Origin of the sequence: Shinella yambaruensis, from assembly GCF_050859155.1 — a bacterium.
Taxonomy (GTDB): domain Bacteria; phylum Pseudomonadota; class Alphaproteobacteria; order Rhizobiales; family Rhizobiaceae; genus Shinella; species Shinella yambaruensis.
Genome location: NZ_CP150638.1, coordinates 1589480 through 1808517 on the forward strand (window position 1 = coordinate 1589480; position 219038 = coordinate 1808517).

General features: G+C 65.1%; 225 protein-coding genes and 9 tRNA genes (2 of these 234 running past the window's edge). 140 read left to right on the plus strand and 94 right to left on the minus strand.

All coding sequences use genetic code 11. The features are described from left to right. On the plus strand, nucleotides 1-680 hold the 3' portion of the coding sequence (locus WMC41_RS07785) for a cytochrome-c peroxidase (protein WP_244765694.1). It extends 370 nt beyond the left edge of the window; the window shows 680 of its 1050 coding nt (coding positions 371-1050); its start codon lies beyond the left edge, outside the window; it ends in the stop codon at nucleotides 678-680. 15 nt (nucleotides 681-695) lie between these two features. On the opposite strand, the gene WMC41_RS07790 is transcribed toward WMC41_RS07785, so the two are convergent. Then, the gene (locus WMC41_RS07790) at nucleotides 696-992 is read right to left on the minus strand and encodes a transcriptional regulator (RefSeq protein ID WP_272805244.1); all 297 of its coding nucleotides are present in this window, start codon (nucleotides 990-992) and stop codon (nucleotides 696-698) included. Nucleotides 993-1535: 543 nt separating this feature from the next. Here WMC41_RS07790 and rpsL point away from each other — a divergent pair. From rpsL to WMC41_RS07950, 32 genes are all read left to right on the plus strand, one after another. Beyond that, nucleotides 1536-1907 (plus strand): 30S ribosomal protein S12, encoded by a 372-nt coding sequence (rpsL, locus tag WMC41_RS07795; RefSeq protein WP_003507760.1) that lies wholly within the window; start codon nucleotides 1536-1538, stop codon nucleotides 1905-1907. A 55-nt stretch (nucleotides 1908-1962) separates the two neighbouring features. Beyond that, entirely contained in the window at nucleotides 1963-2433 is a 471-nt protein-coding gene (rpsG, locus tag WMC41_RS07800; protein WP_023516514.1) for a 30S ribosomal protein S7, read from the plus strand. A gap of 32 nt (nucleotides 2434-2465) precedes the next feature. Further along, nucleotides 2466-4565, plus strand: a complete 2100-nt coding sequence (fusA, locus tag WMC41_RS07805) for an elongation factor G (RefSeq protein WP_244765692.1) — start codon at nucleotides 2466-2468, stop codon at nucleotides 4563-4565. 64 nt (nucleotides 4566-4629) lie between these two features. Continuing rightward, a complete protein-coding gene (tuf, locus tag WMC41_RS07810; protein WP_244765691.1) occupies nucleotides 4630-5805 on the plus strand; it encodes an elongation factor Tu in 1176 nt (391 codons plus the stop codon). A 189-nt stretch (nucleotides 5806-5994) separates the two neighbouring features. After that, nucleotides 5995-6303, plus strand: coding sequence for a 30S ribosomal protein S10 (rpsJ, locus tag WMC41_RS07815; RefSeq protein WP_003507767.1), 309 nt, complete (start codon nucleotides 5995-5997; stop codon nucleotides 6301-6303). A 158-nt stretch (nucleotides 6304-6461) separates the two neighbouring features. Beyond that, nucleotides 6462-7145 carry a 50S ribosomal protein L3 gene (gene rplC / locus WMC41_RS07820; RefSeq protein WP_119258431.1) on the plus strand — a complete coding sequence of 228 codons (684 nt, stop codon included), beginning with the start codon at nucleotides 6462-6464 and terminating at the stop codon, nucleotides 7143-7145. Nucleotides 7146-7157: 12 nt separating this feature from the next. Beyond that, a complete protein-coding gene (gene rplD / locus WMC41_RS07825) occupies nucleotides 7158-7778 on the plus strand; it encodes a 50S ribosomal protein L4 (protein WP_064329853.1) in 621 nt (206 codons plus the stop codon). Next, nucleotides 7775-8068 carry a 50S ribosomal protein L23 gene (locus WMC41_RS07830; RefSeq protein WP_064329854.1) on the plus strand — a complete coding sequence of 98 codons (294 nt, stop codon included), beginning with the start codon at nucleotides 7775-7777 and terminating at the stop codon, nucleotides 8066-8068. Before rplD ends, WMC41_RS07830 begins: the two co-directional genes overlap by 4 nt. A gap of 30 nt (nucleotides 8069-8098) precedes the next feature. After that, a complete protein-coding gene (rplB, locus tag WMC41_RS07835) occupies nucleotides 8099-8935 on the plus strand; it encodes a 50S ribosomal protein L2 (protein ID WP_244765689.1) in 837 nt (278 codons plus the stop codon). 15 nt (nucleotides 8936-8950) lie between these two features. After that, entirely contained in the window at nucleotides 8951-9229 is a 279-nt protein-coding gene (rpsS, locus tag WMC41_RS07840) for a 30S ribosomal protein S19 (RefSeq protein ID WP_023517272.1), read from the plus strand. 2 nt (nucleotides 9230-9231) lie between these two features. Next, the gene (rplV, locus tag WMC41_RS07845; RefSeq protein ID WP_023514179.1) at nucleotides 9232-9621 is read left to right on the plus strand and encodes a 50S ribosomal protein L22; all 390 of its coding nucleotides are present in this window, start codon (nucleotides 9232-9234) and stop codon (nucleotides 9619-9621) included. Then, complete coding sequence (gene rpsC, locus WMC41_RS07850) at nucleotides 9621-10349, plus strand: 30S ribosomal protein S3 (protein ID WP_244765688.1); 729 nt, start codon at nucleotides 9621-9623, stop codon at nucleotides 10347-10349. Before rplV ends, rpsC begins: the two co-directional genes overlap by 1 nt. A 38-nt stretch (nucleotides 10350-10387) precedes the next feature. Further along, nucleotides 10388-10801 (plus strand): 50S ribosomal protein L16, encoded by a 414-nt coding sequence (gene rplP / locus WMC41_RS07855; protein WP_024270440.1) that lies wholly within the window; start codon nucleotides 10388-10390, stop codon nucleotides 10799-10801. A 12-nt stretch (nucleotides 10802-10813) separates the two neighbouring features. Then, entirely contained in the window at nucleotides 10814-11014 is a 201-nt protein-coding gene (rpmC, locus tag WMC41_RS07860) for a 50S ribosomal protein L29 (protein WP_024270441.1), read from the plus strand. Nucleotides 11015-11026: 12 nt separating this feature from the next. Continuing rightward, a complete protein-coding gene (gene rpsQ / locus WMC41_RS07865; protein ID WP_024270442.1) occupies nucleotides 11027-11263 on the plus strand; it encodes a 30S ribosomal protein S17 in 237 nt (78 codons plus the stop codon). 336 nt (nucleotides 11264-11599) lie between these two features. Next, entirely contained in the window at nucleotides 11600-11968 is a 369-nt protein-coding gene (rplN, locus tag WMC41_RS07870) for a 50S ribosomal protein L14 (protein ID WP_018328276.1), read from the plus strand. A gap of 12 nt (nucleotides 11969-11980) precedes the next feature. Continuing rightward, complete coding sequence (rplX, locus tag WMC41_RS07875) at nucleotides 11981-12292, plus strand: 50S ribosomal protein L24 (RefSeq protein ID WP_064329857.1); 312 nt, start codon at nucleotides 11981-11983, stop codon at nucleotides 12290-12292. After that, nucleotides 12285-12842 carry a 50S ribosomal protein L5 gene (rplE, locus tag WMC41_RS07880; protein WP_272805246.1) on the plus strand — a complete coding sequence of 186 codons (558 nt, stop codon included), beginning with the start codon at nucleotides 12285-12287 and terminating at the stop codon, nucleotides 12840-12842. The genes rplX and rplE overlap by 8 nt, the downstream gene beginning before the upstream one ends. Before the next feature lie 36 nt (nucleotides 12843-12878). Beyond that, nucleotides 12879-13184 carry a 30S ribosomal protein S14 gene (gene rpsN, locus WMC41_RS07885; RefSeq protein WP_244765686.1) on the plus strand — a complete coding sequence of 102 codons (306 nt, stop codon included), beginning with the start codon at nucleotides 12879-12881 and terminating at the stop codon, nucleotides 13182-13184. A 12-nt stretch (nucleotides 13185-13196) separates the two neighbouring features. Continuing rightward, nucleotides 13197-13595 carry a 30S ribosomal protein S8 gene (gene rpsH / locus WMC41_RS07890; protein WP_023517482.1) on the plus strand — a complete coding sequence of 133 codons (399 nt, stop codon included), beginning with the start codon at nucleotides 13197-13199 and terminating at the stop codon, nucleotides 13593-13595. A 42-nt stretch (nucleotides 13596-13637) separates the two neighbouring features. Continuing rightward, nucleotides 13638-14171, plus strand: a complete 534-nt coding sequence (gene rplF / locus WMC41_RS07895) for a 50S ribosomal protein L6 (protein ID WP_244765685.1) — start codon at nucleotides 13638-13640, stop codon at nucleotides 14169-14171. 12 nt (nucleotides 14172-14183) lie between these two features. Continuing rightward, nucleotides 14184-14546 carry a 50S ribosomal protein L18 gene (rplR, locus tag WMC41_RS07900; RefSeq protein ID WP_064329862.1) on the plus strand — a complete coding sequence of 121 codons (363 nt, stop codon included), beginning with the start codon at nucleotides 14184-14186 and terminating at the stop codon, nucleotides 14544-14546. A 127-nt stretch (nucleotides 14547-14673) separates the two neighbouring features. Then, complete coding sequence (rpsE, locus tag WMC41_RS07905; RefSeq protein WP_023515494.1) at nucleotides 14674-15240, plus strand: 30S ribosomal protein S5; 567 nt, start codon at nucleotides 14674-14676, stop codon at nucleotides 15238-15240. A gap of 13 nt (nucleotides 15241-15253) precedes the next feature. Then, entirely contained in the window at nucleotides 15254-15457 is a 204-nt protein-coding gene (rpmD, locus tag WMC41_RS07910) for a 50S ribosomal protein L30 (RefSeq protein WP_064329863.1), read from the plus strand. An 11-nt stretch (nucleotides 15458-15468) separates the two neighbouring features. Next, on the plus strand, nucleotides 15469-15948 hold the full coding sequence (gene rplO / locus WMC41_RS07915) for a 50S ribosomal protein L15 (RefSeq protein ID WP_244765684.1): 480 nt from the start codon (nucleotides 15469-15471) through the stop codon (nucleotides 15946-15948). 315 nt (nucleotides 15949-16263) lie between these two features. Next, nucleotides 16264-17604 (plus strand): preprotein translocase subunit SecY, encoded by a 1341-nt coding sequence (secY, locus tag WMC41_RS07920; RefSeq protein ID WP_244765683.1) that lies wholly within the window; start codon nucleotides 16264-16266, stop codon nucleotides 17602-17604. After that, nucleotides 17601-18185 (plus strand): adenylate kinase, encoded by a 585-nt coding sequence (locus tag WMC41_RS07925; protein ID WP_244765682.1) that lies wholly within the window; start codon nucleotides 17601-17603, stop codon nucleotides 18183-18185. Before secY ends, WMC41_RS07925 begins: the two co-directional genes overlap by 4 nt. Before the next feature lie 279 nt (nucleotides 18186-18464). Further along, entirely contained in the window at nucleotides 18465-18833 is a 369-nt protein-coding gene (gene rpsM / locus WMC41_RS07930) for a 30S ribosomal protein S13 (protein ID WP_064329867.1), read from the plus strand. Between the two features lie 241 nt (nucleotides 18834-19074). Continuing rightward, on the plus strand, nucleotides 19075-19464 hold the full coding sequence (rpsK, locus tag WMC41_RS07935) for a 30S ribosomal protein S11 (protein ID WP_023513823.1): 390 nt from the start codon (nucleotides 19075-19077) through the stop codon (nucleotides 19462-19464). A 103-nt stretch (nucleotides 19465-19567) separates the two neighbouring features. Continuing rightward, a complete protein-coding gene (locus WMC41_RS07940; protein WP_064329868.1) occupies nucleotides 19568-20578 on the plus strand; it encodes a DNA-directed RNA polymerase subunit alpha in 1011 nt (336 codons plus the stop codon). 45 nt (nucleotides 20579-20623) lie between these two features. After that, complete coding sequence (gene rplQ, locus WMC41_RS07945) at nucleotides 20624-21049, plus strand: 50S ribosomal protein L17 (protein ID WP_244765681.1); 426 nt, start codon at nucleotides 20624-20626, stop codon at nucleotides 21047-21049. A 161-nt stretch (nucleotides 21050-21210) separates the two neighbouring features. Beyond that, entirely contained in the window at nucleotides 21211-22407 is a 1197-nt protein-coding gene (locus WMC41_RS07950) for a diguanylate cyclase (RefSeq protein ID WP_432347599.1), read from the plus strand. A gap of 92 nt (nucleotides 22408-22499) precedes the next feature. Here the strand turns inward: WMC41_RS07950 and msrQ are convergent, their stop codons facing one another. Further along, the gene (msrQ, locus tag WMC41_RS07955) at nucleotides 22500-23156 is read right to left on the minus strand and encodes a protein-methionine-sulfoxide reductase heme-binding subunit MsrQ (RefSeq protein ID WP_432347600.1); all 657 of its coding nucleotides are present in this window, start codon (nucleotides 23154-23156) and stop codon (nucleotides 22500-22502) included. Then, a complete protein-coding gene (msrP, locus tag WMC41_RS07960) occupies nucleotides 23156-24097 on the minus strand; it encodes a protein-methionine-sulfoxide reductase catalytic subunit MsrP (RefSeq protein WP_272805250.1) in 942 nt (313 codons plus the stop codon). The genes msrQ and msrP overlap by 1 nt, the downstream gene beginning before the upstream one ends. Nucleotides 24098-24300: 203 nt before the next feature. Between msrP and WMC41_RS07965 the strand changes: the two genes are divergently transcribed. Next, nucleotides 24301-25704, plus strand: coding sequence for a DegQ family serine endoprotease (locus WMC41_RS07965; RefSeq protein WP_432347601.1), 1404 nt, complete (start codon nucleotides 24301-24303; stop codon nucleotides 25702-25704). Then, nucleotides 25701-27008 carry a replication-associated recombination protein A gene (locus tag WMC41_RS07970; RefSeq protein WP_244765676.1) on the plus strand — a complete coding sequence of 436 codons (1308 nt, stop codon included), beginning with the start codon at nucleotides 25701-25703 and terminating at the stop codon, nucleotides 27006-27008. The genes WMC41_RS07965 and WMC41_RS07970 overlap by 4 nt, the downstream gene beginning before the upstream one ends. Nucleotides 27009-27023: 15 nt before the next feature. On the opposite strand, the gene WMC41_RS07975 is transcribed toward WMC41_RS07970, so the two are convergent. Next, nucleotides 27024-27341, minus strand: a complete 318-nt coding sequence (locus WMC41_RS07975) for a DUF1883 domain-containing protein (RefSeq protein ID WP_432347602.1) — start codon at nucleotides 27339-27341, stop codon at nucleotides 27024-27026. A gap of 265 nt (nucleotides 27342-27606) precedes the next feature. On the opposite strand from WMC41_RS07975, the gene WMC41_RS07980 reads away from it, so the two are divergent. Further along, the gene (locus WMC41_RS07980) at nucleotides 27607-28551 is read left to right on the plus strand and encodes an alpha/beta fold hydrolase (RefSeq protein ID WP_288077267.1); all 945 of its coding nucleotides are present in this window, start codon (nucleotides 27607-27609) and stop codon (nucleotides 28549-28551) included. 110 nt (nucleotides 28552-28661) lie between these two features. Here the strand turns inward: WMC41_RS07980 and WMC41_RS07985 are convergent, their stop codons facing one another. From WMC41_RS07985 to WMC41_RS08000, 4 genes are all read right to left on the minus strand, one after another. After that, complete coding sequence (locus WMC41_RS07985; RefSeq protein WP_432347604.1) at nucleotides 28662-28838, minus strand: hypothetical protein; 177 nt, start codon at nucleotides 28836-28838, stop codon at nucleotides 28662-28664. A gap of 99 nt (nucleotides 28839-28937) precedes the next feature. After that, entirely contained in the window at nucleotides 28938-29576 is a 639-nt protein-coding gene (locus WMC41_RS07990; protein WP_432347606.1) for an alpha/beta hydrolase family protein, read from the minus strand. Nucleotides 29577-29626: 50 nt separating this feature from the next. Beyond that, nucleotides 29627-29797 (minus strand): hypothetical protein, encoded by a 171-nt coding sequence (locus tag WMC41_RS07995; protein ID WP_432347608.1) that lies wholly within the window; start codon nucleotides 29795-29797, stop codon nucleotides 29627-29629. Between the two features lie 63 nt (nucleotides 29798-29860). Next, nucleotides 29861-30853: an endonuclease/exonuclease/phosphatase family protein gene (locus tag WMC41_RS08000; RefSeq protein ID WP_432347609.1), complete on the minus strand. Its 993-nt coding sequence runs from the start codon at nucleotides 30851-30853 to the stop codon at nucleotides 29861-29863. Between the two features lie 479 nt (nucleotides 30854-31332). On the opposite strand from WMC41_RS08000, the gene WMC41_RS08005 reads away from it, so the two are divergent. Continuing rightward, nucleotides 31333-31563, plus strand: a complete 231-nt coding sequence (locus tag WMC41_RS08005; RefSeq protein WP_432347611.1) for a hypothetical protein — start codon at nucleotides 31333-31335, stop codon at nucleotides 31561-31563. Between the two features lie 44 nt (nucleotides 31564-31607). Here the strand turns inward: WMC41_RS08005 and WMC41_RS08010 are convergent, their stop codons facing one another. Together WMC41_RS08010 and WMC41_RS08015 are read right to left on the minus strand one after the other, a co-directional pair. Continuing rightward, on the minus strand, nucleotides 31608-32273 hold the full coding sequence (locus WMC41_RS08010; RefSeq protein WP_432347612.1) for a hypothetical protein: 666 nt from the start codon (nucleotides 32271-32273) through the stop codon (nucleotides 31608-31610). Between the two features lie 255 nt (nucleotides 32274-32528). Beyond that, nucleotides 32529-36347 carry a vitamin B12-dependent ribonucleotide reductase gene (locus WMC41_RS08015; protein WP_432347613.1) on the minus strand — a complete coding sequence of 1273 codons (3819 nt, stop codon included), beginning with the start codon at nucleotides 36345-36347 and terminating at the stop codon, nucleotides 32529-32531. A 6-nt stretch (nucleotides 36348-36353) separates the two neighbouring features. Here WMC41_RS08015 and WMC41_RS08020 point away from each other — a divergent pair, with 6 nt between their 5' ends. Beyond that, entirely contained in the window at nucleotides 36354-36749 is a 396-nt protein-coding gene (locus tag WMC41_RS08020; RefSeq protein ID WP_288077276.1) for a hypothetical protein, read from the plus strand. Nucleotides 36750-36971: 222 nt separating this feature from the next. On the opposite strand, the gene WMC41_RS08025 is transcribed toward WMC41_RS08020, so the two are convergent. The 4 genes from WMC41_RS08025 to WMC41_RS08040 all read right to left on the minus strand — a co-directional run bounded on the left by WMC41_RS08025 (nucleotide 36972) and on the right by WMC41_RS08040 (nucleotide 40016). After that, entirely contained in the window at nucleotides 36972-37553 is a 582-nt protein-coding gene (locus tag WMC41_RS08025) for a hypothetical protein (protein WP_432347614.1), read from the minus strand. A gap of 179 nt (nucleotides 37554-37732) precedes the next feature. Further along, nucleotides 37733-38230, minus strand: a complete 498-nt coding sequence (gene gpt, locus WMC41_RS08030; protein ID WP_064329880.1) for a xanthine phosphoribosyltransferase — start codon at nucleotides 38228-38230, stop codon at nucleotides 37733-37735. Nucleotides 38231-38352: 122 nt separating this feature from the next. Beyond that, nucleotides 38353-39195 (minus strand): universal stress protein, encoded by an 843-nt coding sequence (locus WMC41_RS08035; RefSeq protein ID WP_244765664.1) that lies wholly within the window; start codon nucleotides 39193-39195, stop codon nucleotides 38353-38355. Nucleotides 39196-39260: 65 nt separating this feature from the next. Continuing rightward, the gene (locus WMC41_RS08040; protein ID WP_432347616.1) at nucleotides 39261-40016 is read right to left on the minus strand and encodes a competence/damage-inducible protein A; all 756 of its coding nucleotides are present in this window, start codon (nucleotides 40014-40016) and stop codon (nucleotides 39261-39263) included. A gap of 171 nt (nucleotides 40017-40187) precedes the next feature. Between WMC41_RS08040 and wrbA the strand changes: the two genes are divergently transcribed. From wrbA to WMC41_RS08055, 3 genes are all read left to right on the plus strand, one after another. Beyond that, nucleotides 40188-40787, plus strand: coding sequence for an NAD(P)H:quinone oxidoreductase type IV (gene wrbA, locus WMC41_RS08045; protein ID WP_432347618.1), 600 nt, complete (start codon nucleotides 40188-40190; stop codon nucleotides 40785-40787). A 221-nt stretch (nucleotides 40788-41008) separates the two neighbouring features. Continuing rightward, a tRNA-Leu gene (locus WMC41_RS08050) sits at nucleotides 41009-41093 on the plus strand. A gap of 262 nt (nucleotides 41094-41355) precedes the next feature. Beyond that, entirely contained in the window at nucleotides 41356-42159 is an 804-nt protein-coding gene (locus WMC41_RS08055) for a hypothetical protein (RefSeq protein WP_244765661.1), read from the plus strand. 72 nt (nucleotides 42160-42231) lie between these two features. On the opposite strand, the gene WMC41_RS08060 is transcribed toward WMC41_RS08055, so the two are convergent. From WMC41_RS08060 to WMC41_RS08075, 4 genes are all read right to left on the minus strand, one after another. Then, complete coding sequence (locus WMC41_RS08060; protein WP_272805334.1) at nucleotides 42232-43239, minus strand: inorganic phosphate transporter; 1008 nt, start codon at nucleotides 43237-43239, stop codon at nucleotides 42232-42234. Further along, nucleotides 43239-43883 carry a DUF47 domain-containing protein gene (locus WMC41_RS08065; protein WP_244765659.1) on the minus strand — a complete coding sequence of 215 codons (645 nt, stop codon included), beginning with the start codon at nucleotides 43881-43883 and terminating at the stop codon, nucleotides 43239-43241. The genes WMC41_RS08060 and WMC41_RS08065 overlap by 1 nt, the downstream gene beginning before the upstream one ends. 115 nt (nucleotides 43884-43998) lie before the next feature. After that, nucleotides 43999-44577, minus strand: a complete 579-nt coding sequence (locus WMC41_RS08070; protein ID WP_244765658.1) for a hypothetical protein — start codon at nucleotides 44575-44577, stop codon at nucleotides 43999-44001. Nucleotides 44578-44657: 80 nt separating this feature from the next. Further along, complete coding sequence (locus WMC41_RS08075) at nucleotides 44658-46112, minus strand: TrkH family potassium uptake protein (protein WP_432347620.1); 1455 nt, start codon at nucleotides 46110-46112, stop codon at nucleotides 44658-44660. A gap of 260 nt (nucleotides 46113-46372) precedes the next feature. Between WMC41_RS08075 and ilvA the strand changes: the two genes are divergently transcribed. The 3 genes from ilvA (at nucleotide 46373) to WMC41_RS08090 (ending at nucleotide 49451) form a co-directional block, all read left to right on the plus strand. Next, complete coding sequence (gene ilvA, locus WMC41_RS08080; protein WP_272805336.1) at nucleotides 46373-47620, plus strand: threonine ammonia-lyase; 1248 nt, start codon at nucleotides 46373-46375, stop codon at nucleotides 47618-47620. Nucleotides 47621-47735: 115 nt separating this feature from the next. Further along, entirely contained in the window at nucleotides 47736-48050 is a 315-nt protein-coding gene (locus WMC41_RS08085; protein WP_244765655.1) for an HlyU family transcriptional regulator, read from the plus strand. 153 nt (nucleotides 48051-48203) lie between these two features. Beyond that, complete coding sequence (locus WMC41_RS08090) at nucleotides 48204-49451, plus strand: GGDEF domain-containing protein (protein ID WP_244765654.1); 1248 nt, start codon at nucleotides 48204-48206, stop codon at nucleotides 49449-49451. 36 nt (nucleotides 49452-49487) lie between these two features. Here the strand turns inward: WMC41_RS08090 and WMC41_RS08095 are convergent, their stop codons facing one another. Continuing rightward, on the minus strand, nucleotides 49488-49949 hold the full coding sequence (locus WMC41_RS08095; RefSeq protein WP_432347623.1) for an Lrp/AsnC family transcriptional regulator: 462 nt from the start codon (nucleotides 49947-49949) through the stop codon (nucleotides 49488-49490). 164 nt (nucleotides 49950-50113) lie between these two features. On the opposite strand from WMC41_RS08095, the gene ald reads away from it, so the two are divergent. Further along, on the plus strand, nucleotides 50114-51232 hold the full coding sequence (gene ald / locus WMC41_RS08100) for an alanine dehydrogenase (RefSeq protein ID WP_244765652.1): 1119 nt from the start codon (nucleotides 50114-50116) through the stop codon (nucleotides 51230-51232). Nucleotides 51233-51280: 48 nt separating this feature from the next. Here the strand turns inward: ald and WMC41_RS08105 are convergent, their stop codons facing one another. The 8 genes from WMC41_RS08105 to WMC41_RS08140 form a co-directional block, all read right to left on the minus strand. Continuing rightward, nucleotides 51281-51748: a DUF1203 domain-containing protein gene (locus WMC41_RS08105; RefSeq protein ID WP_432347624.1), complete on the minus strand. Its 468-nt coding sequence runs from the start codon at nucleotides 51746-51748 to the stop codon at nucleotides 51281-51283. A gap of 72 nt (nucleotides 51749-51820) precedes the next feature. Further along, nucleotides 51821-52855: a phosphotransferase enzyme family protein gene (locus WMC41_RS08110; protein ID WP_432347625.1), complete on the minus strand. Its 1035-nt coding sequence runs from the start codon at nucleotides 52853-52855 to the stop codon at nucleotides 51821-51823. 199 nt (nucleotides 52856-53054) lie between these two features. Next, nucleotides 53055-53615 carry an OmpA family protein gene (locus WMC41_RS08115; RefSeq protein WP_432347627.1) on the minus strand — a complete coding sequence of 187 codons (561 nt, stop codon included), beginning with the start codon at nucleotides 53613-53615 and terminating at the stop codon, nucleotides 53055-53057. 99 nt (nucleotides 53616-53714) lie between these two features. Beyond that, nucleotides 53715-54305, minus strand: coding sequence for a GNAT family N-acetyltransferase (locus tag WMC41_RS08120; protein WP_432347629.1), 591 nt, complete (start codon nucleotides 54303-54305; stop codon nucleotides 53715-53717). Next, entirely contained in the window at nucleotides 54305-55159 is an 855-nt protein-coding gene (sseA, locus tag WMC41_RS08125; protein ID WP_272805341.1) for a 3-mercaptopyruvate sulfurtransferase, read from the minus strand. Before sseA ends, WMC41_RS08120 begins: the two co-directional genes overlap by 1 nt. Nucleotides 55160-55276: 117 nt before the next feature. Next, entirely contained in the window at nucleotides 55277-56014 is a 738-nt protein-coding gene (locus tag WMC41_RS08130; protein WP_272805342.1) for an alanyl-tRNA editing protein, read from the minus strand. Between the two features lie 5 nt (nucleotides 56015-56019). Beyond that, nucleotides 56020-57060, minus strand: a complete 1041-nt coding sequence (locus WMC41_RS08135; RefSeq protein WP_432347632.1) for a cysteine synthase A — start codon at nucleotides 57058-57060, stop codon at nucleotides 56020-56022. A 125-nt stretch (nucleotides 57061-57185) separates the two neighbouring features. Beyond that, complete coding sequence (locus WMC41_RS08140) at nucleotides 57186-58451, minus strand: class I SAM-dependent methyltransferase (RefSeq protein WP_432347633.1); 1266 nt, start codon at nucleotides 58449-58451, stop codon at nucleotides 57186-57188. Between the two features lie 229 nt (nucleotides 58452-58680). On the opposite strand from WMC41_RS08140, the gene WMC41_RS08145 reads away from it, so the two are divergent. Then, a complete protein-coding gene (locus WMC41_RS08145; protein WP_244765643.1) occupies nucleotides 58681-58890 on the plus strand; it encodes a hypothetical protein in 210 nt (69 codons plus the stop codon). A 77-nt stretch (nucleotides 58891-58967) separates the two neighbouring features. Continuing rightward, a complete protein-coding gene (locus WMC41_RS08150; protein WP_244765642.1) occupies nucleotides 58968-59159 on the plus strand; it encodes a hypothetical protein in 192 nt (63 codons plus the stop codon). 82 nt (nucleotides 59160-59241) lie between these two features. Here WMC41_RS08150 and WMC41_RS08155 read toward each other — a convergent pair. Continuing rightward, nucleotides 59242-59316: transfer RNA gene (locus tag WMC41_RS08155), tRNA-Asn, on the minus strand. Nucleotides 59317-59480: 164 nt separating this feature from the next. Here WMC41_RS08155 and WMC41_RS08160 point away from each other — a divergent pair. Both WMC41_RS08160 and WMC41_RS08165 read left to right on the plus strand, forming a co-directional pair. After that, on the plus strand, nucleotides 59481-59765 hold the full coding sequence (locus tag WMC41_RS08160) for a hypothetical protein (RefSeq protein ID WP_244765641.1): 285 nt from the start codon (nucleotides 59481-59483) through the stop codon (nucleotides 59763-59765). Nucleotides 59766-59834: 69 nt separating this feature from the next. Next, nucleotides 59835-60311: a DUF2938 domain-containing protein gene (locus WMC41_RS08165; RefSeq protein WP_432347634.1), complete on the plus strand. Its 477-nt coding sequence runs from the start codon at nucleotides 59835-59837 to the stop codon at nucleotides 60309-60311. 208 nt (nucleotides 60312-60519) lie between these two features. Here WMC41_RS08165 and WMC41_RS08170 read toward each other — a convergent pair whose 3' ends face one another. After that, nucleotides 60520-60798 carry a hypothetical protein gene (locus WMC41_RS08170; RefSeq protein WP_244765639.1) on the minus strand — a complete coding sequence of 93 codons (279 nt, stop codon included), beginning with the start codon at nucleotides 60796-60798 and terminating at the stop codon, nucleotides 60520-60522. On the opposite strand from WMC41_RS08170, the gene WMC41_RS08175 reads away from it, so the two are divergent. After that, entirely contained in the window at nucleotides 60764-61165 is a 402-nt protein-coding gene (locus WMC41_RS08175; protein WP_432347636.1) for a hypothetical protein, read from the plus strand. The genes WMC41_RS08170 and WMC41_RS08175 overlap by 35 nt on opposite strands. 3 nt (nucleotides 61166-61168) lie before the next feature. Here the strand turns inward: WMC41_RS08175 and WMC41_RS08180 are convergent, their stop codons facing one another. Then, nucleotides 61169-61498 (minus strand): hypothetical protein, encoded by a 330-nt coding sequence (locus WMC41_RS08180; protein WP_244765638.1) that lies wholly within the window; start codon nucleotides 61496-61498, stop codon nucleotides 61169-61171. A 338-nt stretch (nucleotides 61499-61836) separates the two neighbouring features. Here WMC41_RS08180 and WMC41_RS08185 point away from each other — a divergent pair, with 338 nt between their 5' ends. Then, nucleotides 61837-62331 (plus strand): ferritin-like domain-containing protein, encoded by a 495-nt coding sequence (locus WMC41_RS08185; RefSeq protein WP_244765637.1) that lies wholly within the window; start codon nucleotides 61837-61839, stop codon nucleotides 62329-62331. 82 nt (nucleotides 62332-62413) lie between these two features. On the opposite strand, the gene WMC41_RS08190 is transcribed toward WMC41_RS08185, so the two are convergent. After that, complete coding sequence (locus WMC41_RS08190) at nucleotides 62414-62617, minus strand: hypothetical protein (RefSeq protein ID WP_432347637.1); 204 nt, start codon at nucleotides 62615-62617, stop codon at nucleotides 62414-62416. Nucleotides 62618-62700: 83 nt separating this feature from the next. Here WMC41_RS08190 and WMC41_RS08195 point away from each other — a divergent pair, with 83 nt between their 5' ends. Continuing rightward, on the plus strand, nucleotides 62701-62907 hold the full coding sequence (locus WMC41_RS08195; RefSeq protein WP_244765635.1) for a hypothetical protein: 207 nt from the start codon (nucleotides 62701-62703) through the stop codon (nucleotides 62905-62907). 174 nt (nucleotides 62908-63081) lie between these two features. Here the strand turns inward: WMC41_RS08195 and WMC41_RS08200 are convergent, their stop codons facing one another. Then, the gene (locus tag WMC41_RS08200; protein ID WP_432347639.1) at nucleotides 63082-63297 is read right to left on the minus strand and encodes a hypothetical protein; all 216 of its coding nucleotides are present in this window, start codon (nucleotides 63295-63297) and stop codon (nucleotides 63082-63084) included. Between the two features lie 129 nt (nucleotides 63298-63426). Between WMC41_RS08200 and WMC41_RS08205 the strand changes: the two genes are divergently transcribed. Continuing rightward, nucleotides 63427-63669, plus strand: a complete 243-nt coding sequence (locus WMC41_RS08205) for a hypothetical protein (RefSeq protein WP_272805349.1) — start codon at nucleotides 63427-63429, stop codon at nucleotides 63667-63669. Between the two features lie 165 nt (nucleotides 63670-63834). Here WMC41_RS08205 and WMC41_RS08210 read toward each other — a convergent pair. The 3 genes from WMC41_RS08210 to exbB all read right to left on the minus strand — a co-directional run bounded on the left by WMC41_RS08210 (nucleotide 63835) and on the right by exbB (nucleotide 65633). After that, a tRNA-Cys gene (locus WMC41_RS08210) sits at nucleotides 63835-63908 on the minus strand. A gap of 209 nt (nucleotides 63909-64117) precedes the next feature. Further along, a complete protein-coding gene (gene exbD, locus WMC41_RS08215) occupies nucleotides 64118-64555 on the minus strand; it encodes a TonB system transport protein ExbD (protein ID WP_244765633.1) in 438 nt (145 codons plus the stop codon). Nucleotides 64556-64559: 4 nt separating this feature from the next. Beyond that, nucleotides 64560-65633, minus strand: coding sequence for a tonB-system energizer ExbB (gene exbB / locus WMC41_RS08220; RefSeq protein WP_432347640.1), 1074 nt, complete (start codon nucleotides 65631-65633; stop codon nucleotides 64560-64562). Between the two features lie 328 nt (nucleotides 65634-65961). Here exbB and WMC41_RS08225 point away from each other — a divergent pair, with 328 nt between their 5' ends. From WMC41_RS08225 to exoR, 6 genes are all read left to right on the plus strand, one after another. Next, nucleotides 65962-66612 (plus strand): protein-L-isoaspartate O-methyltransferase family protein, encoded by a 651-nt coding sequence (locus tag WMC41_RS08225; RefSeq protein ID WP_432348294.1) that lies wholly within the window; start codon nucleotides 65962-65964, stop codon nucleotides 66610-66612. 258 nt (nucleotides 66613-66870) lie between these two features. After that, nucleotides 66871-68271: a TolC family outer membrane protein gene (locus WMC41_RS08230; protein WP_244765630.1), complete on the plus strand. Its 1401-nt coding sequence runs from the start codon at nucleotides 66871-66873 to the stop codon at nucleotides 68269-68271. A gap of 289 nt (nucleotides 68272-68560) precedes the next feature. Next, nucleotides 68561-69325 carry a DUF2497 domain-containing protein gene (locus tag WMC41_RS08235; protein ID WP_432347641.1) on the plus strand — a complete coding sequence of 255 codons (765 nt, stop codon included), beginning with the start codon at nucleotides 68561-68563 and terminating at the stop codon, nucleotides 69323-69325. Nucleotides 69326-69464: 139 nt separating this feature from the next. After that, on the plus strand, nucleotides 69465-72392 hold the full coding sequence (locus WMC41_RS08240; RefSeq protein WP_432347642.1) for a valine--tRNA ligase: 2928 nt from the start codon (nucleotides 69465-69467) through the stop codon (nucleotides 72390-72392). Between the two features lie 357 nt (nucleotides 72393-72749). Further along, nucleotides 72750-74003, plus strand: coding sequence for an OmpP1/FadL family transporter (locus WMC41_RS08245; RefSeq protein ID WP_272805354.1), 1254 nt, complete (start codon nucleotides 72750-72752; stop codon nucleotides 74001-74003). A gap of 365 nt (nucleotides 74004-74368) precedes the next feature. Further along, on the plus strand, nucleotides 74369-75172 hold the full coding sequence (exoR, locus tag WMC41_RS08250; RefSeq protein WP_244765995.1) for an exopolysaccharide production regulator ExoR: 804 nt from the start codon (nucleotides 74369-74371) through the stop codon (nucleotides 75170-75172). A gap of 150 nt (nucleotides 75173-75322) precedes the next feature. Here exoR and xth read toward each other — a convergent pair whose 3' ends face one another. Both xth and erpA read right to left on the minus strand, forming a co-directional pair. Continuing rightward, nucleotides 75323-76114: an exodeoxyribonuclease III gene (gene xth, locus WMC41_RS08255; RefSeq protein WP_432348296.1), complete on the minus strand. Its 792-nt coding sequence runs from the start codon at nucleotides 76112-76114 to the stop codon at nucleotides 75323-75325. A 35-nt stretch (nucleotides 76115-76149) separates the two neighbouring features. Further along, on the minus strand, nucleotides 76150-76482 hold the full coding sequence (gene erpA, locus WMC41_RS08260; RefSeq protein WP_244765626.1) for an iron-sulfur cluster insertion protein ErpA: 333 nt from the start codon (nucleotides 76480-76482) through the stop codon (nucleotides 76150-76152). Nucleotides 76483-76700: 218 nt separating this feature from the next. On the opposite strand from erpA, the gene WMC41_RS08265 reads away from it, so the two are divergent. The 15 genes from WMC41_RS08265 to WMC41_RS08335 all read left to right on the plus strand — a co-directional run bounded on the left by WMC41_RS08265 (nucleotide 76701) and on the right by WMC41_RS08335 (nucleotide 94589). Next, entirely contained in the window at nucleotides 76701-77921 is a 1221-nt protein-coding gene (locus WMC41_RS08265; protein WP_432347644.1) for a deoxyguanosinetriphosphate triphosphohydrolase, read from the plus strand. Nucleotides 77922-77988: 67 nt separating this feature from the next. Then, on the plus strand, nucleotides 77989-79749 hold the full coding sequence (argS, locus tag WMC41_RS08270) for an arginine--tRNA ligase (RefSeq protein WP_432347646.1): 1761 nt from the start codon (nucleotides 77989-77991) through the stop codon (nucleotides 79747-79749). Nucleotides 79750-79812: 63 nt separating this feature from the next. Next, nucleotides 79813-83289, plus strand: coding sequence for an SPOR domain-containing protein (locus WMC41_RS08275; RefSeq protein WP_432347647.1), 3477 nt, complete (start codon nucleotides 79813-79815; stop codon nucleotides 83287-83289). Between the two features lie 125 nt (nucleotides 83290-83414). After that, on the plus strand, nucleotides 83415-84434 hold the full coding sequence (gene nagZ, locus WMC41_RS08280) for a beta-N-acetylhexosaminidase (RefSeq protein WP_432347648.1): 1020 nt from the start codon (nucleotides 83415-83417) through the stop codon (nucleotides 84432-84434). A gap of 112 nt (nucleotides 84435-84546) precedes the next feature. Continuing rightward, the gene (locus WMC41_RS08285; protein WP_432347649.1) at nucleotides 84547-85356 is read left to right on the plus strand and encodes a segregation and condensation protein A; all 810 of its coding nucleotides are present in this window, start codon (nucleotides 84547-84549) and stop codon (nucleotides 85354-85356) included. Next, the gene (gene scpB / locus WMC41_RS08290) at nucleotides 85349-86062 is read left to right on the plus strand and encodes an SMC-Scp complex subunit ScpB (protein ID WP_432347650.1); all 714 of its coding nucleotides are present in this window, start codon (nucleotides 85349-85351) and stop codon (nucleotides 86060-86062) included. The genes WMC41_RS08285 and scpB overlap by 8 nt, the downstream gene beginning before the upstream one ends. Nucleotides 86063-86226: 164 nt before the next feature. Continuing rightward, on the plus strand, nucleotides 86227-87330 hold the full coding sequence (locus WMC41_RS08295; RefSeq protein WP_244765619.1) for an ABC transporter ATP-binding protein: 1104 nt from the start codon (nucleotides 86227-86229) through the stop codon (nucleotides 87328-87330). Between the two features lie 42 nt (nucleotides 87331-87372). Continuing rightward, a complete protein-coding gene (locus WMC41_RS08300; protein ID WP_023511864.1) occupies nucleotides 87373-87570 on the plus strand; it encodes a twin-arginine translocase TatA/TatE family subunit in 198 nt (65 codons plus the stop codon). Between the two features lie 146 nt (nucleotides 87571-87716). After that, on the plus strand, nucleotides 87717-88340 hold the full coding sequence (tatB, locus tag WMC41_RS08305; RefSeq protein ID WP_432347651.1) for a Sec-independent protein translocase protein TatB: 624 nt from the start codon (nucleotides 87717-87719) through the stop codon (nucleotides 88338-88340). Further along, entirely contained in the window at nucleotides 88337-89173 is an 837-nt protein-coding gene (gene tatC, locus WMC41_RS08310) for a twin-arginine translocase subunit TatC (protein ID WP_244765617.1), read from the plus strand. Before tatB ends, tatC begins: the two co-directional genes overlap by 4 nt. A gap of 69 nt (nucleotides 89174-89242) precedes the next feature. Further along, a complete protein-coding gene (gene serS, locus WMC41_RS08315) occupies nucleotides 89243-90526 on the plus strand; it encodes a serine--tRNA ligase (protein WP_432347652.1) in 1284 nt (427 codons plus the stop codon). 19 nt (nucleotides 90527-90545) lie between these two features. Beyond that, nucleotides 90546-91316: a 5'/3'-nucleotidase SurE gene (surE, locus tag WMC41_RS08320; protein WP_244765615.1), complete on the plus strand. Its 771-nt coding sequence runs from the start codon at nucleotides 90546-90548 to the stop codon at nucleotides 91314-91316. Next, a complete protein-coding gene (locus WMC41_RS08325; RefSeq protein ID WP_432347653.1) occupies nucleotides 91313-91969 on the plus strand; it encodes a protein-L-isoaspartate(D-aspartate) O-methyltransferase in 657 nt (218 codons plus the stop codon). Before surE ends, WMC41_RS08325 begins: the two co-directional genes overlap by 4 nt. Before the next feature lie 258 nt (nucleotides 91970-92227). Further along, nucleotides 92228-92857 (plus strand): biotin biosynthesis protein BioC, encoded by a 630-nt coding sequence (locus WMC41_RS08330; RefSeq protein ID WP_432347654.1) that lies wholly within the window; start codon nucleotides 92228-92230, stop codon nucleotides 92855-92857. 151 nt (nucleotides 92858-93008) lie between these two features. Beyond that, a complete protein-coding gene (locus tag WMC41_RS08335; RefSeq protein ID WP_432347655.1) occupies nucleotides 93009-94589 on the plus strand; it encodes a peptidoglycan DD-metalloendopeptidase family protein in 1581 nt (526 codons plus the stop codon). A 144-nt stretch (nucleotides 94590-94733) separates the two neighbouring features. On the opposite strand, the gene WMC41_RS08340 is transcribed toward WMC41_RS08335, so the two are convergent. After that, the gene (locus tag WMC41_RS08340) at nucleotides 94734-95660 is read right to left on the minus strand and encodes an IS110 family transposase (RefSeq protein ID WP_432343942.1); all 927 of its coding nucleotides are present in this window, start codon (nucleotides 95658-95660) and stop codon (nucleotides 94734-94736) included. A gap of 255 nt (nucleotides 95661-95915) precedes the next feature. Beyond that, nucleotides 95916-96785 carry an ATP-binding protein gene (locus WMC41_RS08345; RefSeq protein ID WP_432347656.1) on the minus strand — a complete coding sequence of 290 codons (870 nt, stop codon included), beginning with the start codon at nucleotides 96783-96785 and terminating at the stop codon, nucleotides 95916-95918. 183 nt (nucleotides 96786-96968) lie between these two features. Here WMC41_RS08345 and yajC point away from each other — a divergent pair, with 183 nt between their 5' ends. The 5 genes from yajC (at nucleotide 96969) to WMC41_RS08370 (ending at nucleotide 101908) form a co-directional block, all read left to right on the plus strand. After that, nucleotides 96969-97304, plus strand: a complete 336-nt coding sequence (yajC, locus tag WMC41_RS08350; RefSeq protein ID WP_244765610.1) for a preprotein translocase subunit YajC — start codon at nucleotides 96969-96971, stop codon at nucleotides 97302-97304. An 88-nt stretch (nucleotides 97305-97392) separates the two neighbouring features. Then, entirely contained in the window at nucleotides 97393-99900 is a 2508-nt protein-coding gene (secD, locus tag WMC41_RS08355; protein ID WP_432347657.1) for a protein translocase subunit SecD, read from the plus strand. Continuing rightward, on the plus strand, nucleotides 99893-100279 hold the full coding sequence (locus WMC41_RS08360) for an Mth938-like domain-containing protein (RefSeq protein ID WP_244765608.1): 387 nt from the start codon (nucleotides 99893-99895) through the stop codon (nucleotides 100277-100279). Before secD ends, WMC41_RS08360 begins: the two co-directional genes overlap by 8 nt. Nucleotides 100280-100342: 63 nt before the next feature. After that, entirely contained in the window at nucleotides 100343-101155 is an 813-nt protein-coding gene (locus tag WMC41_RS08365; protein WP_432348297.1) for a phytoene/squalene synthase family protein, read from the plus strand. A gap of 300 nt (nucleotides 101156-101455) precedes the next feature. Beyond that, nucleotides 101456-101908 carry a hypothetical protein gene (locus tag WMC41_RS08370; RefSeq protein WP_432347659.1) on the plus strand — a complete coding sequence of 151 codons (453 nt, stop codon included), beginning with the start codon at nucleotides 101456-101458 and terminating at the stop codon, nucleotides 101906-101908. A gap of 200 nt (nucleotides 101909-102108) precedes the next feature. Here the strand turns inward: WMC41_RS08370 and trmFO are convergent, their stop codons facing one another. The 4 genes from trmFO to WMC41_RS08390 all read right to left on the minus strand — a co-directional run bounded on the left by trmFO (nucleotide 102109) and on the right by WMC41_RS08390 (nucleotide 105431). Then, nucleotides 102109-103518: a methylenetetrahydrofolate--tRNA-(uracil(54)-C(5))-methyltransferase (FADH(2)-oxidizing) TrmFO gene (gene trmFO / locus WMC41_RS08375; protein ID WP_432347661.1), complete on the minus strand. Its 1410-nt coding sequence runs from the start codon at nucleotides 103516-103518 to the stop codon at nucleotides 102109-102111. A gap of 143 nt (nucleotides 103519-103661) precedes the next feature. After that, nucleotides 103662-103805, minus strand: a complete 144-nt coding sequence (locus WMC41_RS08380) for a DUF1127 domain-containing protein (RefSeq protein WP_023511883.1) — start codon at nucleotides 103803-103805, stop codon at nucleotides 103662-103664. A gap of 342 nt (nucleotides 103806-104147) precedes the next feature. Next, nucleotides 104148-104291 carry a DUF1127 domain-containing protein gene (locus WMC41_RS08385; RefSeq protein ID WP_024270460.1) on the minus strand — a complete coding sequence of 48 codons (144 nt, stop codon included), beginning with the start codon at nucleotides 104289-104291 and terminating at the stop codon, nucleotides 104148-104150. 753 nt (nucleotides 104292-105044) lie between these two features. Next, nucleotides 105045-105431: a hypothetical protein gene (locus tag WMC41_RS08390; protein WP_432347663.1), complete on the minus strand. Its 387-nt coding sequence runs from the start codon at nucleotides 105429-105431 to the stop codon at nucleotides 105045-105047. On the opposite strand from WMC41_RS08390, the gene WMC41_RS08395 reads away from it, so the two are divergent. The 4 genes from WMC41_RS08395 to tig all read left to right on the plus strand — a co-directional run bounded on the left by WMC41_RS08395 (nucleotide 105396) and on the right by tig (nucleotide 108959). Continuing rightward, nucleotides 105396-106499, plus strand: a complete 1104-nt coding sequence (locus tag WMC41_RS08395) for a DUF2157 domain-containing protein (protein ID WP_432347664.1) — start codon at nucleotides 105396-105398, stop codon at nucleotides 106497-106499. The two genes, WMC41_RS08390 and WMC41_RS08395, sit on opposite strands and share 36 nt — an antisense overlap. A 2-nt stretch (nucleotides 106500-106501) precedes the next feature. Next, nucleotides 106502-107092, plus strand: a complete 591-nt coding sequence (locus WMC41_RS08400) for a GDYXXLXY domain-containing protein (protein ID WP_432347665.1) — start codon at nucleotides 106502-106504, stop codon at nucleotides 107090-107092. A 124-nt stretch (nucleotides 107093-107216) separates the two neighbouring features. Next, nucleotides 107217-107301 (plus strand) — tRNA-Leu (locus tag WMC41_RS08405). Nucleotides 107302-107480: 179 nt separating this feature from the next. Next, the gene (gene tig, locus WMC41_RS08410) at nucleotides 107481-108959 is read left to right on the plus strand and encodes a trigger factor (RefSeq protein WP_244765602.1); all 1479 of its coding nucleotides are present in this window, start codon (nucleotides 107481-107483) and stop codon (nucleotides 108957-108959) included. A gap of 874 nt (nucleotides 108960-109833) precedes the next feature. Here tig and WMC41_RS08415 read toward each other — a convergent pair. The 6 genes from WMC41_RS08415 to WMC41_RS08440 all read right to left on the minus strand — a co-directional run bounded on the left by WMC41_RS08415 (nucleotide 109834) and on the right by WMC41_RS08440 (nucleotide 116604). After that, complete coding sequence (locus tag WMC41_RS08415) at nucleotides 109834-110637, minus strand: endonuclease/exonuclease/phosphatase family protein (RefSeq protein WP_432347666.1); 804 nt, start codon at nucleotides 110635-110637, stop codon at nucleotides 109834-109836. Between the two features lie 93 nt (nucleotides 110638-110730). After that, nucleotides 110731-112137: a Si-specific NAD(P)(+) transhydrogenase gene (sthA, locus tag WMC41_RS08420; protein WP_288077359.1), complete on the minus strand. Its 1407-nt coding sequence runs from the start codon at nucleotides 112135-112137 to the stop codon at nucleotides 110731-110733. Nucleotides 112138-112318: 181 nt separating this feature from the next. After that, on the minus strand, nucleotides 112319-113149 hold the full coding sequence (gene radC / locus WMC41_RS08425) for a RadC family protein (protein WP_432347668.1): 831 nt from the start codon (nucleotides 113147-113149) through the stop codon (nucleotides 112319-112321). An 8-nt stretch (nucleotides 113150-113157) separates the two neighbouring features. Next, the gene (gene map / locus WMC41_RS08430; protein WP_432347670.1) at nucleotides 113158-113985 is read right to left on the minus strand and encodes a type I methionyl aminopeptidase; all 828 of its coding nucleotides are present in this window, start codon (nucleotides 113983-113985) and stop codon (nucleotides 113158-113160) included. Nucleotides 113986-114015: 30 nt separating this feature from the next. Then, nucleotides 114016-114735, minus strand: a complete 720-nt coding sequence (gene sfsA, locus WMC41_RS08435) for a DNA/RNA nuclease SfsA (RefSeq protein WP_432347672.1) — start codon at nucleotides 114733-114735, stop codon at nucleotides 114016-114018. Nucleotides 114736-114747: 12 nt separating this feature from the next. Next, nucleotides 114748-116604, minus strand: a complete 1857-nt coding sequence (locus WMC41_RS08440) for a PHA/PHB synthase family protein (RefSeq protein ID WP_288077411.1) — start codon at nucleotides 116602-116604, stop codon at nucleotides 114748-114750. A 125-nt stretch (nucleotides 116605-116729) separates the two neighbouring features. Between WMC41_RS08440 and WMC41_RS08445 the strand changes: the two genes are divergently transcribed. The 4 genes from WMC41_RS08445 to recJ all read left to right on the plus strand — a co-directional run bounded on the left by WMC41_RS08445 (nucleotide 116730) and on the right by recJ (nucleotide 121860). Continuing rightward, nucleotides 116730-117074 (plus strand): SHOCT domain-containing protein, encoded by a 345-nt coding sequence (locus WMC41_RS08445; protein WP_244765595.1) that lies wholly within the window; start codon nucleotides 116730-116732, stop codon nucleotides 117072-117074. A 174-nt stretch (nucleotides 117075-117248) separates the two neighbouring features. Then, complete coding sequence (locus tag WMC41_RS08450; RefSeq protein ID WP_064329964.1) at nucleotides 117249-118469, plus strand: LL-diaminopimelate aminotransferase; 1221 nt, start codon at nucleotides 117249-117251, stop codon at nucleotides 118467-118469. Nucleotides 118470-118527: 58 nt separating this feature from the next. Continuing rightward, the gene (locus WMC41_RS08455; protein ID WP_432347675.1) at nucleotides 118528-119850 is read left to right on the plus strand and encodes a homoserine dehydrogenase; all 1323 of its coding nucleotides are present in this window, start codon (nucleotides 118528-118530) and stop codon (nucleotides 119848-119850) included. Nucleotides 119851-120057: 207 nt separating this feature from the next. Continuing rightward, the gene (recJ, locus tag WMC41_RS08460; protein ID WP_432348299.1) at nucleotides 120058-121860 is read left to right on the plus strand and encodes a single-stranded-DNA-specific exonuclease RecJ; all 1803 of its coding nucleotides are present in this window, start codon (nucleotides 120058-120060) and stop codon (nucleotides 121858-121860) included. Between the two features lie 32 nt (nucleotides 121861-121892). Here the strand turns inward: recJ and WMC41_RS08465 are convergent. The 7 genes from WMC41_RS08465 to gloA form a co-directional block, all read right to left on the minus strand. After that, nucleotides 121893-121967 (minus strand) — tRNA-Glu (locus WMC41_RS08465). Between the two features lie 101 nt (nucleotides 121968-122068). Then, nucleotides 122069-122554 (minus strand): hypothetical protein, encoded by a 486-nt coding sequence (locus WMC41_RS08470; RefSeq protein WP_432347677.1) that lies wholly within the window; start codon nucleotides 122552-122554, stop codon nucleotides 122069-122071. Next, nucleotides 122551-122841, minus strand: a complete 291-nt coding sequence (locus tag WMC41_RS08475) for a hypothetical protein (protein WP_244765591.1) — start codon at nucleotides 122839-122841, stop codon at nucleotides 122551-122553. The genes WMC41_RS08470 and WMC41_RS08475 overlap by 4 nt, the downstream gene beginning before the upstream one ends. 165 nt (nucleotides 122842-123006) lie before the next feature. Next, nucleotides 123007-123081 (minus strand) — tRNA-Glu (locus WMC41_RS08480). Nucleotides 123082-123575: 494 nt separating this feature from the next. After that, nucleotides 123576-123650 (minus strand) — tRNA-Glu (locus WMC41_RS08485). Nucleotides 123651-123786: 136 nt separating this feature from the next. After that, nucleotides 123787-125016: a D-Ala-D-Ala carboxypeptidase family metallohydrolase gene (locus WMC41_RS08490; RefSeq protein WP_432347679.1), complete on the minus strand. Its 1230-nt coding sequence runs from the start codon at nucleotides 125014-125016 to the stop codon at nucleotides 123787-123789. 446 nt (nucleotides 125017-125462) lie between these two features. Beyond that, nucleotides 125463-125903, minus strand: coding sequence for a lactoylglutathione lyase (gene gloA / locus WMC41_RS08495; protein WP_432347681.1), 441 nt, complete (start codon nucleotides 125901-125903; stop codon nucleotides 125463-125465). 195 nt (nucleotides 125904-126098) lie between these two features. Between gloA and WMC41_RS08500 the strand changes: the two genes are divergently transcribed. From WMC41_RS08500 to WMC41_RS08520, 5 genes are all read left to right on the plus strand, one after another. Further along, nucleotides 126099-126677, plus strand: coding sequence for a cold-shock protein (locus WMC41_RS08500; protein WP_272805383.1), 579 nt, complete (start codon nucleotides 126099-126101; stop codon nucleotides 126675-126677). After that, nucleotides 126677-127174, plus strand: coding sequence for a DUF192 domain-containing protein (locus WMC41_RS08505; protein ID WP_432347682.1), 498 nt, complete (start codon nucleotides 126677-126679; stop codon nucleotides 127172-127174). Before WMC41_RS08500 ends, WMC41_RS08505 begins: the two co-directional genes overlap by 1 nt. A 91-nt stretch (nucleotides 127175-127265) precedes the next feature. Then, nucleotides 127266-127342 (plus strand) — tRNA-Pro (locus tag WMC41_RS08510). A 129-nt stretch (nucleotides 127343-127471) separates the two neighbouring features. Further along, nucleotides 127472-127777 carry an ETC complex I subunit gene (locus WMC41_RS08515; protein ID WP_244765586.1) on the plus strand — a complete coding sequence of 102 codons (306 nt, stop codon included), beginning with the start codon at nucleotides 127472-127474 and terminating at the stop codon, nucleotides 127775-127777. A 24-nt stretch (nucleotides 127778-127801) separates the two neighbouring features. After that, nucleotides 127802-127878: transfer RNA gene (locus WMC41_RS08520), tRNA-Arg, on the plus strand. Between the two features lie 89 nt (nucleotides 127879-127967). Here WMC41_RS08520 and WMC41_RS08525 read toward each other — a convergent pair. The 5 genes from WMC41_RS08525 to WMC41_RS08545 all read right to left on the minus strand — a co-directional run bounded on the left by WMC41_RS08525 (nucleotide 127968) and on the right by WMC41_RS08545 (nucleotide 133386). Further along, nucleotides 127968-128837 carry a calcium-binding protein gene (locus WMC41_RS08525; RefSeq protein WP_432347684.1) on the minus strand — a complete coding sequence of 290 codons (870 nt, stop codon included), beginning with the start codon at nucleotides 128835-128837 and terminating at the stop codon, nucleotides 127968-127970. A 262-nt stretch (nucleotides 128838-129099) separates the two neighbouring features. After that, nucleotides 129100-129876: an amino acid ABC transporter ATP-binding protein gene (locus WMC41_RS08530; RefSeq protein WP_244765584.1), complete on the minus strand. Its 777-nt coding sequence runs from the start codon at nucleotides 129874-129876 to the stop codon at nucleotides 129100-129102. Between the two features lie 19 nt (nucleotides 129877-129895). Beyond that, nucleotides 129896-131050, minus strand: coding sequence for an amino acid ABC transporter permease (locus tag WMC41_RS08535; protein WP_244765583.1), 1155 nt, complete (start codon nucleotides 131048-131050; stop codon nucleotides 129896-129898). Nucleotide 131051: 1 nt separating this feature from the next. Further along, on the minus strand, nucleotides 131052-132260 hold the full coding sequence (locus WMC41_RS08540; RefSeq protein WP_432347686.1) for an amino acid ABC transporter permease: 1209 nt from the start codon (nucleotides 132258-132260) through the stop codon (nucleotides 131052-131054). Nucleotides 132261-132357: 97 nt separating this feature from the next. Next, entirely contained in the window at nucleotides 132358-133386 is a 1029-nt protein-coding gene (locus WMC41_RS08545; RefSeq protein ID WP_244765581.1) for an amino acid ABC transporter substrate-binding protein, read from the minus strand. Between the two features lie 355 nt (nucleotides 133387-133741). Between WMC41_RS08545 and WMC41_RS08550 the strand changes: the two genes are divergently transcribed. After that, nucleotides 133742-134932, plus strand: a complete 1191-nt coding sequence (locus WMC41_RS08550) for a cystathionine beta-lyase (RefSeq protein ID WP_432347688.1) — start codon at nucleotides 133742-133744, stop codon at nucleotides 134930-134932. A 191-nt stretch (nucleotides 134933-135123) separates the two neighbouring features. Here WMC41_RS08550 and WMC41_RS08555 read toward each other — a convergent pair whose 3' ends face one another. After that, entirely contained in the window at nucleotides 135124-136284 is a 1161-nt protein-coding gene (locus WMC41_RS08555; RefSeq protein WP_432347690.1) for an FAD-dependent monooxygenase, read from the minus strand. Nucleotides 136285-136306: 22 nt separating this feature from the next. Next, nucleotides 136307-136555, minus strand: a complete 249-nt coding sequence (locus tag WMC41_RS08560; protein ID WP_432347691.1) for a zinc-finger domain-containing protein — start codon at nucleotides 136553-136555, stop codon at nucleotides 136307-136309. A gap of 166 nt (nucleotides 136556-136721) precedes the next feature. On the opposite strand from WMC41_RS08560, the gene WMC41_RS08565 reads away from it, so the two are divergent. From WMC41_RS08565 to WMC41_RS08600, 8 genes are all read left to right on the plus strand, one after another. Next, nucleotides 136722-137507 (plus strand): alpha/beta fold hydrolase, encoded by a 786-nt coding sequence (locus WMC41_RS08565; protein ID WP_432347693.1) that lies wholly within the window; start codon nucleotides 136722-136724, stop codon nucleotides 137505-137507. Between the two features lie 90 nt (nucleotides 137508-137597). Further along, on the plus strand, nucleotides 137598-138431 hold the full coding sequence (gene cysE, locus WMC41_RS08570) for a serine O-acetyltransferase (protein ID WP_244765576.1): 834 nt from the start codon (nucleotides 137598-137600) through the stop codon (nucleotides 138429-138431). Nucleotides 138432-138525: 94 nt separating this feature from the next. Then, nucleotides 138526-138729 carry a DUF3126 family protein gene (locus WMC41_RS08575; protein WP_064330164.1) on the plus strand — a complete coding sequence of 68 codons (204 nt, stop codon included), beginning with the start codon at nucleotides 138526-138528 and terminating at the stop codon, nucleotides 138727-138729. A 414-nt stretch (nucleotides 138730-139143) separates the two neighbouring features. After that, on the plus strand, nucleotides 139144-139497 hold the full coding sequence (locus tag WMC41_RS08580) for a phasin family protein (RefSeq protein ID WP_244765575.1): 354 nt from the start codon (nucleotides 139144-139146) through the stop codon (nucleotides 139495-139497). Between the two features lie 284 nt (nucleotides 139498-139781). Beyond that, nucleotides 139782-140132, plus strand: coding sequence for an ATP-dependent Clp protease adapter ClpS (gene clpS / locus WMC41_RS08585; protein WP_037408383.1), 351 nt, complete (start codon nucleotides 139782-139784; stop codon nucleotides 140130-140132). A gap of 9 nt (nucleotides 140133-140141) precedes the next feature. Next, the gene (gene clpA, locus WMC41_RS08590; protein WP_432347695.1) at nucleotides 140142-142652 is read left to right on the plus strand and encodes an ATP-dependent Clp protease ATP-binding subunit ClpA; all 2511 of its coding nucleotides are present in this window, start codon (nucleotides 140142-140144) and stop codon (nucleotides 142650-142652) included. A 238-nt stretch (nucleotides 142653-142890) separates the two neighbouring features. Continuing rightward, entirely contained in the window at nucleotides 142891-143625 is a 735-nt protein-coding gene (locus tag WMC41_RS08595; RefSeq protein ID WP_432347696.1) for an AzlC family ABC transporter permease, read from the plus strand. Next, on the plus strand, nucleotides 143622-143966 hold the full coding sequence (locus WMC41_RS08600; RefSeq protein WP_244765572.1) for an AzlD domain-containing protein: 345 nt from the start codon (nucleotides 143622-143624) through the stop codon (nucleotides 143964-143966). Before WMC41_RS08595 ends, WMC41_RS08600 begins: the two co-directional genes overlap by 4 nt. Nucleotides 143967-144133: 167 nt before the next feature. Here WMC41_RS08600 and WMC41_RS08605 read toward each other — a convergent pair whose 3' ends face one another. The 4 genes from WMC41_RS08605 to WMC41_RS08620 are packed head-to-tail and all read right to left on the minus strand — an operon-like array spanning nucleotide 144134 to nucleotide 146961. After that, nucleotides 144134-144559 carry an HIT family protein gene (locus WMC41_RS08605; RefSeq protein WP_432347697.1) on the minus strand — a complete coding sequence of 142 codons (426 nt, stop codon included), beginning with the start codon at nucleotides 144557-144559 and terminating at the stop codon, nucleotides 144134-144136. Nucleotides 144560-144576: 17 nt separating this feature from the next. Beyond that, nucleotides 144577-145770: a GNAT family N-acetyltransferase gene (locus tag WMC41_RS08610; protein ID WP_432347698.1), complete on the minus strand. Its 1194-nt coding sequence runs from the start codon at nucleotides 145768-145770 to the stop codon at nucleotides 144577-144579. Between the two features lies 1 nt (nucleotide 145771). Beyond that, the gene (locus WMC41_RS08615) at nucleotides 145772-146497 is read right to left on the minus strand and encodes a glycerophosphodiester phosphodiesterase (RefSeq protein WP_244765570.1); all 726 of its coding nucleotides are present in this window, start codon (nucleotides 146495-146497) and stop codon (nucleotides 145772-145774) included. Further along, nucleotides 146497-146961, minus strand: a complete 465-nt coding sequence (locus WMC41_RS08620; RefSeq protein WP_432347701.1) for a RidA family protein — start codon at nucleotides 146959-146961, stop codon at nucleotides 146497-146499. The genes WMC41_RS08615 and WMC41_RS08620 overlap by 1 nt, the downstream gene beginning before the upstream one ends. Nucleotides 146962-147140: 179 nt before the next feature. On the opposite strand from WMC41_RS08620, the gene WMC41_RS08625 reads away from it, so the two are divergent. The 14 genes from WMC41_RS08625 to lpxB all read left to right on the plus strand — a co-directional run bounded on the left by WMC41_RS08625 (nucleotide 147141) and on the right by lpxB (nucleotide 161633). Beyond that, nucleotides 147141-147968, plus strand: a complete 828-nt coding sequence (locus WMC41_RS08625; RefSeq protein WP_064330155.1) for a cell envelope integrity EipB family protein — start codon at nucleotides 147141-147143, stop codon at nucleotides 147966-147968. Between the two features lie 384 nt (nucleotides 147969-148352). After that, nucleotides 148353-149114 (plus strand): 30S ribosomal protein S2, encoded by a 762-nt coding sequence (rpsB, locus tag WMC41_RS08630; protein ID WP_064330154.1) that lies wholly within the window; start codon nucleotides 148353-148355, stop codon nucleotides 149112-149114. Nucleotides 149115-149358: 244 nt separating this feature from the next. After that, on the plus strand, nucleotides 149359-150285 hold the full coding sequence (tsf, locus tag WMC41_RS08635; protein ID WP_244765568.1) for a translation elongation factor Ts: 927 nt from the start codon (nucleotides 149359-149361) through the stop codon (nucleotides 150283-150285). 207 nt (nucleotides 150286-150492) lie between these two features. Continuing rightward, nucleotides 150493-151215, plus strand: coding sequence for a UMP kinase (gene pyrH / locus WMC41_RS08640; RefSeq protein ID WP_244765567.1), 723 nt, complete (start codon nucleotides 150493-150495; stop codon nucleotides 151213-151215). Between the two features lie 57 nt (nucleotides 151216-151272). Beyond that, nucleotides 151273-151833, plus strand: a complete 561-nt coding sequence (gene frr / locus WMC41_RS08645; protein ID WP_244765566.1) for a ribosome recycling factor — start codon at nucleotides 151273-151275, stop codon at nucleotides 151831-151833. Between the two features lie 42 nt (nucleotides 151834-151875). Then, nucleotides 151876-152622 (plus strand): isoprenyl transferase, encoded by a 747-nt coding sequence (locus WMC41_RS08650; RefSeq protein ID WP_244765565.1) that lies wholly within the window; start codon nucleotides 151876-151878, stop codon nucleotides 152620-152622. Beyond that, complete coding sequence (locus tag WMC41_RS08655; protein WP_244765564.1) at nucleotides 152622-153455, plus strand: phosphatidate cytidylyltransferase; 834 nt, start codon at nucleotides 152622-152624, stop codon at nucleotides 153453-153455. The genes WMC41_RS08650 and WMC41_RS08655 overlap by 1 nt, the downstream gene beginning before the upstream one ends. A gap of 31 nt (nucleotides 153456-153486) precedes the next feature. Beyond that, nucleotides 153487-154614, plus strand: a complete 1128-nt coding sequence (rseP, locus tag WMC41_RS08660; protein WP_432348302.1) for an RIP metalloprotease RseP — start codon at nucleotides 153487-153489, stop codon at nucleotides 154612-154614. 240 nt (nucleotides 154615-154854) lie between these two features. After that, nucleotides 154855-157185: an outer membrane protein assembly factor BamA gene (gene bamA / locus WMC41_RS08665; protein WP_432347704.1), complete on the plus strand. Its 2331-nt coding sequence runs from the start codon at nucleotides 154855-154857 to the stop codon at nucleotides 157183-157185. 49 nt (nucleotides 157186-157234) lie between these two features. Further along, on the plus strand, nucleotides 157235-158302 hold the full coding sequence (gene lpxD / locus WMC41_RS08670) for a UDP-3-O-(3-hydroxymyristoyl)glucosamine N-acyltransferase (RefSeq protein WP_432347705.1): 1068 nt from the start codon (nucleotides 157235-157237) through the stop codon (nucleotides 158300-158302). After that, the gene (gene fabZ / locus WMC41_RS08675; RefSeq protein WP_244765561.1) at nucleotides 158295-158762 is read left to right on the plus strand and encodes a 3-hydroxyacyl-ACP dehydratase FabZ; all 468 of its coding nucleotides are present in this window, start codon (nucleotides 158295-158297) and stop codon (nucleotides 158760-158762) included. Before lpxD ends, fabZ begins: the two co-directional genes overlap by 8 nt. Then, entirely contained in the window at nucleotides 158759-159574 is an 816-nt protein-coding gene (gene lpxA / locus WMC41_RS08680; RefSeq protein ID WP_272807456.1) for an acyl-ACP--UDP-N-acetylglucosamine O-acyltransferase, read from the plus strand. Before fabZ ends, lpxA begins: the two co-directional genes overlap by 4 nt. Before the next feature lie 5 nt (nucleotides 159575-159579). Then, entirely contained in the window at nucleotides 159580-160458 is an 879-nt protein-coding gene (locus tag WMC41_RS08685; RefSeq protein ID WP_432347706.1) for an LpxI family protein, read from the plus strand. Then, the gene (gene lpxB, locus WMC41_RS08690; protein WP_432347707.1) at nucleotides 160455-161633 is read left to right on the plus strand and encodes a lipid-A-disaccharide synthase; all 1179 of its coding nucleotides are present in this window, start codon (nucleotides 160455-160457) and stop codon (nucleotides 161631-161633) included. The genes WMC41_RS08685 and lpxB overlap by 4 nt, the downstream gene beginning before the upstream one ends. A 29-nt stretch (nucleotides 161634-161662) precedes the next feature. Here the strand turns inward: lpxB and gltA are convergent, their stop codons facing one another. Next, complete coding sequence (gene gltA / locus WMC41_RS08695) at nucleotides 161663-162952, minus strand: citrate synthase (RefSeq protein WP_432347708.1); 1290 nt, start codon at nucleotides 162950-162952, stop codon at nucleotides 161663-161665. A gap of 48 nt (nucleotides 162953-163000) precedes the next feature. Here gltA and WMC41_RS08700 point away from each other — a divergent pair, with 48 nt between their 5' ends. Together WMC41_RS08700 and WMC41_RS08705 are read left to right on the plus strand one after the other, a co-directional pair. Next, nucleotides 163001-163207 (plus strand): hypothetical protein, encoded by a 207-nt coding sequence (locus WMC41_RS08700; RefSeq protein WP_244765557.1) that lies wholly within the window; start codon nucleotides 163001-163003, stop codon nucleotides 163205-163207. Nucleotides 163208-163259: 52 nt separating this feature from the next. After that, entirely contained in the window at nucleotides 163260-165716 is a 2457-nt protein-coding gene (locus tag WMC41_RS08705) for a ComEC/Rec2 family competence protein (protein WP_432347709.1), read from the plus strand. Here the strand turns inward: WMC41_RS08705 and lexA are convergent. From lexA to WMC41_RS08735, 6 genes are all read right to left on the minus strand, one after another. Then, the gene (lexA, locus tag WMC41_RS08710; protein WP_244765555.1) at nucleotides 165707-166426 is read right to left on the minus strand and encodes a transcriptional repressor LexA; all 720 of its coding nucleotides are present in this window, start codon (nucleotides 166424-166426) and stop codon (nucleotides 165707-165709) included. The two genes, WMC41_RS08705 and lexA, sit on opposite strands and share 10 nt — an antisense overlap. Nucleotides 166427-166524: 98 nt before the next feature. Further along, nucleotides 166525-167748: a molybdopterin molybdotransferase MoeA gene (locus WMC41_RS08715; protein WP_432347711.1), complete on the minus strand. Its 1224-nt coding sequence runs from the start codon at nucleotides 167746-167748 to the stop codon at nucleotides 166525-166527. Further along, nucleotides 167748-168245, minus strand: a complete 498-nt coding sequence (moaC, locus tag WMC41_RS08720) for a cyclic pyranopterin monophosphate synthase MoaC (protein ID WP_432347712.1) — start codon at nucleotides 168243-168245, stop codon at nucleotides 167748-167750. Before moaC ends, WMC41_RS08715 begins: the two co-directional genes overlap by 1 nt. Before the next feature lie 13 nt (nucleotides 168246-168258). Further along, a complete protein-coding gene (trpC, locus tag WMC41_RS08725) occupies nucleotides 168259-169074 on the minus strand; it encodes an indole-3-glycerol phosphate synthase TrpC (protein ID WP_432347713.1) in 816 nt (271 codons plus the stop codon). 8 nt (nucleotides 169075-169082) lie between these two features. Continuing rightward, nucleotides 169083-170105, minus strand: coding sequence for an anthranilate phosphoribosyltransferase (trpD, locus tag WMC41_RS08730; protein ID WP_432347714.1), 1023 nt, complete (start codon nucleotides 170103-170105; stop codon nucleotides 169083-169085). Between the two features lie 15 nt (nucleotides 170106-170120). Continuing rightward, nucleotides 170121-172010 carry a SurA N-terminal domain-containing protein gene (locus WMC41_RS08735; protein ID WP_432347715.1) on the minus strand — a complete coding sequence of 630 codons (1890 nt, stop codon included), beginning with the start codon at nucleotides 172008-172010 and terminating at the stop codon, nucleotides 170121-170123. A gap of 282 nt (nucleotides 172011-172292) precedes the next feature. Here WMC41_RS08735 and WMC41_RS08740 point away from each other — a divergent pair, with 282 nt between their 5' ends. The 5 genes from WMC41_RS08740 to WMC41_RS08760 all read left to right on the plus strand — a co-directional run bounded on the left by WMC41_RS08740 (nucleotide 172293) and on the right by WMC41_RS08760 (nucleotide 178636). Then, nucleotides 172293-173942: a Na/Pi cotransporter family protein gene (locus WMC41_RS08740; RefSeq protein ID WP_244765549.1), complete on the plus strand. Its 1650-nt coding sequence runs from the start codon at nucleotides 172293-172295 to the stop codon at nucleotides 173940-173942. 145 nt (nucleotides 173943-174087) lie between these two features. Continuing rightward, on the plus strand, nucleotides 174088-175461 hold the full coding sequence (gene glmU / locus WMC41_RS08745; RefSeq protein WP_432347716.1) for a bifunctional UDP-N-acetylglucosamine diphosphorylase/glucosamine-1-phosphate N-acetyltransferase GlmU: 1374 nt from the start codon (nucleotides 174088-174090) through the stop codon (nucleotides 175459-175461). Nucleotides 175462-175575: 114 nt separating this feature from the next. Further along, nucleotides 175576-177402 carry a glutamine--fructose-6-phosphate transaminase (isomerizing) gene (glmS, locus tag WMC41_RS08750; protein ID WP_432347717.1) on the plus strand — a complete coding sequence of 609 codons (1827 nt, stop codon included), beginning with the start codon at nucleotides 175576-175578 and terminating at the stop codon, nucleotides 177400-177402. Beyond that, nucleotides 177402-177896, plus strand: a complete 495-nt coding sequence (locus WMC41_RS08755) for a GNAT family N-acetyltransferase (protein WP_272807457.1) — start codon at nucleotides 177402-177404, stop codon at nucleotides 177894-177896. The genes glmS and WMC41_RS08755 overlap by 1 nt, the downstream gene beginning before the upstream one ends. 35 nt (nucleotides 177897-177931) lie before the next feature. Further along, a complete protein-coding gene (locus WMC41_RS08760; RefSeq protein WP_272805410.1) occupies nucleotides 177932-178636 on the plus strand; it encodes a DUF502 domain-containing protein in 705 nt (234 codons plus the stop codon). A gap of 326 nt (nucleotides 178637-178962) precedes the next feature. Here WMC41_RS08760 and WMC41_RS08765 read toward each other — a convergent pair whose 3' ends face one another. Next, complete coding sequence (locus tag WMC41_RS08765) at nucleotides 178963-179178, minus strand: hypothetical protein (protein WP_244765545.1); 216 nt, start codon at nucleotides 179176-179178, stop codon at nucleotides 178963-178965. Nucleotides 179179-179290: 112 nt separating this feature from the next. Continuing rightward, a complete protein-coding gene (gene recG / locus WMC41_RS08770; protein ID WP_432347718.1) occupies nucleotides 179291-181396 on the minus strand; it encodes an ATP-dependent DNA helicase RecG in 2106 nt (701 codons plus the stop codon). 109 nt (nucleotides 181397-181505) lie between these two features. On the opposite strand from recG, the gene WMC41_RS08775 reads away from it, so the two are divergent. The 3 genes from WMC41_RS08775 (at nucleotide 181506) to WMC41_RS08785 (ending at nucleotide 186016) form a co-directional block, all read left to right on the plus strand. Further along, nucleotides 181506-181814, plus strand: a complete 309-nt coding sequence (locus WMC41_RS08775; protein ID WP_272805412.1) for a succinate dehydrogenase assembly factor 2 — start codon at nucleotides 181506-181508, stop codon at nucleotides 181812-181814. Next, on the plus strand, nucleotides 181811-185317 hold the full coding sequence (gene mfd, locus WMC41_RS08780; protein WP_432347719.1) for a transcription-repair coupling factor: 3507 nt from the start codon (nucleotides 181811-181813) through the stop codon (nucleotides 185315-185317). The genes WMC41_RS08775 and mfd overlap by 4 nt, the downstream gene beginning before the upstream one ends. Nucleotides 185318-185383: 66 nt before the next feature. Continuing rightward, a complete protein-coding gene (locus tag WMC41_RS08785; protein WP_432348303.1) occupies nucleotides 185384-186016 on the plus strand; it encodes a glutathione S-transferase family protein in 633 nt (210 codons plus the stop codon). A gap of 6 nt (nucleotides 186017-186022) precedes the next feature. Here WMC41_RS08785 and WMC41_RS08790 read toward each other — a convergent pair whose 3' ends face one another. Together WMC41_RS08790 and WMC41_RS08795 are read right to left on the minus strand one after the other, a co-directional pair. Continuing rightward, nucleotides 186023-186694 (minus strand): DsbA family oxidoreductase, encoded by a 672-nt coding sequence (locus WMC41_RS08790; protein WP_432347720.1) that lies wholly within the window; start codon nucleotides 186692-186694, stop codon nucleotides 186023-186025. A gap of 198 nt (nucleotides 186695-186892) precedes the next feature. Then, complete coding sequence (locus WMC41_RS08795; RefSeq protein ID WP_432348304.1) at nucleotides 186893-188689, minus strand: extracellular solute-binding protein; 1797 nt, start codon at nucleotides 188687-188689, stop codon at nucleotides 186893-186895. Between the two features lie 290 nt (nucleotides 188690-188979). On the opposite strand from WMC41_RS08795, the gene WMC41_RS08800 reads away from it, so the two are divergent. Next, complete coding sequence (locus tag WMC41_RS08800) at nucleotides 188980-189606, plus strand: invasion associated locus B family protein (RefSeq protein WP_244765539.1); 627 nt, start codon at nucleotides 188980-188982, stop codon at nucleotides 189604-189606. Between the two features lie 74 nt (nucleotides 189607-189680). On the opposite strand, the gene hspQ is transcribed toward WMC41_RS08800, so the two are convergent. Further along, entirely contained in the window at nucleotides 189681-190013 is a 333-nt protein-coding gene (gene hspQ, locus WMC41_RS08805; RefSeq protein ID WP_244765538.1) for a heat shock protein HspQ, read from the minus strand. Between the two features lie 152 nt (nucleotides 190014-190165). On the opposite strand from hspQ, the gene WMC41_RS08810 reads away from it, so the two are divergent. Both WMC41_RS08810 and WMC41_RS08815 read left to right on the plus strand, forming a co-directional pair. After that, nucleotides 190166-191209: a hypothetical protein gene (locus WMC41_RS08810; RefSeq protein ID WP_432347721.1), complete on the plus strand. Its 1044-nt coding sequence runs from the start codon at nucleotides 190166-190168 to the stop codon at nucleotides 191207-191209. Between the two features lie 68 nt (nucleotides 191210-191277). Further along, complete coding sequence (locus WMC41_RS08815; RefSeq protein ID WP_432347722.1) at nucleotides 191278-192309, plus strand: TAXI family TRAP transporter solute-binding subunit; 1032 nt, start codon at nucleotides 191278-191280, stop codon at nucleotides 192307-192309. A gap of 235 nt (nucleotides 192310-192544) precedes the next feature. Here WMC41_RS08815 and glnA read toward each other — a convergent pair whose 3' ends face one another. Both glnA and WMC41_RS08825 read right to left on the minus strand, forming a co-directional pair. Further along, entirely contained in the window at nucleotides 192545-193954 is a 1410-nt protein-coding gene (glnA, locus tag WMC41_RS08820; RefSeq protein ID WP_064330048.1) for a type I glutamate--ammonia ligase, read from the minus strand. A gap of 60 nt (nucleotides 193955-194014) precedes the next feature. Further along, entirely contained in the window at nucleotides 194015-194353 is a 339-nt protein-coding gene (locus WMC41_RS08825) for a P-II family nitrogen regulator (RefSeq protein WP_003515720.1), read from the minus strand. Between the two features lie 366 nt (nucleotides 194354-194719). Here WMC41_RS08825 and WMC41_RS08830 point away from each other — a divergent pair, with 366 nt between their 5' ends. Then, nucleotides 194720-196204: an NAD(P)H-hydrate dehydratase gene (locus WMC41_RS08830; RefSeq protein ID WP_432347723.1), complete on the plus strand. Its 1485-nt coding sequence runs from the start codon at nucleotides 194720-194722 to the stop codon at nucleotides 196202-196204. A 75-nt stretch (nucleotides 196205-196279) separates the two neighbouring features. Further along, on the plus strand, nucleotides 196280-197011 hold the full coding sequence (locus WMC41_RS08835; RefSeq protein WP_432347724.1) for a 3-keto-5-aminohexanoate cleavage protein: 732 nt from the start codon (nucleotides 196280-196282) through the stop codon (nucleotides 197009-197011). A 49-nt stretch (nucleotides 197012-197060) separates the two neighbouring features. On the opposite strand, the gene WMC41_RS08840 is transcribed toward WMC41_RS08835, so the two are convergent. Genes WMC41_RS08840 through uvrA form a run of 3 tightly spaced genes read right to left on the minus strand, consistent with a single transcriptional unit; the run spans nucleotide 197061 to nucleotide 201448 of the window. Further along, nucleotides 197061-197864 (minus strand): DUF72 domain-containing protein, encoded by an 804-nt coding sequence (locus WMC41_RS08840; RefSeq protein ID WP_432347725.1) that lies wholly within the window; start codon nucleotides 197862-197864, stop codon nucleotides 197061-197063. A 37-nt stretch (nucleotides 197865-197901) separates the two neighbouring features. Continuing rightward, nucleotides 197902-198525 carry a glutathione S-transferase family protein gene (locus WMC41_RS08845; protein ID WP_432347726.1) on the minus strand — a complete coding sequence of 208 codons (624 nt, stop codon included), beginning with the start codon at nucleotides 198523-198525 and terminating at the stop codon, nucleotides 197902-197904. 4 nt (nucleotides 198526-198529) lie between these two features. Continuing rightward, on the minus strand, nucleotides 198530-201448 hold the full coding sequence (uvrA, locus tag WMC41_RS08850) for an excinuclease ABC subunit UvrA (protein WP_272805421.1): 2919 nt from the start codon (nucleotides 201446-201448) through the stop codon (nucleotides 198530-198532). Between the two features lie 291 nt (nucleotides 201449-201739). On the opposite strand from uvrA, the gene WMC41_RS08855 reads away from it, so the two are divergent. After that, nucleotides 201740-202240, plus strand: coding sequence for a single-stranded DNA-binding protein (locus WMC41_RS08855; RefSeq protein WP_432347727.1), 501 nt, complete (start codon nucleotides 201740-201742; stop codon nucleotides 202238-202240). Between the two features lie 80 nt (nucleotides 202241-202320). After that, complete coding sequence (locus WMC41_RS08860) at nucleotides 202321-202728, plus strand: cupin domain-containing protein (protein ID WP_244765529.1); 408 nt, start codon at nucleotides 202321-202323, stop codon at nucleotides 202726-202728. A gap of 216 nt (nucleotides 202729-202944) precedes the next feature. Here WMC41_RS08860 and WMC41_RS08865 read toward each other — a convergent pair whose 3' ends face one another. Continuing rightward, nucleotides 202945-203574, minus strand: a complete 630-nt coding sequence (locus WMC41_RS08865) for a MarC family protein (RefSeq protein WP_244765528.1) — start codon at nucleotides 203572-203574, stop codon at nucleotides 202945-202947. A 242-nt stretch (nucleotides 203575-203816) separates the two neighbouring features. Between WMC41_RS08865 and gyrA the strand changes: the two genes are divergently transcribed. After that, nucleotides 203817-206597: a DNA gyrase subunit A gene (gene gyrA, locus WMC41_RS08870; RefSeq protein ID WP_432347729.1), complete on the plus strand. Its 2781-nt coding sequence runs from the start codon at nucleotides 203817-203819 to the stop codon at nucleotides 206595-206597. Between the two features lie 221 nt (nucleotides 206598-206818). On the opposite strand, the gene WMC41_RS08875 is transcribed toward gyrA, so the two are convergent. Together WMC41_RS08875 and WMC41_RS08880 are read right to left on the minus strand one after the other, a co-directional pair. Continuing rightward, the gene (locus tag WMC41_RS08875) at nucleotides 206819-206965 is read right to left on the minus strand and encodes a hypothetical protein (protein ID WP_244765526.1); all 147 of its coding nucleotides are present in this window, start codon (nucleotides 206963-206965) and stop codon (nucleotides 206819-206821) included. 13 nt (nucleotides 206966-206978) lie between these two features. Continuing rightward, a complete protein-coding gene (locus tag WMC41_RS08880) occupies nucleotides 206979-207104 on the minus strand; it encodes a hypothetical protein (protein WP_256388514.1) in 126 nt (41 codons plus the stop codon). A 249-nt stretch (nucleotides 207105-207353) separates the two neighbouring features. Here WMC41_RS08880 and coaD point away from each other — a divergent pair, with 249 nt between their 5' ends. The 6 genes from coaD (at nucleotide 207354) to tgt (ending at nucleotide 211782) form a co-directional block, all read left to right on the plus strand. Further along, nucleotides 207354-207848, plus strand: a complete 495-nt coding sequence (coaD, locus tag WMC41_RS08885; protein ID WP_272805424.1) for a pantetheine-phosphate adenylyltransferase — start codon at nucleotides 207354-207356, stop codon at nucleotides 207846-207848. Nucleotides 207849-207881: 33 nt separating this feature from the next. Then, nucleotides 207882-208451 (plus strand): peptidylprolyl isomerase, encoded by a 570-nt coding sequence (locus WMC41_RS08890; protein WP_244765524.1) that lies wholly within the window; start codon nucleotides 207882-207884, stop codon nucleotides 208449-208451. Nucleotides 208452-208533: 82 nt separating this feature from the next. After that, the gene (locus WMC41_RS08895; protein ID WP_432347730.1) at nucleotides 208534-209049 is read left to right on the plus strand and encodes a peptidylprolyl isomerase; all 516 of its coding nucleotides are present in this window, start codon (nucleotides 208534-208536) and stop codon (nucleotides 209047-209049) included. Nucleotides 209050-209129: 80 nt separating this feature from the next. Then, nucleotides 209130-209579 carry a DMT family transporter gene (locus WMC41_RS08900; RefSeq protein ID WP_432347731.1) on the plus strand — a complete coding sequence of 150 codons (450 nt, stop codon included), beginning with the start codon at nucleotides 209130-209132 and terminating at the stop codon, nucleotides 209577-209579. 8 nt (nucleotides 209580-209587) lie between these two features. Next, entirely contained in the window at nucleotides 209588-210655 is a 1068-nt protein-coding gene (queA, locus tag WMC41_RS08905) for a tRNA preQ1(34) S-adenosylmethionine ribosyltransferase-isomerase QueA (protein ID WP_432347733.1), read from the plus strand. Further along, the gene (gene tgt, locus WMC41_RS08910) at nucleotides 210652-211782 is read left to right on the plus strand and encodes a tRNA guanosine(34) transglycosylase Tgt (protein WP_432347735.1); all 1131 of its coding nucleotides are present in this window, start codon (nucleotides 210652-210654) and stop codon (nucleotides 211780-211782) included. The genes queA and tgt overlap by 4 nt, the downstream gene beginning before the upstream one ends. A 24-nt stretch (nucleotides 211783-211806) precedes the next feature. Here tgt and WMC41_RS08915 read toward each other — a convergent pair whose 3' ends face one another. Both WMC41_RS08915 and WMC41_RS08920 read right to left on the minus strand, forming a co-directional pair. Next, entirely contained in the window at nucleotides 211807-212223 is a 417-nt protein-coding gene (locus tag WMC41_RS08915; protein WP_244765519.1) for a DUF4864 domain-containing protein, read from the minus strand. A gap of 213 nt (nucleotides 212224-212436) precedes the next feature. Next, nucleotides 212437-212958 (minus strand): GNAT family N-acetyltransferase, encoded by a 522-nt coding sequence (locus WMC41_RS08920; protein ID WP_244765518.1) that lies wholly within the window; start codon nucleotides 212956-212958, stop codon nucleotides 212437-212439. 402 nt (nucleotides 212959-213360) lie between these two features. On the opposite strand from WMC41_RS08920, the gene WMC41_RS08925 reads away from it, so the two are divergent. After that, on the plus strand, nucleotides 213361-214305 hold the full coding sequence (locus tag WMC41_RS08925; RefSeq protein WP_272807459.1) for a phosphoribosylaminoimidazolesuccinocarboxamide synthase: 945 nt from the start codon (nucleotides 213361-213363) through the stop codon (nucleotides 214303-214305). Here WMC41_RS08925 and WMC41_RS08930 read toward each other — a convergent pair. From WMC41_RS08930 to tmk, 5 genes are all read right to left on the minus strand, one after another. After that, nucleotides 214293-215120 carry an MBL fold metallo-hydrolase gene (locus tag WMC41_RS08930; protein WP_432347736.1) on the minus strand — a complete coding sequence of 276 codons (828 nt, stop codon included), beginning with the start codon at nucleotides 215118-215120 and terminating at the stop codon, nucleotides 214293-214295. The two genes, WMC41_RS08925 and WMC41_RS08930, sit on opposite strands and share 13 nt — an antisense overlap. Before the next feature lie 2 nt (nucleotides 215121-215122). Then, on the minus strand, nucleotides 215123-215902 hold the full coding sequence (locus WMC41_RS08935) for a TatD family hydrolase (RefSeq protein ID WP_244765515.1): 780 nt from the start codon (nucleotides 215900-215902) through the stop codon (nucleotides 215123-215125). Then, a complete protein-coding gene (gene metG, locus WMC41_RS08940; protein ID WP_432347738.1) occupies nucleotides 215903-217453 on the minus strand; it encodes a methionine--tRNA ligase in 1551 nt (516 codons plus the stop codon). A 77-nt stretch (nucleotides 217454-217530) separates the two neighbouring features. Continuing rightward, nucleotides 217531-218562 (minus strand): DNA polymerase III subunit delta', encoded by a 1032-nt coding sequence (locus tag WMC41_RS08945; RefSeq protein ID WP_432347739.1) that lies wholly within the window; start codon nucleotides 218560-218562, stop codon nucleotides 217531-217533. After that, nucleotides 218559-219038: the 3' portion of a dTMP kinase gene (gene tmk, locus WMC41_RS08950; protein WP_432347740.1), read on the minus strand. Its footprint extends 204 nt past the window's final position; the window shows 480 of its 684 coding nt (coding positions 205-684); the start codon falls outside the window, past its right edge — the gene reads right to left on this strand; it ends in the stop codon at nucleotides 218559-218561. Before tmk ends, WMC41_RS08945 begins: the two co-directional genes overlap by 4 nt.

A 219038-nucleotide genomic window follows, 5' to 3' on the forward strand; every position in this document is an offset into this window, starting at 1 on the left:
ACCTGAAGGCGCAGGCGAAGGGGCCGATCCAGGCGGGCGTCGAGATGGCGAACACGCCCAACCAGGTCGTCGCGACGCTGAAGTCGATGCCGAAATATGTCGAGTGGTTCACGGCCGCCTTCCCGGGCGAGGCCGACCCGGTGACCTTCGACAACATGGCCAAGGCGATCGAGGCCTTCGAGGCGACCCTGATCACGCCGGCCGCCTTCGACGCCTATCTCAACGGCGACGATGGCGCGATGACGGTGGAGCAGAAGGAGGGCCTTGCGCTCTTCATCGACAAGGGCTGCGCGTCGTGTCACAGCGGCATCAATCTCGGCGGCAACGGCTATTACCCGTTCGGCCTCATCGAGAAGCCGGGCGCCGAAGTCCTGCCGGAGAACGACAAGGGGCGCTTCGCCGTGACGGCCACGGCGGACGATTCCTACGTCTTCCGCGCCGCGCCGCTGCGCAACGTCACGCTGACGGCGCCGTATTTCCACTCGGGCAAGGTCTGGAACCTGAAGCAGGCCGTCGCGATCATGGGCACCTCGCAGCTCGGCGAGGACCTGGCGGAGGCCGACGTGGACCGGATCGTCGCCTTCCTCGGCACGCTGGAAGGCCGGATGCCGGAGGTGGTCTATCCGGTGCTGCCGGCAGAGACGGATGACACGCCTCTGCCGAGCGGCGAAATCAAGTAAGGAAGGGGGCGGTCATCAGGCAAACCGGATGATCGCCACTTCTCCTTCGAGTGCGCCCTGATAGGCGGAGGCGTGAGGCTCGTCCTCCGGCGCGCCGGTCAGCGTCCCGATCTGGTCGAGGTCGGCTTCGAGGAAGCCTTCCTCCGAAAGCGCGTTCAGCGCCTCGCGCACGGCGCTGTCGTCGTCCGGCGCACGCAGCATGACGTGGATGTCGATGCCCTCGTCGCCCTCGCGCTCATAGGCCTTGCCGATGATGATGAAGACCATCGGCTCGTCGAGCGTGTTGTTGTCGTTGTCGGCATTGGACGCCATGGCGGGTTCCTTTCGGGTCGGTGATGCCGGTTCTATAAAGGGTAGGGCGGCAAGGCCCAAATGCAAAATCGGCGGGCGCACCAAAAGGTGATTCCCGGATGCGTCCGCCGCACGCCGTCCCTGCCGTTGATTCCGTCTTCACGCTTCCTTAATGTTCTCCGGCGAAGGCTGGGGAGCCGGGATGCACCCTGAAAGGGGCAGGGGAGAGCGCCGAAAGCCCTGCTTTTCAGGCAGGACAGCCATTCCGCTCCGGGATTCTTTCGCCCCGCCCCTTGACCTTTTGCCCTTAAGTCAGTAGACCGCACGCCATCAGAGCCTATGTGAGGCTGGCTGGTTCGGAACGACTCGTTCTGAAGTTCGCCTCAAACAGGGCTCGACGCACGTTGAGAACATGAATGCTGCACGCATGACGCTGAACTGGCGTCCTCTGCCTATGGAGGTCATCCGCAAAAGCGGATTGGCCTTTTATTGCGCATGAACACGCGTGTGGCCATGTATCCGCCCGCAAGGGTAAACGAGACTAGATTTGCAAGGGATGGTTCTATGCCTACCGTAAACCAGTTGATCCGCAAGCCGCGCCAGGCGCAGGTAAAGCGCAACAAGGTTCCTGCCCTGCAGGAAAACCCCCAGAAGCGCGGCGTTTGCACCCGCGTCTACACGACGACCCCGAAGAAGCCGAACTCGGCTCTGCGTAAGGTCGCCAAGATCCGCCTGACCAATGGCTTCGAAGTCATCGGCTACATCCCGGGCGAAGGCCACAACCTGCAGGAACACTCCGTCGTCATGATCCGTGGCGGCCGCGTGAAGGACCTTCCGGGTGTGCGTTACCACATCATCCGCGGCGTTCTCGACACCCAGGGCGTCAAGAACCGCAAGCAGCGCCGCTCCAAGTACGGCGCGAAGCGTCCGAAATAATACAGTAACCGGCGCCATTTCGCTGGTCGGAACCATTTGAAGAAAGACGAAAAGTATGTCCCGTCGCCATAGAGCAGAAAAGCGCGAGATCAACCCGGACCCGAAGTTCGGCGATCTCGTCGTCACCAAGTTCATGAACGCCATCATGCTGGACGGCAAGAAGTCCGTCGCCGAAACGATCGTTTACGGCGCCTTCGATGTCGTTCAGGGCAAGGCAAAGGCCGATCCGCTCGGCGTGTTCCATTCGGCTCTCGACAACGTTGCACCGCACGTCGAAGTGCGCTCGCGCCGCGTTGGTGGTGCGACGTACCAGGTTCCGGTCGACGTTCGTCCGGAGCGCCGTCAGGCTCTGGCCATCCGCTGGCTGATCGCCGCTGCCCGCAAGCGTAACGAAACGACCATGGTCGAGCGCCTTTCCGGCGAACTCATGGACGCAGCGAACAACCGCGGCAGCGCCGTCAAGAAGCGCGAAGACACGCACAAGATGGCCGACGCCAACCGTGCATTCTCGCACTACCGCTGGTAACCGAAACTAGACGTCTCGAAAGGAGTCCGTTAATGGCTCGCGAATATAAAATCGAAGACTACCGAAATTTCGGTATCATGGCGCATATCGACGCCGGCAAGACGACGACGACCGAGCGCATCCTCTACTACACCGGCAAGTCCCACAAGATCGGCGAAGTCCATGACGGCGCCGCCACGATGGACTGGATGGAGCAGGAGCAGGAACGCGGCATCACGATCACGTCGGCTGCCACCACGACCTTCTGGAAGGGCCGTGACGGCAAGACCCGCCGCTTCAACATCATCGACACCCCCGGCCACGTCGACTTCACCATCGAAGTCGAGCGTTCGCTGCGCGTTCTCGACGGTGCGATCGCCCTTCTCGACGCCAATGCCGGCGTGGAGCCGCAGACGGAAACCGTCTGGCGTCAGGCTGAGAAGTACAACGTTCCGCGCATGATCTTCTGCAACAAGATGGACAAGACCGGCGCGGACTTCTACCGCTCTGTGTCGATGATCAAGTCGCGCCTCGGTGCGACCGCCGTCGTCATGCAGCTGCCGATCGGCGCTGAAAGCGAGTTCAAGGGCGTTGTCGACCTCATCGAGATGAACGCTCTCGTCTGGCGTGATGAATCGCTCGGCGCCCAGTGGGACGTCGTCGAGATCCCGGAAGACATGAAGGAAAAGGCCGAGGAGTATCGCGAGAAGCTCATCGAGACCGTCGTCGAGATCGACGAGGCCGCGATGGAAGCCTATCTCGAAGGCAACTACCCGGACAACGACAAGATCCGCGAACTCGTTCGTCGCGGCACCATCGACGTGAAGTTCCACCCGATGTTCTGCGGTACCGCGTTCAAGAACAAGGGCGTCCAGCCGCTCCTCGACGCCGTCGTCGACTACCTGCCGTCCCCGGCCGACATCCCGGCGATCAAGGGCATCGACGTCAAGACGGAAGCCGAGATCGAGCGTCACGCAGACGACAACGAGCCGCTCTCCATGCTCGCGTTCAAGATCATGAACGACCCCTTCGTCGGTTCGCTCACCTTCGCCCGCATCTATTCCGGCAAGCTCGAAAAGGGCACGTCGGTCATGAACACGGTCAAGGAAAAGCGCGAGCGCGTCGGCCGCATGCTGCAGATGCACTCCAACTCGCGTGAAGACATCGAAGAAGCCTTCGCGGGCGACATCGTCGCTCTCGCCGGCCTCAAGGACACGACGACGGGCGACACGCTCTGCGATCCGCTGAAGCCGGTCATCCTCGAGCGCATGGAATTCCCCGAGCCGGTCATCCAGATCGCGATCGAGCCGAAGACGAAGAACGACCAGGAAAAGATGGGCCTCGCGCTCAACCGCTTGGCCGCCGAAGACCCGTCCTTCCGCGTCAAGACCGACGAAGAGTCCGGCCAGACGATCATCGCGGGCATGGGCGAACTTCACCTCGACATCATCGTCGACCGCATGCGTCGCGAGTTCAAGGTCGAAGCCAATGTCGGCGCGCCGCAGGTCGCCTACCGTGAGACGATCACGCGCAAGACCGAGAAGGACTACACGCACAAGAAGCAGACCGGTGGTACCGGCCAGTTCGCCCGCGTGAAGCTCGTGTTCGAACCGAACCCGGAAGGCGAAGATTTCGCATTCGAATCCAAGATCGTCGGCGGTGCTGTTCCGAAGGAATACATCCCGGGCGTCCAGAAGGGTATCGAAAGCGTTCTGTCCTCCGGTCCGCTCGCAGGCTTCCCGATGCTCGGCGTCAAGGCGACGCTCATCGACGGCGCCTTCCACGACGTCGACTCCTCGGTCCTCGCCTTCGAAATCGCATCGCGCGCCTGCTTCCGTGAAGCATCCCGCGAAGCCGGCGCCCAGCTGCTGGAGCCGATGATGAAGGTCGAGGTCGTGACGCCGGAAGACTATGTCGGCGACGTCATCGGCGACCTGAACTCCCGTCGCGGCCAGATCCAGGGCCAGGAATCGCGCGGCGTCGCCGTCGTGATCTCCGCCAACGTGCCGCTGGCCAACATGTTCAAGTACGTGGACAACCTGCGCTCCATGTCGCAGGGCCGCGCCCAGTACTCGATGGTCTTCGACCACTATGCGCCGGTTCCCTCGAACGTCGCGCAGGAAATCCAGGCAAAGTACTCCGGTCAGAAGTGACCGGGGTACGCCCCAACTCATTGTATGAATTTCCCCTATCGGGATCAGGAACGGAGAGCCGGAAATGGCAAAAGGTAAGTTTGAGCGCAACAAGCCTCACGTAAACATCGGCACGATCGGCCACGTTGACCATGGCAAGACGTCGCTGACGGCAGCGATCACGAAGTATTTCGGCGAGTTCAAGGCGTACGACCAGATCGACGCGGCTCCGGAAGAGAAGGCCCGCGGCATCACCATCTCGACGGCACACGTCGAATACGAGACGCCGAACCGTCACTACGCGCACGTCGACTGCCCCGGCCACGCCGACTACGTGAAGAACATGATCACCGGTGCTGCCCAGATGGACGGCGCGATCCTGGTCTGCTCGGCTGCCGACGGCCCGATGCCGCAGACCCGCGAGCACATCCTGCTGGCCCGCCAGGTCGGCGTTCCGGCGATCGTGGTGTTCCTCAACAAGGTCGACCAGGTCGACGACGCCGAGCTTCTCGAGCTCGTCGAGCTGGAAGTGCGCGAGCTTCTGTCGTCCTACGACTTCCCGGGCGACGACATTCCGATCGTCAAGGGCTCGGCTCTGGCCGCTCTGGAAGATTCGGACAAGAAGATCGGCGAAGACGCGATCCGCGAGCTGATGGCTCAGGTCGACGCCTACATCCCGACGCCGGAGCGTCCGATCGACCAGCCGTTCCTGATGCCGATCGAAGACGTGTTCTCGATCTCGGGCCGCGGCACGGTCGTGACCGGTCGCGTCGAGCGCGGCATCGTCAAGGTCGGTGAGGAAATCGAGATCGTCGGCATCCGCCCGACGACGAAGACGACCTGCACGGGCGTCGAGATGTTCCGCAAGCTGCTCGACCAGGGCCAGGCGGGCGACAACATCGGTGCGCTGCTGCGCGGTGTGAACCGTGACGGCGTCGAGCGTGGCCAGATCCTGTGCAAGCCGGGTTCGGTCAAGCCGCACAAGAAGTTCAAGGCCGAAGCCTACATCCTGACGAAGGAAGAAGGCGGCCGTCATACGCCGTTCTTCACGAACTACCGTCCGCAGTTCTACTTCCGCACGACGGACGTGACGGGCATCGTGACGCTTCCGGAAGGCACGGAAATGGTGATGCCGGGCGACAACGTTACGGTCGACGTCGAGCTGATCGTTCCGATCGCGATGGAAGAGAAGCTGCGCTTCGCGATCCGCGAAGGCGGTCGCACCGTCGGCGCCGGCATCGTCGCTTCGATCGTCGAGTAAGTCTGAAGGCGTCAAGCCGCTGAAATAGGAAGGGCAGGGGACAACCCTGCCCCTCCGGTCTTTGAAAATTTAGCGGACTGGCCTTTCGGCAATTGTGTTTTCGTGTGCGTTCCTTTATGGGAACCGCCAGAATCAAAAACGCGCATTTCCCAAGAGAATCGCGCGAGTAACGAACTAAGGAATAGTCGTATGAACGGCCAGAACATCCGCATCCGCCTCAAGGCGTTTGACCACCGGATCCTTGATGCCTCCACGCGCGAGATCGTGTCGACGGCAAAGCGCACCGGCGCAAGCGTCCGCGGCCCCGTTCCGCTCCCGACCCGTATTGAAAAGTTCACCGTCAACCGTTCGCCCCACGTGGACAAGAAGAGCCGTGAACAGTTCGAGATGCGCACCCACAAGCGCCTGCTCGACATCGTAGATCCGACGCCCCAGACGGTCGATGCTCTCATGAAGCTCGATCTTGCGGCCGGTGTAGACGTAGAGATCAAACTCTAAGTCCGGCGTAAGCCGAAATAACAAGGAAGGTACGTGGCGCAAGCCGACGTCTTCTGAAAACGGGAAACCCGACGGCCGAAAGGCTGAAGTGGAATCCTTAAACCAAGAGGCATGACGGGACGTCACGATCCCGCCAGGACTTCTAAGAGGATTGAACCATGCGTTCAGGTGTGATTGCACAGAAAGTAGGGATGACTCGCGTCTATAACGACGCAGGTGAGCACATCCCGGTAACAGTATTGCGACTGGATAACGTCCAGGTCGTTGCCCAGCGTACGCAGGACAAGAACGGCTACACGGCCGTTCAGCTCGGCGCCGGCTCTTCCAAGGTGAAGAACACGGCAAAGGCACTGCGCGGCCAGTTCGCCGCCGCAAGCGTCGAGCCAAAGGCCAAGCTCGTCGAGTTCCGCGTTTCGGAAGACAACCTCATCGAGATCGGTGCGGAACTGACCGCAAGCCATTTCGTCGCGGGCCAGCTCGTCGACGTCACCGGCACCACGATCGGTAAGGGTTTCGCCGGTGCCATGAAGCGCCACAACTTCGGCGGTCTTCGTGCAACGCACGGCGTGTCCGTCTCGCACCGTTCGCACGGTTCGACGGGTAACAACCAGGACCCGGGCAAGGTCTGGAAGGGCAAGCGCATGGCCGGCCACATGGGCCAGACGCGCGTCACCACCCAGAACCTCGAAGTCGTCTCCACCGACGAAGAACGCGGTCTCATCCTCGTCAAGGGCGCAGTCCCGGGCTCCAAGGGCGCCTGGATCGTTGTCCGTGACGCCGTCAAGTCCGGCACCCCGGCAGACGCTCCGCGTCCGGCCGCCGTGCGCGCCGCAGCCAAGTAAGGGAGCCTGATCATGGATCTCAAAGTCACGACCCTCGACGGGAAGGACGCCGGCAAGGTCTCCCTCTCCGACGCGATCTTCGGCCTGGAGCCGCGCGAAGACATCATCGCCCGCGTCATCCGCTGGCAGCTCGCCAAGAAGCAGCAGGGCACGCACCAGTCGCTGACCCGCGGTGAAGTTTCCCGCACCGGCGCCAAGATGTACAAGCAGAAGGGTACGGGCCGCGCTCGTCACCATTCCGCGCGCGCTCCGCAGTTCCGCGGCGGTGCCAAGGCTCACGGCCCGGTATCCCGCAGCCACGCCCACGACTTGCCCAAGCAGGTTCGCGCGCTCGGCCTGCGTCACGCCCTCTCGGCCAAGATCAAGGCTGACGACGTCATCATCGTCGACGACCTCGTCGCCGCGGAAGCAAAGACGAAGGCTCTCGCCGGCGCATTCGCTTCGCTCGGCCTCACCAATGCCCTCTTCATCGGCGGCGCTGAACTTGACGGCAACTTCAAGCTCGCAGCACGCAACATCCCGAACGTGGATGTTCTTCCGATCCAGGGTATCAATGTTTACGACATCCTGCGCCGCGGCAAGCTCGTGCTCTCCAAGGCTGCTGTAGAAGCCCTCGAGGAGCGGTTCAAATGACGGATCTTCGCCACTACGATGTGATCGTATCCCCCTCGATCACCGAAAAGTCGACGCTGGTCTCCGAAAACAACCAGATCGTCTTCAACGTCGCCAAGCGCGCTTCCAAGCCTGAGATCAAGGCTGCGGTCGAAGCACTCTTCGGCGTCAAGGTCACGGCTGTGAACACGCTCGTCCGCAAGGGCAAGATCAAGCGTTTCCGCGGCTTCTCCGGCCGGCAGGGAGATGTCAAGAAGGCTATCGTCACGCTTGCTGACGGTCAGTCCATCGACGTCTCCACCGGGCTCTAATCGGGCAGTCGGATAAAAGGAAACAGAAAAATGGCATTGAAAAGCTACAACCCGACCACTCCGAGCCAGCGCCAGCTGGTCATCGTCGATCGGTCGGGCCTTTACAAGGGCAAGCCCGTAAAGGCTCTGACCGAAGGTCTCTCCAAGAGCGGTGGCCGTAACAACCTCGGTCGCATCACGGCCCGCTTCATCGGCGGCGGTCACAAGCGCACCTACCGTCTCGTCGACTTCAAGCGTCGCAAGTTCGACGTCGAGGGCACGGTCGAGCGCCTGGAATACGACCCGAACCGCACGGCGTTCATCGCTCTGGTGAGCTATGCCGACGGCGAGCAGGCCTATATCCTGGCCCCGCAGCGCCTGGCGGCCGGCGACAAGGTCATCGCCTCCAACAAGGCGGTCGACGTCAAGCCCGGCAACACCATGCCGCTGCAGTACATCCCGGTCGGCTCGATCGTTCACAACGTCGAGATGAAGCCGGGCAAGGGCGGCCAGATCGCCCGCTCCGCCGGCACCTTCGTCCAGCTCGTCGGTCGCGACCAGGGCATGGCGATCCTTCGCCTGAACTCGGGCGAGCAGCGCCTGGTTCACTCGTCCTGCCTTGCAACGGTCGGCGCCGTATCCAACCCGGATCACGGCAACATCAACGACGGCAAGGCCGGTCGCACGCGCTGGCGCGGCAAGACCCCGCATAACCGCGGTGTCGTCATGAACCCGGTCGACCACCCGCACGGTGGTGGTGAAGGCCGCACCTCGGGCGGCCGCCATCCGGTATCCCCGTGGGGCAAGCCGACCAAGGGCAAGCGCACCCGCTCGAACAAGTCCACGGACAAGTTCATCATGCGCTCGCGCCACTTGAAGAAGAAGTAAGAGAGGTAGTCAGGAATGGCTCGTTCAGTATGGAAAGGCCCGTTTGTTGACGGCTATCTTCTCAAGAAGGCTGAGAAGGTTCGTGAAGGCGGTCGCAGCGAAGTTATCAAGATCTGGAGCCGTCGCTCCACGATCCTGCCGCAGTTCGTAGGTCTCACCTTCGGCGTCTACAACGGCAGCAAGCACATCCCGGTGGCCGTCAACGAAGACATGGTCGGCCACAAGTTTGGTGAATTCGCTCCCACCCGGACCTATTACGGTCACGGTGCGGACAAGAAGGCGAAGAGGAAGTAACGATGGGTAAGGCTAAAGCCGAACGTCGGCTGAAGGATAACGAGGCGCAGGCTATCGCGCGCACGATCCGCGTCAGCCCCCAGAAGCTCAACCTGCTTGCTGCGCTCATCCGCGGCAAGAAGGTCGACCGGGCTCTCGCCGAGCTTGAGTTCTCGCGCAAGCGTAGCGCCGAGACCGTCAAGAAGACGCTCGAGTCTGCGATCGCCAACGCAGAAAACAACCACGACCTCGACGTTGACTCGCTCATCGTCGCCGAGGCGTATGTCGGCAAGTCGATCGTCATGAAGCGCTTTGCCGCTCGTGGCCGCGGCCGTGCATCGCGGATCGAGAAGCCTTTCTCGCATCTGACGATCGTCGTCCGTGAAGTCGAAGCCAAAGGGGAGGCCGCATAATGGGCCAGAAGATTAATCCGATCGGTTTCCGCCTCGGCATCAACCGTACCTGGGACAGCCGTTGGTTCGCCGACAACGCCGAATACGGCCAGCTGCTCCACGAAGACCTGAAGATCCGCAAGTTCGTCATGGACGAGCTGAAGCAGGCCGGTATCGCCAAGGTCGTCATCGAGCGCCCGCACAAGAAGTGCCGCGTCACGATCCACTCGGCTCGCCCGGGTCTGATCATCGGCAAGAAGGGTGCGGACATCGAGAAGCTCCGCAAGAAGCTTTCCGAGATGACGAACTCCGAAACGCACCTCAACATCGTTGAAGTGCGCAAGCCGGAAGTCGACGCGACCCTCGTCGCCCAGTCGATCGCCCAGCAGCTCGAGCGCCGCGTGGCTTTCCGCCGTGCGATGAAGCGCGCTGTTCAGTCGGCGATGCGTCTTGGCGCCGAAGGCATCAAGATCACCTGCGCCGGCCGTCTCGGCGGCGCGGAAATCGCCCGTACGGAATGGTACCGCGAAGGTCGCGTTCCGCTTCACACGCTGCGTGCAGACATCGACTACGGTACGGCGGAAGCCGAAACCGCATTCGGCATCTGCGGCATCAAGGTCTGGATCTTCAAGGGCGAAATCCTTGAGCACGATCCGATGGCCTCTGAGCGTCGTGCAAGCGAAAGCGACAGCCAGGGCCCCGCAAGCCGCGATCGCGATCGTGGCGACCGCCGTCGTGAAAACGCGTAACAGTCGCGTTTGGCAGCCAATATCGGAGAAGTAAAAAAATGTTGCAGCCAAAGCGTACCAAGTACCGCAAGCAGTTCAAGGGCCGCATCAAGGGTGTCGCCAAGGGCGGCTCCGAGCTCGCCTTCGGCGAGTTCGGCTTGAAGGCTCAGGAACCGAACCGCGTGAACGCACGCGAGATCGAAGCGGCCCGCCGTGCGATCACCCGTTACATGAAGCGTGCCGGCCGTGTGTGGATCCGCGTGTTCCCCGACGTCCCGGTCACCGCCAAGCCGACGGAAGTCCGCATGGGTAAGGGTAAGGGTTCGGTCGAATACTGGGCAGCCAAGGTCAAGCCCGGCCGTATGATGTTCGAGATCGACGGTGTTTCCGAGGAAATCGCGCGTGAAGCGCTTCGCCTCGGCTCGGCCAAGCTCTCGGTCAAGACGCGCTTCGTACAGCGCATTGCAGAGTAAGGAGCGAGCGCCATGAAAGCCGCAGACGTCAAGGCGCTGAGCGCCGACCAGCTCAACGAAGAGCTTGCCAAGCTGAAGAAGGAGCAGTTCAACCTGCGCTTCCAGAAGGCCACCGGCCAGCTCGAGAAGACCTCGCGCATCAACGAAGTCCGCAAGGACATCGCGCGCGTCAAGACCATTGCCCGCCAGAAGGCGGCAGAAGCCAAGGCCTAAGGACCAAATAATATGCCGAAACGCATTCTGCAGGGCACTGTTGTCAGCGACAAGAACGACAAGACCGTTGTCGTTCGCGTCGAACGCCGTTTTGCCCATCCCCTGCTTCAGAAGACCGTTCGCCGGTCCAAGAAGTACAAGGCGCATGACGAAACCAACCAGTACAAGGTCGGCGACGTCGTTTCCATCCAGGAATGCGCCCCGATCTCGAAGGACAAGCGCTGGACCGTCGTATCGGCCCACGCTTAAAATCGAACAATTCCAGCAAAAGTGCGAAGCGTTTTTGCGTCCGGAATTGTGGCCCGAAAGGGAATGGAGCCTTTTCGTTTTCCTAAGAAAAGCGGAAAGGCTCTTCGATTTTGCGCCGGGCCCTTGTGTTCGGCGCAGAAATCTGTATGAAGCAGCGCAAGGACGCTCGGAATCACGAGCGTCTTTTGCTTTGAGCGCACGGAAGGTCCCATCGGCTCGCCGATCTGAGGAAACCACCCTGGCAAGAGACCATCCCGCGCGAAAACATGAATTTCCATAAGCTGGACCAGGGGGCTTTTGCCCAACCAGTCCGGTAAAACAAGAAGGCGACCTGACATGATTCAGATGCAGACTAACCTCGACGTCGCGGATAATTCCGGCGCACGTCGTGTCATGTGCATCAAGGTGCTGGGCGGCTCCAAGCGCAAGTACGCTTCGGTCGGCGACATTATCGTCGTCTCGATCAAGGAAGCGATTCCGCGCGGCCGCGTGAAGAAGGGTGACGTGATGAAGGCGGTCGTCGTGCGCACCGCCAAGGACATCCGCCGTCCCGATGGCAGCGTGATCCGTTTCGACAACAACGCAGCCGTCCTGATCGACAACAAGAAAGAGCCGATCGGCACCCGTATCTTCGGACCGGTTCCGCGCGAACTCCGCGCCAAGAACCACATGAAGATCATCTCGCTGGCTCCGGAAGTACTGTAAGGAGCGATGGCCATGCAAAAGATTCGTAAGGGCGACAAGGTCGTCGTGCTCACCGGCAAGGACAAGGGTCGTACCGGTGAAGTTGTTCAGGTCATGCCGAAAGAAGACCGTGCGGTCGTCAAGGGTATCAACCTGGTGAAGCGTCACCAGCGCCAGACCCAGACCCAGGAAGCCGGCATCATCACCAAGGAAGCTTCGATCCACCTGTCGAACATCGCGATCGCCGACCCCAAGGACGGCAAGCCGACCCGCGTCGGTTTCAAGATCGAGGGCGACAAGAAGGTTCGTGTAGCAAAGCGTTCGGGAGTGTCGATCGATGGCTGACACCAAGTATGAGCCGCGCCTCAAGAAGGAATACGTCGAGCGTATCCGCAAGGCGCTTCAGGAGCAGTTCTCCTTCGCCAACGAGATGCAGATCCCGCGTCTCGAGAAGATCGTCATCAACATGGGCGTAGGCGAAGCCACGGGCGACTCGAAGAAGCCGACCGTTGCTGCCGCCGACCTCGCGGCGATCGCCGGCCAGAAGCCGGTCATCACGCGCGCCCGCAACTCCATCGCGGGCTTCAAGGTCCGTGAAGGCATGCCGATCGGCGCGAAGGTCACCCTTCGCGGCGCCCGCATGTATGAATTTCTGGATCGCCTCGTGAACATCGCGCTGCCCCGCGTACGCGACTTCCGTGGTCTGAACCCGAAGTCCTTCGATGGCCGTGGCAACTTCGCCATGGGCATCAAGGAGCACATTGTGTTCCCGGAGATCAACTACGACAAGGTTGATCAGATGTGGGGCATGGACATCATCGTTTGCACGACGGCAAAGACGGACGACGAAGCACGGGCTCTTCTGAAAGAGTTCAACTTCCCGTTCCGCGCCTGACCGTAACGACAAGCGTAAAGAAGGATAACAACTGTTATGGCTAAAACCAGCGCAGTCGAGAAGAACAACCGCCGCCGCAAGCTGGTCGCCGCTCAGGCGTCCAAGCGTGCCGCCCTCAAGGCGATCATCCAGAACCAGTCTCTTCCCATCGAAGAGCGCTTCAAGGCGACCCTGAAGCTTGCCGAAATGCCGCGCAATGGCTCCAAGACCCGCATCCGCAACCGGTGCGAAGTCACGGGCCGTCCGCGCGCTTTCTATCGCAAACTCAAGATGTCGCGTATTGCGCTTCGCGAACTGGGCAATCTCGGCAAGGTGCCGGGCATCGTCAAGTCGAGCTGGTAAGGAGACGGGCACATGGCAATGACTGATCCCTTGGGCGATATGCTCACCCGTATCCGCAACGGCGCCGCACGCCGCAAGTCGAGCGTTTCGACGCCCGCTTCCAAGCTGCGCGCCCGCGTTCTGGATGTCCTTCAGTCCGAAGGCTACATCCGCGGATATTCGGAAGTCGAATTCGGCAACGGCAAGTCCGAGCTGAACATCGAACTCAAGTACTATGAAGGCGCATCGGTGATCCGCAAGATCGACCGCGTCTCCAAGCCGGGCCGCCGGGTCTATGTCTCGGTAAAGTCCATTCCGCAGGTCGCGAACGGCCTCGGCATCACCATCCTTTCGACCCCGAAGGGCGTGATGGCCGATCACCAGGCACGCGAACAGAACGTTGGTGGCGAGATTCTTTGCTCGGTCTTCTAAGGCTGAGCAGGAATTTCCATAACGAACAGACAGGATAAAACAATGTCTCGTATCGGTAAGAAGCCCGTTCCGGTTCCCGCTGGTGTCACCGCGACCGTCGATGGTCAGAAGGTCACCGCGAAGGGCCCGAAGGGCGAACTGTTCTTCGTTGCGAACGACGAAGTTTCGGTGAAGCTCGAAGACAACTCCGTTGTCGTCCAGCCGGTCAATGATAGCAAGGATGCTCGTTCCAAGTGGGGCATGTCCCGCACGATGGTCGAGAACATCTTCAAGGGCGTCAAGGACGGCTACGAGCGCAAGCTCGAAATCAACGGCGTCGGTTACCGCGCCTCGCTCCAGGGCAAGAACCTGCAGCTGGCCCTCGGCTTCAGCCATGACGTCGTCTACCAGACGCCGGAAGGCATCTCGATCGCTGTTCCGAAGCCGACGGAAATCGTCGTCTCCGGCATCAACAAGCAGCAGGTCGGCCAGGTCGCCGCGGAAATCCGCGAATACCGTGGCCCCGAGCCCTACAAGGGCAAGGGCGTCAAGTATGCCGAAGAGCGGATCGTCCGCAAAGAAGGCAAGAAGAAGTAAGGATCACGCGAAATGGCTAGCAGGAAAGAAGCTCTCCAGCGCCGCGCCAACCGCGTGCGCCGTTCCATCAAGGCGGTCGCCAATGGCCGTCCGCGCCTGTCGGTTCATCGCTCGTCGAAGAACATCTACGTACAGGTCATCGACGACGTGGCCGGCAAGACGCTTGCGTCCGCCTCCACGCTCGACACCGATCTGCGCTCGTCCTTGAAGACGGGCGCCGACACGGCAGCGGCCGCTGCCGTCGGCAAGCTCATCGCCGAGCGTGCCGTCAAGGCAGGCGTCAAGGAAGTCGTTTTCGACCGTGGCGCCTTCATCTATCACGGCCGCATCAAGGCTCTCGCCGAAGCTGCCCGTGAAGGTGGTCTGAACTTCTGATCATTCGGCCGGGCGCGAAAAGCGCCCCGCCGATCCTCAGCAGGGTATCGGTCGCTTCCATTGCTGAAATGGAGGCGACTTTCGTCAATCTGCCGATTGCACCCGGAAAAGAAAAAGGAAAAGGACAATGGCACAGGAAAAGCGCGGTCGCGATGACCGCCAGAACCGCGAAGAGCGCGACAGCGAGTTTGTCGACAAGCTCGTCGCGATCAACCGCGTCGCGAAGGTCGTCAAGGGCGGCCGTCGTTTCGGTTTTGCAGCGCTCGTCGTCGTCGGCGACCAGAAGGGCCGCGTCGGCTTCGGCCATGGCAAGGCACGTGAAGTTCCGGAAGCGATCCGGAAGGCCACCGAAGCCGCCAAGCGCGACCTGATCTTCGTTCCGCTGCGCTCCGGCCGCACGCTGCACCACGACGTGCACGGCCGCCACGGCGCCGGCAAGGTGCTTCTGCGTTCGGCCAAGGCCGGTACCGGTATCATCGCGGGTGGCCCGATGCGCGCCGTCTTCGAAACGCTCGGCGTTCATGACGTCGTCGCCAAGTCGACCGGCTCCTCGAACCCGTACAACATGATCCGTGCGACGTTCGACGCTCTCAAGAGCCAGATGCACCCGAAGGACATCGCGGCACAGCGCGGCATGAAGTACGCCACGCTGCAGGCCCGTCGTGCGTCCGCCGGCGTCGCTTCCGAAGAATAAGGAGCTGTGAGCCATGGCTAAGAAAGAAACCGCAAAGAAGACGGTGACTGTCGAGCAGATCGGCAGCCCCATCCGCCGTCCGGCCATCCAGCGCGCAACGCTGGTCGGCCTGGGCCTCAACAAGATGCATCGGGTTCGCACGCTGGAAGACACCCCGTCTGTCCGCGGCATGATCCGTGCCGTCCAGCACCTCGTTCGCGTCGTCGAAGAGAAGTGAGGGGATAGATCATGAAACTCAACGAAATCAAGGACAACGAAGGCTCCTCGAAGAACCGCAAGCGCGTCGGTCGCGGTATCGGTTCCGGCAAGGGCAAGACCGGTGGTCGCGGTGTCAAGGGTCAGAAGGCCCGTTCTGGCGTCGCCATCAACGGCTTCGAAGGCGGTCAGATGCCCATCTACCGTCGCCTGCCGAAGCGCGGCTTCAACAACATCTTCGCATCCGACTTCGTCATCGTGTCCCTGGACCGCGTCCAGAAGGCGATCGATGCCGGCAAGCTCGATGCCAAGGCGACCGTTGATGCAGCCGCCCTCAAGGCTGCCGGCGTCATCCGCCGCGAGAAGGACGGTGTCCGCATCCTCGCCGACGGCGAACTGAAGGCCAAGGTGACCTTCGAAGTCGCCGGTGCCTCCAAGCCGGCGATCGAGAAGATCGAAAAGGCCGGCGGCTCGGTCAAGCTGCTCTCGGCCGCTGCGGAAGCCGCTGAATAATTCGACGAAATTATCGCCCGGTGTGCTTCACACCGGGCGATTTTGCTCCCATATGTGAGCCTCACAACGACGGCCGGGATTCTTCTTCCCGCTGTTGTCCGGAATTAAAAGCCAGGGTGAGGCCGGGATTGCTTGACAATCCGCGTTTCAACCGGTTTAGGCTCCATCCGCCCGCTTTGCTGCACCGGCAGAGGGGCAAGACGAATTTCAGCATGGTCCGTCGGTCCGAGGAGGGGCGAGGGGGCGTGCCAACGGATCAGCCAATCCGGACCTGGCCGGGCTCACCGCCGCCGGATCGGCTTCGCGGAGAAATGCATGGCTTCGGCAGCGGAACAACTTGCCTCTAATCTCAACTTCTCGACTTTCGCCAAGGCGGAAGATCTGAAGAAGCGTCTCTGGTTCACGCTGGGCGCGCTGCTCGTCTATCGTCTCGGCACCTATATCCCGTTGCCGGGCCTCAACCCCGAAGCCTTCGCGCAGGCCTTCCGCGGCCAGTCTGGCGGCATTCTCGGCCTCTTCAACATGTTCTCCGGCGGCGCCGTCGAGCGCATGGCGATCTTCGCGCTCGGCATCATGCCGTATATTTCCGCGTCGATCATCGTGCAGCTGATGACCTCGGTCGTTCCCTCGCTGGAACAGCTGAAGAAGGAAGGCGAGCAGGGCCGAAAGATCATCAACCAGTACACGCGCTACGGCACGGTGCTGCTCGGCACGCTGCAGGCCTACGGCATCGCGGTGGGCCTTGAGAGCGGGGCAGGGCTGGTCAACGATCCGGGCTGGTTCTTCCGCATTTCCACCGTCATCTCGCTGCTCGGCGGCACCATGTTCCTGATGTGGCTGGGTGAGCAGATCACCTCGCGCGGCATCGGCAACGGCATCTCGTTGATCATCTTCGCCGGCATCGTCGCGGCCCTGCCGAGCGCACTCGCCGGCACGCTGGAACTCAGCCGCACGGGCGCCCTGTCGATCGGCGTGGTCATCGCCGTCGTGGTCATGGCCGTCGGCGTCATCGCGCTCATCGTCTTCGTCGAACGTGCCCAGCGCCGGCTTCTGATCCAGTATCCGAAGCGACAGGTCGGCAACCGCATGTTCCAGGGCGACACGTCGCACCTTCCGCTGAAGCTCAACACCGCGGGCGTCATCCCGGCGATCTTCGCCTCCTCGCTGCTGCTGCTGCCGGCGACGCTGGCGGGCTTCTCGAACACGGCCGAGCTGCCGGCCTGGGCAACGGCCGTCATCGCCGCCCTCGGCCACGGCCAGCCGCTCTACATGCTGCTCTATGCCGGCATGATCGCCTTCTTCGCCTTCTTCTACACGGCCATCGTCTTCAATCCGAAGGACACGGCCGACAATCTGAAGAAGCACGGCGGCTTCATTCCGGGCATCCGCCCGGGCGAGCGCACCGCCGAATATATCGACTACGTGCTGACCCGTGTCACGGTCATCGGCGCGCTCTATCTCGTCTTCGTCTGTATCCTTCCCGAAATTCTCATCGCGCAGACCGGGGTGCCGTTCTACCTTGGTGGTACGTCGCTTTTGATTGTTGTCAGCGTGACCTTGGATACTGTAGCACAGATACAGGGCCACCTGATTGCTCAGCAATATGAGGGGCTGATCAAGAAGTCGAAGCTGCGTGGCGGAAAGAGGGGACGATGAGACTGATTTTTCTGGGGCCGCCGGGGGCTGGCAAGGGGACGCAAGCCAAGCTCCTGACGGAGAGGCACGGCATTCCGCAGCTCTCCACGGGTGACATGCTGCGCGCGGCCGTTGCCGCCGGTACGGATGTGGGCAAGCGTGCGAAGGCCGTCATGGATGCCGGCCAGCTCGTCTCCGACGCGATCGTCAACGAGATCGTGTCCGACCGAATCGATTCGCCTGACTGTGCCAGGGGCTTCATCCTCGACGGTTACCCGCGCACGGTTCCGCAGGCCGAAGCCCTCGACCAGATCCTCGCCGGCAAGGGCCTTTCGCTCGATGCCGTCATAGAGTTGAAGGTCGACGAGGATGCGCTCGTCAAGCGCATGGAGACCCGCGTGGCCGAGACGATCGCCGCCGGCGGCACCGTCCGCTCGGACGACAACCCGGAAGCCTTCAAGCGCCGCCTCACGGAATACCGCGAGAAAACGGCGCCGCTGTCGAAGTACTATGCCTCGACCGGCAGGCTCCAGACGGTCGATGGCATGGCCAATGTCGACAAGGTGACCGCGGAGATCGCCGGAATCCTGGAGAACGCCTGAGATCGGGCGAAAAAGGATCCGGCCGGGAGTTGACTTTTTCGGCCGATTCCCCTTATGACAGCGCCAACTCGCGACATACCATTGCGATCGGCGCGGATTTCAGAAGAACGAAGTCCGGGTGCGGTCGTTTTCGACATGTCCCGAACCTCACCGCATGATCCCCTGGAGCGGAACGAACCAGGGCAAGGTCATGCGGCATCATAGATGAGCAGCGGCTTTTGCCGTATCGAATGAAGAAGACCACTTGCCGGATGGCAACTGGAAGCAAGGAGAACAGGCGTGGCACGTATCGCTGGCGTCAACATCCCGACTGCAAAGCGCGTCGTCATCGCGCTGCGTTACATTCACGGGATCGGCCCGAAGTTTGCACAGGAAATCATCGAGAAGGTCGGCATCCCGGCCGATCGTCGCGTGCACCAGCTCACGGATGCTGAAATCCTTCAGATCCGCGAAGCCATCGACCGCGACTACCAGGTCGAAGGCGACCTGCGTCGCGAGACCTCGATGAACATCAAGCGTCTCATGGACCTCGGCTGCTACCGCGGCCTGCGTCACCGTCGCGGCCTTCCGGTCCGCGGCCAGCGCACGCACACCAATGCCCGCACCCGCAAGGGTCCGGCCAAGGCCATCGCAGGCAAGAAGAAGTAATTTCCCGGAAACGGGGAACAGGAGGCTGGCGCGCCGCGCCGGCCTCTTTTGAGTTTCGAGCGGGGTGTTGCGCCAGGCAAATGCCCCGGTCGGTGGAGCTGCTGGCATTACGGCAGTGACGATATCGCCGCAGACGCGGCCTTCGGGCGCATCTGCAAATACTGTTCAGGGCAGGTTTTCACCCCAGCCCGGTGGAGCCGCTGGAATTACGGCGGTGTCGAGATCAACGAAAGGACTATCCATGGCCAAGGAAGCCGCACGCGTCCGCCGTCGCGAACGCAAGAACATCACCTCGGGTGTTGCTCACGTCAATTCTTCGTTCAACAACACGATGATCACCATCACCGACGCACAGGGCAACGCGATTGCCTGGTCGTCGGCCGGTGCGAAGGGCTTCAAGGGTTCGCGCAAGTCGACCCCGTTCGCCGCCCAGATCGCAGCCGAAGACTGCGCCAAGAAGGCTCAGGAACACGGCATGAAGTCGCTGGAAGTCGAAGTCTGCGGTCCGGGTTCCGGCCGTGAATCGGCTCTGCGCGCCCTCCAGGCTGCCGGCTTCATGATCACGTCGATCCGCGACGTGACCCCGATCCCGCACAACGGTTGCCGCCCGCGCAAGAAGCGCCGCGTCTGATCATCGCATTCGAACTCTCGCGGAAGCCGGTTTCCGGCTTTCGCGGAACTTCAGGGCTCGGCCGTCACGATTGGATGGTGGCGGCGAACGGAAGGCAAAACATATGATCCAGAAAAACTGGCAGGAACTGATCAAGCCGAACAAGGTCGAGTTCACCTCCTCCGGCCGCACCAAGGCAAGCCTTGTTGCCGAGCCGCTGGAGCGTGGCTTCGGCCTGACCCTCGGCAACGCGCTGCGTCGCGTTCTCCTGTCGTCGCTGCGCGGTGCGGCTGTCACCGCCGTGCAGATCGACGGCGTGCTGCATGAGTTCTCGTCCATCCCGGGTGTCCGGGAAGACGTGACCGACATCGTGCTCAACATCAAGGAAATCGCCATCAAGATGGATGGCGATGATTCCAAGCGCATGGTCGTGCGCAAGCAGGGCCCGGGCGTCGTGACGGCTGGCGATATCCAGACGGTCGGCGACATCGAGATCCTGAACCCCAACCATGTCATCTGCACCCTCGACGAGGGCGCGGAGATCCGCATGGAGTTCACGGTCAACAACGGCAAGGGCTATGTCCCGGCCGACCGCAACCGCTCCGAAGACGCGCCGATCGGCCTCATCCCGGTCGACAGCCTGTATTCGCCGGTCAAGAAAGTGTCCTACAAGGTGGAAAACACCCGTGAAGGCCAGGTTCTCGACTACGACAAGCTGACGATGACCATCGAGACCGACGGTTCCGTCACGGGCGAAGATGCGATCGCATTCGCGGCCCGCATCCTCCAGGACCAGCTCTCGGTCTTCGTCAACTTCGACGAGCCGCAGAAGGAAGCCGAAGAGGAATCGGTCACGGAACTGGCGTTCAACCCGGCGCTCCTCAAGAAGGTCGACGAACTGGAACTTTCGGTCCGTTCGGCGAACTGCCTGAAGAACGACAACATCGTCTATATCGGCGATCTCATTCAGAAGACCGAAGCCGAAATGCTTCGCACTCCGAATTTTGGTCGCAAGTCGCTGAACGAAATCAAGGAAGTTCTCGCTTCCATGGGCCTGCACCTCGGCATGGAAGTGCCGGCATGGCCGCCCGAGAACATCGAAGATCTCGCCAAGCGCTACGAAGACCAGTATTAACCCATCAAACGGCAGGCGACTGCCTGCATGTGAAGGAGAACCGAGATGCGCCACCAGAATTCCGGTCGCAAACTCAACCGTACCGCCAGCCACCGCAAGGCGATGTTCGCCAACATGGCTGCCTCGCTCATCCAGCATGAGCAGATCGTAACCACGCTGCCGAAGGCGAAGGAAATTCGCCCGATCGTCGAAAAGCTCGTCACCCTCGGCAAGCGCGGCGACCTGCACGCTCGCCGCCAGGCGATCTCGCAGATCCGCGACGTTGCCGTCGTCGGCAAGCTGTTCGACGCGATCGCGACGCGCTATGCCAGCCGTAACGGTGGCTACCTGCGCATCATGAAGGCCGGCTACCGTCATGGCGACAACGCCCCGCTCGCCGTCATCGAGTTCGTCGACCGCGACGTCGACGCCAAGGGCGCAGCCGACAAGGCCCGCGTTGCCGCCGAGGCGGACGCAGCCGAAGCCGCCTGATCGAACGAGCGTCCCGACCGGACGCCTTGAAGCCGGACGCGAAAGCGTCCGGCTTTTTCTTTGCGGAAATGGTGCCCGCAAGGATTTGGAAACCATGTCGCTAGGGATTGTCTTTAGCCCCGGAGCTTAAAGTCCCGGCCGAGTTTAATCGAGTTTGGGCGATGGCCGAGAATTTCGCATTCCTGCTGCCGGTGATTCTCACCCTGTTCGGCGTGGCGTTTCTCATCGTCGCGCGCTTCGGCAACCGTGCCGCCCTGTTCTGGGGCAGCGGTTATCTCTGTGCGGCCCTCGGTTTCCTTGCGCCGCTTCTGCAGGCCGTTGTGCCGGTGCCTCTGGTCGCGATGACGGCGGATGCCGCGTTCCTCAGCGCCTTCCTCCTCTACAGCCAGGGCCTTGCCACCCATTTCGATGCGCCGCGGCATCTCGCTCTTCGTCTCGGCATCGCCGCCGTCGCCTATGGCATCATCGCCTACGCGGTCTTCGTCGCGCAAAGCCTGCGCTTCGAGCTCTTCGTCAGCGATATCGCCTGCAGCCTGCTGCTGCTGGTCGCCGTGCTGTCCTCCTGGCGCCGGTCGGGCACCTGGGTCGATCGCGCGCTGCTCGGGGCCGTCGTCTTCGTGATGCTGGAGACGACCCTGCGCACGATCGTCTTCTTCGTCATGGCGGGCAGCCTCGCCATGGACGCCTTCATCGGCTCGTCCTACGCCTTCGTCATGCAGATCACGGCGACGATCGGCGCTTTGCTCCTGGCCCTGACGGCGCTTGCCTCCGTGGCGCTGCGGATCGTCGAGGGGCACCGCAAGGCAGCGGCGGAGGATCCGCTGACGGGCCTTCTCAACCGTCGCGGTTTCGAGCAGCGCCTCGGCGAGCATGCGGCGAAAACCGAAGCGGCCATCATCGTCGCCGATATCGACTGGTTCAAGGCGATCAACGACCGCTTCGGGCACGCCGCCGGAGACGAGGCCATTCGCGAGGTGGCCTCCCTCCTGCGCACGCTCGCCTGGCCCGGCGTCGCGGTCGCGCGCTTCGGCGGGGAGGAGTTCATCGCCTATCTGCCGAACTGCCGCCTGCAGGACGCCCATATGCTTGCGAACACCTTGCGTCTCGCCCTGTCGGAACGCGACCTTGGCCGCATTGGCATCGACCGCCCGATCACCGCAAGTTTCGGGGTGGCGGTCACGGCCGCCGGAGATCATACCATCCATGACGCGATCAGCCGCGCGGACCGGCTGCTCTACCTTGCCAAGAGCAATGGCCGGAACCGCGTCGTCAGCAACGCGGCCGATGTCCCGCTGCCGGCAGGGGCGAAGCTCTTCGTGGTGAAGGACGAGACGAGCGGTCCCGGCCGCGCCTCCTAGAGCATTTCCAGCAAAAGTGCGAAGCGGTTTTGCGTCCGGAAATGCGGTAAAAGCAGGAATCCAGAGCATTTCCTGCAAGAGTGCGAAACGCCTCAGGCCGAGCGTTCCTGTCCGCGAAACGCGGAGGCTCGCGGCTTTCCTCTTCCGCCGCCCCGGATCAGCGGCCGCGCCAGCCGATAGAGGAGAAGCAGCGCCACAAGCCCGATATAGGTCCACGGCTCCAGCCCCACGACCTTCACCGACATGGCAAAATGCAGCGCGCCGGCGGCGGCGATGACGTAGACCAGCCGATGCAGCTTCACCCAGCGCATGCCGAGCCTGCGGATCGACCAGGCATTGGAGGTCAGCGCCAGCGGGATGAGCAGCACGAAGGCGGCCATGCCGATGGTAATGAAGGGCCGCTTGGCGATGTCGACCAGGATCGCCGAAAAATTCAGGTACTGGTCGAGCAGCATGTAGGTGAGGAAGTGCATCAGCACGTACCAGAACGCCAGCAGCCCGAGCGCGCGGCGATAGCGCACCCAGTTGATGGCGAAGAGGTCGCGGATCGGCGTGACGGCGAGCGTGGCGATGAGGAACCGCAGCGCCCAGAGGCCGAGCAGGTGCTCGAATTCCTTGACCGGGTTGCCGGGCAGGCGGCCCGTGGCGCCGAGCCAGAAACCCCAGGCCGCCGGCACGAGGCCGACGGCGTAGAGCAGCCAGATCGAGGCCGCGTGGTATTTGCGCGGAAGGGTCGGCAGGCGCGCCATCAGTAGTTCGCCCTGAGGTCCATGCCGCTGTAGAGGCCGGCGACCTCCTCGGCATAGCCGTTGAAGGGCAGGGTCGGCCGGCGGTTGGCGCCGAAGAAGCCGCCTTCGCCGATACGGTTCTCGCTCGCCTGGCTCCAGCGCGGATGGTCGACCTCCGGGTTCACATTGGCGTAGAAACCGTACTCGTTCGGCGCGGCGAGATTCCAGGTGGAGGGCGGCTGCTTGTCGGTGAGCGTGATCTTCACGATCGACTTGATGCCCTTGAAGCCGTATTTCCACGGCACGACGAGGCGGATCGGCGCGCCGTTCTGGTTCGGCAGCGTCTTGCCGTAGACGCCGACGGAGAGGATCGTCAGCGGATGGCGCGCCTCGTCGAGCCTGAGGCCCTCGACATAGGGCCAGGGCAGGGACTGGAAATAGCCGGACTGGCCGGGCATTTCCTCCGGCCTGACGACGGTTTCGAAGGCGACATATCGTGCGTCGCCCAGCGGTTCCACCTTGTCGAGCAGCGCGGAAAGCGGAAAGCCGATCCAGGGGATGACCATCGACCAGGCCTCCACGCAGCGCATGCGGTAGACCCGCTCTTCCAGCGGCAGGGCCATCAGCTCTTCCAGCCCGAACTCCTTCGGCTTGCCGACAAGCCCGTCGACCTTCACCGTCCAGGGCGTCGGCTTGAATTTTTCCGAATTGGCGATCGGGTCGCCCTTGCCCATGCCGAACTCGTAGAAATTGTTGTAGCTGGTCACGTCCTTTTCGGGCGTCAGCGCCTCGTCCACCGCGTAGGGCGATTTCGATGCCTTCAGGGCTTCGGCGAAAGCGGGCATGCCCGACGCCAGAAGCGCTCCACCGGCCGCGGCCGCCAGAAACGAGCGGCGCGCGAGGAAACAGTGTTCCGGCGTGATCTGCGAAGCGGGAATGCGGGGCGGGCGGTAGAGAGACATGGCGGGGCTCGATCTTTTCGGTTGTTTCCCTGGTACCTACGTAAACGCGGCGGATGTTGTTTCAACGGCGGCGAAAGATTTGTGGCGACCACATTTTCGTGCGCGCCGCGTGAGATCGCCGCAATCGGCGCCTCCTCCACAATTTGCCTTTTTTCCCGCGAGATCCTATCTGATCGTGACGCAGAAACGAAGGAGACTCGTCCATGCCGAACGTCCGCATCCTGCTTGCCGCCCCGCTTGCCGTTGCTCTCGCCCTTGCGGCGCCCGCAATGGCCGAGGAGCGCACCGTGCCGCAATCGCGCACGGAAATGCAGCTCTCCTTCGCGCCGCTGGTCAAGCAGGTCGAGAACGCCGTGGTCAATGTCTATGCCGAGCGCGTCGTCGAGCGCCGCTCGATCTTCGATGGCGACCCCTTCTTCGAGGAGTTCTTCGGCCAGCGCATGCCGAACCGCAGCGAAAAGCAGTCCTCGCTCGGCTCGGGCGTCATCGTCGGCGCCAAGGGCATCGTGGTGACGAACAACCATGTCATCGAGGGCGCGAGCGACATCAAGGTCGCGCTAGCGGACGGCCGCGAATATGAAAGCACCGTGGTGCTGAAGGACGAGCGCGTCGACCTTGCCGTCCTGAAGATCAAGGCAGATGCGGATTTCACGGCCCTGCCGCTCGGCGACAGCGACGCGGTCGAGGTCGGCGACCTCGTGCTCGCCATCGGCAATCCGTTCGGCGTCGGCCAGACGGTGACGAGCGGCATCGTCTCGGCGCTTGCCCGCAACCAGGTCCGTTCCGGGGATTTCGGCTTCTTCATCCAGACGGATGCCTCGATCAATCCCGGCAATTCCGGCGGCGGCCTCATCAACATGAACGGCGAGCTGATCGGCATCAACACCGCGATCTTCTCGCGCGGCGGCGGCTCGAACGGCGTCGGCTTCGCCATCCCGGCCAACCTGGTGAAGACCTTCGTCGCCAGTGCCGAAAACGGCAGCGCCACCTTCGACCGCCCGTTCATCGGCGCCACCTTCGATGCGGTGACCTCGGAGGTTGCCGAAGCGCTCGGTCTGGATCGCGCCCGCGGCGCGCTCATCTCGCAGGTGCAGGCCGGCAGTCCGGCGGAAAAGGCCGGCATGAAGCCCGGGCAGGTGGTCACCGCCGTCAACGGCGTTCCCGTCGAGCATCCCGACGCCCTCGGCTATCGCCTCACCACCGTGGGCATCGGCGGCACGGCGCGCATCACCGTCATTGCCAATGGCAAGGAAGAGGACCTGACGCTCTCGCTCGACCGCGCGCCCGAGACCACGCCGCGCGACGAGCGGCTGATCGAAGGCCGCAATCCCTTCTCCGGCGCGGTCGTCGCCAACCTCTCGCCGCGCGTGGCGGAGGAACTGCGCATGCCGACCAACCGCACCACGGCCGGCGTCGTCGTCACCGAGGTCAATCGCGGCTCGCCGGCGGCGCGCATCGGCCTCCAGCCGCGCGATATCATCATCGCGCTCAACGGCACCGAGGTCGCCTCGACCGAAAGCCTCGCCTCGCTCGTCAACGAGGACCCGTCCATCTGGCGCGTCGAGATCGAGCGTGACGGCCAGCGCATCCGCCAGTTCTTCCGATGAGCGACCTCTTCGCCCCGCGTGAACCGGAGGAGATGGCGGCAAAGCGGCCCCTGGCCGATCGCCTGCGCCCCCGCACGCTGGGCGAAGTGTCCGGCCAGGAGCACCTGACGGGTCCCGACGGCGTGCTCTCGCGCATGATCGAGGCCGGCTCGCTCGGCTCGATGATCTTCTGGGGCCCGCCCGGCACCGGCAAGACGACGGTGGCGCGCCTCCTGTCCGGCGAAACGGGGCTCGCCTTCGAACAGATCTCGGCGATCTTCTCCGGCGTCGCCGATCTCAAGAAGGTGTTCGAGGCCGCGCGCCAGCGCCGCATGGGCGGCCGGCAGACGCTGCTCTTCGTCGATGAGATCCATCGTTTCAACCGCGCCCAGCAGGACAGTTTCCTGCCGGTCATGGAGGACGGCACGATCGTGCTCGTCGGCGCGACGACGGAGAACCCGTCCTTCGAGCTCAATGCCGCGCTTCTCTCCCGCGCCCGCGTGCTCACCTTCAAGCCGCATGACGAACAGAGCCTCGAGGAGCTTCTGAAGCGTGCCGAGGCGATCGAGGAAAAACCGCTGCCGCTCGACGAAGAGGCGCGCGCCTCGCTGCTGCGCATGGCCGATGGCGACGGGCGGGCGGTGCTGACGCTTGCCGAGGAGGTGTGGCGTGCCGCGCGCGCCGGCGAGACCTTCGGTCAGGACGATCTCTTCCGCATCGTGCAGCGCCGCGCGCCCGTCTACGACAAGTCGCAGGACGGCCACTACAATCTCATCTCCGCGCTGCACAAGTCCGTGCGCGGCTCCGATCCCGATGCGGCGCTCTACTATCTCACCCGCATGCTGGATGCCGGAGAGGACCCGCTGTTCCTCTGCCGGCGCATGGTGCGCATGGCGGTGGAGGACATCGGCCTTGCCGACCCACAGGCGCTCGTCGTCTGCAATGCCGCCAAGGATGCCTATGACTTCCTCGGCTCGCCGGAGGGGGAACTGGCGCTGGCGCAGGCCTGCGTCTATCTCGCCACCGCACCGAAATCGAACGCCGTCTACACCGCCTACAAATCCGCGATGCGCGCGGCGAAGGAAAACGGCTCGCTGCTGCCGCCGAAGCACATCCTCAATGCGCCGACGAAGCTGATGAAGGGCGAGGGCTACGGCGACGGCTATCGCTACGACCACGACATGCCGGACGCCTTTTCCGGACAGGATTATTTCCCGGAGAAGATGGGGCGGAAAACCTTCTACGATCCGCCCGAACGCGGCTTCGAGCGGGAGCTGAAGAAGCGGCTGGAATGGTGGGCGAAGCTGCGCCGGGAGCGGGGCTGAGAGCCGCCGCGCCCGTCAGGAGGCGGCGCTGAAGCGTTGCACGGGCTTCTGCGGGGCGGCCGGCACGATCCTGATCGACGATTCGGCCTTGCCGGGATGCCCCTCCATGTCGACCACCACATGCCAGTGGCCGTTTTCCGGGATTTTCAGCCGGATCGGCGACTGCTTGGCGACGCCGCCGAGGAACTTGTGCTGGCGGGCATTCTTGAAGAGATCGAAATTGCCGTGGCTCATCAGCCGCACATTGGCGATGGCCGAGAGCGTGATCTCGATGACCGTACCGGCGCGCTGCATGTCGAGGTCATAGTGCGTGTAGGCGAAGCTGTGTGCCATCGTCTTCCCGGACATATCTGGTTCGGCGCTAATATTCGCATGGCCGGGTTAATGTTCCCTTCCGCGCCGACCGAGCGGCCCGATCGGAAATAGAACAGGTTTTTCAAACCGTTGCCGCCGAAAGCGGATTCAATCCGGCAGGAACTTGAATCCAGCTGGCAGGCATCTGCCGAAAATTTCACGAACCCTGTCGGAGCGGCGCGCTCCGCCGCGTCCTTGGTGCATGAAGCCGGCGGGCCGCCGGCCGGAACCGAGGAGACGGACCATGCCGAAGCTGACCATCATCACCCTCCTGACCGCCGCCCTTGCCGCCTTCGCCCCCCTTTCGGCGCAGGCGGAGGATGTGGCCGAGAACCCGTTGCAGGGCGAGGCCGGCAAGCCGGACAAGGCGGGACACCTGACGGTGAACGGCATCGACTACTATTACGAGATCCGCGGCAAGGGCGAGCCGCTGCTCCTGCTGCATGGCGGCCTCGGCCAGATCGAGATGTTCGGCGCCAACCTCAAGACGCTGCAGGACAACCGCCAGGTGATCGGCGTCGACTTGCAGGGGCATGGCCGCACGCCGCTCGGCACGCGGCCGATCGACATTGCCGCCATCGGCGCCGACATGGCCGAGCTCGTGGAGGAACTGGGCTACGACCAGGTCGACGTGCTCGGCTATTCCTTCGGCGGCGGCGTGGCGCTGCACATGGCCGCCGGCGCGCCGGACAAGGTGCGCCGCCTCGTCATCGCCTCGGCGCCCTTCGCCAGGAACGGCTTCTTCCCGGAAATGCTGCCGCAGCAGGAGGCGGTCTCCGGAGCCATGGCGGAGATGATGAAGGAGACGCCGATGTACAAGTCCTATGCCGCCGTCGCGCCGGACGTTTCCGAATTCCCGAAGCTGCTCGACGCGATGGGCGCGGCCATGCGCGTCGATTACGACGCCTCCGATGCGGTGGCAAAGCTCTCCATGCCCGTCATGCTGATCTTCGGCGACAGCGACATGATCCGCCCGGAACATATCGTCGAATTCTACCAGAAGCTCGGCGGCGGGCTGAGGGATGCCGGCTGGATGCGGGAGAACATGGCGAAGAACCGTCTCGCCATCCTGCCGGGCCTCACCCACTACGAGACCTTCGCAGCGCCCGCACTCGTCAGCACGGCCCTGCCGTTCCTCGATGGCGAATCCGGTGCGCAAAGCTGGGCCGGGCAGGTGAGCGGCGAGTAATCGAAAAGGAGAAGCCCGGATGCACGGGAGAGCATCCGGGCTTCGTCGCGTCCGTGAGGCCGTCTGCCAGCGGCGGCCATGCTTCGATCGACCCCTGATCGGGGCGCCGGCTAGTGGCAGACGCGGACGCGTTTGATGATCAGGTTGCCGTAGTAGTCGTAGCTCTTGATCTTCTTGATGAAGCAGGCGGGCTGGTAGCCGTAGCTGTAATAGCCGGCCTGCGACGGCGCGGCGAAGGAGGTGGCGGCGGTGAAAGCGATGGCGGCGGCAAGGATGAGATTGCGCATGTCGAAGTCCCCTCTGGTTCGGTCGGGATGGTTCGTTCCATCCAGTGACCAAACCTTCGCATGGGACGGTTTCAGGCGCTGTTCCGCATGGAACAGGGGTCAGCCGAGGCCTGCCGCCCAGGCCTTCACGGTGCTGGCCATGGTGGCGAGGTGGTCGGCGACGGTAAAGCCGGAAACGCTCTTGCGCGGCTTGAGGTCATGGTCGCCGTCTTCCAGCCACAGGAAGCGGATGCGCTCCGGCAGTCCGTAGCCGGGCACCTCGTCCTTCGTGCCGAAGGGATCGCGCGTACCCTGGCAGATGAGGGTTGGCGTTGCGAGCGCCATGAGGTGGGCCGTGCGCAGCTGCGCCGGCTTTTCCGGCGGGTGGAACGGATAGCCGAGGCAAAGCAGGCCGGCGATGCGGCCTTCTGCAAGAAGCCCGTCGGCCACCATGCTGGCGACACGGCCGCCCATCGACTTGCCGCCGATGACGAGCGGCCCCGTGGCGGCGAGATCCGCGACGGCCGCGCGAAATTCGGGATTCAGTGTCTCGGCCCTGGGCGGCGGGCGGCGGCTGCCTTCGGTGCGCCGGGCGGCCATGTAGGAGAATTCGAAGCGCGCGACGCGCAGGCCCTCCGCCGCCAAGGCATCCGCCGCCGCGTTCATGGCCGGCGAATCCATCGGCGCGCCGCTGCCATGGGCAAGAAGCAGGGTGACGGCGGCATCGTCCGGGCCGGTGAAAAGGAATGCGGTGCTCATCGCCGGTCAGGCCGTTCGCGGCAAGGGCCGGGCATGCGCCGCATCGCCGCTCACTTGGCGTGATCCTTCACCTCGCCGGGGGCGATCGGGTCGCTCGCCGGAAAGGTCTCTTCCAGCGCCTCCTCCAGATAGTCGTCCTGCTCGGTTTCGGCCGACTTTCGCTTCTGCCGGGCGCGTTCCTCCTCGAGCGACGCTTTGGGGCTGTCCTTTTCCGTCGGCATGATCGTCTCCCTCGAAATGGCTTCGCCCCTAAGATAGGGTGTTTTTCCTCAGGGGCGAGGGGGTCAGGTTTCCGGCAGCGCCAGTTCGGCGATGACGGGCAGATGGTTCGAGCCGAAATTCGGGCCGACGCGGCGTGCCCGCACGGAAATATCCGGCGAGACGACGATATGGTCGATCGAGGCGCCGATATAGGCGACCGTGTCGAGTTTCTGGCTGAACCGCGTGACCGGCTGCAGCCAGCCGCCCGCGGTGGAGGCAAGGCCCGCCTGCTTGAGGAAGGCACGGAAGAAGGGCGACCAGGTCGGCGTGTTCCAGTCGCCCGCGACGATGACCGGCGCCGTCTCGAGGTCGCCGCGCACCGCGTCGGCGGCCGCCGAGAGATAGGCGTTGCGATCGTGCCACTGCCAGAGCCGGCGCGGCGTTTCGGGGTGGAAGGCGTAGAGGAAGAGCGGCTTGCCGCGCATGTCCAGTTCCAGGCGGAGCGGCTGCTTGTAGGCGCGCTCCTCGGTGAAGGCGCGCTTCAGTTCGGTCTGCGAGCGGATCGGCAGGACGGAGAAGACCTTGATGGCATCGCGCTCGCGCACGTCCGAATTGCTTTCATAGGCATAGAGGCCGGCGGCGGAAAGCGCCTCCTCCCAGCGCTTCGTCGTCTCCTGCAGGATGACGATATCGGGTTTTTCCCGGCGCAGCATCGCGATGAAGACGGCAGGATCCTGCGCATTCCGGACGAAGAGATTGGCGGTCAGCACCTTCAGGCCGCCTGCGGCGGTGGAGGCGCGGGCGGTCGGCACATCGGCCGCCGGAATCAGGGCGACCGCAAGGCCGGCCCCCGCAATCACGATCGCCTTCAGGCGCCGTGTCACCAGGGCGGCCACGACGAGCAGGGCGCCGGTGGCGATGATGTAGGGCCAGGCGAAGGTGAGAAGATCGACGAGCCAGAACCGGTCGGCGGCAAGCACGACGATGCTGACGGCGAAGAGATAGGCAATGACGCCCGGCAGGACGAGGACGCGGTAGGCAAGGGCGATCGGCCCCTTGAGCGGCGCTATCGGCATCGACTGTTCCTTCTGCATCACGGGACGGGCAGGTCGATTCCCGCAACGGGAGGCTTGCATGTAACCCGCCCTTTCCCGCATCGCAATGACATCGTGCCTGGCCCGCGGGTTCGCGGGAGGGATTGGCCGTCTTGAAATGATTTTCCACCCTTTGCGCCTTTCGGCCTCACGTTTGGCATGGCTTTCCAGGAAGCCGCTTACTCGAAAACAATCGCGGTCATAGGTCTGCGCCGAAACGGGAGGGACCATGAACATCATCGAGACGCCGGACATGTGGGTGCTGTGCATGCGGCGCCGCCTTCGCATTCGCGAGATCAGGCAGGCGGCTGCGGAGCTCGCGCCGATCATCGAGGGGGCGGTCGGCGACTATGGGCTGACCGTCGCCGGCCCCTGGATCTTCATCGCCCATGGCCTGCCGAAGGACGGCAGGACGCCGTTCGACTGGCAGATCTGCCGGCCCGTGGAGGGTCCGGAGGAATATGGAGGCACGTGTGGAACTGCGCCATCTCGAACCCACCATCGTTGCCTCGCGGGTCCATCAAGGTTCGCTGCGCACGCTCTTCACCCAGGGCTATGCGCCGCTGGTCGCGGAGATCGAACTGTCGCGGCACGTCTTCTCCGGCGAAAGCCGCGAGGTCTATCATGGCTGGAACGGACCGGGCGCGGCCTGTCATCACCAATCGAAAAGCAAGGCCAGGCAGGATAGGTGATGAGCCAGTCCGCCTTACAATTTAACCGTCCATAGCGAATCGGTTCACGGGGTCGGGGTGTCCGGCGCGTCCCCTTCGACCGCCCCCGGCAAGCCAAACTCAAGCCGTGCATTTGCAAACTCTAGATCAAGCACCTCAAGCAATTTCTCGCCGAACGCTGCCGTTTCCTTGTTCGCGTCAGACCATCTGAACAGACGCCCGTCCTGCAACGACAGCACAGCAAAGTCATCGGGACGGCCTTCCAGCGGATGACGATTCGCTACCATGCAAAGAGACGCATTCACCAAGCGGGCGCTCAACGCTTGACGTGTGTTCCAAAGGTGGACCGCCGTGCGACGGCCGTTCAGCTCGATGAGGAAGTTCGGCGTAAACTCAACCTTGAAAAGCCCCTTGGGACTACTGAATAGAAAACTCTCGCAGGCGGAGAGGTCGCCGAGGTTCCTCTGTCTCCATTCAAAGAATTGGCGAAGGCCGCGAATGGCCGACTCACGCTCGGCCTTTTTTCCGATCTCAGTCGTCGACGCTAACGCTTCCTGAAGACCGAGGTTTTCGAACGCGATTCGCTGAACGCGTTGGCGGAGGCTTTTGTGAAAATCATATCCGCCAGTGCTCGGACGAAAACGATCACGGACAAGGCGTTTCTGTGGTTTGGGATTGGAATTGATCAATTTCAAAAAAGCGGAAAATCCGAACTTAGGTATCTGGCGCATGTTGCTGAATTCCTATGGTCTAATGATCTGAAGTGACTCCCTCATCCCTGCCTGCCTTTTTTGTTTTGTGGTCCCGGACAGCGCTAAGTTGCCCGGGACATTTGCGTTATCTGATCCGGTGAATCAGTCGGCTTCTCGACCGTCGCGCCGCATCAAAACCCTGTTGGCCGTTTTTTCCTTCGAAACTGGCCAATTTCGTCACGGATTGGCCAGAATTGCCTTCGGTTTCTCATGTCCTGTGGCGAAGGGCGGCGGTCAGCTGCAGCCGCTCGTCGAGCCGCAGGTGTCGCACTTCTCGCAGGTGCCGTTGCGCACCATGGTAAAGTTCTGGCACTCGGAGCACATGTTGCCCGTGTAGCCCTGCGCGATGGAGCGCATGCGGCGCTCGTTCTCCAGCTTCTTGGCGTCGGCCTTGGCGCTGGCGGCTTCGGCGGCGGCCTTGTCGGAGAAGAGGGCGGTCACGCCTTCGGGCGTCTCCTCGGCTGCCTCGTCCGCCACTTCTTCCGCGAATTCGGCGGCGCGTTCCTCGTAGTCGCGCTTGAAGGCGACGATTTCGGAGGGGGAGATCGCCGTCACCGGCTCGATCTTGCGGGCCGCGCTGCCGGCGAACGAGGTGATGTTGCTGACGGACGAAGCCTTGGCCGGGGCGGCGGTGGCGGCGCCCTTGGGCTCTGCGAGCGGGCGATCGCCAGCCTGGCCGCCCTGGATGAGCGTCGGCTTGTGGCCGCGCGTCCAGCCGGTCGAGATCAGGTTCGTCTTGCCTTCCTGGATGCCCTTGCCGAGCGCCGTGTTGGAGAAATCGGACGTATCGACATGGGCAAGGTCGTGGCGGCCGAGATAGGAGACGGCAAGCTCGCGGAAGACATAGTCGAGGATCGACGTCGCGTTCTTGATGGCGTCGTTGCCCTGCACCATGCCGGCCGGCTCGAACTTGGTGAAGGTGAAGGCCTCCACATATTCCTCCAGCGGCACGCCGTACTGCAGGCCGAGCGAGATGGCGATGGCGAAGTTGTTCATCATCGCGCGGAAGGCGGCGCCTTCCTTGTGCATGTCGATGAAGATCTCGCCGAGGCGGCCGTCGCCGAATTCGCCGGTGCGCAGGTAGACCTTGTGCCCGCCGATGACGGCCTTCTGGGTGTAGCCCTGGCGGCGGTTCGGCAGTTTCTCACGGTCGCGGACGACACGCTCGATGATCTTCTCGACGATCTTTTCCGTCACCGTGACGGCCTGGGCGGCGGCAGGCGCGGCGGCCAGCGCCTCGACCGCATCGTCCTCGTCCTCCGCGTCCTCGATCAGCGAGGCGTTGAGCGGCTGGGAGAGCTTCGAGCCGTCGCGGTAGAGCGCGTTGGCCTTCAGCGCGAGCTTCCAGGAGAGCATGTAGGCGTTCTTGCAGTCCTCGACGGTCGCCTCGTTCGGCATGTTGATCGTCTTGGAGATGGCGCCCGAGATGAACGGCTGGGCGGCGGCCATCATGCGGATGTGGCTTTCGACCGAAAGGTAGCGCTTGCCGATCTTGCCGCAGGGATTGGCGCAATCGAAGACCGCCAGATGCTCGGCCTTGAGGAAGGGCGCGCCTTCCAGCGTCATCGCACCGCAGACATGGATGTTGGCGGCCTCGATCTCCTTCTTCGTGAAGCCGATATGCTCCAAGAGGTTGAAGGACATGTCGGTGAGTTGTTCGTCCGAGACCTTCAGCACGTCCTTCAGGAAGTCGGCGCCGAGCGTCCACTGGTTGAAGGCGAACTTGATGTCGAAGGCGGATTTGAGGCCCGCATTGACGGCCTCGATCTTGTCTTCGGGGAAGCCCTTGGCCTTCAGCGCGCCGGGGTTGACGGCAGGCGCCTGGTTGAAGTTGCCGTGGCCGACGGCATAGGCCTCGATTTCGGCGATCTGGCTTTCCGAATAGCCGAGCGTGCGCAGGGCTTCGGGAACGGCGCGGTTGATGATCTTGAAGTAGCCGCCGCCGGCGAGCTTCTTGAACTTCACCAGCGCGAAGTCGGGCTCGATGCCGGTCGTGTCGCAGTCCATGACGAGGCCGATCGTGCCGGTCGGCGCGATCACGGTCGTCTGGGCGTTGCGGTAGCCGTGCTTCTCGCCGAGTTCGACGGCCTTGTCCCAGGCGGCGACGGCATGGGCGACGAGCGCCTCATCCGAGCAATCGGCATGGATGAGGGCGACCGGATTGACCGAGAGGGCCTCGTAGCCGACGGTCTCGCCGTAGGCGGCGCGGCGATGGTTGCGCATGACGCGCAGCATGTTCTCGCGGTTCGGCGCAAAGTTCGGGAACGGGCCGAGCTCGCCGGCCATCTCGGCCGAGGTCGCATAGGCGACACCGGTCATGATGGCGGTCAGGGCGCCGGCGATGGCGCGGCCTTCAGCCGAATCGTACGGAATGCCCGAGGACATCAGCAGGCCGCCGATGTTCGCATAGCCGAGGCCGAGCGTGCGGTACTCGTAGGAGAGCTCGGCGATCTGGCGCGAGGGGAACTGCGCCATCATCACGGAGACTTCCAGCACGATGGTCCACAGGCGGACGGCGTGTTCGTAGTCGGCGATGTTGATCTTCTTCGTCGCCGCGTCCTTGAACTGGAGAAGGTTCAGCGAGGCGAGGTTGCAGGCCGTGTCGTCGAGGAACATGTATTCCGAGCACGGGTTCGACGCACGGATCGGGCCGGCAGCCGGGCAGGTGTGCCAGTCGTTCATCGTCGTGTTGAAGTGCAGGCCCGGATCGGCCGAGGCCCACGCGGCGTAGGAGATCGATTCCCACAGGTCCCGCGCCTTCAGCGTCTTCATCACCTTGCCGTCCTTGCGGGCGGTGAGGTTCCAGTCCCCGTCATTCTCGACGGCGCGCAAAAAATCGTCCTTCAGCGAGACGGAGTTGTTGGAGTTCTGGCCGGAGACGGTGAGATAGGCTTCCGAATCCCAGTCCGTGTCGTAGGTCTTGAACTCGATGTCCTTGTAGCCCTGCCTGGCGAACTGGATGACGCGCTTGATGTAGCTTTCCGGAACCTGGTCCTTCTTGGCGGCGCGGATCTCGCGCTTGAGGGCCGGGTTTTCCGCCGGGTCGTAGCACTGGTCGCCATCGGCCGAGCAATTGATGCAGGCCTTCATGATGGCCTTCAGGTGCTTGGCGACGATCTTCGAGCCGGTGACGAGGGCCGCCACCTTCTGCTCTTCCTTGACCTTCCAGTTGATGTAGTCCTCGATATCCGGATGGTCGATGTCGACCACGACCATCTTGGCCGCGCGGCGCGTCGTGCCGCCGGACTTGATGGCGCCGGCCGCGCGGTCGCCGATCTTCAGGAAGCTCATCAGGCCGGAGGAGCGGCCGCCGCCCGAAAGCCTTTCGCCTTCGCCGCGCAGGTGCGAGAAGTTGGAGCCGGTGCCGGATCCGTACTTGAAGAGGCGCGCCTCACGCACCCACAGGTCCATGATGCCGTTCTCGTTGACGAGGTCGTCCTCGACGGACTGGATGAAGCAGGCATGCGGCTGGGGATGCTCGTAGGCGGACTTGGACTTCGTCAGCTTGCCGGTGAAGGGGTCGACATAGAAATGGCCCTGGCCGGGGCCGTCGATGCCATAGGCCCAGTGCAGGCCCGTGTTGAACCACTGCGGCGAGTTCGGGGCGACGCGCTGGGTGGCGAGCATATAGGCGAGTTCGTCCTTGAAGGCGGCAGCGTCTTCCTCGGAAGCGAAATACTTGCCCTTCCAGCCCCAGTAGGTCCAGGTGCCGGCGAGGCGGTCGAAGACCTGGCGGGCGTCGGTTTCCGAGCCGTAGCGCTCACCCTCGGGGAGCGCCTTCAGGGCTTCGGTGTCGGGCACGGAGCGCCACAGGAAGGAGGGGACGTCGTTCTCCTCGACCTTCTTCAGGCGCGCGGGCACGCCGGCCTTGCGGAAATATTTCTGGGCGAGGATGTCCGCCGCGACCTGGGAGAACTGGGCCGGCACGTCGATATCGGCGAGGCGGAAGACGATGGAGCCGTCCGGGTTCTTGATCTCGCTCACGGCCTTGCGGAATTCGATCTCCGCATAGGCCGACTGGCCGGGTTTGGTGAAACGACGTTCTATGCGCATTGTCCGTTGTCCTTCGCTGCCGCATCCTGCCTTAAAAACAGGGCGCAAATTATCCCCGTCCGGCCGCAACTGCTTGCAGCCAGCCCAAATCGTCCAGTCCGTGCGGGAAAGCCGATCAATCTCGACTTCCTGTATCTTGTGCTGAGTTTGGCTGCAAATACTAAATATAGTATCAACAGCTTCTTTTTTCCAGCCCAATCGGATGCGGTGGCGTTTCAGGAAAACGAGCGCGAAAAAACCCCTGCGGCGAGCGGATCATCCACCCGGCCACATGCGCATCAAACGCGATTTCGTGATGAGAACCGACCTCGTAACATTACGGTCCAGTCGCCGCCGCAACTTGAATTCATTAACCTCATCTGGCCGATTCCCGTCAAGGGTTGGTTTGTGATGGAAGTTTGAACGCTACATCTTGTGCCTGCCGGCTGTGGAAAATGGGGACATCGCCGGACGCCTGAAAAATCAGCGGGTTCGGGGCAAAAGAAAAGACGGCGAAGCATGTGGCTGTGGAAAAGCGAAAAAAATAACAGGTGAATTCCCGGGGTCTTTTCCACCCCCGACATCCGGGAATAGCCATCCGGACGAAGTTGTGAACCGTGGATAAAGTGATTCTCTGCCGTAGCGTCAAAGCGCGTCGAGATTGACGCCGATGGTGATGGCGCCGATGACGGCGCCGGTCGCCGGGTCGCGGATCGGCAGGCTTGCCTGCGACTGCATGAGCTGGGTGGACTCGTCGCGCTCCGCCTCCTCGATATGGAGCGCACCCGCGCCGAAACTCTTCTGCCATTTCGCCTCGTCGCCCTGCCAGTAATCGGAGGTGACGTCGCTCTGGCCGACATTGAGGCCGCGATTGTCCATGACGAAGATTTCGGTGATCAGGCCGCCCGCCGCGCGTTGCCGGCCCTTGAGGTAGAGGGAGAGCGGATTGGAGAGCTGCGCCTCGATCATCGGCCGGTCGGCGCTGGAAAGCTCGCTGCGCCAGCGGGCGTCGAGATCGTCGATCTCCGCCTGGCTGAGCCCGGCATGGGCGGCGTTCTGGGCGATGACGGCGTTGAGGATCGCGGGTTCGTCCAGCCAGGGGCGCACGGCGGCGTCGATGAATTCGGTGACTGCGGTGATGCGCACGTCCGGTTGTCCGCCGGCCGTTCCGCAGAAGAACAGCGCGCCGACGAGGGTCGCCGCGAATGCCGGCCTTGCATAACGCATCTGTGCCCATGCCTCCCGTCACCGTTGGCATACGGTGAACACAAGCACTATCCTTTGCGCGAATTGCGGAAAGATTAAGCCGGCGGGCGCGGTCCCGCATCCACCGGCTATCGGAAAAAGAAAAATCGGATCAGTATGTTGCGATGCAACATTGAAGACGTTTCTCGCCGCCGGCAGGCTCAGCCGCGCGTGCCCTTGGCGATCGGCTCCTGGTAGGTGAAGCCCATGTCCCAGGGGAAATAGATCCAGGTGTCCTGGCTGACCTCGGTGACGAAGGTATCGACCAGCGGGCGGCCCTTCGGCTTGGCATAGACGGCGGCGAAATGCGCCTTCGGCAGCATGGCGCGCACCTCGGCGGCGGTCTTGCCGGTATCCGTCAGGTCGTCGACGATGAGGATGCCTTCGCCGCCTTCCTTGCTGAGCTCCTCCGAGATGCCCTTCAGGACATGCATTTCGCCCTGCGAGACATAGTCATGGTAGGAGGCCACACAGACGGTCTCGATGACGCGGATGTTCAGCTCGCGCGAGACGATCGCCGCCGGCACGAGGCCGCCGCGGGTGATGCAGACGATCGCCCGCCATTCGCGCCCGCCATCCGCCAGCCGCCAGGCAAGCGCGCGCGCGTCGCGATGAAACTGGTCCCAGGATACGGGGAAGGCTTTGTCGGGCAGCGACATGGCGGGCTCCTGATAGGCGGAAAAAAGAAGATTCCTTCTCCCTAACGCAGTTCGGCCCCCATGAAAATCATCGCCCGGCCGCAGAAGCCGGGCGATCCACAGCGAAGTCGCCGGGGCAGGGCCTACCGCGACATCAGCGTCGGCACGCGGGCATGGCGCATCATGGCGCTGGTGACGCCGCCGAAGAGGCGCTGGCGCAGCCGCGAATGGCTGTAGGCGCCCATGACGATGAGGCCGGCATCGATGTCCGTCGCGCGCCGGTTCAGCACCTCGGCCACCGAATGGCCGTCGGAGGCGCCGGAGGCGACCGTGGTCTTGACGCCGTGGCGGGCGAGCGTCGCCGCAAGCTCCGCGCCGCAGAAGTCGCGCGACTGCATGGCGTTTTCCGGCGGGTCGACGGTAAAGATCTCGACCTCCTTCGCGCCCGTCAGGAAGGGCAGGGCGTCGAAGGCGGCGCGGGCCGCTTCGCGTGAGCCGTTCCAGGCGAGCAGCACGCGCTCGATCGGCGCGGGACCGGCCGGGGCGTTGGAGACGAGGTAGACCGGGCGGCCGCTTTCGTAGAGCAGGTCCTCGATGTCCTCGCGCGCCGGGCCGTCGAGATCGGGGTCGAACTGGCCGGCAATGACGATGTCGGCGCCGCGGGCACTGTCGATGACGCCGGCCGAGGCATAACCGGCGGTGCCGGTGAAGAGGCGCCATTCATAGGAGATGTCGTCGCGTTCGCAGCGCGACTTGAAGGCCTGCTCGACCTCGCGCGACTGGCGCTGGGCGCGCTCCTGCAGGTCGAGCACGGCGTTCGGGTCGGGATATTCCATCGGCGCGATCAGCGTGACCACGACCGGCGCTTCCGCATGGATGCCGATGACATGGCCGCCGGTGCTGCGCGCAAGCGCGAGCGCATGGTCCGTCACCTTGCCGGCGTCCTCGGCGGCGCTCAACACCGCCACGATGGTCTTGTAGGTCATTTCGGCCTCCTGTTCTGGGTCCCTGGAAGCATGCGCCTGCCGGTGTCGCCAAACCTTGATCGGGATCAAGACGCGGCCTTGGCCGCGGCGATTTCGGCAATCATCTGAAGTATATCACGTTCGGCCGCTTCCGCCGGAGCGTCTTCGCGGCTGCGGATGACGATTTCCGTCGAGAAGCGGTTCTCGCTGAAGCGCGGATAGGAGCCGATGCTGGTTTCCGGGTGCTTCTTCTGGATCTCCGCCAGCGCGCTGCCGATGTCGCCCTCGCCGAAGGGCGAGGCGACGGAGCGCGACAGCATCGGCACGCCGCCTTCAAGCCTCGGCACGACGGTGCCGAGCATGGCGGTGAAGACCTGCGGCACGCCGGCCATGACATAGACATTGCCGATCTGGAAGCCCGGTGCCGTCGAGACGGCGTTCTCGATATGGACGGCGCCTTCGGGCATGCGCGCCATGCGCTGGCGCGCCGCGTTGAACTCCACGCCGCGGCGCTCGTACATCGCGCCGAGCAGCTGCATGGCGAGCGGATCGTAGAGGCAGGGCACGCCGAAGGCCTTCGACACGGCATCCGCCGTGATGTCGTCATGGGTCGGGCCGATGCCGCCGGAGGTGAAGACATAGGTATGGCGCGCGCGCAGCGCATTCAGCGCCTCGACGATCGCGTCCTCGTCGTCGCCGACGATGCGCACCTCCTTGAGATCGATGCCGGCGAGGAAGAGCACGTCGGCGAGCTGGCCGATATTCTTGTCCTTGGTGCGCCCGGAGAGCAGTTCGTCGCCGATGGCGAGCATGGCGGCGGTGGCGATGGGACGGGAACTCATGGGCGCTCTCTGAAGTTCGGACAGAAATGCCGACCGGAAGGAACGGCATTGTCAATGGCGGGTGAACAGTCTGTCGACCGGGCGGCCGCTGGGGGACCGCCACCCTGAAGTGCTACATCCAACGAGACGCCGCGATCAAGCGGAAAGGCATCATCGAAACAGGAGACGACGATGGCAAACGTACTGGTTCTTTACTACTCGGCCTATGGCCATATCGAAGCCATGGCCTATGCCGTGGCGGAAGGCGTGAAGTCGGCCGGGGCCGAGGTGACCGTCAAGCGCGTTCCGGAGCTGGTGCCGGAAGAGGTGGCGAAGGCCTCGCACTTCAAGCTCGACCAGAAGGCCGAGATCGCCACCGTCGACGAGCTGGCCAGCTACGATGCCATCATCGTCGGCGCCGGCACGCGCTTCGGCACGGTCGCCTCGCAGATGCGCAATTTCTGGGACCAGACGGGCAGCCTCTGGGCGCAGGGCAAGCTGGTCGGCAAGGTCGGCTCGGTCTTCACCTCCTCGGCCACCCAGCACGGCGGCCAGGAATCGACCATCCTCGGCTTCATCCCGACGCTGCTGCACCACGGCCTCGTCGTCGCCGGCCTGCCTTATGCCTTCCAGGGCCAGATGGGCGTCGAAGCCGTCAAGGGCGGCTCGCCCTACGGCGCTTCGACGATCACCGACGGCGACGGCTCGCGCCAGCCGTCCGAAATCGAACTGGACGCCGCCCGCTTCCAGGGCGCCCATGTCGCCAGGATCGCGGCCAAGCTTTCGGCCTGACGTTCTCCTGAAACGTCGCCGAACAGAGCGGCGCGGCCTGCATAAGGCCGCGCCGCTTTTCGTACCCGCCCGCAAACCGCGCGAAATGCGGGTATCCGGTTCCTCGATCGTCCAACATCCGAAGGTTCGGCTTCATCGCTCTCTTTCCGAAATGGGAAAGGCCGGAGATTTCCGGGACGCCCTATTGACGAACCTCCTCGACTTTCCGAAAAGCGGGGCACGCGGGCGTGGCGAAACTGGTAGACGCAAGGGACTTAAAATCCCTCGGCCTTGGCTGTGCGGGTTCGATCCCCGCCGCCCGCACCATGCGGCACCCATGGGGTGTCCTTTGTGGCGGTGATTCGCAGCCGGTCGGTGAAAGGACAGAGCGGCGCCGGTTGCGTGGCTCCTGCGGTCGGAAACCGTCGTTTTTCTGCCGATGCCAGGGCGGTCTGTGCCGGTCTTGCAACACAGTTGCATCCTTCGGCGCCGAAGAGGCGCAATCTATAGGCGAAGTCTTGCCAGGTAAAAGAACTTTCGCTTTTTTAGCGCCCAATGTTTCAATGTGGAGCACCATTGGGGGGCGTAGATGAAATTTCCGAAATACCTGACGAAGGCCTATCTCCAGAAGACCTACGGTTCGCTCAGCGGCGTCGGTGATTTTACGGTTACGCTGACCAAGTTCAGCAAGACCGCCACGACCCTGAAGGCCACCGTTGAAGTCGACAGCAGCTTCGGCGACAGCAAGACCGACATCCTGATGAAGGTCGGCAAGACCACGACGAGCCTGAGTCTGAAGATCGAGGCCGAGGGCTATAGCAGCAAGCTGGCCTATTCCACGGCGCAGACGAAGGCCGGCCTTACCATCAAGGCGACCTACACCGACAGCTTCAATACGAAGATGAACTACAGCCTCAACCTTGAGAAGGATGGGGATTTCAGCAAGTTCAAGCTGGTTTACGCCCTCGGCACCGAAAAGATGACCATCACCTCGACGAAGATTTCCGGCGATGTGGTGACGTTCAAGGCGGTGGACGGTGACGGTGACGTGATCGGCACGGCCAAGATCAACCTCAAGGCCTTCGGCAGCTATTACGACAAATCCGACAAGTATCTCTTCGATTCGTCGAAGACGGCCGAACTCTTCAGCAAGATCCAGCTCAAGTTCACCAGCGTGAAGAAGGCGGGCGAGCCGGCGGACGACGATCACAGCGGCGCCGACGCGTTCGTCTTCAAGAAGATGGCGGCTCCCGACGGCGACCACGACACGGCCGCCTTCGCCGCCCGTCCCTTTGCCATTGAGGATGCCTCGGATGCGGCGGGCGCCGATGCGTTCCACTTCGCAGCGGCGCACGATCTGGGCCAGCCGGTCCACGCATCTGATCTTTTCTGATCCGTAATTGAAAACGGCATGACCGGAACGGCGGGAGCGGCAACGCTTCCGCCGTTTCCGTTTGGGCTCGCCTCAGCCGGTGACGGCGTTGATGGCGAGGAAGAAGAGGGCGGAGATCGCGGCGGCGGACGGCAGCGTGATGATCCAGGCCCAGACGATGTTGCCGGCGATGCCCCAGCGCACGGCAGTGACGCGGCGCGCGGCGCCGACACCGATGATCGCGCCGGTGATCGTGTGCGTGGTCGAGACCGGGATGCCGAGCCAGGTGGCGGCGAAGAGGGTGATCGCTCCGCCCGTCTCCGCGCAGAACCCCTGCATCGGGTTGAGGCGGGTGATCTTGGAGCCCATCGTATGGACGATGCGCCAGCCGCCCATCAGGGTGCCCAGCGCCATCGCCGCCTGGCAGGTGATGACCACCCAGAAGGGCACGTGGAATTCGTTGCCGAGATAGCCCTGCGAGAACAGCAGCACGGCGATGATGCCCATGGTCTTCTGCGCGTCGTTGCCGCCATGGCCGAGCGAATAGAGCGAGGCCGAGATGAACTGCATGACGCGGAAGGTGCGGTCGACGGCGAACGGCGTCTGGCGCACGAAGAGCCAGGAGACCGTGAGCACGAGGATGAGGGCCAGCAGGAAGCCGATGGCGGGCGACAGGAAGATGGCGCTCGCCGTCTTGATGAGGCCGCTCCAGACGACCGCGTCGAAGCCTGTCTTGGCAAGGCCCGCGCCCACGAGGCCGCCGATGAGGGCGTGCGAGGAGGATGAGGGGATGCCGAAGATCCAGGTGACGACGTTCCAGATGATCGCGCCCATCAGCGCCGCGAAGATGACGAGCGGGCTGACGATGCCGGGATCGATGATGCCCTTGCCGAGCGTCTCGGCGACATGCAGGCCGAAGAACAGGAAGGCGATGAAGTTGAAGAATGCCGCCCACATGACGGCATATTGCGGGCGCAGCACGCGCGTCGAGACGATCGTGGCGATCGAGTTCGCCGCGTCGTGCAGGCCGTTCAGGAAATCGAACAGCAGCGCGATGCCGACGAGGCCGACGAGCAGCGGAAAGGCGAGGGTGGCGTCCATCAGACGTTCTCGATCACGATACCGCTGATTTCATTGGCAACGTCCTCGAAGCGGTCGACGACCTTCTCGAGCTCGCCATAGATCTCGCTGCCGATGATATAGGCCATCGGGTCGGTCTTGCCGTATTGCCTGAAGAGGTCCTTGAGGCCCTGGTCGTGCAGCTCGTCCGAGCGGCCCTCGACGCGGGTTACCTCTTCGGCGATCGTGCTGAGGCGGCCGGCATGCACGCCCACCTTGTCGAGCAGCGGAATGGCCTCGGCGATAAGATGGGCGGCCTTGACGACCGCTTCGCCCATTTCCTGCATGCCGGGCTGGAAGCTCGTCTGCTCGTAGAGGCGGATGGTCTTGACCGTCTTGTGCATCATGTCGATGGCGTCGTCCATCGACTGGATCAGGTCCTTGATGTCGCCACGGTCGAAGGGCGTGATGAAGCTGCGGCGCACGGCGAGCAGCACCTCGCGGGTGATGTCGTCGGCCTTGTCTTCCAGTTCGACGATGCGGTTGCAGTGTCTTTCCATGTCCGGCCCGCCGGCAAGGAGCGACTGCAGGGCTTCGGCGGCGCCGACGACGGTGCGGGAATGCTGCTCGAAGAGATCGAAGAAACGGTCCTCGCGCGGCATGAGTTTGCGAAACAGCGAAAGCATGGGTGCCCCTTACGTGGCTGGGGTTGTCATGCGGCTGTCATAATTGACCGTCAATCCTCTGGAAAGCGCCGATTCCGGCTTGTCACAATTCTCTGCGTGCCTGTGGAAAAGTCGGTCAGGGAACGATCTTGAAGGGCTGCTCGCTGATCGCGACCGCGCCGCTTGCGGCATCGCGGAAGCGGTAGCGCAGCACATAGTCGCCGACCGGCGGGCCGCTGAGATTGAGCGTCAGTTTGGCGAAGACCTCCTGGTTGCGCACGCTGCCCTTGAAGTCGAAGGAGCCGAAGGCCTTCTGCTCGGCGAGCACCGTGCCCTTCGGATCGAGCAGTTCCAGGTCGACGGTGAAATGCGATTCGAGCAGGCCCCCGTCGGCCGGCCGCCAGGTGAGGCCGACCGGCTCGACATAGGAGATCAGCGCCTCGCCGGCCTTGAAGCTGGCTTCCGGTCGCACCGCATACATGCCGTAGCCCTCCGGCGCGGCCGAAACGAAGACGGCCTTGCCGATCGAGAAGGGCAGGGTGGCTGCGAAGGCCCCGAAGGCATCGCGGATCGTGTTGTGCGCGCCGACCGTGTCGCCGGCCGCGGCCTGTTCCTCCGCCTTCTTCGCCGCATCCGCGAGGGGACCGGCAAGGGCGAGCGTGGGTGCGAGCGCGGCGACAAAGGTCATGCGCAACAGGGACTTCGACACGAACATTCCGTCTTCCTCCAGCCGGTTGGCGGCAGGATGCGAAGAAGCATGGCAACAGTCAAGAACGCCCGCAGGTCGTCGCGCGATCAGTTCTTCCAGAAGAGCGGCGTCAGGATGACGAGCACGGTCAGGATTTCGAGGCGGCCGAGCAGCATCAGGAAGGAGAGCACGTAGAGCGCCGCATCGTGGAAGACCGCGAACGTGCCGGCCGGGCCGATCGCCTGCGTGATGCCGGGGCCGACATTCGACAGCGAGGTGGCGGCCGCCGAGACGGCCGTCAGGACGTCATAGCCCATCAGCCCCAGCACGATCGCCCCTACCGCGGAGAGCGCCACATAGGTGATGAAGAACAGGAAGACGCCGCGCTGGAAATCGGCGTCGACCGTCATCGGGCCGTAGCGGACGGCATGAATGCCGTCCGGATAGATCAGGCGGTAGAGGCCGGTGCGGATGAAGTTGAAGAGGATGATCAGGCGATAGGCCTTCAGGCCGCCGGAAGTGGAGCCTGAACAGCCGCCCATGAAGGTGGCGACGAAGGCGAGCGCCACGATGAAATGGCCCCATTGCGTATAGTCGTCGCTGGCAAAGCCGGTCGTCGAGAGAATGGAGGCGACCGTGAAGAAGGAGTGGGCAAGCGCCTCGTGGAAGCTGACACCATTCTCCAGCCGCTGGAATATGCTGGCCGCGAGCGCGAAGAGCACGAGATAGCCGAGGAAGACGCGGATCTGCGGATCGCGCCAGGCATCGATGCGTCCGCGCACGACGAAGAGGATGAGCAGCGAGAAGGGCAGGCTGGAAAGCGTCATGAAGAAGGTGGCGGCCCACAGCAGCGGCAGGCTCTTGAAATAGCCGAAGGAGGCGTCGTGCGTCGAAAGCCCGCCGGTCGCGACCGTCGACATGGCGTGGTTCAGCGCGTCGAAGCGGTTCATGCCGAGCGCGGCATAGATCACGGCGCACAGCAGGGTGATGCCGATATAGAGGGCGAGGAAGGCGCGGGTGTAGCTTGCGATGCGGGCGAAGGGCTTGTCGGCCGTGTCCGAGGATTCCAGCTTGAAGAAGGACATGCCGCCGACGCGCAGATACGGCATGATGAAGAGGCCGAGCGCGAGGATGCCGATGCCGCCGAGCCAGTGCAGCAGCGAGCGCCACATCAGCACGCCGGGCGGCGCATGGTCGAGGCCGACGATGACGGTGGAGCCGGTCGTGCTGATCGCCGAGACCGATTCGAAGAAGGCCTGCGCGAAGGTGAGGTCCAGCGAGGACAGCCAGAGCGGGATGGCGCCGATGATGCTGCCGGAAAGCCAGAGCATGTTGACGACCAGAAAGCCCATGCGCTTGTTGAACGGCGGCGGGCCGGCGCGCGTGGCCGCGGCGGTGGTGAGCGAGAGACCGCCGGTCATGAAGGCGGAGAGAAAGAAAACCTCCGAATCGGGGTGGCCGTAATAGACGTCGATGAGTGCCGGGATCAGCATCGCCACGGAAAGGTAGATCCCGCTGATCGCTGCGATGTTGATGGCTGATCGGAAGATGGTGGCGTTCAAGTTCTGGTCTCGAAGAGGCCATGGTGGCCAGGGCGGGTGGTAACCGTCGCGTCGATATGCCATAGCCTTTGCATCGTCCAAACTCAAGGATGGCGCGGCGGCGCGGTCCATCCGGTTCGGGCGGGTTCTGCTTCGTGGGCCCCGCGGCCGCGGGGCGTCGGAAAGGTTTGAAGAATGACCGGCTTTCCCTGCCTCTGTCCTCTCCCGAAGGCAAGACACGCAGCATTTTGAACCCAATCCTATCGAACACGGACCAGAGCATGACATCCGACGTCGACACGGCCATGGAGGCCCTGCGCGGACTCTTCCCCGAAACGCCGCTCCAGCTGAACGAACACCTTTCCGCCCGCTACGGCGCGGAGATCTACCTCAAGCGCGAGGACCTCTCGCCGGTGCGCTCCTACAAGATCCGGGGGGCGTTCAACTTCTTCCGCAAGGTTCTCGCCGACGATGCCGGTGCGCGCAGCTTCGTCTGCGCCTCGGCCGGCAACCACGCGCAGGGCTTTGCCTTCGTCTGCCGCCATTTCGGCGTGCCGGGCGTGGTCTTCATGCCGGTGACGACGCCGCAGCAGAAGATCGACAAGACGCGCATGTTCGGCGGCGACTTCGTGACGATCAAGCTCATCGGCGACTTCTTCGACCAGTGCTACAAGGCCGCGCGCGACCATGCGGAGGCGACCGGCGCGCTGATGGTGCCGCCCTTCGACCATGCCGATATCATCGAGGGGCAGGCGACGGTGGCCGCGGAATTCGTCGCGCAGCTGCCCGATGGCAGGCTGCCGGACCTCGTGGTGCTGCCGGTCGGCGGCGGCGGCCTTGCCTCCGGCATCACCGGCTATCTCGACGGCAGGATCGGCCCGTCGAGCTTTGTCTTCTGCGAGCCGGCCGGCGCGCCGAGCCTGCGGCGCAGCCTCGAAAGCGGAACCGTGGTGACACTCGACCAGGTTGACAATTTCGTCGACGGTGCCGCGGTCGGCCAGATCGGGGCGCTGAACTTCGCCGCGCTCAGCCGCTTTTCCGCCGACCAGGTGATGCTGCTGTCGGAAAACGCGATCTGCGTGACGATGATCGACATGCTGAACGTCGAGGGCGTGGTGCTGGAGCCGGCCGGCGCGCTGTCGCTGACGGCGCTGGACGCGCTGGGCCGGGAGGCGCTGGAGGGCAAGACGGTCGTCGCCGTGGTTTCCGGCGGCAATTTCGATTTCGAGCGCCTGCCCGACGTCAAGGAGCGGGCCATGCGGCATGCGGGGCTGAAGAAGTACTTCATCCTGCGCCTTGCCCAGCGCCCCGGCGCGCTGCGCGATTTCCTCAACCTGCTCGGCCCGGACGACGACATCGCCCGCTTCGAATATCTCAAAAAATCCGCCCGTAACTTCGGTTCGATCCTCATCGGCATCGAGACCAGGGCGCCGGAGAATTTCGCCGCGCTGAAGAAGGCCTTCGACGGCGCGGGCCTGCGCTACCAGGACATCACGGAAAACGAGATTCTGGCCAATCTCGTGATCTAGCGTTCCGCATCCGCCTGCCGCGGCCTTCTGCCGAAGGGTGGAAGGGCGCGGCCAGGAGGCGAGTATCCACAGCTCTCCCCTTGGAGGCTGCCGCGGCCTGTGTTAGCAATCGGCCATGGCATCGTTCTTTTCAAAACTCTTCGGTCGCGGCGGCGACTCGGCAGCTCCGGCGAAAGTCGCGGAGGAAACCGAGGCCTACAACGACCTCACCCTCGTCGCGGCCCCCATTGCGGAAGGCGGGCAGTACCGCCTTGCCGGCAGGATCGAGAAGCGGGATGGTGAGCGGGTGCTGACCCGCAGCTTCATCCGCGCCGATCTCTTCTCCTCGCGGGACGATACGGTCGCCTCCACCTTCCGCAAGGCCAGGCAGATTGTCGACCAGCACGGTGCCTCGCTCTTCGGCGACGGCGTGGAAAACCGGCAGGTCTGAACGTCGCCGGGCGGATTTTCGTCCACCGTTGTGAAAAATCGCAAGGAAGCGCTGGAGAACCGGCGCGATTGCCTGTATCCGCGGGAAAACGACTTGTTGCGACTCTCGCGCCGGGTTTAGCTGGCGGGCAGTCGAGGATGCTGCGGACCGCCCATGGGTATTGAAAACCTGATCCTGCTTCTCATCGAGGCCGGGTTCTACTTCGTCTTCATGGTGGGCCTCCTGCACCTGCGCCATCAGTTGGGCATCGGCGTCTTCATCGCCGCGCTCGGCGTGATGCATTTTCTTGAGACCTATCTTGCGGCGGTCTTCTACATCGAATTGCCCTTCGGCGTCATCTCGCCGGGCTCCTCGGTGCTGTTTTCCGGCAAGCTGATGATGATCCTCCTGCTCTATGTGAAGGAGGACGCGGCGGTGGTGCGCGCGCCGATCTACGGCCTGCTTGCGGGCAACTTCCTGACGGTCGGCCTCGGCTTCTTCCTGCGCCATCACCAGACGATCGGCGTGGTGCCGGGACGCATCGCCGATCTCGCCTTCATCGACGAGATGGGCTGGCTGATGCTCTGGGGCACGACGCTGCTCTATCTCGATTCGCTGGTGATCATCCTGCTCTACGAGCGGCTCGGGCGGGTCTTCAGGAAGAGCACGGCCATGCGGTTCTTCGTCTCGGGCGTTGCCGTGCTCACCTTCGACCAGATCGGTTTCTTCGCCGCGCTGCATTTCCTCAACGGTGCGCCGCCGGAGGTCTTCTGGGGCGGCTGGATCGCCAAGATGATGGCGGCGAGCGCCTATGCGGTGCTGATCACCATCTATCTGCATTATTCCCGCATCTCGGCGATTCCCGTCTCGCCACGGCCGATATCGGATATCTTCGCCGACCTCACCTTCCGCGAGCGCTACGAGGACCTGCTTGACCGCTCCGGCCGCGATGCGCTGACGGGGGTCTATGATCGCAGCCGCCTGGAGTTCGAGGCGCCGCGCATCCTGTCCGCCATGCTGGCGGAGGGCAAGCCGATGGCGCTGATGATCATCGATGCCGATCATTTCAAGCAGGTCAACGACCGCTTCGGCCATCTTGCCGGCGATGGCGTGCTGAAGGAGACAGCCGCCTGCCTGCAGCGGGCGCTGCGCGCCGGCGACCGCCTGTTCCGCTTCGGCGGCGAGGAGTTCGTGGTGATCTGCGAGGACATGCCCCCGGCGGTCGGTGCCGATCGTGCGGAAATGCTGCGCCGGACCGTCGAGGCCGAAATCCGCCGGCCGGACGGCGTGACGGTGACGGTCAGCATCGGGGTCGCCAACAGCTACAGCGACGGCACGACGCTGAACGCGCTGCTTTCGGCCGCCGATGCCCGGCTCTATGCCGCGAAGAATGCCGGCCGCAACCGGGTCGTTTCAAGCTAAGGCAGATTTGCCCGGAATGGCCTGAAACGGAATGACCTAGACCCCGATATTCGGCCGGTCGATGATCTCGCGCAGCGCGAAGCTCGAATTGATCTTCACCACGTGGGGCAGCGCCGACAGCCAGTCGCGGTGGATGCGCTCGTAGTCCTCCAGGTCCTTGGCGGCGACGCGCAGGATGTAGTCGTATTCGCCCGACATCAGGTAGCAGACCAGCACATTGGGGCAGAGTTTCACCGCCGCCTCGAATTCCGCGAGCGTCTTGGCGAACTGGCCGGACAGCGAGATGTGCACGATGGCGATCATCTTGTAGTCGAGCGCCTTGGGCGAGATGCGGGCGTGATAACCTGTGACGGTGCCGGATTTTTCGAGGATGTCGAGACGGCGCGAGCAGGCCGAGGGCGACAGGCCGACGCGCTCGGCAAGCTCCGCGTTGGAAATCCGCCCGTTCTGCTGGAGAGCCTTGAGGATCGCAGTATCGATTGCATCCAAGTGTGCCATTCGAATTTCCTTCGAAAATCATGCTGATATTCGGAGAATATTCGACAGTCAGGGATTTCGCAAACCGGCTTTGCAAGGACATTGCGCCCGTCCTCTGCTTCCATGGTGATCCCGCCGGGAACGGCGGCAAGCAAAAACGGGAACAGACTGGGAAAGGAACGCGCATGCGTGTCGGTTGTCCGAAGGAAATCAAGAATCATGAATATCGGGTGGGCCTGACGCCCGGTGCCGTGCGCGAATATGTGGCCCACGGCCACGAGGTTCTCGTCGAGACCAAGGCCGGCGCCGGCATCGGCGCAGATGATGACGCCTATCGCGCCGCCGGCGCGAGGATTGCCGCCACCGCCGCCGATATCTTTCAGAAGTGCGACATGGTGGTGAAGGTCAAGGAACCGCAGCCTGCCGAATGGGCGCAGCTCCGCGACGGACAGATTCTCTACACCTACCTGCATCTTGCGCCCGATCCGGACCAGACCAAGGGTCTTCTCGCCTCCGGCGTCACCGCCATCGCCTATGAGACGGTGACGGACGAGCGCGGCGGCCTGCCGCTCCTTGCGCCCATGTCCGAGGTCGCCGGCCGCCTCTCCATCCAGGCGGGCGCGACGGCCTTGCAGAAGGCCAATGGCGGCCGCGGCATCCTGCTCGGCGGCGTGCCGGGCGTGCTGCCGGCCAAGGTCGCGATCATCGGCGGCGGCGTCGTCGGCCTGCATGCCGCGAAGATGGCGGCCGGCCTCGGTGCCGATGTCTCCATCCTCGACCGCTCGATCCCGCGCCTGCGCCAGCTCGACGACCTCTTCGGCGGGCGCATCCACACGCGCTATTCGACGATCGACGCGCTGGAAGAGGAGGTCTTCTCCGCCGATCTCGTCATCGGCGCGGTGCTGATCCCCGGTGCGGCGGCGCCGAAGCTCGTCACCCGCGAAATGCTCTCGGGCATGAAGAAGGGCGCGGTCATCGTCGACGTCGCCATCGACCAGGGCGGCTGCTTCGAGACCTCGCACGCCACCACCCATTCCGACCCGACCTACGAGGTGGACGGCGTGGTGCACTATTGCGTCGCCAACATGCCGGGCGCCGTGCCGGTCACCTCGGCCCACGCCCTGAACAATGCGACGCTGCATTACGGCCTGCAGCTTGCCGACAAGGGCCTGAAGGCGATTGCCGAGGACCGGCACCTGCGCGCCGGCCTCAACGTGCACAGGGGCCGCGTGACGAACCGTCCGGTCGCCGACGCCCTCGGCTACGAGGCCTATGCGCCGGAAGCGGTGCTCAACGTCGCCTGACCGGGCACGCAGCGAACAGGACGAGGCCCGGAGCGATCCGGGCCTTTTTCATGCCCGCTCGACGCGGCACTGGTAGCAATTGTTGCGGGCCGAGCGGATGTGCAGGTAGGCGACATCCTCCCGGGCGAGCAGCGTTGCGGCATAGGCCGGTATGTCGGGCGTCGGCACCACGGCGCCGGTGCCGTAGAGGATGCGGTCTTCCGCCGAGTAGCCGCGCACGATGTAATCGCGGCTGGTCAGCATCGGCGGCGGAGTTTGCGAGGGCGCGTGGGCGGCGCAGGGCTCGGCATGGAGGAAGATCGGCCCGGTTTCCGCATAGGGCTGCACGGCCGGGAAGGGACGGTGCGCCAGGATGAGATAGGGCTCCCCGGCGCCGACCAGCCGCAGGCAATGGCGGCAGGGCACGCCCGTGCCGTTGGAGACATGCCGTTCCGGGGCAAGGCCGTAGGCATCCGTGCCGCCGGCCCAATAGGCGGCGGCGGTTTCGGTCGGCAGGGGCAGGAAGCGGATGGACATGGCGGGGGGCTCCGGTTGACGTAGCGATACCTTCCCGCCTTTGCCGCGGCCGCGACACCCGTTTCTTGCGGCTCAGCCCGGCTTGCGGAAGAGCTTGTCGCACTGCTCCAGGAGGCGCACGGCGTCGATCGCCGGCTCGGCAAGGCAGAGGCCGACCATGGTCCGGGCGATATGCAGGTAATAGGCCTCGTTCTCCCGGGCGGAGGCGATGTTCTTGGCGATGGCCGCACGCCGGGCCACCACCCGTTTGCTCAACGGGGATGGCAGCACGCGCTCGCCGGCTGCCAGCACGCGATCCCGGATGGCGAGGTGGCGGATGCGCCTCTGCCGCGCGGCGAGCAGGCGCGTCGCCGCGGTGAAGACGAGGTCCGGCGCGTGGCGCTGCCAGATATCGGCAAGGGCGGCGGGGCAGGCGGCGAGGTAGCCCTGGAGCAGGCTTCGCCGCTGTACGCCCTGGCGACAGAAGGGGCGCATCAGCGTGGCGGCAAGCTCGATGCCCGAGACGTCATAGGTCATCAGCTCGTAGTCGATCAGGCCGATCGCATGGTCGCCCTGCTCGATGATGTTGCTGCCGTAGAGATCGCCGTGGGTCAGCTGGTTGGCGGGAAGCCGGCGCATGCGGGCAAGGCTCTCCTCGATCCAGCGCCGCTCTTCGGGCGTATGCGCCGCACCGGCGAGGGAAAGATAGGCCTCGTGCGGCAGCACGGGGCGGCGCCGCTCGAAAAGCGCACCGGCTGCGGCGCCCTCGATCGCGTTCAGCTTCGCCAGCGTCCCGCCGAGCGCGGCGAGGGCTTTCGGATGGGCCTTGCGCGACAACGGCGTGCCCGGCAGGAAGGAGAGCGCCAGCCAGTGGCCGCCGGCCCGCAAGGCCTCGCGCCGCGAGCGGGTGCCGGCACAGACATGCTGAGCGGAAATGCCTGCTTCCTGGAGCTTTCGCACCGCCGCCTCGAAGCGGTCCTTCGTCGACTTGCGCAGGAAGAAATGCAGCACATAGGTCTGCTGCTCGAACTCCACGATGCGCTTCTGGATGCTGAGGCGCCGCTTGGTGTGCAGGATGCGCACCCGCTTGCTGAGCAAATCGCGAAGGTCGGGCGTGCGGCTGTCCATGCGAGCGAGAAATTCCGTTTGTCTGCCGATCGATCCGTCCACCGGATCCATCGCCTCCGGAATTGCGCGTGACAGTCATATGGCACAGCTGTGACGGCGTTTCCAGCGGCGAATTGGTCTGGACCCGTCGCCCGAAACGCAATCACCGCGGCTGCCGGAGGACCGGGCCGCGGTGATCGTCACGGATTTGTCGCGGATTTTAGCGCACGAACTCATCGATGCGGCGCAGCGTCACGCGCCGGTTGCGCCATTCCTCGCTGAGCGTCTGGACGAGCAGGTAATCCTCGCCGTATCCGACGGTTTCGAGGGCGCGGGAGGGAATGCCGAATTCCTGCACGAGCAGCCATTTCAGCGATTCGGCGCGGCGCTCCGAGAGGATCTGGTTGGAGGCGGCGGACCCGACGGCATCCGTATGGCCCTCGATCAGGAAGACGGCGCGGTGGCGGCGGTTGAGGAGCTGCTCCATGGCGCGGGCGATCTGGCGCACCTTGCGGTATTCCGAGCGCGGAATCTCCGCGGAGCCGAAGGCGAAGTTGATCGACTGGATGTTGATCGACGGCGCGGCACCGCGCAGGTCCGGCCGGCGTTTGAATTCGCGCACGGTCACCCGTTCCTCCTCGCGCAGGCGGCGCGTGGGGGCCGCGTCGAGCCGGCGAAGGATGATTTCCGAGGACGGGGTCTCCTGCGCGAGCGCGAGGCCCGGAAGGGCGGGAACGGCGAGGGCGGTGGCGAACGCGGTCAGAAAGGCGCGACGTTGCATGGCAGTGTTTCCTTGCTCGATTGATCGTCTGTTGGCCTGAAAGTGCCACGGACGAACTGAAGCGGACCTGAACCGCCCGTTGGGTTCCGTTCAGAATGATTAACGCGGTTCGGAGGGCGGCAGGCAGTCCCGCTTGGTGAGCGCCAGGAGCTCGGCGTCGGACAGCGGCACGAGTTCGGTATCCTTCGTGCCGACCGGCGAGAAGCCGAACATCTGGTAGAGCTGCAGGGCGCGCGGATGGTCGAGATTGTTGGTGTCGACCGTCACCCGCTTCGGGCCGAGCGCCCAGGCGGCATAGAGCGTCTGGAGCAGGAACCACTTGCCGATGCCAAGGCCGAGCGCCCGCTCGAACAGGCCGAAATGGGAAAGCTCCACCACCGCGTCGTCGACCTGCAGCAATTCGAAGAAGCCGGCGGGCGCGCCGTTCACGTAGAGCACCGTCACGCTATTGCGCTTGTCGTGCAGCGTCGCGGCCAGCGTCGCGTCGTCCATGCGCAGCCGGTCGACCCAGTGCCAGCGCCCGCCGACCTGCCGGTAGAGGAAGCGGTAGAAGGCGAGCGGGATATCGGGCGCGTTGAGGATGGCGGTGTGCACGTTGACCGGCACCGGCAGGCTCTGCTTCGGCGGCGCGGTCATTTCCAGCGTGGTGACATGCACGGCGATCGGCGCAGGCTGGGACTTCTTCGCCATCAGTCTTTCCCCGTCACCACGGGCGTGTCGTCCCGCCCGCCCCATTCGGACCAGGAGCCGTCATAGAGCGTGTTGTCCTCATGGCCGAGCGAGTGCAGGGCGAGCGTGATGATGGCGGCGGTGATGCCCGAGCCGCAGGTCGTGACGACCGGCTTGGAGAGGTCGATGCCGGTTTCCTCGAAATGCCGGCGCAGGCTGGCGAGGTCCTTGAACCGCCCGCCCTCGGAAAAGGTGCCCGACGGCATGCTCTTTGCGCCCGGCATGTGGCCGGAGCGCATGCCGGCGCGCGGCTCGGCCTCCTCGCCGGTGAAGCGGCCGGCGCCGCGGGCATCGGCGATCTGCCTTGCACCGGTCGTGACGATGCCGCGCATCTCCTCGAAGGAGGTGACGGCATAGGGGTTGAAATTGGTGTGGAAGACGGCCGGTGCCGGTTCCGGCAGGTCGGTCTGAAGCGGCCGCCCCTCCTTCTTCCAGCCGTCGAGGCCGCCATCCAGCACGAAGACGTTCTTCGCGCCCATGGTGCGGAACAGCCACCAGACGCGCGGGGCGGTGAAGATGCCGGGGCCGTCATAGACGACGATGGTGTCCGTATCGGAAATGCCGAGCTTGCCGACTTCGGCGGCGAAGAAGTCCGGCGAGGGCACGGTGTGCGGCAGCGTGCCGGAATGATCGGCGATCACGTCCTGGTCGAAGAACACGGCGCCGGGAATGTGGCCTTCGGCATATTCGGCCGCGCCGTTGCGGTTCTGTGCGGGAAGGTACCAGGCGGCATCGACGATGCGGAATTCCGGCGCGCCGAGCTGCTTTTCCACGAAATCCGCCGAGACGACGAACCGGCTCCTGTCGTTGGACATGGTCTTCTCCTATGAGGCCGGCAGGGCCCGGCATGCGCACATTGCGCGAAGGGCACTGCAAGAAATTGAATATGCTGGAAAATATCCTAGATCGATTTTGCTGTGGAGCCTATCCCGTCAAGCCTCCGGCGCACCGAAGCGGATGCGGAACCGGCGGTTCTCCTTGCCTTTCTTCTCGATCTTGGCGATGTGGATGGCGCCCACTTCCTGGGTTTCGGACACATGGGTGCCGCCGCAGGGCTGGCTGTCGATGGCGGAGTTCTCGCCGATGCACACGAGGCTGACCCGGCCGAGGCCCATCGGCGGGCGCACGTTCTTCGATTTCACGATGCCGGGATTTTCGGCAAGCTCGGCGTCGGTGATCCACTGCACGAAGACCGGATGGTTCTCCGCAACGAGCGCCATCAATCTGGCCGTCACCTCGTCCTTGTCGATCGTCTCCGTCATGTCGAAGTCGACGCGGCTGTCCTCCTCGCCGACGGCCGCGCCGGTGATCGGGTAGGGACAGACGACGGAAAGCAGGTGGCAGGCGGTGTGCATGCGCATCAGCTTGTAGCGGCGCGCCCAGTCGATATGGGCGACCACCGTCTCGCCGACGACCGGCAGCGCTTCGCCTTCCAGCGGGCGATGGAGGATGATGTCCTTGGTCGCGCCGGTCACCGCCGGGCCGAGCGCGATGCGGCTGCCGTCGGCGCGCTCCAGGAAACCGGTGTCGCCGGGCTGGCCGCCCGACGTCGCGTAGAAACAGGTCTGGTCGAGCTCGATGCCGCCGTCCTGGTGCACCGCCGTCACCACCGCCTCGTTCGTCGAAAGATAGAAATCGTCGCGGAAGAGGGCAGTGGTGGTGAGGGACATGGGACCTATTCGACCGGCTGGTAGGGGACCTTGATCCCCGATTTCGCCTTCAGCCATCCCGGAACGGGCAGGCCCTTCGAATCGAGGAAGTCCGCGTTGAAGAGTTTCGACTGGTAGCGGTTAGCATAGTCGCACAGGATCGTCACGATCGTGTGGCCGGGGCCGAGGTCCCGGGCGAGCCGGATCGCGCCGGCAATGTTGATGCCCGAGGAGCCGCCGACGGCGATGCCTTCCTTCTCGATCAGGTCGAAGACCAGCGGTACGGCCTCCGAATCGGGGATCTGGTAGGAATAGTCGGGCGTGAAGCCTTCGAGATTGGCGGTGATGCGGCCCTGGCCGATGCCTTCGGTGATGGAGCTGCCGGAGGATTTCAGCTCGCCATGCGCATAATAGTTGTAAAGGGCGGCGCCGTCCGGATCGGCAAGCGCGATCTTGATGTTGGGGTTCTGCGCCCTGAGGCCCGCCGCGACCCCGGCAAGCGTGCCGCCCGAGCCGACCGCCGAGACGAAGCCGTCGACCTTGCCGTCGGTGTCGCGCCAGATTTCCGGCGCCGTCGTCTCGATATGGGCGTCGCGGTTGGCGACATTGTCGAACTGGTTCGCCCAGATCGCGCCGTTCGGCTCGGTCTTGGCGAGTTGCTCGGCAAGGCGGCCGGAGAGTTTTACGTAATTGTTCGGGTTCTTGTAGGGAACGGCCGGAACCTCGACGAGCTCGGCGCCGAGCAGTCGCAATGCGTCCTTCTTCTCCTGGCTCTGGGTTTCCGGGATGACGATGACGGTGCGATAGCCGAGCGCCTGCGCGACGAGGGCAAGGCCGATGCCCGTATTGCCCGCCGTGCCCTCGACGATGACGCCGCCCGGCCGCAGGGCACCGGAGCGCTCCGCCGCGCGGATGATCGAGAGGGCCGCGCGGTCCTTGACCGACTGGCCGGGGTTCAGGAATTCCGCCTTGCCGAGGATCTCGCAGCCCGTCGCCTCCGAGGCCTCCTTGAGCCGGATCAGCGGCGTGTTGCCGATTGCATCCAGAACGGACGGAAGAATTGCCATGGGACCCGAGCCTCGCGTTGTATGCCTAGATTGGAAAGCGTCTTTTCGACCGGCAAGCGGCGGTTTGCAAGAAATCGTGTTCCCATGGAGCGATCTTCCAGAGGGATTTTTTCCATGGCGGGCCGTCAGGCGGGGGGCCGCGTGTAGACCACCTGGCGAACGTCGATGTTGCGCGCCCGGAAACCCGCCTCGCAATAATAGAAGTAGAACTCCCAGAGCTTGCGGAAACGCTCGTCGAAGCCGAGCGGAACGATGCGCTCCCAGGCGGCCCAGAAGCGGTGGCGCCATTCGGCGAGCGTGCGGGCATAGTCGTGGCCGAAGCCGATGTCGGAAGCCGTTGCGAGCCCGACCTGCCTGCCGAGGGAGGCAAGATGCTCGCGGGTCGGCAGCATGCCGCCGGGAAAGACGTATTTCTGGATGAAATCCGGATTGGCCCGGTATTCGGCATAGGCCTCCTGCAGGATGGTGATGATTTGCAGGCCCGCCCGGCCGCCCGGCTTCAGGCATTCGCTGAGCTTGGAGAAATAGGCCGGCCAGTAGCGTTCGCCGACCGCCTCGAACATTTCGATGGAGACGATGCGGTCGTAGGTGCCGGTCTCGTCGCGGTAATCCTGGAATTTCAGCTCGACCCGGTCGGCAAGCCCGGCCTTCGCCATGCGTTCGCGCGCGAAGGCGAGCTGCTGGCGGCTGATCGTCAGGCCCGTCACCTTGCAGCCGATCTCGCTGGCGGCGAATTCCGCAAAGCCGCCCCAGCCGCAGCCGATTTCCAGCACATGGTCGTTCGGGCCGATGCCGGTCGCCTCGGCGAGCGCACGATATTTCGCGACCTGGGCCGAGGTGAGGTCGTTCGCCCCGCGCGAATAGAGCGCGGAGGAATAGGTCATCGTCGGGTCGAGCCACTGCGAATAGAACTCGTTGCCGAGATCGTAGTGCGCCGAGATGTTGCGCTTGGAGCCGCGGCGGGTGTTGGCGTTCAGCCAGTGACGGAACTTCTCCACGAGGAGGAAGAGGCCGCGCGGGCCGTTGGTGTAGCTGCGGCCGACATTCGTGTTGACGAGGAAGAGTTCGAGGAAGGCGCCGGCATCCGGGCTCTCCCAGTCGCCATCCACGTAGCTCTCCGCGACGCCGATGGTGCCGGCGCTGACGGCGCGGTGCACGAGGTTCCAGTTGTTGAGCCGGACGATGGCGCGGGGACCTTGTGTCCTGCCGCGGATCACGAAGGTCTGCCCGCCGGGAACGGTCATCGCCAGCGCGCCGGCCTCCAGGCCCAGCAGGCCGCGCAGCACCATCCTGGCGCGCAACGGCAGGCGCTTCGTGCGTTCGGCAAAATTGGCGGCCGTCAGTGTATCGTGGTCTGAAAATGCCTTTTCTGAAATCATTTCAGTCGTCATCGATTGCCCCTCTGCCAACCCGATGTTGGGTGGAGGCTATCGTCAATGGCGCCGAACGCCAAGACGTGAATCATGACAGACCGGATCATGAAGGGGCCTGTCGCGGATCGCAAAAAGGGAAGGGTTTTAACGATCTGTTAGCAAACGTGGTTAATTTTGCGTCTATCCGGCGTGTCGATGGGAACGCAAGTCCCGCCCGGCCGTTTGGAGGGAAACTGGAGACAGCATCATGTTTTTCGGACTTTTTCAGGTGAACCCGGCCATGCCCGAGGACGACATTGCAACCGGCACCTATGCGGATGGTGTGGTCGGAACGCCGCTTGCCGACCGGACGGCTCCGCCGCGCGACCGCAGCCAGGCCTTCCGCCGCACCTTTCCGGACCGGGATTACGGCCTCTCCCGCAAGGCCGGCCAGTCCGGTGCCGGAATGGTGGCCTGACACGAAGGGTGCCGGGAACAAAGGCTTTGCCCGGCGCATTCTTCCTTTGTTCGAATTCCGAACGGAGGAGGCCCCCGATGACGCATCACATCGACAATCGCCAGTTCACGCCGCGCCAGCCCCGCCATGTCCTCGACGTCATCGAACATTGCCGCAGGAATGGGCTGGACAAGGCCGAGGAACGCAAGCTGCTCCGGCTCTTCGGCCGCTTCGCCAGCCGTCACGAACTCCAGATGAACACGAAGCGCCCGCCGGTCAGCCCGCGCTAGGCAATGCGGCTTCATGGAGCGGAGATCTGTCGATGGCTGAAAGCAGAAGGGCCGCGCTATCCAGCGCAGCCCTTCAAGAATCTGGCTCCCCGGGCCGGATTCGAACCGGCGACCTGTCGATTAACAGTCGAATGCTCTACCGCTGAGCTACCAGGGATCATCCGCTCGCCGCGGAGTGAGCGCGTAATACAAATGCCTGATCGATTTGCCAAGCGCTTTTTGACAAAAAAATGCACGAGACTTGATTGATTGTGGAGAAGTCTCCAACTGGGGGGTGGACGAGCCTTGGAAAACCAGGCGTTTGGGTGAAACGGACGGCGGATGACGACGCGAAAAACAAATATGCATTTCGGGATAGACCCCCGCACGCGGGAGATCGTGATCGGCTCTTTTCGGATGAAACTGCCGGAATCGCGCTGGCTTCGCACCACGATCGGCGTCCTTCTCATCGTCGGCGGCCTCCTCGGCTTCCTGCCGGTGCTCGGATTCTGGATGGTGCCGCTCGGCCTTCTGGTGCTCTCGCACGATTCTCCCTTCGTCCGCCGCCAGCGCCGCCGCCTTGCCGTCTGGTGGGCCACCCGCAAGGCGCGGCGCAATGCACGCTGAAGGGCTTTGTTGCATCGCCGATGCGGACCTGCTCTAACCGGGCAGGCAAGGTTTGGGCGAGGGGCGCATATGGAATTGCTGTTGAAGGGCGTGGCGATCGGCATCGGCGCCACCGTGCTGATGGACCTGTGGGCGGTTGTCCTCTGGAAGGTCTTCCGCCAGGCGCGGCCGAACTGGGCGCCGGTCGGCCGCTGGTTCTGGCACCTGAAGAACGGCACCGTTTTTCATGACGATATAAGCAGGGCTGAGCCCTATGCGTCCGAGCTCGCGCTCGGCTGGGTCGGCCACTACGCCGTCGGCATTCTCTATGGCGTGATTCTGGCGCTGCTCGTCGGGCAGGCCTGGTTCGCCGCCCCGACCTTCCTGCCGGCCTGGATTCTCAGCATCGTCACCGTCGGTGCCGGCTGGTTCCTCCTCCAGCCCGGCCTCGGCATCGGTGTGGCGGCGTCGAAGCTTCCCAATGCCAATCAGGTGCGGTTCCTCAATCTGGTTTCGCACACGGTTTTTGCCCTGGGGCTCTACGGAACGGCATTGTTGCTGCGGTGAGGGCAGGGCGCCGGATCGCGGCGGTCAGTCGTTTCGGCGGTCTCTAGGAGCATATGGGACGGCCAGCGTGGTCTCGCGGCAGCGACGTGACGTCAATCGGTCGCCCGACCCCGATCTAACGTTATCGGCAGTCGCGTCCCGCGCTGCTTCTGACAGGTTGTGGTGGCTTCGTCCATCCATCACGGCCTTTTCGCGAGCCTTGAACCACTTACCGCCCCAAGCCGAACTCGACGATGTCGATTCTGCGCCGGGAGAGCAGTTCCAGGGAACGATCCGGCGCGATCCGGTAGACTTCCATATATTCATCGCCGAACCGATCGCGGAACCGGTGGTCGAACGTGCTGCCGATCGGCGCCTTCGTCAGCTTCGTGCGCGGCTGGCCCTTGTAGATGATGCTCCCCGGGATCGGTTCCAGGGCGGCCGCGGCCGTGCAGCCGGTCAGGGCAAAGGCAATGGCGATCGCCGCGACGGTTTTGAGGCTGGGCATCGAAATCTCTCCTTATCTCGCGCGCATCGGCCGTATGTCGGCGGCCTTGAGGGTCCCGCAGCACGGGGGCGACATGATGGTGGCGCTACTGGCGATCCGGTCGCACCTGTTGCTCAGGAGTGTATTCAGTGCCTCGACATCTGCGAAGGCGAAGAAGCCGGGCACGATGAAGGTTGTCGCCCGCCTCCTCGCGGGAAATTCAGACCTCATTACCCGGCCATCTCTCAATAGCATCCATCACGCGAAGGCCATGCGATGCGGAGTGCCGATGAGCGACATAATCGACGACGGCGCGGCGATCACGACAGAAGAGGGCCGGCGGATGGCTCGGGTTGCTGCCCAATCGCCACGACGCCGGCCCAAGTAGATCTTACCGCCCCTGTATCACGCGAATGAACCTCGGGCTCTTTGTCCTGAAATCGCTGTAGGTGATGCGGCCGCTGGCGATACCGTTGAATGCGCGCTGGCAATAGATCCGGGCGACGTCGCGGCGGGGGCTGACATTCATGATCTTCGCCATTTCCGCTTTGCGCGCCGGTGATGCGCGGCGAGCGCCAGCATAGCACTTGTTGACGCCATCACGCTTGGCGGCGGGACTGCCCCTGACAATTTCCTGAGCACGGTTATAACTGGTCTCCGTGACACACCCCGTGATGAACAGGGACGCAGACGCAAGGGCTACAATCGACAACAGCCGCATATAATCCTCCTTTCGGTAACAAACGAGACAGACGATAACGTTTGAGATCCAGAGTTCAATGGATTCGTTGCGCAGCCTTTGCTTCGTTCTGACTTGCCACGCCGAACCTTGCATTCGGCGCGATAGGAGAATGCGCCTTAAGAGAGGTCGTTCCAGTCGCCTTTTATTCCATTCCGTGTCCCAGAGTCGTAAGGCTGGAAACTTGGCGTCAGGGGCGCCACTCCACTAGGCAGCGCGCCAACAGCACGCGACGGACATAGCGACAACCAATCTCTTCGGAACGTTTCGCCGCCTTCACGATTTCTCTACCGCATTTCATCTTGCAAAGGAGAGACATCATGAAATCGCTGGCTGATATCTTTGAGCACACCCTTCAGGACGTCTATTACGCAGAGAACGCGATCACGAAGGCCCTGCCCAAGGTCGCGAAGGCCGCCAAGAGCGCCGAGCTGAAGAAGGCGGCCGAGGAGCACCTCTCGGAAACCAAGGACCAGATCAAGAAGCTCGAGCAGGTCTTCAAGTCGATCGGCAAGAAGGCGTCGGGCGAGAAGTGCGATGCCATCGAAGGGCTGATCAAGGAAGCCGACGGCCTTATGGAAGAAGCACAAGGCACTGCCCTTGATGCCGGCCTGCTTGCCGCATGCCAGGCTGTCGAGCACTACGAGATCGCGCGCTACGGCTCGCTTCGCGAATGGGCGAAGGATCTCGGTCATGACGAGGCGCACAAGCTCCTGAGCGAAATCCTCGACCAGGAAAAAGCGACCAACAACAAGCTGACGAACCTCGCCGTGACCGCCATCAACAAGACGACGACCGCCAAGAAGGCGGCCTGAACCGCACGACGGGACGCTGCGACACATCGAACGCCATCCACCAGACATCGAGAGCCGGGCTTGATACCCGGCTCTCGTTCATCTAGTCGCCGCTTTTCCCAAGACCTGGCGGTCCGTCCAGCCGACCCGTGGTCGCCGCCAGCGCGCCGATCGCATCCAGCGCAGTCGCCAGGCCTTGCATCAACAGGGTGATGTCGCGCTCTTGGCCAGATTGGCTGGTCTCCAGCGCTCGCTTCCGCAACGCGGCACTGTCCGTTTTCAGCCGGTTAAAGAGGTTGTCGTCCATGATGTTCTCCTTAAACTTGTTTGTGCCAAGTTTGAAAAACGTACGGCGCATCCTGGCGTTCCATCCGGGCGGGATGGCGTCAGATGTCGGTCACCATTGACGGGTCGGAACGAGGTCACGCGATGCGGTATGAAAATCAGGTCGAATCCTTTGAAGACCCAAAGCCAAATCGATTGCATGAGGAGCGCGCAAGCCGTCGGATACTGTTTGCCCTGCTGGTAGCGGGCGCTGTGGTCGCAAGTCTCTACGGGCTCGGTCTGGTTTTGGCGTCATCCATGGGCGGCGTATAGGCGTCGATGCCTGGGAAGGCGATTTCGCATAAAGGCAGGGGCGGGCCTTCCGGTAACCGGAAAGGCCCGCCCCACCCAAGACTCCGCCAGGGGACCATCGCGGAGGCGCATCCGTAACCGGCGGCCCTGCATGATGTTCCGGAAGCCCGGGACATTTTTTCGTCGCCGGCCCCGTTATGTCCCAAAGAGCAGGAACGGCGGAACGCCGAGTGCCGTCAGCCCCGCGAAGATCAACACAGCCGCCGCCATCAGCGTCTTGTCGGTTTTCTTCCGCTCCTTCGCTCTTTCCAACATTGCAGATCCTCCACGATGAAACTTTGGCGCGTCAATTCGGACGCGCGCGCTTTGTTCCATCGTTGCCCGGAAACTCATCCACCATCTGAAAAACATGCCTCTGAAGGTCTCCCGCGTTGAATGGGCGGAGCAGTCTTTCACGGAAAAGACGGGTGACGCCTCCGCCGTGGAACATCGCGACCTCATCTTTGTTTTCAATAAATCACGAAAACAAGGGAGGGTGAGATGTTTCAGGCATCTCTCGGCGGCGGCTTCGGCGCGCAAGAATACGGCCTGCGCGCTTCTATCCGAGCCGCGATCGCCTATGACGAGCTTTGCTCCGGTCACAAGATCGAACTCGTCTTCGAGGCGCAGGCCATCGTCATCCACGGACGCGTGCCGCCGGATGTGGCACGGCGTGTGCGCGTGATCATCTACGAGGTTGCCGGGCCAACGCCTGTATGGGACCGAACTTTCTGGTTGGGCTGACAGTCCGATCTGGCTCGGGGTGCCAGCCTCAACAACCCCGCGGCTCATTGCCCGGCCGGCGGGCTCGAACTGCCAGCGCAGAGAGGCGCAGTCCGCCGGCGGCGCAGCCACACCTGAAAAATACATTCGTATTTTCAAATAATTACGATGCGTTTTTGAAGGGAATGGAGGCCTCGCCGAGAATCGAACTCGGGTGCAAGGATTTGCAGTCCTCTGCGTAACCACTCCGCCACGAGGCCGTCCGTTTGCTATAAAGCGAGTGGTGCCGGGCGTTTAGAACGAATTGAGAAAGGGCGCAAGGGGCTTATTCCGAACACGCAATTTTTTTCATTCGCGCGGGTGTTCGCGAAGCATTCGCGCTCGTCTGTGCTTCCGCCTTGGCCAGAGATCCGACATGCGATGGAAGGGCGCAGGGGCAGGGCGGCGCGCCCGAAGGCGCGCGCCACATTTATTGTTGCTGCGCCGGGGCGCCGCCTTCGAGGCCGACGAGGGCGATCTTGCCGTATCCGGCCCCGCGCAGAAGGTTCATCACATCCATGACATTGCCGTAGTCGACCGCCTTGTCGGCACGCAGCAGGATGCGGGCATCCTTGTTGCCTTCCGTCACCGCGTCGAGTTCCGGGCCGAAATTGTCGCGGGCGATCTCGCCATTGCCGATCGAGACCGTCAGGTCCTTCTTCAGCGTCATGAAGACCGGCTTGTCCTCGCGCGGCGTCGGCTGGGCGACGGAGGAGGGCAGGTCGACATTGATGTCGACGGTGGCAAGCGGCGCGGCCACCATGAAGATGATCAGCAGCACCAGCATGACGTCGATGAACGGCGTCACGTTGATCTCGCTGTTCTCCTCCAGGTCGTCGCCACCGCCTTCCTTGATCTTGCTCGCCATGACGTCACCCGATCTTCACGACGGAGCCGGCGGCGCGTTCGCTGCGCTGCGCGCCGTGGCGCAGCGAGCGGCGCACGTCGAGGTCGCGGCTGGCCAGCCGCTCGATGGCGGCCGAGGCGTCGCCGAGGTTCTGGCGGTAGCCGGTGATGGCGCGGGCGAGGAAGTTGTAGATCACGACGGCGGGAATGGCGGCGACGAGGCCGATCGCAGTCGCAAGAAGCGCTTCGGCGATGCCGGGCGCGACGATGGCAAGATTCGTGGTCTGGGCCTTCGAGATGCCGATGAACGAGTTCATGATGCCCCAGACGGTGCCGAACAGGCCGACGAAGGGCGCGGTGGAACCGATGGTGGCGAGCAGGCCCGTACCCTTGGCGATGCGCCGGCCGGCATGGACCTCCATGCGGGCGAGGCGCGAGGAGATGCGCTCCTTCACGCCGCCGTCCGAAACGTGGTCGAGCACCGCTTCGGAGGCATCCATTTCCTCGCGGGCGGCGCGCGTCATGCGGGCGACCGTGCCGCGGTTGCGGCCGAGCGCCTGTTCGCCGTCCTCGAGGCCGCGCGCGACGATCAGCTGCCGCACGGCGCGGCTTGCCGAGCGCTGGGCGGCGGCCAGCTCGGCGAGCTTGGCGAGAAGCACGGCCCAGGTGACGACGGAGGCGAAGGCAAGGCCGATCATCACGCCCTTGACGACGATGTCGGCGGCCATGAACATGCCCCAGGGGGAAAGGTCGTGCGGCAGGCCGGCCTGCCGCTCGCCCGTCGCTGCATCGTCGACGGCGTCGAGCTCGGTCGCTTCCTCGCCGTCCGCCATCCCGTCGGCTTCGCCCGCGGCGGTCGTTGCCGCGTCGCCCGTCGTGGGCCGCGAGGTCGTTTCCGTGGTGGTTGTCGCCGACGTACCGTTCGTCGTGTCGCCGGCGGGCTGTCCGGCATCCGGCTGGCCGTCCGTCTGGGCGGCGGTTCCCTGGGCCTGGCCCTGGGTTGCCCCGGTCTTTGTTTCCTGGGTCTGGGCCAGGGCGGCCGGCGGGGTGGCGAGCGCCATCAGGATGATCGCGAATAGCAGTCGAGACCGTTTCAGCACGGCGTATTCCTCTTGCATGTCTCAATTTAAACGGTGCCCATCCGACAAACGGGCATGGCGCGGACGCCAGGCGCCGCTAAAACCTGACTGCTCAATACGACATTATGGAGGGGACAGGCAATAATATGTTGAGTAATTTATTCATGATAAACCCCGGAAATTCCGGCGGGCGATCCGGGCGAAACCGCGGGAGCGCGGTTTTTGCGCGCAGACGACCGCCGCCTATGGACACCCGGCCCGAAACCGCTCTAAGAGGATTGCGACGCATCCGGCATCGCAACCGGGCCTTCGTGCCGCGGTCTGCCGCTTACTCACAGGGCTAGAGATGATTGACTACAAAGCAGCGCGCACGAAGATGGTGGACAACCAGATCCGTACGACGGATGTGACGGCGCACGAGGTGCTCGACGCCTTCCTGACCGTCGCGCGCGAAGAGTTCGTGCCCGCGGCCGTCAAGCCGCTCGCCTACATCGACGACGATATCCAGATTGCCTCCGGCCGCTACCTGATGGAGCCGTCGCCGCTCGCCAAGCTGATCCAGCTTGCCGAGATCGCCGGCACCGATGTCGTGCTGGAGGTCGGCTGCGGCACGGGCTACGCCTCGGCCATCCTGTCGCGTCTCGGCAGCTCCGTCGTGGCGCTGGAGAGCGACGCGGAACTGGCTGCGCGCGCGACGGAAACGCTCGCCCGCCTCGGCTACGACAATGTCGCCGTCGTCACCGGCGATCTGGAGGCCGGCTATGCGCCGGAAGCGCCCTACGAGGTCATCTTCGTGCATGGCGCGGTGGAATTCGTTCCGGAGGCGCTCTTCGCGCAGCTGCGTGATGGCGGCCGCCTCGTCGTTGTCGAGGGCTACGGCAATGCCTCGCAGGCCCGTCTTTATATCAAGGAAGGCGTGCACGTTTCCGAACGCAACGTCTTCAACACCGCCGTCAAGCCGCTTCCGGGCTTCCGCAAGGCGAAGGAATTCGTCTTCTGAGCCAGCGCCGGCGCGCATCGTTTCGATCGGCCCGTTTGTTGCACTTTCGCAACGGGCCGATCCTATTGTCGTTACCAAATCCTTCCTGATGGGCCTGACGACTGTTCCTGATTGAACGAAGAGGCATTATCGCGGGCGGAGCGGACCCGTCCGCGGCCGGCCGCCGATGCCGGATGGAGTGTGCCCGGCCTTTGTGCCGGTGAGAAGTGTGTAAAGGCAGCTCCCGCGACGGGCTGGCCAGGATCGGAGTTTCGTACTGTGTCCCTTCTTCGTCGAACCGCCCTTGCGCTCGCGCTCGCCACTGCCGTCCACGTCCTGCCGCAGGCGGCCCTGGCCGAGACGCTGGCCGGCGCCATGGCCAAGGCCTACGAGAACAACCCCGACCTCAACGCCGCCCGCGCCGCGCTGCGCGCCATCGACGAGAACGTGACGATCGCCAAGGCCGGCATGCGGCCGCATGTGACGGGCGTGGCCGAGGTGGAGGGTACCCGCACGAACCTCGACGTTCGGCCGGCGGCCAACATTTTCGGGCAGCGCGCCGGCCGGCAGACCGATTACGTCGCCTCCAGCTACGGCATCACGATCAGCCAGCAGGTCTTCGATGGTTTCCAGACGCTCAACCGCGTCAGGGCGGCCGAGGCGAATGTTCTGGCGAACCGGGAGTCGCTGCGGGCCCAGGAGATCTCCATCCTCCTTGCCGCGGTGGAATCCTATTCGAACATTGCGCGTGACCAGCAGATCGTGTCGATCCGCAAGAAGAACATCGCCTTCCTCCAGGAGCAGCTCAGCGCCGCGAATGCGCGCCTGAATGTCGGCGAAGGGACGCGCACGGATGTCAGCCTCGCCGAGGCGGAGCTTGCCTCCGCCAAGGCCCTGCTCACCGCCGCCGTCTCCTCGCTCAAGCAAAGCGAGGCGGCCTATGTGCAGATCGTCGGTGAAATGCCGAAAGGCATCAAGCAGCCGTCGCCGGCCAAGAAGGCGATGCCCAATTCGCTGGACAATGCCGTGGCGACCGGCATGCGCGAGAACCCGAACATCCTGGCGGCCATGCGCAGTGTCGATGCCGCGGGCTTCAGCGTGAAGGAGGCCGAAGGCGCCATGTTGCCCGGCGTTTCCCTGCAGGGCAGCGTCTATAAGTCCGTCAATACCGAGGATGGGCCGAGCGACAGTCTGCAAGGCACCGTGTCCGCCCGGCTTACCGTCCCGATCTATCAGGGCGGCGCGGAATACGGCCAGATCCGCCGTGCCAAGGAGCGGTTCGGCGAAAGCCAGCTGCTGGTGGATTCCGCCCGCATGGAAGTCCAGCGCACGATCGCCACGGCGCATGCGCAATACGAAGCGGCCAAGGCCTCGATCGCGGCCATCCGGGTGCAGATCGACGCCGCCAACCAGGCGCTGAGCGGCGTCATCGAGGAGCGCAATGTCGGCCAGCGCACGACGCTCGACGTGCTCAACGCCCAGCAGAACGTGCTCGATGCGCAGGAGGACCTTGCCGCCGTGCAGCGCAATGCGGTCGTGGCGAGCTATTCGCTGCTGGCCGCCACCGGCAGCCTGACGGTGCGCAGCCAGGGCCTGGAAGTCGCGGAATACCGCGCCGAAGTGCACTACGAGGCCGTCAAGGACAAGTGGTTTGGCCTGCGGACCGTCGACGGTCGCTAGGGTCTGTACTCCATAGGGACGGGCCGCCTGATCGCAAACAATGCTCGACAAGGCCAAGGTGCCTTGCCTTGCGCTTGTTTGCCTCCATCCAGTCCCGTCCATGACAACAGAACACCTATCCTGTACAGACCCTAAGCCTCGCCCTTGGCAGGGCAAACAAATCTGTGCATCACTCGTAACACATGATTCGCGGCGATTTAGTTCGCCGTCGAACTCGCCTAGGGTTTTCGGGATGTCCGGCAGGTCCCGCAGCGGCTGGCCATGGACGCCGCAGAGAACGGGGATAGAAATGGCTCAGCCAAATGTCGCGCGTGAACCGTCCATGGATGAAATCCTGGCGTCCATTCGCAAGATCATCGAGAACAACGAAGCCATGCCGGATCTTGCGGCCGATGCCGCGGACGACGGGGGCTTCGACATCACGACGGGGAGTGAGGGCCGCACCCTGCTCGATCATCCCGGCATGATCGAACAGGGGCATGCCGAAGAGCATGCCTCCGCTGCGATCCAGCCGATCCCGCGTGCCGAACCGGTGCAGGGCGGGCAGCCGGCCCTGTCGCTTGCCGATGTCGCCGCCCGCGTTCGCGCCGCCTCCGAGCGGCATGTCGCCAGCCGTGACATGCCGGAGCGCGAACCCGCCGAGCCGGTGCAGATGCCCGTGCGGGAGGAAAACCCGATCGTGACCGCGCGCATGGCGGCAAGTGCCGGCCGCACCCTGCCGGTATTCGAGGCCGTCGCGAAGGCTGAGCCCGTTGCCGAGGAAGCGGTGGCGCCGGCCGTCGTGCCCCATGCCGAGGAACGTGCCGCCCAGCCGGCTGCTGCCGGCCGGGATGTCGCCGCGATCGTCTCTCCGGCCGTCGGCGAGCGCGTGGCCCAGTCCTTCGGCGCGCTGGCGCAGGCGCTCGACGCCGGTCCGCGCCGGTCCTTCGACGAGATCGCCGAGGAGATGCTGCGCCCGATGCTGCAGGAATGGCTCGACGACAACCTGCCGACGCTTGTCGAACGGCTGGTGCGCGAAGAGATCGAACGGGTGGCGCGCGGCCCGCGCCGCTGACCGACGCCGCCAATTCTCCAAAAGATTGGTTTAAGCCGCGCCGGAGCCCCCGGGGCGGCTTTTCTTCTGATATTGTTGACTTCGCCCCGGCCATCCGGTTTAGAAAACGCAACCGACAAACAGCAGGCCACGCACGAAAATGCTTGAAAAGAACTATGATTCCGCAGCGGTCGAGCCGCGCATTGCCAAGGCATGGGAAGATGCGGACGCGTTCCGCGCCGGCGAGGGGGCAAAGCCCGGGGCCGAGACCTTCACCATCGTCATCCCGCCGCCGAACGTGACGGGCTCGCTGCATATGGGCCACGCCCTCAACAACACGCTGCAGGACATCATGGTCCGCTTCGAGCGCATGCGCGGCAAGGACGTGCTGTGGCAGCCCGGCATGGACCACGCCGGCATCGCGACGCAGATGGTCGTCGAGCGCAAGCTCGCCGCCGAGAAGCTGCCGGGCCGGCGCGAGATGGGCCGCGAGGCCTTCGTCGAGAAGGTCTGGGAGTGGAAGGCGGAATCCGGCGGCCTGATCTTCAACCAGCTGAAGCGCCTCGGTGCATCCTGCGACTGGTCGCGCGAACGCTTCACCATGGACGAGGGGCTTTCCGACGCCGTCCTCGAGGTCTTCGTCTCGCTCTACAAGGAAGGCCTGATCTACCGCGGCAAGCGGCTGGTGAACTGGGACCCGAAATTCGAAACGGCGATTTCCGACCTCGAGGTCGAGAACAGGGAAGTCGACGGCCATATGTGGCATTTCAAGTACCCGCTCGCCGACGGTGCGACCTACACCTATGTCGAGAAGGACGCCGACGGCAACGTCGTCTTCCAGGAGGAGCGCGACTACATCTCCATCGCCACCACGCGTCCCGAGACGATGCTGGGCGACGGCGCGGTCGCCGTCCATCCCTCGGACGAGCGCTATGCGCCGATCGTCGGCAAGCTCTGCGAGATCCCGGTCGGTCCCAAGGAACATCGCCGCCTCATCCCGATCATCACCGACGAGTATCCGGAACCCGACTTCGGCTCCGGCGCGGTGAAGATCACGGGCGCGCACGACTTCAACGACTACCAGGTCGCCCGCCGCAACAACATCCCGCTCTACCGCCTGATGGACACGCGCGCCGCCATGCGCGCCGATGGCGAACCCTACGCCTTCTACGCGGCGCAGGCGCTGGAGATCGCCAAATCCGGCGACCTGCCGAACGAGGCCGAGGTCGACGACATCAACCTCGTTCCCGACGAATATCGCGGCCTCGACCGCTACGAGGCCCGCAGGCGCATCGTCGAGGCGATCAACGCCGAGGGCCTCGCGGTCACCGTCAAGAATGCCGAAGGCAACGACGTGCCCTTCGTCGAGAACAAGAAAGTCATGCAGCCGTTCGGCGACCGCTCCGGCGTCGTCATTGAGCCGATGCTGACCGACCAGTGGTTCGCCGACGCCGCGACGCTGGCCAAGCCCGCCATCGCCTCCGTCCGCGAGGGCCGCACGAATTTTGTCCCGAAGAACTGGGAGAAGACCTATTTCGAGTGGATGGAGAACATCGAGCCGTGGTGCATCTCCCGCCAGCTCTGGTGGGGCCACCAGATCCCGGCCTGGTACGGCCCGGACGGTCAGGTCTTCGTCGAGAAGACCGAGGAGGAGGCGCTGCATGCCGCCATCCAGCACTACATCGCCCATGAAGGCCCCTGGAAGGCCTGGGTCGAGGAGAAGCTGGAGAACTTTGCGCCGGGCGACATCCTGACGCGCGACGAGGACGTGCTCGACACCTGGTTCTCCTCCGCGCTCTGGCCGTTCTCGACGCTCGGCTGGCCGGAACAGACGCCGGAGCTGGAAAAATACTACCAGACCGACGTGCTCGTCACCGGCTTCGACATCATCTTCTTCTGGGTCGCCCGCATGATGATGATGGGCCTGCACTTCATGAAGGACGAGTTCGGCAATCCGGTCGAGCCGTTCCACACCGTCTATGTCCACGCCCTGGTGCGCGACAAGAACGGGCAGAAGATGTCGAAGTCGAAGGGCAACGTCATCGATCCGCTCGAGCTGATCGACGAATACGGCGCGGATGCGCTGCGCTTCACGCTGGCCATCATGGCCGCGCAGGGCCGCGACGTGAAGCTCGACCCGGCCCGCATCGCCGGCTACCGCAATTTCGGCACCAAGCTGTGGAACGCCACGCGTTTTGCCGAGATGAACGGCGTTGCGGCCGATCCGAAATTCGTGCCGGAAGCGGCCTCGCTGACGATCAACCGCTGGATCCTGACGGAACTTGCCCGCACCGCGCGCGACGTCACCGAGGCGATCGAGACCTACCGCTTCAACGACGCGGCGAGCACGCTCTACCGCTTCGTCTGGAACCAGTTCTGCGACTGGTATCTGGAGCTGCTGAAGCCGGTGTTCAGCGGCGAGGATGCCGCGGCGAAGGCGGAATCGCAGGCCTGCGCGGCCTATGTCCTGGAGGAGATCTACAAGCTCCTGCATCCGTTCATGCCCTTCATGACGGAAGAGCTCTGGTCGCACACGGCCGGCGAGGGCAAGACGCGCGAAAACCTGATCTGCCACGCCGAATGGCCGTCGCCGGCCTATGGCGACGAGGCGGCCGCCGACGAGATCAACTGGCTGATTGACCTCGTCTCCGGCATCCGCTCGGTGCGCGCTGAAATGAACGTGCCGCCGAGCGCGACGGCGCCGCTTGTCATGGTGGACGCCAATGCGCTGACGCGCAAGCGCCTTGAAACGCACGATTCGGCGATCCGCCGCCTTGCCCGCGTCGAGCAGATCCGCCTGGAGGACGCGGCGCCGAAGGGCGCGGCGCAGATCGTCGTCGGCGAGGCGACCGCCTGCCTGCCGCTCGGCACGCTGATCGATCTGGCGGCGGAAAAGGCCCGCCTGGAAAAGGCGATCGACAAGGCGAAGGCGGAAGCCGCGCGCATCGAGGCCAAGCTGTCGAACGAAAAGTTCGTCGCCAATGCCAAGCCGGAGGTGGTGGAGGCCGAGCGCGAGCGCTTCGCCGAGCTGGAGCAGCAGCTTGCAAGCCTGGCAGTGGCGCTTGCCCGCGTGAGCGAAGCGGGCTGATTCCCGTCAAATTTGCAGGGATGCTTTGAAAACCGCGCCGGGTCCCCCGGCGCGGTTGTTTATTCGGCGGACCGCTCGCAATATCTCGGCTGTGTCTAAAAAGTGACAGCCGGCTACCGGATTGGAAAAGATAACTCTTAATTAGCGGAAAGCGCCCGATATTTGAAAAATCGTTTCTGGTCGTTCAACTGCTGAGGGGCTTCATGAAAATCTTACGTAATTTTTTGAACGTCCATCGGAAATCATGGGCAAAAACTGGGGTTTGCCAATCCCGCGCTCCTCTTCGATAGTCGGGATGGAGAGGCGCGCAGCAGAGGCAGCTGCTGTTTGCGCAGGACTTTTGCAGGGGAGGATTGCATGAAACGGAAGAACATCGGCCTTTTGGGGATGACGGCGATGGCCCTGCTGGCCGCCACATCCGCGCAGGCGGGCGGCCTGGAGCGCGGCGGGTACAATATCGACCTGCTGTTCGATCCCTCGGACTATGTTTTCGAGTCGGCGGTGACCTTCGTCAATCCGCAGCGCGACATGAACAATGTCCGCGACAACATTCCCCTCGACGGCGACCTGAACGGCCTGCCGAGCAACGGCATTCGCGACACGGAGAGCTACTGGGTGCCGCGCATCGGCTTCAAGGCGTCGATCACCGATGCGATCGACTGCATGGCCGACTATTCCCAGCCCTGGGGCGCCCATATCAATCCCGGCCGCAACTGGGCGGGTGCCAACGACAATGTCGAGACCAAGATCGAGAGCCATAACTACGCGGCGACCTGCTCCTATTCCTTCGACATGGGTCCGGGCCAGTTCCGGGTGATCGGCGGCGGTTTCTACCAGGAGGTTTCCGGCTTCAAGGATCGCCTCGTCTTCGCCATGCCCGAGGGCTCGCCGCTGAACGGCATGGGCCGCCTGAAGCTGGAAGGCGAGGGCTGGGGCTGGCGCGCCGGCATCGCCTACGAGATCGAGGAATATGCGCTGCGCACCAGCCTCGTCTACAACAGCGCGGTGAAGCTCGACGACATCACCGGCACCATGGACCTCCGGCAGGTGCCCGGCGCCGTCCTGCCGGGTTTTGCGGGTGTCAGCACGCCGGTCTTCGGCTCCGCCGACATGCCCGATTCGCTGGAGTTCAAGTTCCAGACGGGCATCGCGCCGGACTGGCTGGCCTTCGGCTCGGTCAAGTGGACCGACTGGAGCCAGCTGCAGAGCCTGCCCTTCTGCCCGGTCGCCACGCGCGGCATCGACTGCCGCACGAGCGGCCCGACGGAGGTCACCTCGCTCGACCTGCTCTACCGCGACGGCTGGACCGTTTCGGGCGGCATTGGCCACAAGTTCAACGACAAGATCAGCGGCGCGGTGAGCCTGACCTGGGACCGCGGCACGAGCACCGGCATCGGCACGCATGCCGATACCTGGACCGTCGGCACGGGCATTTCCTATGCGGCGAACGAGAATGTCGAGTTCCGCCTGAGCGGCGCGCTGGGCATCCTAACGAGCGGCTCGTCCGGCCAGGTCGTCAAGGACGGCCGCACCTTCGGCCGCCGCGTCTCCTACGATTTCGACAGCGATCTCGTGACGGCGATCTCCACGTCGCTGAAGATCAAGTTCTGATCCGGCGGACCATTGGCGATCAGAATCGGGCCCGGTGTCATCACCGGGCCCTTTTTCTTGGTTAATGTTTCGTTACCTCGTCGCAGGCTTGATGGGGAAACCACAACGACGCCTCAAAATATGTGACGGAATCGCAACACATTTTTTTCCAGAGTTTGCTACACAACCGGGAGAGCGACGAAATGTCCATTTCCCGCCACAAACGGGGCGCAGCGATAACGACATGTAGACGCGTGGAAGCCGCGCCCAGGGAAACGATGAGCCAGCCGATGTCATTGCCGCCGGAGTTACCGGAAACCCGCACGAGACCTGTGCGTTCCCGGTTCGGCGCTAGGAAGAAGGTCCGGCGCGGAATTGTAGAAGTGATGCCGAAGTCCGAGTTGATGCCGATGAAAGTAGTGGTATTGGGCCTTTGTCTCTCGCTCTCCTTCGGGGCGGCGTCCCAGGCTCTCGCATTCGATCCCCAATCCGGCGTCAGCAAGGAAAGCGGTCCTTTCGATCTCTTCAAGTTCGGCTTCTTCTCCTACAAGGAGGGGCGCAAGAGCGACGCCGTCGAGGCCTACCGCTACGCCGCCGAAAAGGGGCATACGGGCTCGCGCTGGGCGCTCGCCAACATGTATGCCGATGGCGACGGCGTGCCGGAAAACGATCTCGAAGCCTTCAAGATGTACAGCGAGATCGCCCAGGCCGGCGTCGAGCCGGGCTCGGAGGATACGGGCTACTTCGCCAATGCGCTGATCGCGCTCGCCAGCTACTATCGCCGCGGCATTCCGGACAGCCCCGTCAAGGTCGACATGGCGCAGGCCCGCCAGCTCTATTTCCAGGCCGCCTCCGCCTTCGGCATTCCCGAGGCCCAGTTCCAGCTCGGCCGCATGATGCTCTCGGGCGAGGGCGGCAATGTCAGCGTGCACCAGGCCAAGAAATGGCTGAACCGCGCGCGCAACAACGGCCATGCCGGCGCGATGGGCCTCTTCGGCAACATTCTCTTCCAGGAAGGCCAGACGGCCCGCGGCCTTGCCTTCATGACCGCCGCGCTCGATCATTGCCCGCCGAAGGACTGCGGCTGGCTGCAGGCCACGCAGGAAGAAGCCTTTTCCGTCGCCAGCGAGGACGACCGCCGCAAGGGCGTGGCGCTCGCGCAGAGCATCCGGTTCAGCCCGGAAGAATAGCGGCAAGATAGCCCCCCCTCATCCGGCCTGCCGGCCACCTTCTCCCCGCAAGCGGGGAGAAGGGATTTGTGGCAAGGCCGTGCCCCATCTTCCTTCTCCCCGCTTGCGGGGAGAAGGTCGCGGCAGCGGGATGAGGGGTGGCTCTGTACTCTACGCCGCGTAATCCAGCACCGCCACGACCGGCACGTGGTCAGACGGCTTTTCCCAGTTGCGCACATGCTTTTCGACCGCCGTCGAGACGAGGCGGTCCGAAGCTTCGGCCGACAGCATGAGATGGTCGATGCGGATGCCGAAATTCTTCGGCCAGCAGCCGCCCTGATAGTCCCAGAAGGTATAATGCGGCACGGCATCGCTCGAGGCGCGCACGGCGTCCGTGAGGCCGAGGTTCTCCAGGCGCCGGAAAGCCCGGCGGGTCGGCGGCAGGTAGAGCGCGTCCCGTTCCCAGACTTTCACGTCCCAGCAGTCGTGCGGCTCGGGAATGACATTGTAGTCGCCGGCAAGGATCAGCGGCTCCTCGAGCGCCAGCCGGTCCTCGGCAAAGGCGATCAGCCGGTCCATCCAGGAAAGCTTGTAGGGATATTTTATCGGGTCGTCCGCCGGATTGCCGTTGGGCAGGTAGATCGAGCAGACGCGGATCGCGCCGCCCTCGACCGAGAACACGCCCTCGATGAAGCGGGACTGCACGTCCTCCTCGCCGCCGGGCAGGCCGCGGTTCACCTCGTCCGGCTGGATCTTCGAGAGCAGGGCGACGCCGTTGAAGCCCTTCTGGCCGTGCGTCTCGACATGATAGCCGAGCGCCTCGATCTCGCCGCGCGGAAACCCTTCGTCGATCGTCTTGATTTCTTGGAGCGCGACGATGTCGGGATTGGAGTCTTTCAGCCAGGCGACGAGATTGTCGATGCGCGCCCGCACGCCGTTGATGTTCCAGGTGGCGATCTTGATCGGCATGCAGGTTCCCGTCTTGGTTTTTTGAAAGGTCAGATCGAGAAGCTGGTGCCGCAGCCGCAGCTGGCGACGGCGTTCGGGTTCTTGATCTGGAAGGACTGGCCGAGAAGGTTGTCGACGAAATCGATCTCGGACCCGTCCATGTAGATGAGCGAGAGCTGGTCGATCAAGACCTTCGCATTGTCCCGCTCGAGCACCAGGTCGTCGTCCTGCTGGTCCTCGACGAGATCGAACTTATAGGAGAAGCCGGAACAGCCGCCGCCCTCGACGGAGACGCGCAACGCCTGCTTCTCGGGCGAGGCCGTCAGGATCGACGCGATGCGCCGTGCGGCGGCGTCGGAAATGGTAACGGACTTGTCGGTCATGTCTGCCTCCTGCCGGGGTCAAGGTCCGGAGAGAATCGCTATCCTTCCGGAACGGCGCTTCTGCCGCTCCTGGCTTGACCTGCTGCGAACCGTCTCAAACAAATCCTTGAAAAGGCTTGTATTTCAAGCTCCGCTTGCAGCCGGACTTGCCGCTGTGCACACTATAGGTATGAAGGCATTGCGGCCGCGTCAATGGCCGGCGTGAATGCAGGTGAAGAATGACGTTCGACAGACATGCGCTGGGTTTTGGCGCGGGGCAACGCGCCATCTATGCCTCCGACCCCTGGGCGACCCGTGGACGGCTCCATCCGGAAGCGGAAAGCCCGACGCGTTCGGACTTCCAGCGCGACCGCGACCGCATCGTGCATACCACCGCCTTCCGGCGCCTCAAGCACAAGACGCAGGTCTTCATCGCCGCCGACGGCGACCACTATCGTACGCGGCTGACCCACACGATCGAGGTGGCGCAGATCGCCCGCGCGCTCGCCCGCGCCCTGAAGCTCGACGAGGATCTAGCCGAGGGCGTGGCGCTGGTGCACGATTTCGGCCACACGCCCTTCGGCCATACCGGCGAGGACGCGCTGCACGAGGTGCTGAAACCCTTCGGCGGCTTCGACCACAACGCCCAGTCTCTGCGCATCGTCACCAAACTGGAGCGGCGCTATGCCGAGTTCGACGGGCTGAACCTCACCTGGGAAAGCCTCGAAGGGCTCGTCAAGCACAATGGGCCGCTGATCGGGCCGACCGGCGAGTGCACCCATGGCGAGGAGGTGCCGCGGCCGATCCTCGACTACTGCGCCATGCACGACCTGGAACTCGGCAGTTTCGCGAGCATGGAGGCGCAGGTGGCGGCGATCGCCGACGACATCGCCTACAACACCCACGATATCGACGACGGCCTGCGCTCGGGCTATCTCACCTTCGAGATGCTGGAGGAGGTCCCGTTTCTCGCCAGGCTGATGCACGACGTGCGCCAGCGCTATCCGGGCCTCGAAGCCTCGCGCTTCACCCACGAGATCATGCGCCGCCAGATCACCGCGATGGTGGAGGACGTGATCGGCTATGCCCAGCAGGCGATCGGCGACGAGCGGCCGGAAAGCGCCGAGGACGTGCGCAGGGCGCGCCGCTGCCTTGCGACCTTCTCCGCGGAGATGGCGGTCACCGACAAGGAGATCAAGAAGCTGCTGTTCTCGCGCATCTACCGGCATCCGGAGGTGATGCGGGTGCGGGCGAACGCCGCCTCGATCCTCACGGACCTCTATCACGCCTATATGGACGACCCGCAGCTCATGCAGGGGCACTATTGGGTGGACCGCATCGCGACCATGCCGGAATCGGCCCGCGCCCGCCATGTCGGCGATTATCTTGCCGGCATGACCGACAACTACGCGATCAACACGCACCGCCGGCTGTTTGACCATACCCCCGAATTGCGATAGTCAGCCGCCCACCTGAACTTCTTCGCAGGAATGGCCCGGAACGGGTTGCTGCGCGTGGATGGATGAGATGAACCTTTTTACAGACTTCGACAGCAGAATCAAAAACGTACTCGAAGGACTTGAGATCGTCCGTGAAAAGCGTGCCGACCTCGACTTCGGCCGTATCAGCGTCGAGCCGCCGCGCGATGCGAGCCATGGCGACGTCGCGACCAATGCCGCGATGGTGCTGGCGAAGCCTCTCGGCCTCAATCCGCGGGCGCTTGCCGATCTCATCGTCGCCGAGCTGAAGAAGGATCCGGAAGTGGCGGATGTCGGCGTCGCCGGCCCCGGTTTCATCAATGTCCGCCTCTCCGTCGCCTACTGGCAGAAGCTGCTGGCCGCGATCGTCCGGGCCGGGACCGGCTACGGCCGGGGTGCTCTCGGCACCGGGCGCAAGGTCAATGTGGAATATGTCTCGGCCAACCCGACCGGCCCGATGCATGTCGGCCATTGCCGCGGCGCCGTCGTCGGCGATGCGCTGGCCAACCTGCTCGCCTTTGCCGGCTATGCCGTGACCAAGGAATACTACATCAACGACGCGGGCTCGCAGATCGACGTGCTCGCCCGCTCGGCCTTCCTGCGCTACCGCGAGGCGCTCGGCGAGACGATCGGCGACATCCCGTCGGGTCTCTATCCGGGGGATTATCTGGTGCCGGTCGGCGAGGCGCTGGCCGAGGAATTCGGCACGACGCTGCGCGCCATGCCGGAGCATCAGTGGATGCCGATCGTCAAGGAAAAGACGATCGACGCGATGATGGCGATGATCCGCGAGGATCTGGCCGCCCTCAACGTCACGCACGACGTCTTCTTCTCCGAGCGCTCGCTGCATGCCGGCAACGGCGCGCCGATCCGCACCGCGATCAACGACCTGACCTTCAAGGGCCATGTCTACAAGGGCGTGCTGCCGCCGCCGAAGGGCCAGCTGCCGGAAGACTGGGAAGACCGCGAGCAGACGCTCTTCCGCTCGACGGAGGTCGGCGACGACATCGACCGCCCGCTGATCAAGTCGGACGGCTCCTATACCTATTTCGCCGCCGACGTTGCCTACTTCAAGGACAAGTTCGACCGCGGCTTCGACGAGATGATCTATGTGCTCGGCGCCGACCACGGCGGCTACGTCAAGCGCCTGGAGGCGGTCGCACGGGCCGTTTCCGAGGGGAAGTCGAAGCTGACGGTGCTGCTCTGCCAGCTGGTCAAGCTGTTCCGCAACGGCGAGCCGGTGAAGATGTCGAAGCGCTCCGGCGACTTCGTCACGCTCCGCGACGTGGTCGACGAGGTCGGCCGTGATCCGGTGCGCTTCATGATGCTCTACCGCAAGAACAGCGAGCCGCTCGACTTCGACTTCGCCAAGGTGACGGAGCAGTCCAAGGACAATCCGGTCTTCTACGTGCAGTATGCCCATGCGCGCTGCATGTCGGTGTTCCGCCAGGCGGCCGAGGCCTTTCCGGACCTCGATGTCGCCGCGCTCGATCTGGCTGCCGCGATCGACGGCAACATCGCCGATCCGAGCGAGTTGCAGCTTCTGGCGAAGCTGGCAGAATATCCGCGTGTGATCGAGGGGGCTGCACTGGCGCACGAGCCGCATCGCATCGCGTTTTACCTCTATGATCTTGCCAGCGCATTCCATGCTCACTGGAACAAAGGCAAAGAGCAGCCGGAATTACGGTTTGTTAACGATAAAAATAGAGAATTGAGTATCGCCAGACTTGGGCTGGTGCACGCTGTCGCCTCTGTTCTTAAGTCGGGCCTGTCCATTACAGGCACGGCTGCGCCGAACGAAATGCGGTAACGTCACCATTTGCCCACAATAAGCTGGCAAACGCGTTTTTGTAGCTTGTGAGTGGGAAGCAGTATGGCAGACAAGAACTTCGCGCGAAGCGGAACCGCTGACACGGATCTCCTGGCGGACGACGACCCGTTGGCCGAGCTTGCCCGTCTCGTCGACTACGAGCCGCGTCCGCTTCCGGGCGCCGGCAGGTCCTTCTCCGAGCCCGCCCGGGTTGTGCCGCGATTGGACAATCCCGTTCTCGCCCTCGAGGACGAGTTGATGCGGGCCTTCGAGCAATATGACACGCCGCGCCGCGAGAGCGTTGAGCCGGTCGTTGCCGAGCGGGCGGCGACCCGCCATGTCGAGCCTGTGTTCGATATGCCGGAGCCGGCCGCCGAGGCGCGCGACGCCATCCTCGACACGGTGCCGACGCGCGATGCCGCGCCGGTCGATGCCGGCCATCGCGAGCCTTCCTTCGAGGAGCAGTTCTTCGGCGTCGAGCCGTCCGTCGAGGAAGAGCGCCCGGCGGAGGCGCAGCAGCCGGATGCCGTCGCGAGCGATGCCGGCCACGAGCCCGCCGTCGAGGATCACGCCGTCGAGCCGCCTTTCGTGGAGGAAGCCTTCGCCGAAGCGGCCGAGCATGACGTCCTCCTCGATGCCGCCCACCGCGAGCCCGCCTTTGAGGAACAATTCTTCGGCGTCGAGCCGTCCGTGGAGGAGGAGCGCCTAGCCGAGGCGCAGCAGCCGGATGCCGTTGCGAGCGATGCCGGCCACGAGCCCGCCTTCGAGGAACGTGTGGTCGAGCCGCCCTTCGCGGAAGAGATCGTCGCCGCGGCGACGCCGGCCGACGTCGAGCCTGAGCTGGATTTCGATCCGGCCCTGCTGCTTGCCGACGAGCTCGAGGCGGCCGTGCACGACGTGCCCTCCGTCGCGATCGAGCCGGCGGCGCATGCCGGCCACCAGTTCGTCGACCGGCTGGAGCCGCGCTTCGAGCCGCCGGTGCGCAGCGAACCCGTTGCCGAGACCCCCGTTGCCGCCAGCGCCGACGAGCGCCAGCCCGTCGTGCTCGGCCTGCAGCCGCTCGCTCCCGAGGAGAACCCGATCGACGAGATCGGCCTCGACCTGGAGCGCGAGCTGGAGCTTTCGATCGGCGATGGTTTCGTCGACGACCTGCTCTCCGAGGGACACAATGCCGAAGCGGCCGCGACCACGCAGGCCGGCGGCGAGCCGGTTCTCCAGGCCTGGATGTCCGATGCGGCCGCCGACCCGGTTTCCGAACCGTTCCATGCCGAGCCGGCCTATGCCCGCGACGAGCCGCAGTTCGTTGCCGAAATGCCGTTCGAGACGCGGGAAGACCGTGCCCGCGCCATGGCCGAGGCCGAGACGCAATGGCAGGATGCCGAGCCCGTGCGCGACGCGCAGCCCGACTACCGGGTGGAATCGGTCGAGCCCGGCCGCACCTACGACCAGGACGCCCTGCTGGCGGAGGTCGAGCGCTATCCCGTGCCGGAAAGCCGCTCTCCCCTGACGGCCGCCACCCTTGCCGCCGTCGGCGCGACGCCGCGCAGCGGCATGGCCAACGTTTCAGCGATCTTCGGCCGCGCGACTCCCGTCGCGCACCGCCAGCCGGCCGTCGAGACGGCCCGGACGCCGGTCGCCGAAACCGCGCATGAACCGGTCTTCGAGCCCGCGCAGGAGCCGGTGGCGGACACCTATCGCACGCCGGTCGCCGAGACCCGCCAGGAGCCCGCCGCGATGGCGACCCCGGCTGCCTCGGGCGCTGAGCTCGATCTGGAGAACCTGGAATTCGACCTTTCCGACATCGACCTCGACCTTTCCGATTTCTCGCTCGACGAGGAGCCGGTGCGGCAGGAGGACAAGGCGCCGGAAACCCGGACGGAGGCCGTCAGGCCCGTCGAGGTGCAGACGCCCGTGCGCCGCGAGCCGGCCGTCGCCGTTCCCGTTTCCACCTATACCGCGCCGCAGCCGGTGGTGGCCGAGACGGCCGATGGCGCGCTGCCCTTCGACCCGACGATGATCGCCGATACCGACGAAGGCGTCTCGCCGGTCACCGAGCTGGACGTCCCGCAGCTTCCCGTCATCGAGAAGGAAAAGCCGCCGGCCTACCAGCCCGACTATGATTTCGACATCGACGCGGAAATGGCGCAGCTCTTCAACGAGCCCGCCGCCAAGGCGCGCGGCGAAGACCTGTCGGCCGGCGTTGCCGGCGGTGCGGTTGCCGCCGCCATCAGCCAGCCGATGGCGCAGATCAACGATGTCGACGATTTCGAACGTGCCCTCGAGGAGGATTTCCGCCGCTCGCTGAACCAGCCGGAGCGCATGGCGATCCCCGTCGATCCGGGCCAGGCCAACACGCTCTATGCCGGCGACGGCTACGACGAGGAGCAGTCCCGCCCGCGCCGAGGCCTGCTGATCGCCGCCTCCATCGCGGCCCTGCTGATGGTCGGCGGCGGTGGCGTCTACGCCTGGAGCGCCTTCTCCGGCGGTGCGGCCGGCTCCGGCGAGCCGCGGGTGATCCTCGCCGACAAGGAGCCGGTCAAGATCGTGCCGGAGGAAAAAGGCGGCAAGACCGTGCCGAACCAGGACAAGGCGGTCTATGACCGCGTTGCCGGCGACACGGCCGCAACGCCGCAGCAGGAACAGCTCGTCACCTCGACGGAAGAGCCGGTCGACGTCGTCCAGCGCACGCTGACGCCGGAGACCCTGCCGTTCGATGGTCCGGAAGACGGCGTCGAGGCGGTCATCGCGGCGGAAAACGAAAACCGCGTGCTGCCGGGCGTCGACGAGCCGGAAACGGCAACGGCCGAAGGCGGCAGCAAGCCGCTCGTCTCGCCGCGCAAGGTCAAGACGATGATCGTCAAGCCGGACGGCACGCTCGTCGCCCGCGAGGAGACGGTCGGCGAACCTGCGACGGACATTGCCGGGCTCGATGCCAAGGCGACCGCGACCACCGGCAGCGCCTCGGGCGAGGCCGCCGCGACGGTCGACGCCGATGCTTCGCTGCGCGCCGAGCAGGCGGCCGGCGAAGGCCAGCCGCGCTCCGCGCTTGCGGAGGTCGCCGATGCCGAAGTCGACGACACCGCGCCGGTGCGCACCGTGAAGACGACGACGATCGGCGCCACGACCGGTTCGACGGACGGCAATGCGCCGATCCCGGGCACCCGCCCGATCGACCAGCCGGTCACCGTGGTCGGCACCGTGACCGAGAACGGCAACGTCTCGGGCACGCAGACCGCCGAGGCCACGCCGACGCAGACGCAGACGGCGGAACAGACGCAGGTCGCAGCCGTCGCGCCGGGCAGCTACGTCATCCAGATCGCTTCGCTGCCCTCGGAGGCGGAGGCCCAGAAGAGCTACAATTCGCTTTCTTCCAAGTTCTCCAGCGTCATCGGCGGGCGCGGCGTGGACATCAGGAAGGCGGAGATTCCGAACAAGGGCACCTACTTCCGCGTCCGCATCCCGGCCGGTTCGCGCGAAGAGGCCAATGCGCTGTGCAACCGCTACAAGAGCGCCGGCGGAAGCTGCCTCGTCACCCGCTGAGGTAACGCCGAATTCCTGGGGAGGCGCGGGCATGGTCCGCGCCTCTTCGATTCCCGCGGGCCGTCGCCGAGTGGCGGGCAGGGCGCGCGCTTCGTTTTCCCCACCGAACCTTTAAGATTGCGGACATGAGCGAATCGAAATCCTTCCTTTCGGGCTGTAAGGGCCTGAGCCTGAGCGCCGACGAAAAAGCCTTCTTCCGCAGCGAGCGGCCCTGGGGCTTCATCCTGTTCGGCCGCAACATCGGCGAGCCGGCGCAGGTGGCGGACCTCACCGCCGAGATGCGTGACTGCGTTGGCGGCGGGGCGGACATTCCGGTGCTGATCGACCAGGAGGGCGGCCGCGTCCAGCGCATCAGGCCGCCCCATGTGCAGCAGTATCCGAATGCCGCCGCGCTCGGCGCCATCTACCGCGCCGACGCGGAGAAGGGGCTGCGCGCCGCCTGGCTGATGTCGCGCCTGCATGCCTTCGATCTCCTGCGCCTCGGCATCAATGTCGATTGCCTGCCGGTGCTCGACGTTGCCGTGCCGGGCGTGCACGACGTCATCGGCAATCGTGCCTACGGGCAGGAGCCGGAGATCGTCTCGGAGATGGGCAGGGCCGCGGCCGAGGGCCTCAAGGCCGGCGGCCTGCTGCCGATCATGAAGCACATGCCGGGCCACGGCCGCACCATGGTCGATTCGCACCATGACCTGCCGGTGGTGCACGCAAGCCGCGCCGAGCTTGAGGCCTGCGATTTTGTGCCCTTCCGGCGCATGAAGGACGAGCTGATGGCGATGTCCGCCCACATCGTCTTCACCGCCATCGATGCCGACAACCCAGCGACGACCTCGGCGACGGTGGTGAGCGAGATCATCCGCGGCCATATCGGCTTCGACGGGCTGCTGATGTCGGACGACGTGTCGATGAACGCGCTGAAGGGCGATATTGCCGCAAGAAGCCGGGGAATCATTGCCGCCGGCCTCGACATGGTGTTGCATTGCCATGGCATCATGGAGGAAATGATCGCGGTGACCGAGAACGTTCCGCCGCTCACCGGCGACAGCCTGCGGCGGGCGAATGCGGTTCGTGCGGGCTTCCCGACGCCGGACGGGGCGGACGAGGCGGCGCTGCGCGAGGAATTCAACGCCATGATCGCGGTGGCCTGACAGCCGCCGCAAATGGTGTCCCGCGGTCGCAGGCACGCGGGGCAAGGAAAGGGGCGACGTGCAGGGAACGGGGTCGAAGCCACCGAAGAAGGGACGCGGCGCAGAGGCGCCGATGGCCGACCTGTGGCAGGACGCCGAGGCGCGGGGCCTTTCCGAGGAGAGCCTCGTCGTCGATCTTGCCGGCTTCGAGGGCCCGCTCGACCTTCTCCTGCATCTCGCCCGCACGCAGAAGGTGGACCTCACCCGCATCTCCGTGCTGGCGCTTGCCGAACAATATCTCGTCTTCATCGAGCGTGCGCGCAAGATCCGCATCGAGCTTGCCGCCGACTATCTCGTCATGGCGGCCTGGCTCGCCTATCTCAAGTCGCGCCTGCTCATTCCCAGGCAGGCGAAGGACGACGGCCCCTCCGGCGAGGAGATGGCGGCCAGCCTCGCCTTCCGCCTGAAGCGGCTGGAGGCGATGCGGGATGCGGCGACGCGCCTTGTCAACCGCAACCGCCTCGGCCGCGACGTCTTTGCCCGCGGCATGCCGGAGCACATCCCGACCGAGCGGCGTTCGTCCTTCGAGGCCTCGCTCTACGACCTGCTCAGCGCCTATTCTTCGCTGCGCCAGCGCCATGCGATCACCCAGGTCACCATCGAGAAGCGCAATGTCTGGTCGCTCTCCGATGCGCGCGAGATCCTGTCGCTGCTTATCGGCGGCTTCGAGGACGACTGGGCGGCGCTCGACAGTTTCATCCTGCGATACCTGAGCGACCCGGCGGAACGCACCACGGCGATCGCCAGCGCCTTCGCGGCGACGCTGGAACTTGTGCGGGAAGGGCGGCTGGAGCTGCGCCAGGACGGTGCCTTCCAGCCGATCTACCTGCGCCGCGGGCCGAAGCCCGAGGGCGACGAGGACGGGAGCGACGGGCGTGGCTGAGCCTGGGGACGACGCACCGCGCGAGGCGGACGGCGGCACGATCGTCGATCCGCGCCGGCTGCACGAGGCCGCGCGCATCGCCGAGGCGCTGGTCTTCGCGTCCGCCGGTCCGGTCTCGCAGGCCTACATCGCCGAGCGCCTGCCGCGCGGCGTCGACGTGCTGCATGTCATGCGCGAGCTGAAGGCGCTCTATGCCGGGCGCGGGGTCAATCTCGTGCAGCTCGGCGACAGCTGGGCCTTCCGCACCGCGCCGGATCTCTCCTTCGTCATCCGGACCGACGAGACGGAGGTGCGCAAGTTGTCGCGCGCCGCGCTGGAGGTCCTGTCGATCATCGCCTATCACCAGCCCGTCACGCGCGCCGAGATCGAGGATATCCGCGGCGTGCAGACCTCCAAGGGCACACTCGACGTGCTGATGGAGGCGGGATGGGTGCGTTTCCGCGGCCGCCGCCGCTCGCCGGGCCGTCCGGTGACCTTCGGCACGACGCGGGATTTCCTCGATCATTTCGGCCTGGAGGATCTGCGCGACCTGCCGGGCCTCGAGGAGCTGAAAGGCGCCGGCCTCCTGTCCGGCCGCATCCCCTCCAACTTCCAGGTGCCGATGCCGCTGCGCGAGGACGAGCTGGCGGAGGACGAGGACCCGATCACCCAGCTGGACCTGGAGGAACTCGGTCTCTTGACACCGGGCGGAAAAGAAGACGAATAGACGAAGCTTATAGAGCAGTTCCAGCAAAAGTGCGCCGCGGTTTTGCGCGGGGAACTGCGCCCACACAACGGCTGGGGCATCCTTGCGCTTCGAGGCGGCGTGAAAATGCTCTGCAGGACTGTATCGCGAGCGCACAGGCTGGCGACAGGGAAAGACTTCGGCACATGGTTCTGGATCCGTCAGGCTCCAACGGTATCGAGACGAAACGCGCATCGGCGGTAACCTTCGCGGCGCGCCTGTCCTTCGAGGATATCCGCCACAGCTACCACAACAAGGAGACGATCCGCGGCATTTCGCTGACGGCGGAGCCCGGCGAGGTCCTGTGCCTGCTCGGCCCGTCCGGCTCCGGCAAGACGACGCTGCTGCGCATTGCCGCCGGCATCGAGGCGCAGACGGCCGGCCGCGTGCTCCTGAACGACCGCGAGGTTGCCGGCCCCGCCGTCTTTCTGCCGCCGGAGCGGCGCGGCGTCGGCCTGATGTTCCAGGATTTCGCGCTCTTTCCGCACATGTCGGTGCTCGACAACGTGCGCTTCGGCCTGACGGCCCTGCCGCGCGCGGAGGCCGAGGCGGAGGCGCAGGTGGCGCTCGAACGCGTCGGCCTGTCGCACTATGCCCAAAAGTTTCCGCATGTGCTTTCGGGCGGCGAGCAGCAGCGCGTGGCGCTTGCCCGGGCGCTCGCGCCGCGTCCGTCGGTCCTGCTGATGGACGAGCCGTTCTCCGGGCTTGATTCGCGCCTCAAGGATTCGATTCGTGCCGATACGCTGGCGATCCTGCGCCAGTCGCGCGCCAGCGCCATCGTGGTGACGCACGATGCGGAGGAGGCGATGCGCATGGGCGATCGGATCGCCCTGCTGAAGGATGGGCGCCTCGTGCAGGTCGGCACCGCGGAAGAGCTTTATCTTCATCCGAGCAACATCTTCGCCGCCGCCTTTTTCTCGGAAATCAACGAATTTCCCGGCCGTGTGCGCGACGGCGTCGTCGAAACGCCGCTCGGCAATGTAGATGGCAAGCGTTTTTCCGATGGCCAGAAGGTCCATGTGGCGGTGCGCCTTTCGGGGCTGCGCGTCATGGAAAAGGACGGCGAAGTGCCCGCGCGCATATTGTCGCGGCGCTTTCTCGGGGTCGTCGAGCTGCTCGAACTCGCCATACCCGGCACGGACCAGCCGATCCGTGCCCGCGTTCGGGCAGATCAGTTGGCATCCGGATTGCGCGACGTCACGCTTTCGGCTAACCACCGCGACATTCTAGTGTTTGAAAAAGACGGCTGAACGTCTTACATCGGGGTACAAGTTCGAAAGGGAGTCAAGACAATGGGTTCTTTCAGCATCTGGCATTGGCTGATCGTTCTGGTGGTGGTGCTGCTGCTGTTCGGCCGCGGCAAGATTCCGGAACTGATGGGCGATGTCGCCAAGGGCATCAAGAATTTCAAGAAGGGCATGTCCGACGAGGAAGCCGCCGCTGCCGACAAGGCGAAGACCGTCGATCACAAGGCCGACGAGGTCAAGTGACCGGCGTACGGCGCCCCGCGTCCCTCGTGACGCGCAAAGGACGCTGCAGAACCTGGATTTGCCAGGTCGATCCGTGCGGTTTGATATCGTGCGGATCGACCTGGCGGCCGCGAACGGCGGTTCGCGGTCCATGAGGACAGTACCCTATGCTTGATGTCGGCTGGACCGAAATACTCGTCATCGCGATCGTCCTGATCATCGTGGTCGGTCCGAAGGACCTGCCGCAGATGCTGCGCACGTTCGGCCGCATGATGTCGAAGATGCGCGGCATGGCGAGCGATTTCCGCCAGCAGTTCGACGAGGCGCTGCGCGAAGCGGACCTTGAGGACGTCAAGAAGACGATCGGCGAGGCGCAGAAGCTCAATCCGCTGAACACCATCCGCGAGGCGGTCAATCCGCTGCGCCAGATGGGCGACGAGATCAAGGCGGACCTGCAGAAGACGACCGGTTCCGTCTCCTCGGCAGCGCCCGCGACAACGCCGGCCGAAGGCGTCACCGCCAGCAGCACGCCGGTCGCCGTGCCCTCCGAAGCGCAGAAGCCCGCCTCGGCCGAGCCCGTCGCCGCCGTGCCGCTGAAGGCTGGGCCGGTGAAAAAGACGGCTGCCAAAAAGCCTGCCGAGGCGACGGACAAGGTAGCAAAGCCGCGCAAGGCGGCCGCCAAGGCTGAAACCGTCGCCAAGTCCGGCGAGAAGCCGGCCGTAAAGACGTCCGCCGAGAAGAAGGCGCCCGTGAGGGCCAGGACTGCAAAGACCAAGAAGGGCGACGCATGAGCGGCGACATCGAAGACAAGCCCCAGCCGCTCATCGAGCACCTGATCGAACTCCGCCAGCGCCTGCTGTGGGCCGTCGGCGCGTTCTTCGTCGCCTTCCTCGTCTGTTTCTACTTCGCCAAGCAGCTGTTCAACCTGCTCGTCCTGCCGTTCAAGTGGTCGGTGGAGTGGGCGGGGCTGACGCACCGCAATGTCGAGCTGATCTATACGGCGCCGCAGGAGTTCTTCTTCACGCAGATCAAGGTCGCCATGTTCGGCGCGCTGGTCATCGCGTTTCCGGTCATCGCCCAACAGGTCTACAAGTTCGTCGCGCCCGGCCTCTACAAGAACGAGCGCGCCGCCTTCCTGCCGTTCCTGATCGCCTCGCCGATCCTGTTCCTCATCGGCGCCGCGCTGGTCTATTTCTTCTTCACGCCCATGGTCATGTGGTTCTTCCTGGCCATGGAGCAGGGCGGCGGCGAGGGGCAGGTCTCGATCCAGCTCCTGCCCAAGGTGTCCGAATATCTCAGCCTCATCATGTCGCTGATCTTCGCCTTCGGCCTCGTCTTCCAGCTTCCGGTTGTCTCGTCGCTCCTGGTGCGCGCCGGCTTCATCACGTCGGACACGCTGAAGGAAAAACGCAAATACGCGATCGTCATCGCCTTCGTGGTCGCCGCCGTGCTGACGCCGCCCGATCCGGTCTCCCAGATCGGCCTTGCACTGCCGGCCATCCTTCTCTACGAGATTTCCATCTATACGGCCCGACTCATCGAACGGCAGCGGGCGAGCGCCTCGAACGCGCAGGATGCGGACAGCGAGGTCGTCGCAACGCCGGAAGAGGCCGACAAGGCCTGACCTTCGGCGTTGCCGCACTGTGCTGCCGGGCGCGGGTGGGCCTCAATCCACGGAACGCCTGGAACGACAATGCTTGATATCAAATGGATCCGCGACAACGCCGCCGCTCTCGACGCCGCCCTGGCAAAGCGCGGCGCGAGCCCCCTGGCACAGGCCCTCATCGATCTCGACGAGAAGCGCCGCAGCGTCATCCAGAAGGCGCAGGACATGCAGTCGCGCCGCAACGCCGCCTCCAAGGAGATCGGCGCGGCCATGGCGGCGAAGAACGCCGAGCTTGCCGACAGGCTGAAGGCCGAGGTCTCGGCCATCAAGGACCAGCTTCCCGCGGCGGAAGAGGAGGAGCGCCAGGTCACCGCCGAGCTCAACGACGCCCTGTCGCGCATCCCGAACATCCCGCTCGACGACGTGCCGGTCGGTACGGACGAGACCGGCAATGTGGAAAAGCTGAAATGGGGCAGCAAGCCCGGCTGGAACCACAAGGCTCTGGAGCACTACGAGATCGGCGAAGCCCTCGGCTACATGGATTTCGAGGCCGCGGCGAAGATCGCCGGCTCGCGCTTCACCGTGCTGAAGGGCCAGCTCGCGCGCCTCGAGCGCGCCCTCGGCCAGTTCATGATCGACGTGCATACCGGCGAGCATGGCTATACGGAAGTGCATGCGCCGCTGCTGGTGCGCGACGACGCCATGTTCGGCACCGGCCAGCTGCCGAAATTCTCCGAGGACCTGTTCCGCACCACGGATGGCCGCTGGCTGATCCCGACCGCGGAGGTCTCGCTCACCAACCTCGTGCGCGAGGATATCCTCGACCAGGAGAAGCTGCCGCTGCGCTTCACCGCGCTGACGCCGTGCTTCCGCTCGGAGGCCGGTTCGGCCGGCCGCGACACGCGCGGCATGCTGCGCCAGCACCAGTTCATGAAGTGCGAGCTCGTCTCGATCACCGATGCGGAAAGCGCGATCGACGAGCACGAGCGCATGACGGCCTGCGCCGAGGAGATCCTGAAGCGCCTCGGCCTGCATTACCGCATCATGACGCTGTGCACCGGCGACATGGGGTTCGGCGCCCGCAAGACCTACGACCTCGAAGTCTGGCTGCCGGGGCAGGATACGTTCCGCGAGATCTCGTCCTGCTCGGTCTGCGGCGATTTCCAGGCGCGCCGCATGAACGCGCGCTACCGCGGCAAGGACGACAAGGCGACGAAGTTCGTGCACACGCTGAACGGCTCGGGCACGGCCGTCGGCCGCGCGCTGATCGCCGTCATGGAGAACTACCTCAACGAGGACGGCTCGGTTACCGTGCCGGACGTGCTGCTGCCCTATATGGGCGGCCTGAAGAAGATCGAGAAGGCCGCCTGAGGCGGAAGGCGGAGACGACATGCGCATTCTTCTGACGAACGACGACGGCATCCACGCCGAGGGACTGGCGATCCTCGAACGGATCGCCCGTGAACTGACGGACGACGTCTGGATCGTCGCGCCGGAGACGGACCAGAGCGGGCTTGCCCATTCGCTGACGCTCTCCGAGCCGCTGCGCCTCAGGAAGATCGACGACAAGCGCTACGCGCTGCGCGGCACGCCGACGGACTGTGTCATCATGGGCGTGCGCGAGGTGCTCGACGAGAAGCCGGACCTCGTGCTGTCGGGCGTCAATGTCGGCGCCAACATGGCCGACGACGTCACCTATTCGGGCACGATCGCCGGCGCGATCGAGGGCACGCTGCAGGGCATCAAGTCCATGGCGCTGAGCCAGGCCTACAACCATGCCGGCGGCCGCGTTGTGCCGTGGGAGGTCGCCGAAAGCTTCGCGCCGAAGCTGATCCGCCAGCTGATGGATGTCGAGCTGCCGGACTGGACCTTCTTCAACATCAATTTCCCGAACTGCGCGCCCGCGGAGCTCAACGGCGTCGAGGTCACCAGCCAGGGCAAGCTCGATTTCGGCCTGACGATCGACGAGCGCATGGACGGCCGCGGCTTCCCCTATTACTGGCTGCGCTTCGGCGAGCGGAAGGGCGATTTCCGCGCCGGCACGGACATCCATGCGGTGAAGAACCACAAGATCTCCGTGACGCCGCTGAAGCTCGATCTCACGGACTACACGGTGCTGGATCGCGTCCAGCGCGTTCTCAACGGCGAGGATGCGGATTGAGCACGGGGCGGGTGATCGAGAAGGAGGGGTTTGCCGCGCTGGCGCTGCGCCTGCGCGGCCAGGGCATCAACGATCTCGACCTGCTGACGGCCGTGGAACAGACGCCGCGCACGCTTTTCGTGCCGCCGCAATTCGCCGGCGAGGCCTATTCGCGCCGGGTTCTGCCGCTCGATTGCGGCTCCTTCATCGAGGGCATCGACCTTGCGGTGCGCCTTCTGCATCTCCTGAACCTGAAGGCCGGCCAGCGGATCCTTGAGGTCGGCACCGGTTCCGGCTTCACCGCCGCCGTCATGGGCCGCCTGACGGAGCGCGTGCTGACCGTCGACCGCTATCGAACGCTGGTCACCAATGCGCAGCAATCGATCGAGAAGGCTGGCATCCGCAACGTCATCGTGCGCCAGGCCGACGGCAGCAACGGCATGCCGGGCGAGGGGACCTTCGATCGCATCCTCGTCACCGCCGCCTTTCCGGCGCTGCCGCGGTTCTTCGCCGAGCAGCTGGTGTCCGGCGGCATGCTGATCGCGCCCGTCATGGTCAGCGAAACCGAGTGCCGCATGCTGAAGCTCGTCAAGACCGGCAGCCGCTTCGATCGTGAAGACCTCTTCGACGTGCCCTACCTGCCGATCGTGCCCCAGATGGCGCAGGCCCTCTGACCCATCCCGACCGTGTTTCCTCCTCGCTCGGCAGGCTTGGGCCCGCCGAGTCTTTCGGCGTTTTCCCGGAAAATCGATGTTCGCAGCTGGCGCGCCTGCACGCCAGGCGAGCGTTTCGGGCGAAAATACAATGCGTTAACCTTTTGTTAACCGACGCAAGCTTCGCGCAAGCTTTAAGGCGTAGGCCCATGACGAAGCAGAAGTTTCCACACAGGGCGCCGGTTTCCCAAGGGATGCGGCGTTCCGATGGAGAGGAAAATGCACGTCTCGAACAGGATCGCCAGCAGCTCGACCAGCGACAGCCTCGCATATCTTGCGACGAGGGCTGCGGGCAAGGCTGCCGAAGAGAATGTCGAGGCGGGCTCGACCGCGCATCTGGCCGGCGGCAGCTACGATCCGTCCGCTCATGTCGGCCTTTCCGTCGACGCGCTGCTGGTCCTCAGCGTTGCGCGGGAAGAGGTGGCCTACAGCCAGCCGGCGCTCACGGATGCCGAGCGGGAGAATCTTGATACGGCCGCGCTCGATGAGCGGGAGCATGCCGCCTTCGGCCGCTTCCTGGAGGAAGGCGACCGCAAGGCCTATTACCGCGCCTATATCGAATATTTCGACAGCATGCCGGCGGAGGACCAGCGCAGCGCCCGCTATGCCGGCACGCGCGAGCCCGCCGTCGCGGCCCTGCGTGCCATCGCCTACAACGAAAGCGCCCTCGACATGACGGCGCCCGACGCCGCCCTGGAAAACGCGACCGCCGCCGGGGACAGGGCTGCCCGGCGCGCGACGCCCATCGCGGCGATCTTCCAGCCGAGCCAGGCGGACTTCGAGAACGCCGCCCGCCTCGTCACCAGCCGCATCTCGCGCGCCGACGCCATGTATGCGACCGGCTTTTGAGCCGCTTGCGCACGCCTTTCGCCATGGTGCCGGCGAACCATGGTTATCAATTCATCAAAAAACCGATGCGGATAGGCCTGCTTTAACCGGGCAGTAACTCTAACGCGCTTTAATCGGCCTACATCAAGTAGCGTACCGATTGGGTAGTCATATGCGTAAGAGTGTATCGCCGAGTTTTGCCAGGACCACGACCCGCCTCGTTGCGGCCGCCCTGCTGGCCAGCGTCGCGACCGGGTGCAGCTCGGACGTGTCTCGTTTTGGCGGCCTCTTCTCCTCCTCCGGTCAGGACAATATCACCACCAGTTCGGTTCCGCGCCGCACGCTGCTCGGCGGCAATCCGGTTCCGCGCGGCAATGTCGGCAACGGCCAGCAGTTCGCGACGGCCGACCAGCTGGGGTCGCGCGAGGAGGCGCTCAACCAGCCGTTCCCCGATCAGGGCACGGTTTCCTACGACCCGATCAACACCGCGACCACCGGCGGCTCCGGCACGCGGCTGGCGACGACGCCGATGAGCGTCCAGCGCGGCGAGCTCGCCGATCCGACGCTCGGTGCCCGCCAGTCCGCCGAGCGCGAGGTCGCCCTCGGCCAGCAGCTTCCCGAGCGCAAGGCGAAGGCCATCGTCGAGGGCGCCGACAACCTGACGACGTCGACCGTCAACAAGGGCAAGGCCGGCTGGTCGACGCGGAACGCACCGGTCGTCATGCTGCGCCAGGGCGAAAGCGTGAAGACGCTCGCCAATCGCTACGGCGTGCCGGAAAAGGAAATCCTCGCCGCCAACAACCTGAAGCGCGCGTCGGATGCCGAGCCCGGCCAGAAGATCGTCATCCCGACCTTCAGCACCACGGCAAGCGCCGCCAAGGCCTCGACCGACAGCACGCTCAAGGTCGACAACAAGCTGCCGACGCCGGAGCGCAAGGGCGAGCAGAACGTCGCCATCCTGCCCACCACCTCCAGCCGCGAGAAGCTGAAGTCGGAAAGCGGCCAGACGAACTCGAACGTCGCCGATGCCGGCGAAGGCAAGGCCAAGGGCGGCTACGAGGTGCAGCCGGGCGATTCGCTCGCCAAGATCGCGCGCAGCAACGGCGTCTCCGTCGATGCGCTGAAGAAGGCGAACGGCCTTGAGACGGCATCGATCCGCATCGGCCAGAAGCTGGTCATCCCCGCCGGCGGCAGCGTGGCCGCGGCCGAGACGACGACCGACAAGACGCTGACCGCGTCCGTTCCGGTCAAGAAGGAAAAGGCCGTCGAGACGGCGGAGAAGAAGCCGGAAGCCTACAAGGCGCCGGTCAAGACCGTGTCGGTCACCGAAGTTGCGGAAAAGTCCGATGTCACGGAGGAAGCGCCCGAATCGACCGGCATCGGCAAGTATCGCTGGCCGGTGCGCGGCGCGGTGATCGCCGGCTATGGCGCCAATGTCGAAGGCAACCGTAACGACGGCATCGACATTTCCGTCCCGGAGGGCACGCCCATCAAGGCCGCCGAGAACGGCGTGGTCATCTATGCAGGCTCCAGCCTGAAGGAGCTCGGCAACGCGGTCCTCGTGCGCCACGACGACGGCACGGTCACGGTCTACGGCCATGCCGGCGACCTCAATGTCCAGCGCGGCCAGAAGATCCAGCGCGGCCAGACCGTCGCCACCTCCGGCATGAGCGGCAACGCCACCCGCCCGAAGGTGCACTTCGAGGTGCGCAAGAACGCCACGCCGGTCAACCCGATGACGTTCCTGGAATAGAGGCTCATTTAAGTCAAGATAAACAGAAAGGCCCGGCTCAGCCGGGCCTTTCTGTTTCCGGTGTTGTCCACCCAACCTCTCTATTCGTCATGGTCGGGCCTGACCCGACCATCCACAGCCGCGGGTGCCGATTGGCAACTGTGTTCAAGCGAAGTTGGTTTTGTCGCGCTGCATTGCGTTGAGGATCGTGATGAGCTTTCGCGCGACGGCGATGATGCCGGCCTTTGCGGAACCTGTTCTGGCTGAGACGGCCTGATGGAAGGCGCGCAGGCGCGCTGAGGCCTTGATGGCGCCGAGGGCCGCCATGTAGAGGGCCTTTCGCACGCGTGGCCTGCCGCCCTTGATGCGGCGGCGGCCGGATCTCCTGCCGGAATCGTCATTGAAGGGAGCAAGGCCGGCAAGGCTTGCGGCTGTTTTGGGCGAAAGGCTGCCGAGTTCGGGCATATGGGCCAGCAGGGTCAAGGCTGTCACCTTGCCCACGCCGGGCGCGGAGGTAAGGCGGTGCGCCTGCTGAGCGAGATGTCCATTCTTCATCTGCTCGTCGATCGCAGCCTGGATCGAGGCGATCCTCTCGCCGAGGATGGCGATCATGGCCTCGATGTCGGCGCGGACGGCGGGATCGAAGGCATCGCAAAGATGCCGGCGCTCGGTTGCCCGGGCATCGACGAGCTGGTCCCGGCGGCGGGCAAGGGCCGCCAGCCGTTCGCGCACCGGGCAAGGCGGCGCCTCGGCCGTCAGGCCGAACATGGTTCCCATCTCGCAAAGCGAGCGGGCATCGATGCGGTCGGTCTTGGCCAGCCGTCCCCGCGCTTCGGCAAAGCGCCGGGCCGTCTTCGGGTTGACGCGGGCAAAGGCGATGCCGGCCTGCGAAAGACACAGGCGCAGCAGCCGGTCGCAATGACCTGTCGCCTCGAAGACGACCAGGTCGGTGGCCGGGTCGAGGCCACGGGCAAAAGCGGACAGCGCGGTCTGCTCGTTGGGAATGCGGCAGAACCTGGCCGTTCTCGGATCGAAGATGTCGATCATGTCCTTGCCGATGTCGCAGCCGATGAAGGTATGGTGTATCGTCATGGCGCCTGCTCCTGTGTGCGAGGTCTGTGGCGACAGCCCCGTGCAACTGTTCAGGTTGATGGGCGAAGCGGGAAGGGACCAAGCCACGCCGCGGCCTGCCGTCACAAACGGCGGCCTGGATCCTCTCGGCCTCCTTCCCGCAACCATCTTACATCAGACCAAACACACAGGATCCTCGGGTCAAGCCCGAGGATGACGATAGAGGACGGGGGGCGAGGTTTGCCGTCAATCAAAGGCGAGCCCGACCGGCCCCTCTCATTTCATCAGCGGCTTGCCGAGGCGCCCGGCCAGATCCTGCACATATTGCCAGGCGACGCGGCCGGAGCGGGAGCCGCGGGTCGTCGCCCATTCCAGCGCCTCGGCGTGCAGCTGCTCTGCCGGGATGTCGAGGCCGAAATGCCGGGCGTAGCCGTCGATCATCTCGAGATATTCGGCCTGGCTGCACTTGTAGAAGCCGAGCCAGAGGCCGAAGCGGTCGGAAAGCGAGACCTTCTCCTCTACCGCCTCCGACGGGTTGATCGCCGTCGACTGCTCGTTCTCCATCATGTCGCGTGGCAGGAGGTGCCGGCGGTTGGAGGTGGCGTAGAGCAGCACATTGTCCGGTCGGCCTTCGACACCACCGTCGAGCGCCGCCTTCAACGACTTGTAGGACGTGTCGTCATGGTCGAAGGACAGGTCGTCGCAGAAGATGATGATCGGGCAGGGCGCTTCCTTGAGGATGTCCATCAGCGCGGGCAGCGTGGCGATGTCCTCGCGGTGCACTTCCACCAGCTTCAGCCCGCTTCCCGTCTCCTTCGCGGCCAGCGCATGGACGGATTTGACCAGCGACGACTTGCCCATGCCGCGCGCGCCCCAGAGCAGCACGTTGTTTGCCGGCAGTCCGCGGGCGAAACGCGCCGTGTTGTCGACGAGGATGTCGCGCACATGGTCGACGCCGCGGATCAGCTCGATCTCGATGCGGTTCGGCCGCCTGACCGGCTGCAGGTGCTGGCGGGCCGGCGACCAGACGAAGACCTCGGCGGCGTTCCAGTCGTTGACGGCGGGGGCGGGGCCGGCGAGGCGTTCCAGCGCGGCGTTGATGCGGCCGATTTCGGCGAGCAAGAGCTTGACGTGATCTTCCTGCAATTTCTCTCTCCTCATGCGTCCCTGCCGGGTAGCATGCGGCGGCGGGTCGCGAAAAGGGGGAAAGCGCTTGAAAACAGGCCGCTTCGCAAGGTCGTGTGTTGCATTCAATGCCCGCTTGCCTATATTCCGGCAACCGAAACGGCCCCTCCGGCCGCCCGAATTCACGATTTCAAGGAGTAGTTGATGTTCATTACCGAGGCCTTCGCGCAGACGGCGGCACCCGGCGGGGCAGGCGGCGCAGACATTCTCATGTCGGTCCTGCCGTTTCTGCTGATCTTCGTGGTGATGTATTTCCTCATCATCCGCCCGCAGCGCGCCGCCATGAAGCGTCGCGATGAGCTTCTGAAGAACATCCGCCGCGGCGACCAGGTCGTCACCGGCGGCGGCATCGTCGGCAAGGTCACCAAGGTCGTCGACGACAACGAACTCGAAGTCGAGATCGCCGAAGGCATGAAGGTGCGCGTCGTGCGCAGCGGCGTCAGCGAAGTCCGCGTCAAGGGCGAACCCGTCAAGGAATGACTTGGCCTGCCGCCTGGCCGGGCAATGACCCGGCCGGACGGCCCGACTGGTTTTCAGCCGGCGGCGCGCCGGATTAGTCGAGATCGCGATGCAGCAATCCGCCCGCTGGAAGACCTTTTCTCTCTGGCTCGTCCTTGCGGCGAGCCTTCTTGTCCTTCTGCCGAGCCTTTTGCCGGCGCGCATGACCGTCGGCCTGCCCGGCTGGATGGCGGGCCATCGCCTCGTCCCCGGCCTCGACCTGACAGGCGGCTCCCGCCTCGTATTGGAGGTCTCGCGCAGCGACATCGCGGCCGAGCGCCTGCGCGCGGCCGTCGAAACCATCGGGAGCACCCTGCGCGCCGCGCGCATTGCCCACAGCGACCTCAACGGGGCAGAAGACACGATCGACGTCACGGTAACGGCGCCCGACCGCCTCGATGCCGCCCGCACGGCGCTCGCCGGCCTTGACCTCGGCGCGCTCAGCGAGCCGGAAAGCGGCAAGTTCCGCATCGTGCTTGCCGCCGACGCCGTCGACAGCGCCGCAAGCGCGGCCTCGCTCGGGGCTGTCGATGCGGTGCGCCGCCGGGTCGAGAGCCTCGACATTCCCGAGCTCGTCGTCGCGCGCGGCGAGCGTGATCGCATCGTCGTCTCCATGCCGGGCCTGACCGATCCGCAGCGCGTCAAGGACATGCTGGCGACGGTCGGCAAGCTTTCCGCCCGGCTCGTCGACGACAGCGTGCCGCTCGACACGGCGATCGAGGACGGCGTGCCGGCGGGCTCCGAGGTGCTCTACTCCACCGGCGAGCCGCCGGTCGGTTATGTCGTGCGGCAGGACGATCTCTTCACCGCCGTCGATGTCGCCTCGGCGGAGCCCGCGCCCAACGACGAGCCCTTCATCGAATTCGTGCTGAAGGCCGGCGCTGCCGAAAAGCTCGCCGCCTTCACGCGGGAGAACAGCGGGCGCACCATCGCCATTCTGCTCGACGGGCAGGTGATCTCGACCTCGCGCATCCAGGGCGCCATCACCGATGGCGTCGGCCGCCTTTCCGGCGATTTCGACGCGGAAGGGGCGGCGAACCTCGCGCGCATCATCGCGAGCGGCCCGCTGCCGGCCCCGCTCACCATCATCGAGGAGCGCTCGATCGAGCCGGCGCTCGGCACGACCTCGGCCACGACGGTGGTCGTCGCGCTTGCCGTCGCCATCGTTGCCGTCGTCGCCTTCATGACCTTCTTCTACGGCGTGCTCGGCGTCATCGCCTCCTTGTCGCTGGCCTTCGCCATGGTCCTCTCCTTCGCGGTGCTGGCGCTTGTCGGCGCCCCGGTCTCGCTGTCGATGATCGCCGGCATGGTGCTGACCGTCGGCATCGCGGTCGATGCCAGCGTGCTGATCTTCGAACGCATCCGCGAGGAGGTGAAGGGCGGACGGGAGCTCTCCCGGTCGGTCCTGGTCGGCTTCCGCCGTGCCCGTGCCACGGTGCTCGATGCCTCCGTCACCATGTTCATCGCCATCGCGGTCCTCTTCCTGCTTTCTGCCGCTCCGGTGCGCGCCTTCGCGCTTGCCGTCGGCATCGGCCTTTTCGCGACGCTCGTCACCACCTTCACGCTGACGCGCCGCCTTGTTACCGTCTGGCTCAACCGCAGCCACGCGACGCACCTGCCGAAGGGCGTGCGCACCGGCCTCTTCGACCGGCTCAACCTGCGCTTCATGGCGGTGCGCAACGGGGTCTTCCTCCTGACCGCGGTGCTGTCGCTCGCCATCGCCGGCCTGCTTGTCGCCGGCAAGCTCAGGCTCGGCATCGATTTCACCGGCGGCGCGGCGCTGGAGGTTCAGGCCAAGGCCGGCAATGCCGACCTCGACGACATTACCGCCCGCCTGAACGATGCCGGCGTGGACGTGCTGACCGTCACGAAACAGCGAGACGCGCGCCATGCGCTGGTGCGGCTGACATCGGCGGGCGAGGGCGAGAACGCGGAGCAGACCTCCGTGCTGGTCGCCCGCGGCGAGCTGGAGGACGACTACGACTTCCGCCGCGTCGAGGTGGTCGGCCCGGCGATTTCCGGCGAGCTGATCGATACGGCGACGCTCGGCTTCGTCGTCGGCCTGCTTGCGCTCATCGCCTATATCTGGGTCCGCTTCGAATGGCATTTCGCCATCGGCGCGATCATCGCGCTGGCGCATGACGTGTTCTTCACGCTCGGTTTCCTGGCGCTCGCCAAGATCGAGTTCAACGTCACCGCGGTCGCCGCACTGCTGACGATCGCCGGCTATTCGCTGAACGACACGATGGTCGTCTACGACCGTATCCGCGAGAACCTTCGGCATTTCAAGCAGATGCCGCTGCCGATCCTGATCGACGACGCGATCAACCGCACGCTGTCGCGTACCGTCCTGACGTCTGCGACCACGCTGATCGCGCTTGCCGCGCTCGCGCTCTTCGGCGGCGAGGCGATCGGCACCTTCGCGCTGACGCTGCTCTTCGGAGTGGCGATCGGCACCATATCCTCTATCTACATTGCCGGGCCGATCCTCATCCTGTTCCGCCTGCAGCCGGAGCGCTACCGCCCGGGCAAGGGCGGCAAGGGACCGGCCAGGGAGGCGGCGGGAGCCAATGGCTAAGGGCATCGAAATCCGGGAGGCGCATTTCCCCGGGCGGGCGCCGATCGACGCATATGGCAATGGCGGCTTCCGCTTCGCCGACATGTCGCATCGCGGCTCCATCCTCTGCCTGCCGTCCGGTATCCACGGCTGGGACAAGCAGGAGGGCACGCCGCTGACGCTGTCCGACCTCCAGCGCGTGCTGGACGAGGCGGGTGAGATCGAGGTGCTGCTCGTCGGCACCGGCAAGGAGATCCGTCCGCTCTCGGCCGAGATCAAGGCGGCGCTGACGGAGCGCAAGGTCCGCTCCGACCCGATGAGCACCGGCGCTGCCGTGCGCACGTTCAATGTCATGCTGGCCGAGAGCCGGGCCGTCGCCGCCGCGCTGATCGCGGTGTGACGCGGAAGGCGGTTCTTCGACGTGACCGATACACGGCAAGCCCATTACGCGCACTGTCTGGCGATGCTTCGCGACACCGATCGCGACCGCTATCTCGCCTGCCTGCTGGCCCCGGCGGAAAAGCGCGGCGCGCTTGCCGCGCTCTACGCCTTCAATGCCGAGATCGCCCGCGTGCGCGACGTGGTGCGCGAGGCGCTGCCCGGCGAGATCCGCCTGCAATGGTGGCGCGACGTGCTCGACGGCACGGCCGAGGGCGACGCCATGGCCAACCCGCTCGCCGCCGGCCTGATGGCCTGTGTGGAGGAATACCGGCTGCCGGTCGCCGTGCTGACGGACATGACCGAGGCGCGCATCTTCGATGTCTACAACGACCCGATGGAGAGCCGCGCTGCCTTCGAGGGCTATGCCGGCGAAACCGCCTCGGCGCTGATCCAGCTTGCAAGCCTCATCCTCGATCCGGCGAGGGCGCCCGGATCGGCCGAGGCCGCGGGGCATGCCGGCGTGGCGCAGACCGTCGCGGGCACGTTGCTGATGCTGCCGATCCACCGGCGGCGCGGCCAGGTCTACCTGCCGGCCGATCTTCTCGCCGCCACGGGCCTGACGCCGGAGGCCCTGCTTGCCGGCGACGACACCGTCGCGGCCGCGCGGGCGGTGGATGCCTTTATCGGCCTCGGCCGGGAACATCTCGCCAAGGCCAGGGCCGCCGGCGGCATTTCACCGGCCAATCGCCCGGCCTTTTTGCCGGTCGCCCTCGTTTCGCCTATACTGGATGCAGTGGAGAAGGCCGGCGCGGCGGCACTGGAGCGTTCTCTCCAGCCCGCCCAGTGGCGGCGACAGTGGTGGATGTGGCGGGCGCTGCGCCGCGGCCCGTTCTAGGGTATTTCCGGTGAACTCCGGTTCACCGGAAATACCCCAGATTCTTGTTTTTACCGCATTATACGATGCCAAAGCGACTTCGCTTCGGCTGGAAATGCTCCAGGATCCGTCCCCCTCAGGATAGGTGTTCTGTTGGAGTACGGACCCTAAGGCGCCCGGCCGGCTTCCCGTTTCTTCGCATGTCGCGTAAAATCGCCGCGCACGTCCGCGCGACGTGCTTTGGCACCTGACAAGACGCAAAACTGGCGCAAGCCTTGTCCGCTACAGCGGCAGGACGTTTTTCGTGGAGGAATCGCGCCGATGCTCTGGACCGTCACCATCGCCTGCCTGCTCTTGGCCGGCCTCGTCTTCCGTCAGGTGTTTCGCCGGGAGGATGCGCAGGAGATGGCCGGCGAGGATGCCGGGCTCGCGATCCTGGAATTCGGCCGGGCCTTTCCCGAGGAGGCGATCCGCGAGGTCATCGCCACGGCGGACGGCCGCACGGTGTTCCTGCGCCTGCATGACGGCAAGGCCGGCTGCATGCATGCCCACGGCCACCACTATTCCTGCCACCGGATCGAACCTGGCACCGTGCGCGTCGAAAGCGCCGGCCCGAAGCGCCTCGCCGTGAAGTTCGCCAATGCCACCTTCGAGGGCGGCGTCTTCGAGTTCCGCGACGAGCGGGAGGCCGCGGAGGTCTCGCTCTGGCTGCTCGGCAGCTTCATGCCGGCGGTGGTCGGTCTTGGCCCGGAGGCCGCAGGTCGACAAATCTAAAAAGGCGGAGCAATCGCCCATGGCACGACATTGCCTCCTTTTCCTTCTCCCCTGCGGGGAGAAGGTGGCCCGAAGGGTCGGATAAGGGGCGTGTCCGTCTTGCGCCAGCAGCCCCTCGTGGAGAAGGGCAAGAGGCGCGCTCCCGGCCTTATACGGGTGTCGTGCATTTTGAGGGTGCGGCCGCGGGCCGGCCGCCGGGGTCAGCGGCCGAGCCAGCGGGCGCAGTCTTCGAGCGCCCTTGCGGCCGTCGCCTGCTTCTTGGCGAGGGCCTTGTCCTTGCCGCGGAACCGCTTCACGCCTTCCGGCTTCGTCACCGTGCCCGGCTCCAGCGGCGGGAACAGGCCGAAATTGATGTTCATCGGCTGGAAGGAGCGTTTGCCCGGCTCGTCGTCGGAGACGATGTGGCCGCCGGTGATGTGGCCGAGCAGCGAACCGAAGGCCGTGGTTTCCGGCGGCAGCGACGGCGTTTCGCCGCGCCGTTCGGCCACCGCGAAGCGGCCGGCGAGCAGGCCGATGCTGGCGCTCTCCACATAGCCCTCGCAGCCGGTGATCTGGCCGGCGAAACGCAGGCCCGGGCGGCCCTTCAGCGTCAGCGAGCGGTCGAGCAGCGTCGGCGAGTTGATGTAGGTGTTGCGGTGAAGGCCGCCGAGACGGGCGAACTCGGCATTCTGAAGGCCGGGGATCAGGCGGAAGATTTCTGCCTGCGCGCCGTATTTCAGTTTCGTCTGGAAGCCGACCATGTTGTAGAGCGTGCCGAGCGCATTGTCCTGCCGCAGCTGCACGACAGCATAGGGCTTGACCGTCGGGTTGTGCGCATTGGTAAGGCCCATCGGCTTCATCGGCCCGTGGCGCAGCGTCTCGCGGCCGCGCTCCGCCATCACCTCGATCGGCAGGCAGCCGTCGAAATAGGGCGTGCCTTCCCATTCCTTGAAGCCCGTCGTGTCGCCGGCGATGAGGGCGTCGACGAAGGCGTTGTACTGCGCCTCGTCCATCGGGCAGTTGATGTAGTCCTTGCCCGTGCCGCCGGGGCCGACCTTGTCGTAGCGCGACTGGAACCAGCAGATGTCCATGTCGACGCTGGCCGTGTGCACGATCGGCGCGATGGCATCGAAGAAGGCGAGCGAATCGGCGCCGGTGCGTTCCTGGATCGCCGCGGCGAGCGAGGGGGCGGTGAGCGGCCCGGTGGCGATGATCGCCTGGTCCCAGTCCTCCGGCGGCAGGCCGGTGACTTCCTCGCGCGTGATGGTGATCAGCGGGTGGCTTTCGAGTGCGGCGGCGACGGCGGCGGAAAAGCCGTCGCGGTCGACGGCGAGCGCGCCGCCGGCCGGCACCTGGCTGGCGTCTGCCGCGCGCATGATCAGCGAGCCGGCGAGCCGCATTTCGGCGTGCAGCACGCCGACGGCATTGCTGGTCGCATCGTCCGAGCGGAAGGAATTGGAACAGACGAGCTCGGCAAGGCCGTCCGTCTTGTGGGCATCCGTGCCGCGCACGCCGCGCATTTCATGCAGGATGACGGGGACGCCGTTCTCGGCGATCTGCCAGGCGGCTTCCGAGCCGGCAAGGCCGCCGCCGACGACGTGGATGGGAGCGAGGGAGGAGGTCTGTGTCATGGGCGGTTCGTTACCATGCCCGCGGGCCGACTTCCATGGCGGAGATTCAAAAGCCCGAATCAAAAACGGCACCGAATGGTGCCGTTTGAAGCGTTCCTCGCGCGTCGCCGTTTCCGGCCGCAGCGGCGGAAACCGGCTATGTCTTAGCGGAAGGAACGGGCTGCGATGTCGCGGATGTCGTAACGGGTCAGGCCGATGTCGGACAGCGTGTGGTTCGACAGGTTGCCGAGTTCGTTCATCGTGCGGCGGTAGGAAATCCAGTTCTTTGCAATGCGGATCGGGTTCATGGTCATCTCCTCGAAGTGTTGGCCGGGAGGTCTGTCTCGCCGGTGTGTGAGCTCTATATAGGCGATCCCCTTGTTAATGTGCAGTGCAAAGAAAATGCAGCTGCTATGCATTTGTGCAATAAGACGACCATCAATCGGGCAGATGGATCGCCTGCAGGCAAAATGGGCAGAAAATGCCGCCATTCCAGGCAGATAGGAAAAATGCATGTCGGGGAAGGGCGGCCCTGCATGTCGCGCATGGAAAATTGCGACATTGTGCGGCGCAAAAAGACGCGCAAACGAAAACGCCCTCCAGCGGGAGCCGGAGGGCGTTCGAAACGGGACCGTTAAAGGTCGTTCGGCTTAGTTGGCGGCCTTGCGGGCGATATACGGGATATCGCTGCGGCCGATGCCGAGGTCACGGAGTTCCCGGTCCGACATGCGGCCGAGTTCGTTGACGGTCTGACGGTACTTGCGCCAGTTGTTGAAAGAGCGTGCCAAGTTCATGTTCTTACCCCTTTCTTGGGCTTCCTGCTGGGCGGCCGCTCGTCCTTGGCGCCGCCCCGATCTGGTGATTGGAATATACGCTGCGCCGCCGAAAAGAACAGCGCTGTTACAGCACGGCACCTATGCGTTTTGAGCATGTCAAGCAGAAGTTTTGACAAAATTCAGGCCGAATTCCGGGCGTTCGGCCATAAAGGTTAAGGCCGTTATGCAACATTGCTTGGTTGCGACGCAAAAAAACAACGCCCGCCGGGGGAGGAGGTCCGGCGGGCGTTGGTGATATCGATTGGCAGCCTGGGAGGAGGAGGGAGGGCCGCCAATCCTGTCGGGGACGTTGGGAGGAGGAGATTGTCGCCCGACCGATGAGAACCATATAGGCCGCCGCAGCCGTGCGCGGTAGAGCGCGATCGGAATGGCACCTATGCGCAGGGCGCATGTATTCCGCGCTGTGCGGGACGGGGTTGCCCAAGTGTTGGGCGAAAAGGCGGGCTTGTCTGGTGATCGGGCCGCTTTGGCGCGGCCTGCCATGCGTTTGCGCAAATAATAACGCCCGCTGGGGGAGGAGATCCAGCGGGCGTCACTAAAGTTGATTGGCAACTGGGAGGAGGAGTGTTGCCAATCGTATCGAAACGACGCTGGGAGGAGGAGTGCGTCGTTCCGAATTCCATGTCGTTCCCCGCTTGCGGGGCCCGGGTCTCTCGGCATCATGCCGGGCGGTTCGACCCGTCCGCCTTCCCGCTCCTCTGTCGCCCTACACTACGCGGCGCCTTGATTTGCGGGCCGGATCGCTTCTGATCCGATGTCTGCACTATAGCCCTGGCCGTCGATTTTGTGCAGTGCAATATGAGCATGGATGATATGCGCCACCTGCATGTCCGAAATCACCGGGCCAATCGGCCTGTGAAGGCCAGTTTTATCCAGTCTTTCTTTATTTCCCATTAATCTTGGTGGTCGGAGGCCCGCCTTCAAGGGCGAGAAGCGCGAATAAATGCCCTTTTGGCGGATTTTTGCTCCGATTGCGAATTTCAGGCCGATCTGTATCGTTCCTGTTGACAAAGCCGGAATCGGCGTGAACCACAGGTGTTTTTCCGAACGGAGCGGGAACGGATGTACAGGGGCAGGCTGGAGCGCGATCTCAAACACTGGACGGCACAGGGCCTGCTCGATGCCCCGACGGCCGGGCGCCTGCTGCAGGAATACGATTCCCGGCCCAGTTCCTTCAGCCTCGGGCGGGTGCTGATGATCATCGCGGCCCTTCTCGTCTCCGCCGCGGTGCTGCTGCTCGTTGCGGCCAACTGGGAAGCGATCCCGCGGCTCGTGCGGCTCGTCGGCATCGTCGGCCTGATCTGGGGCGCCTATCTCGGCGGCGCGCTGCTGGTCAGCCGCGGCGCGGAGCGGCTGGCGGCCGCCTTCCTCGTCTTCGGCACGCTCGCCTTCGGCGGCGCGATCGCGCTTGTCGGGCAGATGTATCATCTCTCCGGCGACACGTTCCAGGCGATGCTCGTCTGGTTCGCCGGCGCGGTCGCCGCCGCCGCGCTCTTCCGCTCCGGCGCCGTCACGGCCATTGCGGGTGTCCTCGCCTTCGTCGTCTCCGGCGCGGACTGGACGCAATCCTACAATGTCGACGAGACGGTGCTGCTCTGGCTGATGCCGCTGATGGCAGCCGTCATCATTCTTCTGGTGCGCTATACCGGCGCGGCACGGGTGCGGCATCTCGCCTATCTGCTGCTCGTCGCCTGGCTCGCCTTTATCTATAGCGAATACGAGACGCCCGAGACCGCCATCGCGATCGCGGGGTTCGGCGCCGTCGCCTATCTCCTTGCCGCCGTGCCGCAATCGCCGCTCCATGCGCTCGCCCGCAGCGCCGGCGCGGCACCGGCCTTCTATTCCTACCTGGTGCTGGTGGTCGGCCTTCTCGTGCTGCATGCCGAATTCGACGACATCGCGAACCGGCTGTTGCTCGGCATCGTCACGCTCGTCGCCGCCATTGCCGGCATCGCGCTGTCCGGCAAGGAGAACGGCGCGGTGCGTTACCTCGGTTATGCGACCTTCGCCGCCGAGACGCTCTATCTCGCCTCCGAGACGATCGGCTCGATCATCGGCACGTCCGGTTTCTTCCTGGTGTCCGGACTGGTCGTGGCGCTGGTCGCCTGGGCGGTGATCGTGCTGGAGCGGCGCTTTTCCAAGGCTGAAACCAGGGCGGAGGCCTGACCATGACGACATCCCGCTTTCTCCGCGTGCCCCCGCTCGTCGCCGGCATCCTCGCGGCCGCGCTGCAGACCGCCGTGCTCGGCTACATGGTCGAAAGCCGCGCCTCGATCCTGCGCAGCGGCGCCGACATCAAGCTGAAGACGCTGCCGGTCGATCCGCGTGATCTGCTGCGCGGCGACTACGTCATCCTGTCCTACCCGATCTCGACCATCCCGAAGGCGATCGTCACCGGCGAGGTGCCGAAGGCGAGCGGCCGCGTGCGCCTTGCCGTGCGGCTGAAGCCCGGCGCGGACGGCCTGTGGACGGCGAGCGAGGCGCGTTTCGGCGACCTTGCGCCGGAGGCAGGCAGCGTCATCCTGCGCACGCTGCCCTTCGACTACTATTCCGCCGGCGACGGCGGCCTGCCGGATGCCCTCTTCGTCAACTACGGCATCGAGCGCTACTACGTGCCGGAGGGCGAGGGCAGGGTGCTGGAGGATGCCCGCAACCAGGAGGAGCTGGAGGTGGAGGCGCGCGTCTCGAAGGACGGCACGCCGCAGATCGCCCGGCTCGTGCTTCGGGGCGAGCCCGTCTATGACGAACCGCTCTATTGATCGCGGTGCCCGAAACCCCGCATTTTTCCTTTGATCCGCCCAAAACGGGTGATATAGAGACGCCGCGCTCGGAAGGCGCCACGGTGCGCGGCTACGCTGCCCGTGGCAAAGCGGTTTCTGAGACGCGGGTATGGTGAAATTGGTAGACACGCCAGATTTAGGTTCTGGTGCCGCAAGGCGTGGGAGTTCAAGTCTCTCTACCCGCACCAGAGCCACCGAACGCCGAAACAGAAGGTTTCGGCGGGTTGTGGATATATGAGAGCGCCATTTTGCTTGCCAAAAGGCCACGAAATTCAGTAAAGCCACTGCCGGCAAATGGACCGGCGGGGTGTTCGCCATAACCGGCAGGCCGGTTTGAGCACCGCCAACTCGAAATGAAGGTTTGAACATGCAGGTTATCGAAACGCTCGCTGAAGGGCTGAAGCGCGAAATCAAGGTCGTCATCCCGGCCAAGGACATGGAAGCTCAGATGAACGAGCGTCTTGAAGACGCCAAGGGCCGTGTCCGCATCAACGGCTTCCGTCCGGGCAAGGTGCCCTTCGCCCATCTCAAGAAGATGTACGGCAAGTCCATCATGGCCGAACTCGTCAACGAGATCGTCCGCGACCGTCCGTCGGCCATCCTTTCCGAGCGCGGCGAAAAGTCCGCGACGCAGCCGGAAATCGCGATGACCGAGGACCAGGCCGAGGCCGAGAAGATTCTCGCCGGCCAGGCCGATTTCGAATTCACGCTCTCCTATGAAGTGATCCCGGCCATCGACCTCAAGGACAATTCCGGCATCGCCGTCACGCGCGAAGTCGTCGAAGTCGACGCTGCCGAAGTCGACGAGCAGATCCTCAAGATCGCCGAAAGCGCCCGTTCCTACGAGACGAAGAAGGGCAAGGCCGCCGACGGCGACCGCGTCACCATCGACTATCTCGGCAAGGTCGACGGCGAGCCCTTCGACGGCGGCAAGGACGAGGACGCGGAGCTGGTTCTCGGCTCCAACCGCTTCATCCCGGGCTTCGAAGAGCAGCTCGTCGGCCTGAAGGCCGGCGACGAGAAGGTCATCACCGTGACCTTCCCGGCCGACTATCCGGCCGCCAACCTTGCCGGCAAGGAAGCGACCTTCGACATCAACGTCAAGGACGTCGCCGCCCCGGCCGATGTCGAGATCAACGACGAGCTTGCCAAGAAGCTCGGCCTCGAATCGGCCGACAAGCTGCGCGAGATCGTCCGCGGCCAGATCGAGAGCCAGTACGGCTCGGTCACCCGCCAGAAGGTCAAGCGCCAGATCCTCGACCAGCTCGACGAGATGTACAAGTTCGACACGCCGGAGCGCCTGGTCGACGCCGAGTTCGAAAACATCTGGCGCCAGATCAACACGGACCTCCAGCAGTCCGGCAAGACCTTCGCTGACGAGGACACGACGGAAGAAGCTGCGCGCGAAGAATATCGCAAGCTTGCCGAGCGCCGCGTCCGCCTCGGCCTCGTTCTCTCGGAAATCGGCGAGAAGGCCGGCGTCCAGGTGAGCGACGAGGAAATGCAGCAGTCGCTCTACCAGCAGCTCCGCCAGTTCCCGGGCCAGGAAAAGCAGATCCTCGAATACTTCCAGAAGACCCCGGGCGCCGCCGCTTCGCTCCGCGCGCCGATCTTCGAAGAGAAGGTCGTCGACCACCTGCTCGGCGAGATCAAGGTGACGGACAAGACCGTCTCCAAGGACGAGCTGATGGCGGACGACGAGGCCGAAGGTTCCGAGAAGGAAGCCAAGAAGGCCGCGCCGAAGAAGAAGGCTGCCGCCAAGGCCGAAGCCGCCGAAGGCGAAGACGCCGCTCCGAAGAAGAAGGCCCCGGCCAAGAAGAAGGCCGCCGAAGGCGACGCCGAATAATCGGTCCGACCGGATATCATGTAAAGAGGCCGTCCTTCGGGGCGGCCTTTTTGTTTGCTCGGCAAGGGCCGCGTTCCTGCTGTTCTCGCACCGTCATCCACGCGGCGGTTTCCGCCCGTGGGTTTTCAAAGAGCGTCGGACGGGGCGCTGGAAGCCGCCGGGTCAGAAATATGTAATATGACGCCTTTCAGCGCCCCGTTCGGCGGTTTTTGCCCGCGACCTGGGCCTCTCTGCAAAGGCCGGGCCGGGCGGACGTTTCCCGTCGGTTTCCGGGATGACGCCGTTTTCCGTTTTTGCATCCGTCATCGCGCGCCTTGGCGATCGCGGACGGAAAGGCAAGCCTTTCCGGACGGGCTTCATCCCGGCGGACGATGCCGACGCATCCGCCAGACCGGCCCCCTTGTGTGCCGCACAGGCACGCCCGGCGCGCCGTTCGGGGCGTGAAGCGGAAGGCTCGGTCCAACGCCCGCCGCTTCCCCCGTGTCGCCGGAGGGAGACCATTTTCCGCAGGCCCGGTGCATGGGGTTCTGCGTCTTCCCCCCACGCCCCGCGCCGACCCCGCCTCGCCACGACGCCTCGCGGTGTATCCGCGGCGGGATGGGGAGATTGTAGGCATGAATGGAGGGGGCGGGGAAAACGCGAAGGCTTTTTTTCTTCTGCTGCGGTCTATGACCGTTCGCTTCAGGTCGTCGCATCCGGTGCGGCACCCCCCTCTGCCCTGCCGGGCATCTCCCCCTCAAGGGGGGAGATTGGATGGAGCACAATCTTGCCCTTAACTAGCGTTGCTGGTTGCGCAAGGTTTTTGCGTCTTGCCGATCTCCCCCCTTGAGGGGGAGATGCCCGGCAGGGCAGAGGGGGGTAAGCGGTGCTCCGCTTACGCAAGGCTGAGCAGCAATGCCCGGTGATCCGACACTTCCGGCGCCTCCACGACCGTGAAATCCGCAACGCTTACCGTCGCGTTCACCAGCATGTAGTCGGCATAGCGGCCGGGCTTCGTGTAGAGCGAGGTCCGCGTGTCGGTGAAGCCGCGGGTGGTGACGAGGTCGGTGAGGCCGAACCGCGCGAGTGTCTTGAACGTCTCGCTCTCGGGCAGCACGTTGAAATCACCGCAGAGGACGAGGCCTTCGTCCTGGCGGTGCAGGCGCGCGATGAGGGTGACGAGGGCCTCGGCCTGCGCCGCGCGCTCCGGCGTGTCGCCCTTGCCGTCGACGGTTCGAAGGCCGTGCAGCTGCGCGACGGTGAGCGCGCGGTCCGCGGCATAGTCGTAGAGGCGGAAGGCATGGGCGTTGCGGGGGCGGGGGTGGGGGCCGAAACAGTGCGGGGAGAACGCGCCGTGCACGAAATCGAGCGTTTGGCCGATCACGGCGATATCCTGGCGGATGAAGGTGGCAAGGCCGAATTCCTGCCAGCAGGGACGATCGCCGTCCGCCAGCTCGCCGCGCATGGCCGGCGCGAAGAAGCCGTCATGGCCGGGCAGGGCCGTCGCGATGTCCCGGTAGAGATTGGCGCGCTGCTGGAGCTCCACCGCGCCGTCGCGATAGGTCAGCCATGCCGACCGCGCGGCGATGGCGCGGGGCACCTCCTGCAGGCAATAGACATCGGCATCGACGGCCCTGAGATAGTCGATGAGCGGCGCGTGCAGCATGCCGCCCCAGACGTTCAGCGACAGGATCCTCATGCGTGCCGCTCCTCCCGCGCGTTTCCTGCGAACCCGGACGCATGATGCGGGTCCGCATCGGCATGTGAACCGATCTTCTTGGCCGGCGAAGGATTACTTCGCCTGCGACAGGTCGCCCATGCGGTTCCAGGCGTCGAGGCCGGCGATCTTGTAGGCTTCGGCGAGCGTCGGATAGTTGAACGTGTTCTCGACGAAATATTCGACGGTGCCCTTCAGGTTCAAGACGGCCTGGCCGATATGGACGAGCTCCGTCGCGCCTTCGCCGACGATGTGCACGCCGAGCAGACGCCGCGTCTTCAGCGAGAAGATCATCTTCAGCAGGCCGGAATTGAGGCCCATGATGTGGCCGCGCGAGGTCTCCCGGAAACGCGCCATGCCGCATTCATAGGGGATGCCGCGTTCCTTCACCTCTTCCTCGGTGAGGCCGCAGGTGGAGATTTCCGGCACGGCGTAGATGCCGTAGGGGAAATATTTCGGCGGTTCCTTGGCGATGGCGCCGACGGCGACACGGGCGGCGATGCGGCCCTGTTCCATCGAGGTCGAGGCAAGGCTCGGGAAGCCGACGACGTCGCCGGCGGCATAGATATGCGGCACGTCGGTCTGGAAGGTTTCCGGGTTGACGCTGAGGCGGCCGCGCGAATCGGCCGTCAGGCCCGCTGCGGCGAGGTTCAGGCTGTCCGTCGCGCCGACGCGGCCGGCGGCATAGAGCACCATGTCGCAGGTGACGTGGCGGCCGTTGTCCAGCGTGATCTCGCATTTGCCGTTTTCCAGCTTCTCCACCTTGTCGGCCTTCTGGCCGAGGATGAGCTTCATGTTGCGGTCGCGCAGATCGTGGATGAACTCCTCGACGATCTCCCTGTCGATGAAATCGAGGATCGTCGGCTTCGGGTCGATGACGGTGACCTGCGTGTCGAGCGCGGAGAAGATCGTGGCATATTCGATGCCGATGACGCCGGCGCCGATGACGGCCATCGAGCGCGGCAGCTCCTTGATGTCAAGGAGCTCGTCGCTGTCGAGAACGCTGACGCCGTCGAAAGGGATGCTCTCCGGGCGGTACGGCTTGGTGCCGACGGCCAGCATGATGCTCCTGGCCTGGACGTGAACGGTCTCGCCGTCGTCCTTGACGATCTCCATCGTCTCCGGCGTGACGAACTTCGCCTTGCCGCGCATGTGCTGCACGCGGTTGCGGGCGAACTGGTGCTCCAGCACCTCCACCTCGTGATCGAGCGTGATGAGCAGGCGACGGCGCAGGTCGTCGGCGCTGATCTCCTGCTTGACGCGGTAGGCGCGGCCGTAGAAGCCGCGCTCGCGCCAGCCGGAAAGGTTCAGCGCCGTCTCGCGCAGCGTCTTCGAGGGGATCGTGCCGGTGTGCACCGAGACGCCGCCGACGCGTTTTCCCTGCTCGATGACGAGGACTTTGCGGCCGAGCTTTGCCGCCTGGATGGCGCCGCGGCGGCCTGCGGGGCCACTGCCCACGACGACGAGATCATATTCCTGCATGTGAGATGGCCCCAGCCTTTTGCGGGAAGAATCATATTGCGATGCAGCAATTGTCTTCGCCGTGCAAATTTTCGTCAACCGAATGTGGCAGCAAACCGTTTCAATCGGATGAAGGAACGCACCCGATTTCGTTGTTTTGTAACGCGATTCGGCGGTTTCCCGCAGGGCGCCGCCCTTCCTTTCAGATCAGCCTCAGCCCCTTGAGGCTGGCATGCCCGTCCTTGCCGATGATGATGTGGTCATGCACCGTGATACCAAGCGGCCGGGCGGTCTCCACGATCGTCTTCGTCATATCGATGTCCGCCCGCGACGGCGTCGGGTCGCCGGACGGGTGGTTGTGGACGAGGATGATCGCGGTGGCCGAGAGCTCCAGCGCGCGGCGCACCACCTCGCGCGGATAGACCGGCGTGTGATCCACCGTGCCGTGGCCCTGCACCTCGTCGGCGATCAGCGTGTTGCGCTTGTCGAGGAAGAGGATGCGGAACTGTTCGCGCGGCTCGTGCGCCATGGCGGCGTGGCAATACTGGATGACAGAGGACCAGGAGGCGAGCACGGTCTTGTTGCGGATCTCGCTCTTCAGCGTGCGCTGGGCGACGGCCGAGACGAGCTTCAGGTCCAGCGCCACCGCCTCGCCGATGCCCTTCACCTCCTGCAGCAGGGCGGGCGTCGCGCCGAAGACCCCGGCCAGCGTGCCGAAGCGGTCGAGCAGCGCTTTCGCGACCGGCTTCGTGTCGCGCCGGGGGATGAGGCGGAAGAGCAGGAGCTCAAGGATCTCGTAATCGGCGAGCGCCCCGTCGCCGCTGTCGCGGAAGCGCAGGCGAAGCCGCTCGCGGTGGCCGTGATAGTGCTTGTCTTCCGCTGCCGGAATGGCCTTGGCGGGCGTCGCACGGGCGGGGTGCTCGAAGAAATGGCCCCGCTCGTCGAGCGTGTCGAAGAGGTCGTCGGCGGTCGGCGGGTCGTTTCCCGTATCAAGGGGGGAGGTCGTGTCCGTTCGTCCGCGCGATCCCGTCATGGGCGGCCTTAAGCGGAAAGGCCGGGGCGGTCGAGGCCGCCGGGCGAAAGCGTGAAGATCTCGCAGCCATCCGCCGTCACGCCCACCGTGTGCTCGTACTGGGCGGAGAGCGAGCGGTCGCGCGTCACCGCCGTCCAGCCGTCGGAGAGCACCTTCACATGCGGCCGGCCGAGATTGATCATCGGCTCGATGGTGAAGATCATGCCCTCCTTCATTTCCGGCCCCTCGTTGGCGCGGCCGTAATGCAGGATGTTGGGCGCGTCGTGGAAGAGGCGGCCGACGCCGTGGCCGCAGAAATCGCGCACCACCGAGCAGCGCTCGGCCTCGGCATAGGCCTGGATCGCCTCGCCGATGGCGCCGGTGCGCGCGCCGGGCCTGACGGCGGCGATGCCGCGCATCAGGCATTCGTGGGTGACTTCGAGCAGGCGCTCGGCGGCGCGCTTGATCTCGCCGACGGGATACATGCGGCTCGAATCGCCGTGCCAGCCGTCGAGGATGAAGGTGACGTCGATATTGACGACGTCGCCTTCGCGCAGCGGCTTCTCGTTGGGGATGCCGTGACAGACGACGTGGTTGATCGAGGTGCAGCTCGACTTGGTGTAGCCGCGGTAGTTCAACGTCGCGGGCAGGGCGCCGTGGTCCATGCCGAACTCGAAGACGAAGCGGTCGATGACGTCGGTGGCAACGCCCGGCTTGACCAGTGGGTAGAGTTCGTCGAGGCAGCGCGCGGTCAGCTGGCAGGCCTTGCGCATGCCGGCAAAGGCCTCGGCGTCGTAAAGGCGGATCACGCCCGTGTTCTTCAGCGGCGCGGAGGTCGCGTCGATATAGGTCACCATGGTCGAACTTTCGCTAGTCTGTCCGCATGTTCATAGATCAGCCAGACCGGGTTCGTCCATGGCGATCGACGCGACGGGCCGGATTTGCTGGGATGTAACGGCGCATTTGACCGCATAGGCCTCGACGCCGCGCGAAAGCGCCCGGCGGAAGCCGGCCGCATAGGCGGGATCGAGATCGGCGCAGATGCGGAACCGCGAACAATCCTCCCGCTGGACGAGATAGAGCATGACCGCGCGGAAACCGGCCTCGGCCATGTCGCCGAGCTCCTCGAGGTGCTTTGCGCCGCGTGCCGTCACCGTGTCGGGAAATTCCGCAAGGCCGGCGGCGCGGCGGAAATGCACGTTCTTCACCTCGACATAGGCGGGGGGCCGGTCAGGCCCGGACAGGAGGATGTCGATGCGCGAATTGCGGCCGTATTTCCTCTCCCGCTCAAGGACGGGATAGGTGCCGAGATCGGCGACCAGGCCGGCGCGGATCGCCTCCTCCGCCAGCCGGTTCGGCAGGCCCGTATTGATGCCGACGACGGTGTCGTCCGCCTCCACCAGTTCGAGGCGATGGCGGTGCTTGCGCGTCGGGCTGTCGCTCTGTGACATCCAGATGCGCGAGCCGGGCGCCGTCAGGCCGCGCATCGAGCCGGTATTGGGGCAGGAGCCGGTGATCGCCGATCCGTCGTCGAGGATGGCGTCGAACAGGAAGCGCTTGTAGCGCTGCACGAGGGTGCCGGAAACGAGCGGCGGATCGAATTTCATGGGCGTCGGCGGTCAGGCGCGCACGCGCACGTAGGAGCCGGGGGCCTCCTCGATCGAGTTCATCGTGCCGCCGGTCTTGCGCGCCGGCACCATGCGGTCGTCCTGCGCCTTGATCCAGTCGTGCCAGTGCGGCCACCAGGAGCCGGGCGTTTCCTTCGCCTTTTCCACCCAGTCCTCGAATTCGCCCTTCACCGGCCCGCCGGTCCAGTACTGGTACTTCATCTTGTCCGGCGGATTGACGACGCCGGCGATGTGGCCGGAGCCGGCCATCACATAGGTCACCTTGCCGCCGAAGAACTTGCTGCCGACGAAGACCGATTTCGCCGGCGCGATATGGTCCTCCCTGGTGGCGAGGTTGTAGATCGGGATCTTGACGTCCTTCAGCGACAGCGTCTTGCCGGCAAGCGTCATCTCGCCCTTGGCGAGGGTGTTGTTGAGATAACAATTCCTCAGGTAAAACGAGTGGTTGGCGGCGGGCATTCGCGTGGAATCCGAATTCCAGTAGAGCAGGTCGAAGGGCATGGGATCCTGGCCCTTCAGGTAGTTGTTGACGAAGTAGGGCCAGATCAGCTCGGAGGCGCGCAGCATGTTGAAGGCGGTCGCCATCTTCGAGCCGTCGAGATAGCCGGTCGCCTTCATGCCGCGCTCGATGAGGTCGATCTGCTCCTCGTCGGCGAAGACCTTCAGGTCGCCGGCATGGGTGAAGTCGACCTGCGTGGTGAAGAGCGTCGCCGTGCGGATGCGCTTGTCGCCCTCCTGGCCGTGCAGGGCGAGGGTGGCCGCAAGCAGCGTGCCGCCGACGCAATAGCCGATGGCGTTCACCTCGTCCTCGCCGGTCGCCTGGCTGATCGTGTCGAGCGCGAAGCCGACGCCTTCGCGGGCGTAGGCTTCCCAGTCCTTGTCCGCATGCCGCTCGTCCGGGTTCACCCAGGAGATGACGAACACCGTGTGGCCCTGGTCCACCGCCCACTTGATGAAGGATTTCGCCGGGTTGAGATCAAGGATGTAGAACTTGTTGATCCAGGGCGGGCAGATGAGCAGCGGGCGCTTCAGCACCTTTTCCGTCGTCGCGTCGTACTGGATGACCTGGCAGACATCGCTCTGCGCCAGCACCTTGCCCGGCGTCAGCGCCATGTTCTCGCCGATGGCAAACTTGCTCGTGTCGGTCTGGCGCAGCTTCAGGTCGCCGCGGCCGGCGGCGATGTCCTCGGCCAGCATCTTCATGCCGCGCACCAGGTTCGCCCCGTTGGAAGCCACCGTCTCGCGGTAGAGCTGCGGATTGGTGGTGATGAAGTTCGTCGGCGAGATCGCGCTGGCGATCTGCTTCACATAGAAGCCCGCCTTGTGGCGCGTGTGCTCATCGAGCCCTTCGGCATCGGTGACGAGCTTCTCCGCCCAGTCGGAGGTGACGAAATAGGCCTGGCGCAGGAAATCGAAGAAGGGGTTCTTCACCCAGTCCTCGTCGGCAAAGCGCTTGTCCTTGCCGTGCGGATCGGGCGCGGCGTCCTGCGCCTCGCCGGAAAGGCGCCCCAGCGTGCGCGACCAGATGTTGAAATAGCTGCCGAGCAGCAGCGTCTGCGCCTCCAGCGTGCGGCGCGGGTCCGTCAGCCAGTATTCGGAGACTTTGGAAAGGGTTTTCACCATGTCGACCATCGGCTCGGAAACCGTGTCGACCTTCTCGCCGCTTTCGCGCGGGGCAAGCCAGGCGGAGGCGGCCTTGCCGAGCTGTTCGATGGTGCGCGCGAAGTTGACCGTCAGCGCCTCGGGATCCTTGACGATGTAGGGCTCGATCGTCGCGGGGTCGAAGGGCTGGAAACCGGGTTTGTTTCCGGCCGCATCGCGTTCATTCGCCTTGCGTTCGTCGGCCATGGTTCCCTCCCGATTTTATTGTTACTTTTGTATTTTTACATTCTCTACGAAACAGATTACAAGGGCCTGACAGCCGCACAAGGCAATATCGGGAACCGGTCGTTTCGACAGGAGCATACAGCCACATGGCGTTCGAAATCAGGCGCTTGCGCGCCGCTCTTCTCATGGCCGCCGCCGCGGCGGCGCTCGCTTCCTGCGCCTCGAGCGAGACGACGTCGACCGCGACGGCGAATGCCGGCGCGAACCGGGCCGACGTCTATCCCGACATCACGGCGATCGTCAGCGCCGAGACGCAGCAGATGAGTGACGAGGAGGCGGCCGGCTATAGCGCGCGCCTGACGGCGCTCTCCAACAGCCGCCGCTCGGGCGCGATTTCGGAAGCCGAATACCGCCGCCAGCTCGCCGAATTGCAGGCGCTGCGCGACGGCCATGGCAAGGCGGCGCTTTCGCAAATCGAGAAGACGAATTAGCGCTTGCGTTTCTTGCCGTTTGGCAGCAAAGCGGATGACGGCCAATTGGCCGTCGGCCGGGCGGAGCGCCTTCATTTCGAACGCTTTCGTCCGTATCCGATTTCTTGATTCGCACGGAGTTTTGCGCCGTCCGGCAAGGCCGCCGGAGGGGCTTCGTGCCTAACGGGGTTGAAGATGGAAGAGTTTCACAAGGTCCGGCGTCTGCCGCCGTATGTTTTCGAACAGGTCAACCGTTTGAAGGCAAGCGCGCGAGCGGGTGGCGCCGACATCATCGACCTTGGCATGGGCAACCCCGACCTGCCGACCCCCAAGGCGATCGTCGACAAGCTCTGCGAGGTGGTCCAGGACCCGCGCACGCACCGCTATTCCTCGTCCAAGGGCATTCCGGGCCTGCGCCGCGCCCAGGCCGCCTATTACGCCCGCCGCTTCGGCGTTAAGCTGAACCCGGAGACGCAGGTCGTCGCGACCCTCGGCTCCAAGGAGGGCTTCGCCAACATGGCGCAGGCGATCACCGCGCCGGGCGACGTCATCCTTTGCCCGAACCCGACCTATCCGATCCACGCCTTCGGCTTCCTGATGGCCGGCGGCGTGATCCGCTCCATGTCGGTCGAGCCGGACGAGAGCTTCTTCCCGCCTCTGGAAAGGGCCGTGCGCCACTCGATCCCCAAGCCGCTGGCGCTGATCATCAACTATCCGTCGAACCCGACGGCGCATGTCGCCTCGCTCGATTTCTACAAGGACGTGATCGCGTTTGCGAAGAAGCACGACATCATCGTGCTTTCCGACCTTGCCTATTCGGAAATCTACTTCGACGACAACGCGCCGCCGCCCTCCGTTCTGGAAGTGCCCGGCGCCATCGACATCGCGGTGGAGTTCACCTCCATGTCGAAGACCTTCTCCATGCCCGGCTGGCGCATGGGCTTTGCCGTCGGCAACGAGCGGCTGATCGCCGCGCTGACCCGCGTCAAGTCCTATCTCGACTACGGCGCCTTCACGCCGATCCAGGTGGCCGCGACCCATGCGCTGAACGGCGACGGCTCCGACATCGCGGAAGTGCGCAACGTCTACAAGCGCCGCCGCGACGTAATGGTCGACACCTTCGGCAAGGCCGGCTTCGAGGTGCCGCCGCCGGCCGCCACCATGTTCGCCTGGGCGAAGATCCCGGAAAAGTTCCGTCATCTCGGCTCGCTGGAATTCTCCAAGCTGCTCGTCGAGAAGGCGGATGTCGCCGTGGCGCCGGGCGTCGGTTTCGGCGAGCAGGGCGACGATTATGTCCGCCTCGCGCTGGTCGAGAACGAGCACCGCATCCGCCAGGCGGCGCGCAACATCAAGAAGTTCCTCTCCACGGCGGACGAGACGATGCACAACGTCATCTCGCTGAACGCCCATCGCTGAAAAATCCGCCCTCCGCGTCTCTGCGGAGGGCTTTCTTCCAAAACGTTAGGACATGACCATGGCTGATGCCCTGAAGATCGGCATTGCGGGCTTGGGGACCGTTGGTGCCTCGCTCGCGAAGATTCTCGTCGAACGCAGGGACATGCTCGCAACGACGTGCGGCCGGCCGATCGCGATCGCCGCCGTGACGGCCCGCAGCAAGGGCCGCGACCGCGGCGTCGACCTTTCGGCCGCCGAATGGTTCGACGATCCGGTCGCGCTCGCCCGCGAGGCGAAGATCGACGTCTTCGTGGAACTGATGGGCGGGGCCGGCGATCCGGCCCATGCCGCGGTCAAGGCGGCGCTGTCGCGCGGCGTGCATGTCGTGACGGCCAACAAGGCGCTGCTTGCCGCGCACGGCGTCGAGCTTGCCGGCATCGCCGAGGAGAACGGCTGCATCCTCAACTACGAGGCGGCCGTCGCCGGCGGCATTCCGGTCATCAAGGCGCTGCGCGAGTCGCTGACGGGCAACACGATCTCGCGCGTCTACGGCATCATGAACGGCACCTGCAACTACATCCTCACCAAGATGGAGAAGGAGGGCCTCAGCTTCGAGGCCTGCCTCAAGGAAGCCCAGCGCCTCGGCTATGCCGAGGCCGATCCCGCCTTCGACATCGAGGGCAACGACACGGCGCACAAGCTGTCGATCCTGACGACGCTCGCCTTCGGCACGAAGATCTCGGCCGACGACATCTATCTCGAAGGCATCACCAACATCTCCATCGACGACATCCGCGCCGCCGCCGATCTCGGCTACCGCATCAAGCTGCTCGGCGTCGCGCAGAAGACGGACACGGGCGTCGAACAGCGCGTGCACCCGACCATGGTGCCGCTCGACAGCGTCATCGCGCAGGTGGACGGCGTGACGAATGCCGTGGCGATCGAATCGGACATTCTCGGCGAACTGCTGATGGTCGGCCCCGGCGCCGGCGGCAATGCGACGGCCTCGGCCGTGCTCGGCGACATTGCCGACATCGCCAAGAGCCGCCCGGGCGCGCAGACCGTGCCGGCGCTCGGCCGCCCGGCCGCCGCGCTCATCCCCTACAAGCGCGCGCAGATCCGCAAGCACCACGGCGGCTACTTCATCCGCCTTTCGGTGGAGGACCGCACCGGCGTCTTCGCCAGCATCGCCAGGCACATGGCGGAAAACGGCATCTCGCTGGAATCCATCGTGCAGCGCGCGCAGTCGACGACCGAATCGACCGATCCGAAGACCATCATCCTCGTCACCCACGCGACGATGGAGGATTCCGTCCGCAAGGCCGTGGCGTCCATCAAGGGCGAGGGCTATCTTGTCGGCGAACCGCAGGTGATCCGCATCGAGCGGCCGAAGGCTGCTTGATTTTGCGGCCTTTGCCGCGTCCGGGCACCCCCCTCTGCCCTGCCGGGCATCTCCCCCACAAGGGGGGAGATCGGCAAAGAAGCGGCGCTATGCTTGAATTGCGACGTTGACGAGGGGCGTGAGACATTGCCTCATCCAATCTCCCCCCTTGTGGGGGAGATGCCCGGCAGGGCAGAGGGGGGTAACACGGCAGGAGCCGCCATGAGCATGCTGGAAAACGCCGACCCCGTCAGCCGGGCCTTCCTGAATGTCGAGCGCTCGGTGACCGGCCAGCGCTGGGTGGCGCGGCTCGACCAGGCGGGGGAGAACCGGGCGCTGGCGATGAGCCAGAGCCACGGCCTGCCGGATCTCATCGCGCGCGTGCTGGCGGGGCGTGGCGTGCCGTTCGAAGGCGCCGTCGAGTTCCTCGACCCGACGCTGCGCCGCCTGATGCCCGAACCCTACAGCCTGATCGACTGCGAGGCGGCCACCGAGCGGCTGGCGCTGGCCATCGAAAGGCGCCAGCGCGTCGCGATCTTCGGCGATTATGACGTCGACGGCGCGGCCTCCTCGGCGCTCCTCTATCGTTTCCTCGCGCATTTCGGCGTGCAGGCGGAAATCTACATTCCCGACCGCATCTTCGAGGGCTACGGCCCGAACCCCAATGCCATCGCCCAGCTCATCGAGCGCGGCGCCGAGCTGATCGTCACGGTCGACTGCGGCTCGACCAGCCACGAATCGCTGGCCGTCGCGAAGGCGCGCGGCGTCGACGTCGTCGTCATCGACCACCACCAGGTGGGCGAGGCGCTGCCGCCGGCCCATGCGCTGGTCAATCCGAACCGCGAGGACGACCTGTCGGGGCAGGGGCACCTGTCGGCCGCCGGCGTCGTCTTCCTCGTCCTGGTGGCGCTGCAGCGCGTGCTGCGGGACAGGGGTGATGCGCGGGCGAAGACCTTCGATCTCCTCGCCATGCTCGACCTCGTGGCGCTCTCCACCGTCTGCGACGTCGTTCCCCTGAAGGGGCTCAACCGCGCCTATGTGGTCAAGGGCCTCGTCGCCGCGCGCCATCTCGGCAATGCCGGGCTGACGGCGCTCCTGAAGCAGGCGGGCATCGGCGGCCCCGTCACGCCCTATCATCTCGGCTTCCTCGTCGGCCCGCGCATCAATGCCGGCGGGCGCATCGGCGATGCGGCGCTCGGCAGCCGGCTTCTCACCATCGACGAGCCGGGCGAGGCCGAGCGCATCGCCAGGCAGCTCGACGACCTCAACCGCGAGCGCCAGGCCATGGAGGCCGCCATGCTGGCCGAGGCGGAGGCCGAGGCGCAGGCGGAATACGGCACCGGCGAAAGCGCCTCCGTCATCCTGACGGCCCGCGAGGGCTGGCATCCGGGCGTCGTCGGCCTGCTCGCCTCGCGCCTCAAGGATCGGTTCCGCCGCCCCGCCTTCGCCATCGCCTTCGACCCTTCCGGCAAGGGCACCGGCTCCGGCCGCTCGATCAGCGGCTTCGATCTCGGCCGCATGGTGCGCGCTGCCGTGGAGGAGGGCCTTCTCGTCAAGGGCGGCGGCCATGCCATGGCGGCCGGGCTGACCGTGGAGCGGTCAAACCTCGGCCGCCTGCGTGGCTTCTTCGAAGAACGCGCCGAGCGCGCCGTGCGCGATCTGGTGGCCGTGGAAACGCTGAAGATCGACGGGGCGTTGAGCGCCGGCGGCGCGACGCTGGCGCTCGCCGACCAGCTGGAGCAGGCCGGCCCCTATGGTTCCGGTCACCCGCAGCCGATCTTCGCGCTGCCGGCACACCGGGTGCGCGACGTCAGGCCCGTCGGCGTTAATCACCTGCGCCTGGAGCTCGAAGGCCCCGATGGCGGGCGCCTCGGCGCCATGGCCTTCCGCGCGGCGGAAGCCGATCTCGGCCTGTTTCTGATGAAGCAGCGCGGGCAGGCGGTGCACATCGCCGGCACGCTTTCCGCCGACAGCTGGCAGGGCAGCCGGCGCATACAGTTCCGCGTACTGGACGCCGCGAAGGCGTTCTGACGGGAGGGTCTCGATTGTCGAAAAGGGGAGGGTGGCACGCCCTAGGGGAGTCGAACCCCTCTTTTCAGAATGAAAATCTGACGTCCTAACCGATAGACGAAGGGCGCGTGCGGTGGGCGTCTTCTAGTCGGGGCCGCTGATTTGCGCAAGCCCTAAATGCAGGAATTTCCAGTTTTTTCCGTGGGGTTTTTCGGCGCGGGCCGCCCGGTCAGGGGCGGATGCTCGCACGATCGGCGAGGATCGAGGCGGGGTCGCAGGCGAGCCTCGTCATCTCGTTGCCCCGGGTGTCGTTCGTGAAGGCATCCGTCGAACCGTAGACGCGCACCTCTCCCTGCCGGATGCCGTCGGCCTCGCGCTTGTCCTCCGTCACCACGAAGGCATAGACATATTTGCCATGGGCATAACCGACGGCCATGGTCAGGTCCGTCGGATGGTCGATTTCGGTGTCCTTCGTCGAGAACCAGGTCGAATCGGTTTCGAAATACAGTTCCGCCGCCGCGGCGCCGACGGCATAGGTGTAATAGGCCTCCTTCTTGCCGGGGTGGTCGCCCGGCTCGGGAAGGCGGCAGAACTCGACGCGCGCATGGCGCTCGGGGATATTGCAGGCGAACTGCGTCCGCCAGGGCGGAATGCAGTTCGCCTCGGCGCAGACCGGCAGAAGCAATGCGAAAACCAGCGCGGCGAAGGGCTTCACGCGGCGGCCTTCTTCTTGCGAAGCCCGATGAACGCGACAATGCCGGCCGCAAGGCCGTAGAGCGCCCATTTGAACGGCAGGATATCGGCCGTTTCGCTGCGGATGGGCAGGACCGTGACGGTTCCGGGCGACGATTCGAGCCCCGCCTTGCCTTCCGCCCGGGCTGCGGCGATCTGGTCCGGCGACACCTCCCATTCGGCGCCCGTCCATGTGTCGTAAGCCATCATGCCACCACCGACGGCGCATGCGACAAGAGCGGAGAAGACGAGGTTGCGGGCTATCGACATGCTTGATTTTCCTGCTTATTTCGGTGCGCGCAAGATAGTCGGCGTTCCCTCGGCTGGCAAGCCGCATGGCCGCATGGAACGGATAGCGGGAGGCGCGGCAAAATGGCGGGTCGCGTCCAAGCGGGATCACGCCAAGCGTTTCGAGTCACAAAAACAGGGGAAGAGTGGCACGCCCTAGGGGAGTCGAACCCCTCTTTTCAGAATGAAAATCTGACGTCCTAACCGATAGACGAAGGGCGCGTGCGGTGGGCGTTATCTAGTCGGCACCGGACGGATTCGCAAGACGGAAAATCATGCGGGCGCCAACTTTTTCACAGGACGGAGAGAAGGAAACAGGCCTTCGGCGTTCCCGTTGCCGGCCGGCCCGGCCGAGAGCAGGCGGGCATGCCAATGCGCCGCGCCGCCATCCCGGATTGACGACTGGTAATCTCGCGGACGCCTTCCCATATATGCCGTGCTGAGGACCTGAGGCGCCGCCGTTCGACCCTCCCGGCGGGCGCCCGCTGGCTCAGCCTCGTTGCCCCTGTCGGCAACACGCAGCCGCTCGTCCGGCATGCTGGGCCGGGCGGGCGGCGCGACTTGGGCGGTTCGAGACCCCGGAGCGCTGGGCCAAGCTCGACGCGGCCTCTCGCCCGGCCGCGTAAGACTGCAGCCGTGAATGGTAAACGTTCTCGCCCATGCTTCGTTCCGAGACGGAGGGCTGGTCGCTTTGTGATACAGATTGTCGGGGAGGGTGGCACGCCCTAGGGGAGTCGAACCCCTCTTTTCAGAATGAAAATCTGACGTCCTAACCGATAGACGAAGGGCGCGTGCGGTGGGCGTCTTATAGAAGGGCGCCTGCGCTTCCGCAAGCCGGAAAAAGCCGTTGTGACAAAAAAATGAAGAGCCGCCCAGGGGCGGCTCTTCGTGCGAAAAGGCATCGATCACAGAGGGTTAGGGCGCTGCCTACTTGCGCCGCCGGCAGCGCCAGTTCCAGTCGCGCTCCGGGCCGATGTCGATATGCACGGATTCGGTGTGGCAATAGGTGCCGACGCCGCCGCGGCCCGGCATGGAGCGCAGATATTCGGCAAGCTCCCACTTGCTGACGCCGGAAATCTGGATATCCGCCGCGGCGCAGCGCGTGTGCAGCGATTGCTTCGCACGGTTGACCTTGATGTCGCGCAGGCCCGAGGTGACGATGATCGGCTTGTCGTAGTGCTTCTCGATCGTCTTCAGCACCTGCAGCAGTTCCGGCTTGAAACAGCCGGTGCGCACCTTCTCCGTCTGCAGCCACAGGCCGTTCGGCGCGAGGCGGGCAAGGCCGGCGAGCGAAGCGACTTCCTTGAACTGCGGGCCGTCGTCCTCGACCTCGTCGGCCTCCGAATGGTCCGTCGAGAACATGGAGCTGGCCATCGATACGCCGGGCAGCGTGCCGAGCGAAGCCTTGCGGGTGGCGCTCGCGCTTTCCCGGTTGAGCACGCGGCGCGGCCCTTCGGCAAAACGGTTGCCGTCGAACTGCTGCCTGGCCTCGCGCTTGTTGGCGAAGAGCGAGGCGAGCGTCATGGTCTTTCGCGGCTCGTCTTTCTTGATGTCGGTCGCGCTCGCCTGGCCGGTGGTGCCGGGCAGCACTGCCGCCGCGTCATCGCCCGCCGGTGTCGCAAGGACAAGGTCCGCCGCATTGCCGGTGGCGGCTTCCGCGGTGAGGGCCGTTCGCGCGGTCTTGGGGATCGGCCCATTTTCCGGCAGCGTGATCTCCGCCTGTTCGTCGCCGGGCGCGGCGAGCGGCTGCTGGCCGGTCGATCCGACCTGCGGCATGTCCTCGACCGGCAGGCGGCCGGACTGGTCCGCCGTCTGCGCCGCGCCGGTGCCGGCATAGAGGCTGTTGACGGAGGCATTGGCACCCGCGGTCTGCGTGGCATAGGCATTGCCGGTCGCGACCGCCTGGGTGCCCGTGCCGTAGATGCTGGCCCTGCCGGCATTCAGCGTCGTCGGCTGCATGACGAGGCCGGACCGGTCGGCGGCGGCGTCATCCGCGACCTGCCGGTCCGCCACCACCGCCGAAGCGGCATCGGCGGTGACGGAGGGCTCCCCGGCCGTTCCGCCGGCAGCCCCCGCGCTCACCACGGGCGTGGTGGTCTCGTCCGTGCTGCCTTCGGCGAGCGTGTCTTCGCTTTCCTGCGCGGCCCTGCCGTCCACGCGCATATCCGTTGAGACTGCGGAAACGCAGCCCGAGAGCGTGGCAACCGAAACAGCCAGCAGCAATCCATACCGCAGCGCCTTCAGGCCTGGCCACTTTCCCTGCATGTCCTGCAAAGGCTTTCCCCCGCTTTCGACGTTCGCGCCCCCGGTCTTGCTGCCGGTCGGGCCATTTCTTCAAACAGTCGCAACCGCAATCGAGAAAAGCCGAAGGGCCAAGCTGCGGTTGCTGCGATGTTAGCGTTTCGGTCGGTGGTGTAAAGGCCGAAGCGCGTAAAGCCGTGAAACGCAGAACGGGAGGCGATCCGGCCCGAATCGGCCAAGACGCCCTCTCGCTGGCGATCGACCGGATGGGCAAGAGGTATCCGGCCAAATACGGCGAAACGATGATCGTTGCACGGATGTATAGGACGCAAGCTTTGCCCGGGGCTTGCGTCCGGAAAGGGCTACCAGGCGCCGGTATTGCCCATGGAGGCCCAGGGCTCGGCCGGCGGCAGGCTGTCGCCCTTCTGCAGGATCTCGATGGAAATGCCGTCCGGCGAGCGCACGAAGGCCATGTGGCCGTCGCGCGGCGGGCGGTTGATCGTCACGCCATTGTCCATCAGCTTCTGGCAGATGGCATAGATGTCGTCGACCTCGTAGGCGAGGTGGCCGAAATTGCGCCCGCCGGTATAGTCTTCGCTGTCCCAGTTGTAGGTGAGCTCGAGGCAGGGGGCGGCGTTCGCCCGCGCGGCCTCGGCATCTTCCGGCGCGGCGAGGAAGATCAGCGTGAAGCGGCCTTTTTCGTTCTCGTGGCGGCGCACCTCCTCAAGGCCGAACAGCGTCGAATAGAAATGCAGGGACTGGTCGACGTCTTTGACGCGGACCATCGTATGGAGATAACGCATTGGAATATCCTTTGAATGTGGAATCGTCCGGAAGAGTAGGGTTTTGTCAGCCTGAGGCAAGCCTTGCGGCCTATCAAAGGGACCGGCAAAACTTTCAAAGGGACTTGCGCATTCGCATCGGGACAATGTTATTCTGGTTATCAAGAATCAGTTAACCGTAACTCATGTGACGCGTAAACGAGGGGCTGGCAGATCATGGCGGACAGGGTGTCTTCAAAGGAAATCACGAACCGTGATGACCAGAGCAATGACGCCGTCGATCTCGTCGAGATCACCGGGGTCATCAAGTGGTTCGACGTGGCCAAGGGGTTCGGCTTCATCGTGCCGGACAATGGCATGCAGGACGTGCTCCTGCACGTCACCTGCCTGCGACGCGACGGCTACCAGACGGTTCTGGAGGGCACGCGCGTCGTCGCGCTGATCCAGAAGCGTGACCGCGGCTACCAGGCCTTCCGCATCCTTTCCATGGACCAGACGACGGCCGTGCATCCCTCGCAGATGCCGCCGGTCAAGACCCATGTGCAGGTCACCCCGTCGAGCGGGCTGGAGCGCGTGCTGGTCAAGTGGTTCAACCGCACCAAGGGGTTCGGTTTCCTGACGCGCGGCGAGGGCACGGAGGACATCTTCATCCATATGGAGACGTTGCGCCGCTTCGGCCTGACGGAGCTGCGCCCCGGCCAGGTCGTGCTCGTGCGCTTCGGCGACGGCGAGAAGGGCCTGATGGCGGCGGAGATCCATCCGGACATGCCGGTTCCCGGCAACAGGGCCCACTGATGGGCCTTTTCGCGCGGGCGGCCGGTTTCGCGCGCCTTGCGAGCGCCGTCCTGGCGCTCTTCCTCTGTCTTTCCCTTACCGCCTTCGCGGCGGAGACGTTCGACACCCAGCCGCTGACGATCATCACCAAGGACGGCAAGCGCCACGCCTTCACCGTGGAGCTCGCCATCACGCCGCGCCAGCGCGAGCAGGGGCTGATGCACCGCCGCGAGATGGCGCCGGACCACGGCATGCTCTTCGCCTTCGGCGAGACGCGGCAGGTCTTCATGTGGATGAAGAACACCTACCTGCCGCTCGACATGCTGTTCATCGCCAGGGACGGCAAGGTGCGCGCGATCAAGGAGAATGCCGAGCCGCATTCCGAATCGATCATCGATTCGCAGGGGCCGATCGACTACGTGCTGGAGCTGAACGGCGGCACCGTGCGGCGCCTCGGCATCCGGGCTGGCAACCGCGTCGAGAACGAGCTGATGGATTCCCTGCGCAAGGCGAAATAGCCCGGCCATTTCCTGCGACAAGCGCTTGAAAACACCCATTTCCTGTTGCGGCAGCGGGCGGATGCGTGTATCTCCCCATCGCCGGGACGGACGGAGTGTAGCGCAGTCTGGTAGCGCATCTGGTTTGGGACCAGAGGGTCGGGAGTTCGAATCTCTCCACTCCGACCACGTCCGGCGGGCGTTTCGATGCCAAATGCGCGTCCGGTCATTCCCCCTTTACGGAATCCGGGTTATGCATTCTCGGACGCGCGCCGGCGGAACGGTGCGCCTTTATGCGAGAATTCTGGAGCCGCTTCGATGACCGCGAAGATCTATCGTCCCGCCAAGACCGCCATGCAATCTGGCAAGGCCAAGACCCATCTCTGGGTCCTTGAGTTCGATGCCGAGAAGCCGCGGACGATCGACCCGATCATGGGCTATACGAGCTCCGGCGACATGTACCAGCAGGTCAAGCTGACATTCGAGACCCGCGAGGAGGCCATCGCCTACGCGACGCGCAAGGGCATCGACTACCGCGTGATCGAACCCAAGGAAGCGACCCGCAAGCGCGTTGCCTATCCGGACAACTTCCGTTTCAACCGCATGCAGCCCTGGACCCATTGAGGTTTCGCTGGCCCTGCCAGCCCCGGCCCCTTAGCTCAGCTGGATAGAGCATCTGCCTTCTAAGCAGAATGTCGCAGGTTCGAGCCCTGCAGGGGTCGCCAGTCCTTCCGGAGCACTTCCGCTCTTCCCCGTAAAACGCTCTTTTCGTTTGTTCCGAACGTGGACTGCTCGGCCCGGTCGGCGCGAAGCTTCACAGAAGGAAGTCGCCCGCCTTCAGATGTTCTGTCGCGTCGAGCGCAATCGAAAAATCCGCCGTGCCGTCGCCGTCCACGTCGCCCTGGAGGATCGTGTCGCCGCTTTTTGTCGCGTAGCGCAGCTCACCGGCCTTGCCGTGGAATTTCTCCGTGCCGATGAAGTCGAAGGCCTGGTCGCCCTTGACCGTCTTGTCGGCGTCGATGCCCTTCAGGTCGATCCGGTCCCCTTCCTTCCGGCTGAAGTCGCGGATCGTGTCGCGCCCGCTCCTGGCGACGGTCGAATCGTGGAGGGACCGGAAGACGAAGGTGTCGGCCCCCGCGCCGCCATGAAGCCTGTCCGCATCGGGGCCGCCTTGCAGGCGGTCGTTGCCATCCTCCCCGTAGAGCCAGTCCCTGCCGAGGCCGCCCCTTATGCTGTCGTTCCCGCTGCCGCCCGCAAGCCGGTCGTCGAGGCCACCGCCAACCATCCTGTCATGGCCGGCAAAGCCATAGAGGCGATCGGGGCCATATCCGCCGGTGATGACGTCGTTGCCTCTCAACGCCGTTTCCAGGACTTTCCAGTCGTCCGCCTTTCCTTTGGTTCTTGCCGCGTCGATCACCGCGGTCGCCGAAAACGCGGCGCCCTCAAGGGACAGGCCGAGTCTACCTGCGAAAAAGAGGCTGTAGTCCGTGAACGTCCCGCCGATGGGATAGTCGCTGGCATCATAATGCAGCCCGCGGCCGCGAAACAGGGTCGTGTTGCCGCCGCCATAATCCACTTCGAAGCGCGTGCTGGTGGAGGACCGCACGAGCCCTTCGAAAAGGCCGCTCAGAGTGATGGCCCGCATGTCGATGCTGTGGAAAAGTCCGACCTTCACCTTTGCCATGGCCTGGCTCCCTCAACGGGTAACGGGACCGGTCCACCATCCGCCGGAGGTTCCCGTCGCCTTTCCCGGGGCACGCCTGCCGATATGCCGCGGTCGGCATGGGATCCCGGAACGCCGACTATGGACGAAGGCTGGCGTCTTCCGCAAGGGCCGGGCTTCCATCAAGGCAGGGTTTACGGAGCCCGGGCCGAGGCGGCCCGGCGACGCAAAAAGGCCGGGGCATCGCGAGATGCCCCGGCCTTGGCTCGTGCTTCGGCAGCTCCTAGTGCAGGATCTGGCTGAGGAAGAGCTTCGTGCGCTCGTGCTGCGGGTTGTCGAAGAACTCGGCCGGCGAGTTCTGCTCGACGATCTGCCCCTGGTCCATGAAGATGACGCGGTTGGCGACCTGGCGGGCGAAGCCCATTTCGTGCGTCACGCACAGCATGGTCATGCCTTCCTCGGCGAGCGAGACCATGGTGTCGAGCACTTCCTTCACCATTTCCGGGTCGAGCGCCGAGGTCGGCTCATCGAACAGCATGATCTTCGGTTTCATGCAGAGCGAACGGGCGATCGCCACGCGCTGCTGCTGGCCGCCGGAGAGCTGGCCGGGATACTTGTTCGCCTGTTCCGGGATCTTGACGCGCTTGAGGTAGTGCATCGCCACTTCCTCGGCGTCCTTCTTCGGCATCTTGCGCACCCAGATCGGGGCGAGCGTGCAGTTTTCCAGGATCGTCAGATGGGGGAAGAGGTTGAAGTGCTGGAACACCATGCCGACCTCGCGGCGCACCTCGTCGATCTTCTTCAGGTCGTTGGTCAGCTCGATGCCGTCGACGACGATCCTGCCCTTCTGGTGCTCCTCGAGACGGTTGATGCAGCGGATCATCGTCGACTTGCCGGAGCCCGACGGGCCGGCGATGACGATGCGCTCGCCCTTCATGACCTTGAGATTGATGTCGCGCAGAACGTGGAAATCGCCGTACCACTTGTTCATGTTGACAATCTCGACGGCGACATCCGTCGCGGAGACCGTCATCTTTTGCGCCTGGGCCTGGTTTGCCATTGTTGTTGGTTCCTCTCAGTTATCTTGTGTGGCTCGTGTCGAGCCGGCGTTCCACGAAGGCCGAATAGCGCGACATGCCGAAGCAGAAAATCCAGAACACGAAGCCGGCGAAGATCAGGCCCGTCAGCGGCGTGACCGGCGTGATCCAGCCCGAATCCCCAAAACTCGCCTTCACGATGCCGAGCAGGTCGTACATCGAAATGATCGTGACGAGGGACGTATCCTTGAACATGCCGATGAAGGTGTTCACGATGCCCGGGATCACGAGTTTGATGGCCTGCGGAAGCACGACGAAGGTCATTTTGTGGAAGTAGTTTAGACCAAGGGCGTCGGCCGCTTCATATTGTCCTTTCGGAATGGCTTGAAGACCGCCGCGAATAACCTCCGCCATATAGGCGGATGCGAAGATCGACACGCCGATCAGCGCGCGCAGGAACTTGTCGATGTTGTTGCCCGGCTCGAGGAACAGCGGCAGGAGCACGCTTGCCATGAAGAGAACGGTGATCAGCGGCACGCCGCGGATCAGTTCGATGAAGACGATGCAGGCCGTCTTCATGATCGGCATCTGCGAGCGTCTGCCGAGCGCAAGCAGGATGCCGGCGGGCAGCGACACGACGATGCCGACGAAGGAGATGATGAGCGTCACCATCAGCCCGCCCCACAGCGAGGTCTCCACATGGCGCAGGCCGAACGTGCCGCCGAGCAGCAGGAAGAAGGAGACGATCGGGAAGACGATGAGCAGCAGGAGCGCGTTCAGCCCCTTGCGCGGCGCCTTCGGCATGAGGAACGGGATGAGCAGGCCGACGAACATGACGACGACGAGCAGCGGCCGCCACAGCTCGCCGCGCGGGTAGGAGCCGAACATGAACTGCACGAAGCGGTCGTTCACATAGGCCCAGCAGGCGCCGCTCCAGCCGGCGGGAAGCTGGCCGCCCTGATCGGTGGTGAGGCAGGCCGTCCGGTCCGCCCCGGTCCACACGGCCGAGACGAACAGCCAGTTGATCGCCGCCGGCAGGTACCAGACGATCGCCAGGATGGCGACGATCGTCATCGCGCTGTCTGTGACGGAGGCGAACAGGTTGCGGTGGAGCCAGGCGATGACCGAGCTGTCGGAGGCCGGCGGTTTTTCCGCGTCGATGAAGCGGTCGCGGACATAGGTAATGCTTTCAGCCATCTCAGCGCTCCACCAGGGCCATCTTGGCGTTGAACCAGTTCATGAACAGGGAGGTGATGAGGCTGATCGAGACGTAGATCAGCATCCAGATCGAGATGATCTCGATCGACTTGCCGGACTGGTTGAGGATGGTGCCGCCGACCGCGACGAGGTCGGCATAGCCGACGGCAACCGCGAGCGAGGAGTTCTTGATGAGGTTGAGATACTGCGAGGTGAGCGGCGGGATGATGATCCGGAGCGCTTGCGGCAGCACGACGAGGCGGGTCGCCTGGCCGGGCCGAAGACCCAGCGCATAGGAGGCTTCCGACTGGCCCTTGGACACGCCGCGGATGCCGGCGCGCACGATCTCGGCGATGAACGAGGCCGTGTAGAGCGACAGCGCGAGATAGAGCGCCAGGAATTCCGGTCCGATGACCATGCCGCCGCGCATGTTGAACGAGCCCGGCACCGCGTAGTCGAACGTCAGGGGGCTGCCCATGACGAGGAAGACGAGGAACGGCAGCAGGAGGACCAGGCCGAGATTGACCCAGAGCACCGGCGGGCGCTGGCCCGTGGCGCGCTGGCGCGCATTGGCCCACACCGTGAACGCGATGGCCGCGACGACGCCGGTCAAGAAGGCGATGAGCACCGTGCCGAAACCGTCGCCGAAGACCGGGGCCGGCATGTAGATGCCGCGGTTCGAGATGAAGAAGATGGCGTCCGGATTTTCCTCCAGGTGCTGGAAGATGGAGCGGATCGACGGCAGCAGCGCAAGAACGCCGAGATACCAGAAGAAGATGACGAGCAGCGGCGGAATGTTGCGGAAGATTTCCACATAGACCGTGCAGAGCCGCGCGATCAGCCAGTTGTGCGACAGGCGCCCGATGCCGACCAGGAGGCCGACGATCGTCGCCGTGACGATGCCGGCGGCGGCGACGACGAGCGTGTTGAGAAGACCGACCTGCAGCGCCCGGAAATAGGTCGAGTCGCTCGAATAGGCGATCAGACTCTGCGCGAGGTCGAAGCCGGCGCGGCTGTTCAGAAAGCCGAAGCCGGCCGTCATGTTGGCGCGCGCGAGATTCTGGACGACGTTGTTCCACGCATACCAGATGGCCGCGACGATCACGACGAGCGTCACGACCTGATAGACGATGCTTCTCAGTGCCGGATTGTAGAGAAGAGATACCTTCGGCGGTTCGCCGGACCCTGTTCGGGCATCCGCAAGAGCCATGCATTTCCCCTGACGTTGGTTCCGCCCTGTTTTCCGGGCGTTTGTTCAAAGGGGAGGGCGGTTATCCGCCCTCCCGGAAGGATTGCGTGCTGGCCGCTCAGCGAACCGGCGGCGCGTACTGCAGGCCGCCGTTCGTCCACAGCCCGTTCAGGCCGCGGGCGATCTTGAGCGGAGAGCCTTCGCCGACATTGCGCTCGAAGGATTCGCCATAGTTGCCGACGGCCTTGATGATCTGCACGGCCCAGTCCTTCGGCAGGCCGAGGTCGGCGCCGATCGTCGAATCAGCCTCTTCGCCGAGGAAGCGCTTGATATCCGGGTTGGCGGATGCCTTCATCTCCTCGACATTGGCCGTGGTGATGCCGAACTCCTCGGCGGCCACCATCGCATAGTGCGACCAGCTCACGATATCGAGCCAGCGCGAATCGTTCTGGCGGACGGCCGGGCCGAGCGGCTCCTTGGAGATGATTTCCGGCAGAACCATGTGGTCGTCCGCGTTGGCCATCTTCAGGCGGATCGAGTAGAGGCCCGAGGCATCGGTCGTGTAGGCGTCGCAACGGCCGGCATTGTAGGCGGCGTCCGCTTCGTCCTGCGCTTCGAAGACGACCGGCTTGAAGTCCATGTTGTTGGAACGGAAGTAGTCGGCCAGGTTGAGCTCGGTCGTCGTGCCGGACTGCACGCAGACGGAGGCGCCGGACAGTTCCAGCGCGGACTTCACGCCGAGTTCCTTCTTCACCATGAAGCCCTGGCCGTCATAGTAGTTCACGGCGCGGAAATCGAAGCCGAGCTGCGAATCGCGGCTGACGCTCCAGGTGGTGTTGCGGGCCAGAAGATCGATTTCGCCCGACTGCAGGGCCGGGAAGCGGTCCTTGGCCGAGAGCGGGGTGAATTTCACCTTGGTGGCATCGCCGAAGACGGCCGCGGCCACGGCCTTGCAGAGGTCGACGTCGAGACCCGCCCAGTTGCCCGACGAATCCTGCGCGCCGAAACCGGCGAGGTTCGAGCCGTTCACGCCGCACTGCACGAAGCCCTTGGCCTTCACGTCAGAGAGCGTGTCCGCCTGTGCTGCCGTTGCGCCAAGCCCCAGTACGGCAGCGCCGACGAGCGCCGTCACGATTGTTTTTGCCATTTTTTCACAACCTTTTTCTGTTGTCTTTGTTTTGTCCGCAGGTCCCGCACCCTTGTCGGGCGCGCCCATGGAACTCGCCACCCTCCCGGCGCGAGGTTGCTTATCTCATGCTCAAAATTTCACAGGGTCAAGTGAGCGCGGCCATTTTCCGGTCGGTAACCTAAATTTGTCGGCTCGTGACCGGATTTTGGGCGAAAGATCGGGGATTTGTGCAGTAAATCGCTCAAAAAATTCGCGTCTTTAACACTTGAAGCGCTTTGGGAGCCGGGATCGCGTCGCCGCATGGGGTTGACCTGCCGCCCCGCCTGTCCAAAAGTCGGCGCCACAAACCCCTCGCATCTTCTTCGGATCGATCATGAAAAACAGAGACGAAATCCTCGCCGGCGCCGGCGTGAACACCCGCCTTGCCCATGCCGGAAACGACCCGGCGGACTATCACGGTTTCGTCAATCCGCCCGTCGTGCATGCCTCGACCGTGCTCTTCCCGAATGCGGCGACGATGGAAAAGCGCGCCCAGAAATACACCTATGGCACGCGCGGCACGCCGACGACGGATGCGCTCTGCGCGGCCATCGACGAGCTGGAAGGCTCTGCCGGCACGATTCTCGTTCCCTCGGGCCTTGCCGCCGTCACGGTGCCGTTCCTCGCCTTCCTGTCGGCCGGCGACCATGCGCTCATTGTCGATTCGGTCTATCACCCGACCCGCCATTTCTGCGACACGATGCTGAAGCGCCTCGGCGTTTCGGTCGAATACTACGATCCGGCGATCGGCGCCGGCATCGAGGCGCTGATCCGGCCGAACACCCGGCTGGTGCACACCGAGGCGCCGGGCTCCAACACCTTCGAGATGCAGGACATCCCGGCGATCGCCGCTGCCGCCCACAAGCATGGCGCCGTGGTCAGCATGGACAATACCTGGGCGACGCCGCTCTATTTCCGCCCGCTGGATTTCGGCGTCGACATCTCCATCCACGCGGCGACGAAATATCCGGCCGGCCATTCCGACGTGCTGTTCGGCACCGTCTCGGCCAATGCCGCCCATTGGGAGCAGCTGCACGAGACGCAGATCACGCTCGGCACCTGCGCCTCGCCGGACGACGCCTACCAGGTGCTGCGCGGCCTGCGCACCATGGGGGTGCGGCTGGAGCGGCATCAGGAAAGCGCGCTGGAGCTGGCCCGCTGGCTGGAGGGCGTCGACGACGTGTCCCGCGTGCTGCACCCGGCCTTGCCGAGCTTTCCCGGCCACGCGCTCTGGAAGCGCGACTTCAAGGGCGCGAGCGGCATCTTCTCCATCGTCCTCAAGGGGCGCGCGCCCGAGCGCTACAAGGCGAAGGCGCATGCCTTCCTCGATGCGCTCGGCATTTTCGGCCTCGGTTACTCCTGGGGCGGCTTCGAGTGCCTTGCCGTGCATGTGGGCCTCGGCGACCGGCGCGTCGCCAAGGGGCCGGAGGAAGGCCCGGTACTGCGTCTCCAGATCGGCCTTGAGGACGTGAAGGACATCAAGGCGGACATCGAGCGCGGGCTCGCGGCCGCGCGGGCGGTCTGACGCGGCCGGATGAGGGGCGGGGGATCGCCCCTCATCCGGCCTGCCGGCCACCTTCTCCCCGCTTGCGGGGAGAAGGGATGGATGAGCCCGTTTCCCCAAACAACAGGTTTCTGGATATGGGAAGGCGATGCTTCTTGCGCCTTCTCCCCGCCTGCGGGGAGAAGGTCACGGCAGCGGGACGAGGGGCCTGATCAGTCCGGCGTGCGGTAGCCGTAGAGCCAGTCGAGATCGCCGGCGAGGCTTTCGGGGCCGCGCAGCGACAGGACGAGATCGCGGCCGAGCGCGACCGGGCCGCGGGCGTGATAGGCGAAGCGGTTGAAGGCGCCGCGGCTGCGCACCCTGCCGACCCGTTCGCGGCGGCTCGTCTCGAACTGCCGGAGCGCCGGCCCCGTGCCGGAAGCCCGGGCGAGACGGTTCGCCAGCAGCGCCGCATCCTCGATCGCCATGGCCGCGCCCTGGGCGGCGAAGGGCGTCATGGCATGCGCGGCATCGCCGATCAGCACGACCTTTCCCCCATCGGTCCAGGCCCCGTCGGGGCATTCGAAGAGCGGCCACATCAGCGGATCGCGCGCCTCGGCGAGCAGGCGGCGGAGATCGGCGTGCCAGCCGGAAAAGGCGTCGAGCAGGCGGCTGCGGGCGGCGGCATCGCCGCTGCGGGACCAGCCGGCCGCCGGTGCCTGTCCGTGCGCGTGGAGGGCGACGATGTTGAAGGCCTGCGCCCCGGCAAGCGGATAGGCGACGAGATGGGCGCGCGGGCCGAGGAAGGCCGTGACGGCGCGCGGATCAAGGACGGACGGGGCGGCGGCGCAGGGCACGAGGAAACGCCAGGCGATCGTGCCGGAATAACGCGCGGGCAGGGCGCCGGGCACGTCCTTGCGCAGCGCCGACCAGACGCCGTCGGCGGCGATCACCAGGTCGGCGGGCGCGGCGGCAAGGGCGGCCTCGACGGTGTCGATCCGCCGGCCGGTCGTCAGCGTGGCGAGCGGCTCCCGGTGGACGGCCTCGAGCAGCACGGCCTGCAGCGCGGCGCGGGGCAGCACGCCGTAGGGCGCGCCCCAGCGTTTGCGTGCGAAAGCGCCGGCCGGGACCGAGGCGAGGGGAGCGAGGGTGCGGCCCGAGGACAGGAGAATATGGTCCGGCTCGCTCCAGCGCGCGCCGAGCGCCTCGAGAAGGCCGAGATCGGCGAGGATGCGCGAGGCATTGGGCGAGAGCTGCAGGCCGGCGCCGACCTCTTCGAGCGCGGGGGCCTGCTCCAGGACATGGCAGGCGATGCCCCTGCGGGCAAGCGCGAGGGCCGCCGTCAGGCCGGCAATGCCGGCGCCGACGATGGTTGCGGATCGTACCGAGGGCATCGGGGTGCCGGCCGTCCGGCCGTTACGCCGCGACCTGGTTGGTGAAGATGCAGCCGGCCGGTTCTGTCTGGCTGGCCTTGAGGGCCGGATTGTAGCGGTAGAGCGTCGAGCAGTAGGGGCAGACCTTCTCGTTGTCGTCGCCCATGTCGAGGAAGACGTGCGGATGGTCGTAGGGAACCGACGCGCCGACGCACATGAATTCCTTCACGCCGATCTCGATCGAGCGATGGCCGCCGTCGTTCTGGAAATGGGGAATGCTGTGGCCAGCCATGTCATGCTCCTGGGATGCCGTCTTTCTGGCGCGGACCATAGTCGCCTTCGCGGCAAATGTGTAGATGCAAAACCGCCGCGCCCCGGGAGATTTCCGCATGCCGGCCGTTTTCTCCGCGGGCAAAGGGCAGTAAGAGCAGGGGCATGCAAATGAAAGACGGCCTGCGATGAACCTCGATCCCCCGCCCTTTTCCCGTTTCACCCACCATGGCCTGGAGCTCGCCTTCTTCGATGCGGGCGATCCGTCCGGTCCGCCGGTGCTGCTGATCCACGGCTTTGCCTCCAGCGCCAACGTCAACTGGGTGTTTCCCGGCTGGCTGAAGACGCTGGGCGATGCGGGCTACCGCGTCATCGCGCTCGACAATCGCGGCCACGGCAGGAGCGCCAAGCCGCACGATCCCGCGCTCTACACGCCGCCGCTGATGGCCGGGGACGCCGCCGCGCTGCTCGATCACCTGGCGATCCCCGAAGCCCATGTCTTCGGCTATTCGATGGGCGCGCGCATCACCGCCTTCATGGCGCTCGCCCATCCGCACCGCGTGCGCTCCGTCGTCTTCGGCGGGCTCGGCATCGGCATGGTGGAAGGTGTCGGCGACTGGGACCCGATCGCCGATGCGCTGCTCGCGCCCTCGCTCGACGCGGTGACGCACGAGCGCGGCCGCATGTTCCGCGCCTTTGCCGACCAGACGAAATCCGACCGCCAGGCGCTCGCCGCCTGCATCATGACCTCGCGCGACCTGCTGACGGCGGCGGACATGGCGCGCATCGACGTGCCCGTGCTGATCGGCGTCGGGACGAAGGACGACATTGCAGGCGCGCCGCAGCCGCTCGCCGAGCTCATGCCGGATGCAAGGGCGCTCGACATTCCCGGCCGCGACCACATGCTGGCCGTCGGCGACAGGGTCTTCAAGCGCGCGGTGCTGGAGTTCTATGCGGAAATCGACGGCCGCTGACACGCCGTTCGCGACAATGGCCGGCCGGCCATTTCGCAGCGACGCCAATTGCTCTATATATGGGCGGGAACGACGACAAGGAGTGCGGCGATGGTCGCGATGAACGAACTGAGGGCCGGCGACAAGCTCAAGGCCATGGATCCGATCTGGGACAGCCTGCGCGAGGAAGCGCGCGTCGCCGCCCAGGCCGAGCCGCTTCTGGCGGCCTTCCTCTATTCGACGGTGCTGAACCACCGCTCGCTCGAGGAAAGCGTGATCCACCGCGTCTGCGAGCGGCTCGACCATCCGGACCTGCAGGCCAACCTCCTGCACCAGATCTTCGACGAGATGCTGGAAGACTGGCCGGAATGGGGCGGCATCCTGCGCGTCGACATCCAGGCCGTCTACGACCGCGACCCCGCCTGCCTGCGGTTCCTCGATGCCGTGCTCTACTTCAAGGGGTTCCACGCCATCCAGACCCACCGCCTGGCGCACTGGCTGCACGACAAGGGCCGGCGCGACCTCGCGCTCTACCTGCAGAGCCGCTCCTCCAGCGTCTTCCAGACGGACATCAACCCGGCCGCGCGCATCGGCAAGGGCTTCTTCCTCGACCATGCGACGGGCCTCGTCGTCGGCGAGACGGCGGTCGTCGGCGACAATGTCTCGATCCTCCACAACGTCACGCTCGGCGGCACCGGCAAGGAGGGCGGCGACCGCCACCCGAAGATCGGCGACGGCGTGATGATCGGCGCCGGCGCGAAGATCCTCGGCAACATCCATATCGGCCATTGCTCGCGCATCGCCGCGGGCTCGGTCGTGCTCAAGCCGGTTCCGCCGAAATCGACGGTCGCCGGCGTGCCGGCCAAGGTCATCGGCGAGGCGGGCTGCAACGAGCCGTCGCGCGCCATGGACCAGCTTCTGGCGGCGTTCGACTACGATCTGTGAGCGGGAAAAGTCGCTTTCTCGCGGAATTCGTGGGTTTACAGGACCTAAAGCAGGTGCGAGAAGCGCGGCAAATCAACCGTTACGGAGACAGATCGTGAAGCCGGAAGAAATCAGGAAGCTCGAGGCCTACTTCAAGCGCAATCTCAACAAGGAGATCGTCGTGAAGGCCCGTCCGCGCAAGGATGAGTCCGCGGAAGTCTATCTCGGCGACGAGTTCCTGGGCGTGATCTTCCGCGACGACGAAGACGGGGAGCTCTCCTACAACTTCTCCATGGCGATCCTCGACATCGACCTGTGATCTGCTGATCATCGCACGGAATACAGGCCCGGCAGCCCTTGGCGCCGGGCCTTTTCGTTGCATGTTCGGTCGCTGAGAATGACGCAAGAGGAAAGGCTGGGCAGAGAAGGCAACGAGGCCGCGTTCCGGTACCGCTCGATGGGCTGGTGACACCTGCATCCCCTCCGTCATCCTCGGGCTCGACCTGAAGATCCACAGCCGCGGGCGCGCCTACCCGTTAGGCGCGGGAATGCGGTTGCGAGTCCTTTTCATTATAATTTTGCGACAAATAGGCTTTTGTCAGCCGCAATGATCATACCTATCGCGCAAGACCTTGCTTTCCCTGCGGAATATTGCATTGCAGCATCAACGTTGACTTTTTTGTGCATTGCATATAGATTTTGGGCAAATCACCGGGATCCAAAGGAGACTTCGATGTTCAATTTCGACGAGGCAAACAAGAAGGGCAAGGAAGCCGTGGACACGTTCGTCAAGAGCTATACGACCGCTGCCCAGGGCTGGCAGGCGATCGCCACCGAAACGGCCGACTATTCCAAGAAGTCCTTCGAAAACGGCCTCGCGCATTTCGAGAAGCTCTCGGGCGTCAAGAGCGTCGAAGCCGCTCTCGAGCTGCAGACCGCCTTCGTGAAGTCCTCCTATGAAGGTTTCGTCGCCGAGGCCACCAAGCTCAGCGAAATGTACGCCGATCTCGCCAAGGGCGCCTACAAGCCCTACGAAGCACCGGTTGCCAAGGCGACCGCCGCTGCCAAGGCTGCCGTCGCCGCCTGATCCTTTTAGAGTACCGCGTACGCGTATAGCGTTCATCGGCCGGCTGCGGGCAACCGCAGCCGGCCTTTGCGCGTTCCGGGGATTGCGCGAGGCTGACGTAGCGGCAGCAAATTTCGCTATTTCCTTCGGATGACCCGCGATTATGATTGCAGTGCGAAGCGGGGGTCTTACAATCGTGGGCCGAGACATTAGATAACAGGTCCGAAGGCACCCTCGGATGAACGGTGCGCCACAGACAAGCGACCGGAAGCAAAGGGCCCGCAGTCAAGGGAATGAACACGAAAATGGATGTGAGACGGGTTCGAATGCAGGATGGGGAAGGCGGCGGCGACACTCCCGGTCGCAGCACCTCCGTCATTACCCGCACGAAACCCAAGACCAAGAAGCCGAGCCTCTACCGCGTCCTGCTTCTCAATGATGATTATACGCCCATGGAGTTTGTGATCCACATCCTGGAACGTTTCTTCCAGAAGGACCGGGAAGCGGCGACGCGGATCATGCTGCATGTGCACAATCATGGCGTAGGCGAGTGTGGCGTGTTCACCTACGAGGTTGCCGAAACCAAAGTGACACAGGTGATGGATTTCTCCCGCCAGCACCAGCACCCGCTGCAATGTGTCATGGAAAAGAAATGAGGAACGAACGTGCCAACATTTTCTGCCAGCCTTGAAAAGGCCCTCCACCAGGCACTGACCTATGCGAACGAGCGCCATCACGAATATGCGACGCTCGAACACCTCCTGCTCGCCCTGATCGACGACGGCGATGCGGCCGCCGTGATGGGCGCCTGCAACGTCAATCTCGACGTTCTGCGCAAGACCGTCACCGACTATGTCGACCATGACCTCGCCAACCTGGTGACGGGCTACGAGGAGGATTCCAAGCCGACCTCCGGCTTCCAGCGCGTCATCCAGCGTGCGGTGATCCATGTCCAGTCCTCCGGCCGCGAGGAGGTGACCGGCGCCAACGTGCTCGTCGCGATCTTCGCCGAGCGCGAGAGCCATGCCGCCTATTTCCTGCAGGAGCAGGAGATGACGCGCTACGACGCCGTCAACTTCATCTCGCACGGCATCGGCAAGCGGCCGGGCGCGTCCGAGCAGCGTCAGGTGCGCGGGGCGGACGAGAGCGAGAACGAACAGAAGCAGACCCGCAACGGCAACGAGCAGGAGGAGCCCGCCAAGAAGCAGGATGCCCTGACGGCCTATTGCGTCAACCTCAATGAGAAGGCCAAGGGTGGCAAGATCGATCCGCTGATCGGCCGTCACGCCGAGGTCAACCGGACGATCCAGGTCCTGTGCCGCCGCTCCAAGAACAACCCGCTCTATGTGGGCGATCCCGGCGTCGGCAAGACCGCCATCGCCGAGGGTCTCGCCAAGCGCATCGTCGAGGGCAAGGTGCCCGAAGCGCTGGCCGACGCGACGATCTTCTCGCTCGACATGGGCACGCTGCTCGCCGGCACCCGCTATCGCGGCGACTTCGAGGAGCGCCTGAAGCAGGTCGTCAAGGAACTGGAGGACTACCCGGGCGCCGTTCTCTTCATCGACGAGATCCATACGGTCATCGGCGCGGGCGCCACCTCCGGCGGCGCGATGGATGCCTCGAACCTCCTCAAGCCGGCGCTCTCCTCCGGCGCGATCCGCTGCATCGGCTCGACGACCTACAAGGAATACCGCCAGTTCTTCGAGAAGGACCGGGCACTCGTCCGCCGCTTCCAGAAGATCGACGTCAACGAGCCGACCATCGACGACACGATCGAGATCATGAAGGGGCTGAAGCCCTATTTCGAGGAGTATCACAAGCTCCGCTATTCCAACGAGGCGATCAAGACGGCGGTGGAGCTGTCGGCGCGCTACATCAACGACCGCAAGCTGCCGGACAAGGCGATCGACGTGATCGACGAGACCGGCGCGGCCCAGATGCTGCTGCCCGCCGGAAAACGCCGCAAGCTGATCACCGAGAAGGAGATCGAGGCGACGATCGCCACCATGGCCCGCATTCCGCCGAAGACCGTGTCGAAGGACGACGAGCAGGTGCTCGCCAACCTCGACAAGGAGCTGCGCTCGGTCGTCTACGGCCAGGACCTCGCCATCGAGGCGCTGTCGTCGGCGATCAAGCTGTCGCGGGCGGGCCTTCGCGAACCGAACAAGCCGATAGGCTGCTACCTGTTCTCCGGCCCCACCGGCGTCGGCAAGACGGAAGTCGCCAAGCAGCTTGCATCGTCGCTCGGCGTGGAACTGCTGCGCTTCGACATGTCGGAATACATGGAGCGGCACACGGTCTCGCGCCTGCTCGGGGCGCCTCCCGGCTATGTCGGCTTCGACCAGGGCGGCCTCCTGACCGACGGCGTCGACCAGCATCCGCATTGCGTGCTGCTGCTCGACGAGATCGAGAAGGCGCATCCGGATCTCTACAACATCCTGTTGCAGGTCATGGATCACGGCTCGCTGACCGACCATAACGGCAAGAAGATCGACTTCCGCAACGTCATCCTGATCATGACGACCAATGCGGGCGCCTCCGACATGGCCAAGGCCGCCATCGGCTTCGGCTCGTCCAAGCGCGAGGGCGAGGACATGGAGGCGATCAACCGCCTGTTCACGCCGGAATTCCGCAACCGCCTCGATGCGATCATCCCGTTCGGCTCGCTGCCGACGCCGGTCATCCACCAGGTCGTGCAGAAGTTCGTCATGCAGCTGGAAACCCAGCTCGCCGAGCGCAACGTCACCTTCGATCTCCAGCCCGAGGCGATCTCGTGGCTGGCGGAGAAGGGCTACGACGAGAAGATGGGTGCCCGCCCGCTGGCGCGCGTCATCCAGGAGAACATCAAGAAGAAGCTCGCCGACGAGATCCTCTTCGGCAAGCTGAAGAAGGGCGGCGTCGTGCGCGTCTCCGTCGGCGTGAAGGAGGACGGCTCGAAGGGCCTGATCCTCGACGCCGTGCCGGAAACCGCGCCGATCAAGCCGAAGGCCGAGGTCGAGGAGGCAGCCGCCAAGAAGGCCAAGCCCCGCAAGCCGAAGGAGACCGTCGCCGCCGAGGCCGCGCCCGCCAAGGCCCGCGCTTCGAAGAAGGCGGTGGAGGCCAAGGCCGAGGAACCGAAGGACGAGCCGCCGCGCAAGTCGTCCGGCGCCGTTCCCAAGGTGCCGCGCAAAAAGTGACGGCTTTACAAATCGCATGGGCCGGGCAGGAAACTGCCCGGCCCATATTGTTGAAGAAATGGCGCAAGCCTTTCCTCCGTCATGGTCGGGCTTGACCCGACCATCCACGCCCCGCCCGCGGTTGTGGATCCTCGGCTCGGGGCCGAGGATGACGACAGAGGGTGGGCGCGGTTTGCGATCGTATGGGACCGGCCTGGCAGGGTAGCCGTCCGGCTTTGTTTTCCTGCAAGAGAATTGAATGACCGCCCCGCCAGAATCCCAATCCCAGAGCCACTGGTTCCTCCTCGGCATGCGCGGCATCTTCAGCCTGCCGGCGATCATCCTGATGCTGTCCTTCGTGGGGTTCGCCGCCTTCACGGCGGAGGCGAAGGTGCCGGTCGAGCAGGTGATGTTCATGACCGGCATGGTCTGGGCGCTGCCGGCCAAGGTGATTCTCGTCGGCTCCATGCTGTCGGGCGCGCATATTGCGACGGCGTTCCTCGCGGTCACGCTGTCCTCTGTGCGCATGATGCCGATGGTGGCGGCGCTCATCCCGGAAATCCGTGACCGCCGCACACCGACCTGGCTGCTGCTGATCGTCTCGCATTTCGTCGCCATCACCGCCTGGGTCTTCGCGATGGAGAAGGTGCGGGACGTGCCGCGCGGCGGCCGCGTCGCCTTCTTCGCCGGTTTCGGCGTGACGCTGACGCTCACCAATATCGTGCTCGTCGGCCTCGTCTATGGCGTGGTCTCGGAGTTCCCGCCGATCGTTTCCGGCTGCCTGTTCTTCCTGACGCCGGTCTATTTCCTCACCTCGATCTGGATTTCCGCGCGCCACCGGGTGATCTACTGGGCGCTCGGCATCGGGCTCGCGCTCGGCACCATCTTCGCGGTGGTCGCGCCCGAATACGATATCCTGCTGGCCGGCGTCGTCGGCGGCACCGCGGCCTGGTGGGGCGAGCGCGCGCTGCGCCGCCGGGAGGCGGCGCGATGAGCTTCGACGGTCTCTGGCCCTATATCTACATCGCCATCGCCGGCTGGCTGGCGACGGATCTCTGGCGTTGGGCGGGCGTCGTCGCCGGCAACCGCATCGACGAACGGTCCGAGGTCCTGAACTGGGTGAGGGCGGTGGCGACGGCGCTGGTGGCGGCGGTCATCGCCAAGCTGATCGTCTTCCCGACCGGCACGCTGGAGGCCTCGCCCCTCTGGCTGCGGCTCGGGGCCGTCGCGTTCGGCGGTCTCTGCTTCTTCATCGGCGGCCGCTTCCGCCAGATCGCCGGCATCGCCGCGGCCATCGCGTTCCTTGCCGCGGGGCTGGCCTTGCTGGGTGTTTAAGGAATGGGGCCTTTGCCCCTCACCCTAACCCTCTCCCCGCGCGCGGGGAGAGGGGACCTGCCCCACGAACGGGACTTGTTTGAGGAAACCGGCGCGGCATATCCCCTTCGCCCCGTTCACAGGGAGAAGGTGGCCGGCAGGCCGGATGAGGGGCTGTGGCGGATATGTCAGCCCTTCAACGCCTTGCGCAGCTTCTCCGCATTGGCAGCGAGCACGCCCTGGTCCTCCATCGTGCCGGAATGGGGCTTCAGCGGCTGGCCCTCGACGCGCGGGATGACGTGGAAATGCAGGTGATAGACGGTCTGGCCGGCGGCCGGTTCGTTGAACTGCATGACGGTGACGCCGTCGGCCTCGAACGCCTCCTTGGCGGCAGCCGCGACCTTCTGCACCACCGGCAGCAGGCGCGACAGCGTCTGCGGGGCGGCGTCGAGGATGTTGCGCGACGGCGTCTTGGGAATGACGAGCGTGTGCCCGTCCGCCTGCGGCATCACGTCCATGAAGGCGACCGCGTCGTCGTCCTCGTAGACGCGGTGCGCGGGAATCTCGCCGCGCAGGATCTTCGCGAAGATGTTGTTCGTGTCGTAGGCGGTCATGCTCGTCTCCGATGTGCTCAGTCGTGGTCGTCTTGGCCGCCCGCGCGGCGGAAGGGGCCGTGTTCGGCAAGATATTCGCCCGTCGCCTCGACGTCACGGCGCTCGCGCTCGAGATAGTCGGCGACGGCGCGCCGCAGGCCGGGATGGGTGATGTGGTGGGCCGAATGGGTGATGACGGGCAGGTAGCCGCGCGCCAGCTTGTGCTCGCCCTGCGCGCCGGCCTCCACGCGCGCCAGCCCCTTCTCGATCGCGAAATCGATGGCCTGGTGGTAGCAGACCTCGAAATGCAGGAAGGGATGGTCCTCGATGCAGCCCCAGTGCCGGCCGAAGAGCGTGTCGCCGCCGATGAAGTTGATCGCGCCGGCGATGTAGCGGCCGTTGCGTCTTGCCATCACCAGCAGGATGTCGTCCGCCATGCGCTGGCCGATCAGGCTGTAGAAGCGGCGGTTGAGATAGGGCCGGCCCCATTTGCGGCTGCCGGTGTCCATGTAGAAGGTGAAGAACTGGTCCCAGATCTTTTCGGTCAGGTCCCCGCCGGTCAGCCAGTCGATTTCGATGCCGTGCTCGAGCGCCGTTCGGCGCTCCTTCTTCAGCGCCTTGCGCTTGCGGGAGGCGAGCGTTTCCAGGAAATCCGCATGCGAGCCGTAGCCCGCATTGAGGAAATGGAACTGCTGGTCCGTGCGGTGCAGGTAGCCCGCGGCCTCGAAGACCGGCATTTCCGCTTCCGGCACGAAGGTGACATGCGCCGAGGAGACGCCATGGCGTTTCGACAGTTCCTTCAGCCCCTCGGCCAGCGCGGCCTGTGTCGCGATGACCGGCTGGTCCGGCCGGTGGAGGAGGCGCGGGCCGGTGGCGGGGGTGAAGGGAATGGAGGCCTGCAGCTTGGGATAATAGCGTCCGCCGGCACGCTCGAAGGCGTCGGCCCAGCCGTGGTCGAAGACATATTCGCCCTGGCTGTGGTTCTTCAGATAGACGGGCAGGGCGCCGAGAAGGGCGCCGTCGTCGCCCTCCAGCAGGAGATGCTGGCCGAGCCAGCCGGTCTCGGCGACGGCGCAGCCTGATTCTTCCAGCGCGGAGAGGAAGGCGTGGCTGACAAAGGGATTGTAGGGCACCTGCGCGTCGTCCCTGGAGGCGCCGGAAAGACGCCCCCAGTCGCCCGCCGGAATATCGGCGAAGCTGGTTTCGACACGGATGCGCACCGTCCCGGCCATGTTATGCCGTCAGCGGCTCGCGCGGATCGAAGCCCTCGAAGGTCATCTGGTCCGCGTTGAGCGCCGTGATCGTGCGCGCCTCGTCGTCGCGCACGGTCCAGGTGATGACCTGCCGGCCGAGGTCGCGCTGCCGGCTGACGAAGGCGTTCGGCAGGTGGCCGTAATAATAGGAGATGAAGTCGAGCCCGAGCTGCATCGCCTCCTCGTGCACGGCAAAATTCTCCGGCCGCGCACCTTCCGCCGTCAGGCCGACGGGGCGGCTGGTGCCGATCGCCTTGAGGTCTTCCAAGAGCCAGTGGTCGAAGCTCATCAGCGCGACGGGGCCGTCATAGTCCTCGATCGCATCGAGCACGGCCATGGCAAAGCCGTCGTCGTCGCCCTTGCGCCCCTTCAGCTCCAGGACGAGCGGCACGCGGCCCTTCACGAGGTCGAGGAGCTGGCGCAGCGTCGGCACGCCGTCCTCCGTGCCGCCGACCTTCAGCAGGCCGAGTTCGGCGGCGGTGCGCTGGCGCACGTCCCCCTCGATGCCGCAGAGCCGCTTCAGGTCGTCGTCATGGAAGACGACGGGAATGGCATCGGCGGCATAGTGCAGGTCGCATTCGATGGCAAAGCCGGCATCGGCCGCGCGGGCGAAGGCGGAGAGCGTGTTCTCCCAGACCTTGCGGTTGAGATCGTGATAGCCGCGATGGGCGATCGGCCGCTCGGTCAGCCAGGGGAATTTCTGCATCAGGCGATTTCCATGATGGCGTCGATCTCGACGGCCGCATTCAGGGGAAGCGCGGCCATGCCGACGGCGGCGCGGGCATGCTTGCCGGCATCGCCGAGGGCCGCGACGAGGAAGTTCGACGCGCCGTTGATGACGAGGTGCTGCTCGACGAAATCGGGCGTCGAGGCGACGAAGCCGTTGATCTTGATGATGCGCTTGATGCGCGAGAGGTCGCCGAGGGCGGCCTTGGCCTGGGCGAGAAGGCCGAGCGCGCACAGTTCCGCCGCCTTCTGGCCGCCGGGCACATCGACATTCCTGCCGAGATGGCCGGTGACGGCGAGCTTGCCGTCCAGCATCGGCAGCTGGCCGGAAATGTGGAGCACGTTGCCGCTGATGACGAAGGGCACGTAGTTGGCGGCCGGTGCTGCGGCCACGGGAATGTCGTAGCCCAGTTCCTTGACGCGGTTTTCGATTTCAGCGGACATTCCGGTCTCCGTTTCTTGTCGCCGGTCCATAGATAGGAGCGGCGAGGGGCGGCTGTGAGGGGCATTGCGGCGCGGATCGTCGCAATGGTGGAAATGAAGTTGGCAAGACGTGGATATTGCCTCGCTTTTGCCGGAAGAGTTCATATAACATCACGACCGACTTCAACAGGAGGAAACGGATGTTTCGTTCAGCCTTTGTCGCGGCCCTGACGGCCGGGGCATGCTTCGCCGGCAGCGGCGTTCCGAGCGCCTTTGCCACGCCGGCGACCGGGCTTGCGCCGCACCGCGCCGTCTATGACCTCAAGCTGAAGGACGCGACCGAGCGCTCCGGCATCGCCGGCATGTACGGCCGCATGGTCTACGAGTTCAACGGCAGCCCGTGCGACGGCTACACGGTGAGCTTCCGTTTCGTCACGCAGGTCAATACCGGCGAGGAAACGCGCCTCACCGACCAGCAGACGACCACCTACGAGGACCTGAAGAACGGCAGCTTCCGCTTCCTCACCCGCTCCTTCACCGACGAGAAGCTGGACAAGGAGGTGCGCGGCACGGCGCGCGAGGACAAGGAAGGCGTCAGCGTCGATCTCACCGCGCCGGACACGAAGCAGGTGGAGCTCGCCGCAAGCCGCTTCCCGACCGAGCACATGCTCGACGTCATCGAACATGCCAGGAAGGGCGAGCGCTTCTTCGAGGCGCGCCTCTTCGACGGCTCGGACGCCGGCGACAAGACGCTGATGACGACCGCCGTCGTCGGCAAGAAGGAAATGCCCAAGGCCGGCGATCCGGACGCCGACAAGGCCGGCAGCTTCTCCAAGGAGGCGTTCTGGCCGGTATCGATCGCCTACTACAACGATACGAGCGAAGGCGACGCGCTGCCGGTCTACCGCATGTCCTTCAAGCTCTACGAGAACGGAATCACCCGTGACCTCACCATGGACTACGGCGAGTTCGTGCTGAGCGGGAAGCTTGCCAAGCTTGAGATGTTCAAGCCGCAGGAATGCAAGTAGGCGACGGGCAAAGGACGTCCGCACAACCTCTCCTCCGTCATGGTCGGGCTTGACCCGACCATCCACGCCGCGGGCGCCAGGTGGATCCTCGGGTCGAGCCCGAGGATGACGACAGTGGGTGGGGCGGCGTTCGTTGTCGATGTGGCCTCTTTGGAGACACAGAAGGGGCGCCGACCGCCGTGCAAATGCCAAGGGTAATGTCCTGCATACCGACTTTTTTACCCCACGGCCCTTGATTTGCCGGGAAACTGCGGTTAAGGGGCAGCCATTCCACACGTGAGGCATGGGATTGTCCGGGAGAAATCCGGGCGGTTCCGCCGGTGGCGTTTCCGAAGGAAGCGCTGATCGCCTTGCGGAGGTTCAACCGGAAAAGGATGACAAGGCATGGCATTGCCCGATTTCTCTATGCGCCAGCTCCTGGAAGCCGGCGTTCACTTCGGCCACCAGACCCACCGCTGGAACCCGAAGATGAAGCCGTATATCTTCGGCGACCGCAACAACGTCCACATCATCGACCTCGCCCAGACCGTTCCGCTGCTCTCGCGCGCCCTTCAGGTCGTGTCCGACACGGTTGCCGGCGGCGGCCGCGTGCTCTTCGTCGGCACCAAGCGCCAGGCGTCCGACATCATTGCCGATGCCGCAAAGCGTTCGGCCCAGTACTACGTCAACGCCCGCTGGCTCGGCGGCATGCTGACGAATTGGAAGACCATCTCCAACTCGATCCAGCGCCTGCGCAAGCTCGACGAGATCCTGTCCTCGGAAGGTTCCGGCTATTCCAAGAAGGAACGCCTCAACCTCGAGCGCGAACGCGAGAAGCTTGAAAAGGCCCTCGGCGGTATCCGCGACATGGGCGGCACGCCGGACCTGATGTTCATCATCGACACCAACAAGGAATCGATCGCGATCCAGGAAGCCAAGCGTCTCGGCATTCCGGTCGTCGCCATCATCGATTCGAACTGCGACCCGGACCCGATCGACTTCCCGATCCCCGGCAACGACGACGCCTCGCGCGCCATCGCCCTCTACTGCGACCTGATCGCGCGTGCCGCCATCGACGGCATCGCCCGCCAGCAGGGCGCATCGGGCCGTGACCTCGGCGCGTCCGCCGAGGTTCCGGTCGAGCCGGCTCTCGAAGCCGAAGCGTAAGGCCAAGGTCGGAGCGAGGATTTCGTTCCTGCTTTCTTGAGATAACCGAGGCCAGAGAGACGATCCCTGGCCTCGGCTTGTTTGAAGACCCTGTCTGCCCGCGCTCCGCTGGGACGCGACCGAGGCGGCAGGTCGGCGGTGATCTTCATCACCCTGTCATACTTCCGGGTACATTCGTTCCCAAAACCTTGAGTTCGCCGAGGTTTTCCGGCGACACGCAACAAGAACCGACAAGAGGCTCACAATGGCTGAAATCACCGCTGCACTGGTGAAGGAACTGCGCGAAAAGTCCGGCGCAGGCATGATGGACTGCAAGAAGGCGCTGGCTGAAAACAACGGCGACATCGAAGCGGCAATCGACTGGCTGCGCGCCAAGGGCATCGCCAAGGCCGACAAGAAGTCGGGCCGCACCGCAGCCGAGGGCCTGATCGGCATCGCCAGCGCCGGCACGAAGGCCGTCGTCGTCGAGATCAACTCCGAAACCGACTTCGTAGCCCGCAACGATGCCTTCCAGACCATGGTTCGCGGCGTTGCCGACGTGGCGCTGACCACCGACGGCACCGTCGAGGCCGTTGGCGCCGCCACCTATCCGGCAACCGGCAAGTCGGTCACCGACACGATCAAGGACGCCGTCGCCACCATCGGCGAGAACATGAACCTGCGCCGCTCGGTCCTGCTGTCGGTCGAGGACGGCGTGGTCGCGACTTACATCCACAACGCCGCCGCCGACCGTCTCGGCAAGCTGGGCGTGCTCGTCGCGCTGAAGTCGACCGGCGACAAGGAAGCCCTGAACGCCATCGGCCGCCAGGTCGCCATGCACGTCGCCGCGACGGCTCCGCTCGCCATCCGCGCCGAGGAAGTCGACGCCGCCGTCGCCGAGCGCGAGCGCAACGTCTTCATCGAGCAGTCCCGCGCCTCCGGCAAGCCGGAAAACATCATCGAGAAGATGGTGGAAGGCCGCATGCGCAAGTTCTTCGAGGAAGTCGCCCTTCTGTCGCAGGCCTTCGTCATGAACCCCGACCTCACGGTCGGCGCTGCCGTCAAGGAAGCTGAAAAGACCGTCGGCGCGCCGATCGAAGTCGTCGGCATGGCCCGCCTGCTGCTCGGCGAAGGCGTCGAGAAGGAAGAGTCCGACTTCGCCGCCGAAGTCGCAGCCGTCGCCAAGGGCTGATTTTCACATTCCCGCTTGGGAAAAGAATAACCCGCCCGGGAAAAGAAGGGGGCGCCGCGTGACAACGCGGCGCCCTTCGTGTATCCGGCTTGCCGAAATGCCTGCCCCGAAATTCTCAAGCGGCGATGGCTGCCCTCAAGCGGGACCGCCCTCGGTTCTGCCCGGCTGCCGGTTCGGGAGAGCAGGTGCACGAGTTCAGGAGCGACCATGACGGCCAAGCCAATCTACAAACGTGTTCTGTTGAAAGCCTCCGGCGAGGCGCTGATGGGCTCGCAGGGTTTCGGCATCGATGTGGCGGTCGCCGATCGCATCGCCTCCGACATCGCCGAAGCCCGGGCGCTCGGCGTGGAGGTCGGCGTCGTCGTCGGTGGCGGCAACATCTTCCGCGGCGTGGCGGTTGCCTCCAAGGGCGGCGATCGCGTCACCGGCGACCACATGGGCATGCTGGCGACGGTCATCAACGCGCTGGCGCTCGCGACGTCGCTGCGCAAGCTCGACATCGACACGGTCGTCCTGTCGGCGATCGCCATGCCGGAGATCTGCGAGAGCTTTTCGCAGCGCGCGACGCTCTACCACCTTTCGCTCGGCCGCGTGGTGATCTTCGCCGGCGGCACGGGCAACCCGTTCTTCACCACCGATTCCGCCGCCGCGCTGCGCGCCGCCGAAATGGGCGCCGAAGCGATCTTCAAGGGCACGCAGGTCGACGGCATCTATTCGGCCGACCCGAAGAAGGACCCGGCCGCCACGCGCTTCGACCGCCTGACGCACAGCGAGGTCCTTGAAAGGGGCCTTGCCGTCATGGATGTCGCAGCCGTCGCGCTGGCGCGCGAGAACCACATCCCGATCATCGTCTTCTCCATCCATGAAAAGGGCGGTTTTGCTGAAATATTGACCGGGGGCGGGCGCGGGACCATCGTAACCGACAACTGATTCTTGAGGCGCGCACGCGAGGCGCGTGCAGCCGCTCTATGAAAACGGGAGTATCCGATGAGTGAAGGTATTGACCTGAAGGAACTGAAGCGTCGCATGGATGGCGCGATTTCGGCTTTCAAGAACGACATCGCGTCGCTGCGCACCGGCCGTGCCTCGGCCAACGTGCTCGATCCGGTGCAGGTCGAGGCCTATGGTTCGCGCGTGCCGCTGAACCAGGTCGCCAACATCTCCGTTCCCGAGCCCCGCATGCTGTCGGTCTCCGTCTGGGACAAGGGCATGGTCGGCGCCGTCGAACGCGGCATCCGCGAATCGAATCTCGGCCTGAACCCGATCATCGACGGCCAGAATCTCCGCATTCCGCTGCCCGAGCTCAACGAGGAGCGCCGCAAGTCGCTCGTCAAGGTCGCGCATGACTATGCCGAAAAGGCCAAGGTCGCGATCCGCCATGTGCGCCGCGACGGCATGGACGACCTCAAGAAAGCCGAAAAGGATGGCGATATCGGGCAGGATCTCTCCCGCAGCCAGTCCGAAAAGGTGCAGAAGATGACCGACGAGACGATTTTGGAGGTCGATCGCTTGCTTGCCGAGAAGGAAAAGGAAATCATGCAGGTCTAGGGCTTCTGCCGCCTGCCTCCGTTCCTCCTTTCCGGATCGTTCATGAACCAGCTCTCGCCCAGCACCGCACCGGCACACGTCGCCATCATCATGGATGGCAACGGACGCTGGGCGAATGCCCGCGGCCTGCCGCGCGCCATGGGGCACCGCAAGGGTGTCGAAGCGGTGCGCGAGGCCGTGCGCACGGCCGCCGAATGCGGCGTGCGCTATCTCACGCTCTTCGCCTTCTCCTCGGAGAACTGGAGCCGGCCGGAGAGCGAGATCAGCGACCTGATGGGCCTGCTCAAGACCTTCATCCGGCGTGACCTCGCGGTGCTGCACCGGGAGAACGTGCGCATCCGCGTCATCGGCGACAAGGCGAACCTTTCCAGCGACATCCTGCCGCTCCTGCTGGAGGCCGAGGACACGACCCGCGCCAATACCGGCATCACGCTGGTCATCGCCTTCAACTACGGTTCGCGCGACGAGATCGCCCGCGCCGTGCGCCGGCTCGCGGCCGAGGTCGCCGCCGGCCGCCTCGATCCCGCCGAGATCGGCCCGGAGCGCATCGGCGCCTCGCTCGACACGTCCGGCATTCCCGACCCCGACCTCATCATCCGCACCAGCGGCGAGGAGCGGCTCTCCAACTTCCTGCTCTGGCAGGCGGCCTATGCGGAGCTGATGTTCATTCCCGAGTTCTGGCCCGATTTTTCGCGCGACACCTTTGTCGCCGCGCTGTCGCGCTATGCCATGCGCGAGCGCCGCTTCGGCGGCCTGCAGGCGGCAAAGACGCTTGCGGTGGGTTCGTGATGCACAGCGAACTGCGCCTGCGCATCCTCTCCGGCATCGTGCTCGCCGTCGTCGTGCTTCTCGCGACCTGGCTCGGCGGCCTTGCCTTCCGCCTGCTCGCCTCGGCCATCGCGCTGCTCGTCTACTACGAATGGTCGACGATCATCCGCCTGCCGGAAACGGACTTCCGCGCCAATGCCTTCGGCTGGCTGTCGGTCGTGCTCGTCGCGGCGCTGGTGCTCTTCGGCTTCGACGAGCTCGCGCTGCCCGCGCTGATCGGCGCCACCCTGATCGGCATCGCCTATGCCTTTGCCCTGAAGGGCAGCGGCTGGCTTGCCGGCGGTATCGTCTATTCCGGCCTGACGGCGATCTCGCTCGCCGCCATACGCGGCGACACCGCCCACGGCTTTGCCGCCATGCTGTTCATCTTCGCCGTCGTCTGGGCGACGGACATCCTTGCCTATTTCGTCGGCCGCGCGGTCGGCGGGCCGAAGCTCGCCCCGCCCATCTCGCCGGGAAAGACCTGGTCGGGGGCGATCGGCGGGGCCATTTCCGCGGTTGTCGCCGGCACGCTCGTGCACATGATCTTCTTCCCGCTGAACGGCCTGTGGGTGCCGGCGATCGCGCTGGTGCTCTCGGTGTTCAGCCAGATCGGCGACCTTTTCGAATCCTTCATCAAGCGCCGTTTCGGCGTGAAGGATTCCAGCCGCCTCATTCCGGGACATGGCGGCGTCATGGACCGGGTGGACGGCCTTGTTTTTGCCTGCTTCGCCGCGTTCCTCATTGCGCTTGGCGACGCGATCGTTTCGGGCACCGTCAACACGCCGGCCGGCGTGTTCCTTTTCGGCCCGTAGCGGCGACACATTGGGGATTGGGTTCATGGACATGCTGGCTGGCTCCGTTGGATTCGTGACGGGCTACATCCTTCCCTTCCTGGTCGTGCTGACGCTCATCGTCTTCGTGCACGAGATGGGCCATTACCTTGCCGGCCGCTGGTCCGGCATCGGTGTCACGGCCTTCTCCGTCGGCTTCGGCCCGGAACTCTTCGGCTTCACCGACCGCCACGGCACGCGCTGGAAGCTCTCCGCCATCCCGCTCGGCGGCTATGTGAAATTCCTCGGCGACGACGACCCGGCCTCCATACCGGACTACGATACCGTCGCCTCGCTGCCGGAGGATGTGCGCAAGCGCACCTTCCTCGGCGCCGCCCTTTGGAAACGGGCGGTCACGGTCGCCGCCGGTCCCATCGCCAATTTCGTGCTCGCCATCGCCATCTTCGCCGTGATGTTCTCCATCTACGGCCGCCAGATCGCCGACCCGATCGTCGCGGAAGTGCGCCCGGACAGCGCCGCCGAAGAGGCGGGCGTGCGGCCGGGCGACCTCCTCGTCGCGCTCGACGGCAATCCGGTCGCGACCTTCGACGACGTGCGCCGCTATGTCAGCGTGCGCCCGGAGCTGACGATCACGGTGACGGTGCGCCGCGACGGCCAGGACCTCGACCTGCCCATGGTGCCCAAGCGCACCGAGATCACCGACCAGTTCGGCAACAAGATCGAGCTCGGCCTGATCGGCATCGTGACCAACCAGGAAAGCGGCAATTTCCGCGTCGTGGAATACGGCCCGGTCGAGGCAGTCGGGCAGGGCGTGCTGCAGAGCTGGCATATCGTGACGGGGACGTTCGACTATCTGTCCAACCTTGTGATGGGACGCATGAAGGCCGATCAGCTCGGCGGGCCGATCCGCGTCGCGCAGGCCTCCGGCCAGATGGCGACGCTCGGTGTTGCCGCCCTGCTGCAGCTTGCCGCTGTTCTGTCTGTTTCCATTGGACTTTTGAACCTGATGCCGGTTCCGGTACTTGATGGCGGCCATCTGATGTTCTATGCGGTGGAAGCTATCCGGGGCAGGCCTGTCGGGCCTGGGGCGCAGGAGATCGCATTCCGCATCGGCATGGCGCTGGTGCTCATGCTGATGGTTTTCGCGACCTGGAACGACATTTCCATGCTCCTCGGCTGAGGTTTGCCGCATTGCCGGCAGGGAATCGAAAAAGGGGGCCGCTTACGCTGAGGCAGTCGCGCTAACGCTCTGTTTACCGTAATGAAACGGATGTAGTGGCCTTCGGGCCACGGTTGGAATTGAAGTAAACAGAAATTAACGCGTACGCTTGCTTGTATGGCAAAAGCGGTTAAAACGGCAAACGTGACCGGAGTCGGGCGCGCGCCTGCCGGGACGTTGAAACGAAGGTAAGTAGTGAAGATGAAAGCTGGTTCAAACTTTTTGAACGCCGTGTCGGCCGTTGCATTGTCGGCCAGTATGGTTGTCACGGGCGGCTCTTTTGCCACGCTTGTCTCCGCCACCGTCGCGGAAGCGGCCGTGATCCGCAGCGTCCAGGTACGTGGTGCCAGCCGTGTGAGCGCCGATACGGTCAAGGCGAACATCACCATTGTACCCGGCAAGAACTTCTCCAACGCCGACATCGACGCTTCCGTGCGCCGCCTGTTCGCGACCGGCTATTTCTCCGATGTGAGAATCGCCGTCTCCGGCAGCACGCTCGTCGTCACGGTCGATGAAAACCAGCTGATCAACCAGGTCGTCATCAACGGCAACCGCAAGATCAAGGACGAGAAGCTCACGCCCGTCCTGCGCTCGCAGTCGCTCGGCCCGTACAGCGAAACCGCCATCGAAGCCGACAAGCAGGCCATCCGCGACGCCTATGCCTCGATCGGCCGCTCCGACGCCACCGTCACGACGCAGGTCTATCCGCTCGGCAATGGCCGCGTGAACGTCGCCTTCATCGTCGACGAGGGCGACCGCACGAAGATCTCGCAGATCAATTTCGTCGGCAACCAGGCCTACAGCAACAGCCGCCTGCAGGCCGTCATCGTCACCAAGAAGTCGAACTTCCTGTCGTTCCTGACCCGCAAGGACGTCTACAGCGAAGACAAGCTGCGCGCCGACGAAGAGGCGCTGCGCCAGTTCTACTTCAACAACGGTTATGCCGACTTCCGCGTCGTCTCGTCGGAAGCCGTCCTCGACGAAGCCTCCAACGAATATGTCGTGACCTTCACGGTCGAGGAAGGCCAGCGCTACGACTTCGGCCCCGTGAGCGTCGAATCGACGGTCGAGGGCATCGACGGCGAGGAGCTGCAGGGCCTCATCGAATCGCGCCCGGGCAAGGTCTACCGCGCCCGCGACGTGCAGGACACGATGTCCGAGATTTCCAAGCGCGTCGCGGCCAACGGCTATCCGTTCGCCCGCGTGACGCCGCGCGGCAACCGCGATCTCGGCAACGGCACGATCGCCGTCGACTATCTCGTCGACCAGGGCGAGCGCGCCTATGTCGAGCGCATCGAGATCCGCGGCAACACCCGCACGCGCGACTATGTCATCCGCCGCGAGTTCGACATCGGTGAAGGCGACGCCTTCAACCAGGAAGTCATCACGCGCGCCAAGCGTCGCCTCGAGGCGCTCGGCTACTTCTCGACCGTCAACATCTCCACGGCGCCGGGCAGCCAGCCCGACCGCGTCGTCCTGGTCGTCGACGTCCAGGACCAGTCGACCGGTTCGTTCGGTATCGGCGCCGGTTACGAGACGGGCGACAAGGGCGGCTTCAAGCTGGAAGCCTCGATCGAGGAGAAGAACTTCCTCGGCCGCGGCCAGTACATCCGCGTTGCTGCCGGCGGCGGCGAGAACTCGCGCGACTACAACCTGTCGTTCACCGAGCCCTATTTCCTCGGCTATCGCCTTGCGGCCGGCTTCGACGTGTTCAAGAACGAAGACGACAGCGAAGACTACTACAGCGTCGATACGCAGGGCTTCACGCTGCGCGTGACGGCTCCGATCACGGAAGACCTGTCGACGTCGCTGCGTTACAACTACACCAAGCTCGACTATAAATCCGGCGACCTGAGCGAGCTGTCTTCGCCCTACCAGCATGTCGTCGTCAACGGCCCTTGGGTTCGGTCCTCGATCTCGCACAGCCTGACCTACGACACGATCGACGACAGGACGTTGCCGCGGGACGGCATCTTCGCCCAGATCACGCAGGAATTTGCCGGCCTTGGCGGCGATTCGGACTTCTACAAGATTTCGGGCAAGGCCCGGTACTTCCATATGCTCATGGAGGATGCGGACGTCATCGGCTCGATCGCCGTCAGCGGTGGCCACATGTGGGGCCGCAACGACGTGAAGGTCTACGACCAGTTCACGCTGTCGGCAAATGACCTGCGCGGCTTCGAATCGGGCGGCATCGGCCCGCGCGCGACGTCGACGGGCGATGCGCTCGGCGGCACGACCTACTTCACGGCCTCCGCGGAAGCGTCCTTCCCGCTGCCGTTCATCGCGCGTGACTCCGGCTTCCGCGGTGCGGTCTTCGTCGATGCCGGCACGCTTTACGGCAACGACGTCAAGACCGTTGCGGCCGACAGGGTTCGTGGCGAGGACATGAGCCTGCGCGCCTCGGTCGGTGCCTCCATCATCTGGGCGTCGCCGTTCGGTCCGCTGCGTGTCGACTATGCTGTTCCGGTCAAGAAGGAATCCTTCGACGAGGTCCAGCGCTTCAAGTTCGGCATCGCAACCCAGTTCTGAGATAGGCAGTCCAGAACTGCGAGAAGACGGGCGTTCTGGAGTCATGCCTATGGAGCATAACTGGTTTTTTCCGCCCCATGACGGCGTTCGCCTGGGAGACCTGGCGGCAAGGCTTGGGGCGGAACTTGCCGACGCCGCGCATGCCGACCGCATCGTGCGCAGCGTCTCGCCCGTGAGCCGGGCGAAGGACGGCGACCTCTGTTACATCCTCTCCCGCAAGTTTCGCGCCGAGCTTGAGACCAGCGAGGCGACCGCGATCCTGTGCGATCGCGCTCTGGCCCCGCTCATTCCGTCGAAGATCGCGGTTCTGCTTTCGACCCGCCCGCACACGGCCTTTGCCCGCGCCGGGGAAATCCTGCATCCCGCCGCCATGCGGCCGGAAGCGATGACCTCGGCGCCCGCCGGCGTCGCCCAGGGCGCCTATGTCGATCCGCAGGCGCGCCTCGAGGACAATGTGTCCATCGAACCCATGGCGGTGATCGGCAGGGGCGCGGAGATCGGCGAGGGCAGCCGCATCGGCCCGGGCGCGATCGTCGGCGCGGGCGTGCGCATCGGCCGCGACTGCACGATCGCCGCGGGCGTCACGATCCAGTGCGCGCTGATCGGCAACAATGTCATCATCCACCCCGGCGCGCGCATCGGCCAGGACGGCTTCGGCTATGCGCCCGGCCTCAGGCCCGGCATGATCAAGATCGTCCAGATCGGCCGCGTGATCATCCAGGACCATGTGGAGATCGGCGCGAACACGACGATCGACCGGGGCACGATGGACGACACCGTCATCGGCGAGGGCACCAAGATCGACAACCAGGTCCAGGTCGGCCACAACGTGCGCATCGGCCGCCATTGCGGCATCGTCAGCGGCGTCGGCATCGCCGGCAGCACGCGCATCGGCGATGGCGTGATGATCGGCGGCGCGGCCGGCATCAACGGTCATATCACCATCGGAGACGGCGCGCAGATTGCCGCCATGAGCGGTGTCGTCGCCGATATTCCACCGGGCGAGAAATATGGCGGCATTCCCGCCCGCCCGATGCGCGATTTCCTGCGCGACATGGCGGAGATCGCCATGCGTTCCAGCACTCGAGTCCAGAAGAAGGGGGGCAACGATGAGTGAAGAGACCAAGGCGACGCTCGGCGTGGCTGATCTGCGTGAGATCCTGACGTTGCTTCCTCATCGCTATCCATTCCTGCTCGTCGACAAGATCGTCGACATCGACGGCGACGATTCGGCCATCGGCATCAAGAACGTCACGGTCAACGAGCCGCAGTTCATGGGCCATTTCCCCGATCACCCGATCATGCCGGGCGTGCTGCTCATCGAGGGCATGGCGCAGACGGCCGGCGCGATCTGCGCCCGCAAGACGCGCGCGGGCACCAATCTCGTCTACTTCATGACGATCGACAATGCGCGCTTCCGCAAGCCCGTCGTGCCCGGCGACCGCGTCGAATTCCACGTCGCCAAGCAGAAGCAGCGCGGCAATATCTGGAAGTTTCACTGCGACGCAAAAGTTGATGGGCAACTCGTCGCGGAAGCTGATATCGGCGCGATGATCGTCAAGAAGGAAGACGCCTGATCATGATTGCCGCCAGCGCGAAGATCCACCCGCTCTCCGTCATCGAGGACGGGGCGGTCATCGGTGAGAACGTCGTCGTGGGACCCTTCTGCCATGTCGGGCCCAAGGTCGTTCTCGGCGATGGCGTGGAACTTCTGACGCATGTGGTGGTCACGGGCCGCACGGATATCGGCCGCGGCACGCGCATCTTCGCCAATGCCGTCATCGGCGGCGATCCGCAGAGCGTGCATCACGACGGCGCCGAGACGACGCTTTCCGTCGGCGAGATGTGCGTCATCCGCGAAGGCGTGACGATGAACACCGGCACGACCGAAGGCGGCGGCAAGACCGTCGTCGGCAGCAACAACCTGTTCCTCGCCAATTCGCATGTCGCGCATGACTGCCAGCTCGGCAGCCACATCATCCTGTCGAACAATGTCATGCTCGCAGGCCATGTGACCGTCGAGGACCGGGTGATCCTCGGCGGCGGCTCGGCGGTGCACCAGTTCACCCGCATCGGCCGCCAGGCCTTCATCGGCGGCCTTTCGGCGGTCGCCTATGACGTCATCCCCTATGGCATGCTGAACGGCAATCCGGGCATCCTCGGCGGTCTCAACGTCGTGGGCATGAGCCGGGCGGGCATGGAGAAGGCGGCGATCCACGAGGTCCGCCGCGCCTTCAAGCAGATTTTCGAAGGCGAGGGCTCGATCCGCGCCAATGCGGCCGCGATCCGCGCGGATTATGCGAACAGCGTGCCCGTCATGCACATCCTCGATTTCATCGCCGCCGAAAGCGACCGCGCGCTCTCCTCGCCGAACCGCGGCAAGGCCTGAGCGGCATGGCGGACAGCCGGCCCCTCGCGCGCGACCGGCTGGCCATCATCGCCGGCGGCGGCCTCCTGCCGCGCTATGTCGCGGATGCGGCCCGCGCCCGTGGCGAGGATCCCTACATCCTGGCGCTGCGCGACGAAGCCAGCCCGGACTGGTCCGGCTTCGAGCACCAGGTCATCTCCATCGGCAACTATGCCGGCATCGGCGCCGCCTTCCGGGCGAAGGGCATCGGCCGGGCCGTGCTGTCGGGCTCCGTCCGGCGCCGGCCGGAATGGCGGGACATCCATGCGCCGCTGAAGGCCCTTGCCGCCGTGCCCTCCATCATCCGCACCCTGCTGAAGGGCGGTGACGATGCGGTGCTGAAGATGGTCATCCGGCTGATCGAGGCCGAGGGGGTGCGTGTCGTCGGCGCGCATGACATCGTGCCGGACCTGCTCGGCAGCGAAGGCTCGCTCGGCGCCGTCGCCCCGGACGCGGCCGCCGAGGCCGATATCGCCGCCGCCGCCGCCGCCGCGCTGGCACTCGGCCGCCTCGACGTGGGGCAGGGCGCCGTTGCGCTCGGCGGGCGCGTGGTGGCGCTGGAGGGGGCGGAGGGCACGGATGCGATGCTGGAGCGGGTGGCGGGCCTGCGCGCGGCCGGGCGCATCTCCGCGCGCCGCAAGGGCGTGCTCGTCAAGCTCTGCAAGCCGGAGCAGGACCTGCGCGCCGACCTGCCGTCGATCGGCGTGGAAACCCTGCGCCGCGCCCGCGCCGCCGGCCTCGCGGGGATTGCGGTGGAGGCGGGGCGCTCGCTGGTGCTGGAGCGCGCGGCGCTCGTTGCCGAAGCGGATGCGAACGGCCTGTTCGTGACCGGCATCGTGCCGGACAGGGCGGAGATGCGGCAATGACGGAAAGACCCCTGACGATCGGCGTCGTTGCCGGCGAGGTTTCCGGCGATCTCCTCGGCGGCGACCTGATCGCGGCCTTGCGGGTTGCCCATGCCGGCCCGGTCGCGCTCGTCGGCGTCGGCGGCGAGGCACTGGAGCGGCAGGGGCTTCAATCCCTGTTCGATTTCTCCGAGCTCTCCATCATGGGAATCTCGCAGGTGCTGAAACGCCTGCCATCGCTCATCCGCCGCATTCGCCAGACGGCCGATGCCCTGATCGCCGCGCGACCGGACGTGCTTGTCATCATCGACAGCCCGGACTTCACCCACCGCGTGGCGCGCCGCGTGCGCAAGGCACTGCCGGACCTGCCGGTCGTCAACTATGTCTGCCCGAGCGTCTGGGCCTGGAAGGAAGAGCGCGCGCCGCGCATGCGCGCCTATGTCGACCACGTCCTCGCCCTCCTGCCGTTCGAGCCGGCCGTGATGGAGCGGCTCGGCGGCCCGGCGACGACCTATGTCGGCCACCGGCTGATCGGCGATCCCGATATCCGGCACATCCGCGCCGCGCGCCTTGCCCGCGCCGAGCGGGCGCCCGGCGAGCGCGTCTGCCTGCTGCTTCCCGGCTCGCGCGGCACCGAAATCACCCGCCTGCTGCCGGTCTTCGGCGAGGCCGCACGGGAGATCACCGCGCGAAACCCCGGCACGCGCTTCCTCCTGCCCACCGTGCCGCGGCAGGAAGCGCTGGTGCGAAAGCTGACGGCAGACTGGCCGGTGAAGCCGCAGATCACCGTGTCCACCGCGCAGAAGTGGCAGGCCTTCACCGAGGCCGATGCGGCGATCGCGGCATCCGGCACCGTCATCCTCGAACTGGCGCTCGCCCGCGTGCCGGTCGTCTCGACCTATCGTTTCGACTGGCTCGCCAACCTCTTCCTCGGCAAGGTGAGGATCTGGACGGCGGCGATCCCCAACATCATCGCCGACTATGCCGTCGTGCCGGAATACCTGAACGACATGGTGCGCCCCGGCAGCCTGACCCGCTGGTTCGAGCGGCTTTCGCAGGAGACGATGCAGCGCCGCGCCATGCTGCAAGGCTACGACCTCGTGCACGAACGCATGCAGACCGGAAGGCCGCCCGGCGAGACCGGCGCGGCGGTCATCCTCGATCTCCTTGCAGCAAAAAAGCCCGGTCGAAACTGACCGGGCTTTTTCATGGATATCTGCTGAAATCAGCGCTTGGAGACGGGGATATAGTCGCGCTTCGGAGCGCCGACATAGAGCTGGCGCGGACGGCCGATGCGCTGTTCCGGGTCTTCGATCATCTCGTTCCACTGGGCGATCCAGCCGACCGTGCGGGCGAGCGCGAAGAGCACGGTGAACATGGTGGTGGGGAAGCCCAGCGCCTTCAGCGTGATGCCCGAGTAGAAGTCGATGTTCGGATAGAGCTTCTTCTCGATGAAGTACTCGTCCGTCAGCGCGATGCGCTCCAGCTCCATGGCGACTTCCAGCATCGGATCGTCCTTGATGCCGAGCTCGCCGAGAACCTCGTGCGTCGTCTTCTGCATGATGCGGGCGCGCGGGTCGTAGTTCTTGTAGACGCGGTGGCCGAAGCCCATCAGGCGGAACGGGTCGTTCTTGTCCTTGGCCTTGGCGACATATTCCGGAATGCGCTCGACCGAGCCGATTTCGGCGAGCATGTTGAGCGCGGCTTCGTTCGCGCCGCCATGGGCCGGGCCCCAGAGGCAGGCGATGCCGGCCGCGATGCAGGCGAAGGGATTGGCGCCGGAGGAGCCGGCGAGGCGGACCGTCGAGGTGGAGGCGTTCTGCTCGTGGTCGGCATGCAGGATGAAGATGCGGTCCATGGCGCGTGACAGCACCGGGTTCACCACATAGTCCTCGCACGGCACGGCAAAACACATGCGCAGGAAGTTCGACGCGTAGTCGAGGTCGTTCTTCGGGTAAACGAAGGGCTGGCCGATATGGTACTTGTAGGCCATGGCGGCGATCGTCGGCATCTTGGCGATCATGCGCAGCGAGGCGACCATGCGCTGGTGCGGATCGGTGATGTCGGTGGAGTCGTGGTAGAAGGCCGACAGCGCGCCGACACAGCCGCACATGACGGCCATCGGGTGCGCGTCGCGGCGAAAGCCGGTGAAGAAGCGGCTCATCTGCTCGTGCACCATGGTGTGGTGCGTGACACGGTAGTCGAAATCGTCCTTCTGGGCCTTGGTCGGCAGCTCGCCGTACAACAGAAGATAGCAGACTTCGAGGAAGTCGCCGTGTTCGGCCAGCTGCTCGATCGGGTAGCCGCGGTGCAGCAACACGCCTTCGTCGCCATCGATATAGGTGATCTTCGACTCGCAGGAGGCGGTGGAGGTGAAGCCGGGGTCGTAGGTGAAGGCGCCTGTATTCTTGTACAGCGTGCCGATGTCGATCACATCGGGGCCGATCGTACCGGACCGGGTCGGCAATTCGATTGTCTTGTCACCGATCGACACACCCGCGCTTGTTCCTGTCATAACGATCCTCCGTTGTTTCCAATGGCGGCACGAGGTTGTGCCGGAACCATGAACATGCTCGTTTTGCTAGCCCATTTGCGTTTGCATGCCAAGCGAGACCAAAGGCAAATTGTGCATTGCGAAAACAGGCTTTCCGGCAACGCAATATCTACCCTTTCCAACAAGTTTCAAGCAACTTTTGCGCGTGTTTCATTAAATGCGGAGGTGGCATCCTTTCTGTTTGGCTTAGCATCTGCGGCAGCTACTGCTGATTGAATATTCTTCCGTTCGATTGCATGATGAGGTCCGGACGGGCGGGGCCGCGATCATGGAGAAAGCCGACGTCGCAGAACGGCGGGAAGTGCCCGAGGCCGATGCCTGGCGGGCGGTGCCTGATGGCGCCCGCCTGCCGACCCCGGTTTACGGGCCGCGCAACGGGTCCGTGTTTTCCGGCATGCGGCACGCGGCAATGCGTCTCCGGGGCGCGGCTGCCGCGCGGCAGGCGGGCGTGGCCGCCCTTGCGGAGGAGCGCGCCCACGGCCACTTCTTCCTCTTCGTTCCGGTCTTTCTCGGCGCCGGGGCCGCTTTCTGGTTTGCCGTCGCCTCCGATCCGCCGCTTCTTGCCATACTCCTCTCCGCCTCACTCGCCTTCTGGCCGGCCTGGCGCCTGCGCCACCGGGAAGACTGGGTCGCGCTTGTGGCCGCCGCGGCGTTTCTGGTTCCCGCCGGCATGCTGCTGGCCGCGCTTGAAAGCGCCCGGCTCGGCACGGTCATCCTTGACGCGCCGGTTACCACCGAGATCCATGGCCGCGTGCTCTCGCGCGAAAGCGATGAACGCGGTGCGATCCGTTATCGCATCGCGCTCGATGCGACGCGCGATCCCGTGCTGAAGCGGCAACCCGCCGTGGTGACGCTGCTGGCCCGCAGCCGGCACGCGCCGATCCCGATCGGCGGCGGCATAACCGGGCGCGCCCGGCTCGGCCCGCCCTCCGGCCCGGCGCTTTCGGGTCTCAACGACTTCGCCTTCGACGCGTATTTCGCCGGCACCGGGGCGGTCGGCTATTTCTACCGCGCGCCGGGCACGGCCGCGGTGGCCGATCCGGGGCTTGCCGACCGGATCCGGCAGGAGATCGCCACATGGCGCAACAACCTCACCGAGCACATCCGCGGCCGCATCGGGGGCGATGCCGGGGCGATCGCCGCGGCACTGGTGACGGCCGAACAGCGGGCGATCGGCGTGGAGACGGTGGAGGCGCTGCGGCAGGCGGGGCTTGCCCATGTGCTCGCCATTTCCGGGCTCAACATGGTGCTTGCCGCCGGCACCTTCCTCGTCGGCGCGCGCGTCGTGATGGCGTTGATCCCGGGCTTCTCCGAGCGTTATCCCGCCAAGAAGATCGCCGCCGCCGGGGCGCTCGTCATGGTGACGCTCTACATCCTCGTCTCGGGCGGCGCGATCTCCGCCGTGCGTTCCTGGATCATGATCTGCGTCATGCTCGTCGCGGTGCTGTTCGGCCGGTCCGCGATCAGCCTGCGCAACGTGGCACTTTCGGCGATCCTCATCCTGGTCGCGACGCCGTCCGCCGTCACCAATCCCGGCTTCCAGATGTCCTATGCGGCGACGCTCGGGCTCGTCGCCGGCTATGCGGCCTGGCGCGAACGCCCCGTCCGGCGGGAGGACGGGGGAGGGCGCCTGAAACTCTTCGGCGGCGCGCTCGGCCGCTTCTTCGGCGGGCTCATGCTGTCCTCGCTGATCGGCGGGTTCTCGACCCTGATCTATTCCATCGGCCACTTCCACCGCATCCCGGCCTACGGGCTGGCCGGCAACCTGCTCGCCATGCCCGTCATCAGCGCCGTCGTCATGCCCTTCGGTCTCGTCGCCGTGCTCTTGATGCCCCTTGGCCTCGATGCGGTGCCCTTCGCGATCATGGGCAAGGGCATCGAGTGGATGATCGCCCTTTCGACATGGGTCGCGAACTGGAAGGGCGAGATCGTCACCGGCCGCATTGCGCCCGCCGCCTTCCTTCTGGTCGGCCTCGGCGGCGGCCTTGTCTGCATCCTGCGCACGCGGCTGCGCCATGCGGGAACGTTGCTTGTCGGCCTCGGCCTCGCCATCGCCTGCTGGCCGGCCGGACGCGATGCGCCGGAGGCGCTGGTGTCGGAGGACGGCCGCCTCGTCGCCATCCTTCATGGCGAAACCGTCGCGACGAACCGTGCGCGGCCGCCGGACTTCATCTATGCGCAGTGGCGGCGCGCCCTCCGGCTCGGCGATCTTGCAAAACCGGACATCCGCCGGAGCGCGGGATTGACTATCGAGGACGCGGGCGAGCCCTCCGGTGCAACCGGAGACCGGAAACGGCCCCGGCGCAAGGCCGACCGGCAAAAGGCGAGGGACGCCATGGCCGCGGCTTTCACGGCGGCGAGAGAGGGCGACAATTTCGTTTGCGAGGCAAAGGCATTCTGCGCCGCCGTCTCGCCGAGCGGCTGGCGGATCGTCACCCTGGACGACGTCGCCTTCCTGGGCACGGCCTGCGACGCCGCCGATCTCGTCGTCGTTCCCTTTGCCCTCCGGCTGGAGGTCTGCCGTTCGGGCGCCCGCCTGGTGACGGCGCGTCATCTGAGGCGAACCGGCGCCCTTGAGATCCGGCCGGATCCTGAAGGCGCATCCGGCGCTCTCTCCGGGGCCGATATCACGCCGGCCGTCGAAAGCCTAAACCGGCCGTGGTCCCGCCATCGCACCTATGACTGGCGCACCGGCACCTTCGATCTTCCGAAGGATCAGTTGTAGCGGCGGATGAGGCCGACCAGCTTGCCCTGGATCTTCACGCGGTCCGGCCCGAAGATACGGGTCTCGTAGGCGGGATTTGCCGCTTCGAGCGCGATGGACGCGCCCTTGCGGCGGAAGCGCTTCAAGGTCGCCTCCTCGTCGTCGACAAGCGCCACGATGATTTCACCGGGATTGGCGCTGCTGGCATTGCGGATGATGACCGTGTCGCCGTCGAGAATGCCGGCCTCGATCATCGAGTCGCCCTTGACCTCCAGCGCATAGTGCTCGCCGTTGCCGATCATCTCGGCCGGCACGGTGATGTCATGCGTGTTGTTCTGGATGGCGGAGATCGGCACGCCGGCGGCGATGCGGCCCATGACCGGTACGGAGACGGAAGACGGGATCTCCGCGATCGGCGTGCGCTGCGGCGGGGCGGCGGCCGGGGCCTGCTTGCCGCGGCTGCCCTCGATGACCGCCGGCGAAAAGCCGCGGCGCGGCTGCAGGCTCTGGGTATAGGCCTCGGGAAGCTTGATCACCTCCAGCGCGCGGGCCCGGTTGGGCAGGCGCCGGATGAAGCCGCGCTCCTCCAGCGCCGTGATGAGGCGGTGGATGCCGGACTTGGAGGCGAGATCCAGCGCATCCTTCATCTCGTCAAAGGAGGGGGGAATGCCGGACTCCTTCATCCGTTCATGAATGAACAGGAGAAGTTCCTGTTGTTTGCGCGTGAGCATGGCCCCTCCACCGAGAATCGTGTGAAACAAATCCAGAACAGACACTATCTGTTCCATATGTGTTCCGCAAGGGGTTGCTGAAACAATAATAGTACTGTTCAGGCGGCAGGTTCGCGCAGGAGAAGAACCGCGCAGGGCGTGCCCGCCGGGGCCGCCGGGGCGTGGGGCGGGCGCACGAGCAGGCCTTCGGAGACGGCGAACGCCTTCATCATCGAGGAATCCTGCTTGTCGAGGGGCGTGACGAGCAGTTCGCCGGCGGGGCCGCGGGCGATGCGCGCGCGGACATAGTCCTGCCGGTGGTCGTTCTCCCTGAGCGGCACGGCGGCGACGGCCGGACGTTGCCGGTCTTTCGCCGGCAGGCGGGCGAGGCGGCGCACGAGGGGGGCGAGGAAGAGATGCGAGCAGACGAGGCTCGAAACGGGATTGCCGGGCAGGCCCACCACCTGGACCGCGCCGAGCCGGCCGACCATCAGGGGTTTTCCCGGGCGCATGGCGATGCGCCAGAAATCGAGTTCCATGCCCGCCTCGCCGAGCACGGGCTGCACGAGGTCGAAATCCCCGACGGAGGCGCCGCCGAGCGTGACGAGCACGTCGATATCCTGCGTCAGCGCGTGGCGCACGGCCTCCAGCAGCGCCTGCCTGTCGTCGCGAACGATGCCGAGGTCGATCACCTCGGCGCCGGCCTCCCGGGCGAGGGCGGCGACGCCGTAGGTGTTGGAGGCGATGATCTGGCTGGCGCCGGGCGGCGTGCCGGGCGGGACGAGCTCGTCGCCGGTGGCGAGCAGGGCGATGCGGGGGCGGGCATAGACCGGCAAGACGGGGTGGTTCATCGCCGCCGCCACGGTCAGCCGGCCGGCATCGAGCACGTCGCCGGACTTCAGGACGACCTCGCCCTCGGAGAAATCCTGGCCGCGGGGACGGATGTGGCGGCCCTTCGGGGTGAGGAAGGTTGTGCGGATGCGGCCGTCTTCCAGCACCTCGGCATCTTCCTGCAGCAGAACGGTATCGGCGAAGGCCGGCAGTGGGGCGCCGGTGAAGATGCGCACCGCCTCGCCGGGTGCCGCGGTGCCCTCGAAGGCATGGCCGGCCGAGGAGAGGCCGACGACCGACAGGACGGAGCCGAGCACCGCGATGTCCGCATGGCGCACCGCATAGCCGTCCATGGCGGAATTGTCGAAGGGCGGCTGCGTCAGCCGCGCGGCGATGTCTTCGGCGAGCACGCGGCCGTCGGCCTCGTGCAGCCGAACCGTCTCCGTCCGCCGCGTCGGCCGGGCGGCGGAAAGCAGGCGGTCGAGGGCGTCCGCGACGCTGAGGAGGGACATCAGCCGGCGTCTCCGCGCCGGTAGTCGCCGGAGCGTCCGCCGGATTTTTCGACGAGGCGGATGCCGCTTATCTCCATTTCGCGGTCGGCGGCCTTGGCCATGTCGTAGATGGTGAGGCAGGCGACGCTGACGGCGGTGAGCGCCTCCATCTCGACGCCGGTGCGGCCGGTGAGCTTGGCCATCGCCTCGACGCGCAGGCCCGGCAGGGTGCGGTCCTCGAAGATCTCCACGGCCACCTTGGTCAGCATCAGCGGATGGCAGAGCGGGATGAGGCTGGCGGTCTGCTTGGCGCCCATGATGCCGGCAAGGCGCGCCGTGCCGATCACATCGCCCTTCTTGGCATTGCCGGTCAGGATGAGCTCCAGCGTCGCCGGCGCCATGCGGACGAACCCTTCGGCTCTCGCAACGCGCACCGTCTCGGCCTTGTCGCCGACATCCACCATGCTGGCTTGCCCGGCGGCGTCGATATGGGTGAGCGTGTGGGCCTCGCCCGTCATTGCGCGACCGCCATCATTCCGCCGCCAGCATGCCGGCGGAGCCGGTCAGGAGCTCGCGCGTCGCGGCCGCCACGTCGTCCTTGCGCATCAGGCTCTCGCCGACGAGGAAGGTGGAGATGCCGGCCGTGCCGAGCCGTTCGCAATCCGCATGGGTGAAGATGCCGCTCTCGCCGACCAGCAGCCGGTCTTCGGGCACCATGCCGGCGAGCTTTTCCGACACGGCGAGATCCACCTCGAAGGTGCGCAGGTTGCGGTTGTTGATGCCGACGAGCTTGGACTTGAGCTTCAGCGCGCGCTCCATTTCCGGCGCGTCGTGCACCTCGATCAGCACGTCCATGCCGAGCGAGAAGGCGGCGTCCTCCAGCCTCTTCGCGTCGTCGTCGCCGAGCGAGGCCATGATGAGGAGGATGCAGTCCGCGCCCCAGGCGCGCGCCTCCAGCACCTGGTAGCTGTCGAACATGAAATCCTTGCGCAGCGCCGGCAGGCCACAGGCCGCACGCGCCGCCGTCAGGAATTCCGGCGCGCCCTGGAAGCTCGGCGTGTCCGTGAGCACGGAAAGGCAGGCGGCACCGCCGGCCTCGTAGGCCTTCGCCAGCGCCGGCGGATCGAAATCCGGCCGGATGAGGCCCTTGGAGGGGCTTGCCTTCTTGATCTCTGCGATGAGGCCGAAGCGGCCCTCGGCCTTTTTCGCCTTGAGGCTGGCGAAGAAGCCGCGCGGCGGCTCCTGGTCGCGGATGCGGGCGCGAAGCTCGGCGGGGGAAATGCGAGCCTTGGCGGCGGCGATCTCCTCCAGCTTGTAGGCCTCGATCTTCTTCAGGATATCGGTCATGGACAATCCTACTCCGCCTTGCCTTCGTTGGAAACCGCGACAAGGCGTTCCAGCACGGTGCGGGCGCGGCCGCTTTCCAGCGCTTCGACGGCAAGCCGCATGCCGTCCTTCAGCGTTTCCGCCTTGCCGGCGACGACCAGCGAGGCGGCGGCATTGGCGAGCGAAATGTCCCGGTAGGGCATGTGCGCGCCGCCGAGCACGGAGAGGAGGGCGGCGGCATTGTGCGCGCCGTCGCCGCCACGCAGGTCGTCGAGCGCCACCTGGGGCAGGCCGAAATCGGCAGGCATCAGCTCGAAGGTGCGGATCTTTCCATTTTCGAGGGCGGCAACCCGGGTGGTGCCCGTCGTGGTGATCTCGTCGAGGCCCTCGCCATGAACGACCCAGATGCTTTCCGAGCCGAGGTCGCGCATCACCTCGGCGATCGGCAGCAGCCAGTGCGGCGAGAAGACGCCGAGCAGCTGGCGCTTGACGCTGCCGGGATTGGAGAGCGGGCCGAGCAGGTTGAAGATCGTGCGCGTGCCGAGTTCGACGCGCGACGGGCCGACATGCTTCATGGCGGGATGGTGCAGCTGGGCGAACATGAAGCCGAGGCCGGCATCGTGCACGCAGCGCGCGATTTCCGCGGGGCCGATGTCCAGCTTGACGCCGAGGCAGGAGAGGGCGTCCGCCGTGCCCGACTTCGAGCTCAGCGCCCGGTTGCCGTGCTTGGCGACCGGAACGCCGGCGCCCGCGACGATGATCGCCGCGAGCGTCGAGATGTTGTAGGTGCCCGCGCCGTCGCCGCCCGTGCCGACGATGTCGATCGCGTCGGCGGGAACATCGACCGGCAGCATGCGGGCGCGCATCGAGCCGACGGCGCCGTAGATCTCGTCGACGGTCTCGCCGCGCACGCGCAGCGCCATCAGGAAGCCGCCGATCTGCGAGGGCGTGGCGGCGCCGGACATGATGATCTCGAAGGCGCCGCGGGCGTCCTCGCGATCCAGCGTCGCGCCCCCGGCGACCTTGGCGATATAGGGTTTCAGGTCGGACATGCGGTTCCCGTCTCCCTATCGCGCGATGCTCTGCTCGGCGAGCGTGCGGTTGATCGAGACGCCGTATGAGGCCTGCAGGGCGCTCACCATCTGGTCGAGGATGTCGTCGCCGCTGGCGCGCGCGACGGCGGCGATCTGCTGCTCGTCGCCGGAAAGCGCGTCGGTGGCGGTCTCGGCGTTCACGTCCGTCACCTTCAGCAGGATCTGGCCCTCGCCGTCGACGCCGGGCGTGTTGGCGACATGGCCGACGGGACCGGCGAAGGCTGCGGCGACGGCCGCCGGGCTCAGCACCGGATCCTGGGCGCCGCGGTTGAGGCCCGTCTTGTTCTCCACGGCCATGCCGAGCTCGCCGGCGATGGCGGCAAGGTCGCCGCCCTTGCGCACGCGCTCGGCCAGCTCTTCCGCCTTCTTGGCGAGCGTCTGGCGCTGCTGCTCGGCGGTCCAGTCGGCAACCGCGCGTTCGCGCACTTCGTCGAGCGTGCGGTCGCGGTCCGGGATCACGTCGAGCACCTCGAACCAGGCATAACCCTCGCGGCCGACATTGATCGGCTGCGTTTCCGTGCCGACATCCGTCTTGAAGACCTCGCCGAGGAGGGTGGCCTTTTCGGGCAGGCCGTCGATCTCCTCGCCCTTCTGGTCGTTGCCCTGGGCGTCGATCGCGTCGATCGTCACGGCCTTGAGGTTGTTCCTGGCGGCGGCTTCCGAAAGGCTGAGGCCCTCGGCGCGCGCGTCTTCCAGCCGGTCGTGCACGGCGAGGATGCCGTCGGCGGCCTCGCTCAGCGCCAGCTCGTTGCGCAGCTCCTCCTTCACCTGGTCGAAGGTCTTGACGTTCTCCGGGCGGATGTTCGTCACGCGCAGGATGATCGGGCCGAAGGTGCCGTCGATGACCGGCGTCGTGCCGCCGTTCTCGGCGACGGCGAAGGCGGGAGCGGCGAACTTCTGGTCCGGAACGTTCGCCTCGGTAAAATCGCCGAGCAGGACGTCGGCGGCCGTCTTGCCCTGTTCGGCGACGATGGTGTCGAAGGCCGTGCCGGAGGCGAGCTTGGCGGCGGCGGCGTCCGCGCTGGCGCGGTCGGCGAAGGTCAGCTGCTCGATCGTGCGGGTGGCCGGCGTACGGTATTTTTCCTTGTTCTTCTCATAGTCGGCCCGCAGCGCCTCGTCGGTGATCGCGGCCGTGTCGACGATGTCCTTCGGCTCGAGCGAGACATAGACGACCTTGCGGTATTCCGGCGCGCGGTACTTGGCCTTGTTCTCCTCGAACCAGGGGGCGAGCACGTCGTCGCCCGGCGCCTTGACGGGGTCGATATTGGCATTGCTCAGGATGAGATAATCGACGGTGCGCGCCTCGTTGCGGTACTGGCGCAGCGCCGCCGTCAGAACGTCCGGTGCCTTGTAGCCGTCGGAAACCGCCTCGACGACCTGCGCGCGGATCGCCACCTGGCTGCGGTTGTTGATGTAGTCGTTCTCCCTGAGGCCGGCATTGCGCAGCACCGCGGAGAAGGCCATGCGGTCGAACTGGCCGTTGACGCCGCGGAAGGCCGGGTCGTCGGCGATCAGCTGGGCCAGGCGGCCTTCGGAAAGGCCGAGGTTCATGTCGCGCGACAGCTGGTCGAGCGCGGCGCCCGCGACGAGCTCGGCAAAAACCTGATTCTCGATACCGAAGGCGCGGGCCTGCTCGGCGTTCAGCCGCATGCCGAAGCGCTGCGACATGGTCGCGACCTGGCGCTCGTAGGCCAGGCGGAAGTCCGTCGGCGAGACGCTGACATCGCCGACCGTGACGACGGAATTGGCCGTGCCGGTGATAAGAGAGCTCGAAACGCCCCAGACAGCGAAGGAACCGACCAGAACGATCAGCAGGGCTTTTGCCACCCAGGTGTGGGAGGCGCGTCTCAGGGCTTCGAGCATCGTCTAAATTTCCTCAATCACGGCGGCCATGCGGCCGGAGATCGTCTCTTAACGGAAAGTTCGCGGGAATTGAAGTCCGCCCGGCGCGTGCGATGCATGGGAAAACCGGGTCCGGGCGCAAATGGGCGGGGCGGTGCCGATTTATTTTGCCGGCAAACAAAAGTTTTCTGAAATTATTGACGGAATACCGCCAGAATGGCCTATCACGATACGAAACTTCGTGCTCGGATGCGCGATCAGGCCGGTGAGTCCCGTTTCCACCGGCCGGAAGGAGGGCAGAACGTGGAATCCACGATCGTCATGATCAATCTTTTCGGCGCGGTTGCGCTGCTGCTCTTCGGCCTGGCGCAGGTGAAGGACGGCATGACGCGCGCCTTCGGCGTGCGGCTGCGCTCGGGCCTGGCGCTCGGCACGCGCGGGCCGTTCCGCTCCTTCTTCGCCGGTTTCGTCGCCACCGTCGCGCTGCAGAGCTCGACGGCGACGGCGCTGATGATCGCCTCCTTCGTCGAGCGCAACCTCGTCAGGGCGCGCATGGCGCAGATCGTGCTGCTCGGCGCCAATGTCGGCACGGCCGTCACGGCCTGGCTGGTGGCGACGGGCATCGAATCGATTTCCCCGCTCGTCATCCTGATCGGCATCGTCTTCTACAAGTCGAGCAGTTCCACCGCCCGGCAGGGCCTCGGCTCCGCTTTGGTCGGCATCGGCTTGATGCTCTTGTCGCTGCACCTGCTCAGCCTTGCGACCGAGCCGATGCGCCAGTCTCCGGCGCTCGGCGCCTTCCTGACGCTGCTCGACGGCGCCTGGCCCGTGGCGCTCGCGTTCTCGACGGTCCTTGCCATCATCTCGTCTTCCAGCCTCGCCGTCGTCGTGCTCATCATCTCGCTGACGGCGATGGGCATCCTGTCGCCGGCCCTGACGGTCATCCTCGTGCTCGGCGCCAATCTCGGGGGCGCCGTGCCGCCGGTCATCGCCACCTTGAAGGCGGCCGCCTCGGCCCGCCGCGTCACGCTCGGAAACCTCCTCGTGCGCGGGGTCGGCTGCCTTGCCGTGCTGCCCTTCGCGGGGCAGGTCGCCGAGCTGCTGGCCCTCCTGCCGCTCCCGGCCACGAAGCTTCCCGTCGACGTGCACCTTGCGTTCAACCTCGTCGTGGCGCTCGTCCTCTGGCCGCTGTCCGGCCCGCTTTCCAAGCTGATGGAAAAGCTCGTGCCGGAGGAAAAGCAGCCGGAGACGGGGCCGAAATATCTCGACGACTCCGCGCTTTCGAACCCGGTCGTGGCGCTGTCCGGCGCAACGCGCGAGGTCCTGCGCGTCGGCGACATCATCGAATCCATGCTGATCCGCACGATGCGGGCGTTCAACGACAACAACCTGGCGCCGCTGAAGGATGTCGGCGAACTGGAGCGGCAGGTCGACGCCCTGCAGCAGGAGGTGAAGATCTACCTCTCGCGCCTTGGCCGGCAGGGCATCACCGGCGAAAGCGCGGCGCGCTCCATCGTCATCATCGACTATGCGATCAACCTCGAACATGTCGGCGACATCATCGAGAAGGGCCTGCAGGAGCAGGTGCGCAAGAAGATCACCAACGGCCTGAAATTCTCCGACGACGGCTACAAGGAGCTTGCCAACCTTTTCAACCTGACGATCGAGAACCTGCGCATCGCCCAGACGATCTTCGTCACGCGCGACGAGGGGCTGGCGCGCCAGCTCGTCGAGGTGAAGGTGGATGTGCGCCGGATGGAGAAGCAGTCTTCCGAAAAGCACCTGGCGCGCCTGCGCGACGGGCGGCTCGACAGCCTCCAGACGAGTTCGCTGCATCTCGACATGCTGCGCGACCTGAAGCGCGTCAACGCCCACCTCGTCTCGGTCGCCTATCCGATCCTCGACGAGAGCGGGCTTCTGACGGAAAGCCGCCTGCGCAGCAGCGCCAGCTGAGAAATCCTCCTGCTTCGGCCCGGGTGGAGAAGCTCTCCGCATGAACGGGCGGGCGGCCTTTGTCGCTCATCCGCGGAATCCCTTTGTCTCCTCCGCCCCGTTTTTGCTAAGGAACGGCGTCGATTTCGGGTGAACGAGGATTCTCATGATTGCAACGAAGCGCAACTGCCTGGCCGTCATCCTGGCCGCCGGCGAAAGCACCCGGATGAAGTCCTCCCGCTCGAAGGTGCTGCATCCCGTGGCCGGCCGGCCGATGATCGCCCATGTGGTCGATGCGCTGGCTGCTGCCGGCATTTCCGATATCGCGCTGGTGCTCGGCCGCGATGCCGACAAGGTCGAGGCGGCGGCGCAGAACCCCGCGGTGACGAGCTCGGTGCACATCCAGACCGAACGGCTCGGCACCGCCCATGCCGTGCTGGCCGCGCGCGAGGCCATCGCGAAGGGCTATGACGACGTGCTCGTCATCTTCGGCGATACGCCGCTCGTCACCGAGGCGCCGCTCACGGCCGCCCGTGCCGGCCTTGCCGGCGGCGCGGATGTCGTCGTCATCGGTTTCGAGGCGGCGGACCCGACCGGGTACGGCCGGCTGATCGTGGAGAACGGCGAACTGCTGGCGATCCGCGAGCAGAAGGACGCGAGCGCGGCCGAGCGCGCCATCACCTATTGCAACGGCGGCCTGATGGCGATCGACGGACGCAAGGCGCTCGACCTCATCGGCCGCATCGGTAACGCCAATGCCAAGGGCGAGTACTATCTCACCGACATCGTCGAAGTGGTGCGCGCGGCGGGCGGGCGGGCGATAGCCGTCGCGGCGCCCGAGGAGGAGCTGACCGGCTGCAACACCCGCGCCGAGCTTGCCGTCATCGAGCGGCTCTGGCAGCAGCGCCGCCGCCGCCAGATGATGCTGGACGGCGTCTCGATGATCGCGCCGGAGACCGTCTTCCTGTCCTACGACACCAGGATCGCCCAGGACGTGACGATCGAGCCGAACGTCGTCTTCGGCCCGGGCGTCACCGTCGAATCGGGTGCCGTCATCCATTCCTTCTCGCATATCGAGGGCGCGCATGTATCGGCCGAAGCCGAGATCGGCCCCTATGCGCGCCTGAGGCCCGGCGCCCGTCTCGGCGCGGGCGCCAAGGTCGGCAATTTCTGTGAGGTGAAGCAGGCGGAGATCGGCGCGGGCGCCAAGGTCAACCACCTGACCTATATCGGCGATGCGATCATCGGCGAGAAGACGAATATCGGCGCCGGCACCATCACCTGCAATTATGACGGCATCAACAAGCACCTGACCCGCATCGGCGCCAATGCTTTCATCGGCTCCAATTCGTCGCTCGTCGCGCCCGTCTCGATCGGCGATGGCGCCTATGTCGCGTCGGGCAGCGTCATCACCACGGATGTGCCGGACGATGCCGTCGCCTTCGGGAGGGCCCGGCAGGAGAACAAGGCGGGCAGGGCCGTGCTCGTCCGCGAGCGCAACCAGGCGGCCAAGGCAGCCAGGAAGAAGGCGGCCGAATAGGTTGCTGCCCGCATTAACGCTTGCAATCGAAAGTGAGTGCCGCCGTGTTGCGTTGCGGCAAAAAACCACTACGAAACGAATAGAGTTGAACGAAACGAACCTGCGGAGCGGCTCATGTGCGGAATTGTCGGTATCGTCGGAACCCAGCCTGTTGCCGGCCGCCTCGTCGATGCGCTGAAGCGCCTTGAATACCGCGGCTACGATTCGGCCGGTGTTGCCACCATCGTCGACGGCAGGCTGGTGCGCCGCCGCGCCGAGGGCAAGCTCTTCAACCTCGAAAAGCGCCTCGCCGAGGAGCCGCTCGCCGGCACAATCGGCATCGCCCACACCCGCTGGGCGACGCACGGCGCGCCGACGGAGGCCAATGCCCATCCCCATTTCGTCGAGGGCGTCGCCGTCGTGCACAACGGCATCATCGAGAACTTCTCGGACCTGAAGGACGAGCTCACCGCCGGCGGCGCGGCCTTCACCACCCAGACCGACACGGAAGTCGTCGCCCAGCTCGTGGCGAAATACCGCCGCGACGGCCTCGGCCGGCGCGAGGCGATGCATGCCATGCTGCGCCGCGTCACCGGCGCCTATGCGCTCGCGGTGATCTTCCAGGACGACCCGTCCACCATCATGGCCGCCCGCAGCGGCCCGCCGCTCGCCATCGGCCATGGCCGCGGCGAGATGTTCCTCGGCTCCGACGCCATCGCGCTCGCCCCCTTCACCAACGAGATCACCTATCTCGTCGACGGCGACTGGGCGGTGATCGGCCGCGACGGCGTCTTCCTCTTCGACATCGACGGCAACCGCGTCGAGCGCCCGCGCCAGATCTCGTCGGCCGCCGCCTACCTCGTCGACAAGGGCAACCACCGGCACTTCATGGAGAAGGAAATCCACGAGCAGCCGGAGGCGATCTCCCACGCGCTCAGCCATTATGTCGATTTCCTCGCCCATACGGTGCGGCCGATCGCCGAGGAAATCGACTTCGCCAAGGTGCCGAGCCTTGCCATCTCCGCCTGCGGCACCGCCTATCTTGCCGGCCTTGTCGGCAAATACTGGTTCGAGCGCTATGCCCGCCTGCCGGTCGAGATCGACGTCGCCTCGGAGTTCCGCTATCGCGAGATCCCGCTGAACCCGGCCTCCGCCGCGCTCTTCATCTCGCAGTCCGGCGAGACGGCCGATACGCTCGCCTCGCTGCGCTACTGCAAGGAGAACGGCCTCAAGATCGGCGCCGTGGTCAACACGAAGGAATCGACGATCGCCCGCGAATCGGACGCCGTCTTCCCCATCCTCGCCGGCCCGGAGATCGGCGTCGCCTCGACGAAGGCCTTCACCTGCCAGCTTGCCGTGCTGGCCGCGCTCGCCGTCGGCGCGGGCCGGGCGCGCGGCACGATCAGCGAGGCGGAGGAGAAGACGCTGGTGCGCCACCTCGCCGAGATGCCGCGCATCATGGCAAGCGTGCTCAACACCATCCAGCCGTCGATCGAGCAGCTGTCGCGCGACCTCTCCAAGTGCAAGGACGTGCTCTATCTCGGCCGCGGCACCAGCTATCCGCTGGCCATGGAGGGCGCGCTGAAGCTCAAGGAAATCTCCTATATCCATGCCGAGGGCTACGCGGCAGGCGAGCTGAAGCACGGGCCGATCGCGCTGATCGACGAGAACATGCCGGTCATCGTGATCGCCCCGCATGACCGCTTCTTCGAAAAGACCGTCTCGAACATGCAGGAAGTCGCCGCGCGCGGCGGACGCATCATCTTCATCACCGACGAGAAGGGCGCCGCCGCCTCGAAACTCGAGACCATGGTGACGATCGTGCTGCCCAATGTCGACGAGATCATCGCGCCGATGATCTATTCGCTGCCCATCCAGCTTCTCGCCTATCACACCGCCGTCTTCATGGGCACGGATGTCGACCAGCCGCGCAACCTCGCCAAATCCGTGACGGTCGAATGATCTTTCTGCGCCCGGAACGGCCCGATGACGTCAACGCCATCCGCGCGCTGACGGAAACGGCCTTCAGGACGGCGCCGCATGCCGACGGCACCGAGCACGTCATCATCGACCGCCTGCGCGCCGCGGGCGCCCTGACGCTCTCGCTGGTGGTGGAATCAGATGGCGTGATTATCGGCCATGTCGCCTTCTCGCCGGTCACGGTTTCCGATGGCAGCGCAAACTGGTACGGCCTCGGCCCGATTTCCGTCGATCCGTCCCGGCAGGGCGAGGGCATCGGCGGCCGGCTCGTCGAGGAGGGGCTGCAGCGCCTCAAGGCTCTCGGCGCGGCCGGTTGCGTACTGCTCGGCGATCCCGGCTATTACGGCCGGTTCGGCTTTGCGGCCGATCCGAAGCTGACCCTCGACGGCGTGCCGCCGGAGTATTTCATGCGTGTGGCGTTTTCACCGGTTTACGGCGGGGGAACCGTTTCCTATCATCCGGGTTTCTACGGCTGAGTGGCCTCCCACGCTCGCCAGGTGCTGGATATCCGATGACCGACCTCGTTCCGAGGCAGTCGCTTGCCATGCGACTGCGCAACAATTTCCTGACCGGCCTCGTCATCTGCGCGCCGATCGCCATCACCATCTGGCTGACCTGGACCTTCATCCGATGGGCCGACAGCTGGGTGAAGCCCTATATTCCGGCGCAGTACAACCCGGAAAACTATCTCCAGTTCGCCATCCCCGGCTTCGGCCTCTTGACGGCGCTGGTGCTGATCACGCTCGTCGGCTTCCTCGGCAAGAACCTCATCGGCCGTACCATCGTCGAGTTCGGCGACGGGCTGTTCAACCGCACGCCCCTCGTGCGCACGGTGCACAAGAGCCTGAAGCAGATCTTCGAGACGGTGCTGAAGGACAAGGGCACCTCGTTCAACAAGGCGGCGATGATCGAATATCCGAGCCCGGGCCTGTGGGCGATCGTCTTCGTGGCGACGGATGCGCGCGGCGAGATCGCGACGAAGTTCAAGGCGATGGGCAAGGACATGGTCGCCTGCTTCCTGCCGCCGACGCCGTTCCCGACGGCCGGGTGGCTTGTCTATGTGCCGCGGGAGAAGATCGTGCCGCTCGACATGAGCGCGGAGGACGCCGCAAAGCTCATCATCTCCGTCGGCCTCGTCACGCCGCCGGAAAAGCCGCTCCAGCTCGTCGAGAGCGAGGAAGGATCGAGCAAGGCGAAGAGCAAGAAGAAGGGCTGAGGGAGGGCCTGGAAGGGCCGCTCTCTGAGCCACATCCCATCATCAGGCTTCTCCCGGAATGTCCCCAAGCTTTTCCTGGGTCATCCTCAAACCTCTCCTCCGTCATCCTCAAATCTCCCTCCGTCATCCTCGGGCTTGACCCGAGGATCCATGCGACAAAGGAGGGGCGTGCCGTGATGCCTGGATCCTCGGGTCAAGCCCGAGGATGACGTCGGGGGAGAGCAAGAAGAAGATGTCTCAGGAGATTCGCGGACACGAAGAGAGAGGCGCGGATGATGTCGGCGTCCAGCCTTCGAGCCGCCCCGCGAAGGGGCGGCCGGAAAAGGCTATTCGGTGACGGCTGCGTCCTTCTGGTCTTCCAGAATGATCTTGCTTTCCTCCGCCGGCAGGCGGGACTGTTTCTGGGTGGTCGTGACGCTTGCGGTGGTGATGGTCTTGTCGACCTTGGCTTCCGCGCTGACCTTGTTGTGCCAGGCGCAATCCGCAAAGGCGGCGGATGCCGAAAGGCCGAGCATTGCTGCGACTGCGAGAACTGTCTTCATGGCATTTCTCCTTCTTCGCTGAGGCGAGGGACAGTATGCGCTCACGCGCAGTCTCGGCGAAATCACGATTTTGTGGCCGGCGCGTTTCCGCCCTTCCGTGGGAGTACAAACCCTAGCCGGCGCGCAGGAACCGGATCGCCTCGTCGCGGCGGTAGAGATAGAGCAGCGTGCGGATCGCTTCGCCGCGCTCGCTCGTCAGGTCCGCGTCGCGCTCCAGCACATAGGCGGCGTCCTTGCGGGCGATTTCGAGAAGGTCGCCATGCGCTTCGAGGCTGGCCACCAGGAAGCCGGGCGTGCCGGACTGGCGGGTGCCCAGAAGCTCGCCCTCGCCGCGCAGCTTCAGGTCCTCCTCGGCGATGCGGAAACCGTCCTCCGTCTCGCGCAGGATGGAAAGCCGCGCCCGGCCGTTCTCGCTGAGCGGCCCCTTGTAGAGGAGGATGCAGCTCGACGCCTCCGCGCCGCGCCCGACGCGGCCGCGCAGCTGGTGGAGCTGGGCAAGCCCGAAGCGCTCGGCATGCTCGATCACCATGATCGAGGCATCCGGCACGTCGACGCCGACCTCTACCACCGTCGTCGCCACCAGAAGCCGAGTCTCTCCGGTCTTGAAGGCCTGCATGGCGGCGTCCTTCTCCGGCCCGCTCATCCGCCCGTGCACGAGACCGGCCGCATCGCCGAAGACGCTGGCGAGCGTTGCATGCCGTTCCTCGACGGACATCAGCTCGCTTTCCTCCGTCTCCTCGACCAGCGGGCAGATCCAGTAGGCCTTCTTGCCCTCGGCAAGCGCCGTGCGCAGCCGGTCGACGATGTCGCCGATGCGCTCCTGCGGCATGACGACCGTCTGGATCGGCTTGCGGCCGGCGGGCTTCTCCGTGAGCTTCGACACGTCCATGTCGCCGAAGGCGGCGAGCACCAGCGTGCGCGGGATGGGCGTCGCGGTCATGACGAGCATGTGGGGCGAGATGCCCTTGGCCGTCAGCCGCAGGCGCTGGTGGACGCCGAAACGGTGCTGCTCGTCCACCACGGCGAGCACGAGGTCCCTATAGGCGACATTGTCCTGGAAGAGCGCGTGGGTGCCGATGACGATCTGCGTCTCGCCGGAGGCGATGCGCTCGAGGATGGCATCGCGCTCGCGGCCCTTGGTGCGGCCGGTCAGGACATCGATGGTGACGCCGGCGGGGGCCGCCATGCGCGAGAGCGTCGTAAAATGCTGGCGCGCCAGGATTTCCGTCGGCGCCATCAGCACGGCCTGTCCGCCCGATTCGACCGCCGCCAGCATCGCCATCAGCGCCACCGCCGTCTTGCCCGCGCCGACATCGCCCTGCAAGAGCCGCAGCATGCGCTGCTCGCCCGCCATGTCCTTCAGCACTTCGGCGATCGCGACCTGCTGGCTGCCCGTCAGCGAGAAGGGCAGGGCATCGATCACCGGACCGCTCAGCGCGCCGGTCGCCACCACCGGCCGCCCGGCGACCTTGCGCAGGCGCTGGCGCACCAGGGCAAGCGAGATCTGGCCCGCCAGGAACTCGTCATAGGCGAGGCGGCGGCGGGCGGGGGCCTGCGGGTCGAGATCCGTTTCGTCGCGCGGATCGTGCAGGCGGTGGATGGCGTCGAAGGCGGAGGAAAAACCCTGCCGCTGCAGCAATGTCGGCTCGATCCATTCCGGCAGGTGCGGCACGCGCGCGACGGCCGCCTCCACCGACTTGCGCAGCACGCGCGCGGTGAGGCCGGCGGTAAGGCCGTGCACGGGCTCGACCAGCGGCACCGTGTCCGCCTCCCCGAGCCGGGCCATATAGTCCGGATGCACCATGGAGGGGCGGCCGTTGAACCAGTCGACCTTGCCGCTAACCACCACCGTCTCGTCGATCGGCAGGGCCTTTTCCAGCCAGTTGCCCTTGACGCGGAAGAAGGTGAGCGCCAGCTCCCCGGTCTCGTCGTGCAGGAAGACGCGGTAGGGCTGGCTCGATTTTCCGGGCGGCGGCGGCTGGTGGCGGTCGACACGGCCGGTGATGGTGACGATGACGCCCTGCGGCGCATGGGCGATGCCCGGCTGGTTGCGCCGGTCGACGATCGAGTGCGGGAAATGGAAGACGAGGTCGATGACCCGGCAGTCCTCGATGCTCTCCTGGCCGAGCAGGCGCGCAAAGAGATCGCCGAGCTTCGGGCCGATGCCGGGAAGCGAGGAGAGGGGAGCGAAGAGCGGATCGAGCAATGCGGGTCTCATGGCGGCCAAAATCGCCGGACCGGGACGCTTTGGCAAGGCTGACAAGCGGCTTTTGCCGGTCTATAGAAACGCGGAATTATACCTGAGTGAAAGAAAAGCGAGCACGATCATGACGGGCACGACACGCTCCAGCGCCGAGATCGACCCGCGCCGCAAGCGCATCCTCTTCCGTTGCTGGCATCGCGGCATCCGCGAGATGGACCTGGTGCTCGGCGCTTTCGCCGACGCGGAGATCGAGACGCTTTCCGAGATCGAGCTCGACGAGCTGGAGCGCATCATGGCCGAGGAGGACAACGACCTCATCAAGTGGGTGACGGGGGAAAAGCCGGTGCCGGACGCGTTCCGCGACGGCCTCTTTTCGCGCATCGCCGCCTACCGCCCCGATTTCTCGCCGCTCTTCAAAGACGACCGCGCATGATCCCCGGATTTTCCCCCGAACGCGTCGCGGCGGCCGGCCGGCCGATGACCATCGGCGCCGTGCCGTCCGGCGTCGAGCCGCTGATCCTCGCCGAGCTTGCCCGCACCGGCGGCCCGCTCGCCTATGTGCTGTCGGACGGCCAGCGCATCTCCGATCTCGAGCAGATGCTCGGCTTCGTTGCGCCGGACATTCCGGTGCTGACGCTGCCCGGCTGGGACTGTCTGCCCTATGACCGCGTCTCGCCGAGCGCCGAAGTCTCCGCACGGCGCCTGTCTGCGCTTTCCGCGCTGATCGCCCACCAGAAGAAGCCGCATGCGGCCATCGTGCTCGTCACCGTCAACGCCATGCTGCAGAAGACGGCGCCGCGCGCGATCATCGAGAGCCTTGCCTTTTCCGCCCGCCCCGGCAACCAGGTGCGCATGGACGACATCGCCGCCCGGCTGGAACGCAACGGCTTCGAGCGGGTCGCGACGGTGCGCGAGGTGGGCGAATATGCGGTGCGCGGCGGCATCCTCGACGTCTTCGTGCCCGGCAGCGGCGAGCCGGTGCGCCTCGATTTTTTCGGCGATACGCTGGAGAGCATCCGCTCCTTCGATCCCGCCAGCCAGCGCACGACCGGCCAGGCGCGCTCCCTCGACCTCAACCCGATGAGCGAGGTGACGCTGACGCCGGAGACGATCTCGCATTTCCGAAAACACTACCTCTCCTCCTTCGGCGCCGCGACGCGCGACGACGCGCTCTACCAGGCCGTTTCCGAGGGCCGGCGCTATGCGGGCATGGAGCACTGGCTGCCGCTGTTCTACGACGGCCTCGAAACCGCCTTCGACTATCTTGCCGGCTTCCGTATCGTCACGGACCATACGGTGCGTGAGGCGGCCGTAGAACGCTCCCGCCTCGTGCGCGACTACTACGAGGCGCGCGTGGCGTCCGCGACGCCCGGCAAGGGCCAGGTGGCGCAGGCGACGCCCTACAAGCCGGTGCCGCCGGGCCTCCTCTATCTCGACGCAGAACGCTTCGCCCGCGATCTCGACGAGCGCGACGCCATCCGCCTCTCGCCCTTCAACGAGCACGAGGGCGAGGCGCGGCATGTCGAAACCATTGCCGCGCGGCCCGGCATGCGCTGGGCGCGGCCGGCCGGCAGCGAGGATGCGGACAGCGCCCGGGTCAACGTCTTCGACCAGGCGGTGAAGCACATCGCCGACAAGCGGGCCTCCGGCGCGAAAGTGCTGGTGACGGGCTGGTCGGAAGGCTCGCTCGACCGCCTCTTGCAGGTGCTCGCCGAACATGGCCTCGGCAATGTCGTGCCGGTCGGGAAGTTCTCCGATCTCCGCAAGCTGAAGCCCGGCGAGGCGGGCTCTGCCGTGCTCAGCCTCGAAAGCGGCTTCGAGGCCGGCGATGTGGTCGTCATCGGCGAGCAGGATATTCTGGGCGACCGCATGGTGCGGCGCTCGAAACGCCGCAAGCGCGGGGCGGATTTCATCACCGAGGTCGCCGGGCTCGACGAGGGCTCGATCGTCGTGCATGCCGAGCACGGTATCGGCCGCTTCGTCGGCCTCAGAACCATCGAGGCCGCCGGCGCGCCGCATGCCTGCCTCGAACTCGTCTATGCGGACGAGGCCAAGCTCTTCCTGCCCGTCGAGAACATCGACCTCCTGTCGCGCTACGGCGGCGAGGGCACGGATGCGCTGCTCGACAAGCTCGGCGGCGTCGCCTGGCAGGCGCGCAAGGCCAAGCTGAAGAAACGCCTGCTCGACATGGCGAACGGCCTCATCCAGATCGCCGCCGCCCGCCTCGTGCGCCATGCGCCGGTGCTCGTCTCCACGGAGGGCGTCTACGACGAATTCGCCGCCCGCTTCCCCTATGACGAGACCGACGACCAGGCGAACGCCATCGACGCCGTGCGCGAGGATCTCGGGGCCGGCCGGCCGATGGACCGGCTCGTCTGCGGCGACGTCGGCTTCGGCAAGACGGAGGTGGCGCTGCGTGCCGCCTTCATCGCGGCCATGAACGGCGTGCAGGTCGCCGTCGTCGTGCCGACGACGCTGCTCGCCCGCCAGCATTTCAAGACTTTCTCCGACCGGTTCCGTGGGCTGCCGATCCGCGTGCAGCAGGCCTCCCGCCTTGTCGGCTCCAAGGAACTGGCGCTCACCAAGAAGGAACTCTCCGAGGGCAAGACGGATATCGTCGTCGGAACGCACGCGCTGCTCGGCTCGTCGATCAAGTTCGCCAATCTCGGCCTCCTGATCATCGACGAGGAGCAGCATTTCGGCGTCAAGCACAAGGAACGGCTGAAGGAGCTGAAGAGCGACGTGCATGTGCTCACGCTCTCGGCGACGCCGATCCCGCGCACCCTGCAGCTCGCCATGACGGGCGTGCGCGAGCTCTCGCTGATCACCACGCCGCCGGTCGACCGCATGGCGGTGCGCACCTTCATCTCGCCCTTCGACCCGCTCGTCATCCGCGAGACGCTGATGCGCGAGCACTATCGCGGCGGCCAGAGTTTTTACGTCTGCCCGCGCCTCAGCGACTTATCGGAAATCCACGATTTCCTGCGCCAGGACGTGCCGGAGCTGAAGGTCGCGGTCGCCCATGGCCAGATGCCGGCCACCGAACTCGAAGACATCATGAACGCCTTCTACGAGGGCCGCTACGACGTGCTGCTCTCGACGACCATCGTCGAATCGGGCCTCGACGTGCCGACGGCGAACACGATGATCATCCACCGCGCCGACATGTTCGGCCTCGCCCAGCTCTACCAGCTGCGCGGCCGCGTCGGCCGGTCGAAGGTGCGCGCCTTCGCGCTTCTCACACTCCCGGTCAACCGCACGCTGACGGGCACGGCCGAGCGCCGCCTGAAGGTGCTGCAATCGCTCGATACGCTCGGCGCGGGCTTCCAGCTCGCCAGCCACGACCTCGACATCCGCGGCGCCGGCAACCTGCTCGGCGAGGAGCAGTCCGGCCATATCAAGGAGGTCGGCTTCGAGCTTTACCAGCAGATGCTGGAAGAGGCCGTCGCGGAAATCAAGGGCGACGAGGAGGTCACGGACACCGGCTGGTCGCCGCAGATCTCCGTCGGCACGCCGGTGATGATCCCCGACGACTACGTGCCGGACCTGCACCTGCGCCTCGGCCTCTACCGCCGCCTCGGCGAGATCACCGAGCTCCGCGATATCGACGCCTTCGGCGCCGAGCTCATCGACCGCTTCGGGCCGCTGCCGGTCGAGGTGCAGCATCTCCTCAAGATCGTCTACATCAAGTCGCTCTGCCGCGTGGCCAATGTCGAGAAGCTGGATGCCGGCCCGAAGGGCGTCGTCGTGCAGTTCCGCCACAAGGAATTCCCGAACCCGGCTGCGCTGGTCGGCTATATCGCCAAGCAGGGCACGCTGGCCAAGATCCGGCCCGACCAGAGCCTGTTCCTCGCCCGCGACTACCCGACGCCGGAAAAGCGGCTGACCGGTGCGGCACAGGTGATGACGCAGCTTGCGGGGCTGGCGAAGCAATAGGGCGTTTTCGCGGTTCGGGGAAAAGCGCACATGCTCCGGTGCGTTGCGCCGGGATGGAGGATGAAGATGTCTGCCGCCGATGCATCCGTCACCGTCTACGGCGCCACCTACAGCGTCTATGTCCGCATCGTGCGGATCGCCCTCCACGAGAAGGGCGTGCCCTACGATCTCGTACCGATCGACGTGTTCGCCGAGGACGGATTGCCGGCGGACTACCGGGCGCGCCATCCGTTCGGCCGCATCCCCGCCTTCGAGCATGATGGATTCGGCCTCTACGAGACGAGCGCCATTACCCGCTATGTGGACGAGGCCTTCCCCGGCCCGCCGCTCCAGCCGCGCGGCCTTCGCGAGCGGGCACGGATGAACCAGATCATCGCCATGCTGGACAACTACGCCTATCGGCCGATGGTGTGGGACGTCTATGTCCAGCGCGTGGAAACGGCGCCTGCGGACGAGGCGCGCATTGCCGCCGGGCTGGAAAAGGCCCGCACCGTCCTTGCGGCGCTTTCCGGCCTCCCCGGCAGAGGGCAATGGCTGGCCGGACCGGAACCGTCGCTTGCCGATTTTCACGCCGCGCCGATATTCGCCCTGTTCGGGGAGGCGCCGGAAGGCGCTAGGCTGCTTGCGGATTTTCCGGAGATCCACGCCTGGTGGGAGCGGGTCAAGTCCCGCCCCTCCGTCACCGCCGCCGGGGCGTGAGGCCGGTCAGTTCTTCCCGATGCGCTCCTGCGCCTTCAGGGCCGCGATCTCGCGGAAGGCGTTGGTCAGCACGTCCACCGACTGCGCGCCCATCACGGCATATTTGTTGTCGATGATGAAGCAGGGCACGCCCGTCACGCCCATGTCGCGGGCCATGCCGATCTCTTCCTTGACCGAATCGACATCCGCGCCGGCCGAGAAGAGGGCGGTGACGACGGCCCGGTCCATGCCGCAGGCTTCGGCGATGTCGAGCAGGACGGTGCGGTCGCCGACATTGCGGCCTTCCTCGAAATAGGCCTTGAAGAGGGCGACCGCGACCCGGTTCTGAATCTCGGGGCCTTCGATCATCGCCCAGCGCAGCAGCCGGTGGGCGTCGAGCGTGTTCGGGCTGATCTTCACCGCGGGAAAGTCGAAAGCGATGCCGGCTTCCTGGCCGAGACCCGCCAGCATCTCGTGCGCGCGCGTCACGGCCTCGTCGCCGCCGAGCTTTTCGGCAAGGTGCTTCTTGTGGTCGATCCCTTCGGCCGGCATGTCGGGATTGAGCTGGTAGGGGCGGAACGTCACGGCGACGGCGAGATCGTCCCTGACGGCCTCGATCGCCTTGTCGAGCCGCTTCTTGCCGAGGTAGCACCAGGGGCAGACGACGTCGGAGACGACATCGATCGTAATGGCTTCCATCCGGGTTTCCTTTCAAGCGCCGGACAATCCCGGCCGCCGCGCAAGCCGCGTTTTGCGGGCCGCGCGGCGCAGTCAACTCTCTGCCGCGTCCGCGTGCGTTCCGAAGGGCGCGCGACGCTCTCACCGCCGAGATAGGCCGGCTTGCCGCGGCTTTCAACAGGTTACCTTGCGGTAACCCCAATTCTGGGGATATCCCCTTTATTGTACCCGCTTGTCCCACCATGCGGGGAGCTGGAAGCCCCAGAGCGGCGTCGCTTCCGGCCGGCCGATGTGCTTGTTGCGCGCGATCCATTGCTCGCCCAGGTGATAGAGCGGGACGATGTAGTTGCCGGACAGCAGCATCCTGTCCTGGAGGCGCACGGCGGAGCGGAAATCCTCTGCCGTGCGCGCGGAGAGAATGGCGGCCATGACGCGGTCGAGGTCGGGATCGGCGACGCCCGCGAAGCTCTCGCTGCCTTCGGTGTCGCGCGCCTGCGACCCCCAGCGCCGCACCTGTTCGAGACCCGGCGACAGGGAGGAAAGGAAGGCCTTCATGATGACGTCGTAGTCGAAGATCTGGCTGCGGCTCTGATACTGCGAATCATCGACGGTCCTGAGGCTGACTTGAACGCCGAGAGCGGAAAGGAAGCGCTGGTAGGCGAGGGCGAGCTTCTCCTGGTCGGCGTTCTGCGTCATGATTTCGAAGGCGAGCTGCTTGCCGGACGCGTCCACCATGCGGCCGTTCTTGATGGAATACCCCGCATTCCTGAAATGGTTCATCGCCTCGCGCAGCACCTTGCGGTCGCGGCCCGAGCCGTCGGTCACCGGCAGGCGATGGGTGCCCTCGAGGACGGCGGGGTCGATGCGGCTCACCGCGTCGCCCAGGATCTCGCGCTCACGCGCGTCGATCGGCGTGTTGAGCGATGACAGGTCGGTGTTCTGCCAGAAGCTTTCCGTGCGCGTATAGGCGTTTTCGAACAGGCTGCGGTTGACCCATTCGAAATCGAAGGCATAGAGCAGCGCCTTGCGCAGCTCCGCGTTCTGGAAGACCGGGCGGCGCGTGTTGAAGACGAAGCCGAACATGACCGGCGGCAGCTTCGACTTCACCGCATCCTTGATGACCGTGCCGGACTGGACCGCGGGAAAATCGTAGCCGCGCGCCCATTTCGTCGGATTGCCCTCCTGGTAGAGGTCGACGGCGCCCTTCTTGAAGGCCTCGAACAGCGAATTGTCCTGCAGGAAATATTCGACGGAGATCTCGTCGTAATTGTCGAAGCCGACCTTCGAGGGGATGTCCTTGCCCCAATAGTTCGGATCGCGCTCGTAGACGATGCGCTCGCCGGGCTTCACGGCCTTGACCTTGTAGGGTCCGGAGCCGAGCGGAAAGGCGAGCGACGACCGGTCGAAGGTCTCCACATCGGTGGCGTGTTTGGGCAGGATCGGCGAAAGCGCGATCAGGAGCGGCGCCTCGCGGTCGCCCTTCTCGTTGAAGGTGAAGCGGACGCTGTGCTCCCCGGTCTTTTCGAGCTTCTCCACGCCGTTCAGGCGGATGCTGAAGGGCGCACGGCCCTTGTCGCGCAGCAGCTCGAAGGTGAAGATGACGTCCTCGGGCGTCACCGGCTTGCCGTCGGCCCAGCGCGCCTTGGGGTTGAGGTGGAACTCGACGAAGCTGCGGTCGTCGTCCCATTCCACGCTTTCGGCGAGCAGGCCGTACATGGTGAAGGCCTCGTCGCGCGAGCGCACCATCAGCGATTCGTAGACGAGATTGCCGAATTCCGGGTCCCACATGCCGCGCGCCGTGGTGCGCATGCTCTTGAGGATGAAGGGGTTGAGGCTGTCGAAGGTGCCGACGACGCCGTAGGCAATGCGCCCGCCCTTCTTCACGTCGGGATTGACGTAGCTGAAATGCTTGTAGTCCGGCGGCAGGGCGGGGTCGCCGTGCATGGCGATGCCATGGAGCGGGGCGGCGTGGCCGAGGGCGGCGGGCAGGCCGAGCAGTGCGGCGGCACAGGCCATCAGGAAGGGGCGCAAGTGTGTCTCCTCATGGGGGTCCGGATGATTCTCGCCATTATACGCGCTCGAAACGAGACGGCAGCGTGGCAGGTGCGGAAATCCGATGCACGCGGGAATTTCATCAAGAAAGGCTGGATATCCGGCGCGGCCCATTGTAACAGGGTTCCCCGAAGCGGGTCATGCAATTGCCTCATTTCGCCGACAGGAGAGCGCACGGCTGACCAATCGCCCAAGTGGGACCCAGGAGGGGCGCTGTCGCTCCGGCACCGGATTTTCAGGAGACCGAACTCGTTATGATCTTCACATCGCACCTCATCAAGCGGACCGTGCTTTCCGCCTTCGCTGCTTCCGTTGCCCTGGCGGCTGCTCCGTCCGCTTCTCTGGCACAGCAGCAGGCTGCACCGCCGAAGGGCTGGTTCAAGGTCTGCACCAAGCAGGAGGACAACGATGTCTGCATCGTGCAGAACCTGCTGACGGCCAATAGCGGCCAGCTCATCACCGCGGTCGGCCTCATCACCGTCGCCGGCAAGACCAACCGCAAGATCATGCAGGTCTCCGTGCCGAGCGCCCGCCTGATCCCGCCGGGCGTCCAGATGCAGATCGACGGCGGCAAGGCGCAGAAGCTCGACTACGCCATCTGCATGCCCGACAAGTGCGTCGCCGAAGTGCCGCTGACGGACCAGATGATCTCCAGCCTCAAGAAGGGCGGCGAGCTCGTCCTGACCTCGGTCAACTTCCAGCGCGCGCCGAACCCGATCAAGATCTCGCTCGAAGGGTTCACCGGCGTGTTCGACGGCGAGCCGATCGAACAGTCGCAGCTCGAAGAGCGCCAGCGCCTGCTGCAGGAAGAAATGCAGAAGAAGGCGGAGGAAGCCCGCAAGAAGCTCGAAGAGGCCCAGAAGGCCGCCAAGAGCCAGTAAGCGGCCCGCTTCGCAGGAACATGAAAAACCCGGCCATCGGCCGGGTTTTTTGTTGGGGCAGCGGAAGGGGCCGTTCAGTGGAAGATACCGCTCTCTTCCTTCCAGCGGTAATGTCCCTTTTCCACGTCCATCAGGGCGCGGACCTGGGGGTGGCGGATCGGCTTGCCGCTTTCATCCGCCACGAGGTTCTGCTCCGAGACATAGGCGACGTATTCCGTGTCGTCGTTCTCCGCGAAGAGATGATAGAACGGTTGATCCTTCGATGGCCGGATTTCGGCGGGAATGGCGTTCCACCACTCCTCCGTGTTGGCGAATTCCGGATCGACGTCGAAGATCACGCCACGGAAGGGGAAAACCCGGTGGCGGACGACATCGCCAATGGCAAATTTTGCGTTACGCATCTTCATGGCGTACCTACCTTTCCACTTATATTTGGGTAAATACGCCGAAACATCAATAGTTCGCGCGTCTCGCACGTCTTTATCCAGGGGGTGGCGCGCTTGCGCCACGGGTGGTTTCGGCGTACCTCGAAAGGGACGTCTCAGGTGGGTCGGGTGGCATGAACAATCAGTGGGGCAGGAGCGGTAGCGGATCGGCGGCGGGCAGTGGCATCGGAGGCATCCTGTTCGCCTCCGTGGTGTGCCTGGCGCTCGGCGGTGCCGCGGGCTACGGCGCCTTCCGCATGATGGACGACACCATTCCCCAGGGCGAAGTCGAAGCGCGCGACAGGCGCATCGCCGAGCTTGCCCGCGAGCTGGACGCCCGCGCCGCGCAGGTGGAGGAAAGCACGCAGAAGGCGCAGGCGCTGACCGAGGAGAACGGCACGCTCCGGCGCCAGGTCGAGGCGCTGCGCAAGGATGCAAGCGCGTCGGATTCGGATGTGGCGGTGATTGCGGCCGAACGCACGAAACTCGCGCAGGAGGTCGTGCCGGCGCTCGAAAACAGGCTCCAGCTGCTCGGCCAGCGCGTCGCGGACGCCGAAGCGCTGAAGACGAAGGCCGAAGACACCGTCAAGGACCGGGAGCGGCGGCTGTCGCTCCAGAGCGACAGGATCGCCAGCCTCGAGAAGGCCTGCAGCCAGCAGGCCGCGACGCGCAGCGCCGAGGCCGATGACCTGAAGACCCAGACCGCGGCCCTGCGCGAGGAACTGGAAACGGTCCGCAAGGCGGAAGAGGCGCTGCGCACGAAGAACCTGCCGGCCCTCAAGGAGGAGATCACCCGCAAGGACAAGGAGATTGCCGCCCTCGGCGAGCGCACCAAGGCGTTGACGGGGCAGGTCGAGGCGCTCGAGGCGGCAAGCTGCATGGCGCTGCCCAGGCAGCCGAACGACAACAGCCGCAAGGCGGAGCCGGAGAAGGACGCGACCGGGGAGGCTGCCCGGGACACCTCCATCCAGGCGCTCAATCCGCGCGATGGAACGCTTGTGGCAGAGGCGATGCGGGAAACGCCCGGCCTCGATGCCCTCACCAGCGTGCAGCGCGAGCAGCTCGAACGCTCGCTGACGGCGGGTGAATGCGTGACGAGCGCGCTCGGCGGCGTCTTCCGGCGCATTCCGGTCCTCGCACTCAGAAATCTCATGCGCGACCTCGACAGCGACTGCTGAGCCGCGACGTTGAACGTGTCTGCAGGGCACCTATCGTGATTGAGTACAGACCCCAAGGGAGAGTGGGAATGAAGCGATCTGTTCTTTTGGCCGCGCTCGGGCTTGCGCTTTCCGCCGCAGGCGCTTCGGCTGCGGATTTCGAACGCAACATCATGACCGGCGAGCCGCAGGGCACCTATATCAAGATCGGCCGCGATATCGCAGCGCTCGGCGCCGAATGCGGCCAGACGCTCAATGTCCTTGAAAGCGCCGGATCGCTGGAGAACTTCGTCGGCGTGCGCAACCGCCGCAACACCCAGTTCGGCATCGTGCAGAGCGACGTGCTCGAATACCTGAAGACCTTCGAGAAGAACGATCCCGAGGTGCAGAAGGCGGTCAAGGGCGTGCGCATCATGTTCCCGCTCTACAACGAGGAGATCCACGTCCTCGCCCGCAACGACATTGCGGGCCTCAAGGACCTCGCGGGCAAGAAGGTCGCGGTCGGCAAGAAGGATTCGGGCACCTTCCTCACCGCAACGCTCATCATGGACATCCTGCAGGTCAAGGCCGGCGAGCGCATGGACATCAACCCGGACGAGGCGCTGCCGAAACTCCTCTCCGGCGAGATCGACGCCTTCTTCTACGTCGCCGGCGCGCCCGCCTCGCTCTTTACCGGCAACACCATCGACAAGGCGAAGTTCCACCTCGTGCCGATCACCGAGGCGCCGCTGCTCGCCACCTACACGCCCTCGCGCATCGAGGCCGGCACCTATTCCTTCCAGGACAAGCCGGTCGACCTCATCGCCGTCAAGGCCGTGATGATGACCTACGACTACGACACCAAGCGCAACGCCTATCACCGGGACAGCTGCAAGACCGTGGCGGACTTCTCCAACCTCATCGTCACCGGGCTCGACAAGCTGAAAACGACGGGCCATCCGAAATGGAAGACGGTGGACCTGACCGCGCTGCCGCCCGGCTGGCAGGTCGGCGTCTGCGTCAAGGCCGGCATGGCGCTCGACTACAAGCCCGCCTGCAAGCCAGCCGCCGCCGCCACGAGTGCCACCGACGACAGCAACGAGGAATATCTCAACCTGCTCAAGCAGCGGCTCCAGCCGTAGCGCGCGCTTTTCTCAAGACGGGCATCGCGCGCGATTGAATCCTCGGGTCGAGCCCGAGGATGGCGGCGGGAGGAGAGGCTGGCGGCCTATCGAACGGTGCGGCATGCGGTTCGCTTTGCCTGTTTTCGCCCGCCATCCTCGGGCTCGACCCGAGGATCCAAGCGCCACCCACAATACTCCCGACAAACAAAAAACCCGGCTAGAAGCCGGGTTCTTCGTTTGAAAACGCCGCTTATCAGGCGGAGTAGTACATGTCGAACTCGACCGGGTGCGGGGTCATTTCGTAGCGCATGACCTCCACCATCTTCAGCTCGATGTAGGAATCGATCTGGTCGTCGTCGAACACGCCGCCGGCCGTCAGGAACTTGCGGTCCTTGTCGAGGCTTTCCAGCGCTTCGCGCAGCGAGCCGCAGACAGTCGGGATCTTCTTCAGCTCCTTCGGCGGCAGGTCGTAGAGATCCTTGTCCATGGCCTTGCCGGGATGGATCTTGTTCTTGATGCCGTCGAGGCCGGCCATCAGCATGGCGGCGAAGCCGAGATAGGGGTTGCCGAGCGGGTCGGGGAAGCGGATCTCGACGCGCTTGGACTTCGGACCCGTGCCGAACGGAATGCGGCACGAGGCCGAGCGGTTGCGGGCCGAGTAGGCCAGCAGCACCGGCGCCTCGTAACCCGGGACGAGACGCTTGTAGGAGTTCGTCGTCGGGTTGGTGAAGGCGTTGATCGCCTTGGCGTGCTTGATGATGCCGCCGATGAAGTAGAGGCAGGTTTCCGAAAGGCCGGCATACTCGTCGCCGGCGAACTGCGGCTTGGAGTCCTTCCAGATCGACAGGTGCACGTGCATGCCAGAGCCGTTGTCGCCGAAGACCGGCTTCGGCATGAAGGTCGCCGTCTTGCCATAGGCATTGGCGACCTGGTGCACGACGTACTTGTAGATCTGCACCTTGTCGGCGCTGCGCACCAGCGTGTCGAACTTGACGCCGAGCTCGTGCTGGGCGGCCGCCACTTCATGGTGCTGCTTCTCGACGGTGACGCCCATCTCGGTGAGCACGGTCAGCATCTCCGAGCGCATGTCCTGGCAGCTGTCGACCGGAGGAACCGGGAAGTAGCCGCCCTTGACGCGCGGGCGATGGCCGAGGTTACCGGTCTCGTAGTCGGTGTCGTCGTTGGACGGCAGTTCCGAGCTGTCCAGCTTGAAGCCGGTATTGTACGGGTCGGCCTTGTACTTGACGTCGTCGAAGACGAAGAATTCCGGTTCCGGGCCGGCATAGATGGTGTCGCCGATGCCCGAGGCCTTCAGGTAGGCTTCGGCCTTCTTGGCCGTGCCGCGCGGGTCGCGGTTGTAGCTCTCGCCAGAGACCGGGTCGAGGATGTCGCACATGACGACCATGGTGGACTGCGCGAAGAACGGGTCCATGTGCACGGTCGCCGGATCGGGCATCAGCACCATGTCGGACTCGTTGATCGCCTTCCAGCCGCCGATCGAGGAGCCGTCGAACATGACGCCATCGGCGAACATGTCTTCGTCGACGACGCCGACGTCCATTGTCACATGGTGCATCTTGCCGCGCGGGTCGGTGAAGCGCAGGTCGACGAACTTGACGTCGTTTTCCTTGATTTGCTTGAGGATTTCATTGGCAGTCGTCATTTTATGGAGTCCCTGTGTGAGATGACGAGGTGGAAGCCTCGGCCGGACGGCCGGGCGGGATCAGATGGCGTCGACGCCGGTTTCGCCGGTGCGGATGCGGATGACTTCTTCGACGTTGGAGACAAAGATCTTGCCATCGCCGATGCGGCCGGTCTGGGCCGCGTTGCGGATGGCCTCGATGACGGCCTCCGCGTTTTCGTCCGCCAGGACGACCTCGACCTTCACCTTGGGCAGAAAGTCGACGACGTATTCGGCGCCACGGTAAAGCTCCGTGTGGCCCTTCTGGCGTCCAAAGCCCTTCGCCTCGGTGACGGTGATACCCTGCAGGCCAACTTCCTGAAGGGCTTCCTTCACCTCATCGAGCTTGAAGGGCTTGATGATCGCTTCGATCTTTTTCATGAGAAAATGTCTCTCCGCTTCTCCCGTTTGCGCGCGGTTTGCGCGCGCCGCACACTCAAATGCACGTATCATGCCAACTTGAAGCAGGATGCATGCCAGAGCGGATGAAATCCGTTTCCCTGCCGATCCTGCCCGTCCTCACGCGGTGGATGATGCGGCTTTCCAGCCAAAAGGGCCAGCGGAATTTGCCTAAAAAATGTCACTTTCCACGCCCGGCGGCGCCCGCGCACCGCAAGTCCGGCGCGCCTGCCGCATAAAGCTGCAAATTTGAGCATATCGAATATGCAGATGCACAAATAACGGGCTTGTCGACCGGATCGAATCCCGGACTTGTCTCCGTCATGGCTTTGCGCGCATGCTGTCTTCATGCACAAGGACATAGACACACTCATCGTCACGCCGGAGGATATGGGCCGCATCGACCGCGCCGCAGCCCTTGACCTTTCGAGCTACGGCCTGATGGAGCGGGCGGGGCAGGCGGTCGCCGCGGCGGCCCTGCGCCGCTTTCCCGGCGCCCTGCGCTTTGCCGTGCTTTGCGGTCCCGGCAACAATGGCGGCGACGGCTATGTCGCTGCCCGCGCCTTGCAGGAGGCGGGGGCCTCGGTCACCGTCCATGCCCTTGGCGCGACGGCGGCGCTGAAGGGCGACGCCGCGACCGCCTTCGCCCGTTTTCCCGGCGCCGTCGCGCCGCTTACGGCCTATGCGCCCCAAGCGGGCGACGTGGTCGTCGACGCGCTGTTCGGCGCAGGGCTGTCGCGCGACGTGCCGCAGGCGGTCGCTGAGATCATCGAGGCCGTGTGCCGCAAGGCGGTCCTGCCCGTGCTGGCGGTGGACCTGCCGTCCGGCGTCGACGGCCGGACCGGGCAGGTGCGCGGCGCCGCCTTCGAGGCCACCGCGACCGTCACCTTCATGTGCCGCAAGCCCGGCCACCTGCTGCTGCCCGGGCGTTCCCTGTCGGGCGACCTGGACGTCTTCGATATCGGCATCCCCGCCCGCCTGTTCGCCGGGCATGCGGACCATATGCGCGTGAACACGCCGGCGATCTGGCGCCTCGATCTGCCGGTGCAGGGCCGCGCGACCCATAAATACGGGCGCGGCCATCTTGCCGTCTTCTCCGGCCCGGCGGCGGCCACGGGCGCCGCGCGCCTCTCCGCCGAGGCGGGCCTTCGCGCCGGCGCCGGCCTCGTCACGCTGCTTTCGCCGCGGGAGGCGCTTTGCGTCAACGCCGCGCACCTGACCGCGGCGATGCTGAAGCCCGTCGACGGCGACGACGACCTTTCCGGCCTGCTCGGTGATGCGCGGCTGCAGGCCTTCGTGCTCGGCCCCGGCTTCGGCGACGGGGAGCGGGCGCGGGGCCATGTCCGCCTGCTTGCCGAAGGCGGCCGCCGCCTCGTGCTCGATGCAGACGGCATCAGCGCCTTCCGCGACGATCCGGCCGCACTCTTCTCGCTTTTTTCCGGCGGAAGCCCGCGGCTGGTGCTGACCCCGCATGACGGCGAGTTCGCCCGCCTCTTCCCCGATCTCGCAGGGGACGGAACCCTGTCGAAAATCGACCGCGCCCGCCAGGCGGCCGCGCGCAGCAACGCCATCCTGATCCTCAAGGGCGCCGACACCGTGATCGCCGCGCCGGACGGCCGGGTCCTCGTCAACGAGAACGCGCCGCCCTGGCTTGCCACCGCCGGTTCCGGCGACGTGCTCGCCGGCATCGTCGGCGCCCATCTCGCCCAGGGCATGCCCGCCTTCGAGGCTGCCGCCAGCGCCGTCTGGCGTCATGGCGAGGCGGGCCGCATCGCGGGCGAGGGGCTGACGGCGGAGGACCTGCCGGGCGCCATTCCGCCCTGGCCGGAATAGGGCAAGGCAGGCGCCGCGCAAACGCTTTTCCTGCCACGCCCTGCATCAAGCGAAACCGAACCCTGGAGGACTGGCATGATCGTTCAAGCCTGCATCAACGGCGCGCGCCCCGCCGGTTACCATCCGCGCCTGCCCCTGACGGCGGAGGCGATGGCGATCGACGCCGCGGCCTGCATTTCCGCCGGCGCGGCGGAGCTCCATATCCATCCGCGCGGGCCGGACGGGCGCGAGAGCCTCTCGGCCGTCGACGAGACGGTGCGCGCCGTACGTGAGGCATGCCCCGGCACGCTCATCGGCGTATCGACGGGCGCGTGGATCGAAGGCGACGCGGCAAGGACGCGCGACAGCATCGCGGCATGGCGGGAGCGGCCGGACTACGCCTCCGTCAACCTTTCCGAACCCGATGCGCCCGCCGTCATCGCGCTGCTGCACCACATGGGCATTGGGGTCGAGGCGGGTCTGGCCAGCGTGACGGACGCCGAACGGTTCGTCGCCCTGCTGCCGGATGGCCGGCGCGCGCTGCGCGTCCTCATCGAGATCGACGAGGAACAGGATTTCGGAAAGGCGGACGCCATCGTGGACGGGATCGCGCAGGTTCTCGCCCAGGCGAATGTCCGCCGGCCGATCCTCCTGCACGGCGCCGATGCGACCGTCTGGCACTTTGTCCGGCGTGCATACCGGCAGCGCTGGTCGACCCGTGTCGGGCTGGAGGACGGCTGCCTGCGTCTCGATGGCAGGAGAGCGGCCGGAAATGCCGAGATTGTCTCGGATGCCGTGCGGTTCTTCCGCTCCGCGGCTCCCGGCTGAGGCTCGATGCCGTGAAATTCGGCCGAAGGCTGCCGCGCGGCCGGGGGCGTCAGCTCGTGCGCCGCTGCAGCTCGCGCGCGCCGTTCGGCGCGTTCACCTTGCCGGAGGTGATGAAGAACGCGAAGACGTCGCGGGGCTTCTTCGCCGGCTGGGTCTTTGGATCGATCTTCGGCAAATCGGCAGGCTCGCCGCCGCCGGACCAGGCCTTGAGCCGCTCCGCCCACTCATCGAGCGCTTCCGGCGGATAGCAGGTCTTGATGTCGTCGGAGCCCTTCTGCAGGCGGGCATAGACGAAATCCGCCGTCACGTCGGCGATCTCGGGATAGTCGGCATGCTGGGCGTAGACGATCGCCGCCCTGTACTTGCGCGCGAGCGCCGCGAATTCCGGCACGAGGAACGTATCGTTGCGCACTTCCAGCGCATGTTTCAGCGCGAGGCCGTCGAGCTTTTCCGGCAGCAGTTTCAGGAAACCCTCGAAATCGTCCGGCTCGAACTTCTTCGTCGGCGGAAACTGCCAGAGGATCGGGCCGAGATGGTCGCCGAGCTCGGTCAGCCCCTGCGTCAGGAACTTTTGCACGGATTCGCCGCCATCGGCCAGGACCTTGCGGTTCGTGGTGAAGCGGCTCGCCTTCAGCGAGAAGATGAAGCCGTCCGGCACGTCGGAGGCCCACTTGGCGAAGGTTTCCGGCTTCTGCGAGCCGTAATAGGTGCCGTTGACCTCGATCGCCGTCAGTTCGCGGCTGGCGAATTCGAGCTGGCGCTTCTTCGCCAGCTTTTCCGGATAGAAGGTGCCTTCCCAGGGATCGAAGGTCCAGCCGCCGATGCCGGTTCTGATGGTGCCGGATGTGCTCATGTCAGTTCTCCTCGACAGACAGGTGGCGGCACGCCTCTCAGGCGGGCGCGATGAAGGGCTGGGAAATGTCCTGGAACACCGGCAGTGCCTCCATGCCGGCGCAATGGGCCGCAAGCGCGGGGTAGGCGGCAGGGTCGATGAGGCCGGGATGGGCCTCGCCGACATGCCGCCAGGCGCAGGCGACCGCGATATCCGCATGGGTAATGCGGCCAAACCAATATGGTCCGGGCCGCGCGGCCCGCTCCGCTTCCAGTGCGGCAAGGACGGTTGAAATCTGCAAGCGGCAGCGCTCGACGAAAAAGGCCGAAGGCGTCTCGTGCAGGTGCAGCTCGTAGAACAGGCTGACGCCCTTGTCCGCAAGGCCGGTCGCGAAGGCCATCACCTTCAGCGCCTGCCGCCGCGCGGGCTCTGCCTGTGGCAGGAGCCGCTGTTCCGGCGGCACGAGGCCGTCGAGATGATCGAGGATCGAAGAGCTGTCGGCCACGACGTCGCCATCGTCCAGCACCAGCGTCGGCACCCGCATCAGCGGGTTGACCGCCTGCACCTTGTCGCCTTCTGCGAACACCGACCAGGGGCGGTGCTCGAAGGGGAGGCCATAGAGCCGCAGCGCAATGCCCACGCGGCGCACAAAGGACGAATCGTACTGGCCGATCAGGATCATGGGGTTACTCCGCCGCGACCTTCTTCATCGGCCGGCGTTCCAGCAATTCCCGGAGGAAATGGCCGGTATAGGAGCGCTCCACCTTCACCACGTCCTCCGGCGTGCCCTCGGCGATCACCTCGCCGCCGCCATCGCCGCCTTCCGGGCCGAAGTCGATGATCCAGTCGGCGGTCTTGATGACCTCCAGATTGTGCTCGATGACGACGACCGAATTGCCCTGGTTGACCAGTTCGTGCAGCACTTCGAGCAGCTTCGCCACGTCGTGGAAGTGCAGGCCCGTCGTCGGCTCGTCGAGGATGTAGAGCGTGCGGCCGGTCGAGCGCTTCGACAGCTCCTTGGCGAGCTTGACGCGCTGCGCCTCGCCGCCCGACAGCGTGTTCGCCTGCTGGCCGACCTTGATATAGCCGAGGCCGACCTGGTTCAGCGTCGTCAGCTTGTCGCGCACCGCCGGCACGGCGGCGAAGAACTCGACGCCTTCCTCCACCGTCATGTCGAGCACGTCGGCGATCGACTTGCCCTTGAAGGTGACGTCGAGCGTCTCGCGGTTGTAGCGCTTGCCGTGGCAGACGTCGCAGGTGACGTAGACGTCGGGCAGGAAGTGCATCTCGATCTTGATGACGCCGTCGCCCTGGCAGGCCTCGCAGCGCCCGCCCTTGACGTTGAAGGAGAAGCGGCCGGGCTGGTAGCCGCGGGCCTTGGCCTCCGGCAGGCCGGCGAACCAGTCGCGGATGGGGGTGAAGGCGCCGGTATAGGTCGCCGGGTTGGAGCGCGGCGTGCGGCCGATCGGCGACTGGTCGATGTCGATGACCTTGTCGATATATTCGAAACCGTCGATGCGCTCGTGCTCGGCCGGGATTTCGCGCGCGCCCATGATGCGGCGGGCGGCCGACTTGTAGAGCGTCTCGATGAGGAAGGTCGACTTGCCGCCGCCGGAAACGCCGGTGACCGCCGTGAAGACGCCGAGCGGGATCGACGCCGTGACATTCTTCAGATTGTTCGCTTTCGCGCCGACGACCTTGATTTCCTTCTTTTTCTTCGGCTTGCGGCGTTCGCCGGGAATGGCCACTGAAAGCTCGCCGGAAAGATACTTGCCCGTCAGCGAGGCCGGATTGGCGATCACCTCGCCGGGCGTGCCCTGCGCGATCACCTCGCCGCCATGGATGCCGGCGGCGGGGCCGATATCGACCACGTAGTCCGCCGTCAGGATCGCGTCCTCGTCATGCTCGACGACGATGACGGTGTTGCCGATGTCGCGCAGGTGCCGGAGCGTGTCGAGCAGGCGCGCATTGTCGCGCTGGTGGAGACCGATGGAGGGCTCGTCCAGCACGTAGAGCACGCCGGTCAGGCCAGAGCCGATCTGCGAGGCGAGGCGGATGCGCTGGCTCTCGCCGCCCGACAGCGTGCCGGAATTGCGTGAGAGCGAAAGATATTCGAGGCCGACATCGTTGAGGAAGCGCAGGCGCTCGCGGATTTCCTTGAGGATGCGGACGGCGATCTCGTTCTGCTTGGCGTTGAGGCGCTCCGGCAGGGTCTCGAACCAGTCGCGCGCGACGCGGATCGACATGGCCGTCGCCTCGCCGATATGCAGCTTGTCGATCTTCACCGCCAGCGCCTCCGGCTTCAGGCGGAAGCCGTTGCAGGCCGGGCAGGGGGCGGCCGACATGTAGCGCTCGATCTCCTCGCGCGACCAGGCGGAATCGGTTTCCTTCCAGCGCCGTTCGAGGTTCGGCACGATGCCTTCGAAGGTCTTCACCGTCTTGTAGGAGCGCGCGCCGTCCTTGTAGTTGAACTCGATCTTCTCCTTGGTGCCGTGCAGGATGGCATTCTGCGCGTCCTCCGAAAGCTCCGACCAGCGGTTGGAGAGCTTGAAGCCATAGGCGGCACCGAGCGCTTCCAGCGTCTGGTTGTAATAGGGCGAGGAGGATTTGGCCCAGGGCGCGATGGCGCCGTCGCGCAGCGTGCGCTCCGCCTCGGGCACGATGAGGTCCGGGTCGATCTTCTGCTGGCTGCCGAGGCCGTCGCAGGTCGGGCAGGCGCCGAACGGGTTGTTGAACGAGAAGAGCCGCGGCTCGATTTCGGGGATGGTGAAGCCGGAAACCGGGCAGGCGAATTTTTCCGAGAACAGCACGCGTTCGTGCGTCTCGTTCAGCGACTTGTTGGCCGAGCCGCCGGCCGCCGTCTCCTCGACGGGCAGCGGCTTGTCGGCGAATTCGGCGATCGCCAGCCCGTCTGCGAGCTTCAGGCAGGTCTCGAGGCTGTCCGCCAGGCGCGAGGCGAGGTCCGGCCGCACGACGACGCGGTCGACCACCACATCGATGTCGTGCTTGTACTTCTTGTCGAGCGCCGGCACGTCGGCGATCTCGTAGAACTGACCGTCGACCTTGACGCGCTGGAACCCCTTCTTCATCAGCTCGGCGAGTTCCTTCTTGTACTCGCCCTTGCGGCCGCGCACGACGGGCGCGAGGATGTAGAGGCGCGTTCCCTCGCCGAAATCGATGACGCGGTCGACCATCTGGCTGACCGTCTGGCTCTCGATCGGCAGGCCCGTCGCCGGCGAATAGGGCACGCCGACGCGCGCGAAGAGCAGGCGCATGTAGTCGTAGATCTCGGTCACCGTGCCGACGGTCGAGCGCGGGTTCTTCGAGGTCGTCTTCTGTTCGATGGAGATGGCCGGCGACAGGCCGTCGATCTGGTCGACGTCCGGCTTCTGCATCATCTCCAGGAACTGGCGGGCATAGGCCGAAAGGCTCTCGACATAGCGCCGCTGGCCCTCGGCATAGATCGTGTCGAAGGCGAGCGACGACTTGCCGGAGCCCGAAAGCCCGGTCATGACGATCAGCTTGTTGCGGGGCAGGTCGAGGTCGATGCCCTTGAGATTGTGTTCGCGCGCGCCGCGGATGGAAATGGTCTTGAGTTCGCTCATGGTGTCCAGCGTCAGGAGTCGTTGCGCATCAGTTTCGGATCTGGCCCCTATGTAGGGATGAGACGGGGCGTGTCCATGCGCGGTCAGAGAATTCCGTGCCCGTTTCCGATTCGGTTGACAAGAGTGTAGGCATTTATTAGAACAAAAAAAGAACAAAAATCTGCAATTGATCTGTGGATTACCACTCTTGCGGGGCGGCGCCGGCGATCGCCAGCCGATAAGATGCCGCATTCGTGTAGTGAAAATGATGCCGGGCAGTCTTCGCCCGGCGCGACAACGGGAAGTACGGGTATGGCTGGAAGCGTCAACAAGGTGATCTTGATCGGCAATGTCGGGGCGGACCCGGAAATCCGGCGTACGCAGGACGGTCGGCCGATCGCCAACCTGCGCATCGCCACCTCCGAGACCTGGCGTGACCGCAACAGCGGCGAACGCCGCGAGAAGACCGAATGGCACAATGTCGTGGTCTTCAACGAAGGCCTGTGCAAGGTCGTCGAGCAATACGTCAAGAAAGGCGCGAAACTCTACATCGAGGGCGCGCTGCAAACCCGCAAGTGGCAGGACCAGACCGGCAACGACCGCTACACGACGGAAGTCGTGCTGCAGGGCTTCAACTCGACGCTGACCATGCTCGACGGCCGTGGCGAAGGTGGCGGCGAGCGCCGCGGCGGCGGCGATTTCGGCGCGGCGCCGAACTATGACGATTACGGCTCGCGGCCGGCTTCGGGCGGCGGCGGCAGCCGTTCGAGCGGCTCGCTCTCGCGCGACATGGACGACGACATCCCGTTCTGAGACGGCGGGACGAGGCCGGCCGCCGCGCCGGCCTTCGCCGGGCGCTTTCGACGGGCAGGCATGCTGGGAAGGGAAGCGTCATGGACTTTGAAAAGACGGCCGCAGACGTGTTGTTCCTGCGGCCGGGCGAGGGACGCAGCTATCCGCTCGGCCGCATGAGCGCGGTCTTCAAGGCGGACCATGGCGAGACCGGGAATGCCTACAGCGTCTCCGAATGGTGGCTGGAGCCCGGTGCGGCCGGGCCGGGCGCCCATTCCCACGCGGACAATGTCGAACTTTTTTACGTGATCGCCGGTGTCGCCAGCATCCTGGCCGGCGAGGACTGGCTGGAGGCGCCGGCCGGCAGTTTCGTGCGCATTCCGGCGACCGTGATGCATGACTTCGAGAACCGAACGGACGAGCGCGTCGGGCTGCTCAACGTGTTCCTTCCCGGCGGTTTCGAGGAGAACATGCCGGCGATCGCAAAATGGTTCGCAGAAAACCCCTGACCGTCGGAAACCCTGCGCGACGCCGGGCTGTGGTCTGTGAGGAAAGGCATTGTGCCTCCTCCTGCAAGAACCTCGCAGGCTTCTCTCGGGTGAGCCCAGGGCAATCGCCTTGGGAAGGAAACCGTCGCCCATCCCCTTCTTCCCCTCGGAGAGAAAAGGGAAGAGCGGTGACGTCGAGTTCCCTGTGCGATCGCCCGCGGGCGAGCACGGCACCCCTCAGCCGATGAACACCGATTTCACGCCGTCCACCACGAACTGCACCGCCAGCGCGGCGAGGATGACGCCCAGCAGGCGCGTGAGGATCGCGCGGCCGGTCTTGCCGAGGAAGCGGTCGATGCGCTCGGCGATGACCAGCGACAGGAACAGGATGGCGATGCAGAGCGCGATGACGCCGATGAGGGCGCCGCGCTCGAGCGCGGAGGGGAAGGATCCCGAGGTGAGGATCGTCGCGGAGATCGCGCCGGGGCCGGCGATCAGCGGCAGGGCGAGCGGGAAGACGGCGATGTTGTGGATGTGATCGCGGGTGATCGCCACCTCGCTGGTCTTCTCCTTCCGCTCGTTGCGGCGCTCGAAGATCATCTCGAAGGCGATCCAGAACAGGAGCAGGCCGCCGGCGATGCGGAAGGCGCCGATGGAGATGCCGAGCAGCGACAGCACGCCGGCGCCCGTCAGCGCGAAGACGGCGAGGATGCAGAAGGCGATGACGCAGCCGCGCAGCGCCACCTGCGTGCGCTGCGGGCGCGTCATGCCGACGGTGAGCCCCAGGAAGATCGGCGCAAGGCCCGGCGGATCGATGGTCACGAGCAGGGTCGTGATCGCATTGACCAGAAGATCGATGTTGAGCATGTCAGGCGTTCCCCTCGCCGTTGCGCGGCCGATTTTTCCCGGCCTTGTCCGGCTATTGTTAGGGGAGGGCGCCGCGCAAGGGAAGGGCGGCCGGACCATCGTGCCGCCACGGCCATGAAAATGCGCAAATTGGCGGATTTTACTTGGAAAAGCCTGTTCAAAACCCCTCGTGAAATTGGCGCTCCCAGCGCCGGTAGGCTATAAAATTCCCTTCTGATTCTGAACAACGATCGTGACCGAAATTGACAGAGCAATCGACACCCGGCGGCAAGAACCCTCCCGGCATTGAGCCTATTTCCATCATCGAGGAGATGCAGCGGTCCTATCTCGATTACGCCATGAGCGTGATCGTGTCCCGCGCATTGCCCGATGTGCGCGACGGCCTGAAGCCCGTTCACCGGCGCATCCTCTACTCGATGAGCGAGATGGGCGTCGACTGGAACAAGAAATACGTGAAGTCGGCGCGCGTCACCGGTGACGTGATGGGTAAATACCATCCGCATGGCGACGCGGCGATCTACGATGCCCTGGCGCGCATGGCGCAGGACTGGTCGCTCCGCCTGCCGCTGATCGACGGCCAGGGCAATTTCGGTTCCATCGACGGCGACCCGCCGGCCGCCCAGCGTTATACGGAATGCCGCCTGGAAAAGGCCGCCCATTCCCTGCTCGACGACCTCGACAAGGAAACGGTCAACTTCCGCGACAACTACGACGGCACGATGAGCGAGCCGGTCGTCGTGCCGGCAAAGTTCCCGAACCTGCTGGTCAACGGGGCAGGCGGCATCGCCGTCGGCATGGCGACGAACATTCCGCCGCACAACCTCTCCGAAGTCATCAACGGCTGTATCGCGCTCATCGACAATCCGGCGATCGAGCTGCTCGAGCTGATGCAGCACATTCCGGGGCCGGACTTCCCGACCGGCGCGCTGATCCTCGGTCGTGCCGGCATCCGCCAGGCCTACGAGACCGGCCGCGGCTCCGTCATCATGCGCGGCCGCGCCCACATCGAGCCGATGCGCGGCGACCGCGAGCAGATCATCGTCACGGAAGTTCCCTTCCAGGTGAACAAGGCGTCGATGATCGAGAAGATGGCCGAGCTGGTGCGCGAAAAGCGCATCGAGGGCATCTCGGACCTGCGCGACGAATCCGACCGACAGGGCTACCGCGTCGTCATCGAGCTGAAGCGCGACGCCAATGCCGACGTCATCCTCAACCAGCTCTACCGCTACACGCCGCTGCAGACCTCCTTCGGCTGCAACATGGTGGCGCTGAACGGCGGCAAGCCGGAGCAGATGACGTTGCTCGACATGCTGCGCGCCTTCGTCGCCTTCCGCGAGGAGGTCGTCAGCCGCCGCACGAAATACCTCCTGCGCAAGGCGCGCGACCGCGCCCATGTCCTGGTGGGTCTCGCCATCGCCGTCGCCAATATCGACGAGGTGATCAGCCTCATCCGCCGTGCGCCCGATCCGCAGACGGCGCGCGAGCAGCTGATGGAGCGCCGCTGGCCGGCCAAGGACGTCGATGCGCTGATCCGCCTCATCGACGACCCGCGCCACCGCATCAACGAGGACCTGACCTACAATCTCTCCGAAGAGCAGGCCCGCGCGATCCTCGAGCTGCGCCTCGCCCGCCTCACGGCCCTCGGCCGCGACGAGATCGACGAGGAACTCAACAAGATCGGCGAGGAGATCAAGGATTACCTCGACATCCTCTCCTCGCGCCTGCGCATGATGAACATCGTCAAGGAAGAGCTCATCGCCGTGCGCGAGGAGTTCGGCACGCCACGCCGCACCGAGATCGCCGAGGGCGGCCCGGACATGGACGACGAGGATCTCATCGCCCGCGAGGACATGGTCGTCACCGTGTCGCATGCCGGTTACGTCAAGCGCGTGCCGCTCGCCACCTACCGCGCGCAGCGCCGCGGCGGCAAGGGCCGCTCCGGCATGGCGATGAAGGACGAGGATTTCGCGACCCGCCTCTTCGTTGCCAACACGCACACGCCGGTCCTGTTCTTCTCCTCGCGCGGCATCGTCTACAAGGAGAAGGTCTGGCGCCTGCCGATCGGCACGCCGCAGTCCAAGGGCAAGGCGCTGATCAACATGCTGCCGCTCACCCCCGGCGAACGCATCACCACCATCATGCCGCTGCCCGAGGACGAGACGACGTGGGAAAACCTCGACGTCATGTTCTCGACGACCCGCGGCACGGTGCGCCGCAACAAGCTGTCCGACTTCGTCCAGGTCAACCGTAACGGCAAGATCGCGATGAAGCTGGAGGAAGAGGGCGACGAGATCCTCAATGTCGAGACCTGCACGGAGAACGACGACGTGCTGCTGACGACGGCGCTCGGCCAATGCATCCGCTTCCCGGTCGATGACGTGCGCGTCTTCGCCGGCCGCAACTCGGTCGGCGTGCGCGGCATCTCGCTGGGCAGCGGCGACCGCATCATCTCGATGACGATCGTCAGCCATGTCGATGCCGAGCCGTGGGAGCGCGCCGCCTACCTGAAGCGCTCCGCCGCGGAACGCCGCGCCAGCGGCGTCGACGAGGAGGACATCGCGCTGGTCGGCGAGGAGGTCGGCGAAGTCGGCGACCTGTCCGAAGAGCGCTACCAGGACTTAAGGTCTCGCGAGCAGTTCGTGCTGACGGTGTCGCAGAAGGGTTTCGGCAAGCGGTCGTCCTCCTACGACTTCCGCACCTCCGGCCGCGGCGGCAAGGGCATCCGCGCCACCGACACCTCGAAGACCAGCGAGATCGGCGAACTCGTCGCCGCCTTCCCGGTCGAGGACAAGGACCAGCTCATGCTCGTCTCCGACGGCGGCCAGCTGATCCGCGTGCCGGTCGACGGCATCCGCATCGCCAGCCGCGCAACGAAGGGCGTCACCATCTTCTCCACCGCCAAGGACGAGAAGGTCGTCTCGGTCGAGCGCATCAGCGAGCCGGAAGGCGAGGACGAAGCGGACGGCAACGGCATCGAAGGCGAGATCGACACGGGGGATGCAGCACCGCCGGCCGAGGAATAGGCCGGAAACGGTCCGGCCTTCGTAATCGAAACAAGAAGGGCCCTTTCCGGCAGTCACCGGAAAGGGCCCGTCTTCTTGAAACGGAAAAGCCGGACGGGCAGGGAACGACCGTCCGGCTTTTCAATTGTGCGGGCAGCCTGGAGGAAAGGCTACCCGCTCTGACGGCGGCATACGTGCTGCGGCATCCTGCGCCGGGGGCGCTGTGCCGCAGGGGGGCGTTCTCAGACGCCGAAGCCGCCTGCTTGGGTTTTCAGCTTGGCCGCCTTCAGGGCTGCGCGATCCCGTTTCAGTTCAAGGATCGTGCGCGCGAAGTCGAAGGTGAAGACGGTGCTGATGAAGATCGTGAAGAGGATGGTGAGCGCGGCCATGGTGCTATCCCGCTCAGCGCAGCCACTTGCCGCGGGCGGCGATTTTCGGCGTTGCCGGGCGATCCTCTTCCCGCAGCGCATGGATGGTCGCGGCGGTAAGGGCGATGAACATGGTCATGCAGAGTAGAGCGAGGGCCATTTTCGTGTTCCTTCAAGCCTAAGGAAACGCATTACTTGTTTCACTGTGTTGTGCCGGGAGAATGCGCGAGGGCGACCTTTGTTCCCGGCTCCGATGCTGCTATTTAGACATGGCCTGCCTGAAATGGTCTTGAACGGCCCGTTCATGCCGCGTTCATGTTCTTGGCAGGGGACAGCGCGGGCTGCGACAGGCCGCGCCCTTGCGGAAAGGGGCCGTCCGTGACAAAAGGCGGCAAACGGGACCCCGCCGATGACAGCTGCCTTCTACCCTGGCTCTTTCGATCCGATCACCAACGGCCATATCGACGTGCTCGTGCAGGCGCTGGACGTGGCGCCCAAGGTCATCGTCGCGATCGGCATCCATCCCGGCAAGACGCCGCTGTTCTCCTTTAAGGAGCGCGCGGACCTCATCCGCCAATCGATCGTCGAGGCGCTGCCGGCGCGGGCAGGGGATGTCAGCGTCGTTTCCTTTTCCAATCTCGTCGTCGATGCCGCGCGCGAGCACGGCGCGCGCCTCTTGATCCGGGGCCTGCGCGACGGCACGGATCTCGACTATGAAATGCAGATGGCCGGCATGAACCGCCAGATGGCGCCGGACGTGCAGACCGTCTTCCTGCCGGCGGGCGTCGCCTCGCGGCCCATTACCGCCACATTGGTCCGCCAGATCGCGGCCATGGGCGGCGATGTCAGTGCCTTCGTTCCGGCGCCCGTCTTCACGGCGCTGAAAGCCCGCAAGACGGGCTGAGCCCATCATCCTGAACCCCCTTAGGGAGCTATCATGAACATCCTCCGTTTCGCCTTTGCAGGAGCCCTGTTCCTTGCGACCACCACGAGCGCCGTCGTTGCCCAGGCGGCCGAGTTCATCACGATCCAGCTCAAGGACGGCCCGGTCGTCGTCGAGCTGAACGACAAGGTCGCGCCCAAGCATGTCGAGCGCATCAAGGCGCTCGCCGCGGCCGGCGAATACGACAATGTCGCCTTCCACCGCGTGATCGAGGGCTTCATGGCGCAGACCGGCGACGTGCAGTTCGGCGACATGGAAGACGGCTTCCAGCCGGGCGCGGCCGGCACGGGCGGCTCCAGCCAGCCGGACCTGCCGCAGGAATTCTCCGACGTGCCCTTCGAGCGCGGCACGGTCGGCATGGCCCGTTCGCAGGATCCGAACTCGGCCAACTCGCAGTTCTTCATCATGTTCGCCCCGGGCGACTTCCTGAACGGCCAGTACACGGTCGTCGGCAAGGTCGTTTCCGGCATGGAGAACGTCGACAAGATCAAGCGCGGCGACGAGGCCAGCAATGGCGCGGTCACCGATCCCGACCGGATGATCAAGGTCACCGTCGGCAAGTAATTCACTTTTCGGTGTGTCGCCCGTTGCAATTAAGGAACGGCGACACACCTTTTGCGCAACATGCCTTTGAAGGAGAAAGACCATGACCGAGATCAAGGATCCGGAAAACACCATCATCATGGAGACCACGAAGGGCAAGGTGGTCATCCAGCTGCTTCCGGATCTCGCGCCGGGCCACGTCGCGCGCATCAAGGAACTGACGCGCGAGGGCGCCTATGACGGCGTCGTCTTCCACCGCGTCATCGAGGACTTCATGGCCCAGACCGGCGACGTGCAGTACGGCAAGACCGGCGGCAAGGACTTCAACCCGGCCCGCGCCGGCATGGGCGGCTCGGAAAAGCCGGACCTCAAGGCCGAGTTCTCCAACATGAGCCATGTGCGCGGCACCTGCTCCATGGCCCGTAGCCAGATGCCGAACTCGGCCAACTCGCAGTTCTTCATCTGCTTTACCGACGCCCCCTGGCTCAACAAGCAGTATTCCGTCTGGGGCCAGGTCGTCGAAGGCATGGAAAACATCGACAAGATCAAGCGCGGCGAGCCGGTGCGCGATCCCGACACCATCCTCTCGATGAAGGTTGCCGCCGACGCGGCCGCCTGATAGAGAACCTTTCGTTTTCGACCGCGCTCGCCCCGGCGGGCGCGGTTTTTGTTTGTGCGCTTTTCAAGAGACAAGTCGATATGGCTGCTTTCCTCTGGGCGCTGCTCGGCATTGCGGCGGGCGCGTGCATCGCCATCCAGGCTCCCATCAATGCGTTGCTCGGCCGGGGGCTCGGCATGCCGGTCGCCGCCGCCTGCGTCTCGTTCTTCGCGGGCGCGCTCGTCCTCGCCCTCGTCGTTCTCGTCACCGCCGCCGTCGAGGGCCGGGCACCGGACTGGCGCGGCGCCGATGCCTGGCTCTATTTTGCCGGCGGCGCGCTCGGCACGGTCTATGTGACGACCGCCATCTTCCTGACGCCGCGCATCGGCGCCGCCGCCGTCATGGCCTTCGCCGTTTCCGGCCAGCTCATGGCCGGCATCCTGCTCGACCGCATCGGCTTTCTCGGCATGGCCATGCGCGAGATTTCCCTCGGCCGTATCGCGGGGGCCATGCTGCTCGTCGCCGGCGCGCTGCTGATCCGCTTGTACTGAGGCCCGGCATGCGCGTCGACCTCTTCGATTTCGATCTGCCGGAAGAAAACATCGCGCTGCGCCCGGTGAGCCCACGCGAGGCGGCAAGGCTGCTCATCGTGCGCCCGGGGCAGGAGACGCCCTACGCGGACCGCACCGTCGGCGACCTGCCGTCGCTGCTGCGCGCCGGCGATGCGCTGGTCTTCAACGACACGCGCGTCATCCCCGCCCAGCTCGAGGGCATCCGCCATCGCGAGGGCGCCGGCGGCCAGAAGGTGTCCGCGACGCTGCACATGCGCATCGCCGGCGACCGCTGGAAGGCCTTTGCCAGGCCCGGCAAGCGCATCAAGCTGGGCGACCGCATCACCTTCGGCGCGGCGGAGGCGCTTTCGGCGAGCGTCGAAGAGAAAGGCGAGGGCGGGGAGGTCACCCTGCATTTCGACGCCTCCGGTCCCGATCTCGACCGCGCCATCGCCGCCGTCGGCCATATCCCGCTGCCGCCCTACATCGCCTCCAAGCGCGAGGACGACGAGGCGGACCGCCGCGACTACCAGACGATCTACGCGCGCGAGGAGGGCGCCGTCGCGGCGCCGACGGCCGGCCTGCACTTCACCGACGCCCTCTTCGAAAAACTCGACGCGCTCGGCGTCGAACGGCATTTCGTGACGCTGCATGTCGGCGCCGGCACCTTCCTGCCCGTGAAGGCCGACGACACGACCGACCACGTCATGCACGAGGAGATCGGCCATGTGTCCGCGGAGACGGCCGCCGCGCTCAACGCCGTCAGGGCGAGGGGCGGGCGCATCGTCTCCGTCGGCACCACCTCGCTGCGCCTCCTCGAAAGCGCCGCGGACGAAGACGGCACGATCCGGCCCTGGTCCGGCGCGACGGGCATCTTCATCACGCCCGGCTATCGCTTCCGCACGGCCGACATGCTGATGACCAATTTCCACCTGCCGAAATCGACGCTCTTCATGCTGGTCTCCGCCTTTTCGGGCCTCGAGACGATGCGCGGCGCTTATGCCCATGCGATCGCCACCGGCTACCGCTTCTATTCCTACGGCGACTCCAGCCTGCTTTTCCGGAACGACCGATGACCGAAACCTTCCAGTTCAAACTGCTTGCGACCGACGGCAAGGCGCGCCGCGGCGAGGTCTCCATGCCGCGCGGCGTAATCCGCACGCCGGCCTTCATGCCGGTCGGCACGGTGGGCACCGTCAAGGCGATGTATCTCGATCAGGTGCGCGACCTCGGTGCGGACATCATCCTCGGCAACACCTATCACCTGATGCTGCGCCCCGGTCCGGAGCGCGTCGCCCGCCTCGGCGGCCTGCACGAGCTCATCCGCTGGCCGTATCCGATCCTCACCGATTCGGGCGGCTTCCAGGTCATGTCGCTGTCGGGCCTGCGCAAGCTCGACGAACAGGGCGTCACCTTCAAGAGCCATGTCGACGGCGCGCTGCACCACATGTCGCCGGAGCGCTCGATCGAGATCCAGGGCCTGCTCGACAGCGACATCCAGATGCAGCTCGACGAATGCGTGGCGCTGCCGGCCTCGCCGAAGGAAATCGAGCGCGCCATGGAGATGTCGCTGCGCTGGGCCGAGCGCTGCAAGACCGCCTTCGGCGACCAGCCGGGCAAGGCGATGTTCGGCATCGTGCAGGGCGGCGACATCCCGCACCTGCGCGTCCGCTCCGCGCAGGCGCTTGCCGATCTGAACCTCAAGGGCTACGCCATCGGCGGCCTTGCCGTCGGCGAGCCGCAGGAGGTCATGCTCGACATGATCGACACGACCGTGCCGCACATGCCGACCGAGAAGCCGCGCTACCTGATGGGTGTCGGCACGCCCGACGACATCCTGAAATCCGTCGCCCGCGGCATCGACATGTTCGACTGCGTGATGCCGACCCGCTCCGGCCGCCATGGCCTCGCCTTCACACGCCGCGGCCGCATCAACCTGCGCAATGCGCGCCACGCCGAGGACATGCGCCCGCTCGACGAGGAATCGACGTGCCCGGCGGCGCGCGACTATTCGCGCGCCTATCTGCACCACCTCATCCGCGCCAACGAATCGCTCGGCGGCATGCTTCTGACCTGGAACAACCTCTCCTACTACCAGGACCTGATGGCCGGCATCCGCAAGGCGATTGAGGAGGGGCGTTTTGCCGATTTCATGGCGGAGACGCAGGAGAACTGGGCGAGGGGCGATCTCGCCCCTCTCTGAGGGCGTGTTCCGCGCTTGGATTGCTCAGATCTGCGGCCCCGGCGCGGTGCGCACCATGTGCACGCCGTTGATCTTGTAGCTGCCGTCCGGCTGCTTCACGACCTGGTAGAGCGCCGTCCAGTCCTTGCCGTCCTGCCCTGAGATCAGCACCTCCTGCACCACCGTGTCATCCGCGACCTTGAAGCGGCCGAAGGCGAAATTGCCCGGGCGGTAGACCGGCGCGTAACCCTTCTTCACCATGTCGAAGAAGGCGTCCTCGGTTGGAAACTTCCCGCGGATGGTCGGCGAGGCGAAGGAATAAGCGGTCTTCGCGTCGTCGTTCAGGAAGGCGGTTATCTGGCCTTGGATGATACCCTGTACGGTATCGACGGGTTCTTCCGCCCGGGCATTTGAGAGCGGGGACAGCGAAACGCAAAGGAACACGGCGGCAAGCATTTTCATGGCGCACACTCCTTTTCGGACGAAGCTAGAATAGCATGGACGCCTGAAAAGAACCGCCATGCGGAAGGGCGCGCTGATTGCCGGGAAAGATATGCATGAATTTCGTTATAGAACAAAATGTTGCTGAATAAAGATAAAGTATGAATTTAATATCACTTGTTTGTGATATATCGGGGTGTTCCATGGCTGCGCGGCGGCTGGTGGCGCGAACGCCTATGCCTTCCGGAGGACGACGATGTCGCTTCCCTGATAGATCGAGCGGGCGAATTCGCGGAACCCGTGCCGCTCGGCAAGCCGGATGGAGGCCGTGTTTGCAGGGTCGATGATGCAGGTCACAGGCAGGCCGCCGTGGTTCGCCTCCGCCCAGGGCAGCATCGCATCCAGCGCCTCGCTGGCATAGCCGCGGCCATGGAAGCCCGGGAGCAGGCCCCAGCCGGCTTCCAGCGTGTCTTCGATGCTGGGCGTCATCTCGCGGCGCATCTCATGGAAGCCGGCTTCGCCGATGAGCTGCCCGGAAGCCTTGTCCGTGACCGCCCAGAAGCCGAAGTTCATGACGCTCCACATGCCGATATGGCGCAGCAGGCGGATCCAAGACTGTTCGCGAGACAGCGGCACGCCGCCGATGTAGCGCACGACTTCGGGCATCGTCCACATCGCGGTCATGGCATCGAGATCGTCCGGGCGAAAGCCGCGCAGGACGAGACGGTCGGTTTCAAGCACAGGGATGTCGGGCATCGGGATCGTGGCGGAGGCTGGAAGATGTGGCGATCTGGGGAATGGACGTCGGCTTCGATCGGGAAAGCCGCTGGCCGGGATTCGGGATATTCTACTACGAATTGTTCGGGACCGTCGATATCGCGTGAACGAAAGTGGCGGTGATCGGCGCGGGCGAGACGCGCCCGGCATCGCGGGACGACGTTTTAATGCGAAGGCATTGAATTCATGGGCGTGCCATAGCCGTAGGGGGCGTATCTTCCCATATCCATAAGTCACATAATATAGATTATGGAACCAATCATTGCCCGCAAAGCCCCAAACCCTCTGGAAATCCGGTTTCCGCCTTGACCCTTCACCACCCGTGGCCTTAAGCGAAACGGCAGACGAAACCAACAGCGAAAGCCCGCCACGATGAGCGATTTGCGCATTCTCTCCGACGCCCATATCCCGGAACTGCCGAACCGCTACAACGGCAAGGTCCGCGAGAACTACGACCTTGCGGACGGCAGCCGCGTCATCATCGCGACGGACCGTCTCAGCGCCTTCGACGTCATCCTCACCGCCATTCCCTTCAAGGGCCAGGTTCTCACCCAGACGGCGCGCTACTGGTTCGAGGAAACCGCCGACATCTGCCCGAACCACGTCATTTCCTATCCGGACCCGAACGTCGTCATCGGCACGCGGCTCGACATCCTGCCGGTCGAGATCGTCGTGCGCGGCTATCTCGCCGGCACGACCAGCACCTCGATCCTGACGAAATACCGCAAGGGCGAGCGCGAAATGTACGGCATCACGCTGCCGGATGGCCTGAAGGACAACGAGAAGCTGCCCGAGCCGATCATCACGCCGACCAGCAAGGCCTTCGACGGCGGTCACGACGAACCGCTCTCCGGCGCGGAAATCCTTGAGCAAGGCCTGCTGACGCCCGCGCAATGGGAAACGGTGTCGCGCTATGCGCTGGCGCTCTTTGCGCGCGGACAGGCCCGTGCGGCCGAACGCGGGCTGATCCTCGTCGATACCAAATACGAGTTCGGCACGGACAAGGACGGCCGCATCGTGCTGGCCGACGAGATCCACACGCCGGATTCGAGCCGCTACTGGATCGCCGACAGCTACGAGCAGAGTTTCGCCACGGGTGGCCGCCCGGCGAGCTTCGATAAGGATTTCGTGCGCGCCTGGGTCACCGAGCGCTGCGATCCCTACAAGGACCCGATCCCGGAAATCCCGCGCGCGCTCGTCGAGCAGACCTCGAAGGTCTATATCCAGGCCTACGAGCAGATCACCGGCAAGACCTTCGTGCCCGACCTTTCGGGCGCGACGGTGCTGGAGCGGATCCGTAACAACCTGAAACCCTATTTCGCCTGATCGTCCGGAAGTTCGATCTCGAAGCTGAGCCCGTCAAACGCCGGTTCCACATGGTCCGGCGTTTCCCCTTGCACCGTGTCGTAATCGAGCGGCACGTGCATATGGGTCAGGATGGCGCGTGCCGGTTTCAGCCGCTCGATCCATTCCAGCGCCTGGCTGAGCGACAGGTGGCTGGAATGGTAGCGGTATTGCAGGGCATCGACGATCAGCACGTCGAGACCCTCGAGCCGCGCGACCGTCTCGTCCGGGAAGTCGCTGATATCGCTGCAGTAAGCGACATTGCCGATGCGGAAGCCGAGCGAATGGATGGAGCCGTGCACCTGGAGGAGGGGCTGGAAGGTGATCGCGCCCCCTCGCCCGCCGATCGTCAACGGCGCATCCATCGGCTCGATCAGGTTTTCCGTCACGATGGGCGGATACATGCTGCCCGGCGGCGTCTTCAGGCAGTAGCCGAACCCCTCGCGGATGCGCTCCATCGTCACCGGATCGGCCCAGATCGGCACCTGCTTGTGGTTCTGCAGCACGAAGCCGCGGATATCGTCGATGCCGTGGATATGGTCGGCATGGGCGTGCGTGTAGAGCACCGCGTCGATGCCTTCCACGCCCGCGGCGATCATCTGCATGCGGAAGTCCGGCCCCGTATCGATGACGACGGTGGTCCTGCCTCCCGGGCCGACCTGCTCGACGAGGAAGGCGGCGCGGCTGCGGCGGTTCTTCGGATTGGAAGGATCGCAGGCGCCCCAGTCGCCGGTGATGCGCGGCACGCCGGGCGAGGAGCCGCAGCCGAGGATGGTGAAGCGCCGTGTCGTGGCCACGGTTACACCCGCGGCATCTTCGAGAAGATGCGGAAGGCGTTTTCGGTGGTGATGCGGGCGATCTCGTCCTCGCTGACGCCGACGGTCTCCGCCAGCACGGCGGCGGTGTGCGCCACATAGGCCGGCTCGTTGCGTTTTCCCCGATAGGGTTTCGGCGCAAGGTAGGGTGCGTCGGTCTCGACCAGCATGCGCTCCGGCGGCACGGTTTTCGCGATCTCGCGCAGCTCTTCCGATTTCGGGAAGGTCAGGATGCCGGAGAAGGAGACGTAGCCGCCGAGATCCACGCCGGTGCGGGCAAGCTCCGGCCCGGAGGAGAAGCAGTGCAGCAGGAAGGGAAAGGCCCCCTTCCCCGTTTCCTCGGTCAGGATCGCCGCCATGTCCTCGTCCGCCGAGCGGCTGTGGATGACCAGCGGCAGGCCGGTTTCCCGCGCCGCGGCGATGTGGTTGCGAAGGCCGATGGCCTGCGCCTCGCGCGGTGCGTTGTCGTAGAAATAGTCGAGCCCCGCCTCGCCGATCGCCACGACGCGCGGGTGCTTCGAGAGTTCGACCAGCTCCGAGACCGGAATGTCGAGCTCCTCGTCCGCATTGTGCGGATGGGTGCCGACCGAGCAGAAGACGGACGGGTATTTTTCCGCGATCGCCAGGATCGCGGGGAATTTCTTCACCCGCGTCGAGATGGTGATCATCTGCGTCACCCCGGCCGCGTGCGCCCGCGCGACGATAGCGTCGCGCTCCGCTTCGAAGTCGGGGAAATCCAGATGGCAATGGGTATCGATCAGCATTTACGCCTCGGGCGCGACGTAACGCGGGAAGACCGGGGTCGGCGCTTCCAGCGGCGTGCCGCTGACGAGGCGGCCGGCTTCGCCGAGCGCCGCGAAATCGCGCTTTTCGACGGGCGCGGCAACGAGATCGAGCAGCTTGCGGCCGGATTTCGGCATGAAGGGCTGGAGCAGGATTGCGATCTGCCGCACGACTTCCGCCGTCACGTAGAGCACGGTGCCCATGCGGACCGGGTCGGTCTTCTTCAGCGCCCAGGGCGCTTCGCTCGCGAAATAGCGGTCGGCCTCCGAGACGACGGCGATGATCGCCGCGAGCGCCTTGTGGATCTGCTGCCTGCCCATCTCCTCGCGGGTGATGGCGTGCAGCGCATCGACGGAGGCGAGCATGGCGCGGTCGGCGTCGGAAAGGTCGCCGCACTCCGGCACCTTGCCGTCGCAGTTCTTGACGATCATCGACAGCGAGCGGCTGGCGAGGTTGCCGATGCCGTTGGCGAGGTCCGAGTTGATGCGGGTCGCGATGCCCTCCTCGCTATAGCTGCCGTCCTGGCCGAAGGAGACCTCGCGCAGGAAGAAGTAGCGGATCGGGTCGAGGCCGAAATGGTTGACGAGGTTGACCGGATCGACCACGTTGCCGAGCGACTTCGACATCTTCTCGCCCTTGTTGAGCAGGAAGCCGTGGGCGAAGACGCGGCCCGGCAGCGGCAGGCCCGCCGACATCAGGAAGGCCGGCCAGTAGACGGCGTGGAAGCGGATGATATCCTTGCCGATGACATGGATGTTCGCCGGCCAGTATTTTGCACGCGGGCCATCCGGGTCGGTGAGGCAGCCGGTGGCGGTGACGTAGTTGGTAAGCGCGTCGACCCAGACATACATGACATGTGCCGGGTCGTCCGGCACCGGGATGCCCCAGTCGAAGGTGGTGCGCGAGACCGAGAGGTCCTTGAGGCCGGACTTGACGAAGGAGATCACCTCGTTGCGGCGCTCGGCCGGGCCGATGAAGTCCGGATTGTCCTCGTAATGCTTCAGCAGCCTGTCCTGGTAGGCGGAGAGGCGGAAGAAGTAGCTCTCCTCCTCCACCCATTCGACGGGCGTGCCCTGCGGGCCGTAGCGCACGCCGTCGTCGCGCGTCTCCGTCTCGTTTTCCTGGTAATAGGCCTCGTCGCGCACGGAATACCAGCCGGCATAACCGCCCTTGTAAATGTCGCCATTGGCGGCCATGCGGCGCCAGATCTCGGCGCAGGCCTCGTAGTGGCGCTCTTCCGTCGTGCGGATGAAATCATCGTTCGACGCATTAAGAAGAACAGCCATATCCTTGAATTCTTTCGAATTCCGATCGGCAAGCTCGCGCGGAGAAATGCCTTCCTTGCGCGCCGTCTGCTGCATCTTCTGGCCATGCTCGTCCGTGCCGGTCAGGAAGAACACGTCGCGCCCGTCCAGCCGCTGGTAGCGCGCCATGGCATCCGTCGCGATCAGCTCGTAGGCATGGCCGATATGCGGCTTGCCGTTCGGATAGGAAATGGCGGTCGTGATGTAGAAACGGGACGTATCGGTCATGGCAGCGTTCTGTCTTCGGTTGTGCAATGCCGCAAGGTATTAGACCATGCGGGCGGCAAGGGAAACAGCAAGTTCGCTTAAAGCGCGGCGCGGATGTCGTCGAGCACGGTGATGATCGTCTGCTTGCGATCGAGATTGTAGCCTTGCGCTATGGCGATGCGCTCGCCGAGCTGCGAGGAGAGGTGGGCGAGGCGGTCGGCGCGGGCGAGGTCACCGGAAAGGGCGGCGTTGCGGGCTGCATCCGTCACGAAATCGGTGGCATGCTGGCAGAAGAAGGAGAAGACCGTGTCGCTGTCCTTCGCCGAAAGCACGTCGGCGAGCTTGTGCACGTCGCGGCGCGGCGGCTCGGCCGGCGCCTCGACGATGGTGCGGAAGGCCTCCACGATGTCGAAGCCGCCGTAATTGGTAAGCTTCAGCGCTTCGGAGACGCTGCCATGGGCGGCGGCAAGCACCTCCCCTGCCCGCGGGCCGGCGGGCGATGCGCCGAGGCTGTCGAGGGCGGCGGCGAGATCGTCCTGCGACAGCGGCGACAGCGCCAGCGGCAGGCAGCGCGAGCGGATGGTCGGCAGGAGCTTACCGGGAGCGTGCGTGAGCACGAGGAAGAGCGAGCGCTTCGGCGGCTCTTCCAGGATCTTCAGGATGGCGTTGGCGGCGTTTCGGTTGAGGTCGTCGGCGGGGTCGATGATGACGATGCGCCAGTTGCCGGTGCCCGATGTCTGCGCCAGGAACTTTCCGGCCTTGCGCACCTCGTCGACCGTGATGAAGGCCTTCACCTTGCCGGTCTTCTCGTCCACCGGGCGGGTGAGATGCAGGAGATTGTGCGAGGCGCCGGCGGCAAGCTGCCGGGTGACCGGCGAGGCGGGCGACGGATCGGCGATCGTCTCCGGCGCCTCGGCGGGTTCGGGATGGTGGAGAACGTGGTTGGCGAAGCGGAAGGCGAGCGTCGCCTTGCCGATGCCGTTCGGCCCCTCGATCAGGATGGCGTGATGCCCCTTGCCGGAGCGGTAGGAGCGCGCGAGGAAAGCCTCCGCCTCGGCATGGCCGAAGAGTTTCGCCTGCTCGGCGGGATGCACCGCGCCGTCGAGAATGCCGGGCCGCTCCTCGCTCACGAGACGTGCTCCGGATCCAGCCGGCCGTGGGCGGTGATGGGCAGCAGCGGCTCGACGAGAGCGAGCACCTCGGCGGCGATGGCATCCTGGGCCTGTGTCGCATCCACCACGCGGCAGCGCAGCGGCTCGCGCTCGGCGATGTCGAGAAAGGCCTCGCGGCGCTTTTCGTGGGTCTCCAGCTCTTCCTTCTCGAAGCGGTCGGGCGCCTCGCTCTCGCCCGCGCCGCGCCTGCGGGCGCGCTCCAGGCCGATGGCGGCGGGCAGGTCAAAGATGATCGTGCAATCGGGCACGACGCCGTTGACGGCAACACGCTCCAGCGCCTCGAGGAAGGGCTGTTCGAGATTGCCGGTGATGCCCTGGTAGACGCGCGAGGAATCCATGAAGCGATCGCACAGCACGACCGTGCCGGCGGCCAGCGCCGGACGGATGACCTCCTCGACATGGTCGCTGCGCGCGGCGGCGAAGAGCATCGCCTC

Excerpts from the sequence above, each read along its gene's own strand:
- WMC41_RS07790 (WP_272805244.1), bottom strand. The coding sequence starts at position 992 with ATGGCGTCCAATGCCGACAACGACAACAACACGCTCGACGAGCCGATG.
- rpsL (WP_003507760.1), top strand. The coding sequence starts at position 1,536 with ATGCCTACCGTAAACCAGTTGATCCGCAAGCCGCGCCAGGCGCAGGTA.
- rpsG (WP_023516514.1), top strand. The coding sequence starts at position 1,963 with ATGTCCCGTCGCCATAGAGCAGAAAAGCGCGAGATCAACCCGGACCCG.
- fusA (WP_244765692.1), top strand. The coding sequence starts at position 2,466 with ATGGCTCGCGAATATAAAATCGAAGACTACCGAAATTTCGGTATCATG.
- tuf (WP_244765691.1), top strand. The coding sequence starts at position 4,630 with ATGGCAAAAGGTAAGTTTGAGCGCAACAAGCCTCACGTAAACATCGGC.
- rpsJ (WP_003507767.1), top strand. The coding sequence starts at position 5,995 with ATGAACGGCCAGAACATCCGCATCCGCCTCAAGGCGTTTGACCACCGG.
- rplC (WP_119258431.1), top strand. The coding sequence starts at position 6,462 with ATGCGTTCAGGTGTGATTGCACAGAAAGTAGGGATGACTCGCGTCTAT.
- rplD (WP_064329853.1), top strand. The coding sequence starts at position 7,158 with ATGGATCTCAAAGTCACGACCCTCGACGGGAAGGACGCCGGCAAGGTC.
- WMC41_RS07830 (WP_064329854.1), top strand. The coding sequence starts at position 7,775 with ATGACGGATCTTCGCCACTACGATGTGATCGTATCCCCCTCGATCACC.
- rplB (WP_244765689.1), top strand. The coding sequence starts at position 8,099 with ATGGCATTGAAAAGCTACAACCCGACCACTCCGAGCCAGCGCCAGCTG.
- rpsS (WP_023517272.1), top strand. The coding sequence starts at position 8,951 with ATGGCTCGTTCAGTATGGAAAGGCCCGTTTGTTGACGGCTATCTTCTC.
- rplV (WP_023514179.1), top strand. The coding sequence starts at position 9,232 with ATGGGTAAGGCTAAAGCCGAACGTCGGCTGAAGGATAACGAGGCGCAG.
- rpsC (WP_244765688.1), top strand. The coding sequence starts at position 9,621 with ATGGGCCAGAAGATTAATCCGATCGGTTTCCGCCTCGGCATCAACCGT.
- rplP (WP_024270440.1), top strand. The coding sequence starts at position 10,388 with ATGTTGCAGCCAAAGCGTACCAAGTACCGCAAGCAGTTCAAGGGCCGC.
- rpmC (WP_024270441.1), top strand. The coding sequence starts at position 10,814 with ATGAAAGCCGCAGACGTCAAGGCGCTGAGCGCCGACCAGCTCAACGAA.
- rpsQ (WP_024270442.1), top strand. The coding sequence starts at position 11,027 with ATGCCGAAACGCATTCTGCAGGGCACTGTTGTCAGCGACAAGAACGAC.
- rplN (WP_018328276.1), top strand. The coding sequence starts at position 11,600 with ATGATTCAGATGCAGACTAACCTCGACGTCGCGGATAATTCCGGCGCA.
- rplX (WP_064329857.1), top strand. The coding sequence starts at position 11,981 with ATGCAAAAGATTCGTAAGGGCGACAAGGTCGTCGTGCTCACCGGCAAG.
- rplE (WP_272805246.1), top strand. The coding sequence starts at position 12,285 with ATGGCTGACACCAAGTATGAGCCGCGCCTCAAGAAGGAATACGTCGAG.
- rpsN (WP_244765686.1), top strand. The coding sequence starts at position 12,879 with ATGGCTAAAACCAGCGCAGTCGAGAAGAACAACCGCCGCCGCAAGCTG.
- rpsH (WP_023517482.1), top strand. The coding sequence starts at position 13,197 with ATGGCAATGACTGATCCCTTGGGCGATATGCTCACCCGTATCCGCAAC.
- rplF (WP_244765685.1), top strand. The coding sequence starts at position 13,638 with ATGTCTCGTATCGGTAAGAAGCCCGTTCCGGTTCCCGCTGGTGTCACC.
- rplR (WP_064329862.1), top strand. The coding sequence starts at position 14,184 with ATGGCTAGCAGGAAAGAAGCTCTCCAGCGCCGCGCCAACCGCGTGCGC.
- rpsE (WP_023515494.1), top strand. The coding sequence starts at position 14,674 with ATGGCACAGGAAAAGCGCGGTCGCGATGACCGCCAGAACCGCGAAGAG.
- rpmD (WP_064329863.1), top strand. The coding sequence starts at position 15,254 with ATGGCTAAGAAAGAAACCGCAAAGAAGACGGTGACTGTCGAGCAGATC.
- rplO (WP_244765684.1), top strand. The coding sequence starts at position 15,469 with ATGAAACTCAACGAAATCAAGGACAACGAAGGCTCCTCGAAGAACCGC.
- secY (WP_244765683.1), top strand. The coding sequence starts at position 16,264 with ATGGCTTCGGCAGCGGAACAACTTGCCTCTAATCTCAACTTCTCGACT.
- WMC41_RS07925 (WP_244765682.1), top strand. The coding sequence starts at position 17,601 with ATGAGACTGATTTTTCTGGGGCCGCCGGGGGCTGGCAAGGGGACGCAA.
- rpsK (WP_023513823.1), top strand. The coding sequence starts at position 19,075 with ATGGCCAAGGAAGCCGCACGCGTCCGCCGTCGCGAACGCAAGAACATC.
- WMC41_RS07940 (WP_064329868.1), top strand. The coding sequence starts at position 19,568 with ATGATCCAGAAAAACTGGCAGGAACTGATCAAGCCGAACAAGGTCGAG.
- rplQ (WP_244765681.1), top strand. The coding sequence starts at position 20,624 with ATGCGCCACCAGAATTCCGGTCGCAAACTCAACCGTACCGCCAGCCAC.
- WMC41_RS07950 (WP_432347599.1), top strand. The coding sequence starts at position 21,211 with ATGGCCGAGAATTTCGCATTCCTGCTGCCGGTGATTCTCACCCTGTTC.
- msrQ (WP_432347600.1), bottom strand. The coding sequence starts at position 23,156 with ATGGCGCGCCTGCCGACCCTTCCGCGCAAATACCACGCGGCCTCGATC.
- msrP (WP_272805250.1), bottom strand. The coding sequence starts at position 24,097 with ATGTCTCTCTACCGCCCGCCCCGCATTCCCGCTTCGCAGATCACGCCG.
- WMC41_RS07965 (WP_432347601.1), top strand. The coding sequence starts at position 24,301 with ATGCCGAACGTCCGCATCCTGCTTGCCGCCCCGCTTGCCGTTGCTCTC.
- WMC41_RS07970 (WP_244765676.1), top strand. The coding sequence starts at position 25,701 with ATGAGCGACCTCTTCGCCCCGCGTGAACCGGAGGAGATGGCGGCAAAG.
- WMC41_RS07975 (WP_432347602.1), bottom strand. The coding sequence starts at position 27,341 with ATGGCACACAGCTTCGCCTACACGCACTATGACCTCGACATGCAGCGC.
- WMC41_RS07980 (WP_288077267.1), top strand. The coding sequence starts at position 27,607 with ATGCCGAAGCTGACCATCATCACCCTCCTGACCGCCGCCCTTGCCGCC.
- WMC41_RS07985 (WP_432347604.1), bottom strand. The coding sequence starts at position 28,838 with ATGCGCAATCTCATCCTTGCCGCCGCCATCGCTTTCACCGCCGCCACC.
- WMC41_RS07990 (WP_432347606.1), bottom strand. The coding sequence starts at position 29,576 with ATGAGCACCGCATTCCTTTTCACCGGCCCGGACGATGCCGCCGTCACC.
- WMC41_RS07995 (WP_432347608.1), bottom strand. The coding sequence starts at position 29,797 with ATGCCGACGGAAAAGGACAGCCCCAAAGCGTCGCTCGAGGAGGAACGC.
- WMC41_RS08000 (WP_432347609.1), bottom strand. The coding sequence starts at position 30,853 with ATGCCGATAGCGCCGCTCAAGGGGCCGATCGCCCTTGCCTACCGCGTC.
- WMC41_RS08005 (WP_432347611.1), top strand. The coding sequence starts at position 31,333 with ATGGAGGCACGTGTGGAACTGCGCCATCTCGAACCCACCATCGTTGCC.
- WMC41_RS08010 (WP_432347612.1), bottom strand. The coding sequence starts at position 32,273 with ATGCGCCAGATACCTAAGTTCGGATTTTCCGCTTTTTTGAAATTGATC.
- WMC41_RS08015 (WP_432347613.1), bottom strand. The coding sequence starts at position 36,347 with ATGCGCATAGAACGTCGTTTCACCAAACCCGGCCAGTCGGCCTATGCG.
- WMC41_RS08025 (WP_432347614.1), bottom strand. The coding sequence starts at position 37,553 with ATGCGTTATGCAAGGCCGGCATTCGCGGCGACCCTCGTCGGCGCGCTG.
- gpt (WP_064329880.1), bottom strand. The coding sequence starts at position 38,230 with ATGTCGCTGCCCGACAAAGCCTTCCCCGTATCCTGGGACCAGTTTCAT.
- WMC41_RS08035 (WP_244765664.1), bottom strand. The coding sequence starts at position 39,195 with ATGACCTACAAGACCATCGTGGCGGTGTTGAGCGCCGCCGAGGACGCC.
- WMC41_RS08040 (WP_432347616.1), bottom strand. The coding sequence starts at position 40,016 with ATGAGTTCCCGTCCCATCGCCACCGCCGCCATGCTCGCCATCGGCGAC.
- wrbA (WP_432347618.1), top strand. The coding sequence starts at position 40,188 with ATGGCAAACGTACTGGTTCTTTACTACTCGGCCTATGGCCATATCGAA.
- WMC41_RS08055 (WP_244765661.1), top strand. The coding sequence starts at position 41,356 with ATGAAATTTCCGAAATACCTGACGAAGGCCTATCTCCAGAAGACCTAC.
- WMC41_RS08060 (WP_272805334.1), bottom strand. The coding sequence starts at position 43,239 with ATGGACGCCACCCTCGCCTTTCCGCTGCTCGTCGGCCTCGTCGGCATC.
- WMC41_RS08065 (WP_244765659.1), bottom strand. The coding sequence starts at position 43,883 with ATGCTTTCGCTGTTTCGCAAACTCATGCCGCGCGAGGACCGTTTCTTC.
- WMC41_RS08070 (WP_244765658.1), bottom strand. The coding sequence starts at position 44,577 with ATGTTCGTGTCGAAGTCCCTGTTGCGCATGACCTTTGTCGCCGCGCTC.
- ilvA (WP_272805336.1), top strand. The coding sequence starts at position 46,373 with ATGACATCCGACGTCGACACGGCCATGGAGGCCCTGCGCGGACTCTTC.
- WMC41_RS08085 (WP_244765655.1), top strand. The coding sequence starts at position 47,736 with ATGGCATCGTTCTTTTCAAAACTCTTCGGTCGCGGCGGCGACTCGGCA.
- WMC41_RS08090 (WP_244765654.1), top strand. The coding sequence starts at position 48,204 with ATGGGTATTGAAAACCTGATCCTGCTTCTCATCGAGGCCGGGTTCTAC.
- WMC41_RS08095 (WP_432347623.1), bottom strand. The coding sequence starts at position 49,949 with ATGGCACACTTGGATGCAATCGATACTGCGATCCTCAAGGCTCTCCAG.
- ald (WP_244765652.1), top strand. The coding sequence starts at position 50,114 with ATGCGTGTCGGTTGTCCGAAGGAAATCAAGAATCATGAATATCGGGTG.
- WMC41_RS08105 (WP_432347624.1), bottom strand. The coding sequence starts at position 51,748 with ATGTCCATCCGCTTCCTGCCCCTGCCGACCGAAACCGCCGCCGCCTAT.
- WMC41_RS08110 (WP_432347625.1), bottom strand. The coding sequence starts at position 52,855 with ATGGACAGCCGCACGCCCGACCTTCGCGATTTGCTCAGCAAGCGGGTG.
- WMC41_RS08115 (WP_432347627.1), bottom strand. The coding sequence starts at position 53,615 with ATGCAACGTCGCGCCTTTCTGACCGCGTTCGCCACCGCCCTCGCCGTT.
- WMC41_RS08120 (WP_432347629.1), bottom strand. The coding sequence starts at position 54,305 with ATGGCGAAGAAGTCCCAGCCTGCGCCGATCGCCGTGCATGTCACCACG.
- sseA (WP_272805341.1), bottom strand. The coding sequence starts at position 55,159 with ATGTCCAACGACAGGAGCCGGTTCGTCGTCTCGGCGGATTTCGTGGAA.
- WMC41_RS08130 (WP_272805342.1), bottom strand. The coding sequence starts at position 56,014 with ATGTCCCTCACCACCACTGCCCTCTTCCGCGACGATTTCTATCTTTCG.
- WMC41_RS08135 (WP_432347632.1), bottom strand. The coding sequence starts at position 57,060 with ATGGCAATTCTTCCGTCCGTTCTGGATGCAATCGGCAACACGCCGCTG.
- WMC41_RS08140 (WP_432347633.1), bottom strand. The coding sequence starts at position 58,451 with ATGACGACTGAAATGATTTCAGAAAAGGCATTTTCAGACCACGATACA.
- WMC41_RS08145 (WP_244765643.1), top strand. The coding sequence starts at position 58,681 with ATGTTTTTCGGACTTTTTCAGGTGAACCCGGCCATGCCCGAGGACGAC.
- WMC41_RS08150 (WP_244765642.1), top strand. The coding sequence starts at position 58,968 with ATGACGCATCACATCGACAATCGCCAGTTCACGCCGCGCCAGCCCCGC.
- WMC41_RS08160 (WP_244765641.1), top strand. The coding sequence starts at position 59,481 with ATGACGACGCGAAAAACAAATATGCATTTCGGGATAGACCCCCGCACG.
- WMC41_RS08165 (WP_432347634.1), top strand. The coding sequence starts at position 59,835 with ATGGAATTGCTGTTGAAGGGCGTGGCGATCGGCATCGGCGCCACCGTG.
- WMC41_RS08175 (WP_432347636.1), top strand. The coding sequence starts at position 60,764 with ATGGCGATCGCCGCGACGGTTTTGAGGCTGGGCATCGAAATCTCTCCT.
- WMC41_RS08170 (WP_244765639.1), bottom strand. The coding sequence starts at position 60,798 with ATGCCCAGCCTCAAAACCGTCGCGGCGATCGCCATTGCCTTTGCCCTG.
- WMC41_RS08180 (WP_244765638.1), bottom strand. The coding sequence starts at position 61,498 with ATGCGGCTGTTGTCGATTGTAGCCCTTGCGTCTGCGTCCCTGTTCATC.
- WMC41_RS08185 (WP_244765637.1), top strand. The coding sequence starts at position 61,837 with ATGAAATCGCTGGCTGATATCTTTGAGCACACCCTTCAGGACGTCTAT.
- WMC41_RS08190 (WP_432347637.1), bottom strand. The coding sequence starts at position 62,617 with ATGGACGACAACCTCTTTAACCGGCTGAAAACGGACAGTGCCGCGTTG.
- WMC41_RS08195 (WP_244765635.1), top strand. The coding sequence starts at position 62,701 with ATGTCGGTCACCATTGACGGGTCGGAACGAGGTCACGCGATGCGGTAT.
- WMC41_RS08200 (WP_432347639.1), bottom strand. The coding sequence starts at position 63,297 with ATGTTTTTCAGATGGTGGATGAGTTTCCGGGCAACGATGGAACAAAGC.
- WMC41_RS08205 (WP_272805349.1), top strand. The coding sequence starts at position 63,427 with ATGTTTCAGGCATCTCTCGGCGGCGGCTTCGGCGCGCAAGAATACGGC.
- exbD (WP_244765633.1), bottom strand. The coding sequence starts at position 64,555 with ATGGCGAGCAAGATCAAGGAAGGCGGTGGCGACGACCTGGAGGAGAAC.
- WMC41_RS08235 (WP_432347641.1), top strand. The coding sequence starts at position 68,561 with ATGGCTCAGCCAAATGTCGCGCGTGAACCGTCCATGGATGAAATCCTG.
- WMC41_RS08240 (WP_432347642.1), top strand. The coding sequence starts at position 69,465 with ATGCTTGAAAAGAACTATGATTCCGCAGCGGTCGAGCCGCGCATTGCC.
- WMC41_RS08245 (WP_272805354.1), top strand. The coding sequence starts at position 72,750 with ATGAAACGGAAGAACATCGGCCTTTTGGGGATGACGGCGATGGCCCTG.
- exoR (WP_244765995.1), top strand. The coding sequence starts at position 74,369 with ATGCCGAAGTCCGAGTTGATGCCGATGAAAGTAGTGGTATTGGGCCTT.
- erpA (WP_244765626.1), bottom strand. The coding sequence starts at position 76,482 with ATGACCGACAAGTCCGTTACCATTTCCGACGCCGCCGCACGGCGCATC.
- WMC41_RS08265 (WP_432347644.1), top strand. The coding sequence starts at position 76,701 with ATGACGTTCGACAGACATGCGCTGGGTTTTGGCGCGGGGCAACGCGCC.
- argS (WP_432347646.1), top strand. The coding sequence starts at position 77,989 with ATGAACCTTTTTACAGACTTCGACAGCAGAATCAAAAACGTACTCGAA.
- WMC41_RS08275 (WP_432347647.1), top strand. The coding sequence starts at position 79,813 with ATGGCAGACAAGAACTTCGCGCGAAGCGGAACCGCTGACACGGATCTC.
- nagZ (WP_432347648.1), top strand. The coding sequence starts at position 83,415 with ATGAGCGAATCGAAATCCTTCCTTTCGGGCTGTAAGGGCCTGAGCCTG.
- WMC41_RS08285 (WP_432347649.1), top strand. The coding sequence starts at position 84,547 with ATGGCCGACCTGTGGCAGGACGCCGAGGCGCGGGGCCTTTCCGAGGAG.
- WMC41_RS08295 (WP_244765619.1), top strand. The coding sequence starts at position 86,227 with ATGGTTCTGGATCCGTCAGGCTCCAACGGTATCGAGACGAAACGCGCA.
- WMC41_RS08300 (WP_023511864.1), top strand. The coding sequence starts at position 87,373 with ATGGGTTCTTTCAGCATCTGGCATTGGCTGATCGTTCTGGTGGTGGTG.
- tatB (WP_432347651.1), top strand. The coding sequence starts at position 87,717 with ATGCTTGATGTCGGCTGGACCGAAATACTCGTCATCGCGATCGTCCTG.
- tatC (WP_244765617.1), top strand. The coding sequence starts at position 88,337 with ATGAGCGGCGACATCGAAGACAAGCCCCAGCCGCTCATCGAGCACCTG.
- serS (WP_432347652.1), top strand. The coding sequence starts at position 89,243 with ATGCTTGATATCAAATGGATCCGCGACAACGCCGCCGCTCTCGACGCC.
- surE (WP_244765615.1), top strand. The coding sequence starts at position 90,546 with ATGCGCATTCTTCTGACGAACGACGACGGCATCCACGCCGAGGGACTG.
- WMC41_RS08330 (WP_432347654.1), top strand. The coding sequence starts at position 92,228 with ATGCACGTCTCGAACAGGATCGCCAGCAGCTCGACCAGCGACAGCCTC.
- WMC41_RS08335 (WP_432347655.1), top strand. The coding sequence starts at position 93,009 with ATGCGTAAGAGTGTATCGCCGAGTTTTGCCAGGACCACGACCCGCCTC.
- WMC41_RS08340 (WP_432343942.1), bottom strand. The coding sequence starts at position 95,660 with ATGACGATACACCATACCTTCATCGGCTGCGACATCGGCAAGGACATG.
- yajC (WP_244765610.1), top strand. The coding sequence starts at position 96,969 with ATGTTCATTACCGAGGCCTTCGCGCAGACGGCGGCACCCGGCGGGGCA.
- secD (WP_432347657.1), top strand. The coding sequence starts at position 97,393 with ATGCAGCAATCCGCCCGCTGGAAGACCTTTTCTCTCTGGCTCGTCCTT.
- WMC41_RS08360 (WP_244765608.1), top strand. The coding sequence starts at position 99,893 with ATGGCTAAGGGCATCGAAATCCGGGAGGCGCATTTCCCCGGGCGGGCG.
- WMC41_RS08365 (WP_432348297.1), top strand. The coding sequence starts at position 100,343 with ATGCTTCGCGACACCGATCGCGACCGCTATCTCGCCTGCCTGCTGGCC.
- WMC41_RS08370 (WP_432347659.1), top strand. The coding sequence starts at position 101,456 with ATGCTCTGGACCGTCACCATCGCCTGCCTGCTCTTGGCCGGCCTCGTC.
- trmFO (WP_432347661.1), bottom strand. The coding sequence starts at position 103,518 with ATGACACAGACCTCCTCCCTCGCTCCCATCCACGTCGTCGGCGGCGGC.
- WMC41_RS08380 (WP_023511883.1), bottom strand. The coding sequence starts at position 103,805 with ATGAACCCGATCCGCATTGCAAAGAACTGGATTTCCTACCGCCGCACG.
- WMC41_RS08385 (WP_024270460.1), bottom strand. The coding sequence starts at position 104,291 with ATGAACTTGGCACGCTCTTTCAACAACTGGCGCAAGTACCGTCAGACC.
- WMC41_RS08395 (WP_432347664.1), top strand. The coding sequence starts at position 105,396 with ATGTACAGGGGCAGGCTGGAGCGCGATCTCAAACACTGGACGGCACAG.
- WMC41_RS08400 (WP_432347665.1), top strand. The coding sequence starts at position 106,502 with ATGACGACATCCCGCTTTCTCCGCGTGCCCCCGCTCGTCGCCGGCATC.
- tig (WP_244765602.1), top strand. The coding sequence starts at position 107,481 with ATGCAGGTTATCGAAACGCTCGCTGAAGGGCTGAAGCGCGAAATCAAG.
- WMC41_RS08415 (WP_432347666.1), bottom strand. The coding sequence starts at position 110,637 with ATGAGGATCCTGTCGCTGAACGTCTGGGGCGGCATGCTGCACGCGCCG.
- sthA (WP_288077359.1), bottom strand. The coding sequence starts at position 112,137 with ATGCAGGAATATGATCTCGTCGTCGTGGGCAGTGGCCCCGCAGGCCGC.
- radC (WP_432347668.1), bottom strand. The coding sequence starts at position 113,149 with ATGACGGGATCGCGCGGACGAACGGACACGACCTCCCCCCTTGATACG.
- map (WP_432347670.1), bottom strand. The coding sequence starts at position 113,985 with ATGGTGACCTATATCGACGCGACCTCCGCGCCGCTGAAGAACACGGGC.
- sfsA (WP_432347672.1), bottom strand. The coding sequence starts at position 114,735 with ATGAAATTCGATCCGCCGCTCGTTTCCGGCACCCTCGTGCAGCGCTAC.
- WMC41_RS08440 (WP_288077411.1), bottom strand. The coding sequence starts at position 116,604 with ATGGCCGACGAACGCAAGGCGAATGAACGCGATGCGGCCGGAAACAAA.
- WMC41_RS08445 (WP_244765595.1), top strand. The coding sequence starts at position 116,730 with ATGGCGTTCGAAATCAGGCGCTTGCGCGCCGCTCTTCTCATGGCCGCC.
- WMC41_RS08450 (WP_064329964.1), top strand. The coding sequence starts at position 117,249 with ATGGAAGAGTTTCACAAGGTCCGGCGTCTGCCGCCGTATGTTTTCGAA.
- WMC41_RS08455 (WP_432347675.1), top strand. The coding sequence starts at position 118,528 with ATGGCTGATGCCCTGAAGATCGGCATTGCGGGCTTGGGGACCGTTGGT.
- recJ (WP_432348299.1), top strand. The coding sequence starts at position 120,058 with ATGCTGGAAAACGCCGACCCCGTCAGCCGGGCCTTCCTGAATGTCGAG.
- WMC41_RS08475 (WP_244765591.1), bottom strand. The coding sequence starts at position 122,841 with ATGTCGATAGCCCGCAACCTCGTCTTCTCCGCTCTTGTCGCATGCGCC.
- gloA (WP_432347681.1), bottom strand. The coding sequence starts at position 125,903 with ATGCGTTATCTCCATACGATGGTCCGCGTCAAAGACGTCGACCAGTCC.
- WMC41_RS08500 (WP_272805383.1), top strand. The coding sequence starts at position 126,099 with ATGGCGGACAGGGTGTCTTCAAAGGAAATCACGAACCGTGATGACCAG.
- WMC41_RS08505 (WP_432347682.1), top strand. The coding sequence starts at position 126,677 with ATGGGCCTTTTCGCGCGGGCGGCCGGTTTCGCGCGCCTTGCGAGCGCC.
- WMC41_RS08515 (WP_244765586.1), top strand. The coding sequence starts at position 127,472 with ATGACCGCGAAGATCTATCGTCCCGCCAAGACCGCCATGCAATCTGGC.
- WMC41_RS08525 (WP_432347684.1), bottom strand. The coding sequence starts at position 128,837 with ATGGCAAAGGTGAAGGTCGGACTTTTCCACAGCATCGACATGCGGGCC.
- WMC41_RS08530 (WP_244765584.1), bottom strand. The coding sequence starts at position 129,876 with ATGGCAAACCAGGCCCAGGCGCAAAAGATGACGGTCTCCGCGACGGAT.
- WMC41_RS08535 (WP_244765583.1), bottom strand. The coding sequence starts at position 131,050 with ATGGCTGAAAGCATTACCTATGTCCGCGACCGCTTCATCGACGCGGAA.
- WMC41_RS08540 (WP_432347686.1), bottom strand. The coding sequence starts at position 132,260 with ATGGCTCTTGCGGATGCCCGAACAGGGTCCGGCGAACCGCCGAAGGTA.
- WMC41_RS08545 (WP_244765581.1), bottom strand. The coding sequence starts at position 133,386 with ATGGCAAAAACAATCGTGACGGCGCTCGTCGGCGCTGCCGTACTGGGG.
- WMC41_RS08550 (WP_432347688.1), top strand. The coding sequence starts at position 133,742 with ATGAAAAACAGAGACGAAATCCTCGCCGGCGCCGGCGTGAACACCCGC.
- WMC41_RS08555 (WP_432347690.1), bottom strand. The coding sequence starts at position 136,284 with ATGCCCTCGGTACGATCCGCAACCATCGTCGGCGCCGGCATTGCCGGC.
- WMC41_RS08560 (WP_432347691.1), bottom strand. The coding sequence starts at position 136,555 with ATGGCTGGCCACAGCATTCCCCATTTCCAGAACGACGGCGGCCATCGC.
- WMC41_RS08565 (WP_432347693.1), top strand. The coding sequence starts at position 136,722 with ATGAACCTCGATCCCCCGCCCTTTTCCCGTTTCACCCACCATGGCCTG.
- cysE (WP_244765576.1), top strand. The coding sequence starts at position 137,598 with ATGGTCGCGATGAACGAACTGAGGGCCGGCGACAAGCTCAAGGCCATG.
- WMC41_RS08580 (WP_244765575.1), top strand. The coding sequence starts at position 139,144 with ATGTTCAATTTCGACGAGGCAAACAAGAAGGGCAAGGAAGCCGTGGAC.
- clpS (WP_037408383.1), top strand. The coding sequence starts at position 139,782 with ATGGATGTGAGACGGGTTCGAATGCAGGATGGGGAAGGCGGCGGCGAC.
- WMC41_RS08595 (WP_432347696.1), top strand. The coding sequence starts at position 142,891 with ATGACCGCCCCGCCAGAATCCCAATCCCAGAGCCACTGGTTCCTCCTC.
- WMC41_RS08600 (WP_244765572.1), top strand. The coding sequence starts at position 143,622 with ATGAGCTTCGACGGTCTCTGGCCCTATATCTACATCGCCATCGCCGGC.
- WMC41_RS08605 (WP_432347697.1), bottom strand. The coding sequence starts at position 144,559 with ATGACCGCCTACGACACGAACAACATCTTCGCGAAGATCCTGCGCGGC.
- WMC41_RS08610 (WP_432347698.1), bottom strand. The coding sequence starts at position 145,770 with ATGGCCGGGACGGTGCGCATCCGTGTCGAAACCAGCTTCGCCGATATT.
- WMC41_RS08615 (WP_244765570.1), bottom strand. The coding sequence starts at position 146,497 with ATGCAGAAATTCCCCTGGCTGACCGAGCGGCCGATCGCCCATCGCGGC.
- WMC41_RS08620 (WP_432347701.1), bottom strand. The coding sequence starts at position 146,961 with ATGTCCGCTGAAATCGAAAACCGCGTCAAGGAACTGGGCTACGACATT.
- WMC41_RS08625 (WP_064330155.1), top strand. The coding sequence starts at position 147,141 with ATGTTTCGTTCAGCCTTTGTCGCGGCCCTGACGGCCGGGGCATGCTTC.
- rpsB (WP_064330154.1), top strand. The coding sequence starts at position 148,353 with ATGGCATTGCCCGATTTCTCTATGCGCCAGCTCCTGGAAGCCGGCGTT.
- tsf (WP_244765568.1), top strand. The coding sequence starts at position 149,359 with ATGGCTGAAATCACCGCTGCACTGGTGAAGGAACTGCGCGAAAAGTCC.
- pyrH (WP_244765567.1), top strand. The coding sequence starts at position 150,493 with ATGACGGCCAAGCCAATCTACAAACGTGTTCTGTTGAAAGCCTCCGGC.
- frr (WP_244765566.1), top strand. The coding sequence starts at position 151,273 with ATGAGTGAAGGTATTGACCTGAAGGAACTGAAGCGTCGCATGGATGGC.
- WMC41_RS08650 (WP_244765565.1), top strand. The coding sequence starts at position 151,876 with ATGAACCAGCTCTCGCCCAGCACCGCACCGGCACACGTCGCCATCATC.
- WMC41_RS08655 (WP_244765564.1), top strand. The coding sequence starts at position 152,622 with ATGCACAGCGAACTGCGCCTGCGCATCCTCTCCGGCATCGTGCTCGCC.
- rseP (WP_432348302.1), top strand. The coding sequence starts at position 153,487 with ATGCTGGCTGGCTCCGTTGGATTCGTGACGGGCTACATCCTTCCCTTC.
- bamA (WP_432347704.1), top strand. The coding sequence starts at position 154,855 with ATGAAAGCTGGTTCAAACTTTTTGAACGCCGTGTCGGCCGTTGCATTG.
- lpxD (WP_432347705.1), top strand. The coding sequence starts at position 157,235 with ATGGAGCATAACTGGTTTTTTCCGCCCCATGACGGCGTTCGCCTGGGA.
- fabZ (WP_244765561.1), top strand. The coding sequence starts at position 158,295 with ATGAGTGAAGAGACCAAGGCGACGCTCGGCGTGGCTGATCTGCGTGAG.
- WMC41_RS08685 (WP_432347706.1), top strand. The coding sequence starts at position 159,580 with ATGGCGGACAGCCGGCCCCTCGCGCGCGACCGGCTGGCCATCATCGCC.
- lpxB (WP_432347707.1), top strand. The coding sequence starts at position 160,455 with ATGACGGAAAGACCCCTGACGATCGGCGTCGTTGCCGGCGAGGTTTCC.
- gltA (WP_432347708.1), bottom strand. The coding sequence starts at position 162,952 with ATGACAGGAACAAGCGCGGGTGTGTCGATCGGTGACAAGACAATCGAA.
- WMC41_RS08700 (WP_244765557.1), top strand. The coding sequence starts at position 163,001 with ATGAACATGCTCGTTTTGCTAGCCCATTTGCGTTTGCATGCCAAGCGA.
- WMC41_RS08705 (WP_432347709.1), top strand. The coding sequence starts at position 163,260 with ATGGAGAAAGCCGACGTCGCAGAACGGCGGGAAGTGCCCGAGGCCGAT.
- lexA (WP_244765555.1), bottom strand. The coding sequence starts at position 166,426 with ATGCTCACGCGCAAACAACAGGAACTTCTCCTGTTCATTCATGAACGG.
- WMC41_RS08715 (WP_432347711.1), bottom strand. The coding sequence starts at position 167,748 with ATGTCCCTCCTCAGCGTCGCGGACGCCCTCGACCGCCTGCTTTCCGCC.
- moaC (WP_432347712.1), bottom strand. The coding sequence starts at position 168,245 with ATGACGGGCGAGGCCCACACGCTCACCCATATCGACGCCGCCGGGCAA.
- trpC (WP_432347713.1), bottom strand. The coding sequence starts at position 169,074 with ATGACCGATATCCTGAAGAAGATCGAGGCCTACAAGCTGGAGGAGATC.
- trpD (WP_432347714.1), bottom strand. The coding sequence starts at position 170,105 with ATGTCCGACCTGAAACCCTATATCGCCAAGGTCGCCGGGGGCGCGACG.
- WMC41_RS08735 (WP_432347715.1), bottom strand. The coding sequence starts at position 172,010 with ATGCTCGAAGCCCTGAGACGCGCCTCCCACACCTGGGTGGCAAAAGCC.
- glmU (WP_432347716.1), top strand. The coding sequence starts at position 174,088 with ATGATTGCAACGAAGCGCAACTGCCTGGCCGTCATCCTGGCCGCCGGC.
- glmS (WP_432347717.1), top strand. The coding sequence starts at position 175,576 with ATGTGCGGAATTGTCGGTATCGTCGGAACCCAGCCTGTTGCCGGCCGC.
- WMC41_RS08760 (WP_272805410.1), top strand. The coding sequence starts at position 177,932 with ATGACCGACCTCGTTCCGAGGCAGTCGCTTGCCATGCGACTGCGCAAC.
- WMC41_RS08765 (WP_244765545.1), bottom strand. The coding sequence starts at position 179,178 with ATGAAGACAGTTCTCGCAGTCGCAGCAATGCTCGGCCTTTCGGCATCC.
- recG (WP_432347718.1), bottom strand. The coding sequence starts at position 181,396 with ATGAGACCCGCATTGCTCGATCCGCTCTTCGCTCCCCTCTCCTCGCTT.
- WMC41_RS08775 (WP_272805412.1), top strand. The coding sequence starts at position 181,506 with ATGACGGGCACGACACGCTCCAGCGCCGAGATCGACCCGCGCCGCAAG.
- mfd (WP_432347719.1), top strand. The coding sequence starts at position 181,811 with ATGATCCCCGGATTTTCCCCCGAACGCGTCGCGGCGGCCGGCCGGCCG.
- WMC41_RS08785 (WP_432348303.1), top strand. The coding sequence starts at position 185,384 with ATGTCTGCCGCCGATGCATCCGTCACCGTCTACGGCGCCACCTACAGC.
- WMC41_RS08790 (WP_432347720.1), bottom strand. The coding sequence starts at position 186,694 with ATGGAAGCCATTACGATCGATGTCGTCTCCGACGTCGTCTGCCCCTGG.
- WMC41_RS08795 (WP_432348304.1), bottom strand. The coding sequence starts at position 188,689 with ATGGCCTGTGCCGCCGCACTGCTCGGCCTGCCCGCCGCCCTCGGCCAC.
- WMC41_RS08800 (WP_244765539.1), top strand. The coding sequence starts at position 188,980 with ATGATCTTCACATCGCACCTCATCAAGCGGACCGTGCTTTCCGCCTTC.
- hspQ (WP_244765538.1), bottom strand. The coding sequence starts at position 190,013 with ATGAAGATGCGTAACGCAAAATTTGCCATTGGCGATGTCGTCCGCCAC.
- WMC41_RS08810 (WP_432347721.1), top strand. The coding sequence starts at position 190,166 with ATGAACAATCAGTGGGGCAGGAGCGGTAGCGGATCGGCGGCGGGCAGT.
- WMC41_RS08815 (WP_432347722.1), top strand. The coding sequence starts at position 191,278 with ATGAAGCGATCTGTTCTTTTGGCCGCGCTCGGGCTTGCGCTTTCCGCC.
- glnA (WP_064330048.1), bottom strand. The coding sequence starts at position 193,954 with ATGACGACTGCCAATGAAATCCTCAAGCAAATCAAGGAAAACGACGTC.
- WMC41_RS08825 (WP_003515720.1), bottom strand. The coding sequence starts at position 194,353 with ATGAAAAAGATCGAAGCGATCATCAAGCCCTTCAAGCTCGATGAGGTG.
- WMC41_RS08830 (WP_432347723.1), top strand. The coding sequence starts at position 194,720 with ATGCACAAGGACATAGACACACTCATCGTCACGCCGGAGGATATGGGC.
- WMC41_RS08835 (WP_432347724.1), top strand. The coding sequence starts at position 196,280 with ATGATCGTTCAAGCCTGCATCAACGGCGCGCGCCCCGCCGGTTACCAT.
- WMC41_RS08840 (WP_432347725.1), bottom strand. The coding sequence starts at position 197,864 with ATGAGCACATCCGGCACCATCAGAACCGGCATCGGCGGCTGGACCTTC.
- WMC41_RS08845 (WP_432347726.1), bottom strand. The coding sequence starts at position 198,525 with ATGATCCTGATCGGCCAGTACGATTCGTCCTTTGTGCGCCGCGTGGGC.
- uvrA (WP_272805421.1), bottom strand. The coding sequence starts at position 201,448 with ATGAGCGAACTCAAGACCATTTCCATCCGCGGCGCGCGCGAACACAAT.
- WMC41_RS08855 (WP_432347727.1), top strand. The coding sequence starts at position 201,740 with ATGGCTGGAAGCGTCAACAAGGTGATCTTGATCGGCAATGTCGGGGCG.
- WMC41_RS08860 (WP_244765529.1), top strand. The coding sequence starts at position 202,321 with ATGGACTTTGAAAAGACGGCCGCAGACGTGTTGTTCCTGCGGCCGGGC.
- WMC41_RS08865 (WP_244765528.1), bottom strand. The coding sequence starts at position 203,574 with ATGCTCAACATCGATCTTCTGGTCAATGCGATCACGACCCTGCTCGTG.
- WMC41_RS08875 (WP_244765526.1), bottom strand. The coding sequence starts at position 206,965 with ATGGCCGCGCTCACCATCCTCTTCACGATCTTCATCAGCACCGTCTTC.
- WMC41_RS08880 (WP_256388514.1), bottom strand. The coding sequence starts at position 207,104 with ATGGCCCTCGCTCTACTCTGCATGACCATGTTCATCGCCCTTACCGCC.
- coaD (WP_272805424.1), top strand. The coding sequence starts at position 207,354 with ATGACAGCTGCCTTCTACCCTGGCTCTTTCGATCCGATCACCAACGGC.
- WMC41_RS08890 (WP_244765524.1), top strand. The coding sequence starts at position 207,882 with ATGAACATCCTCCGTTTCGCCTTTGCAGGAGCCCTGTTCCTTGCGACC.
- WMC41_RS08895 (WP_432347730.1), top strand. The coding sequence starts at position 208,534 with ATGACCGAGATCAAGGATCCGGAAAACACCATCATCATGGAGACCACG.
- WMC41_RS08900 (WP_432347731.1), top strand. The coding sequence starts at position 209,130 with ATGGCTGCTTTCCTCTGGGCGCTGCTCGGCATTGCGGCGGGCGCGTGC.
- queA (WP_432347733.1), top strand. The coding sequence starts at position 209,588 with ATGCGCGTCGACCTCTTCGATTTCGATCTGCCGGAAGAAAACATCGCG.
- tgt (WP_432347735.1), top strand. The coding sequence starts at position 210,652 with ATGACCGAAACCTTCCAGTTCAAACTGCTTGCGACCGACGGCAAGGCG.
- WMC41_RS08915 (WP_244765519.1), bottom strand. The coding sequence starts at position 212,223 with ATGAAAATGCTTGCCGCCGTGTTCCTTTGCGTTTCGCTGTCCCCGCTC.
- WMC41_RS08920 (WP_244765518.1), bottom strand. The coding sequence starts at position 212,958 with ATGCCCGACATCCCTGTGCTTGAAACCGACCGTCTCGTCCTGCGCGGC.
- WMC41_RS08935 (WP_244765515.1), bottom strand. The coding sequence starts at position 215,902 with ATGCTGATCGATACCCATTGCCATCTGGATTTCCCCGACTTCGAAGCG.
- metG (WP_432347738.1), bottom strand. The coding sequence starts at position 217,453 with ATGACCGATACGTCCCGTTTCTACATCACGACCGCCATTTCCTATCCG.